We start from the raw sequence: 226,832 nt of genomic DNA, 5'->3' as shown, positions 1-226,832 counted from the left end.
CGTCCTTCTGCTGCACCGCGGCGGCGACGTCGGGATGGAAGTCCGGGTGTGCGAACGTGAGCCCCGGCAGCGCGGGGGAGAGCAGGATGACGCCCTCGGTGAACCCGCGGCCCGCACCGCTCATGCCGTTCGTCAGCCGGAAGCCGCTCGCCTTCGTCGTGTTCTTCACGCTCCACAGTCCGCGCACCTGATCGCGCAGCGACTGCAGATCGAAACCGTCGGCGTTGTGGCCACCCGGCACCGACAGGATGCCGGCCTGGTACGCCGCAGCCGCGATGATCCACTCGACCGCCGCACCCGACCCGAAACGGTTGGCCCGATCGGTGGGGTCGATGCGGTTCACGTTCGCACGGAGTGCGGCCTCGAGCTCCTCGCGGAGGTTGTCGTCGGCGACCAGGCGGTCGCGCAGGGTGTCGAATTCGGGGGAACCGCTCGTGGATCCGGCCGGCCAGAGCGGGAGCTTCATGATCCGGAGGCTCTCGCGGGGGGATGGGCGGGAGGTTGCTCGGGGCTGGGGTTTCGAGACGTGTCGCCTTCGGTGGCGCTCCTCAACCCGCGAGAGGGCGCCGGGACGCTCAAGTGGGAGTTGGCGTGGGTGGCGAGGAGGTCGTCGACGTCGTCGGGGGCGACCGCCTGGTCGAGCAGCCGGAGGAGGCGCCACGGGTGCTTGACGTTCTCGTTGGGGCGTCCGGCGTTGCGTTTGACGACGACGTTCTCGCGTTCCGACGCCTCGAGGGCCGCGACCAAGCCGGCGTCGGCATCCCCGATCGGCACCGGCACCGACATGAGAATCGAGCGCGAGACGGTGATTCCGCCTTCGTAGGCCCGCCACCACCAGTAGGCGAGCGACGAGTTGAGCACGATCGCGGCACGATCCCGGGACGCTTCGGTTGCGAAGTACAGCCGGTGCACGTGGCCGCGGTCGAGCACCCGTTTCACGGCCGAGAGGAAGTAACGCGGGGTCACCGGAACGTCGAGCGGGTACGCCGTCGGCCCGGGCACGACAAGATCGCGCACCGTGGTGTCGCACTCCAGCATCGCGCGGTGCAGCCGCACGAGCGCCGCCCCGACCTTCGGAAAGGCCCGGTCGGCGTCGGGCTGCAGCTCGGTGAGGAAGTCGTCGGCCGCCGCGAACAGGTCGGCGCGCTGGTGGGCGCGCCAGCGCAGCAGCGGGGTGATGCGGTGGCGTCGGGGCGCACCGGAGTCGCCCATCAGACCGACGAGCACGGCGGCTCGGGTCGAGTTCACCCTGTTGGTGTTCTGCGACCCGAACTTCACCCCGCGGAACACGTTGTCGGGCACGTTGTCGAAGCAGTAGACATCCATCGTCTCCAGCTGCCGCACGAGCAACCGGCGCAGCCCCGCGAACTTGCGGCCCGAGGTGAAGCTCTGCGGCGTGATCGCGACGATGCCGCGGCGGCCGAGGGTGATCATCCGCTCCAGGAAGTAGGCGTACAGGTCACGCGATTCCGCCGCGGCGAACCGGTCGTCACGCGGCACGACCACGTAGGGCGGGTTCATGAGGGCGTAGTCGAACTCCGGCAGGTCGTCGCTGAGCGCGTCGGCCACCCGCGACCGCGCGTGGAGGGCCCGATACTGGGCGCCGTCGAGCCCGAACTCGGTGGCGAGCAGCGCGCGGGCGATGGTGAGGGCGAGGGGGTCACGATCGACGAGCACGAGTCGTTCGGCGAGAAACCGCGCGGAGTCGGGCTGCTCGTGCGCGAGCCAGTAGGAGAGGTTGCCGATGCCGCAGCACGGGTCGATCCAGGTGCCGTCGGGAAGCGCCGCCGCGCGGGTGGCGAGAAAGCGGGCGACGTCGTCGGGGGTGAAGAACTGGCCGCTCGACTTGCGGCTGGAGCGATCGACGTAGGCGAGCGAGAACTCGTAGAGCACGTTGATCTCGCTGATCGTGAGACCGTCGATGAGGTCGTCGGTCACCTCGCGGCCGCGCTCGGGCAGGTCGCCCAGGATCGCCGTCATCCCCGGCCCGGCGACACGGGTGACGTGCGCCGCGACCAGCGAGTGCCAGAACGTCTCGACGCCGAGGTGGTCGATGCCTTCGGCGACGAGCTCCGCGCGTGCGTGGAGGATCCGGCGGGTCACAGTTGAGAGGGTAGGCGCCACCGCCGACGTGACGCGGGATGCGCGCCGCGGGCTGAGCAGTCGCGGGTTCAGTGGTCGCGCGGGCTCAGCGGTCGCGCGGGTCGTCGAGCGCTTCGTCGAGCGCGTCGCCCGTGGGGTCGTCGGCGGTCGGATCGGCGAGCTGTGCGCCGCCCACGGGAACCCCGCCCCACGACAGCGCCGTCCAGCCGGCCTCGGGCGACCCGTCGACGACGACGATGCCGGTGTTGTCGAGGTGGTTGTCGGCGGTGAACCCGTCGCCGAGGTTGCGCACGCGCGCACCCGTCCAGACGCGGATGGCGGCGCCGTGGCTGACCACGACGACGGTCGCATCGACGGGATGCTCGGCGGCGACCTGCGCGATGGCGCCGTCGAAGCGCGCGAAGAAGGCGTGGCCGTCGGGTCCGCCGGGCATCACCGGGCTGGGGTCGCCCGACCCCCAGGCGAATACCGTCGTCATGTAGGTGCGCACTGCGTCGTGGTCGCTGCGGCCCTCGACGTCGCCGGCCTCGATCTCGTGGGTTCCGTCGAGTTCGACCGGGGTGAGGCCGAGTGCCGCGGCGAGCGGCGCCGCGGTCTCGTGGGTGCGCAGCAGTTTCGACACGTAGATCGCCGCGATCGACTCGTGCCCGAGCGCCTCGACGACCGCGTGCGCCTGCCGGGTGCCGAGCTCGGTGAGCCCCGGGCCGGGCGCGGCGGTGTCGAGGATGCCGCGCACGTTGGCGGGCGTCTGACCGTGACGGACGAAGAGGATGCGCATGACCCGCTCAGCCTAGAGCCGGCAGCCGACGCGGTGGCTGGGAAGGGCGAGTGCTACCGCAGGGCGAGGGCGTACGAGAAGTCGCCGTCCTCGGTGTCGATGCTCACCCAGACCAGCTTCTCGCCGCCGTCGGGCCCCACGCCGTTGCAGCTGTAGAGCGAACCCAGTTCGAGGCTTTCGACGAACACCGGGCACGAGACAGAGGCGAGCTTGCCGCTGCCGACGAGGTCGGCCTGCACGGTCTGCTGGATCTCGAGCGCCTTGGTCACCGGCACCGCGTATCCGGTCAGATACGCCGCCGTCGGCGCGCCGACCGCGATCACGGTGAGCACGAGCAGCAACGCGAGGGGGCCCGAGCCCGGAACCCGCACGCGCCGGCCGATCAGGTAGATCAGCGGCCCGAGGAGGGCGAGCGCGGGACTCGCCGGCCGGAAGTCGTTCTGCCGGAGCTTGCGGGCATCCGTCGCGGCCCAGATCAGGGTGAGCAGCGACGGCACCAGCGCGACCGCGGCGACGACGGGGATGCCCGCGACACTCGGTTCGGGCATGACGTAGAAGGCGAGATACGCGGCGGTCGCCGCGGCCGCGAGGGTGAGCAGCGGCCAGAGCGCGATGAACCACGCGGATGCCGTGTTGCTGCTCGGCTCCTCGTAGACCGGTTCGGGCTCGGCGTTCCAGGGCCGGTAGTCCGAGCCGGTCGAGGCGCCACCGTGGCTGGCCGCACCGTGGTCGGCGGCCCCGAGGCTGGCCGCACCGTGGCCGGCGGCCCGCATGATGATCTCGTTCTCGGCGGTGCTGATGCCGTACTGGCGCTCCAGTTCGCGCGCCTCGGCGATGCGCGCGAGCGTCTCGGGCGTCGCGGTCGAGCCGGTGGCGGTCGTGACCTGCTCCTGGGCGGTGTAGCCGTCGCCATACCGGCCGCTGCCGTAGTCGCCGTACGCGGGAGTCGTCGGTTGCGCGACCGGGGCCGGGGTGGGCTTGATCGCGGTGTGCTCGGTCCACGCGAGACCGTTCCACCAGCGCACGTGAGCATTCGAGGCCGGGTCTTCATACCAGCCTGCAGGCACAACGCGGGTCGCCTGGTCGGTCAAGCCGTACTCCTTCGGGCCGGGAACGTCGGGGGACGAAAGCGAAGGCGATGCAGGTGCGGTGGTACTCGGTGGTGCAGGGGTGTAGCCAGTCTAGGGACAGCGGCTGTGGGTCTCATCACCCCGTTCGGGTGTGTCCAGAGCAGGATCAGGAACCCATTGCGAAGGCGCCCCAGCTGTCGACGCGCCAGTCGATCCACCCGTTGGAGCGCTGCAGGCTGACGAGCACGTCGAAGGTGTCACCGTCTTCGTTCGTCGCCGCGCAGCTGAACGACTGCTGCAGCAGCAACGGGGGAGTCTCGGGGCAGTCCACCTGCAGTTCGGTGCCGAACGAGCGGGCGTCGGCCTGCACGGAGCGCTCGGCCTCCTCCGAGAAGAAGGAGGGCGAGAGTTCCATCACCAGACCGGGCACGGCGACGACAGCGCCCGCCGTGAACAGTCCGAGGGTGAAGAAGGTGAGCACGGGGCCGAAGCCGGTGCCGGTTTCGCGCACCGTCGCGACGAGCCGCGCGACGAGATACACCGGCGCCCCGAAGAGAGCCCAGGCCCACGGGGCCGGGGCGTCCATGCCACCGCGCTCCAGCATCCGGTAGTCGATGATCGCGAGCACGATGCCGGCGATCCACGGCACCCCGAGCACGATGGCGGCGTTGACGTAGGCGAACGAGGCCTGCACTCCGCTGAGCAGCAGGATCATGCCGACCAGCAGCATGTAGACCGGGATCAGGGTGAGCAGCCAGGCCGGAACGGTGCTCGTCTGCGCGGCGTGGGCCATCCGCACCCGGTGGCTGCCGTGCGCACGGCTCGATTCGGGCTGGGGCTCGGCCGGGTAGTCGGGGATGAAGGTCGTCGTCGACGAGCTCGCGTGCGCGAACGCCGACCGCGGGATCGACGTCTCACCGAGGAGGTCTTCGTGGCTTTCGTCGAGGTCGTACCGCATCGAACGCGGGGCGTCGGCGATGCCGGCCCCGCGGGCGTAGCGTACGGCCGGGGACGGTTCGGCGTCGCTGCTGCTGCCGGGTGCCGGTGCCTCGAGCTGCGGGAGCGGGTCGCCGAAGCGGGCGCTGTCGCCGGTGAGGTCGTGCACGATGTCGTCGTCGTGGGCGAGGCGTTCCGCTTCGCGGAGGGCGCGTCGTGACGGTAGTTCGGTCACGCCCGTCGCCGGCTCGACGAGGTCGTGCACCGGGTCGGCGGAGTCGATGAAGTCGGCGAGGTCGGCGGGGTCGACGAAGTCGTCGGCGAAGGCCAGCCGGGGCTTGGCCGGTTCGGCCCAGTTCGGCTGCACCGGCTGCGCGGCCATCGTCTGCGCGGTCATGTGTTCGGCGACCATCGGCTGGCGCGCGTCGGAGGTGTGCTCGGTCCAGGCGTGGTTGTCCCACCACCGCAGCTGCGGAAGCCCGAGCGGGTCCGGGTACCAGCCCGCGGGGACGCGGACGTCGTCGTCTGCCACGACAGCACGCTCCTCACGCCCTACGACCCTGCAGAACGCAGGATTCCCAGCTGATTCTAAGGCGCAGGGGCGATTCGGGGGTACCCGTGCGCTCCACCCCGAGGTGGGGACACGGCGGCCCCATCCCGGGGGACAGGGCAGACTCGACTCATGCCGCCTCTCGTGTCGTCGCCGAAGACGGCGCTCGTCGCCGCTCTTCCGGCGCCATGGGATGCGGATGCCTTCGTGCAGGCGTTCGACGACTGGGCCCGGTCGCGTGGGTTGCGGCTCTATCCGGCGCAGGAGGAGGCGGTGCTGGAGCTCGTGCTCGACCGTCACCTGGTGCTCTCCACCCCGACGGGAACGGGCAAGTCGCTGGTCGCGATCGCCGCGCACGCGGCCGCGCTCGCGCAGGGTCAGCGCTCCTTCTACACCGCCCCCCTGAAGGCGCTGGTGAGCGAGAAGTTCTTCGCCCTCGTCGAGGTGTTCGGCCCCGAGAACGTCGGCATGGTGACCGGCGACTCGAGCGTCAACCCGGATGCGCCGATCATCTGCTGCACGGCCGAGATCCTCGCGAACCTCGCGCTGCGCGAGGGTGCGGAGACGAACGTGGACGTGGTCATCGCCGACGAGTTCCACTTCTACGCCGATCCGCAGCGCGGCTGGGCCTGGCAGGTGCCGCTGCTGGTGTTGAACCGGGCGCGGTTCGTGCTCATGTCGGCGACGCTCGGCGACCTGACCGACATCTCGACCGACCTGGAGCGTCGCACCGGGATCGAGGTGGCGCACGTCACCGGCGTCGAGCGGCCCGTGCCGCTGCACTACCGCTACGTGACGACGCCGGTGCACGAGACGGTCGAGTCGCTGCTGGAAGAGAGGCTCGCGCCGGTGTACATCGTGCACTTCGCCCAGGCCGCCGCGGTCGAGCGGGCGCAGGCGCTGCTCTCGGCGCGGGTCGCGACGCGCGAGCAGCGTGACCGGATCGCCGAGGAGATCGGCGGCTTCCGGTTCTCGCCCGGCTTCGGGTCGACCCTGTCGAAGCTGGTGCGGGCGGGCATCGGGGTGCATCACGCCGGGATGCTGCCGAAGTACCGCCGGCTCGTCGAGCAGTTGGCGCAACTCGGCATGTTGCGGGTCATCTGCGGCACCGACACCCTCGGCGTCGGCATCAACGTGCCGATCCGCACCGTGCTGCTGACGGCGCTCACGAAGTTCGACGGCGTGAAGATGCGGCAGCTCTCGGCACGCGAGTTCCACCAGATCGCCGGGCGCGCCGGGCGGGCCGGGCACGACGTCGCAGGGGATGTCGTCGCCGAGGCTCCCGAACACGAGATCGAGAACCAGATCGCCGCGAAGAAGGCCGAGGCGAAGGGCAAGAAGGGGGGCCCGAAGAAGCGCGCCCCCGAGGGCTTCGTCTCCTGGGGTCCGGCGTCGTTCGAGCGGCTGATCGCCGCGGAACCCGAGACGCTCACGTCATCCATGCAGATCACCGCGGCGATGCTCATCAACGTCATCGGGCGGGAGGGCGGTGATCCCTTCGAGAACGTTCGCGCCCTCGTGTTCGACAACCACGAGCCGCCGGAGCTGCAGCGGGAGCTGGCCCGGCGGGCGCTGGGCATCTACCGCACGCTGAAGGCGGCCGGCGTCGTCGAGCTGCGCGACGGCATCCCGAAGCTCACCGTCGACCTGCAACCGAACTTCGCGCTCAACCAGCCGCTGTCGCCGTTCGCGCTCGCCGCCTTCGAGTTGCTGGATCTCGAGCAGCCCACGTACGCGCTCGACATGATCAGCATCATCGAGTCCACCCTCGACGACCCGCGGCCGATCCTGTCGCAGCAGCAGTTCAAGGCCCGCGGCGAGGCGGTCGCGGCGATGAAGGCCGACGGCATCGAGTACGACGAGCGCATGGAGTTGCTCGAGACGGTCACCTGGCCCAAGCCGCTCGACGAGCTGCTCGAGCAGGCCTTCGAGACCTTCGCGGCATCCCAGCCCTGGGTGCGCGACTTCGAGCTCTCCCCGAAGTCAGTCGTGCGCGACCTCTACGAGCGGGCGATGTCGTTCTCGGACTACGTCGCGTTCTACCAGCTGGGCCGCAGCGAAGGGCTCGTGCTGCGCTACCTCTCCGACGCCTACCGGGCGGCGCGGCAGACGATCCCCGATGAACTCAAGACCGACGAGTTGCAGGATCTCATCGAGTGGCTCGGCGAACTGGTGCGGCAGGTCGACTCGAGCCTGCTCGACGAGTGGGCCGCGCTACAGAACCCGGCCGAACTCGTCGCCGGGGAGAAGCCGGTTCTGCCGCCGGCGCCGACGAGCGTCGTCACCAACCGCCGCGCGTTCCTGGTGCTCGTGCGGAACGCCCTGTGGCGGCGGGTGCAGGCCGCAGCGCTGCAGCGCGACGACGAACTGCTCGCCCTCGACCCGGGGGTGCCGTGGGCCGAGGCGCTCGACGCCTACTACGCGGAACACGACGAGATCGGCACCGGGCCCGACGCCCGCAGCGTCGCGCGACTCGTCATCGACGAAGAGCCCGACCGCTGGGTGGTGCGTCAGATCCTCGACGACCCCGCCGGGCATCACGACTGGGGCATCACCGCCGAAGTCGACCTCGCGGCGTCAGCCGAAGAAGGTGTCGCGGTCGTGCGGGTGCTCGCGGTCGGTCGGCTGGACTGACGTCGGCGTCGGAGTCGGTCTGCGCGTGGTCGCAGCCGATTCCCCGGCAGTGCGCCCCGCTGGTGACCGGTGGCATCAGAGTTCCTCGTCGGTGTAGAGCGGCCGGGCGCGCGCGGCCCGGGCGAGTTCCCGGTCCTCTTCGTGGCTCGCCGCCCGTGCCGTACGGATCGCCTCGACGATCCAGCTCACCGCCGGGATCACGCTGACCAGCGCCGCGAGTGCGCCGAGGGCGGCGAACGTGATGGCGACGATCGGGATGCCGCCGTTGCAGGGCCCCTCGTCGCAGCCCGCCGTGATCGTCACATCGACGACCGCGAAGCTGATGGCTGCGACGATGATCGCGGTTAACGCGACCACGCCCAGCACCCGTGACGAGTGCATCGGATTCTGACCCTCTCGATCGCGACCCCCTCGCGATTGCTGTCGACATTAGAGCGGTGAGCGGCGCTCGGATAAGCCCCGCTTCGGGGGCTCCCCTTTCGGGTCGCACCCCTTCGCGGCGTGGCCGCCAGGTGCGACACTGGCGGCATGGATGCCGTCATCGGTGCGCTGACGGCCGCAGGGAGCGGGCTGGTCGCCGGGTCGATCCTGCTGCTCGGTGCCGCGGTCGCGTGGCTGGTCCGGGTGCCGCAGGCGATCGTCGCCGGCATCACCGCGTTCGGGGCCGGGGTGCTCATCGCGGCCCTCGCCTATGAACTCGTCGCGGAGGCGCACGCCGACGGAGGGCTCTGGCCGACCGTGCTCGGTTTCGTGCTCGGCGCGATCATCTATGTCGCGGCGGCCGAAGTCGTCGACGCGCGAGGGCGTCGGGGGAGCGGCAACCGGAAACGCGGAGGACTCGCGCTCCTCATCGGCGCGCTCGTCGACGGCATCCCGGAGTCGGTCGTGCTCGGCACCACCGTCGCCGCCACCGGGGGCCTCAGCCTGCCGATCCTGCTCGCGATCGCGATCGCGAACCTCCCGGAGGGGTTGGCGAGTGCGGCGGGGATGAAGGATGCCGGACGCCCGGCGCGGTACGTCTTCGGAGTCTGGGGCGCGGTCGTGGTCGTGTCGGGCGTGGCGTCGCTGCTCGGCTACCTCCTGCTGCGTGACGCGCCCGCGGAATTGATCGCGTTCATCACGACCATCGCCGCGGGGGGCATGCTCGCGATGGTCTGCAACACGATGATCCCGACGGCGTTCGCCCGGGATCGGGCGGCGACCGGCCTGCTCGCGACCCTCGGTTTCCTGGCGGCGTTCATCCTGTCCCACCTGGGCTGAAACTCGAGACGCATCGCTCTCCCCTTATCCCAGGAGCGCGCCTAGGCTCACTGCTATGCAGGGAACCACGCCTGTCCAACCGACGACCGGTCCCGAGCTCGCCACAAGCGTGCTGACCGGCGGCGGACCCACCAGAACCGAGACCGACTCGCTGGGATCGATGCAGATCCCCGCCGATGTCTATTGGGGCATCCATACCGCGCGAGCGTTGGTGAACTTCCCGATCTCGCGACGCGCGATCTCGAACTACCCCAGCCTGCTGCGAGCCCTCGCCTTCGTGAAACAGGCGTCGGCTCGCGCCAACCGCGAGATCGGCGTGCTCGATCCGGCGAAAGCCGACATCATCGACGCCGCCTGTGCCCGCATCGTCGCGGGCGAATTCCACGACCAGTTCGTCGTCGGAGTCATCCAGGGCGGCGCCGGCACGAGCACCAACATGAACGCCAACGAGGTGATCGCCAACATCGGGCTCGAGATGATGGGTCACGGGCGCGGCGAGTACGAGCACCTCAGCCCGATCGACGACGTCAACCGGTCGCAGTCGACCAACGACGTCTACCCGACGGCCATCAAGCTGGCGATGGTCTTCGGCATCCAGAAACTGCTCGTCGAGCATCGCCTGCTCACCCAGGCCTTCGCGGCGAAGGGCGTCGAGTTCGCGCACATCCTCAAGGTGGGTCGCACCCAGTTGCAGGACGCCGTGCCGATGACGCTCGGCCAGGAGTTCCGCGGCTTCGCCCGCACCCTCACCGAAGACTTCGACCGGCTCTCGGAAGTGATTCCCTGGCTCAACGAGATCAACATGGGCGCGACCGCGATCGGCACCGGCATCACCGCCGACCCGCGGTACGCGGAGGCGGTGCGCCGCCACCTCGAGGAACTCAGCGGCATGCCGCAGGAGACGGCGCCCGACCTCATCGAGGCGACCGCCGACGCGGGCATCTTCATGACCGCCTCGGGCACCCTCAAGCGCGCCGCGGTGAAGTTGTCGAAGATCTGCAACGACCTGCGGCTGCTGTCGTCGGGCCCGCAGGCGGGGCTCGGCGAGATCTTCCTGCCGGCCCGTCAGGCGGGGTCGTCGATCATGCCCGGCAAGGTCAACCCCGTCATCCCCGAGGTGGTCAACCAGGTGGCGTTCGCCGTCATCGGTGCGGATGCCACGGTCACCGCCGCGGCGGAGGCCGGCCAGCTGCAGCTCAACGCCTTCGAACCGGTGATCGCCCACAGCATCCTGCAGTCGCTGGACTGGATGACGCACGCCTGCACGACGCTGCGGGTGAACTGCATCGAAGGCATCGAGGCGAACACGGTGCGGCTGCACGAACAGGTCGGCATGAGCGTCGGCGTCGTCACCGCCCTCACCCCGTACATCGGCTACGCGGCGGCGGCGACCCTCGCGCACACGGCGCTCACCACGAGCGCCTCGATCGCCGAACTTGTCGTCGAGCAGGGTCTGATGTCGGCCGAGGAGGTGCGCCGGGTGCTGTCGCCCGAGCGGCTGTCGGGCATGGTGCCGACGACCGGCGCGATCACCCTGCCGAAGTTCGAAGAGCCGCCGGTTGAGTAGCCCGCGTAGCGGGCGTATCGAAACCCTGCGCGCGTCGGACTCGAGCTGGAGTCTGCTCCCCGCCATCGGGGTGTCGCTGTCGGCGTTCTTCCTGTTCGGGCTGCAATTCCACGCGGTCGGCGTTCCGCTGCTCGCGGCGTCGCTGATCGCCGCGATGCTGCTCGATCGCGAGCTCGGCAAAGACCTCACCCTGATCGGCGTCGGCATCGGCATCGTCGCGACGACGAGCGTCGAAGCGGATGTCTCGTGGCCGTCGTTCATCCGCATCGGCACGGTGCTGGCGCTCGCGGTGCTCGTGCCGTTCGTGCTCGATCGGTTCGTGTTCCGGCGGCGGGTGATCCGGTTCCCGTGGCGGTCGCGCGAGAACAAGACGCGGCTCGAGATCGGCTACCTGCTCGCGGTGCCGGCGCTGGGCTACCTGATCCTGCCGTTCTACTTCATCCGCTCGGGCGCCTATCTCAACTGGCCGCCGCTCGAAGACACCGGTGAGCTCCTGCGCTTCTTCGTCGGGGTCAACGCGGTCGGCACCTGGGACGAGCTGTTCTTCATCTGCACGGTGCTGGTGCTGCTGCGGCGACACTTCCCGCTGTGGCAGGCCAACATCCTCACTGCCGTGATCTTCGTGTCGTTCCTCTGGGAGCTGGGCTATCGCGCGTGGGGCCCGCTGCTCACCATCCCGTTCGCGTTGCTGCAGGGCTACCTGTTCGCGAAGACCCGGTCGCTCGGCTACGTGCTGGCCGTGCATCTGGCGTTCGACGCGCTCGTCTTTCTCGCGATCGTGCACGCCCGCAACCCCTCGTGGGCGCCCATCTTCTTCCTCTACTGAGCGTGTCGCGCGGCTTCCGGGCGCCGTGAGACCTTCGCGCCGCAATCCGTGACAAATGTGACGGATTACCGGTACCGGAGCCCCGGGATTGGCGGATTAGTGCCTTCGGGGTCAGGCGGGACGGTCGTCGTCGAGCGCGAGATCGTCGTCGTCGTCGACCTCGATGCGTTCGTCGGGGTCGAGGGTCGGCGGCGGAGGTGCCTGCTCGTCGGCGGGTTCGAGCGGTTCGATCCTCTCGTCCTCGGCGTTCGGCTCGTACTCCAAGCGGTCAGGGTCACGATCCATCGGGCACCTCCCAGGTGATTTCTTCAGGGGTCTTGTCGGGCCGCCAGCCGCGCCAGGTGGGGGCGCGCAGGCGGCCGTCGGCGGTGATCTCGGCGTATTCGACCTCGCCGACGAGTTTCGGGGTGACCCACCGCGCGTCCTTCGCGTCGACGGGCGGCACCCCGACGAGCGGGCTGGTCTCGCGGCCCATCCGGTCGAGGCGGGTGCGCAGGTCGCCGAGCTCGCGGTCGGTGAATCCGCTGCCGACCCGGCCGACGTAGGCGAGTCCACCCTTTCCGGGGACGCCGACGAGCAGCGACCCGACGGTGTCGGAGCGTGCTCCGTTGCCCGGGCGCCAGCCGGCGACGACGACCTCCTGGGTGAGGGTGTGCTTCACCTTCAGCCAGTCCCGCGAACGACGTCCGAGACGATAGGGAGAGGATGCCCGCTTCGCGATCACTCCCTCGAGCCCGAGTCTGCGGCTCGTCGCGACGGCGGCGTCGAGGTCGCTGCCGGCATCCGGGGGTACCCGCACCGGGCCGACATCCCGCACCGCTTCGCGCAGCTCGCTGCGGCGTTGGGTGTACGGCCGGGCCGCGAGCGACCGCCCGTCGCGTTCCAGGATGTCGAACGCGAAGAACTGCACCTCCTGCGCCTTCCGGGCCCGCTCGACGTCGCGCGGAGAGGTGATGCCCGACCGGGTCTGCAGCAGGCCGAACGACGGCCGACCCGACGCGTCGAGGGCGACGATCTCGCCGTCGAGCACGACATCGCCCTCCACGGCGTCGGCGAGCGCCTGCAACTCGGGATACGTCGGGGTGAAGTCGAGGCCGTTGCGCGACCGCAACTCCACCGTGCCGTCGCGCACCGTCGCGATCGCGCGGTAGCCGTCCCACTTCATCTCGAACACCCAGTCGTCATCGCGAGCGAACGTGTCGAGATCGGCGAGGGTCGCGAGCATCGGATGCACGGTGCCGGCCGCATTCGTGCGCCCGCCGACGACCGACTTGCCGCGCTTCAGCCCGCGCCGCGGTTCGGCGCCGACGCGTTTCCAGGAACCCGCCGCCGAGCGCGCCTTCGACGCCGCGACGCTCTCGGGGTCGTCCCAGTCGACCGGCTGCTGGTCTTTCATGAGGTGCAGCAGCCAGTTCTTGCCGCCCTTGTCGGTCTGGATCAGCGCGAGCCGCTGCGACCCGTGCTTCTCGCCGTGGATCGTGAAGATCACCTCGTCGTCGCGCCATTTCTCGAGGTCGTACGAGCCGCGATCCCAGATGGTGACCTTGCCGGCGCCGTACTCGCCCTTGGGGATCTCACCCTCGAACTGCCCGTACTCCAGCGGGTGATCCTCGGTGTGCACCGCGAGGTGGTTCTTGCCGGCTTCCGTCGGCACCCCCCTCGGCACCGCCCACGAGACGAGCACCCCGTCACGTTCCAGGCGGAAGTCGTAGTGCAGCGCCGTCGCGTGATGCTCCTGGATGACGAAGGAGTTGCCGGGCCCCTGCACTGCACCCCCCATCGGCTCCGGCGTCTTCGCCCCGTCGCGCATCGACCGGTAGACGGCGAGCTTCTCCTCCGCCTCCGACGAGTGCCAGATCTCCCGCTCCAGGTCGGCCGCCGGGTCGCCCTTCGCGGCAACCCGCGCCAACACCTCGTGCATCTCGAGCTGCCGCAGCCCGGGGGAGAGCAGTTCGCGCCAGGTGCGCGGGGCGGCCACGGTGGGGCGCATCCTGCCCCTCAGCGAGTACGGCACGATCGTCGTCTTGTTGCCGTTGTTCTGGCTCCAGTCGAGTAGCACCTTGCCCGCGCGCAGCGTCTTCTTCATGTCGCTCACGACGAGGTCGGGATGGTCGGCTTCGAGCGCCCGCGCCAGTTCGTGCGCGACCGACGACACCTGATCGGAGGTCTGCTGTCCGTCGAGGGGCGCATACAGATGGATGCCCTTGGAGCCGCTCGTCACCGGGTACGACTCGAGCCCCATCCCGGTGAGGATCGCACGCACCGCTTTCGCGACCTCGACGCACTCGGATAGGCCAGCGCCCTCGCCCGGGTCGAGGTCGAGCACCAGCCGGTCGGGATTCTGCCGCGCTCCACCCTTGCCGAACCGCCACTGCGGAACGTGCAGTTCCAGCGCCGCCTGCTGTGCCATCCAGGCCAGTGTCGCGAGGTCGTTCACCAGGGGATAGGTGTTGACATGGTCGGAATGCTGGATGTCGCGGCGGCTGATCCACGACGGCGCGGAGTCGGGCAGGTTCTTCTCGAAGAACACCGTGCCGGGTTTCGCGCTCGTGCCGACGCCTTCGACCCAGCGCTTGCGGGTCACCGGCCGGTTGCGGGCGTGCGGGATGAGCACATCCGCGATGCGCGTGTAGTAGTCGAGCACCTCCGCCTTCGTCGTGCCCGTCTCGGGGTAGAGCACCTTGTCGAGGTTCGTCAGTTTCAGGCGGTGGCCACCGACGGAGACGATCTGCTCCGTGCCTTTCCCGCGCGCCCTGGCAACCACCTTTCCCAAGCTACCCACCGGGGGCGAGAATGGGCAGATGCGCTCCATCTGGAAGGGTTCGCTCAGCTTCGGGCTGGTCAACGTGCCCGTGAAGCTCTATTCGGCGACCGAAGACCACGACGTGTCGCTGCACCAGGTGCACGACGAGGACGGCGGGCGCATCCGGTATCAGCGCAAGTGCGAGGTGTGCGGCAAGGTCGTCGACTACGAGCACATCGCGAAGGCGTACGTCGACGGCGAGGAGACCGTCATCCTCACCGATGACGACATCGCCGCGCTGCCGGTGGAGCGCAGCAAAGACATCGACGTCGTCGAGTTCGTGCCGAACGACCAGATCGACCCGATCATGTTCGAGAAGGCCTACTACCTCGCGCCCGACTCGAAGTCGAACAAGGCCTACGTGCTGCTGCGCCGCACCCTGGAAGACTCCGACCGCACCGCGATCGTGCAGTTCGCGCTGCGGCAGAAGACCCGGCTCGCAGCTCTCCGGGTGCGGGATGACGTGCTCGTGCTTCAGACCCTGCTCTGGGAAGACGAGGTGCGCGAGGCCCGGTTCCCCGAACTGGACGAGACCCCGCGCATCTCGGCCGACGAACTCAAGATGGGCCGGCAACTGGTCGAGTCGTTCGCGAGCGACTTCACCCCCGAGAAGTTCACCGACGAGTACCAGGAACAGCTGAAGACCCTCATCGAGGCGAAACTCGAACAGGGCGACGCGCTCGACACCGAAGCCACCTTCGGGCGCGAAACCGAGGGCGGCGGCGAAGTGCTCGACCTCATGGAGGCGTTGCGTCGCTCGGTGGAATCCAAGCGGTCGGATGCCGACGAAGCTCCCAAGAAGAAGCCCGCCGCCGCGAAGAAGAAGAAGGCCGGCTGACCCTCCTCAGCCGCCGAAGCGCTCGGTGCGGATCGTGCCGGGGGAGTGGCCGAGGTCGATGAGCCACCCCGCGACCGCTTCGACGAACGGGGTGGGGCCGCACACGTAGGAGCGCTCGATCGTCGCCGCATCCGGGATGACGGCGGCCAGCGAATCCCGGGTGAGCCGGCCGGGAGCAACGGGCCACCCCGAAGGCGCGGCGCGGGTGTAGACCCGGTCGATGCGCAGACCCGCCGCGGCGAGGGCATCCAATTCGGTGGCGAAGAACTGGTCCTCCGGAGAACGCACACTCGTCAGCAGCCGGAAGTCGGCCATCCGTCCCGCGTCGGCCGCGGCGCGGGCGATCGCGTAGAGCGGCACGATTCCCGACCCGCCGCCGATGAGCTGCACCGGGCCGGTCGTCGAGCCGAAGCCGGCGGGACGCCAGACGAAGTACGCCCCGAGCGGGCCGTGCACCTCGATCTGGTCGCCGGCCCGCAACTCGTGGGTGAGGAACGGCGACACCTCGCCGGTGGGGATGTCGTCGACCGAGAGCACCACCCGCGACGACGGGCCGTATGACGCGATCGAGTACGAGCGGCTCGCCTGATACCCGTCGGGGGCGGTGAGCCGGATGTCGAGGTGCGACCCGGCGTCGTTGCCCGGCCAGCCGGGAACGTCGAGCACGATGCGGCGCGCGGTCGCGGTTTCCGGCAGCACCTCGGTGACGGTCGCAACGAGCCACGCGGGCCGGATGCGGTTTACCAACCCGCCCTCACCACTCTGCTAGCTACCAATATCGCTCTTCGGTCCAGGGGTCGCCGTGCATGTGGTACCCGTTCTGCTCCCAGAAGCCGGGCTCGTCGTCATCCATCATCACCAGGCCGCGCACCCACTTGGCGCTCTTCCAGAAGTACAGCGCGGGAACCAGCAGCCGTGCCGGGCCGCCGTGCTCGGGTTCGAGCGGCTCGCCTTCGGCCTCGTTCGCGATCCAGGCTTTGCCGCCGAGCAGATCGTCGAGCGCGACGTTCGTCGTGTAGCCGCCGTGGCTGTGCACCATGACGTAGTCGGCGCTCGTCTCGATGTTCTCGAAGATCGCGTCGAGCGGAACTCCGCGCCAGTCCATGTCGAGTTTCGTCCAGTGGGTGACGCAGTGGATGTCGACGGTCACGTCTTCGACGCCGAGGGCGAGCAGCTCGTCCCAGGTCCATGTGGTGAGGCCGGTCTCGGTGCGCACCGAGAACGACCAGTCGTCGGTGCTGACATCGGGGGTGGGGCCGGCCGAGAGCACGGGCCAGTCGGCGACCAGGGTCTGCCCGGGGGGCAGCCGCGGGTCGCGTTCCCGCCCCGCGCCCGAGAATCCGCGCGTGATGAACGACATGCGTTCACGCTAGCGCGGATCATTTTCCTTCCGCCGATCCCGCCGGGGCAGAGATTCCGTCGGGTCAGCCGTCGGCATCCTCCTGGAGCTCGCGAGCGGCGGCGATGTCGGCGCGGCGCTGGCGGCCCAGGGTGCGGATGCGCCGGGTGTCGCGCACCGGCAGGTTCAGCGAGCGGGCCACGTCTTCGCCGTTCGCGAGCTGCTTGATGCGGGTGAATTCGGCATCCAGCTCGACCCCCGCGACGAGCGCGGCATTCCCGAGATACAGCCAGAGCAGCCCGACGATCACCCCGCCGAGTGAGCCGTAGATCGCGCCGTGGTCGACGAGCGCGACGTACAGCGCGAAACCTGCGGTCGCGATGATCCAGATCAGGATGGCGACGCTCGATCCCACGGTCACCCACCGCAGACGCGGCCGGATCACGTTGGGTGCCGAGGCGTAGAGCACCGCGACGAACAGGATGGAGAACGCCAGCAGCACCGGCCAACGCAGGAACGCCCACACCGGAAGATCGCCGGGGCCGAGCAAAACGGTGACGACGACGGCGGCGAGCAGGTCGAGGACGACGGCGACGGCCAGCATCCGAGCCCGGAACGCCCAGAACGGCCGGCCTTCCTCGACGCCGTAGCTGCTGTTCACCGAGCGTCCGAATGCCGTGGCGTATCCCGAGGTCGTCCAGAGCACCAGCACGAGGGCGATGCCGAGGGCGAGGTAGGGATTGTCGAGCGCCAGCAGTTCGCGCAGCACGCCTTCGAGGTCGTGGGCGGCGCGGTCGGGCAGAACGGTGTCGAGCACGGCGACGAGATCTTCGACCGCCCGATCGCGGTCGTCGAAGATCGCGAAGACCGACACGACCGCGAGGGCCCCCGGCAGCAGCGCGAGCAGTGCGTAGAAGGTGAGGGCGGCGGCCGCGTCGATTCCGCGGTGCTGCATGAAGCCGTGCATGGCGCGGCGCACGGCGACCCGCCAACCCGCGACCCGACGGGATGCGTCGGAGGAGGTCACTCCGGCGGCCCGCGCAGGAACGACGGCAGCACCGCCCACATCGCGAGGGTGGCGGCGAGGGTGACGCCACCGGCGATGAGGGCCGCGGTGTGACCGACGACGACGTCGAAGATGAGGAAGACGGTGCCGCTCAGTGCCAGCGCGATCGCCGCGAGGGCGAGCCGCAGCAGCACATTCGCGGCCAGCACGAGCTGCGGTTTCGCGTCGCGCCGGAATAGCGCGCGGTGCAGCGCGACGGGGGAGAGGGCGAGGATGGTGGCGACCGCCGCGACGACGACGAGCGTCAGGTAGACCACGATCTGCCCGCCGTCGAGGTCGGCGAACGCCGCCTGGAACGGGATGGTCAGCAGGAACCCGAGCAGGATCTGCGTGCCGGTCTGGGTGACCCGCAGTTCCTGCAGGATCTCGTCCCAGTTGCGGGCGATCCGTTCCGACGGGGTTTCTCCGGCAGGTGCCATCCTTCGATGCTAGGCCGCGTGGTCGGCCGCGGCATCAGTATCCTGACGAGGTGTTCGACCACCATCAGGAGGTCTCGGGCGAACCCGCCGACGAGGCCGAGCGTCTCGACCGCGCGCTCGTCGACCGCGATTGGACGGTGCCGGCCCCGGGTTCGGTGCGGTCGCGGTTCACGGCCCCGAGCGGGGAACTCGCGGTCGTCTCGCTCGGCGACCCCACGCATCCCCGGGTCGTTCTCGTGCCCGGCGTCTCGGGGTCGAAAGAGGACTTCGTGCTCATGCTGCCGGTGCTGGCGGCGGCCGGCTACTTCGTGCAGTCGTTCGACATGGCGGGTCAGTACGAGTCGGGGAAGGCCGGCCCGCCGCCCGGGCGACGCTACGACTACGACCTCTTCGTCAACGACCTCGTCGCGTTCCTCGACGACGGCGGCCCCGCCCATGTGCTGGGCTACTCGTTCGCCGGTACCGTCGCGAAACTCGTGCTCGTGCGCCGACCGGACCTGGTGCGCAGCCTCACCCTGCTGGCGACGCCCCCGGAGCCGGGCAACGGATTCCGCGGGGTGCGCGGCCTCGGTCCGTACACCTTCCTCGCCGGCGGCCGCATCGGTGCGGCGCTGATGACCTGGGGGATCCGCACCAACAAGAACCACGTGCCGCCGCAGCGGCTCGAGTTCGTGCGGATGCGGTTCGACTACACCAGCCGGCGCAGCATGGAAGACATCATCCGGCTCATGAAGCGTGCCCCCGACGTGCGCGACCAGGTCGCCGCCTCCCCGGTGCCGAAACTGGTGGCCGTCGGCTCGCACGACCTGTGGCCGACTCAGCTACATGCGGAGTTCGCCGAACGGATCGGCGCCCGCCTCGTCGTCTACCCGACCGGCCACAGCCCGTGCGAGACGGCGCCGCACCAGCTTTCACGCGACATGATCGCGCTGTTCGGCGAAGCGACGACGGGCTGACCTCCTGGCCCACGGGGAATCGTCGGGCCAGTGGTTGCGCAGCGTCGGGATGATCCACGACAGTCGCCGGGTGAACCCGGTCCAGGTGTCGAACGGCCGGGCCGAGATGCCCACCACGAGGTCGGGGTCGTAGCGCACCGCCATCCACGGCTTGATGTGCAGGCTCAGATCGAGGTCGTCGTGGATGTCGACCTCCTCACGGTGCACTTCGGGGGCGAGTTCGTTCCACACGGCGCGGCGCATCGCGAAGTTGGATCCGAAGATCGGCGCGTGTCCGAGGTAGATCGTCATCGACCAGTACAGACCGCCGACCCACCACGACTTGCCGAGCCGACGTTTCAGCGGCCCCGCGTCGTAGAACTCGCCCGAGCCGGAGATCACGGCGAGGTCGGGATCGGCGTCGAACGCGGCGATGGCACGTTCGAGCCATTCGGGTGGGCACACCGAGTCGGCGTCGATCCGCGCGATCAGTTCACCTCGGGCCGCGTCGTAGCCGGCCGCCGAGGCGCGGGGGATGCCGCGGATCGGTTCCCAGATCACCCGGGCGCCTGCCGCCTCCGCGACGGCACGGGTGTCGTCGGTCGACCCGTTGTCGACGACGACGATCTCGTCGGGCACCCGCCTTTGCTGCGCGAGCGACGTGAGGCAGCGCGCGAGCATTGCCGCGTCGTTGAGTGCGGGGATCACCACCGAGACGAACATCGGCCCCAGGCTAACGCCCTGGGCGCGCGGGGTTCGGCTACGGGCGCGCTCTCCAGAGGTGCAGGGCGGCGTAGGAGCGCCAGGGGGCCCACGCCGGCCGCGGGGAGGGGGTGATGCCGAGGGCGGCGGCGGATTGGGCGAGCACGAGGTCGGTCGCGGGGAACGCGTCGGGATGCCCCAGAGCCCGCATCGCGAGGTATTCCGCCGTCCACGGCCCGACCCCCGGCAGCGCGAGCAGCCGGGCGCGGAGTTCGGCGACCGGGGTGGCGGGGTCGAGCGGCAGGTCACCTGCGGCGATGACGGTGGCGATGTGGCGGATGGCGGCGACCCGCGTCGCCGGCCCGCGCAGCACTTCGGGCCCGCGGTCGGCGAGTTGCGCGGCGGTGGGGAAGTCGCCGAAGTGGTCGACGATGCGGCCGAGCACGGTGCGCGCCGCCGCGACGGAGATCTGCTGCCCGACGAGGGTGCGGAACAGCGCCTCCTCACCCGACGCGCTGCCCGGGATGCGGATGCCGGGCACGGCGTCGACGAGGGGCGCGAGGTCGGGGTCGCGGGCCAGATGGCCGTCGATCGCGACCGAGTCGGCGTCGAGGTCGAACATGCGCCGCACGCGGGCGGTGAGCGCGGGCAGGTCGGAGAGCGCGGCGAGCCGAGCGGTGAGCACGACACCCGCCGGGTCGGGGGTGACCTCGATCTGCGCCCGCCCGCCGGGCAGCGGCAGCGGCCGGGCGAAGCGGGTGTCGTCGCCCTCTTCGAAACCGCGGATGCCGTGGTCGGCGAAGAAGCGGAACAGTCCGGGTGCGTCGAACGGCGCCCGAGCAGGAAGCCGCAGGGTGATCGTGCCGGCGTCGTCGGAGGTCGGCGCACCGCGGCGGGCGAGGGCGCGCAGTTCGGTCGGGGTCGCCCGGTAGACGGCCGCGATCGTGTCGTTGAACTGGCGCAGCGAGCCGAATCCTGCGGCGTAGGCGATGTCGGCGATCGGCAGATCGGTCGCCGCGAGCAGCGACCGTGCGGTCTGGGCGCGGTGGGCGCGGGCGAGGGCGAGCGGTCCGGCGCCGAGTTCGGCGGTGAGCACCCGGGTGACGTGACGCGAGGTGTAGCCGAGGCGAGCGGCGAGACCGGGCACCCCTTCGCGTTCGACGACGCCGTCGTGCACGAGACGCATGGCGCGCGAGGCCAGGTCGTCGCGCAGATTCCAGTCCGGCGAACCGGGCACGGCATCCGGCTGGCACCGCTTGCAGGCCCGCAACCCCGCCTCGTGAGCGGCGGCCGCGGTGCGGTAGAACGACACGTTGCCCGGCTTGGGCGTCATCGCGGGGCAGCTGGGCCGGCAGTAGATGCCGGTGCTGTGCACGCCGGCGATGAACTGCCCGTCGAAGCGGGCGTCGCGGGAGGCGAGCGCGCTGTAGCGCGCCGCGAACCCGCCGACATCGTCGATCCGGGTGCTGTCCACCCGACCAGCGTCGCACGCACGACCGACCCGCGGTGGCGGGAATCAGACATCGCCTCCGCCCGGATACGCTGTCGACCATGACCCTCGAGGCCGGCCAGCCCGTCACGGGGCTCGCGCCACTGCTGGCCGAGCTCGGCGAGGTGGTGCGCACCGACCAGGCCGCGCTCGACGAGGCACGCGCCGACAAGTCGGGCCACGTCGCCGCGACGTTCCCGCTCGCCGTCGTCGAGGCGCGCACCGTCGCCGACGTGCAGGCGACTCTCCGCTTCGCGAGCGAGCACGGCATCCCGGTGGTCCCGCGCGGAGCGGGTACCGGTCTGGCGGGTGGGGCGATCGGCAGCGCGGGCGAGATCGTGCTCAGCACCCTGCGCATGAACCGGGTGCTCGAGGTGTCGCTCGACGACGAACTCGCCGTCGTCGAACCGGGCGTGATCAACGCCGACCTCAACGCCGCCATCTTCGACCGCGGACTGTGGTGGGCACCCGACCCGGCGAGCCGGGCGATCTCGACGATCGGCGGCAACATCGCCACCAACGCCGGCGGCCTGCTCTGCGTGAAGTACGGCGTCACCCGCGAGGCGGTGCTCGGCCTCAAGGTCGTGCTCGCCGACGGTCGCCTGCTCGAACTCGGGCATCGCACCGTGAAGGGCGTCACCGGCTACGACCTCACGGCGCTGATGATCGGGTCGGAGGGCACGCTCGGCGTCATCGTCGAGGCCACGCTGCGGCTCCGCCCGCTGCCGAAGGGCGTCCCGGTGACGGTGAAAGCCGCGTTCCCGACGGTCGAACAGGCGGCGCGCGCCTCGAGCGTGGTGAGCGCGAGCGGCATCACGCCGGCGATCATGGAACTGCTCGACGCCGGAGCCGTGCGCAACATCGCGACGCATCTGGGCATCGACCTCGGCGACGGCTCGCTGTTGCTCGCGCAGACCGACGGTGTCGGTGCGGCGGAGGAGGCGGCCTCGATCGCCGCGATCATGCGATCGCTCGGCGGCGAGGTGGAGCTGACCGAGGATGCCGACGAAGCCAAGCGGCTCTTCGACATCCGCCGGGCGTTCCACCCGTCGCTCCAGGCGCTCGGCACCGTGCTCATCGAAGACGTCGCCGTGCCGCGCAGCGCGCTGCCCGCGATGTTCGCGTCGATCGAGCGCATCGCGGCGAAGTACGGCATCGAGATCCCCACCGTCGCGCACGCCGGCGACGGCAACCTGCATCCCAACTTCGTCTTCGACGCCCCCGAGATCGGCGGCCACGTCGACGTTCCCGACCACGTCTGGGCGGCGGCCGACGAGATGTTCCTCGACTGCCTGCGGCTCGGTGGAACCCTCACCGGCGAACACGGCGTCGGCATCCTCAAGAAGCGCTGGCTGCGCGACGAACTCGGCGACGATTCGTATGCGCTGCAACGCCAGATCAAGCAGGTGTTCGACCCCGGCAACATCCTCAATCCCGGCAAGGTGTTCTGACCCCCCGAGCCGTCGATCGCCGGGAATAGGGCGCGAATGCCCCGCGTTATGCAGGTTGTATGTCTACCAACCTGACTCATGCACGACAGCGCCCGAATCTCGCTCCGCGGCCGACGATCGGGCGCCTTCGCCTGCGTCCCACGCGGCGCGGGCGTGGCTTCATCGTCGGTGTCGTCGACGCCGTGGGCCCCGACACGAACGGCTTCGCGCCGCGTGACCGGGTGGCCTGGCGCGACCACGGCCAGGAGCTCGACGAGCTGATCATCATCGAGCAGTCCGACGTGCTCGGTGTTCCGTCGTGGGTGAGCGACGAGAAGGTCGTCTCGTACCTCGGCGCCGGCCTCATCGCCCGCGCACTCGTGCGCACCCGGCCGTTCAGCCGGGGCGAGGCCGTGCGCATCGAGTCGCACGATCCGCTCGTCGCCGAGATGACCGCCGCGTGGGCCCGATCGCTGGGTGCCCGCATCGCCGACACGGCCGAGGTCGCGATCCACGACGACCGCATGGCGCGTCGCCGCGGGCTGGGCAGCCACGGGCGACTCGCGCAGGCCGCCGTCGAGGTGTTCCAGGCGATCCGCGCCGGAGTGTTCGACGACGTGCCGCTCCTGCCCGCGTCGGAAGGCCGACTGGCGGCGTAACGTCTCGCCCCGCCGCCGCGCACGAGCCCTAGGCTGGCGGCATGGGTTTTCTCCCCGTGCCCTCCGACCACGACCTCTCGGCGGATGCCGTCGCCGCACGCAACCGGTTCAGTGACGAGCATCCCGGCCCGCTGTCGACGCTCGACCGCGCGCTGCTGAACAATGTCACCGTCTTCGAGGCGTACGCGCGGTGGTATGACGTGAAAGACGAACTCGAAGCGCTCGTCGGCGAACGTGCGGTCACGCTGTTCTCGCTCGCGCTCTCTCGTGCGGTGCCGGCCCCCTATCCGACCGCGTTCTTCGAGGGCGCGCTGCGCGACGGAGGCGACGACCCGGTGAACCCGCAGGTCACCGAAGCCGAGGGCCTGCTGCTCGAGTGGGGTCGCGCGGTCGGGGCCGACCCGAGCCACGTTCCGGCCGAACTCGTCGGCCGCGTCGAGCAGACGTTCAAGCCCGCCACCCGGGCCGTGCTCGCCGGGTACGCCGGACTCATGTTCGCCGTCTGCGTCTTCTCGCTGGTGGCGCAACTCGAACCCGAGCCGACGACCGACGCGTGATCGGCAGCGACCCCGTTCTGCTCGGGATGGTCGCGGCCGGGCTCGCCGCGCTCGCACTGCAGGTGAGCGACGCCATCGGTGCCCTCATCGACGCGTCGACGGTGCGCGACTCCGACGAACCCGACGCGCTCACCCGCCGACGCGGGCGTGAACTGTTCTGGTCGCTCGCCATCACCGCGACGCTCGCGGTGCTCATCGCCTACGGGGTCGACCGGGCCGCGCGCCTGGCTTGGGGACCCGGTGTCGGCGTGCTGCTCGTCACCGCGCTCGCGGCCTTCGCGGTCGGTTGCGTCGGCGTGCTGACCGTGGTGCGGCGCGAACGCCCCAGCTACGCGCGGTTGCGCCGCGACCTGCGTGACCGGTCGACGTTCACCGTGGATGCCGAGGAGCTGACCGACTTCGAGGTGCGTCTCGAGCGGGCCGACCGGCTGCGCAGTCGCCGCCCGCTGGCGGCGCTGGCACTGCGCATCCTCGGGATCCTGCTGGTCGCGGCGGCAGCTGCGCTTCTCGTCGTGGAGGTGCCGAGTCTGGTCCCCGCGGTCGTCGCGGGTGCCGCGGTGCACCTCGTCGCCTTCGTGGTCGCGGTGCGTGCCGGTGCGATCCACCGCCGCCGGCTCGACGCCGTTCTCGAGGCGCAGCGCGACGAAGTCGTCGCCATGCTGGAGCGCGCCCGCATCCCGCAGCGCGGCAACGTTCCGGGTCTGCGCGACCGGGTGAGCCGCGCTCTGGCGATCCTTCGGGAGAAGCAGCGTTAGAGAGCATCCCGAGTCGCTTCGTGCCGATAGATTGTGACGCATGTCTCAGGCGACTCCCGACAACTCCACCGCGACGGTGACCGCCCACGCGGCCCAGCAGACCAGCACGCAGTTGCCGCAACAGGCGCCCGCCGAGGTGAAGGCGGCCACGGCGGTGACCCCGCAGGCGATCTTCGACGTCGACCCCCGGTGGCGCCCCGGGATGCTCGCGGGCGTCATCATCGGCGGCATCGTGCTGCTGATCGCGCTCATCCTCGTCGTCGCCTACTTCCTGCTCTTCCTCGGGCCGGGGCTGTCGTTCATCGGCGGCGTGCTCGCCCTCATCCCGCTTGCGATCGTGCTGCTCGGGGTGCGCTGGATCGACCGCTGGGAGCCCGAGCCGCGGCTGCTGCTGCTCATCGCGTTCCTCTGGGGCGCGACCGTCTCGATCGTGATCGCCCTGGTCGCCGACGTCGGCACCTCGTACCTGTACGCCGCGGGCGGTGCCGACGTGAACATGACGGTGTTCCTGCAGAGCACGGTGCAGGCCCCGATCGTCGAAGAGGTCGGCAAGGGCCTCGGCATCCTGCTCATCTATCTCGTCGCGCGCCGCTACTTCGACGGCCCGGTCGACGGCATCGTGTTCGCTGCTCTCGTCGGCGGCGGGTTCGCGTTCACCGAGAACATCCAGTACTTCGCCATCCAGATCGCCGAATCGGGCACCCTCGACTTCGCGGTCGGCGAGATCTTCTTCATCCGCGGCATCCTGTCGCCCTTCGCGCACGTCATGTTCTCGGCGTTCACCGGCTTCTTCATCGGACTCGCCGCCCGCAAGGGCACGGCCCTCGGCGGCATCCTGATGTTCTTCGTCGGTCTGATCCCGGCGATCCTGTTGCACGCGTTCTGGAACGGCGTGCTGTTCTTCATCTACGACTTCTACGGGTACTACCTGGTCGTGCAGGTGCCGTTGTTCGCGATCGCGGTGGTGACCGTCATCCTGCTGCGGCGTCGCGAGGCGCAGATGACCCAGCTGCGGCTCGGCGAGTACGCCGCGGCCGGCTGGTTCAACGTCACCGAGGTGAACACCCTCGGCACCGCGGCCGGCCGGCGTCAGGCGCGCGCCTGGGCCCGTCAGCGCGGCTTGAGCAAGGTCATGAAGGAGTACATCAAAGACGCGACCCACCTCGCGTTCACCCGCAACCGCATCGTCTCGGGTCGCGACCGCATCGGCTCGCAGCAGGACGAGGCGGTGCTGCTGGCGCAGGTGTCGGAATCGCGGGCCCGGCTCGCGGCAGCGACTCCCGCGAACGCCGCGGTCGCAACGCCGCCGGCGACCCCGCCGACCCCGCCGGCGGGCTAGAAGCTCGCCAGCACGTCGGCGAAGAAGCTCCAGCTCCAGAAGAGCGCGACGACGACGATGAGGATGATCGCGCCGACGCTGACCCCGCGCTTCAGCCGGGCGCCCTCCGGGGCGACGATGTTCGCCGCGAACGGAGCCGTCGCGCGATCATCCTGGTAGCGGTCGGTCTGGGTGAGCGTCTTCGCACCGACCGTCTCGACGATGCGCAGCAGGCGCTGATAGACGGCGGGCTGGGCGACGGGGAACGCGGTCGACGAGTAGACGAACATCCAGTCGTCGATGATCTCGACGTCGAACGGCGCCGCGTTGTCGATCAGCAGCGCCATGAGGTCGGGGGTGAACACGTACAGCGCGTCGCGTTCGTACTCCTTCGGGCAGTAGAGGGTGAAGTACCGGTCGAAGTCACCCTCGAGCGACAGGATCTGGTCTTTGTCGAAGGTCGCCGGCAGGTTGGTGCCGCCGAAGAGCCCGTTGTTGGCTTTCGAGTCGAGCACCATGTGCGGCAGCTTCCGGTCCAGCTCGATCGCGAGGAAGCCCCAGACACGCGTCGAGCGGTTCTTGCCGGAGCCGGTCGTGTACTGGTAGTTGCCGAAGTCGAGGAAGCGGCCCTCCGCGGTGCGGAAGTGCTCAGTCGCCTTGCGGCTGTCGCCGAGCTGGAAGATCGCCCCCGGGTAGCCGGGGCTGGGGCTCTCGGGCGAGAAGATGAAGCCGTTGGCCTGGGCGAACCGGTGCATCCGCAGCCACCGCGCCCACTTGCCACTGCCCGAGATCGCGACTCGTGCGATCGCGAACCCGAAGACGCCGATCACCAGAACGAAGAACAGCAGCGCGACGACCGTGAGCGGGCTGCCGCCGATCCCTTCGGTGAGGAACACCAGGATGCCGCCCACTACGGGAACGAGAATCGTGATTCCGATGAATCCGACGACGACGATCGCGATGAGCGTCTGCGCCGTCGTGTTCGCCCACGGGGCACCCGCCGCCCGGGCCTGCGTGCGATACGCGCCGATCTCATCCGGGGTCGGAGTGGTCAGCAGGGGAGAGTAGTCGACGACGCGGGCGGCCATTCCCCCATTCTGGCGGGGAGGCCCCTTAACAGACTCATCGCCCAGTGGCGGGTCATTGACTCCGACGCTTCTGGGCGATGAGTTGTCCTGCCACCAGGGTGCACCCGTGGCGGCCCGTCGTCAAGAGTCGATCAACTACAGGAAGACGTCGGTGACGACGATGACGGCGAACACCGTCACCGCGATGGCGAGAGCACCGGTGATGATGGTCAGCACCAGATTGCGCACCGGACGGTTCTGAATGGTCGTCATGGCGGATTCTGCCCCTTCGTGCTGCGTGAGCCCCGACTCGGGACGACCTTAGGGCTCGGAAGGATTCGCCGACGGGTCTTGACAACCGCCCCGGCTGAGGAGCTAGCCGCGCACGCAGGCGCCCGACGACACCGGCGCGGAGAGGCCGGACGCCGCGGATGCCACCGGTTCGAGTTCGGTGTTCGTCATCGCGTATCCCAGTTCGGGGTCGTCGGCGCTTCGCGCGAACACGACCCCCGCCACGCGGCCGTCGGTCGCCAGCAGTGGGCCGCCCGAGTTGCCGGGCTGCACGACCGCGGCGAGCGTGTAGACCTCGCGCGGGTTGCGCGGGCCCCCGTAGATGTCGGGGATGCCTTCCGTCGATACCGCCAGCACCTCGGCCGCGCCGCGGGTGAACGGTCCGCCGTAGGGGTAGCCCTCGACGACCGCGTCGGAGCCGACCGGGAGGTCGGGGGAGAGGGTGAGCGCCCCCGCCGAGAGCCCGTCGACGGCGACGATCGCGAGGTCGTCGATCGGGTCGAGGTAGACCACCCAGCCTTCGAGGGTCTGCCCGTTCGGTGCCTCGACGATCGGCTGGTCGACGCCGGCGACGACGTGGGCGTTGGTGACGACCCGGTCGGGGGCGACGACGAAGCCGGTTCCGGTCTGGTTCTGCCCGCAGGCGAAGGCCGTGCCGCCGATGCGCACGACCGACTGCGCGGCGGCGGTGAGCGGATCGGTGTCGGTCGGCACATCGGGGATGCCGGGGGAGTCGACGACCCCGCCGAGCGCTTCGCCGATCGCCGGCAGGCCCTCTTCGAGCACCGCCGAGCGCACCCGGGCCAGCAGGGCGTCGACCGGGGCGGGCGTGACCGCGTCGATCGCGCGCACCACGTACGAGCCCGAGATGGCCTGGCTGAACAGCGGCACCCCGAGTGCGCTGACCCCACCGGCGACGAGGGCGAGGGTGAGCGCCGCGATGACGCCGTTCGCGGCGCCGCCGGCCAACCGGCTGCCGAAGCCGATCTCGTCGCGTCGACGGTCACGGATCCCGCGGCCGATCCGACCCCCGAGGGCGTGCCCGCCGAAGAGCAGGGCGACCGACACGGCGACGATGATCGCGATCCGCCAGAACGAGTCCGGGATCGCCGCAGCGAGCAGCGGAATGGCGATGAACGCGAGCGCGCCCCCCGCGATGACACCCAGGATGGCGCCGAGACTGCGCGCGATCCCGTTGCGGATGCCCTCGCCGATGAACACCAGCAGGGTCAGCACGAGCAGCAGATCGAGGAGTCGGGAGGCGATCATCGGTTCCTAGTCTGCGGCACGAGCACTCTGGCGCAGGTCAAAGTCGCGGGTCGACGGGCTCCGATTCCATCGCGAGTATGGCGAACACTGCCTGGTGTACCCGCCACAAGGGCTCGCGGCGCACGACGCGTTCCAGCGCCTCGAGACCGAGCGAGTACTCGCGGGCTGCCATCGATCGCTTGTGCCCGAGCGACCGATCGCGCAAGCGAGCGAGATGCGACACCTCGGTGTAGTCGGGCCCGTAGATGATGCGGAGGTACTCGCGACCGCGCACCTTGATCCCCGGGAGCACGAGCCCCCGTGCCGCGCGCACGAGGTTCGCGTGCGGCTTCACCACGATCCCTTCGCCGCCTGCGGCGGTCAGTTCCTCCCACCAGGCCACGGCATCGGCGACCGAGTCTTCGTTGCTGAGGTCCACCATGCGCCGCGCGGTCGTGCGAAACAGCCCCGGGTCTGCCGCAACAAGCCGGTCGGCAATCGCCAGGTGCCAACTGTGATCCTGGGTCGCATAGGTGCGCGCTTCACTGGCGAGTACCTGGAAGGGGGCGATCTGAACCTCGTCGTCGGCCGCATAACGACGGTAAGCATCCTGGTAGGCGAAGGAGTTCGCGGCGCGGCGCTGCGTACGATCGAGTAGCTCGCTGACGTCCACTCCGCGACCCGCGGCCGACTCCAACGCGGCGACGGCAGCGGGTAGGGCAGCCGTGGCGGCCGCCCCCACGCTGGCGTACAGGTCGCGGATGAGGTCGCCCGCCTTGACGCTCCACGGCACGATCTCGGCGTCGAGCAGCACCCAGTCGGACTCCAGCTCTGCGAGGATGCCGCTGGCATCGAGAGCCGCGTGCACGCCCTCCAGTACTTCCGCCTCGACCGCGGCCGAGAAGAATCGGCGGCCGGTGCGAGTGTGGATGATCCCGCGCCAGCCGGGGGGCGCCCCGAAACGATCGGGATCCCGGGCAGCGAGAACGATCGCCCGCGACCCCATGTGCTTCTCTTCGGCGATGACCGAACCGACCCCCTCCGAGCGGTAGGCCGAGAAGGCTTCGTGGGGATGCTCGAGGTATCCGGGGATCGACGAGGTGGCGGGCGGGCTCATCGTCGGGGGCAGATGAAGAAGCCAGCGCGGGTCGACGGCCCAGCGCGCCATGACCTCAAGGGCGCCCGCCGCGTTCTCGGCACGAACACCGATGCGGCCGTGCGTCGTCGTCTCGACGATGTGAGCCCCGAGGACGTCGTCGATGCGCAGCACCCCTGCCTCCCGTTCCTCGGGCGGCGGGGGCTGGAGCGGACGGACCGGCTCGAACCACACCTGTTCGGCGGGGACGGACACCACCTCACGTTCCGGGTAGCGCATCGCGGAGAGCTCGCCGCCGAAGACGCATCCGGTGTCGAGGCAGGCGGTGTTGTTGACCCAGGCGACCTGGGGAGTCGGCGTGTGACCGTAGAGGACGACGGCCGATCCTCGGTAGTCCTCCGCCCAGGGGAGTCGTACGGGCAAGCCGAACTCGTCACTCTCGCCCGTGGTGTCGCCGTACAACGCGAACGCCCTCACGCGGCCCGAGGCCCGCCCGTGGTACGCCTCCTTGAGCCCCGCATGTGCGACGACGAGCCGTCCCTCATCGAGGATGAGGTGGGAGACGAGTCCGCGGCAGAACGCCCGCACCTCCTCGCGGAACTCGGGGGTCTCAGCGGCGAGTTGGGTGAGGGACTCGGCGAGCCCGTGTGTCATCGCCGGGGACTTGCCGTCGAGCGCCCGGAGCAGCTTCTCCTCATGGTTCCCGGGCACGGCGAGGGCGTTACCCGCGCGGACCATGCCCATCGCCAGTCGCAGCACGCCCGGCACATCTGGCCCGCGGTCGACCAGGTCGCCGAGGAAGATCGCACGGCGCCCGTCGGGGTGACGGGCGTCGACGGCACGGCCGTCGGGGTCCCGAAGCACCTGGTAGCCGAGGCGATCGAGAAGGGTCTCGAGCTCGGCTCGGCAGCCGTGCACGTCGCCAATGGCGTCGAACGGGCCGCGTTCGTCACGACGATCGGTCAGCAACGGCTCGCGCACGATCTCGGCGTCGGCGATCGCGTCGACCGAGTCGAGCACGTGGATGCGACGGAAACCTTCCTTGCCCAGGAACCTCAGCGAGCGACGCAGCTGATCGTGCTGCCTCCGCACGACATGAGCGCCGAAGTCACGGTCGGGCCGCTCGGCGTTGCGCTCGACCGCGACTGCCGCGGGAACGTCGAGCACGATGGCGACCGGTAACACGTCGTGCGCCTTCGCCAGGTCGACGAACGACTTGCGAGCAGCCGGCTGCACGTTAGTCGCGTCGATGACCGTGAGCAGACCCGCCGCGAGTCGCTTCGCGGCCACGTATCGGAGTGCGTCGAATGCCGCCTCTGTCGCGCTCTGGTCGTTCTGGTCGTTGGAGACCAGCGCCCGGAAGGCATCGCTCGACAGCGTTTCGTGGGGGCCGAACTTGTGTGCAGCGAACGTCGACTTGCCCGAACCACTGACGCCGACCAGCACGACGAGGGACATGGCGGGGATGCCGAGCCGGGTCACCTCGCCACCCGCCGGAAGATCGCGAGTTGCGTCGGGGTCCCGACTTCGGGGTCATCGGGTCCGACTCCGCGCCGTTCGACGTCGTAGCCGTAGCGAGTCCCGACGTTGCGCGTCCAGGTGTCGAACTCTTCCCGCGTCCACTCGAATCGGTGGTCGGGATGCCGAAACGCGCCCGCGGAAAGCGTGGGGTAGCGCACGTTGTAGTCGGCATTCGGTGTGGTGACGATCACCGATGCGGGCTGGGCGTGTCCGAACACCGTCCGCTCCGCAGCGGGGAGTCGCTCGGGGTCGAGGTGCTCGATGACCTCCATGAGAACGGCGGCGTCGAAGCCGGCGATCCGATCGTCGTCATAGGTCACGGAGGATTGCAGGAGTCTGATGCGCTCCCGGTCGCGGTCGGCCGCTTCGTGCAGCTTGAGCCTGCGACTCGCGCGGGCAAGCGCGGCCGCCGAGACGTCGGTGCCGACGATCTCGGTGAACGTTCGATCGGCGGCGAGCGGGGCGAGGAGCGCCCCTTCGCCGCAGCCGAGATCGACGACGCGGCGGGCTCCGAGTTCGAAGAGAATCCCGAGCACGGTCGCGAGGCGTTGGGCGCCGAGGGTCGACGGACGTGCGTCGGCTTCTGGCTCCTCGTCGGTGACGCCCTCGATCTCTGCCAGCCGCGCGGAGGCGTCTCGAACGAATGATCCCTGGTGGGCGAGGTAACGCGCAGTGATCAGCTCGCGTTCGGGGTGGCCGGCGAGCCAGCCTTCGCCCGCCCGCATGAGCTTTCCGACCTCGTCGTCACCCACCCAGTAGTGCTTGGCATCGTCGAGCACGGGCAGAAGCACGTAGAGGTGACGAAGCGCATCGGACAAGCGGATGGCACCGCTCAGTACGAGGTCGACGTAGCGCGACTCGCCCCACTCAGGTCGGTCGGCGTCGAGGGGGATCGGAGTCGACCGCACGTTCCAGCCGAGGGGGGTGAAGAGCCGGGTGACGAGGTCCACACCGCCGCGGGCAGGCAGTGCCCGGACCGCGATCTCGAGAGGGAGGGCAGCCGCGGCGAGTTCGGGATGAGTGTCGCTTCGCCCGGTCATCGCCGTTCGGAACACCTTTCCGAGCGCGACGGCGACCATCGACGACGACGCGTAGGGGCGGTCGTTGACGTAGTGGCCGAGCGACTGCGAGTCCCCTCCGAAGCGCTTGCTGCGCGCCAGTTCGATCGGGTCGATTTCGACGAGGAGGGCGGCGGTGCAACGCGTGTCCGTTGCCTCGGGGTAGAAGACGTGGGCCTGCCCGACGGCGATGTCGAACGTCTGCAATTTTGCCGGGTGCTTGTGCAGGAGGTAACCCAGATCGCTCGCGCTGGGCGCTGCGTAGCTGATCGTGACGAGCACGCGTCCTCCCTGTCTCTCGGCGAGACTACATGCCCCACGATGGCGATCTATTGCGATATATCGGAATATGTCTTAGAGTAGCGCTCAGACCACAAGACCGTCCGACCCGGACGGCAGGCAGTTTGGAGAAGACACCATGCATCGCATGAACATGAACCACGATCGGGGCGCCCGCCCGGGCGTCCAACCGCACCCGCGCTTCCGCGCCGGCGGGCCGCACCCCGGAGCCGACTACATGGGCTTCCTCGGCGGCCCCGCATTCGGACCGCGCGGATTCGGCGGCCGAGCCCGCAAGGGCGACGTGCGCAGCGCCATCCTCTCGCTTCTCGGTGAGGGCCCCACCAACGGCTACGGCCTCATCAAGGCGATCCACGCCAAGAGCGACGGCGCCTGGCGCCCGAGCCCCGGCTCGGTCTACCCGACGCTGCAGCAACTCGTCGACGAAGGGCTCATCGCCCCGACGTCGCAGGGCCCGCGCGCCGAGTACGACCTCACCGACGAGGGTCGCGCCTACGTGGCCGACCACGCCGACGAGATCGCGGCCGCGTGGACGCAGTCCCGCAACCCGTGGAAGGAGCAGGGCGACCTGATGACCGCCGCGCGGAAGCTGGCCGGCGTCGTCCGTCAGGTCGCCGCCGAAGGCACCACCGAGCAGCGCGCGAGCGCCTCGGCGAAGCTCGACGACCTGCGTCGCGAGCTCTACCGCATGCTCGGCGAGTAAAACCGAGGGTTGCGCGCGACCGTCATGTCCCTAATATGGGGGACATGACGGTCGCTTACCCGACGACCGGCATTGCTATCCCGCAAAGAGAAGCCCCCGCTCTCGCGTGTTCTTCCTGCGGCACGCGTGCCGTCGCCCTTGATCAGCCCTTCTGCGCGCACTGCGGCAGCCGGGTCTCCGTGTCGGTGAGAAGCGGAGTCGCCTCGATCGCGGCCACCCGCTCGCTGCAGTTCGCCGCCCTCGCCGTGCTCACCAACATCCTCGTCGGCGGTGCGTCGTTCGGCGTCGTCTACCTGCTGTCGGATGCCGCCCGCCTCACCGAAGCGGCTGTCGGTCTCGAGGCGCTGCGCTTCGTCATCGTCGGGGTGCTGCTCGCCGTCGCGATCCGCTACGGCGTGCGCGGGCTGCAGCAAACCCGGGACGGAGCGCTGAAACGGCGCGCGTGGGCGATCGTCGGCCTCGTCGTCTCGGGCCTGTACGGGCTGCTCATCCTCGGATCGTTCGCCGCGACGGCGGTGCTGTACCTCTTCGTCCTCTGATATCCTCGCAAGGTTGCCGTCAGAACGGCCGCGGATACAGAGAGCCGGCACATCGGGTGCCCGGCGCCGCGCAACGAGGTGAAGGAGGGATCGAATCTATGGCTCTTGATGCTGAGACCAAGAAGGCGATCATCGACGAGTACGCTACCCAGCCCGGTGACACCGGATCCCCCGAGGTCCAGGTCGCGATCCTGACCAAGCGGATCAAGGATCTGACCGAACACCTCAAGGAGCACAAGCACGACCACCACTCGCGTCGTGGTCTGCTGCTGCTCGTGGGCCAGCGCCGTCGGCTGCTGGGCTACCTCCAGGACATCGACATCGAGCGTTACCGCTCGCTGATCGAGCGCCTGGGGCTTCGCCGATAGGCGAAGCCCAAAGGGGCACTGCCTGCTTGATCGCTCGGCACGCCGAGCGATCGTGTCGATAATCGCGACCAGCGCAAGACACTGAAACGGGTCGTCGTCCTTCGGGGCGGCGGCCCGTTTCGCTGTCGTGCGGTCGTTGTCCGATGACCGAAGATGCGAACCCGGCGTGTCGACGGCGGGTCGCGGCGCTCGTCCTCGGAGAGCGACAGCTCGCCGAATCTGGATACCGTCAGACTCATGGGTGCACTGACGGACCTCGACGGCGTGACGGCATACCGGGCGGAGCCGCCGGTTCCCCCGCGCGGAGGTCTCGTGCTCATCCACGAGATCTGGGGTCTCGTGCCCCACATCCGCGACGTCGCCGACCGCTACGCGCAGGAGGGCTACCTCGTCATCGCGCCCGATCTGCTGAGTGACGCCGGGATCACCCCGGAGGTCGGTGCCGAACTCGACGCCCTGCGTCATGAGCCCGACGAGCAGAAGCGACTGGCCGGGCAGGCCCTGCTGCGCGAGAAGATGGCTCCCACCCGCGAACCGGCGTTCGCACGCGGAGCGGTCGCGAAGTTGCGGCGCGTCGTCGACGCCCTCGCCGCCGAGCCGGGCATCGACGGCCGGATCGCGGTGACGGGCTTCTGCTTCGGCGGAACCTACGCCTTCGCGCTCGCCGCCGCCGACTCGCGGGTGCGCGCGTCGATCCCCTTCTACGGCGTCGCCCCGGATGCCGAAACCGTCGCCCGCATCGCCTGCCCGGTGCTCGCCCTGTACGGCGAAGACGACCCCCGCGTCATGGCGACCCTGCCCGAGACCCGGCAGAACATGACGGATGCCGGCGTCGCCTTCACGGAGAAGATCTACCCGGGCGCCCAGCACGCGTTCTTCAACGACACCAACCCGTCGTCGTACGACGAGGTCGCCGCGGCAGACGCCTGGGCACGGTCGCTCGCGTTCCTCGCGACCCACATGCGTCCGAGGGCCTACCCTCGGACGCATGACACGCAGCCTTGAGCAGAGCGCCGCGACGGTCGGGCCCGTCGGGTTGCTCACCCGCCGCGCACTGATCGGATGCGGCATCGCCGCCGTCGCGATCGGCGCCGTGAGCGGGTGGATGATCGCCGCGGGGCAGGTGGTGGCGCAGACCGGTGGGCTCACCGGCGTGCAGGCTTACGCGGCGCTGCTCTCTGCGATCTTCGGCACCGTCGTCGCCGCGTTCGCCGCGCTCGGAGCTTTCGGCGGCTACGTTCTCGGCGTCGCGATCGCTCCCGGCTCGCGAGTCGTCGTGGCGGCCTGCGTGGGCGGGGGAGCGGTCGTCGCGATCGGCGCCCTCCTCGCCCTGGGAACCGGGGGCACCCTGGGGTGGCGTCCCGTCGCCCTCGAAACGGTGGTGCTCGGCGTGTACGTGTTCGCGGTCGCCGCGGGAGGGTATGGCTGGGCGGCCCGCAACCGCGTCGTCCGCAACCACGTGGCCCGCAACCGGGCGCTCGACGGTCGATGAGTCGCGCGGGCGCCACCCTCGTGAGCCTCGGCGAGCGGATCGGCCGGGTGCGCCCCGACCGCATCCCCGCGCCCTACCTCTGCTGGGTCGTCGCGTGCTGGCTGGTCACCGTGGTGCTCGCCGCGATCATCCTGCTGCCCGGTGCGACAGACGGCATCGTCGCTGAGCCGACCGGATCGTCGGGTGTCGTCGGCATCTTCACCGCGCCCCTCGGCATCCGGGTGCTGGTCGTCGCAGCCGCGGGCATCCTCGCGGGCACGCTGCTCGTCGCCCTGCTGCTGCGCGAACGGCTCGACGGCGCGCGCCCCGGCCGGGTGGCCCGGGAGTTCGCCCTCGCGGCCGCGGGTGGCTTTCCGGTGCTCGCGCTCGCAGCCGACCGGGAGTGGGTCTTCGCCGCAGCGGCGTTCGTGGTGCTCGGCCTCACCGAACTCGCGGCGCACCGGCCCGGGGTGCTGACCGCCGGGGGCACCGTGCTCGTCGGCCTGCTGACGGCGGCGATCTGGGGCGTGCTGCTCGTCGCCCAGCTCACGACCCCGTCGGCGGCCGGTGGGTGGGCGTGGATCGCGCTGTTCGGGTTCGCGGCGGCGTTCGCGGCCTTCGGAAGCTACTACGGGGTCGCCCGAGCCGCCGAGTCACGGGTCGGCTGGCTGCGCCCGCTGTTCCGTGACGACCTGCCGACGCTCGCGGTGGTCGGCATCGTCGCGGCGGTCGTGGTGCTCGTCGCGCTACGCCTCACGGTGGCGCGCGACCTGTTCCCGCCCCCCGATCCCGAGCTGTGGAGCCCGCTCGCGAAGGCCCCGGTCTCGTGGGTGCACGCGGCCGCCGTCGCCGCGCTGCTCGTCGTCGTGGCGGCACGTTCGGTGCGCGTCCCGCTGCGCCGGGCGCGGGAACGCCGCGTCACCGCTGCGCTCGCCGTGGCCGGCAACGCGGATCTCGCGGTGGGCGTCGCCGTCATCCTCGTCGGGATGGTGCTCGCGGCGGCGATCGGCGGATTCTTCAGCCCCGACGTGCCGCCCGTCGTCGTGGCGGCGCTCAAGTTCCTCGGCGTCGTCGCGGTCACCGTCGTCGCGTTGCTCCCGCCGTTCCGGGGCACCGCCGCCCGCGCGCTCGCGGTCGTCTCGGGGGCGTACCTCATCCCGCTCACCCTCAACGGCCTGCTCGGGGCGGCCGGTGTGACGCTGCCGCCGGGGCTCGCCGGCTACCCGGCCAGCCCGGTGCAGGTCATGCTCGCGCTCGTGGCGGTGGCGGTCGTCGCCGGCGTCGTGCCCGCGTTGCGCGCGGCGCTCGGCACGGGGCTCGTCGTGCGGCTCGCCCTCGTGCCCCTCGTGGCGGTGCACGCCGGCTGGCTGCTGCCCGCCGCGTGGACCGAGCAGGGCCGCGTCGTGTTCGTCGTCGGCGTGCTGCTCGCGGTGCTGTTCTTCCTTCCCCGGCTGGCGGACGACCGCGACCGGCACGCCCTCGACGTGTTCGTCGCCTCCGGCGGTCAGGTGCTCGCCCTCGTCGTGTTCGCGCTCGCCATCCCGAGTTTCCTCGACGACCCGCAGCTCGTCGTTCTCGGGCTGTTCTGGCTCGCCGTCGCCGTCATCGCCGCCTCCACGGTGCGGGTCGCCGACGGTGATGAGGCGCCGGATCACCCCGCCGGTTCGAGCTCCGCGAGCAGTTCGGCGTAGGCCTCGACCATGTGGCGGAACTCCGCCTCGGTCGGACCCCCCGGGTCGCTGTTGAGGGTCAGGCGCACGACGAGGTTGCCGCGTTGCAGGTCGGCGCCGTAGAAGCGACTGAGGCCTCCGCTCTCCGCCCAGCCGTAGGCGGCGACGCTGTCGGGCACGTCGAGCGCGGGGGCCGCGGTCACCACCGTCGTCCAGCCCGTCTCGGAGAACGAGTAGTTGTGGCATCCCGCGACCGCTGTCTCCAGCCCGGCGAGGTACGTCGTCGCCGCGTCGCTGTCGACGAACACCCGGATGCCTTCCGTGAGTGCGTAGTACTGCGACGCGTCGAAGTGCCAATCGGGGTAGTACACGGGATCGGCTTCGGCATCGGGGTCGCCGGCGGAACCGGGGGTGAAGAACAACGGCGCAGAGGGGTACGTGAAGTAGCAGGTGTCGGGAGTCCCGCCGTCGGCATTCCACCATTTGGTCTGCTCGACCTGATCCTCACCAGCCGTGAGCTCGTACACTTCGTCGTCGGTGTTCGGCAGGCCGACCTCGGCGTAAGCGTCGGCGGGAATCTCGAGGGTTCGCGCGTCGTCGATTCCGAAACAGACCCCGCAGTCGAGCGGATCGACGGCGACCGGCGACCCGGGATCGCCTTCGAGAAGGTCGTCGAGCTCACCGACCGGCGCGGAGTCCGGAGCGGGGTCGGCCGCCGGGGAGAGCGAGCTCGCCAGTTGGATGGCGATAGCGGCGACTCCGATGATGAGGCCCACGAAGGCCAACACGCCGACGATGATGACCGGGATGAGCCACGGCCGTCGCCGCGGCGGGGGCGGCGGCATCATCATGGCCGGATAGGTCGAGCCGATCGGCTGCCCGGTGGGCGCGGGCAGAGCCGGCGCGGGCGGCACCGGCGGCGCGGGCGGCACCGGGGGCGGGGCCGCGTCGCCGCTTCGGGGAGGCAGAGCCCCGCTCGGCGGGGTGAACGGGTCGGGATCCGTCATCAGCCCAAGCCTTCCATGAACGTGAACAGCGCGAGGAACGCGCGGTCGCTCGCGGCCATCGTGACGGCGATGACCCCCCACAGGCCGCCGCGCTTGCGATCCTGCCGCCAGGCGAGCACCGCGAGCACGACGACGACGGCGGCGAGAACGATCGCGACGACGAACGATGCCGAGACCAGCCAGTCGGCGGCGTCTTCGGTGCGCAGCAGGATCTCGACCCCGAGCCAGGCCGTGCAGACGCACGAGACGACGAGCGCGGCGAGGCCGAGCGGGGTGATCGCAGGGGGTCGCGCGGGCGGCGGCGGAGGGGGCGGGACGGGCGTCGCGCCGGTCGGCGAGGAGGTCACGATCACACGCTAGTGTTCACTCACCGCACCAGGAGGATCGTATGAGTACCAAGCCCAGCGCCGGGGAACGTCTGCGTTATTGGTTCGACAATTGGATGTCGCGAGGCCCGGTCGCCCTGATGGCGCTGCTCGGCGTCGCGACGGTCGCCTTCGTCGTCGTGCTCGGCACGATCGCCTGGATCGTGCTCACGCTCATCCGCGACGACGAGAACCTCGGCGACGACTCGACCGGCCCCCTCGATCTCATCTGGCGCAGCCTCATGCGCACCCTCGACCCCGGAACGATGGGCGGCGATCAGGAGTGGCCGTTCCGAATCATGATGCTCATCGTCACGATCGGCGGCCTCGTCATCGTGGCCAGCCTCATCGGCATCGTGTCGGGCGCCTTCGACAGCAAGGTCGAAGAGCTGCGCAAAGGCCGGTCGCGCGTGCTCGAGCAGGACCACACCTTGATCCTCGGCTGGAGCACCAAGGTGTTCCCGATCGTGCGCGAGATCAGCATCGCCAACCTCTCGCGCGGCAAGAGCGCCATCGTCATCCTCGCCGACCGCGACAAGGTCGAGATGGAAGACGACATCAAGGCCCAGGTCGGCGACACCGGCAAGACGAAGATCATCGTGCGCTCCGGCGACCCGATGAACCTCGCCGAGCTCGAGGTCGCGAACCCGCACACGGCGCGCAGCATCGTCGTGCTCGCCCCCGACGAAGCCGACGACCCCGACTCGACCGTCATCAAGACGGCCCTCGCCGTCACCAACAACCCCCGCCGCAAGGAGGGCAGCTACCACATCGTCGGCGAGCTGCAGGATCCGGGCAACCTCGAGGCCGCGACGCTCGTCGGCCGCGACGAGGCGCACTGGGTGCTGTCGACCGAACTGATCAGCCGCATCACGGTGCAGACCTGCCGGCAGAGCGGGCTCTCGGTCGTCTACTCCGAGCTGCTCGACTTCGACGGCGCCGAGATCTACTTCACCGAACAGCCGAGCCTCGTCGGCAAGACCTACTTCGACGCGCAGCTCGCGTTCGACACCTCCGCCGTCATGGGCCTCGTGCAGGGCGGAAAGGTGACGCTCAACCCGGCCGCCGACACCGTGCTCGCCGCCGGAGACCTGATCATCGTCATCGCCGAAGACGACGACGCGATCCTGCTCGCCGAACCGGGTGCGCCCGACCTCGGCGTCGTGAGCGATTCCGTCGTCGCCCCCGCGACCCCCGAGTCGACCCTCGTGCTCGGACACAACGAGGGTCTGCAGCTGATGCTCACCGAGCTCGACGGCTACTCGACGCCGCGGTCACGCGTATCGATCGTGGCGGATGTCGAGCAGCCCGGCTTCGACGGCCTGGTCAACCTCGACGTGACCTTCCAGCGCGGCGACCCGACGAGCCGTGCCGTGCTCGACGCCCTCTACGTGCACGAGTTCGACCACATCATCGTGCTCGCCGCGAAGGAGACCCTGCCCGCGCAGCGCGCCGACGCGAAGACCCTCATCACGCTGCTTCACCTGCGCGACATCGCCGTGAAGAAGGGCGCCGACCTCAACGTGGTCAGCGAGATGATCGACGACCGCAACCGCGAACTGGCCGAAGTCACCCAGGCCGACGACTTCATCGTCAGCGACCAGCTGATCAGCCTGATGCTGTCGCAGCTCAGCGAGAACAAGCGACTGACGGATGTCTTCGACGAGCTGTTCTCGGCGTCGGGAGCCGAGATCTACCTGCGGCCCGCCAGCCTCTACGTTCCCGTCGGAGTCGAGGCCGACTTCTACACCGTGCTCGAGGCGGCCCGCCGCCGCGGCGAGACGGCGATCGGCTTCCGCTTGGACGAGTTCGCCCGCAGCAGCGAGCGCGCCTACGGGGTGACGGTCAACCCGACGAAGACCCAGAAGCGCGCATTCGCCGCCGGCGACAAGGTGATCGTGCTCTCCGACCACTGACCCCCTCGGTGGTCGAGTAGCGGCCGAAGGCCGCGTGTCGAGACCTACGGCCGGATGTTCGCCGTGCGGTGAAAGAGGTTGGCGGGGTCGTACGCGCCCTTGACCGACCGCAGGCGGGCCAGGGTGGCCGGCGGGTACATCCTCTCGACCGCGTCGGGCAGGTCGGAGAAGTTGCCGTACATCCCGCTCAGCCACGCGTCGAGCCGGGCCCACTGCTGCCGGATCCGCGGCGCGTGGGCGTCGAAGATCTCGCCCTCGGGGAAGAACGCGACCGAGATGATCCACGCCTCGGTGTCGCGGTAGCCCCACGCCGTCGCATCCGGCGCGACGCGGCCATAGGCGCCGCCGAGCAGCCGCACCATCAGCACGGTGTCGCCCATCTCGCGTTTCACGTCGGCGAGTTCGGCGATCAACGCGTCGTCGAACCGGGCCGCGAAGCCGTTGTCGGTGACCATCGCGATCGCGGGCGCGTCGACCTCGGCGGCGTCGGGTTGCTCGGCGAGCAGCACCTCGGCGTACGGCATCCGTTCGATCGTGTGCCCCGTCACGCCGGGAATCCCCAGCAGGGGAGTGATCGCATCCCGCGCCTCCTCGACGTCGCCGCCGGCCCAGACGAACACGATCTGCGACGAGCCCGGCATGTCGCCGAACGCCGGCATGCCCATGTAGGTCGTCGAGAGCTGCTCGGGGGCGGTGCGCAACGTGTCCCGCCACACGGTGAACGCCGCCGCGAGGTCGGTGTCGGGGGCGAAGTCGATCGCGCCCGAGACGACGCCGTCGGGCAACGGGTGCGCGCGGAAGGTGAAATGGGTGACGACACCGAAGTTGCCGCCGCCACCGCGGATCGCCCAGAACAGATCGGGTTCGGATGTCTCGCTCGCCGTCACCACGCGCCCATCGGCGAGCACGACCTGGGCGCTGACCAGGCTGTCGATCGCGAGACCCCACAGCCGCACGAACCAGCCGACGCCGCCGCCGAGGGTGAGCCCGCCGACGCCGACCGTCTGGGTGTCGCCCGACGAGATGGCGAGGCCGTGCGGGGCGAGGGCCGCGGCGACGTCGCCCCACACCGCACCGCTGCCGATCGTGACGAGATCACCCGCGATCTCGACGTCGGCGAGGGAACGCAGGTCGATGACGATTCCGCCGTCGTTCGTCGAACGCCCGAGGCTGTCGTGGCCGCCGCTGCGCACCGAGAGGGCGAGACCGGCATCCCGGGCGAAACCGACGGCGGTCGCGACGTCGGCCGCATCCGCAGGTCGCACGACGGCGACCGGGCTGCCCGGGCCCTTCGCGACCGTTGCCGCCTCGAGGTAGTCGTCGTCGCCGGGGGTGAGCACGCGGCCGGTGACGGTTGAGCTGAGCGTCGAGAGATCCACGGTTTTCAGCCTAGGGAGTGCCACCGACGAGCCGAAAGGGCGCCGTACTCCGTCAGACCAGCGAGAGTGCGCCCAGTGTCTCGAAGAAGAAGACTGCGACGAGCGCGGCGGCCGCGGTCGCGGCAACGGTCAGCACGATTCCGATGATGCCCATGATCCGGCCGCGGTTGCGGGCGATGGCGAGGATGCCGAACACCGTCGCGAGCACGGCGACCACCAGATGGATGGCGCCGATGACGATCGCCGCGACGATCACGAGCGGCAGCACCCAGACGAGCGCGAGGAAGAGGGCTGAGCCGGTCATCAGCCACAGGGCGACCCCGACGACCAGCAGGATGCCCAGAACCAGCGAGGCGATGCCGAACCCGCTCCGCGGTGCGGGTTCGGCGACGGGCAGACTCAACCGAGGTCGGGGCTGAAGCCTGCCGACAGCAGCAGGAGGCGCACGGCGATCGCGGCGGCGCCGAAGAGGAGCCCGAAGAAGCCGAGCACCCGGCCGCGTCCCGAGACGAGAGCGACCAGACCGAGAATCGCCGCGAGGCCGCCGGTGAAGAACCCACCGAAGAAGACGCCGAGAGCGAGGATGGCGAGGCCGGCCGCGCCGAGAGCCGTTGCGACACCCGACAGGTCGCCGCTGGTGAGGTCGGCGATCGCTCCGACCAGAACGACGACGACGAAGACGAGGAAGGCGAGATCGACGAGGGCGGTCAGGAGGCCGAGCACGAACGACCAGGCACCGACGCCGCGCTTCTTCTTCTCGACCGGGGCGGGGGCGACGACGGCCGCGGGCTCGGCGACGGCCGCGGGCTCGGCGGCGGTCTCGGTGACGGCGACCGGCTCGGCCGGGGTCGTCGTGGCGGGAACAGCGGGCTCAGGTGTCGACGTGTCGGACATGGCACGACTGTACTGCGCGTGCCCTGCCGTCGTCACGGGGTGACGGCGGGGAGATCCCGGTCGGTCAGCCGCTCTTGCGACGGAATTCGCGCTTGTTGCCGGCTGCCCCGTGGGTACCGTTGACGGCGGAGCCGCCATCCAGGTGGCCCGGCCGGTTCTGCGCATTCTGCTTCTTGCGCTCGAGGGCTTCGCGGAACTTGCGCTTCGTCTCCTCCGAGGCGGAGGTGTCGGCAGCCTTCTCGTCCATGGGATGCGAGCTTACGCGGTCGGCGCTGCGGCCTGCTGCGCCGCGATCTCGGCGCGCACCGCATCCATGTCGAGCGCACGCACCTGGCCGAGCAGCTCGTCGAGTGCCCGGCGGGGAAGTGCGCCCGCTTGGGAGAACACCCCGATGCCGTCACGGAAGATCATCAGGGTCGGAATCGAGCGGATGTTCATCGCCCCCGCCAGGTCCTGGTTGGCTTCGGTGTCGACCTTGCCGAACACGACGTCGGGGTTGTCCTCGGCGGCGGCCCCGTAGATCGGCGCGAACGCCCGGCACGGGCCGCACCACTCCGCCCAGAAGTCGACGAGCACGATGCCGGACTCGGTGTCGGGTTCGAGAATCGTCGACTCGAAGTTCTCGGCGGTCAGGTCGCGGGTGGCCATGAAGGAAGCCTAAGCGGGGTCGGCACCGGGTGCTGGGCTGCGGTCGGCACGCCGCGCGGCGACGCGCTGCACGATGAGGTCGACGGTGACGCCGAGCGTGATCGCCACGACGACCGAGAGCCCGATCGCGAGCAGCGGCGTCTCGGACATCACTCGACCGAACAGCGCCCCGACACTGAGGTTGTACACCGCCCACGCCGTGCCGGCGATCGCGGTGAGCGGCAGGAAGCGCCGCACCGGCAGCCCGACAGCGCCCGCCGAGAGGTTCACCGCGATGCGGGCGTAGGGGATGTACCGGGCGGTGAAGATGAGCACGGCGGGCCGGAGCAGCACCGTCGTGCGCACGCGAGCGAGGGCGGCGGCGACCGGACCGCGGCGCTGCCACGCCCAGCGGTCGATGCCGACGCGTCGGCCGATGAGGTAGCACAGCGAATCACCCAGCATCGCGCCGGCCGCCGCGACGGGGAGCAGCAACAGCACCGACGGCTCCCCAGTCGCGCCCGCGAGCGCACCGAGAGCGACCACCACCGTCTCGCTCGGCAGCACGACCAAGAACGCGTCGACGACGACCAGCAGGAAGAGCGCCGGATACAACCAGGGCGACGACGCGAGGTCCACGAGAACGCGCGTCACCTCATCCACGCCGCCTTGTTACCGCGGGAGGATGAACAACGGGTGACGCGCGTCAGTCGTCGAGGACGAAGGTGACTTCGAGGGTGACCTGCCAGGCGGTGATCGCGCCGCCGGAGACCTCCATCTTCTGCTCCTTCACCCAGGCTCCCGAGACGTTGCGCAGCGTCTTGTTGGCCCGTGCGACGCCCTCTCGGGCGGCATCCTCGAAGCTCGTCGTGCTGCGGGCGGTGATGGTCGTGACGCGGGCGACGGTGGTCATGGGATCTCCTTCGATCGAACGATGACGCGGATATCCCCAGTCAAGACCCGCCGTCGGGGGATGTCCAGGCCTCGATTCAGGGCTCAGCTGCTAGCATGTCCGAGGCTGTCAATCGACAGCTGATACCCGGAGCAGGCCGGCACAGAGCTGGTCACCGGTGGTGGTCTTCTGAAGCCTCGAGCGTCAGAGCACTTCTACTGTTGGCCAGTCAGAGCCCCTGAGGGTAGTTCTGTGCATGCTCCTGCTCCTGAAGAGAAACAGGAGTGCCCCCTTGGAGGGTCCCGAAATCAAGTTCGCCGAAGCCATTCTCGACAATGGCAAGTTCGGCAAGCGCACCGTCCGTTTCGAAACCGGTCGGCTCGCGCAGCAGTCGCAGGGCGCGGTCGCCGCGTACCTCGACGAAGACACCATGATCCTGAGCGCGACGAGCGCCGGGAAGCACCCGCGTGACGGGTTCGACTTCTTCCCGCTGACGGTGGATGTCGAAGAGCGGTCGTACGCCGCCGGCAAGATCCCCGGCTCGTTCTTCCGTCGCGAAGGTCGCCCGTCGACCGAGGCCATCCTCGTCTGCCGTCTCATCGACCGCCCGCTGCGCCCGACCTTCGTCGAGGGCCTGCGCAACGAGGTGCAGATCGTCATCACGGTGCTGAGCATCGCGCCCGACGAGTTCTACGACGCCCTCGCGATCAACGCCGCCTCGGCGTCGACGCAGATCTCCGGCCTGCCGTTCTACGGTCCGGTCGGCGGCGTGCGTCTCGCGCTCATCGACGGCCAGTGGGTCGCGTTCCCGAAGTTCAGCCAGCTGAGCGAGGCCGTGTTCGACCTCACCGTCGCCGGTCGCCTCATCACCGATGCAGGCGGCAACGAGGATGTCGCGATCATGATGGTCGAAGCCGAAGCGACCGAAGGCAGCTGGGAGCTCATCCGTTCCGGCGCGATCAAGCCCGACGAGGCCGTCGTCGCGCAGGGCCTCGAGGCCGCCAAGCCGTTCCTCGCGCAGCTCATCAAGGCGCAGCAGTCGCTCGCCGAGCAGGCCGCGAAGCCGGTGCAGGAGTTCCCGCTGTTCCCGCCGTACTCGGATGAGGCCTACAACGCCGTCGCCGAGCTCGCCTACGACGAGCTCAAGCACGTCTACCAGATCGCCGACAAGCAGGAGCGGCAGAACGCCGACGACGCCCTCAAGGAGCGCGTCAAGACCGCGATCAACGAGAAGGTCGAAGCCGGCCAGCTCAGCGGCGAGGTGCCGCCGATGGTGAGCGCCGCGTACAAGTCGGTCAGCAAGAAGATCATGCGCGCCCGCGTGCTCACCGAAGGCATCCGCATCGACGGCCGCGGCCTGACCGACATCCGGGCGCTCGACGCCGAGGTGCAGGTCATCCCGCGCGTTCACGGTTCGGCGATCTTCCAGCGCGGCGAGACCCAGATCCTCGGGGTCACGACGCTCAACATGCTCAAGATGGAGCAGCAGATCGACTCGCTGGCCCCGGTCACGAAGAAGCGCTACCTGCACCACTACAACTTCCCGCCGTACTCGACCGGTGAGACCGGCCGCGTCGGCTCGCCGAAGCGTCGCGAGATCGGGCACGGCTTCCTCGCCGAGCGCGCCCTCGTGCCGGTGCTGCCGCCGCGTGAGGACTTCCCGTACGCGATCCGTCAGGTCTCCGAGGCGCTCGGCTCCAACGGGTCCACGTCGATGGGTTCGGTGTGCGCGTCGACCCTGTCGCTGCTCAACGCCGGTGTGCCGCTGCGCGCTCCGGTCGCGGGCATCGCGATGGGCCTCATCTCCGACGAGGTCGACGGTGAGACGCGTTATGCCGCGCTGACCGACATCCTCGGTGCGGAAGACGCGCTCGGCGACATGGACTTCAAGGTCGCCGGCACGTCGGAGTTCATCACGGCGATCCAGCTCGACACCAAGCTCGCGGGCCTGCCGTCGTCGGTGCTCGCCGGCGCTCTGGGCCAGGCGAAGGATGCCCGCACGGCGATCCTCGCGGTCATCAACCAGGCGATCGACGGCCCCGACGAGATGGCGCCCACCGCGCCGCGCGTCATCAGCGTCAACATCCCGGTCGACAAGATCGGCGAGCTGATCGGCCCGAAGGGCAAGACGATCAACGCCATCCAGGACGCCACCGGTGCCGACATCTCGATCGAGGAAGACGGCACCGTGTACATCGGCGCGGTCGACGGCCCCTCGGCCGAGGCCGCGCGCGCCCAGGTGCTCGCGATCGGCAACCCGATCAACCCCGAGGTGGGTGAGCGCTTCCTGGGCACGGTCGTCAAGATCGCGACCTTCGGCGCGTTCGTCTCGCTCATGCCGGGCAAGGACGGCCTGCTGCACATCTCCGAGGTGCGCAAGCTCGCCGGCGGCAAGCGGGTCGAGAACGTCGAAGACGTGCTCGCCGTGGGCCAGAAGATCATGGTCGAGATCACCAAGATGGACGACAAGGGCAAGCTGTCGCTCGCCCCGGTCGTCGACGAGGTCGAAGGCGGCGACACCGAGTCGTCGGTCGCCGCGTCCGACGGACCCCAGGCGCCCGCCGAGGGCGCCGAGGTTCCCGCCGAGGTCTGATCTCCACCCGCTTCACCGGATGCCGTCCCCGCTCAGTCGGGGGCGGCATCCGTCGTTGCAGCCTCGCTCAGTAGTAGTAATACGGCGACTGCGACGCGGTCAGAGTCACGGCGAGGCCGATCAGGATCACCAGCCCGAGCGCCCCCGACAGCAGGCCGAGCACGAGCGGACGCAGTCGCGCGGGGATCAGCAGCGCGCAGGTGACGATCGCGGCGTACAGCGCGACGATCAGCACGAGGAACACGATCACCGTCGACGGATCGCCGCCCGTCGCGCACTCCGGCGGCGTCGGGTAGATCATGATGCAGGCCTGCGCGGGGCGGGGGATCGCCCAGAGGATGCCGATCGCGAGAACCGCGATCACGCCGCTCGGGGCGAGCCACCAGGCGAGCGAGCGGGAGCGGGTGGGTGCGGGGGTTGCGGTCGTCATGGCATCCTCTCGGCCCGGATGGGCCCTCACCTACTTCGACGCCCGACGGTCCCGCAACGTTGGGTGGGTTGTCAACCGGCAACCCCGAAATCGCGTGGGGCGATTGGCGAAGGGCCGCGATCCCGCTCATCGTCGAGGGGGATCGCGGGCCCTTCAGTGAGGAGTGCAACGGCCGGTCCGTGCGCTGTGGACGACCCGGCTCCGGATGCGGAAAGCATCCGCGCGACGTTCACGTTACGTCGCGCGCGCGCCGAGTGCGAGGGATCGACACTCGATTCACACGAAGTTCACCTCGTCAGGGTCCCGCGAACTGGGGGCGATCCGAGTCGTAACAATTCGGCCACGTCGTCCGGTCTGTCTGCGTACGCCGCGTTAACCTTTGCTCAGCAACACGCCGCACCCGCAGACGGCAGGTCGCACTGAGCGGGGTCGAGGAGGCGCCAAGATGACCGGGGAGAGCGTTCCGGTGGGCCGACGGCCCGTCGCGGTCACGACCTCGCCGACGCGCATCACGACCGAGCAGACCCGGGCGATCGTCGGGGCGACGCCCGCGGCGCGGCGACAGGTCGGCCCCTCCGATCTGCAGGTCTTCCCGGTCGCGCTCAGCGGCAACGTGTTCGGCTGGACGGCCGACTCGGTCGAGAGCGAGCGGGTGCTCGACTCGTACGTCGCCTACGGCGGCAACTTCATCGACACCGCCGACTCGTACGCCGGCGGGCGCAGCGAGATCATCATCGGCAACTGGATGCGTTCCCGCGGGTCGCGCGACGACATCGTGCTCGCCACCAAGGTCGGCAAGAGCGCCGACCACCCGGGATTGGCGGCGCGGGCGGTCACCGCGGCCGTCGAGGCGTCGTTGCATCGGCTGCGCACCGACCGCATCGACCTGCTGTACCTGCACATCGACGACCCTGACGTGCCCTTTGAGGAGACCCTGCTCGCGGTCGACGAGCTGGTGCGTGCCGGCAAGGTGCGGTATTTCGGCGGGTCGCACCACACGGGCAGTCGGCTGATCGAGGCGCGGATCGCGTCGGCGCAGCTCGGGGTGGCTCGGATGGTCGCGCTGCAGAATCAGTACAACCTGATGTTCCGGCGGGAGTACGAGGAGGGGCTCGCGCGGGTCGCGGCCGACCTCCATCTCGGGGTCATGCCGCGGTTCGCGCTGGCGAGCGGGTTTCTCACCGGCAAGTACCGCTCCAAGTCCGACCTCGACGGCTCCCGACGAGTCGAGGTGGGGCACTACATCAATCGAGCCGGGCTGCGGGTGCTTCAGGCGCTCGATGCCGTGGCGGCCGAACACGACTCGCCGCCGGCCACGGTCGCGCTCGCGTGGCTGCTCAGCAAGCCGAATGTGGTCGCACCAGTGGTGTCGGCGAGTGCCGTCGACCAGGTGTTCGACCTGGTCGCTGCGGTCGACGTGCGGCTCACCCGCTCTCAGCTGATGAGCCTCGACCGCGCCAGCGCCTGACGAAGGTCGGGCGGCGCGGCCGAGGCTCGGCCGGGTGCGCTTAGGCGTTCACACCCGGGATGATCACGCGTCCGCCGATCAGCACGAGCCAGATGACGAGCAGGATGATCGCGATCACGGTGATCGCGGCCCCGCCCCGTCGGGTGGTCCCGCTGAAGACGAGCTGCAGCAGCAGCATGAGAATCGTCACGACCGCGAGGAGCGGGGCTCCGAACGGCACGTTCGCGATGAACAGCGACAGCACGAACAGCACCGAGGCGATGATCTGGATGATGGCCAGGATCGTGGAGCCGCGGCGGAGCCGGGTGATCGCGTCGATCACGGCGAGCACGCCGCCGACGAGCGCGATGATGAACGGCAGATCGATGACCACGCTGAATTCCAATGCCATGGGGGCAGCCTTCCAGTCGGGCACGGCGGGATGCCGCGCGACCCGAGCCTAGCGAGGCGCCGTCCTGGTTCGGTGCCCTTTCGGGAGGCACCGGGCCGTGCTAGGGGTCAGTGGCCGGCTTCGGCGACCATCCGGTCGAAGACGCGCGTGAGCGCGGTCGACGCGGCGATCGGATCGCCGGCGTAGCCGCCACTCATGGCGCCGTCGCGCGCGAGCACGAGCTCGTCGGCGGCGTCGCCGGGCATCGGATGTCCGAGGGCGCGGGTGAGCCGCTCGAGGACGGTCGCGTACCACTCGCGATGCTCGCGCACCGCGAACCGCACGGGGTGCTGGGGGTCGGAGAACTCGGCGGCGGCGTTGATGAACGGGCACCCGCGGAAGCCGGGGGCGGCGATCGCGTCGAGGATCGAGTCCCGCACCGCGGTCAACGCGGCCGCCGGGCTGAGGTTCGCAGCGGTGATGCGGGCGAACTCCTCAGCGGCCTGCCGGTGCCGGTAGTCGACGTAGGCCGTGATCACCCGGTCTTTCGAGCCGTAATGCTTGTAGAAGGTCGCCTTGGTGACGTTCGCAGTCGCGATGAGTCGATCGACGCCGACCGAACGGATGCCTTCGTCGTAGAAGAGCTCGTCGGCCGTCAGCAGGATGCGGAGTTTTGCGGGCGCCTCGGGCAGCTGGGTCAGGGGCGGTTCGATGTCGATGGACACGGGCTGCTCTCAGTCGGCACGGTACTGCGGGTGGCGGCCGTGCCCGCCGGGGGGTGCGGACACGGCCTTTCCGCGCGACCACTCGGGTTGGCCACGGGGACCACGGGATCTCGGGGGGAAGATCCGTTGAGCGAGTCTAGCATAGGAGGACAGACAGAGTTGTCTGTCCTCTTTCCTCCAGTTCGGGGGGGGGGGCGGCGCCACACGAACGGGATGACTTAGGCTCGACAGGATGAACGGCGCCGTTGCGTTCCCGCTCGACGTGCCCGAGCTGGAGATCGCCGCATCCGGTGGCTCGCGCGTTCGGCGTACCATCCTGCCGAGCGGGGTACGCATCTTGAGCGAGCAGGTGCCCGGCTCGCAGAGCGCGACCGTCGGATTCTGGGTCGCCGTCGGGTCACGCGACGAAGTGCCGGTGACGTACGGTTCGACGCACTTCCTCGAGCATCTGCTCTTCAAGGGCACCACCTCGCGCACGGCGCTGGACATCGCCGTCTCGTTCGACGCCGTCGGCGGCGAGCACAACGCGATGACGGCGAAGGAGTACACCTGCTACTACGCGAAGGTGCGCGACCTCGACCTGCCGATGGCGGTGCGCGTGCTCGCCGACATGTTCACGTCGTCACTGCTCGACCCCGACGAGTTCGAGAGCGAGCGCGGGGTCATCCTCGAAGAGCTGGCGATGGCCGACGACGACCCGTCGGACGTTGTCTCCGAGCGCTTCTTCGAGGCGGTCTTCGGCGGGCACGCGCTCGGCCGACCCATCGGCGGCAACCCCGCAGCGATCTCGGCCGTCACCCGCGAGGCGGTGTGGGAGCACTACCGCGCCAACTACCGCCCGCAAGACCTCGTCATCTCGGTTGCCGGCGCCGTCGACCACGACGAACTGGTGGGGTGGACGATCGCCGCGCTCGAGGCCGCGCAGTGGAATCTTCACCTGCCGGCTCATCCGGTCGCCCGCCGCGACCCGTCGTTCGACGTGATCGATCGCGGCAGCCCCCTCGTGGTCGTCGACCGGCCCCTGGAACAGGCGAACCTCCTGCTCGGGGTGCCCGGTGTGCACGCCGCCGACGATCGCCGGCCGGCCTTCACGGTGCTCAACTCGGTGCTCGGCGGCGGGATGTCGTCACGGCTGTTCCAGGAGATCCGCGAGAAGCGGGGCCTCGCCTACTCGGTCTACTCGTTCGCGGCGTCGTACTCCGATGCCGGGGTGCTCGGTCTGTACGCGGGATGCTCACCCAAACGGGCTCCGGAGGTCGCCGGCCTCATGATCGATGAGTTCCGCCGACTCGCCGAGGGGGGCATCACCGCCGACGAACTCGCGCGCGCCCAGGGGCAGCTCGGGGGCGCATCCGCCCTCGCCCTCGAGGACTCCGACACCCGCATGACGCGGCTCGGCCGCTCGGAGCTGACGACCGGAGAGTTCGTCGACCTCGATGAGACGCTGCGTCGCATCGCATCCGTCACCGTCGACGCCGTGCGCGACCTCGCCGAGGAGCTCGCGGCCCGTCCCCTCTCGATCGCCGCCGTCGGCGCGGTCGATGCCGCATCGCTCACGGGTCTCGACGGCACCGCCGTCGCTGCCTGACCTCACGAGCTCAAGGAGTCGAATTGCCTTCCCGCTATCTGTATCTCGTGCGCCACGGCGAGCAGCAGGATGCCGAACACGGCTTGCCCGACGGACCGCTGAGCGCGCGCGGGGTGCGGCAGGCGAAAGCGATCGCCGAGCGGCTCGGCGGCGTGCCGTTCACGGGAGCGTGGACCTCGCCGTTGCAGCGCGCACAGGAGACGGCGCGCATCATGACGGAGCGCCTGCCCGCTCTCGAGCCGCAGCCGTCGGCCCTGCTGATGGACTGCATCCCCTCGGGTCCGACGCCCGACCTGCCCCACGCGTTCGAGCCGTTCTTCGGCGGAGTCACCGAAGAGGAGATCGCCGCCGGCGAGGCGCAGATGTCCGACGCGCTGGCCGAATGGATGACGCCGCCGGCCGGAAGTGACCGCCACGACCTGCTCATCACCCACAACTTCGTGATCGGCTGGTTCGTGCGCGAGACCTTCGGCGCCCCGACCTGGCGCTGGCTCGGCGTCAATCAGGCGAACTGCGGGTTGACGATCATCCGGGTGCGTTCCGCGAAGCCGCCCGTGCTCGTCACCCACAACGACCTCGGGCACCTGGCCCCCGAGATCCGCACCGGCCTCACCGTCGCCCAGCCCTACTGACCCCGGTCGGGGTGGTCGAGTAGCCGCGCGTCAGCGCGGCTGGGCCCACGACGCCGGTTCCTGGACGCCGCGGAGCGGCGTTCAGGCCGTGCGGTGGGGAGCGAGACCCTTCGAAAACCAATGCGTGGCGTTCGGGTTGTCGTTGTAGGGCGGGATGTCGACGTACCCCGACGAGCGGTAGAGGGACTGCGCGGCCTCAAGACGCTCGTTGGTGTCGAGCACGATCTCGGTCGCGCCGAGGTCGGCGGCACGACGCTCCAGCTCGGTCAGCATCGCCCGACCGAGACCGGTGCCGCGTGCGGTCGGTCGCACCCAGAGGTGCTTCACCTCGCCGCGATCCGGCGCGATCATCCGAACTCCGCCACAGCCGACGGGAGCCCCATCGAGTTCCGCGACCAGGAACACCCCGGCGGGAGGCACGAACAGGGCCGGATCGGGGCGGAAGGTGCGGTAGCCCGGCATCCCGAGCTCGCGGCTGGTGAAGTACTCGCCGAGTAGCTCGTCGGCGATCGGGTCAGCTGTGGGCGTCGGCACGAACTGCAGCACGGGCCAACTCTAAGCTGAGGGCATGGCCACCTCCGTCGCGATCGTCGGCTCCACGGGACGCATGGGAGGGTTGATCGACCGGCTGCTCACCGCGGGCGAGGGATTCGACGTGCATGCGCGCATCGGTCGTGGCGACTCGCTCGACCAACTCGACGGTGCCGACGTCGTGATCGACGTCAGTGTGCCGGCGGTCTCGCCCGGAGTCGTCGAGGCGGCGCTCGATCGCGGCATCCCGATCGTGGTCGGAACCTCCGGCTGGACGGCCGACCGCATCGCCCCCGTCGCCGCGCGGGTCGCCGCCGACCCCGAACTGACGGCCCTGTTCATCCCGAACTTCTCGCTCGGGTCGGCTCTCGCGACGCGCTTCGCCGAACTCGCCGCGCCGCACTTCGAGTCGATCGAGATCATCGAGGCCCACCACGCGGGCAAGACCGACTCGCCGTCGGGCACCGCCATCCGCACCGCCGAACTGATCGGGGCCGCGCGGGCCGAACTCGGACCGGTCGCCGCTCCGCACGCCGATCAGCGGGCCCGCGGCCAGCAGGTGGCGAGCGTTCCAGTGCATTCGATGCGGATGTCGGGGGTCAGCGCCCGGCAGGAGGTCGTGCTGGGCGGGGCGGGGGAGACGGTGCGAATCGTGCACGAGACGCTCTCCGACGAGTCGTACGAGCCCGGCATCCTGCTCGCTCTCGGCGCTGCCACCCCGGGCACCGGCCTCGTCGTCGGTCTCGGCGCCCTCCTCGGGTTGTAGGGGTTCCATGCGCACCAAACTCGCGGTCCTGCTCATGGTCGGGCTGCTCGTGCTCTACCTGATCTTCGCGATCCGCTACGGCGTGCTGCTGATCGGGCTCGGCGAACCCGTCGCGGTGGGGCTCGGGGTCGCGCTCTTCGTGCTGCCGCTTCTGGCGATCTGGGCGCTCGTCCGGGAGCTGCTGTTCGCGGTGCAGGCGGAACGGCTCGGGATGAAACTGGATGCCGAGGGCGGGCTGCCCAGTGAGGAGCTGCCCCAGCTCCCGAGCGGCCGCCTCGATCGGGCCGCGGCCGCCGAGGTGTTCCCGAAGTACCAGGCCGAGACCGAAGCCGCACCGGAGGACTGGCGCACCTGGTTCCGGCTCGGACTCGTCTACGACGCCGCGGGTGACCGCCGACGCGCGCGCTGGGCGACCCGGCAGGCGATCCGGTTCAGTCGCGTCACGAGCTAGCCGGCGAGCGCCGCGTCGATCGCGTCGCGCACCGTGCGGTGCCGCCACTCGAACCCGTCGGCGGCGAGGCGCACGGGCTGAAGCTGCACGTCGGCCAGGAGCAGGTGTTCGCCCGCATCGCCGAGGGCCAGCCGGATCGCCCACGCCGGAACCCAGAGGAAGCGGGGTCGGCGGAGGGCCTCGGCATAGGCCGCCGTGATCTCGTCGGCCGTCGCGGGTGTGGGCCCGGCGAGCACGACGGGGCCCGAGATCGTCGAGGTGAGCAGGTGCACGATCGCCCGCACCTCATCCTCGAGCGAGATCCACGGCCAGAACTGCCGCCCCGACCCGAACCGCGCGCCGAGGCCGAACGTGGTGAGCAGCCGCACGGGCGCCAACCCGCCCGACTTCGCCACCACGACGCTCGTGCGCAGCGTCACGACCCGGGTCTGCGGTGGGGCGAGCCCGGCGGCCTGCTCCCACGCCAGCACGAGGTCGGGCACGAAGCCGCTGCCGCGCGGGGAGTCGTCGTCGAGTCGCACCCGGGGCCGATCGCCGTAGAAGCCGATCGCCGAACCGCTGAGGAAGGTGGCGGGCGGAGCCGGCATCCCCGCCATCGTCTCGGCGAGCAGGCGGGTGGCGTTGATGCGCGACGACACCAGCTCGCGACGGTAGGAGTTCGTCCACGGGATGCGGGCGATCGACGCCCCCGACAGGTTGATGACGGCGTCAGCCCCGGTCAGCACCGCGGGGTCGAGTTGACCGGCATCCGGATCCCACCGCACCTCGTTCGCCGACTTCGGAGCGCGGCGCACCAGGGTGGTCACCCGATGACCGCCCGCACGCAGGGCGCGCACGAGCGGCTGACCGATCAGGCCGGACGCGCCGGCGATGACGATGCGACTCATCGACAGCCCGGCCTACGCCAGGCTCGCCTCGAGGGTGATGGTGGTTCCGGTCAGCGCCTTCGACACGGGGCAGTTCTGCTTCGCGTCCTCGGCGATCGCCTGGAACCCGGCCTCGTCGAGACCCGGCACCTTCGCGCTCACCAGCAGGTGCACGCCGGTGATTCCCTCACCCGGCTGGAACGTCACCGCTGCGGTGACCTGCAGACTCTCCGGCGGGTGGCCCGCTTTCGCCAAGGCCGACGAGAACGCCATCGAGTAGCAGGCCGAGTGTGCGGCGCCGAGCAGCTCTTCGGGGTTGGTGCGACCGACTTCGCCCTCCGAGCGCGCCTGCCAGGTGACCGGGAACTCGCCGGCATCCGAGGAGTCGAGGCTGGTCGTGCCCGACCCGCTCGTCAGATCCCCGAACCACAGCGTCGTCGCTTCAGAAGTCAGTGCCATGACCCGAGCCTACGTTTTCTAGGCCGTCGCGGCACCCTTGCGGCCCAGGACGCCGACCCGCGCCAGCAGCAGATAGATCTGGCAGCCGAGGCAGTACGCGAACACCGAGTTGAGGAAGGCGGCGAGGAACGCGGCCGCGCCGGCCACGATGAGGGCGATCGACCCGAACGGCACGAACAACACGATGCCGATCACCGTGACGAACAGCCCGACGCCCTGCGCGAAGGTCGGCGGGGTCGGATCCTCGAGTTCGAGCGGGGGCTTGAGGCGGGGGCGGATGACCGCCTTGAAGAACAGCCCGTACGGATGCCGGGCGACCCCGGCGACGGCGCTCCACAAGAAGACCGCGGCGTTGTAGATCGCCAGCACCAGCGCGGCGGTGTCGAAGCCCAGCAGGGCGAGGGCGATCACGACGAGGAACAGGATCGCGGTGACACCGGCCGTGAAACGAGGGCCGCGCGGGTCGATGCCGCGCGGAGTCGACGGGGCGGTCATGCGGCGAGCACCCGCTGCAACTCGGCGATGACGACATCCCGTCGCACCGCGCCGCCGATGCGCGCACGCACGGTGCCGTCGGCGTCGAGGATCAGAGTCGTCGGGGTCTGCAGCACCCGGTAGCGCGACGCCAGCTCGGGCCGGTGCGTCACGTCGAGGTCGACGTGCGTGACCTCCTCGGTGCGGGCCGCGAGGTCGTCGAGCACCCGAGCCGTCGACTTGCAGGGGGCGCACACCTCGGTGGAGAACTGCAGCAGCGTCGCGCGCCCGCCGAGGGAGACCCCGTCGATGCTGACGATCCGGGCGTCGGAGATCGTTCGGGCGCGGCCCTGGGTCGCCCGGTGGAGGAAGCCGAGCAGCGTCGCGGCGAGCACGAGGCCCCCGAGCGCCAGTGCGACGGTTCCGACATCCATGACTCACAAGGTAGTGAGCGCGCCGCCTCGCGTCACACGGGCCTGTCATACTCCGTCACACGCCGGGGCCGGATATCGTGAGGGCCGTGTCCGCGCCTACCGAGCTCCAGTTCCGATCCGACATGACCGTGGAGCTCGTGCGCTCGAGCGCCCATGACTCCGATGTCGTGTTCGCTGCCCGCGTCTCGACGATGGGGGAGCAGACCCTCGAGGATGCCGCCTCCGGTGTCGACGCCGGGTCGAAGGACAAGGGCCTCATCAACTTCCTCATGCGCGATCGTCACGGGTCGCCGTTCGAGCACAACTCGATGACCTTCTACGTACAGGCGCCGCTCTTCGTCTTCCGCGAGTTCATGCGGCACCGCATCGCCTCCTACAACGAGGAGTCGGGCCGCTACCGCGAGATGCGCCCCGTCTTCTACGTGCCCGCACCGGAACGGGATCTCGTGCAGGTCGGCAAACCCGGCGCGTACGACTTCATCCCCGGTGACCCGTCGCTCACCGAGCTCGCGGTCGCGTCGGGTCGCGCGGTCGCTGAGTTCGCCTACGCCGAGTACCAGAAGCAGCTGGATGCCGGCGTCGCCCGCGAGGTCGCCCGCACCGTGCTTCCGCTGTCGCTCTACTCGTCGATGTACGTCACGATGAACGCCCGGTCGCTGATGAACTTCCTGTCGCTGCGCACCAAGCGCCCCGAGTCGCACTTCCCGTCGTTCCCGCAGCGCGAGATCGAGATGGTGGCGGAGCTGATGGAGGAGGCATGGAAGCCCCTCATGCCCCTCACCCACGCCGCATTCGAGGCCGGCGGCCGCGTCGCCCCCTGACAGCCCTCGACCGCTCCGCGCCGTTTCGAATCGACACGCCGGGTTGCGGGTACAACACGCCGACGCTCGGACGAACCGGTGCTGAGCGGGCGTCCTCCCCACCTTGAATACGCCGGCTCCCTTCCCACCGAGGCCGCTTGCACGACGATGGGCCGTGCGCCGTCGCGACAGTGAGGCATGCGACTCGCGGATGCTGTGCCCGACGGGATCACCACGACTCGGGCACTCCGAGATGCGGGCGTCCGCGATGCCGAAATCCGCACGGCGGTTCGGCGGGGTCTCCTGGTGCGCATCCGCGAGGGCGTCGTGGCAACACCGGACTGCGACCCGGCGGTCGTCGACGCGGCGCGAATCGGCGGCCGGATCGCAGGCGCCAGCGCGGCACGGATGCTGGGGTTCTGGGCTCCTCCGCGCCGCCACCTGGTGATCGAGGTGCCCCGAGGCTCACACATCCCGGTGACAGATGCGGCCATCATCCGGGGTCCGGCGGGACCCAACCGGTTTGGTGTGTCGACGGCGTCCGACTTGGTCGCACAGATCCTCCGCTCGGAACCTCCACAGTTCGCAATCGCCGTCCTCGACTCGATGCTGAGGCGGTCCGGGATGACGCGGATCGAGATCGAGTTCGCTGCGGCGGGGCTCCCACGACGACTCCGTCGCCTGCTTGCGCTCGTCGACCCACGCGCCGAGTCCGGAACCGAGTCGATCGTTCGGGTCCTGCTCGCGCTAGAAGGCATCATCGCGACCCCGCAGGTGCGTGTCCCATTCGGTGACTTGGAGCGGCTCGATCTCGTCATCGGCGACCGGCTCGTGATCGAGTGCGACAGTCGCGCACATCACTCGACGCCCGGCGAGCTCGATCGCGACAACGCGCGCGATCTCATGCTGACCGCCCTCGGCTACCTCGTCATCCGTGTCCGCTATCGAGCGGCTGTGGGCGACCCTGCCGGGGTGGTCGCCGCCGTGCGTGCGGTGGTCGATGCGGGGCTGCACCTCGACCGCTCGGCACCGAGTCGCCGCGCCACGCCGTGATTGCGTGCTGTCGGGCGGCGTGTCGTCGAGACGGGTGCTGAACGGGCGCGACCCCGCCTACTGCGGCGGCCCCTGCTGCATCGGGGTGGCGCGGAAGCACGACACCGAGTACGGGAAGTCCTGCGTCATCACGTAGTGGTAGGTGGTGACGACCTCGCCGTCGATCACGACGTCGGAGACGAGTCCGTGGCACTCGTCGAGGTCGGCCGTCGTGAGGATGTTCCCCTCCGAGACGGTCGGCCCGGTGATGGGGAACCCGTCGAGCGCCCACCCGATCACCGTGTCGACGCCCACCTGCGAGATGCAGCGGGAGAGCGAGTGGTAGTGGTACACCCCGAGGTTCTGCGGGTGCCCATCGCACGCGTCTTGCACCTCCCACGCCCCGGCATCCCGACCTCCCGCGTCGAAGCCGTTGAACAGCGCGACGCCGGTGAGCATGACGCCCGCCTCGCCGCCCATGCACTGCGGCTCTCCATACTCGGGGGATGCGGAGAGCCGGTACTCGAGGTCCTGCTCGCTGATCGTGTTGGGGTTGGCGTCGTATACGCGGGCCGGGTCGTCGTGCGCGACCGGGAATTCGCCGGTCGGGTGATCGGGCAGGTCGTTGGTCGCCACCACCCGCTCCGCGCCGTCGACCGTCACCGAGAGCTGCGGTGCCCAGTCGACCGTGCCTTGGATGGCGACCTTGAGGTCGATGTCGTACGCGGTGTTGTCGGCGACGAACCACGGCCCGCGGGTCTGGGCGCCGGCCTGCTCGTCGGCGACGAAGGTGTCGCGGCACAGGTAGACGGTGCCGACGGCGGGGTCGGTGACGGTCCACTTCTCATCGCCGACGGGAAGGATGCCGTCGGCGTAGCGGTCGCCGTACGACGCGCCGGGGTCGAGCACGACCGCATCCGCCGAGTAGTCGGAGTCGGCCGGCGGGATCGTCGCGGTGGGCGAGCTGGTGACCGTCGTGGTGGTGCAGGCGGCGACGAGAAGCAGGATGCCGACGCTGAGTGCGGTGGCGACGGGACGACGAAGCGACATGCCTGTGACGATAGGGATGCCGCGGGCGCGGCGGGAGGAGTCATGCGTCACGATTCGCCCAGAAGTTGTGCCCCGCCAACACCGGTAGCCTGAACTACGTGTCGTCGCAAGAGAATCCTTTCGGGCAGGTGCTCGTCGCGTTGGTGACCCCGTTCACCCACGACGGAGAGGTGCACTGGGCCGACGTCGAGAAGCACATCGACGACCTGGTCGGCCACGGCGTCGACGGAATCGTCGTCACGGGTACCACGGGGGAGACGAGCACGCTCACCGACCCCGAGAAGATCAAGCTCGTCGAGGTCGCGAAGGATGTCGCGGCGGGCCGCGCGAGCGTGATCACCGGCGGCGGATCCAACGAGACGGCGCACGCGATCGAGCTCTACAAGAAGAGCGAGAAGGCCGGCGCCGACGGCATCATGATCGTCACGCCGTACTACAACAAGCCGACGCAGGCCGGCATCCTCACCCACTTCCGCATGGTCGCCGACGCGACCGACCTGCCGGTGATCCTGTACGACATCCCCGGCCGCACGGGCGTCGAGATCAAGTACGAGACGATCCTGCGCGCCGCGAAGCACCCCAACATCCTCGCCGTGAAGGATGCCAAGGGCGACCTGAGCGAGGTGAGCCGCGTGCTCAACCAGACCGACCTCATGTACTTCGCGGGCGACGACGCCAACGTGCTGCCGACTCTCGCGATCGGCGGAACGGGTCTCATCGGGGTGACCGCGAACATCGCCCCCGAGCCGTACCGCCGCATGGTGGATGCCGTCAACGCGAACGATCTCGACAGCGCGCGCGCCGCGCACCAGGCGCTCGAGCCGCTCGTGCGGGCCACCATGACGCACGTGCCCGGCACGGTCGCGGCGAAGTACATCCTGCACGGCTTCGGCCGCATCTCCACCCCGCGCGTGCGGTTGCCGCTCGTCGGGCCCGAAGAACATGAGGCCGCCCTGATCGAGGACGAGATCGCCCTGGTGCACGACATCGAGGGCATCGACCCGAAGAGTTTCCGTCCCGACGCGAATGCGGCAGCCGGTGGCGCCCTGCCGAAAATCGCCGGGACGACGCGCTGATGGCCGACGACCTGTTCGACCCGCCGATACTCGCCGACGGCACCCTCCGGGTGTTCCCGCTCGGCGGGCTCGGCGAGATCGGTCGCAACATGACGATCTACGAATACGAGGGCAGCCTCCTCGTCGTGGACTGCGGCGTGCTGTTCCCCGAGGAGCACCAGCCCGGGGTCGACCTGATCCTGCCCGACTTCGCCCCGATCCGTGACCGGCTCGACGACATCGTCGGCGTCGTGCTCACCCACGGTCACGAAGACCACATCGGCGCCGTTCCGTACCTGTTGAGGCTGCGCCGCGACATCCCGCTGATGGGGTCGCGACTCACGCTCGCGCTCGTCGAGGCGAAGCTCAAGGAGCACAAGATCGCGCCGCAGACGCGCGAGGTGAAGGCCGACCAGATCGACCGGTTCGGGCCGTTCGAGCTCGAGTTCGTCGCCGTCAACCACTCGATCCCCGATGCGCTCGCCGTCGCCATCCGCACTCCCGCCGGCCTCGTGCTGCACACGGGCGACTTCAAGATGGACCAGCTGCCGCTCGACGGCCGCATCACCGACCTGCGTGCGTTCGCCCGTCTCGGCGAGGAGGGGGTCGACCTCTTCCTCCCCGACTCGACCAACGCCGACGTGCCGGGCTTCACCCCGCTCGAGCGCGACATCGGCCCGGTGCTCGACCACGTCATCTCGCGGGCGAAGAAGCGCGTCATCGTCGCGTCGTTCTCGTCGCACGTGCACCGCGTTCAGCAAGTGCTGGATGCCGCGGTCGCCAACGAGCGGCACGTCGCCTTCGTGGGGCGCTCGATGGTGCGCAACATGGGCATCGCCGCCGACCTCGGCTACCTCGACGTGCCGGACGGCATCATCGTCGACCTGAAGACCGCCCTCAACATGCCCGACGACCGCGTCGTGTTCATGAGCACCGGGTCGCAGGGCGAGCCGATGGCGGTGCTGGCCCGCATGTCGAACCAGGATCATCAGATCGAGGTCGGCGAGGGTGACACCGTCATCCTCGCGTCGAGCCTCATTCCGGGGAACGAGAACGCGGTCTTCCGGGTCATCAACGGGCTCACCAAGCTCGGCGCCAACGTCGTGCACAAGGGCAACGCCAAGGTGCACACCTCGGGGCACGCGGCCGCCGGCGAGCTGCTCTACTGCTTCAACATCATCAAGCCGCGCAACGTGCTGCCGGTGCACGGCGAGGCCCGGCACCTGCGTGCCGCCGCCGACCTGGCGATCGAGACGGGTGTGAAGCCGTCGCGCGCGATCATCGGCGAGAACGGTATCGTCGTCGACCTCAAAGACGGCGTCGCCAAGGTCACCGGCCAGCTCGACATCGGGTTCGTCTACGTCGATGGCTCGACGGTCGGCGAGATCACGGATGCCGACCTCAAAGACCGCCGCATCCTCGCCGAGGAGGGCTTCATCTCGATCTTCATCGCGATCGACGTGCAGACCGGCAAGATCATCGTCGGTCCCGAGATCCAGGCTCGGGGCTTCGCCGAAGACGACTCCGTGTTCGACGGGGTACGCCCGCAGATCGTGAAGGCCCTCATCGAGGCGGCGGAGAGCGGAACGCGCGACCAGCACGGCTACCAGCAGATCGTGCGCCGCACCGTCGGCCGCTGGGTGAACACCCAGCACCGCCGCCGCCCGATGATCATCCCGGTCGTCATCGAGGCCTAGCCGGCGAGGCCGAGCACGGTCAGCACGACGGCGGCGATCCCCAGCGGCGGACCGAACGGCAGCTCGAACCCGATCCAGAACACCGCCTGCGCAAGGAGCAGCACGAGCGCGGCGATCGCCCCGACCACGGCGGTGCCGGGCAGCCACAGCAGCACCGCCGACCCGAGGGCGAGGGCGCACACGGCGCTGAACGCGACGAGCAGCGTCGCACCGAACGGCACGCCCCACTTCTCGAACATCCCGGGCCCATAGGTCGGGAAGCCCCAGAGACGCCACACCTCCCCGACGCGCAGGTAGTGGACGGCGCCGATCACTCCGGGGATCCCGAAGCCGAGCGCGAGGAACGCGACCACCCCTGCCGCGATGCGGAACCAGATGAGTGCCATGGGGGATGATCTCGCCGTCCGGTCGCGTGGTGCAAGAGCCCGCCGCGCGGCTATCGCGCCGCGGCGACGCCTTCGATGATCTCCGTGGCCGACGCCACTCGTGCGTGATGGAGTCGCGCGCCGAAAGTGGCGACTCGCTGTCGGGTCGCGGCGTCGCCGAGCAGTCGCTGGATCTCGCGTCGGATCCGGGCCGGCGATGCCGAACGGGACAGGCGGGATCCGATCCCGAGTCGCGCGAGGGCCTTCGCGATTCCGGGCTGGTCGCCGAGCGGATTCACCGGCAACGCGAGCACCGGCACTCCGGCGGCGAGGGCGCGCACGGTTGTTCCGTGCCCGCCGTGGCCGACGAGGAGCGCCGCGGTCGGGAGGACCGCATCGTGGTCGATCCACGGCGCGGCGTCGACGTTGTCGGGGAGTCGCAGGGCGGTGGTCTCGACGAGCCCACCGCCCGAGAGCAGGCCCCGCACCGGCAGCTCGCCGAGCGCGTCGGCGATCGCCTGCAGGGTGCGTTCCTGCCCGGGGTTGGGCGTCGTGCTGAGGCTGACCACGACGAGCGGCGCTCCCGCAGCCGGGGTGCCGGGGTGCGGCAGGCGATCCACCGGGCCGACGTGGTGCACGTGCTCGGGCATCGCGGCGTCGCCGTCGAGTTCGCGGGCCGACGTCACCAGCACGGCTTCGGGGGCGTCGAGGGATGCCGCGGCATCGCCCCCGCCGAGCAGCCGGATGATCACGCCGAACGGCCCGCGCGCGGCGTCGCGCAGGAACGACCACGGGGTGTGCACGACGCTGATCGTGCGGATGCCGGCCGCCGCCAGTGTGTTCACGGTCGCGACGAGCAGACAGTCGACGACGACGGCATCCGCCTCTTCGCGCCGTGCGAGTTCGAGGATCTCGGCCGCCAGCCGACGATCGGCGAACACCCGGGAGAGTCCGATCGCGGCACCGAGCTGGCTGCGGGGTCGGCGCGGGCGGAAGGGCGTGGCATAGGGCCGCGCCTCGAGCCCGGGCGCCGTCTGGTGGGGTTCGAGCAGCATCGTGACGTCGTGCCCGCGCTCGGCGAGTTCGCGGGCGATGGCCGACATCGGGGGCATGTTGCCGCCGGCATCGAAGGTCGCAACCAGCATTCTCATCGTCACTCCCTAGGGTCGGGTGCCGCCAGCACGGCGGCGGTCAGGGCGCGCATCCGCGCCTCGGTCGTGTCGCGGTCGAGCCCACGATCGCGCCGGAGCAGGCGCCAGGTCGCGAGATCGGTGGTGACGACGAGGAGGTCGTGGAGCGCCGTCCGTGCGGGCTCGGGGCGCTTCGCGAGGTCGGCGGCGAACAGCCCGGCGACCCAGTCGCGGTGCTGGCGTCGCCCCTGTTCGGTGATGGAGCGGATGCGGGCATCCGCGTCTTCCTGAGCGACCATCCGGGTCACGAAGTCGCCACGGGACTCGTAGTGGTCGAGCAGTCGGCGGAATCCGGAATCGATGTCGCCGCTGTCGACCGCGCGTTCGGCGGCGATGTCGGCCGCTCCGGCGACGATCGCCGCGTCGAGCAGCTTCTCCCGGGAGCCGAAGTGCCGCAGCACCGTCTGCACGGTGGTCTCTGCGCGCCGCGCGACGTCGTCGAGCCTGATCTCGAGGGTGAGCTTCTCCTGTGCCGCGTCGATGACGGCGCGCAGGATGCGGTCCCGGGTCTGCGCCGCGCTCGTCGCACGGGCCGACATCCGATAGCCGCGGGTGGAGGTCATGCGCACACGTTAGGTCGGGACACCATTTCATGTCAATACGAACTAACGCGAAATATCATGCGCCTGTCGAGCGCGACTCATCCTCGAGAATGAGCCGGTCAGGCGGAACGCGCCCTTAGAGTCCAGGAAGCAGACGTTCGACCCGGCCGAATGGTTGGGATGCGTTCGACCGCCTGCGCTGGTTCGATGAGGTGAGCCGTGTCTCAGGGGCGCGGCACCCGTGTGATTGGAGTGCGCCGTGTCCGTAGCCCGCAAATGGGTCTTTCCGATCATCGGACTCGTCGTCGCAACGGCGATCGCCGTCGCGCTGATCAAGCTCGCATTCTTCGGAACCTCGGTCGCCGGGGTCGGCGCCGAGGAGCCGACCGGTGGGTTCGTCGACCCGCAGGTGCCGGTCATGATCGGCACGGTCAGCAACGATGTCGTCTTGAGCGGCACAGTCAAGGCCGACGACGCGGTGCCCGTCAAGGCGCCGCTCGACGGCACCATCACCAGCGTCGAGGTCGGGGTCGGCTCAGTCGTGGCAGCAGGACAGCAGATCGGCATCGTGAAGGGGTTCAACGCCGCGGGGCGCACCGTCACCGTGGGGATCGCCGCTCCCGTCGCGGGCACCATCTCGGCCCTGAGCATCGTGCCGAACCAACAGACCACCGCGGGCACCGCGATCGCCCAGATCGCCCCGCCCGGCTTCTACGTCACCGCCTCGGTGCAGCCCACCGACCGGTACCGCCTCACCTCCGCACCGACGGAAGCCACCGTCACGGTCACCGGAGGGCCGGCTCCGTTCACCTGCACCGGGTTGACCGTCACGACTCCGCTCGCGGGCGCCTCGAGCGGCTCCGGCGAAGACCCGGGCACCGGCGACCCGAACGCGGGTTCGGGCACCACGGCACGGTGCGTCGTCCCCGCGGATGTCACCGTCTTCCCCGATCTCGTCGCCCAGCTCACGATCTCGGCGGGAGTCGCCGAGAACGTGCTCGTCGTTCCGGTGACCGCGGTGCTCGGCTCGGCGGAGTCGGGCGTCGTCTACGTCGTGATCGACCCCGAGACCGGGGAGACCGAGGAACGCCCGGTGACCCTCGGGCTCTCCGACGGCATCAACGTCGAGATCGTCGACGGCCTCGAGGAGGGCGAGCTGGTCATGCAGTTCGTTCCCGGGGCCCCCGCGGGAGACCCGGGGATGCCCACCGACGGCGGCGTCGTGATCTACGGCAACGGCGGCTGAGATGGCCTTCGTCGAACTGGAGGGCGTGACCCGCTCGATCGATCTTCCCGACGGCGGGCGCCTCGACATCCTCAGAGGCGTCGACCTGCGTCTCGAGATCGGTGATCACGTGAGCATCGTCGGCCGGTCGGGTAGCGGAAAGTCGACGTTGCTCAACCTGCTGGGCCTCATCGACACGCCGACGAGCGGTCGGCTCGAGTTCGACGGCACCCCGCTCGACGAGCTGGATGCCGGCGAGCGCGATCGTCGTCGGGGTCGCGATGTCGGCTTCATCTTCCAGCAGTTCAACCTGCTGCCCGGGCGCACGGCACTCGAGAACGTGGTCACCCCGCTGCTCTACGCGACCGGCACCCAGTTCTGGAAGCGCGACAAGATCGCCCGCGAGATGCTCGAGCGCGTCGGGCTGGGCGCCCGAGCCTCGTCGACTCCCGACCAGCTCTCGGGAGGCGAGCAGCAGCGCGTCGCGATCGCGCGTGCGCTCGTGCGTGGCCCGCGCCTCATCCTCGCCGACGAGCCGACCGGTGCCCTCGACGTCGAGACCGGCGCGACGGTGATGGAGCTGCTCGACTCCGCCGCCGAACAAGCGGGGGCTGCGCTCATCACCATCACCCACGACCCGAACGTCGCCGCTCTGGCGAGCCGGCACTACCGCCTCGATGGCGGGGTGCTGCACGAGATCGCGTCCGACCACGTGCGCAGCCTCGCGGCGACGGGAGCGACGCTGTGAAGGCCGGGCTGTGGGCGGCCTTCGTCGGGGCCGTCGTCGAGGCGTGGGCCGAGTTGCGCATCCACAAGACCCAGGTGCTGCTGAGCCTCATCGGGGTCGGTGTCGCGGTGACGGCCCTCACCGGCGTCGTCGCGGCCGGATCGATCGCGACTCAGGCGACGGTCGAGGGCTTCGAGCGCGGCAGCGGTCGCCCCGCGACGGTGGCGGTGTGGGCGTACAACCCGGTCACGGGGGAGCAGCCGTCGAAGACCGACCTCGATGTCGCCTTCGCCACGGCGATGGAGCGCTACGGCGTCACCTACACGAACCGCACCATGTACGGCGGTCTGTCGGTGCAGTTCCCCGACGGCGTGATGGGGATCTCGGCCTTCGGCGTCGACCAGCCTTACGGGGCGATGCACCGGATCTCGCTCAAGCAGGGCGCCTGGTTCACCGATCGCGACGCTCTGCGGCTCGCCCCGGCGATCGTGGTGAGCGAGGAGATCTGGGAGCGACTCGGGTCACCCGACCTTCGGGTCGATCCGACGATCGGCATCGTCACCCCGACGGGCACCGTCGATGCGATCATCATCGGCGTCACGCCGAAGCAGTCCCTCGACGGAACGTACCTGCAGGCGTACATGCTGAACGACGACTACGACGCCTTCGCGCCTCCCCAGGATCCGAACTACCCGCAGCTGCCGAATTACGAGGCCTGGGTGCCGCCGGAGGCCGCAGATCAGCTGCTTCCGATCCTGCAGCGCGACATCGCGGCCGCTCTCGGCGAGGGCTGGCAGGTCGACGTGCAGCGTCAGGACTACCTCGCATGGCAGGTCGACGACCCGCTCCTCGTCCCGAAGATCGTCATCACCGGCATCGCGATCCTGGTGATGGCCCTCGGCGCCTTGGGCCTGCTCAACATCGCCCTCGTGTCGGTGCGGCATCGCATCCGCGAGATCGGCATCCGCCGGGCGTTCGGAGCCACCGCGGGGCGGGTGTTCTTCTCGGTGATGATGGAGAGCGTCGTCGCGACCTTCGTCGCGGGTCTGGCGGGCGTGCTGCTGGCGATCGTGCTGATCCGCAACCCGCTCACCGAGTCGCTCCTCGCTCTCTACATCCAAGACATCCCGGGCTTCCCGATCGAGGCGGCACTCATCGGGCTGGGCGCCGCGACCCTGGTCGGCGCGCTCGCCGGCCTGCTGCCCGCCCTGGTCGCCGTGCGGGTGAAGGTGATCGACGCGATCCGGTACTGACGAAAACTCCCTCTGTCGCGAAGGGCGGCAGAACTGCCAGGATGCGGGCATGAGGCGCGTCATCCCGGCATCCCTGCTCGCCGTCACCTTCGCTGTCGCCCTGGCGGCGTGCGGACCCGGCGGAGCGACTCCCAGTTCCACGCCGACCGACAGCGGGTCGGCGACCCCGACCGAGACCGTCACCCCGACCCCGGAGCCGGAGACGCGGCCCGCGCTCGCCGACCTCGCCCTCGGGCCCGACGGCTTCGAACAGCTGCCGCTCGGCGAGGTGCCGACGACCGACCCCACCCTCGCGATGGTGACCTTCGACGCGGCGGCCTGCGGCGGCCTGGGGGTCTGGAACGCCGACCCGTCGTTCGCCTCGACCGACCCGAACGTCTACGGCGCCGGTACCGCGTTCTCGGTGACGAGTGACGGGCCGGGCGGACCGATGAGCCGCATCGACCTCAACGCGAACGACATCCCGACGACCGAGGGCATCCGCTTCGGCGACAGTCGAGCCGCGGTGGAGGCCGCTTACCCGGGTGCGGCCGTCGTCCCAGCGATTCTCACCGACATCTACGTCGTCACCGGCTCGGTGGGCACCCTCCAGATCGAGGTCGCGGCGGACGCGTCGCATTGGGCGGGATTCCGGCCCAACGACACCGTCGTCTACATCCACGCGTCGGTGCCCTCCTGGGGCACGTTCTCAGTGGCGGCGAGCGAGAACCTCCTCGGCGTCTGTCACGTGTAAGGCCAGGCGGGTGTCGCTCCCCGGTGGGGGCGCGCCCCGCGGGTACCGTGACCGCATGGCCACGAGCACCCGGTCGTCAAACGCGCGTGCGCGTTCGACCTCGCGCGCGCGCTCGACCACGTCGGCGGCCACGAAGCGCTACCCGAAGGGCAAGTCGCCGGCGAAGACCGAGGAACCCGGTGCGCTGACCAGCCTCTGGATGGGACTCGCCCACATCGTCGGCGGTGCCGCACGACTGTTCGGCAAAGAGACCCTCGCCCCCGAGGAGCGTCGCGACGGGGTGCCGTTCCTGCTGATCGTGCTGGCGATCGGCGGGGCGATCGTCGAGTGGTTCAACCCGACGCACGAGGTCGCGATCGCCCTCGACGCCTACACCTTCGGCGGCCTGTTCGGGCGCGTCGCGTTCGCCCTGCCGGTGATCATGCTGGTGTTCGCGGTGTGGCTGTTCCGGCATCCGTCGAGCGTGCACGACAACGGCCGTCTCGGCATCGGGCTCGTGCTGCTGCTGACCAGCGTCAGCGGACTCAGCCACCTGTTCGGCGGGCAACCGCAACCCGCCGACGGTGCCGTCGCGATGGCGCACGGCGGCGGCGTGCTCGGCTGGATCGTCGCCCAGCCGTTCGTCACGATCGGCGCGTCGTGGCTCGCGGTTCCCCTCGCCGGCGGCCTCATGCTGCTCTCGCTGTTCATCCTCACCAAGACGCCGCCGAACCGCATCGGCGCGCGCCTCGGCGAGGCCTACAGCTATCTGTTCGGCGCCGAGTTGCCGACGCGGGCGCCGAAGACACCCGCCGACCAGCTCGAACTCGGCTCGCTCACCGACCTCGGTTTCGAGCCCGAAGACCCGGCATCGATGCCGTGGTGGCGCCGCAAGAAGGACTCCACGGGCGACCCGGCGTTCGACACCCCGGTCGCCCGCGAACACGTGACGGATGTCATCGTGCCGCCGTCGGAGGTCAACCCGTTCGACCTGCTCGCCGAACTCGACAAGGCCGAGGATGCCGTGCGCCGCTTCACCGGCGAGGTTCCCCAGCGCGCGCGGGGGCTGCAGGACGACGGCTTCGGGGCGGGCTCGGGGGAGTCGGTCGCCACCGAGCTGCCCGACCCCGAGATCGCCGCGCCCCGCCCGCCGGCGCAACGCCGTCCCTACCGGCTGCCCGCGGCATCCAGCCTTCAGGCCGGCACGCCGCCGAAGACCCGCACCCCCGCGAACGACGAGACGATCGCCGCGATCACCGAGGTGCTCACCCAGTTCCAGGTCGACGCCAAGGTCACCGGCTTCAGCCGCGGCCCGTCGGTCACCCGCTACGAGATCGAACTCGGCGCCGGGGTCAAGGTCGAGCGGGTCACCGCGCTCGCCAAGAACCTGTCGTACGCGGTCGCGTCGAACGAGGTGCAGATCCTGTCGCCGATCCCCGGCAAGAGCGCGATCGGCGTCGAGATCCCCAACAAGGATCGCGAGATCGTCACCCTCGGCGACGTGCTGCGCTCCAGCGCCGCCGCGCGCTCGCAGCACCCGATGACGATCGGGCTCGGCAAAGACGTCGAGGGCGGCTTCGTCGTCGCCAACCTCGCGAAGATGCCGCACCTGCTCGTCGCCGGCTCCACCGGCTCGGGCAAGTCGTCGTTCATCAACTCGATGATCACGAGCGTGCTCATGCGCGCGAAGCCCGCCGAGGTGCGGATGGTGCTCATCGACCCCAAGCGCGTCGAACTCGCCGCCTACCAGGGCGTCCCGCACCTCATCACGCCCATCATCACCAACCCGAAGAAGGCGGCCGAAGCGCTCGCCTGGGTCGTGAAAGAGATGGACATGCGGTACGACGACCTCGCGTCGTTCGGGTTCCGCCACATCGACGACTTCAACCGGGCCGTGCTGTCGAACGAGATCGTGCTGCCGGTCGGGTCGCAGCGGCAGTTGCAGCCCTACCCGTACCTGCTCGTCGTCGTCGACGAGCTCGCCGACCTCATGATGGTCGCGCCGCGCGACGTCGAGGACTCGATCGTGCGCATCACCCAGCTCGCGCGGGCATCCGGAATCCACCTCGTGCTCGCCACCCAGCGCCCCTCGGTGGACGTCGTCACCGGGCTCATCAAGGCCAACGTGCCGTCGCGACTGGCGTTCGCGGTCTCCTCGATGACCGACAGCCGCGTCATCCTCGACCAGCCGGGCGCCGACAAGCTGATCGGCCAGGGCGACGGGTTGTTCCTGCCGATGGGCGCGTCGAAGGCGATCCGCGTGCAGAGCTCGTGGGTCACCGAAGACGAGATCCACGCGGTCGTCGCCCACGTCACCGCGCAGGCCCGGCCCGAGTACCGTGCCGACGTCGAAGCGGTCGTCGAGCGCAAGGAAGTGGATGCCGACATCGGCGACGACCTCGAAGTGCTGCTGCAGGCGGCCGAGCTGGTCGTCAACACGCAGTTCGGCTCGACCTCGATGCTGCAGCGGAAGCTGCGGGTCGGTTTCGCGAAGGCGGGGCGGCTGATGGATCTGCTCGAGTCGCGCGAGATCGTCGGCCCGAGCGAAGGGTCGAAGGCCCGCGACGTGCTCGTCACCGCGGAGCAGCTTCCCGAGGTACTCGCCCGGCTGCGCGGGGCTCCCGCCGCGACGGCCGGGGCCGCGGGCTCGGAGTATCCTGATGACGACGGCGGCTCGGATGGGGACGCTTGGAGTCTGACCGGCAGGGAGTGACGATGGCTCTCGACGGACCTCCCACGCCGAGGGTCAACCCGATGCGCGGTCGCGTCGTGCGTGGCGGTGAAGGAACCGCCAGTGCGGGCAATCTCGCCAACATCATCACGGTGTTCCGGATGCTGCTCGCCCCCGTCTTCATCGTGCTGCTGCTGCTCGACGCGGGGGCTGACGGCTACCTCCGCTACATCGCCGGCGGGCTGTTCATCTTCGCGTCCGCGACGGACGGCGTCGACGGGTTCCTGGCCCGCCGCCGCAACCTGGTCACCGACGCCGGCAAGCTGCTCGACCCGATCGCCGACAAACTCCTCACCGGCGGGGCGCTCGTCGCGCTCAGCATCCTCGGCGAGCTGCCGTGGTGGGTGACCGGCGTCATCCTCTTCCGCGAGGTCGGCATCACGGTGCTGCGGTTCGTCGCGCTCCGCGACCACGTCATCGCCGCATCCCTGCTCGGCAAGATCAAGACCTGGGTGCAGATCATCGCGATCTCGGCCGCCATCATCCCGCTGTGGACCTTCTTCGGCGACGGAATGCACGTCGTCAACGCCGTGCTGATGACCCTCGCGGTGATCATCACCCTGGTGAGCGGCGTCGAGTACCTCTGGCAGGCCTACAAGGGCCGCCCGTCCAGGCCATCCACCCCGCCCACCTCGTCGGTCGAGTAGGGCGCGCAGCGCCCGTGTCGAGACCCGCCGACCTCATCCGCACCCTGACGGAGCGTGGCCTGACGATCGCCGTCGCCGAGTCGCTCACCGGCGGTCTGGTCGTCGCCGAACTCGTCTCCATCCCGGGTGCCTCAGCCGTCGTACGGGGCGGCATCGTGGCGTACGCGACCGAGCTGAAGCACGACCTGCTGGGGGTGGATGCCGCCCTCCTCGCCGCGGGAGGCCCCATCCAGGCGGCGGTCGCCGAACAGATGGCGTCCGGTGTGCGCGAGCGGCTGCGCGCCGACATCGGACTCGCGACGACCGGAGCCGCCGGCCCCGACCCGCAGGACGGTCATGCGCCGGGGGAGGTGTGGATCGCCGTCGCGACGGCGGCCGGCATCCGCTCGGTGCGCCTCGAACTGGGAGGTGACCGGGCGAGCATCCGACGTGAGACCGTTGATGCAGCGATCGAGCTGGCGTCGATGTCACTCCCGGAATAGATGCCGTTTCGATCTCGTTACAGATCGTGTCGTCACAGGGTTTCCCTAGGCGACGCGAATTAGAGTTCAGGTATATCGGTGGGGTAGCCTTACCACCCCACCCGGAGCCCGCCAGGGTTCCCAAGACCTTGTGAAGGAGGACACCATGGTTCTGGTCCGTCAGGAAATCGGTGACGTCCTCCGTGACTTCCGCCTCCAGAAGGCGATGACGTTGCGCCAGGTGGCGTCGCGCGCTTCGGTCGCACTGGGCTACCTCTCCGAGGTGGAACGCGGTCAGAAGGAGGCGTCGAGCGAGATCCTCGCCTCGGTCGCCGACGCGCTCGACACCCCGATCTCGGTCATCATGCGCGAGGTGGGCGACCGTCTCGCCGTCATCGAGGGCGTCTCGTTCCACGCCGGCCCGTCGTTCGACCGCGTGCCCGACACGCTGCCCGACGAGCTGGTCGCCGAGTTCGACGCCGACCTCGCCGTCCGCTGAAGCTCAGCGAGTTCACCCGGGCCGTCGACGACGAGTTCGGTGCCTTCGGGCGCGTGTTGCTCCGTGACACCGTGATCGTCGAGCTGGGCAACCGCACGCCCGAGCAGGCGCTCGCCGTCGGCATCCCGGCTCGCGACGTCTGGATCGCCATGTGCCGCGTGCAAGAGGTTCCCGTCGAGCGGTGGCACGGCGCCGGTCGTCCGAAGCCCGCTCGCGGCTGATCGCCCCGCGACACGCCGAGGTTCGAAACCTCTCGAACATTCGTTCGGATGCGCGTAGTGTCCTCCACAGAGTCATTCGAAGACGAGTTGTGCGCGTTTCGCCCGTCGGTCCCGGCCGATGTCGGACCCCGGGCGTAGCGTCGCACTCGTCGGACACCGACTAGCCCTGCCGTGAGGGCGCTGACCTTGCTTCACCGGTCAGCGAGAGAACGGCAGCCGATGGGCGCACAGCATGCGAGGCGACCGTCTCGCCGAACTGAAGGAGACCGCAATGCCCAGTCCTGCAGACCGCGAGAAGGCCCTCGAGACCGCTCTCGCCCAAATCGACCGACAGTTCGGCAAAGGCTCGGTGATGCGACTCGGCAGCGACGAGCGCGCGCCGGTCGCCGTCATCCCGACCGGCTCGATCGCCCTCGACGTCGCGCTGGGCATCGGCGGCATCCCGCGCGGCCGCATCGTCGAGATCTACGGCCCGGAGTCGTCGGGTAAGACGACTCTGACCCTGCACGCCATCGCGAACGCGCAGAAGGGCGGCGGCATCGCGGCGTTCATCGACGCCGAGCACGCGCTCGACCCCGAGTACGCGAAGAAGCTCGGCGTCGACATCGACTCGCTGCTCGTGTCGCAGCCCGACACCGGTGAGCAGGCGCTCGAGATCGCCGACATGCTCGTGCGGTCCGGCTCGATCGACCTCATCGTCATCGACTCCGTCGCGGCACTCGTGCCCCGTGCCGAGATCGAGGGCGAGATGGGCGACGCGCACGTCGGCCTCCAGGCCCGCCTCATGTCGCAGGCGCTCCGCAAGCTCACCGGCGCGCTCAGCCAGACGCAGACCACGATGATCTTCATCAACCAGCTGCGCGAGAAGGTCGGTGTGTTCTTCGGCAGCCCCGAGACCACCTCGGGCGGCAAGGCGCTCAAGTTCTACGCGTCGGTGCGTCTCGACATCCGCCGCATCGAGACCCTGAAAGACGGAACGGATGCCGTCGGCAACCGCACCCGCGTCAAGGTCGTCAAGAACAAGATGGCCCCGCCGTTCAAGCAGGCCGAGTTCGACATCCTCTACGGCATCGGCATCTCCCGCGAGGGCAGCCTGATCGACTACGGCGTCGAGCACGAGATCGTGCGCAAGTCGGGCGCCTGGTACACCTACGACGGCGACCAGCTCGGCCAGGGCAAAGAGAACGCCCGCAACTTCCTGCTCGAGAACCCCGACATGGCGAACGAGATCGAAACCAAGATCCTCGCCAAGCTCGGGGTCGGTGCCGCGGGCAAGGCGGCTGCGGCGGCGGAAGCGTCGAACGTGGCCTCCATCGTCCCTGTGGTGGAGAAGCCTGTGGTCGAGAAGCCGACGCAGACGCCGGTGGCCGAAGAGCCCGCCGCACTGCGCGCGGCAGGGGAGTAGCCCCCATGGAACGGCTCGACGGCGACGGCGCGCTCGCTCGCGTCACCTACCTCCCGGGCGTCACGCCCGTCGAGGTCACGAGCGTGGAAGCCCCCCTCCACGATCCGGCGTCGTCGAGCCGTTCCCTCCCGCCATCCGCCGAACCAGCCCCCGGCGCCGCGCGCAACGTGTCGATCAGCGCGCTCGCCCGCCGCGGGCTCTCCCGTCGCGAGCTCGAGCGTCACCTGCGAGATCGGGACTTCAGCGACGACGAGATCGTCGACGAGGTCTCGCGTCTCGAACGCGACGGCTATGTCGACGACATCGCCCTCGCCCAGAACCTCGTCGGCACGCTGCAAGAGCGCAAGGGGCTCGGTCGGTCGGCGATCGCCGCGGAACTGACGCGACGGCTTCTCGCCCCTGCCGCCATCGAGTACGCGCTCGACCTCATCGACACCGGTGACGAGCTGTCGAGGGCCCGGGAGATCGCCGTCAAGCGCGCGGGCCAGTTGCACCACCTCGACCGCGAGACGGCGGTGCGTCGGCTGAGCGCCTACCTCGCACGCCGCGGCTATGGCAGCAGCACGATTCGGGCCGCCGTCGATCAGGCGCTCCCGTCGAGTGCGCGCCGTGGTGTCGCATTCCGCTGATCCACAGCCAGCGCTAAGGTGACGGTCATGACTATTCGTCGCACCCTTGCAACCGCGTCCGCAACCCTGCTCCTGCTTGCCTCGCTCACCGCGTGCTTCGGGATTCCGACCCCCGGTGGCAACACCGGCGGTGACACCGGTGGCGACACCGACACGATCGACCTCTCCGGCACCTCGTGGAGCGGCGTCGACTCCGACGGTGACTCCTGGGGCCTCGAGTTCCAGGGCGATGGCACGGTCGGCCTCACCTACAACGGTGACTCCTACGACGACGCGAGCGACACCTGGACCGTGAGCGGCGACACCCTCGCGATCCACGTCGCGTTCACGGACGGCGCCGTCGACATGACCGGGCCGGTGGCCGAGGACTCCATCGACCTCGACGGCACGTACACGGGCGGAACCTTCACCCTCACCATCACCCAGGACTAGTGAGATCTCGCGAAGGGGCCGGCGGCGACGTCGGCCCCTTCGTCGTTGCTGCCAGCGAGGCGCGCGTAGGATTCCGAGCATGACCGTGCTCGCGCAGCCGCGCACCTACGAGGTGCGCACCTTCGGCTGCCAGATGAACGTGCACGACTCCGAGCGGCTCTCCGGCAGCCTCGAGGCCGCCGGCTACGTGCGGGCCGACGGCGGGGTCGCGGATGTCGTCGTCATCAACACCTGCGCCGTGCGTGAGAACGCCGACAACAAGCTCTACGGAACTCTCGGCCACCTCGCGAGCACGAAGCGGGAACACGAGGGGATGCAGATCGCCGTCGGCGGGTGCCTCGCCCAGAAGGACAAGTCGGTCATCCTCGACAAGGCTCCGTGGGTCGACGTCGTCTTCGGTACCCACAACATGGGGTCCCTGCCGAGTCTTCTCGAGCGCGCGCGCCACAACGACGAAGCCCAGATCGAGATCCTCGAGTCGCTCGAGATCTTCCCGTCGACTCTGCCGACCCGTCGCGACTCCACCCACAGCGGGTGGGTGTCGATCTCGGTCGGCTGCAACAACACGTGCACCTTCTGCATCGTGCCGTCGCTTCGTGGAAAGGAGAAGGACCGCCGCCCCGGCGACATCCTCTCCGAGATCGGGATGCTCGTCGCCGACGGCGCCATCGAGGTGACGCTGCTCGGGCAGAACGTGAACTCCTACGGCGTCGAGTTCGGCGACCGCCTCGCGTTCGGCAAGCTGCTGCGTGCAGCCGGCGAGATCGAGGGGCTCGAACGGGTGCGGTTCACCAGCCCGCACCCCGCCGCCTTCACCGACGACGTCATCGACGCGATGGCCGAGACCTCGAACGTCATGCCGCAGCTGCACATGCCGCTGCAGTCGGGATCCGACCGCATCCTCAAGGCCATGCGTCGCTCGTACCGCTCCGAGAAGTTCCTCGGCATCCTCGACCGCGTCCGCGCGAAGATGCCGCACGCGGCGATCTCGACCGACATCATCGTCGGCTTCCCGGGGGAGACCGAGGAGGACTTCGCCGAGACGCTGCGCGTCGTGGAGCAGGCCCGCTTCGCCTCGGCCTACACCTTCCAGTACTCGATCCGCCCCGGTACCCCCGCGGCGACGCTGCCCGACCAGGTGCCGAAGGAGGTCGTGCAGGAGCGCTACGAGCGTCTCATCGAGCTGCAGGAGCGCATCTCCGCCGAAGAGAACCAGAAGCTGGTCGGCCGCACCGTCGAGGTGCTGGTGGCGACGAGCGAAGGCCGTCGCGACGTGGAGCGGGGTCGCCTGTCGGGCCGCGCGGAAGACAACCGGCTCGTGCACTTCGAGGTGCCCGAGGGCAGCCAGATCCCGCGTCCCGGCGACGTCGTCACGGTCGAGGTCATCCGCGCCGCCCCGCACTTCCTGATCGCCGCACCTGCGGGCGCCGAGCTTCCCGTGCGGCGCACCCGCGCCGGAGATGCCTGGGACCGTGCCGAAGCCGAGTCGTGCGCCGTTCCCGCCACCCCGGTCGACGCCGCCGGACGGGTGAGCCTGGGGTTGCCGACGATCGGCCTCCCCACGATCGGCCTGCACTCCACCGCGAGCTGACGCGCGTGCTCATCGCGGTCGTCGGCGCCACCGGCACCGGCAAGTCGTCGCTGTCGCTCGACCTCGCATCCCGGCTCCGCGATGCGGGCCGTGACGCGGAGATCGTCAATGCCGACGCGATGCAGCTCTACCGCGGCATGGACATCGGCACCGCGAAGGTTCCGCTCGCGGAGCGACGCGGCATCCCGCACCATCTGCTCGATGTACTCGAGCCGCGCGAGGAAGCGAGCGTCGCCCGCTATCAGGTCGAGGCCCGGGAGGTGGTCGACGGGATCCTCGCGCGGGATGCCGTGGCCATCCTCGTCGGAGGCAGCGGCCTCTATGTGTCGAGCGTGCTGTACGACTTCCAGTTCCCGGGAACCGACCCGCACGTGCGGGCGCGGCTCGAAGCCGATCTCGAGTCGGGCGGCCCCGGCCTGCTTCATCGCCGGTTGCAGAATGTCGACCCGGCGGCCGCGGCGGCGATCGGTCCGGCCAACGGGCGGCGGCTCGTGCGTGCCCTCGAGGTGATCGAGATCACCGGGGCCCCGTTCGGCGCGGGGCTGCCCGACGAGACGGCACTCTGGCGCCCGAGCGTGACGATCGGGCTGCGGATCCCCCGCGAGCGACTCGTCGAACGTCTCGACGAACGCGTGCACGGGATGTGGCGGGAGGGCCTCGTCGCCGAGGTGGAGCGACTGATGCCGGCCGGCCTCGGGGTGACCGCGAGCCGGGCGATCGGCTACGCGCAGGCCGTCGCCCAGTTGCGCGGCGAGTCGACCGAGCAGCAGGCGATCGAACAGGCGGCCGCCCTCACCCGCCGCTACGCCCGCCGCCAGGTGAGTTGGTTCGGGCGCTACCGGCAGACCCGGTGGCTCGACGCGGACGACCCCGCTCGCGTCGATGCGGCGATGGCCGTCGTCGGCGCGTGACCGCCGACCGCAGATACCATCGCCTGGTGGCTACCCAGATCGACGAACGCCGGATCGCCTTCACCAAGGGGCACGGCACGGGCAACGACTTCGTGTTGTTCGCCGACCCCGACGGGCGGGTCGACCTGGATGCCGACGACCTCGCCGCCCTTGCCGACCGGCACTTCGGCGTCGGTGCGGATGGCGTCATCCGCGCGGTCCGCTCGGCGAACCTGCCCGAAGGCGCCGCGGCCCTGGCCGAGGACCCCGCCGCCGAATGGTTCATGGACTACCACAACGCCGACGGCAGCCCCGCGGAGATGTGCGGCAACGGCATCCGCGTCTACGGGTCGTACCTGATCGCGCAGGGTCTGCTCGATCTCGCCGTCGGCGAGACGGTCGCCATCGGCACACGCGGCGGGGTGCGACAGCTCACCCGCACGGCCGCCGGCTTCGAAGTCGACCTCGGCCCGTTCGTCGTCGCCGGCGACGCCATGGTGGCGGCGGACGGGCTGCACGTCGACCGCCCGGGTCTCGCGGTCGGGGTCGGCAATCCGCACGTCGTCGTCGCCCTCGCCGACGACAGCGAGCTGGATGCCCTCGACCTCGGCGATGCCCCGGTCGTGACGCCGCTGCCGCCCGACGGCGTGAACGTCGAGTTCGTCGTGCCGGCCGATCCGCTCGTCGAGAACGGCGTCGGCCGCATCCGGATGCGGGTGCACGAGCGCGGCTCGGGCGAGACGCTCTCCTGCGGCACCGGTGCCGCTGCGGCCGCGCTGGCGACCCGGCACTGGGCGGGGGAGGGCGCCCCGGATGCCTGGAGCGTCGACGTTCCCGGCGGCACCGTAGGCGTGCGGGTTACGCCGACGGCGGACGGCGCCCACGTGCTGCTGAGCGGACCGGCCGAGCTGGTATTCTCGGGAACTATGAAGCTGCTCTAAGAGACCACGGTCTTGTCGATGATGTCGATCGGTTGAGTCAGACCCGAACGACGCCGGCAGCGCAGCACTCGGTAGCCCTTGTTGGTGGCCGCGCGCAAGACCGCGAACTCTCTCGGCAGCTCCGCCTGCAGCCAGCGCTGCAGCGAGTCGGACCCCAGGTTGCGTTGTACGACCAGCCAGCCGTCCGAGCCGGGCTCGAGCCGCGGCAGCCAGTGCAGCAGCATGGCGTGCAGTTCGTTCTTGCCCACCCGGATCGGCGGGTTCGACCAGATCGTGGTGAACATCGCATCAGCCGGAACCTCGTCGGGGGTGACGGCGTTGATGTTCGTCAACCCGAGCTGCGCGGCGTTCCGGCGCACCAGTTCGAGTGAGCGCTCGTTGACGTCGACCGCCCAGACCGTGGCCCGCGGGGATTCGAGCGCGAGTGAGATCGCGATCGGCCCCCAGCCGCAGCCGAGATCGAGCAGATTGCCGCCGGGCGGTGGCGCCGGAACGTGGGACAGCAGCACCGAGGTGCCGACATCCACTCGTTCCGGGCTGAACACGCCGTTGGCCGTCGTCAGCTCGAGATCGCGGCCGGCAAGACGCACCTGGATGGTGCGGGGCACGAGTTCTCCGCCGGGGTTCGCCGAGAAGTAGTGCTCGGGGGCGGGCATGCGTATGAACCTACCGAAAACGACCAGAGCTAGAGAACTAGGGTGAGACGACAATGACCGAATCCCAGACCACTGATTCCCGGGCGACGGAGCCGGACCGCGCCATCGGGCGGATTCTCGCGGCTGAGGAAGCCCGTGCGGCGACGGTGAGCCGGTTCGGCGACCGCCGGGCCGAGGCCCTCCACGACGACGAGACCAGCACCGCCGACCTCGACGGCGAGCAGCTCGACCGCGAAGAACGTGCCGCCCTGCGGCGCGTGCCGGGGCTGAGCACCGAACTCGACGACGTCACCGAGGTCGAATACCGGCAGCTGCGTCTCGAAAACGTCGTGCTCATCGGCGTATACAACCGGGATGCCGACGAGGCCGAGAACTCGCTGCGCGAACTCGCCGCCCTCGCCGAGACCGCGGGCGCCGTCGTGCTCGACGGGTTGCTGCAGCGCCGCCCGCATCCCGACCCGTCGACCTACTTCGGCCGCGGAAAGGTGCAGGAGCTCGCCGACATCGTGACTGCGCTCGGGGCCGACACCGTGATCGCCGACACCGAGCTGGCCCCGAGCCAGCGGCGTGCGCTGGAGGACCAGGTGAAGGTCAAGGTGATCGACCGCACCGCGGTCATCCTCGACATCTTCAGCCAGCACGCCAAGAGCCGCGAGGGCAAGGCGCAGGTCGAGTTGGCGCAGCTCGAGTACCTGCTGCCGCGACTGCGCGGCTGGGGCGAGTCGATGTCCCGTCAGGCCGGTGGCCAGGTGGGCTCCGGCGGCGCGGGCATGGGCAGCCGTGGTCCGGGTGAGACGAAGATCGAGCTCGACCGCCGCCGCATCCATGACCGCATGGCGAAGCTGCGCAGGCAGATCAAGGGGTTCGCGCCGGCTCGCGAGGCGAAGCGGGCCAACCGCGACCGCTTCGAGGTGCCGAGCGTCGCGATCGCCGGGTACACGAACGCCGGCAAGTCGAGTCTGCTCAACCGCCTGACACAGGCCGGCGTGCTCGTGCAGAACCAGCTGTTCGCGACCCTCGACCCGACGGTGCGCCGCTCGTCGACCCCCGACGGACGGGAGTTCACGCTCGCCGACACTGTCGGGTTCGTGCGCAGCCTGCCGACCCAACTGGTGGAGGCGTTCCGTTCGACGCTCGAGGAGGTCGGTTCGTCCGACGTCATCGTACACGTCGTCGACGGCGCGCATCCCGACCCCGGGGCTCAGCTCGCCACGGTGCGCGACGTGATCGGCGAGGTGGGCGCACGCGACCTGCCCGAGATCGTGGTGTTCAACAAGGCCGACCTCGTGGATGATGACCGCCGGTTGGTCTTGCGCGGGCTCGAACCCGACGCGATCTTCGTGAGCGCCCGCACGGGGGAGGGGATCGACGAGCTGCGTGAGCGCATCGCCGAGCGGCTCCCGCAGTGGGATGTCGAACTCGACCTGCTGGTGCCGTACGACCGCGGCGACGTCGTGGCGCTCGCTCATCAGAAGGCGCGGGTGCTCGAGACCGAATACGAGGAAGACGGCACGCGCATCAAGCTGCTGGCGACCGACCGCATCGCACGGATGATCCGCTCGGCACTCGGGAGCTGAGCCAGGCGAACTCACTGCGTCGGCTGGGCAACCGCCCAGCCGGCGCAGTTACCGTCAGGCGTATGCGACTCGCCGTGCACCGGTCCGGATCCGGACCGCGCACGGCCGTGCTCATCCACGGGATGATGTCCGACCACCGCGCCTGGCACCGGGTCGCCGCCGATCTTCGGGACGACGGCTATGAGGTAGTCGCGGTCGATCTTGCCGGTCACGGTTCGAGTCCGCGATCCCGTCGCTATTCGCCGCGCCGCTGGGCCGCCGATGTCGCCGAGACCCTCGAGGCGGAGCTCGACGCGCCGCCCGACCTGCTCATGGGGCACTCCCTCGGCGCGCTCGTCGCGAGCATCGTCGCCGACCAGTTCACGCCGCGCGCCGCGATCTACGTCGACCCCGCTTTCGCCTTTCCGCGCGGGGTGCGCGGGTTCGCACTGAAGACGGCGTTCACGCTCGCCCCCCGGCCGAGCGCGTGGATGCTGCGCCGGCTCAATCCCGGATGGGATGCCGATGACGTCGCGATCGAACTCGCGACGCTGCGCGTCTGGGACAAGCGCACGATCCTGGGCTTCGTGAACACCCGCCCGCTGGTTCCTCCGCTGAACCTCGTCGCGCCCACGTTGGTCATCCTCGCCGAGAAGAGCCTGCTCATCTCCCGAGCGGTCGCCGACGGCTTGCGCGGCCGCGGGATGACGGTGACGTCGATCAGCGGGTCGGGTCACACGGTCTTCCGTGACGACCATGCCGGCTTCATGTCGCTCGTGCGCGGCTGGATCGCCCGCCACGTCGCGTCCCCCGCGACCTGAGTCAGAGGGCGAGCGCCCGCGTCACGACGACCTCCCACGCCCGGAGTGTTTCCGGATCGGCGTCGTCGTAGTTGCCGAGCTCCACCGTCCACGTGCGGCCCGGCGAGGCGTCCTCGTGGGTCTGCGCGAGGTCGATTCCGACCGGTTCGCTGCTCAGGTTCGCCGTCACCAGCAGCACCTCGTCGTCGCGCCGTCGAACGAATGCGAAGACGGACGACTCCGGTACCGGAAGGTGAACGAATGCGCCGTCGACGACGACCGGAAGGGTGTGTCGCAGCTGGATCAACCGGCGGTAGAACTCGTAGACGCTTCGTTTCGCGCGCCGCTGGGACCGGGCGTTGAGCCAGGACGAGTTGGGGTTCACACCGATCCACGGGATTCCCGTCGTGAACCCGGCGGCCGGCCCGTCCGTCCACTGCATCGGCGTGCGGGCATTGTCGCGCCCCACCCGGCGGATGCGGTCGAGCGCGTCTGCCTCCGGCTGCTTGCGCGCGTGGTTGAGCGATTCGATGTCGCGCACCTCGTCGAGTGACGTGAACGGCATGTTCGTCATCCCGAGCTCTTCGCCCTGATAGACGAAGGGGGTGCCGCGTTGCAGGTGGAGCACGGCCGCGAGCGCAGTCGCCGACTCGTACCAGTACCGCTCAGGGTCCCCGAACCGACTGACGACTCGCGGTTGGTCGTGATTGTTCCAGTAGAGGCTGTTCCACCCCGTCTCGGCGAGGGCGTCCTGCCAGCGCACCAGCGATTGGATGAGCCGCGGCGGTTCGAAGGGGACCGGCTGCCACTTGCTCGACTCGCTCTGGTCCACGCCCATGTGCTCGAACTGGAAGACCATGTCGAACTCTCCGCGGGCCGGGTCGGTGAATCGCGCGGCCTGCTCAGGGCTGACGCCGGGCATCTCCCCGACGGTCAGGAAGGCCCCCGGACGGTGTGCGAACACCCGGCGGTGCATCTCCTGTACGTAGCGATGGATGCGAGGGCCGTAGCCGAAGAACGGGAAGCCGTCGCCGAACTCTGCACCCGGTCGCACCACGCCGTCGGGGAGGTGCGGGTCCTTCGAGATGAAGTTGATGACGTCCATACGAAAGCCATCGACTCCGCGGTCGAGCCACCAGTTCATGATGTCGTAGACCGCCTCGCGCACGTCCGGGTTCTCCCAGTTGAGGTCGGGCTGTCGCCGCGAGAACAGGTGCAGGAAATACTCTCCGCTCGCGCGGTCGAACTCCCATGCCGGCCCGGAGAAGAAGCTCTCCCAGTTGTTCGGTTCGGCACCCGGTGTCCCCGGTTCGCAACCGGGCCGGGACGGACGCCACCAGTACCAGTCGCGCTTGGCGCTCTGCGGGCCGCTCGACGACTCGCGGAACCAGGGGTGCTCATCGGAGGTGTGGTTGACGACGAGATCGAGGATGAGCCGAATGCCGCGTCGATGGAGTTCGGCGAGCAGGGTGTCGAGTTGCTCGAGGGTTCCGAACACGGGGTCGACGCCGCGGTAGTCGCTGATGTCGTAGCCGTTGTCATCATGCGGCGACGGGTAGAACGGACCGAGCCAGACGACGTCCACGCCCAGGTCCTCGAGGTGATCGAGCCGCGAGAGGATGCCGCCGAGGTCGCCGATCCCGTCACCGTCGGAGTCGGCGAAACTGCGCACGTAGACCTGGTAGACGACGGCCGAGCGCCACCATCCCGCCGGCCCTCCGCCGGCGATGAGCGGTTTCTTCACGGCAGTTCGGCTCCGTCCCGCACGAGCTCCGCGGGATCGATCACCACGAGCTGCCAGGCGCGCAGCGTCGGGAGGTCCGCAACGGCGGCGTCGCCGTCGAGGCGTACCTCGAGTTCTTCCAGGCGGCCGGAGCCGTCGGGATCCGCGACCCGGATGCGGGGAGTCGATCCGAGGAGACGCCGTACCCGGATGCGCCCCGCCCCCGGGTCTCCGAACGGCGCACGCGCCGCATCCCATGTCGTGTCGGGTTGGCCCACGAGGTTGACGAGGTGGACGACGAGGCGGCCGCCGGCGTCGGTGATGCGTCGCCAGACCCGGCCGGCGGTCGCCTCCTCGCTCACCTCCGCGGAGGTGTAAGCCACGTCGCAGTCGTTGTTGTAGCCGCCGACGTAGGCGTCGGTGACGTCGGCGATGCCCGGTGCCAGCAGCACCTCGTCGTGCTCGACGACGAAGTCGTACCAGCGGGTCAGCAGGTCGAGCGTCTCGGACTCGGCCGTGTGGTTGCGCACGTAGTAGGGGTCCACGAGCACCCGTCCGTTCTCTCCCGCGAGCAGCTGGGTCGCGCCGTGCGAGTACAGCGTCGCCATGGTGAGCGCCGTCGCGCGGTCTGCGGCTGCGCGGTCGGCGGTGTCGTAGACGTGCTGATACGCAGCGAATACGACGGGGAGCCCGCCGCCCGACAGTCGGGCCCGGGTCGCGGTCGCGGCGAGGGCGCCGAGGGTCGTCTGCGGTTCCCATGGCTCGATGTACAGCGCGTCCTGCGCCACTTTCGCGGTGCGCCAGGTGGGGAAGTCGTTGACGTTGTTGAACACCAGCCGTGCCGCGGGCAGGGCCCGACGGATTCCGTTGAGGGTGCGCACGAAGGACTCGGCGACGTCGACGACGACCCCGTCGGGGCGGCGCGCATATTTCGGGTAGCCGTACTGGTCAAGGTGGAAGCCGGTGAGCCCCACCTCGTCGATCGAACGCCGCAGGTCGGCGGTGAAGTGTGCGAGCCACTCGGGCGCGGCCGGGTCGACGAGGAACAAGAAGTCGCCGAGCGCATAAGGCGCCCCTGACGGAGCGAGCAGGGCGTGCTGCTCCCACTCGGGCCATTCCTCCGGCCCGACGGCATAGACGGCCGCGTAGCCGAGCGGATCGGCTCCGGCATCCCGCACGGCGGCCGCGTAGGCGCGCACCGTCTCGAGCGACACCGGCTGATCGAGCGCGTCGCGATACTCCTCGCCTCCGCCGAGCAGGTCGGCATGCCGGTAGGCCCAGTCGTAGAACTGAACGGCGGTGAGGTGCAGGCGGCGCACCACGTCCGCAATCGGCGCGGGGTCGGCGCCCGGCGGATAGGCGGCGACGAATCCGTAGCGCAGCCGGGTGCGCACATCCGCTCGCACGTCGACGGCCGTGCGGGCGAGCCGCCCGTCGGACAGAGCCAGTTCGACACCGTAGCCGCCCTCGGGCAGCCCCTCGAGGACGATGTCACTGTCGCCGTCGCGGTTCTGCTCGGCGACGGGATCACCGAGTCGCCGAACGGTCACCCGACCGCCCGCGGGAGCGTTGCGCACCTCGATCGCGATCGGGGCGCCCGGAACGTCGACCGCCCGCCGGGGCAGCAGCATCGGGTCGCTGAGCATGTTCATCCTTTCACCGCGCCGGCCGTGAGGCCCTGCACGAAGTACCGCTGGAACACCAGGAAGACGACGACCACCGGGATGACCGCGATCGCGGACGCCGCGAACACGACGCCCCACTGCACCGCGTTGTTGCCGACCCCGGCGAGCAAGCGGATCGCGATCGGCAGGGTGCGGATCTCGGGATCATTGAGGATGGTGAGCGCCCAGGTGAACTCGTCCCACACCCCCAGGAAGGTGAAGATGGTCGCCGTCGCCAGCCCGGGCTTGGCCAGCGGGAGCGTGAGCCGCCAGTAGCGGGTCCAGACCCCCGCCCCGTCGAGCTCCATCGCCTGATCCAGTTCCGCGGGGATCGACTCGAAGAAGCCGCGCAGCAGGAAGGTGTTGAGCGCGAGCGACCCGGCGACGTAGAACACCACGAGCCCCGCATAGCTGTCGAGCAGGTCGAGGTGTTTGGCGAGCACGAACTGCGGGATCAGCAGCAGGACCGCGGGGATCATGAGCCCGACCAGCAGGATGCGGAAGATCGTCTCTTTGAGGGGGAAGACGAACCGGGCGAAGGCGAACGCCATCATCGAGCTCAGCAGCAGCGACAGTGCGGTCGAGACGATCGCCACGACGAGCGAGTTGAGGAAGGCGCGCGGGATGTCCTGGGCTTCGAGCGCCTGTGCATAGTTGTCCAGGGTCGGAGACTCGGGGATGAACTGCGGAGGCGTGGTGAGCACGAACGCGTTCGGGGTGAACGAGATCCCCAGCAGGTAGAGGAATGGCGTCACCATCACGAGTGCCCCTGCGGTGAGCAGCAGGAGGCGCACCACGAGGGCGGTGGTGCGGCGAGGGGTGCGGCGGTTCATCCGGCGACCCCCGCCCCGTCGCGGTCGCGGAACAGCCGCAGTTGCAGCACCGAGAGCGCGAAGACCAGCAGGGTGAGGATGACCGCGATGGCCGCGCCGTACCCGAAGTCGAGATTGCCGAAGGCCTGGTAGTACATGTAGGTGAGCAGCACGTCGGTCTCGCCCGCCGGCCCCCCACCGGTCATCAGGTACACGGAGATGAAGACGTTGAAGCCGCCGATCACGAGCATGATCGTGACGAAGGCGAGTGCCGCACGGATCGCCGGCACCGTCACCGCGCGGAAGCGCTGCACGGCGTTGGCGCCGTCGACGAGTGCCGCCTCCTCGAGCGTGCGCGGCACGCCCTGAAGGGCGGCGAGGAAGATCATCATCGACCAGCCCACGCCCTTCCAGATGCCGAGGGCGGAGATCGCGATCATGCCCGTCCAGCGGTCGGCGAGCCACGACGTCGATCCATCGGTGAGGTGGAACAGGTCGCCGAGCACGAAGTTGACGAGTCCGGCATCCGCGAACAAGAAGCGGAACAACAGCGACACGACCACCCAGCTGGTCACGACGGGGAGGTAGTAGAGCACGCGGAACAGCGGCCGAGCCGGGCTGTGGGCGTGCAGGAGCAGGGCGACGAGCAGGCCGAGCATGATCTGCGGAAAGATCGTCGCCGCCAGGTAGAAGACGGTGTTGCCGAACGACAGCCAGAACTGCTCGTCCTGGAATGCCCGCACGTAGTTGTCGAGGCCGAGGAATTCGCTCGCGGCCGAACCGACGATCTTCCAGTCGAAGAAGCTCATCTGCACGGCCTGCGTGATCGGATACAGGATCGTCGCGCCGAACAGGATGACTCCCGGCGCGAGAAACAGGTACGGCGCGACCGGGATGCGGCGCCGGGCGCCACCCCGGGCGGCCGAAGCCGCCCGGGGGGACGCCGTGAGAGACGAGGTCATGCTCAGCCCAGCAGCTCGTCGATCTTGGCCGCCGCGTTCCGGAGGGCCTCTTCGACCGAGACGGTGCCTTCGAAGGCCGGCACCAGTTCGGCGTTGAGGATCGAGTCGACCTCGGACGCGCGGGTGATGGCGAGACGGTTCTTCGCAGTCTCCAGCTGTCGGGTGAAGACCTCGTAGTACGGCACGAGCTCGACCTGCTGCTCGCCGAGCGCCTTGATGACGGTGAGCTGGCCGGTCGGTACGAGGGCGAGCTGGAACTCCTCGGTCTGGGTGAACCGGATGAACTCGAGCGCCGCCTCCTGATGCTCCGAGGATGCTGTCAGCACGATGTCCTCGCCGCCGACGACGCTCACCGAGCCGCCGTCACCGGCGGGGATCGGGGAGTAGATCGGCGCGAAGTCGGCGAACTGGCTCTCCCAGATGCCGTTCATCCACGGGCCGTCGAAGATGGTGGCGTACTGGCCGCCGGGGAGACCTTCGCTCGTCGAAACGGCGCCGGCGTTGCCGATGAGACCGCTCGATGCGCGACCTTCCTGGTAGAGGTCGACGAGCATCTGCACCGTCGCGATGTTCTCGTCCGAGTCGAGCACTCCGCTCGAGGTGGTGAGACCCTCGTCGGCGATGTCGCCGCCACCCGACCAGATCCAGGGCATGAGGTTCCACGCCCCGAGGCCGCCGTCGGCGAACAAGGTGAACCCGGTTCCGTCGAGGTCGTCGCCGAGCTCCAGGAACTCGTCGAACGTCGCGGGCGGGGCATCCCAGCCGGCCGCAGCGAGAGCGTCCGGGTTGGTGATGAGCACGCGGGTGTTGGTATCGAGCGGCAAGCCGTAGTACTCGCCGTCGTACAGGTTCGTCGCGAGCACGCCGGGGTAGGTCGCGTCGGCGAGCTCCTGGAAGTCGGGCATGACCTCGGACAGCGGAACGAGCACGCCGAGCTCGGCGAAGCGAGGCACCCAACCCAGATCCGCACGAACGAGGTCGGGGAGTTCGTCGCCTGCGGCGCTCGTCGTGAGCTTCTGGAGCAGGTCGTCGTACGGCACGTCGACGTACTCGACCTGGATGCCGGGGTTCGCCTCTTCGAACGCGGGGATGAGTGTGTCGTTGAGTACTTCCTGCTGGGCCGAGTTCCCGCCGTTGCCGTACGACCCCCAGAAGGTGATCGTGACGGGCCCGCCGGTGTCGGCGGGGGCACCGCCGCAGGCGGCGAGGGCGAGGGCGAGGGCCGTTCCGGCGGCACCTACCGCCACGGATCGGATTGGACGCTTCATTGCAGTCTCCTGTCGGATATCGAAACCTCTCGGTGCAACGAGAGGACGACGCATCGAGTTAGTTCTATTGCAAAAGCAATCGCTCGTCAAGTGGGGCGTTCTCGTGCAAGAATGGCGGCTGTTCATTCCGAAGCAAAACCAACGAAGGATGCCGGTGAATACGCACAGCTGGACGCCGACAGGCGGGGCCACCCGCGCGGTCGCGCTCGAAGTGCTCATCAACGGCCCCATCTCGCGCACCGAGATCGCGCGAAAGCTCGACTTGTCCGCCGGCTCACTCACCCGATTGAGCACACCGCTCATCGAAGCCGGGCTCTTGGTCGAGGGCGAAGAGCGCGCCGAAGGCCGCGCCGGTCGACGATCGCGGCCCCTCGATGTCATCCCGGGTTCGCGGGCGTTCATCGGCATGAAGGTCACCGGCGACCGGGTGATCGCAGCCCGCACCGACTTCCGGGCGAGCATCCAAGAAGTCGCCTCGGCGCCCCTGCTCGCACGTGATCCCGACTCGGTCGTTGCGGACATCGCGCGCCTCGCCGAAAGGCTCACTCCGGCAGGATCGGAGATGACCGGCCTCGGGGTCGGTGTCGGCGGGCGGGTCGACAGGCGGGGTGTCGTGCAGTCCGCGCCGTTCCTGGAGTGGGAGAACGTGCCGCTCGCGGAACTGGTCGCGGCGGCCACCGGGATCCGAAGCGTCGTCGACAACGATCTCGTCGCCTTCACGGAGTTCGAGCACTGGTTCGGCGCCGCGCGCTCGGCCGACCGTTTCGCCGTCATCACCCTCGGTGCGGGGGTCGGCTACGGGCTGATGGTGGGAGGTGAGGTCGTTCGCAATGACGATGCGGGGCTTGGTCTGGTCGGCCATTGGCCACTCGATCCGTTCGGGGCGCTCTGTCCCGTCGGTCACCGCGGATGCGCTCGGAGCGTTCTCACCGAGAGCGCCGTCGTCGCCGCCGCCACAGGCGCACTCGGCCGGGATGTCTCGTACGCCGAGGTTCTCGACCTCGCGACGGCTGAGGAGCCGGCCGCACGTCGGATCGTCGACGATGCCGGGCGCGCGCTCGGGCGGCTCATCGCGGCTGTCGCCAACCTCACCATGCCCGAACTCGTCGTACTCGGCGGCGAGGGAGTGCGGCTCGCGACCGTCGCGGCCGACGCCGTCCGAGAGGGCATCGCGGGGGACCGCGACTCTCGGGCGTCCGAGGTTCGGCTCTTCGTGACCGACGGTGACGACGCCGAATGGTGCCGCGGAGCAGCGGTCGTCGCCATTCAGGACTACGTGCTCGACCGCAGCGTCGTGCGCTAGACCGACCTCAGCACCGCGACGATCTTGCCGAGGATCTCGGCGTCGTCGCCGACGATCGGCTCGAACGCCGAGTTGCGCGGCAGCAGCCAGACATGGCCGTCGCGCTGGCGGAACACCTTGACGGTCGCCTCCCCGTCGAGCAGGGCTGCGACGATCTCGCCGTTCTCGGCGCTCTTCTGCTGTCGCACGACGACCCAGTCGCCGTCGCAGATCGCCGCGTCGATCATCGACTCGCCGACGACCTTGAGCATGAACAGGTCGCCCTTGCCGACGAGCTGACGGGGGAGCGGGAAGACCTCGTCGATCTGCTGGTCGGCGGTGATCGGGATGCCGGCGGCGATGCGCCCGACGAGCGGCACCATGGCGGCGTCGCCGACGGGAATGCCCGAGTCGGAGGATTCGGTACCCGGCAGTTCGATGAGCACTTCGAGCGCCCGCGGCCGGTTCGGATCGCGCCGCAGGTAGCCCGATAGCTCGAGCTGGGTGAGCTGGTGGGTGACGCTCGAGAGCGACGAGAGCCCCACGGCATCCCCGATCTCGCGCATGCTCGGCGGATAGCCGCGCGATGCGACGGAGCGCTGGATCATCTCGAGGATGGCCGTCTGCTTCTCGCTCAGCGACGTGCGTCGTCTCGTCTGGGGCCGGTCTGCTGCGGCGTCCTGGTCTTGCGTGTCGTCCACGGTGCCTCCTCGTGCCGCCGGTCGAGTGCCGATGTCGGTGGTCGGTGATCGAATCATCCCGGCGATCGAAACTGTATCCGTTCTCGGTCGCTCCGACAAACATTTGTTCGAGTGTGTCGCCCGATTCGTCGAGAAACTGCGGCGGGGAGGTTGAACATACGTTCGATCGAAGGTATGTTCGGAACATAGATTCGCTTCCGGAACCCCCGGCCCGGCCGCCAGGGGTTCCGGAAGCGGGACCAGCCGAAGAAGCCCGGTGTCAGACGCCGGCTACGAGGAGCACGAGATGACCGCACTGAGCTACGGAAACGTGAGTTACCTGCCGACTTCCGGGTATGCGCGACCGACCTCGCCTCGACTGCGCCTCACGCGTCGCGGTCGCGTGGTGTTCTCGGCACTGGCCGCCATTCCGCTCCTGATCGCCGCGCTCGTCTTCGGCCTGGGCGCGGGGGGCGCCGTCGCGACGAACGACGCGGCGACCGACTCCCTCACCTGGGTCACGGTCGACGGCGGGCAGTCCCTCTGGGATCTCGCCGCCGAGATCGCCCCGGGCGAAGACCCGCGCGAGTTCGCCGCCCAGGTCGCCGCGTTCAACCAGCTCGACGGGGCGGTGCTTCAGCCCGGCCAGAAGCTCGCGATCCCCGCGCAGTACACCGACTGAGGCCGCGCCGCGCGCTCAGTAGACTCGCGCGAGTGGTTTCCCTCTCCGACCTTCCGCTGCGCGACGACCTCCGGGGCATGACCCCGTACGGGGCCCCGCAGGATGCCGTCCGCTACGCGTTGAACGTCAACGAGAACACCCATCCCATCCCGGAAGACGTCGCCCGCGACATCGTCGAGTCGCTCGCGCGCGCGGTGCTCGGGGCGAACCGCTACCCCGATCGCGAGTTCTCCGAGTTGCGCACAGCCTTCGCCGGCTACCTCGGCCACGGGCTCGACGCCGACCAGATCTGGGCGGCGAACGGGTCGAACGAGATCATCCAGCACGTTCTGCAGGCGTTCGGCGGCCCCGGCCGCCGCGTGCTCGGCTTCCCGCCCACCTATTCGATGCACCCGATCATCGCGGCGGGCACCGGAACGGAGTGGGTGACGGCCGAGCGGGATGCGGGATACCGCATCTCACCCGAGACGGCCGTCGCCGCCGTGGAGCGCACCGACCCCGACCTGGTGTTCCTCTGCGCCCCGAACAACCCGACGGGCACGCCGCTGCCGATCGAGACGATCGAGGCCGTCTACGCGGCGTCGCGCGGCATGGTGTTCGTCGACGAGGCCTACGCGGAGTTCATGCCCGACGAGGTGCCCAGTGCCCTCACCCTGCTGCCCGGACGGGAGCGTCTCATCGTCTCGCGCACGATGAGCAAGGCCTTCGCGTTCGCCGGCGTGCGGGTCGGCTACCTCGCCGCCGACGCCGCCGTGACCGACGCTCTGCGCTTGGTGCGCCTGCCGTATCACCTGTCCGCGCTCACCCAGGCGGCAGCCCTGGCGGCACTCCGCCACGCGCCCGAGATGCTCGCGATGGTCGACGACATCCGCGGCCAGCGCGACCGCCTGCTGGCCGAACTGCCCGCGCTCGGCTACCGGGCCCACGAGAGCCAGGCGAACTTCGTGCTGTTCGACGGAGTCGCCGACCCGCACGCCACCTTCCGCGCGCTGCGCGAGCGCGACATCCTCATTCGGGATGTCGGTCTGCCGGGCGCCCTGCGCGTGACCGCCGGCACGGAAGAGGAGACGAGCTACTTCCTGGCCGCCCTTGCAGAACTCGGAGCAGGCGGCGCTCACTAAGCTCGACGGCATGGCCTCCCGCACCGCGAAGATCGCGCGTCAGACGAGCGAGTCGTCGATCGAGCTGAGCCTCGACCTCGACGGCACGGGCACGTCGAACATCGACACCACGGTGCCGTTCTTCGACCACCTGCTGACGGCGTTCAGCAAGCACTCGCTCGTCGATCTCACCGTGAAGGCGTCGGGCGACACCGACATCGACGTGCACCACACCGTCGAGGACACCGGAATCGTGCTCGGTCAGGCGATCAAGCAGGCGCTCGGCGACAAGTCGGGCATCGGTCGCTACGGCGACGCGCTCGTACCGCTCGACGAGGCACTCGCCCAGGCGGTCGTGGATGTCTCCGGGCGTCCGTACCTCGTGCACGGCGGCGAGCCGCAGGGTTTCCAGCACCACCTCATCGGCGGCCACTTCACCGGGTCGATGGTGCGGCACGTCTTCGAGGCGATCGCGTTCAACGCGGGCCTCACGATGCACATCACCGTAATCGCCGGTCGCGACCCGCACCACATCGCGGAGGCGGAGTTCAAGGCGTTCGCGCGAGCCTTCCGCAAGGCGGTCGAACCCGATGCGCGGGTGCGCGGCATCCCGTCGACGAAGGGCGCGCTCTAACGATGGCCCGACGCAAATCCGTGGTCGTGCTCGACTACGGATCGGGCAACGTGCACTCGGCGGCCAAGGCGATCGAGGCGGCCGGTGCGGAGGTCGACCTGACGGCCGACCGGCAGCGGGTGATGGATGCCGACGGCCTCGTGGTTCCGGGAGTCGGGGCGTTCGCAGCGGTGATGGCGGCGCTGAACGAGGTGCGCGGCGGGGAGCTCATCGAACGTCGGCTCGCCGGCGGCCGCCCGGTGCTCGGGATCTGCGTGGGGATGCAGGTGCTGTTCGAGCGCGGCGTCGAGCGCGGCGTCGACACCGAGGGGCTCGGCGAGTGGCCGGGCATCGTCGACGAACTGCAGGCACCGGTGCTGCCGCACATGGGCTGGAACACCGTCGACGCTCCCGTCGACTCGGTGCTGTTCGACGGGATCCGCGACGAGCGCTTCTACTTCGTGCACTCCTACGCCGCCCGTGACTGGACGCTCGAGCCGTACGGGGCGTTCGCGCAACCTCGTGTCACGTGGGCCGACCACGGCGGGCGGTTCGTCGCGGCGGCCGAGAACGGCCCGCTGTCGGCGACCCAGTTCCACCCGGAGAAGTCGGGGGAACCCGGCATCCGGCTGCTCGCGAACTGGATCGGCTCGCTGTGACGGCGCAGGCGGCTGAACCGGGTACGCTTTCGACCTTGTGACCGAGTTCAACTCCGCTCCCCAGCTCACCCTGCTCCCCGCCGTCGACGTCGCCGACGGCAAGGCCGTTCGTCTCACCCAGGGGGCGGCCGGCAGCGAGACCAGCTACGGCGATCCGGTCGAGGCGGCCGACAACTGGGCGAGTCAGGGCGCCGAATGGATTCACCTGGTCGACCTGGATGCCGCCTTCGGTCGCGGCAACAACACCGCGGTCATCCGCAAGGTCATCAAGAACACCCCGAAGCGGGTCAACATCGAACTCTCCGGTGGCATCCGCGACGATGCGACGCTCGAGGCCGCCCTCGCGACGGGCGCCAAGCGCATCAACCTCGGCACGGCTGCCCTCGAGAATCCCGAGTGGGCGGCGCACGTGATCGCCGAGTACGGCGAGGCGATCGCCGTCGGCCTCGACGTGCGCGGCACGACCCTTGCGGCCCGCGGCTGGACGCAGGAGGGTGGTGACCTCTGGCAGGTGATGGATCGCCTGGAGGCGGCAGGCTGTGCGCGTTACGTCGTCACCGATGTGACCAAGGACGGCACCCTCAAGGGCCCCAACCTCGAACTCCTCGCTCAGGTCTGCGGACGCACCGACAAGCCCGTCATCGCGTCCGGCGGGGTCGCCGACCTCGACGACATCGCCGAGCTGCGCCAGCTCGTGCCGCAGGGGCTGGAGGGCGCGATCATCGGCAAGGCCCTCTACGCCGGGGCGTTCACCCTCGCCGAGGCGCTCGACGTCGCGGGAGACTGAGTCTCGCGTGGCTCACGCCGACTCCGCCGGCATCCCGTTCGACGGGCGCTCCTTTCACGCGAACCCGTCGGCGGATGACGACGGCTCGGCCGATGCGCGGCTGATCGAAGCGGTGCTGCGCTTCCGGGCCCGCGAGCTCGGGATGTCGGAGGTACTCCTGGCGCTTGGCGCGGCTCGGGTGCTGGTTCCCCTCGTGACCGACCGCGGCGATGAGGGCATCGGACCGCACGGACAGCTGGTCGATAAGACTCAGGAGCTCGCGCTGGTCACCGTCGCCGGGCCCGCCGGGCGCAACGTGCTGCCCGTGTTCTCGTCGGTCGAGGCGATGCGCACCTGGAATCCGGCCGCGCGGCCCATCCCGGTGACCGCACCGCAGGCGGCCCTCGCTGCGGCAGCCGACGAACTTGGCGCGATCGTGCTCGACCCCGGGTCGCCGACCGAGTTCGCCCTGCGTCGCACGGCGTTCGAGGCGCTCGCGACCGGTGCGACGTTCATCCCATGCTTCCTCGACGAGCGGGTGCTCGACGCGTTCCTCGCGGCATCGGCGGCGGAGTCGGCCGTGCGGGCCGTGCAACTCGCCCCCGGCGACCCCGACGCCCGCCTCACCGGGCCCGAACTGCTCGTGCAGCTCGCCCTGGAGAGCGGCCTCGACCGCACCGAATTGGATGCCCTGCTCGCGCGACTCGGCGATGCCTGGGCGGCATCCCCCGTCATCCTCGACCGCGTCGACTCGATCGCGGTGCGCCTCGAGTCGCTCTGAGGGTGATTTTGAGGCGCGCCCCAACGCGTCTGCAATGGCGACCGGGGGTCGGTGGCTTCTACTAGGATCGGGCGCAGGTCAGGGATCAGGAGCCGAGAGTGCGCGTAGACCAGTCGTTCATAGAGAGCGTCGGCTTGGACGCGTCTGACCGTCGTCACAACGAACAGCTTGCGCGCGACGTTGTTGAGACTATTCGGTTGGTGGCCGGAGAGCGGCTCGCCCGGGGACTCAGCCCGGCTCGTCTCCAGCAGTTCATCGCAGCGCTTGAGGACGGCGATGACCGAGCGATCGAGTGGATTCGAGAGAACATCTCGGATGCGGAAATTCAGGTGGCCGGGGCGGCGGCCTATGAGGACGTGCGCGTACAGGTGAGAGATTCTGTCGCACAGCACAATCGCACCGCGCGCGAATCCGACGGCAAGGTGGCGCAGTGAGCCCTACAACGACGGCATCGGCGTCCCCTCAGCGAAACCGCGTGCGGCTCTCCGGACGAATCGCGGACTCCGTAGCCCGAGTCGTGGAGTATGTCGCCGAACTTGCCGAGCGAGACGGGTTCGAGTCCGCCGACGGTCAGAAAGCTGGAGGGCTCGGTTCCGAAGCGGCGCTGGATCCGTGCCAAACAGTGTCGATTCTTGGCGACCGAGGGAGCGGCAAGACGTACACTCTGGCGCAAGTTTGCGCCCAACTCGAGTTGGACGACCGCTACCTCGTAACTCGCGTGATTCGTCCGGAGTTCTTTGACAGAGGCGACACGCTTTATAGCGTCCTCTTGGCCAGCATGATGGCGAGCATCAACGAAGACGAGGATCTTCGTGGCAGGCGCATCTCCTACAGAGGTGAGGAACGTTCTGCGGCGGGCTGGCTTGACGAACTTGCCTTCAAGGAAGCTTCCGGACGGCACGGAACTCTGGGGACGGCCGGAGCCTGGACCCTCGATGAGCAAGCTCAAGCGCTCGTCAGTGTTTCGCGCCGCGGCCTAGGTTTCGTTGACGAGTGGCGGGCGCTAATTGATGGCCTACTCGCGAGTACCGGGCGCACGCTTGTGATCCCTGTCGACGATGCTGATCTCGCGCCAGGCATGCTTCCCCAAATCTTGCTCGACATCAGGCGCATAGCCTCGACGCCTCGCGTTGTGTGCATTGCGGCTCTGAGCTACGAGCATGCGCAGAGGTCGTTTGCGGCTTCGGTGCGCGATGGCACCGCCGGTGATGTGGGCTACCGTGACGCGATTCAGTTCGCTGACGCGGCCCTAACAAAGAGCCTTCCAACACACCGCCGAGTTCACCTCCATCCCCTGAGCGATGAGGCAAAGCTCACGTTCACGCCGGTGGGCGCGACGGAGTCCCTAGAGGGACTCCTGGGTCAGATTTGGCTTCCCAGCCATATCACCGACGAGGAGACGGCACTCTCAGAACTTTTCCGAGTTCCGCTACCTAAGGCATTCGGAGACCGCCGACGAAACGCCAGCCTCGGCGTTACACCGTACGCTTCCGCTCTGCCATCCGGCCTTCGGGATCTCGAGTTTCTTTACAAGGCAATTGAGCGCCACAAGTCGAGTGGGTCTGCTGCCGCTTGGAGAGTCGCTCTGGAATTGCTGCACGTGTCGCTGCGTCACGTTGACCCTGCCCTCGCCAACGAACTCGAGAATCTCGTGCGATTCTCTGGTGCCGATGCGGAGTCCGTCGATGCAGATTTCAGCGAGATCAAGACTCAACCCTGGAGTGAGTCGCCGCGTCAGGTCGATGTCGGGACCGACTATGTAGTCTTCTATCGCCGCTTCCATCCGGTCCTTTCCATCGGACAAGGTGCCAAGCTGCCCCTGGAGCTTGCGCAATCTGTTCTCTTGATGCTTGATGTCGCGGCTCGCACGCTGAACCCGGATATTCAAGTCCGTGGCCGCCGCCCTTACGCTGGCGGTTTCGGGACCCGCTTGGCGGACGTGTATTTGGATGGCAAAGTTGCCGATCACTTTTTTCTCGCCCTTCCGACGTGGGAAGGATTTTCCGACTATTACGCCTTCTTCGCTTATTGGGAGTGGGCCTGTGAGCGGCTCGCCGCGGTGGAAAAGTCGCTCGAAATCACGACCCAAGTCACGGAGCGTGTTGCTCTCGCGCATCTCATGCTCGTCGCGGCAGTCCAACGATCCGAACTCACCTCTGTAGTAACACGTCTCGGTCGCGTTCTTGACCCCGACCTTCCAACCGGTGCCACGTGGACAAGACGGCGGAATCAGGCTCTCGACCGTGTGCATGCGGATCTAGCGACCGCGTATGAGGCTGCAGTGAACAGCAGGTCGCAGCGAGATCGCGACTTCGTTGCATGGTTCGAGCGATACCTTCCACTCGGATTTCACCCGATGTTTCTAGGTAAGTCGGGTGACGACCACTCGTGGGAGTGGTGGATCGATGTCGTCCGCCGCGCGAAACGCCGTCACAAGACTGAAGGGCTCGTGCGCGCGCTGGAGACGCGGATTCGTGAGAACCTCGGGGAACAGTGGATTGAGCCGCTTCTCGATGGACTCGGTCGTCTCGACCTCAGCTCCGCTGACAAGCTGCGTGATCGTCACATCGAGGCTATCCAGTCACGTGCCGCTAAGCGCCTCGGCGAACTGGCGCTCCAGGTTTCAACTGCTCTAGACGGCCGCGAGCCGGGAGCAGGCAAGCCGGCTCAAGCCCAGACAGCGAAGGCGCGTGATGAACTCTTCGCCGTAGCGCACGAGGAGCTCGAATCGATTCGACGCTCCGCCGCCGCTCACGACCGCGAGTGAGACGCGAACTCCCGCTACACGCAGCGGTGGCCGTCGCTCTTGCGACCGACCTCGCCCCATGCCCGGACGACGACGTCGAGGACTTCTTCCAGAAACCGGCCTTCCATGAGGCCGTGAGATGGCGTAGCGAACCGCAGAACGATCTCGCCGACCGCATCGCTGCCCTCCATCGAGAATCGCTATCCGTCACCGCCAGACCGACGCTGGGGTTGGCAGTGATTGCGCGACGTTCCTGCCTCAGTCGTGCGGAGATCCCTGAAGAGGCGGCGAGTGCGCGAGATCATGCCGCTCGCGCAGCTCTAGGCGTGCTTTGGAAGCCACAGAGTGCCGAGAGAGTGGACCCAGGAGTCGGCATCGAGGAACTGGGGCTTCCGGTTGATGCCCACGTCCACTACGGCGCTTGCCTCTCTGCCGTTGAACTGCTCATCGAGCTGACCCGCGACTGGGATGAGGGAGTCGCAAGCCGTGAGTCCGTTATGACCTCGGGCTCCCGACCGCTCAACCTCGTGACTCTTGCGCTCGCCTGCGTCGTGGCTCTAAACACGGCGGCGCATCTCGACGACGGCGAGAACCTCGACGACGTGGCGATCCATGAGGAACTTAGGTCAGCGATCAACCGCCGCGATTATTGGAGGCGGGTCTGGGATGAAGCTGAGAAAGTCATTGGACCAGACGCGCCCCGATCAGTTTCCAACCTGATCGCGCATTCGCAGTCGCGCGTCGACCGTGTGGGCGACGTCACGGCGCTCGGAGCCTTCTTGGAAGGCTACCTCGACCGGGTCAGCCAGGGGGGCGGTTCCGACGTCGTCGATTACCTGGTTGACGGTGCATGGCAAATTCTCGTGCAGGCCAACACTGTCCTGGTACCTGAAATCAAAGAGGGGCTTGACGGTTTCACCCGAGTGTTCCGTCTCTCCGGTCGCCTACGGGATACCGCTCTCCGCACCGGCGTGAACCTCGCTCGAAAGTCCATTTGTGCGCTCGGCAGCCTCGAAGCCGCCGAACTGAGGCGGACCGTCGACTGGGAGGTCGACTCGGCTCACAGCCGTGCATCGCCGACGCGCGGCGGTGAGGCAATCGCACAGTCTCTCGACGCCCTTCTCGAGGGGGTCTTCGAGTCGATCGACCGCGACAATCTGCCGTTGCGTTACATCGAAGTGCCAGTGAGCTTTCGTCGCGAGAGCTCGGTGCCCCCTGCGAGGTCCGAGCCGTCGGCGCGCGACACATCTGTGTCGCTAGCTAACGCGTGGCGGGTCGTCGCGGCGTGGCACTGCCTATTGCGAGACCAACCTCGCTTGGCGCCCCTAGTGTCATCGTTCGACGTTGTCGGCTACGAGAACGCGGCGCCGAACTGGCCGTTCGCGATCGCCTTCGCCGAGATCGCCGGTCGGGCTCAGCCGCACGCGATCGAACCGCTCTACACGGTTCATGCTGGTGAGGCGTATCCGCTTCCAAGCACGGGTGTGCGCCGTGTGCTTGAGGTGCTGAGCTTCTTCGAGGTCGCGGTTGCGAGAGTTGGGCATGCCCTCGCACTCGGTAACGCAGATGACGACCTTTCGCGCGGCCAATGGGTTGCGAAGCTTCGGGGATGCGCCCCCACCGAGATCCTTCGAGATCTCGCGACAATCGCGGCCCACGACTTTGGGGCGGTCTCCGTCGCCGCAGTTGAACGCTTTTGGGACGTCGTAACGCACATCCCCGACTACGCGGCATTCGATCGTTCGGCAGATGTTACGCAGGCAGTGCGGCTGCCGTTCCAACGAGAGTATTGGGCTTCACTCAACGTACTTCGACGGGAGGGAGAGGGTTACACCTTTCGCACCAATGAAATACCGCCAGAGGTGTTTGCAGCGGCCACAGCAGAAGAGAAGCTCGCGGTTCTCCTCGCGCGCAATGAAGGGACGACAGCGACACTTGGGGGCCTCGGGAGTGGCGTGGCTCTCGATCCGCTCGTCGGAGTCCTCATCGAAGGCACGCACGCAATGCGCGAGCTGTCTTGGGCTCTGCTTGATCAACGCAGTGGGGTGATCGAAACTTGCCCCACCTCCAATCTGATCACGACAGAGGCCGGAAGTTATGCCGAACTGCCAGCGAGGCGCTGGTTGGCCGAGGATCGCCCGATCACAGTCAATTCGGATGACCCGGGAATCTTTGCAACGACAGTTCATCGAGAGTACGGCCACCTTTTCGCCTCCGGCGACCGAGGTGTGACAGCAGTGCTTGATAGATCGCGTGCCTGGTGTGCGCCGACGGCCCGGAAGGGCGGCTTCGACCTGACCGACCCAACAGTCCGCACTCAGCTCATCTCGCGTAGGCCTTGACTTAGTTGACGGGGCCGGTGTACTTCTCGCCGGGACCCTGACCGATCGGGTCGGGGATGGCGGAGGCTTCGCGGAACGCGAGCTGCACCGAGCGGAGCCCATCGCGCAGGGGGCGGGCGTGCACGTCGGCGAGGTGCGGGGCGGCCGCCGTCACGAGGCCGGCGAGGGCGTCGATGAGCTTGCGGGCCTCGTCGAGGTCGACGCGCGGGTCATCGTCGGCGAGGCCGCACTGCACGGCCGCGGCGGAGAGCAGATGCACGGCGACGGTGTTGATGACTTCGACCGCCGGCACTTCCGCGATGTCGCGGATCTCCGGCTCGACACTGTGCTGATCGAACACGGGGGGAGCCTCGTCGACGGTGCGGCCGAAAGCGTCAAGTGCCAAGTGCGGGGTCCTCTGCTATTCTCATACGGGCTCCGGGGCCATCTCCCCGGTAACGAAGCGGAGAATCCTCCCACCCGTCAGCTGCTCTCAAGGCTACCGGGTCAGTTTCACTCCGCCGGTCCGTTGCTCTCGAAAGAGGCAGAGGGCCGGTAGCCAGGGTGAGAACGATGCATGCGCATCGTGGTGGGCGTCTTCCTTCGTATTGGTACAGCGAAAGGAACCCACTAATCAGCGATCCCAGAACGAACGACCGGATCCGCGTGCCCCAGGTCCGCCTGGTGGGCCCGGCAGGAGAACAGGTCGGCGTCGTCCGCATCGAAGACGCGTTGCGTCTCGCGCAGGAGGCCGACTTGGATCTGGTCGAGGTTGCCCCGAACTCCGTTCCGCCCGTGGTGAAGATCATGGACTACGGCAAGTTCAAGTACGAGCAGGCCCAGAAACTCAAGGAAGCTCGGCGCAACCAGGCGAACACCATCCTCAAAGAGGTTCGGTTCCGCCTCAAGATCGACAAGCACGACTACGAGACCAAGCGCAAGCGGGCCGAGGGCTTCCTTCGGGCCGGCGACAAGGTGAAGGCCATGATCCTCTTCCGCGGCCGGGAGCAGTCCCGTCCGGAGCAGGGTGTGCGCCTTCTGCAGCGCTTCGCCGAGGATGTCGCAGAGTTTGGCACCGTCGAGTCCACCCCGACGATCGACGGTCGCAACATGGTCATGGTGATCGGCCCGCTGAAGAGCAAGGTCGACGCGAAGGCCGAAGCCCAGGCCAAGAAGGCCGAGAACAAGCCCCCGCGCCCCGCAGCTAGCGAGGCCGCGGCGCCCCAAGAAGAGGAAACCAGCAATGCCTAAGCAGAAGACGCACTCGGGTGCCAAGAAGCGGTTCAAGGTCACCGGCAGCGGCAAGGTCATGAAGCAGGGCGCGGGCATGCGCCACAACCTCGAGGGCAAGTCCTCGAAGCTGACCCGTCGCCTCAACCAGGAAGTCGTCCTCGCCCCGCAGGACGCCAAGGTCATCAAGCGGCTCCTCGGCAAGTAAGCCCGAGACGCCCGAGTAGCAGAGCCCAGGACAAGGAAAAACCGAAATGGCACGTGTCAAGAGGGCGGTCAACGCCGCCAAGAAGCGCCGCACGATTCTCGAGCGCGCAGAGGGTTACCGCGGCCAGCGGTCGCGCCTCTACCGCAAGGCGAAGGAGCAGGTCACCCACTCCCTCGTCTACGCCTACCGCGACCGTCGCGCGAAGAAGGGCGAGTTCCGTCGCCTCTGGATTCAGCGCATCAACGCTGCGGCCCGTGCGAACGGTCTGACGTACAACCGCCTCATCCAGGGCCTCGGCCTCGCGGGTGTCGAGGTCGACCGTCGCATCCTCGCCGAGCTGGCGGTCAACGAGCCCGCCGGGTTCGCCGGTCTGGTCGAGGTCGCCAAGAAGGCGCTCCCGACCGACGTCAACGCCAAGGTCGACGCCGCGTAACGCAGGTATCTCCAAGAGGACGGCACCCCGGATTCACCTCGGGATGCCGTCCTCTCGCGTTTCGTCACCGCACGTTCACCTCGCCCCCGTAGCCTGAGAGCATGATCGACAACCCGCGTTCGCCGCGGGTGCGAGCGGTCGCGAAGCTCGCCAAACGCCACGCCCGGGCCGAGACGGGGGTGTTCCTCGTCGAGGGACCGCAGGCCGTCGCCGAGGCGCTCGCCTTCAAGGCCGACCTGCTCGTCGACATCTTCATCACCCGCTCCGCCCGGGAGCGCCTGACCGACCTGGTGCAGGCGGCGACTGACCGGGGCATCGACGTCGTGAACGTCTCGGATGCCGTGCTCGACACGATGGCGGACACCGTGACTCCGCAGGGGGTGCTGGCGACCTGCCGGCAGTTCCCCACCCCGATGGCCGACCTGCTCGCCACGGGTCCGCGGCTGATCGCGGTGCTCGAGGAGATCCGCGACCCGGGCAACGCGGGCACGATCATTCGAGCAGCGGATGCCGCGGGTGCCGACGGCGTGATCTTCACCGGCAACAGCGTGGATGCCTACAACCCCAAAGTGGTGCGCTCGACGACGGGTTCGATCTTCCACGTGCCGGTCGCGCAGAACGGCACCCTCGACGAGGCGCTCGCCGCCGTGCGAGGCGCAGGGATGCAGGTGCTGGCCGCCGACGTGAAGGGCGCCGACCTGCCGCGGGTGCGCGACATCCTCACCACCCCCACCGCGTGGCTGTTCGGCAACGAGGCGCGCGGACTCACGGACGAGCAGCTTCGTCTCGCCGATCGGGTGGTGAAGGTGCCTATCTACGGGCACGCCGAGTCGCTCAACCTGGCGACCGCGGCATCCGTGTGCCTCTACGAGTCGGCGTTCGCCCAGCGCTCGCCCTGAGCAGGTGTCGAACGGGTGACGATCCTGTCAAGCGGTTGACCCCCGACCGGGGTACATGATGCACTGAGGCGATGGAGCCTCTGCTTGTTCTGGACGCGGTCGACAAGCACTTCGGCGAACTGCACGTTCTGAAGAGCATCTCGACGACCGTCGCTCCGGGCGAGGTCGTCGTCGTCATCGGACCATCGGGCTCGGGCAAGTCGACCCTGTGTCGCGCGATCAACCGGCTGGAGACGATCGACGCAGGGCGCATCCTCATCGACGGCGTCCCGCTGCCCGAGGAGGGTCGCGCTCTCGCCAAGTTGCGGGCGGATGTCGGCATGGTGTTCCAGTCGTTCAACCTGTTCGCGCACAAGACCGTGCTCGAGAACGTCACCCTCGGTCCGATCCGGGTGCGCGGCAAGAGCGCGGCCGAAGCGAAGAAGCGCGGGATGGAGCTGCTCGACCGCGTGGGAGTCGCCAACCAGGCCGACAAGATGCCCGCCCAGCTCTCCGGGGGTCAGCAGCAGCGCGTCGCCATCGCGCGGTCGCTCGCGATGGAGCCGAAGCTCATGCTCTTCGACGAACCGACCTCGGCGCTCGACCCCGAGATGATCAACGAGGTGCTCGACGTCATGGTCGGCCTGGCGAAAGACGGCGTGACGATGATCGTCGTCACGCACGAGATGGGTTTCGCCCGGAAGGCCGCCGACCGCGTGCTCTTCATGGCGGATGGTGCCCTCGTCGAAGAGGCCACCCCCGAGAACTTCTTCACGAAGCCGAGCTCCGACCGAGCGAAGGACTTCCTGTCGAAGATCCTCACCCACTGAACCGGTGGGGAGGAACCGCATGGCAATGGAGGGAACCATGAGAGTCCGCACAGCAATGTCACTAGGAGCGCTCGCCGTCGCCGGCGCGCTCGTCCTGTCGGGATGCGTCGATTCGAGCGCGCCCGGCGGTGAGGCCACGGAGCCCACCGAGGAGTTCACGCCCGTCCCGTACGAGGAGGGCACCACGATGGCCGCGCTGGCCGACGCCGGCGAGATCACGATCGGCACGAAGTACGCGCAGCCCCTGTTCGGCCTGGAGGGCCCCGACGGCATCCCTGTCGGTTTCGACGTCGAGATCGGCAAGATCATCGCGATGCACCTCGGCATCGACGAGGAGAGCATCAACTGGGTCAACACCGTCTCCGCGAACCGCGAGCCGTTCATCCAGTCAGGTGAGGTCGACATCGTCATCGCGACCTACACGATCAACGACACCCGCAAGGAGGTCATCTCGTTCGCCGGGCCGTACTACGAGGCCGGACAGGACATCCTCGTCGCCGCGGGCAACCCCGAGGGGATCGACGGACCCGAGTGGTTCGCGGACAACCCGGATGCCACCGTCTGCACGGTGAGCGGCTCGACGTCGCTCACGAACATCCAGGAGTACACGACCAACGTGCTCGAAGCGGCCGACTACGCCGACTGCCTCGAGCCGATCCGCACCGGTGAGGCCGTCGCGGTGACCACCGACAACGTCATCCTCGCCGGACTCGCCGACCAGAACGCGGGTGAGTTCGAGGTCGTGAACAACCCGTTCACCGCCGAACCGTACGGGATCGGCCTGCCGAAGGACGACACCGAGTTCCGGATGTGGTTGAACGACGTGCTCGAGGCCTCGTACGAGGACGGCAGCTGGGCCGCGGCCTGGGAGGCCACCGCGGGAGCGGTGCTCGACCTGCCCGAGCCGCCGGCGGTCGACCGGTACTGACGATCTGACCGGCGAGGAGGGGCGCCCCGAACGGCGCCCCTCCTCGCCACCCGAGCCGAAAGGAAGCCCATGGATGCCGTCATCGAGCAGTTCCCGCGGCTTCTCGAGGGGTTCGCCAAGACCCTCGCGCTCCTCGGCATCGCCGGGGCGGGCGCCCTCGTCTTCGGCACCCTCGTCGCCGGATTCCGGGTGTCGCCGATCGGCCCGCTGCGCATCTTCGCCGCCACCTTCACGGAACTCTTCCGCAACATCCCCCTGACGCTCATCCTCTTCGGGTTCGCGACGCTCGGACCGTACCTGGGGGCGCGCGGGGGCTACTTCGTGCTCGCGGCGATCGGCCTCACGCTCTACACGACTCCGTTCATCGCGGAGGCGATCCGCTCGGGCATCAACGGCATCCCGGTGGGTCAGGCGGAGGCCGGCCGCAGCATCGGACTCGGCTTCGGGCAGGTGCTCGGACACGTGATCCTGCCGCAAGCCGTGCGGATGGTGATCCCGCCGATCATCAACGTGCTCATCGCCCCGACCAAGAACACCTCGGTCGCGGGCGGGTTCTTCGTGGTCGAGCTCTTCGCCTCGTCACGTAACGCGATCAACGCGCGCGGCGACGAGGTCATCGCGATCCTGCTCGCCGTGGCCGCCTTCTACCTGCTCGTGACCGTGACGCTGGGCATCATCGCCGGTCAGGTGGAGAAGAGAGTGGCGGTCGCGCGATGACGAGTGTGCTGTACGACGCCCCCGGGCCGAAGGCGAAGCGCATCGCGCGCATCGTCTCGGTCATCGCGGTGCTGCTCATCGCGGGCGTCCTCGTGGCCGTGATCGTCGCCCTCGCGGTGCCGCGCACCACGGCGTCAGGTCAGGTGGTTCCCGGCCTGTTCGACCCGAGTCGGTGGGACGTGTTCAACGACCTCGTCGTCTGGCGTGCCTTCGGGAACGGCGTGCTCAACACGCTGCGCATGGCGGGGATCGCCGCCGTGCTCGCGATCGCCATCGGCGTGCTGTTCTCGTTCGCCCGCACGGCGTCGCTCGCGGTGATCCGCATCCCGTCGACCGTGATCCTCGAGTTCTTCCGCGGCATGCCGGTGCTGCTGATGATGCTCTTCATCCTGCTCGTGTTCTCGACGGGGTCGTACTGGGCCGGAATCTCCGCCCTCGCGCTCTACAACGGGGCGATCATCGGCGAGATCCTGCGCGCGGGAGTCGCCGCGCTTCCGCGGGGGCAAGGCGAGGCGGGCCTCTCGATCGGGCTCTCCCCGCTGAGCACGCGTTTCCGGATCGAGTTCCCGCAGGCGGCGCGCAACATGCTGCCGATCATCATCGCGCAGCTCGTCGTCCTGCTGAAGGACACCGCACTCGCGTACATCCTCGCCTACAGCGAGCTGCTCTACGTGGCGACGAAGACGCTTCCGAACTTCTTCGGCAACCGCTACCTCTACTCGTTCTTCTTCGTCGCCCTGCTGATCTACCTGGGGATGAACCTGCTGCTGTCGTTCATCGCGCGGCTCGTCGCGAAGCGCACCGGTCCGGGTGGCCGGATCGTGCGGCCGCGCATCCCGCGACGCGGCGTGCACCCGGAGGGCGACATCGCCATGTCGCGCGTGCCGGATGCGGGAATGGGCGCTGCTCCGCCGCTTCTGTAGACGCGAGTGTGCACCTCACATGCGCGCGAGTCGAACGAGCGTCTTGCGATACTCAGCGATGAACTGATCCGGCGGGGTCGAGTCCGTGCCGTAGAAGATCGCCGAGTCGACGCCATGCTCGTCGTCGAGGTGTAGTTCTCGACGGATGGATCGAATGTCGTTCCTTGATACCTCGCGACCGTCTCCGTCGTATGCGACTTGGATGGACAGTCGCTTCTCGGCCATTCGAGAAACGCCGAGGAAGTTGCGGTCGCGAACCGACACAACTCTTGAGATTCGTTGCGCGCCCCCGCGGTTGCCGGTTGGGATGATCTCGCAGCCCATCGCATTAAGGCGTCGCCTCAGGAAGTGCCAAGCAATGACCTTCTCTCCCTTGTCCAGCAACCGACTGTTGGAGCAAATCCACTCGGCCATCGCAGCTACCTCGATGTCACTGCGATCGCCGACAATGTTGCGCTTGGCGACTCGATGCTGAGCGACACGAACCGTCCATTTGAAGATCTCATCCTGCGTCGAGGTGATCACAACACCATTGCGATCCAGCATCGTGAGCATCGACACGAGCGCAGTTCGCTTGTTGCCGTTGTAGAAGGCATGGTTGTGGACAAGTGAATGCATCAGAGCGGCGGATGCCAGTTCCACCGTTCGGTACTTACTCTCGCCGCCCAGGGATGTTAGTGGTCGCGTCGCGGCGCTCTCTAGGAGCGTGCGGTCGCGGACGCCGGCGGGGCTCACTGGATCATTGGACCCGGCGAAGTCATCGGCCAGCGCGAAGTGAATCGACTCGATTTCGTCGACATCAAGCGCCCGCGTCTCTCTCACGTGACCGATGTTGCGCCACACGAAGTTCTGGAGGGGGGCAGGGCTAGGTTTCTGTGGCTTTCTTGACTCGGGCCGTGGCTGGGTGGACTTCTTGCGAAGACGTGCAACGGCTCCCTTCGGTAGCGCGCGTGCGTTGGGTCCTAGCTTGATTCCAAGAGCTGCCAGTTGCGCCGTGAACGCTTCGCGCGAAAGGCCATCCCGCTGGAGCCAGTAGTCCACGCGGGTCAGCTCACGGCCGTTCGGAAGCTCGCACGAGTCGCGCGCGCGTGCTACGTCGTGAGGCCGGATTGGTGACTTGGGGCCGGACGGGTAATCAACCCCCGCATCCCAAAGCTGTATCAACGCATCATCGACTTCAATGCCAGCTTCGCGCGCGAGAGACTCGACAGTCAGCGTGGTTCGGGTCAAAGGGGCGCTCCTACCGGGTTTCGGGGAGACTACCCCAGACCAAGGACACGTCTCGCTGAGCACTAAACTCGACCCTCGTGTCCGAGATCACTCCGCAGGCCGTCGACGCCGCCGTCAAAGCCGCTCTGAGCGCGATCTCCGAGGCGCAGGATTCGGCCGCGCTGAAGGCCGCCCGGGCGGCGCACACCGCCGAGGGCAGCCCGCTCGCGAAGCTCAACGCGTCGATGCGCGAGGTGCCGGCCGACCAGAAGGCCGCCGCCGGGAAGCTCGTCGGCGAGGCCCGCGCGCAGGTCAACGCGGCGCTCGCCGAGGCCGAGGGCCGCATCCTCGCCGCCGAGGAGCAGGCCCAGCTCGCCGCCGAAGCGGTGGATGTCACCGCCGTGCCGTCCCGCCGTCGAACCGGCGCCCGGCATCCGCTCGCTCTGCTCATGGAGCAGATGGGCGACATCTTCATCGCGATGGGCTGGGAGATCGCGGAAGGGCCGGAGCTCGAGCACGCCTGGTTCAACTTCGACGCCCTCAACATCGGCCCCGACCACCCCGCGCGTGGTGAACAGGACACCTTCTACGTCGAGCCCGCCGACCGGCACCTGGTGCTGCGCAGCCAGACCTCGAACGTGCAGATCCGCTCGCTGCTCGACCGGCCGCTGCCGCTCTACGTCGTCGCGCCCGGCAAGGTGTTCCGCAAGGACGAGCTGGATGCCACCCACACGCCGGTCTTCCACCAGATCGAGGGCATCGCGATCGACAAGGGTCTGACGATGGCGCATCTGCGCGGCACCCTCGAGCACCTCGCGCGCGCGATGTTCGGCCAGGGCGCGCAGATCCGGCTGCGTCCGAACTACTTCCCGTTCACCGAGCCGAGCGCCGAGATGGACGTCTGGCAGCCGAACGCCAAGGGCGGCGCCCGCTGGGTGGAGTGGGGCGGATGCGGCATGGTCAACCCGAACGTGTTGCGCAGCGCCGGCGTCGACCCGACCGAGTACCAGGGCTTCGCGTTCGGCATGGGCATCGAGCGCACCCTGCAGTTCCGCAACGACATGAACGACATGCGCGACATGGTCGAGGGCGATGTGCGCTTCTCGCAGCAGTTCGGAATGGTGGTCTGACGTGCGGGTTCCGATCTCGTGGCTGGGTGACTGGGTCGACCTGCCGGCTGATGTAACGCTCGAGCACCTGCACGCGGCGCTCGTGAAGGTCGGCTTCGAGGAAGAAGACGTCCACGGCTTCGGCGTGCAGGGCCCCGTGGTCGTCGGCCGCGTGCTCTCGTTCGCGGACGAGCCGCAGAGCAACGGCAAGACGATCCGCTGGGTTCAGGTGGATGTCGGCGAGCCCGAGCCGCGCGGAATCGTCTGCGGCGCCCACAACTTCGAGGTCGGCGACCTGGTACCGGTGTCGCTGCCCGGGGCGGTGCTGCCGGGGCCGTTCCCGATCACGGCGCGCAAGACCTACGGGCACGTCTCCGACGGCATGATCGCGTCGGAACGCGAGCTCGGGCTCGGCGACGAGCACTCCGGAATCCTGCGGCTGCACGAACGCGGCCTGGTCGGGGAGCCGGGCGAGGATGCGATCGCGCTGCTCGGCCTCGACGACTCGGCAGTGGAGATCAACGTCACTCCCGACCGTGGCTACGCGCTCTCGATCCGCGGGCTCGCCCGCGAGTACTCGCACTCGACCGGTGCGGCGTTCCGCGACCCGGCGCTCGAGCCGGTGGTGGGGGAGGCCGCCGGGTACTCGGTCGTCGTCGACGACGCCGCCCCGATCCGCGGTCGCGTCGGCTGCGACGCCTTCGCCGCGCGCGTCGTCCGGGGCGTCGACGCGACCCGGCCCACGCCGTCGGGGATGGTCGCGCGGCTGAAGCTCGCCGGCATCCGCTCCATCTCGCTGCCGGTCGACATCAGCAACTACGTGATGCTCGAGCTGGGGCAGCCCACGCACGCCTACGACCTCGGCAAGCTCGCCGGTGGCATCGTGGTGCGCCGGGCGGCGCCGGGGGAGACTCTCGAGACGCTCGACGGTCAAGTGCGGAAGCTCGATGTCGAAGACCTGTTGATCACCGACGAGTCGGGCGCGATCGGGCTCGCCGGCGTCATGGGTGGACTCTCGACCGAGGTGTCGGACACGACCACCGACGTGCTCGTCGAGGCGGCGCACTTCGATCCGGTGACCGTCGCACGCACGGCCCGTCGCCACAAGCTGTGGAGCGAAGCCTCCAAGCGGTTCGAGCGCGGGGTCGACCCGACACTCGGGCCGATCGCCGCGCAGCGGGTGGCCGACCTGCTCGTGGAACTCGCGGGCGGCACGATCGACCCGCTCGGCACCGTCGTGCCCTACCTCGGCGAGCCGGTGCCCATCGCCTTCTCACCGGGCGACGCGGCCGCCCTCGTCGGCGTCGACTACTCCGACGACGAGGTGCGCGACACGCTCACCCTGATCGGGGCGACGGTCGACGCCACCGTGGACCGCTGGACCGTGACTCCGCCACCCTGGCGACCCGACCTCATCGATGCCCCCAGCCTCGTCGAGGAGGTCGCCCGCATCACCGGATACGACCGCATCCCGTCGGAGCTGCCGATCGCGCCTCCCGGTCGCGGGTGGACCCGGGAACAGGCCGCGAGCCGCCGCCTCGCGCAGACCCTCGCCGCCGCGGGGCTCACCGAGGTTCTCGCCTATCCGTTCCAGTCGGCCGCGACCGTCGAGCGCTTCGAGCCCGGCGCCGCCGCCGTGCAGCTGGCGAACGCGCTCGACCCGCAGGCTCCGTACCTGCGGCGCTCGCTGCTGCCCGGACTGCTCGACACCGCGCGGCGCAACCTGTCGCGCGGGCTCACCGACCTCGGCATCTTCGAGATCGGCACGGTGTTCCGCCCCGAGCCGGGAGTCGCCTACGGCACCGACGAGCTGCCTCCGGGCGCGGTGGAGCTCGCCCCCGACGTGCTCGACGCCCTCACCACCGGGCTGCCGCCGCAGCCGCGCCGCGTCGCCGTGCTGTTCCTCGGCGACGTCGTGCCGAAGCAGCCGGGAGCACCGGCCGTCAGCGCCGGTCTCGCCGACGCGCTCGACGCGGTCGCGGATGTCGGCCTCGCCCTGGCCGCCGACATCCGGCCGGTCACCGGCGCGCATCCCGCTCTGCACCCCGGACGCACCGCCGAACTGCGAGTCGGCGCGCGGAGCGTCGGGATCGCCGGCGAGTTGCTGCCGTCGCTCGCCCGCGAACTCGACCTGCCCGGCGTGGTCGCGGTCGCCGAACTCGACCTCGACGCCCTGCTCGAGCTCGGGGCGACCGAGATCGCCGCGCGCCCGATCGGCACGCTGCCGGCGGCGACGCAGGACCTCTCGCTCGTCGTCCCCGTCGAGACGCCGGCCGCCGACGTGCGGTCTGCCGTCATCGAGGGGGCCGGCGACCTGCTGGAGGATGCCCGCCTCGTCGACGACTACCGCGGATCCGGGGTGCCCGACGGCACGAAGTCCCTCACCTTCGCGCTGCGCTTCCGCGCCGCCGACCGCACCCTGACGGCCGCGGAGGCCACCGAGTCGAAACTCGCCGGCGTCGCCCTTGCGGCATCCCGCCTCAAAGCGACTCTGCGCGAGTGACGACGAACGCGCCGCCCCTGTCGGGACGGCGCGTTCGAATGTGAAGGCGGGCGCTACTTCTTGCCGCCGCCGAGCAGGCCGCCGAGGATGCCGCCGAGCAGGTCGCCCGTCGAGTTGGACGAACCCGACGACGAGCCGCCGCCGAGCAACCCGCCCAGCAGGTCGCCGATGGCGCCTCCGGTCGACGACTCCTCTTCCTTCGCCGCGGGCTCTTCCTTCTTGCCGCCGAGGAACTGCTCCGCCAGCCAGGCGAGCACGATCGGGGCGACGATCGGCAGGATCTGCTTGATGATGTCCTGCGTGACGTCGCCGGCCGCGGAGGCCTTCGTGGCGCTCGCGGCGAGCTTGGTGGCGACGGCATCCTGCTTGTCGCCGTAGACGTTCCTGACGATCTTCTTGCCGTCTTCGACGTCGATCTCGGTGACCTTCTTCTTGTGCACGGCGCCGCGGTCATGGCTGAGCGCCTTGGTCAGCGAGGCGGCACCCTTCGGGTCTTCGGCGTTGGCGGCGAGGCCGGCGACGAGGCCGGGCACGATCTGCTGCACGGCGGCTTCGGCGACCGATTCGTCGATGCCGAGCTGCTTGGCGATGTCTGCGACGGGGATCTGCTTGAGCAGCGAGCTGAGGTCTGCCATGGGTTCCTTCTTCCGATTCGGAGCCCGTAATGAGCCCTGTTCACGAACCAGATTAGTGCTCGGTCGCGCACGGGGAGTATGGTCGAGGCGTGGAATTCACGCGGGACGACATCCGGGGCCTCGAGCTCCGTTCGATCCGCCGCGCGCGCCGACTCTAGGCGACGTCGCCCCGCTGAGCCCTCGTGAGTTCGCGCGACGTCGCCACAGACAAGTCCTCGTCCCGTCGAATCTGAAGGCCCCATCCATGTCTGTGTCCGTCGCCGTCGCTGGCGCGAGCGGCTATGCGGGTGGCGAGCTGCTGCGGCTGCTCTCCGCCCACCCCGAGTTCGAGGTCGTCACCGTGACGGCTCACCAGAACGCCGGGCAGCCGCTGGCTGCCGTGCATCCCCATCTCGTCTCGCTGCGCCACCTCGTGCTGCAGGAGACCACCCCCGCCGTGCTGTCGGGGGCCGATGTCGTGTTCCTCGCCCTGCCGCACGGCGCGTCGGGGGCGATCACCGCGCACCTGCCCGACGACGTGCTCGTCATCGACTGCGGCGCCGACCACCGGCTCACCGACGAGAGCGCGTGGGCGGCGTTCTACGGCGGCGAGTACCACGGCGCGTGGACGTACGGGATGCCGGAGTTGCGTCTCGCGGGAGGCGGCACGCAACGCACGAACCTGGTGGGCGCGACCCGCATCGCCGTTCCCGGCTGCAACGTCACCGCGATCACCCTCGGACTCGCGCCGGGGATCGCGGCGGGGGTCATCGCGGCCGACGATCTCGTCTCGGTTCTCGCGGTCGGCCCGTCGGGCGCGGGCAAGAGCCTGCGGACCGACCTGCTCGCCGCCGAGATCCTCGGGTCCGCGTCGGCCTACGGAGTCGGCGGCACCCACCGGCACAACCCGGAGGTCGTGCAGAACCTCACCGCCGCGGGCGGGTCGGGGGTCACCCTGAACTTCACGCCGGTGCTCGTGCCGATGGCCCGCGGCATTCTGGCCACGTCGACCGCGAAGCTGACCGCAAGCGCCGCCGCCGTGCGGGAGGCCTGGGAGACCGCCTACGCCGACGAACCGTTCGTGCATCTACTGCCCGCCGGCACCTTCCCGAAGTCCGGCGACACGACGGGTGCGAACACGGTGCTCATCGGGCTCGCCATCGACGAACGGGCCGGCCGGGTGGTCGTCGTCAGCGCGCTCGACAACCTCGTGAAGGGCACCGCCGGTGCCGCCGTCCAGTCCGCCAACCTCGCGCTCGGCTTCGCCGAGACGCTCGGCCTTCCCCTCGATGGAGTCGCCCCGTGAGCACGACGTACGCGAAGGGTTTCACCGCCGCCGGCATCCCGATCGGTCTCAAGTCGTCGGGCAACGCCGACCTGGCGCTCGTCGTCAACACCGGTCCGTTGCAGAACGCCGCCGCGGTGTTCACCAGCAACCGGGCGAAGGCGAACCCGATCATCTGGTCGCAGCAGGTCATCGCCGACGGCACCGTGAGCGCGATCGTGCTCAACTCCGGGGGAGCGAACTGCTTCACCGGCAGCGAGGGATTCCAGACGACCCACCTGATGGCCGAGGCGGTCGGTGAGGCGCTCGGGATCAGCGCGGGCGACGTGCTCGTCTGCTCGACCGGCCTCATCGGCATGCAGCTCGACCGGGAGAAGCTGCTGCCGGGCATCGCCGCCGCGGCTGCCGCCCTCTCCGCCGACGGGGGACCGGATGCCGCTGCCGCGATCATCACGACCGACACGCACCCGAAGACGGCGACCCGCGATGGCGACGGCTGGAAGATCGGCGGCATGGCGAAGGGCGCCGGGATGCTCGCGCCCGGGCTCGCGACGATGCTCGTCGTCATCACGACCGACGCCGACCTGACGAGCGAACAGCTCGACGAGGCACTCCGGGCGGCGACCCGGATCAGCTTCGACCGGCTCGACAGCGACGGCTGCATGTCGACGAACGACCAGGTGACCCTGCTCGCGAGCGGGGCCTCGGGCGTCAGCCCCGACATCCACGCCTTCACGGCGGAACTGCAGGCGCTCTGCATGGATCTCGCGTTCCAGTTGCAGCAGGATGCCGAGGGCGCGAGTCACGACATCGTCATCGAGGTCATGTCGGCGGCGACCGAAGAGGATGCCGTCGAGGTCGGCCGGGCGATCGCGCGGAACAATCTGTTCAAGGCGGCGGTGTTCGGCAACGACGCCAACTGGGGCCGGGTGCTCGCCGCGATCGGCACGACGCAGGCCGCCTTCGACCCCTACGACGTCGACGTGCTCATGAACGGCGTGCGGGTGTGCACGAAGGGCGGCCCCGACCGGCCGCGCGAGGAGGTCGATCTCACGCCGCGACAGCTGCTCTTGCAGCTCGAGCTGCATGCCGGGAACGCGGGCGCGACCATCCTCACCAACGACCTCACGCACGACTACGTGCACGAGAATTCGGCGTACAGCTCATGACGCCCGAGGAACTCGAAGCCGACGAGCGGGCGCTCGGTGCCGAGATCAAGGCCGGCACGCTCATCGAATCCCTGGGCTGGCTGAAGCGCTTCTCGGGCAAGATCGTCGTCGTCAAGTTCGGCGGCAACGCGATGGTGAGCCCCGAGCTGCAGCGGGCGTTCGCCGAAGACATGGTCTACCTGCGCTACGTCGGACTGAAGCCGGTCGTCGTGCACGGCGGCGGCCCGCAGATCACCGCGATGCTCGACCGGCTCGGCATCCCGAGCGAGTTCCGCGGCGGCTACCGGGTGACGACCCCGGAGGCGATGGAGGTCGTGCGCATGGTGCTCACCGGTCAGGTGAGCCGCGAGCTGGTGACCCTCATCAACGAGCACGGCCCGCTCGCCTCGGCGATCTCGGGCGAGGACGCCGGGCTGTTCGGCGGCCGCAAGCGCGGCGCGATGGTCGACGGGGAACTCGTCGACATCGGCCTGGTCGGCGACGTCGTGCAGGTCGACCCCGCGTCGGTGCTCGCGGAGGTCGAGGCGGGGCGCATCCCGGTGGTCTCGTCGATCGCGCCCGACCTCGACGTGCCGGGTCAGTCGCTCAACGTCAACGCCGACTCCGCCGCCGCGGCTCTCGCGGTCGCCCTCGGCGCGGAGAAGCTGGTCATCCTCACCGATGTCGCGGGGCTCTACGCCGACTGGCCGAACCGCGACTCGCTCGTCTCGAACATCACGGTGCCCGAACTCACGGCGCTGCTGCCGAAACTGGAAAGCGGGATGATCCCGAAGATGACCGCATGTCTCGAAGCCGTCGCCGGCGGAGTGCCGAAGGCGGCCATCATCGACGGTCGCCGCCCGCACTCGGTGCTGCTGGAGATCTTCACCGACGCCGGCATCGGCACAGAGGTGGTCGCATGAGTGACCGGTTCCGGGAGGCGATGTTCTCCTACGCGCCCACCCCGTTGAAGGTGCTCGCCCGCGGCGAGGGCGCGCGGGTGTGGGATGTCGACGGCGTCGAGTACCTCGACTTCCTCGCCGGCATCGCAGTGAACGCGCTCGGGCACGCCCATCCGGTGTTCGTGGATGCCGTGAGCCGCCAGGCGGCGACGCTCGCGCACGTCTCCAACTACTTCGCGAGCGAACCGCAGCTGGAACTCGCCGAGCGGCTCAAGCGGCTCACCGGCGGCACCTCGGTGTTCTTCTGCAACTCGGGCACGGAGGCGATGGAGGCCGCGGTCAAGATCGCCCGGCGCACCGGGCGGCCGCGCATCCTGGCGCTGGAAAAGTCGTTCCACGGCCGCACGCTGGGTGCCCTGTCGATCACCGGCAAGCCGGCCCTGCGGGAGCCGTTCGAGCCGCTGCTGCCGGGGCCGGAGTTCCTCCCGACGACGGTCGACGCGCTCGAAGCCGCGATCGGCGATGACGTCGCCGCGCTCGTGCTCGAGCCGATCAAGGGCGAGGCGGGCGTGCTCGACCTGCCCGAGGGCTACCTGGCGCGCGCCCGCGAACTCACCGCGCAACACGGCGCGCTGCTGATCCTCGACGAGATCCAGACCGGAGCGGGGCGCACCGGGGAGTGGTTCGCCTTTCAGCACGAAGGCGCCCTGCCGTCAGGCACCATGCCCGACGTGGTCGCGCTCGCGAAGGGCATCGGCGGCGGCTTCCCGATCGGGGCGCTCGTCGCCTTCGGAACGGCGGGCGACATCCTGAAGCCCGGCGACCACGGCACGACGTTCGGCGGCAACCCGCTCGCGACCGCGACGGCGAACGCCGTGCTCGGCGAGATCGAACGCGCCGACCTCGTGGGCAACGCCCGGGCGATGGGGGGGCGCATCCGGGCCGGCCTCGCGACGCTCGCACACCCTGCCATCACAGATGTCTCCGGCCGAGGCTTGCTCGTCGGCATCGGCCTCACCGGCCCGTGGGCGAACGCCGTCGCCGCGCGTGCCCTCGAGCTGGGGCTCATCGTCAACGCGGCGGCGGAGGACCGCATCCGCCTCGCCCCGCCGCTCACGATCGACGACGCCGATGTCGACCGCTTCCTCGATCTCTTCACCCAAGCTCTGGCCGCAACCGAAAGCAGCAGCTCATGACCCGGCACTTCCTCCGCGACGACGACCTCACCCAGGCCGAGCAGACCGAGATCCTCGACCTCGCCGAGGCGATCAAGGCCGACCGCTGGGGCCGTAAGCCGCTCGAGGGGCCGCAGACGGTCGCGGTGATCTTCGACAAGTCGTCGACCCGCACCCGGGTGTCGTTCGCCGTCGGCATCGCCGACCTCGGCGGCATCCCGCTCATCATCTCGACCGCGAACAGCCAGCTCGGCGGCAAGGAGAGCCCGTCGGACACGGCCCGCGTGCTGGAGCGGCAGGTCGCGGCGATCGTCTGGCGCACCTACGCGCAGTCGGGGCTCGAACAGATGGCGCAGGGCACCACGGTGCCGGTCGTCAACGCGCTCTCGGACGACTTCCACCCGTGCCAGTTGCTCGCCGACTTGCTCACCATCCGGGAGCACAAGGGCACGCTCGCGGGCCTCACCGTGACGTTCCTCGGTGACGGGGCGAGCAACATGGCGCACAGCTATCTGCTCGCCTGCGCGACCGCGGGCATGCACGTGCGGGTCGCGGCTCCCGAGGAGTTCAGCCCGGTGGATGCCGTGGTGTCGGATGCCGACGCCCGCGCCGCCGAGACCGGGGGCTCGGTCACGATCTTCACCGACCCGAACGAAGCCGTCGCCGGGGCCGACGTCGTCGTCACCGACACGTGGGTGTCGATGGGCAAGGAAGACGAGAAGGCGCACCGCGTCGCCGTGTTCGGCGGCTACCAGGTGACGCCGGAGCTGATGACGCTCGCGAAGCCCGACGCGATCTTCCTGCACTGCCTGCCGGCGGACCGCGGCTACGAGGTGGCGGCCGAAGTCATCGACGGACCGCAGAGCGTCATCTGGGACGAGGCCGAGAACCGGCTGCACGCCCAGAAGGCACTGCTCACCTGGTTGCTCGAGAAGAGCTCCCGGTGATCGACCCGCCGGGGTCAGCGGTAGACGTTGGCCATGAAGTCGGGGTCGCTCAGCAGGATGCTGACCAGCACGCCCCAGAACACGATCGCCGCGATCACGCCGGCGCTGAGCGGCACCCAGAACGCGATCTTGTTCTTCACCAGCAACAGGATGCCGACGCCGAGCGCGACGAGGTAGAGCACGATGTGGCTCACGGCGATGATCGCCGGGCCGGCGCCGATGGTGCCGTTGAAGCCGCCCATGCCGCCCTGGCCCATCGCCTCGTTGAGCAGCACCGGGTCGGAGAACGCCCAGGCGTAGAACAGGCCGATCAGCATCCCGAAGAATCCGACGACGAACAGGATGACGGTCAGCACCAGGTCCCAGGTGCGGCGACGCTTGACCGGCGGCTGGTACGGCTGCTGACCGTAGACGGGTGCCGCGCTGTAGTCCGGAACCCGCTCGCCGTACGTCGGCGGGGGGAGCGGGTTGCTCGGGGCGGCCGCTGCCGGCGTGTCGTACGTGTACGACGGAGCCTTCGGAACCTCGGGAGTCGGGTCGGGCGCTGAGTTCGGCTCGGACATGCGCCCACACTACCCATCCCTAAGCTGAACATCGGCAATCACAGGAGAGACAAAACACATGGCACAACGCGTCGTCCTCGCCTACTCGGGCGGACTCGACACCTCGGTCGGGATCGGCTGGCTCAAGGATGCGACCGGCAAGGAGGTCATCGCGCTCGCGGTCGACGTCGGCCAGGGCGGTGAGGACATGAACGACATCCGTCAGCGTGCCCTCGACTGCGGCGCCGTGGAGTCGGTCGTGGTCGACGCGAAGGACGAGTTCGCGAACGACTACCTGATGCCGGCGCTCAAGGCCAACGCTCTGTACCAGAAGCGGTATCCGCTGGTCTCGGCGCTCAGCCGTCCGGTGATCGCCCGGCACCTCGCGCGGGTCGCCAAGGAGCTCGGAGCCGACACCGTCGCGCACGGCTGCACCGGCAAGGGCAACGACCAGGTGCGCTTCGAGGCCGCGGTCGCCGCGCTCGCCCCCGACCTGACGAGCATCGCGCCGGTGCGCGACCTCGCGCTCACCCGCGACAAGGCGATCGTGTATGCGGAAGAGCACAACCTGCCGATCCAGCAGTCGAAGAAGAACCCCTACTCGATCGACAAGAACGTCTGGGGCCGCGCCGTCGAGACCGGATTCCTCGAAGACCCGTGGAACGCGCCCATCGAGGACCTCTACGAGTACACGCAGGATCCGGCCGCCGACGGCCCCGCCGACGAGGTGACGATCACGTTCGCCCAGGGCATCCCGGTGGCGATCGACGGGGTCGCCGTCACGCCGCTGCAGGCCGTCATGCAGATGAACACGATCGCCGGCCAGCACGGCGTCGGGCGCATCGACATCGTCGAAGACCGGCTCGTCGGCATCAAGAGCCGTGAGGTCTACGAGGCGCCGGGCGCGATCGCCCTCATCGCCGCGCACGAGGAGCTCGAGAACCTCACCCTCGAACGCGACGTCAATCGCTACAAGCGCAAGATGGAGGCCGACTGGGCCGAGCTGGTCTACGAAGGCCTGTGGTTCTCGGGGCTGAAGCGCAGCATGGATGCCTTCATCGACGACACCCAGAAGTACGTCTCCGGCGAGATCCGGCTGCAGCTGCAGGGCGGCCGCGCGGTCGTCACCGGCCGCAAGAGCGACCAGTCGCTCTACGACTTCTCGCTCGCGACCTACGACACCGGCGACACCTTCGACCAGTCGCTCGCGAAGGGCTTCATCGAGATCTGGTCCCTTCCGTCGAAGATCTCCGCCCGCCGGGACCTCTCATGACTCGGTGGTCGAGTAGCGGGCGCAGCCCGCGTGTCGAGACCGGCCCCTGATGGCGAAGCTCTGGGGCGCGCGTTTCGAGGGGGGTCCGGCCCCGGAGCTCGCGGCGCTGAGCCGCAGCACCCACTTCGACTGGGTGCTGGCGTTCTATGACCTCGCCGGGTCGCACGCGCACGCAAAGGCGCTCGCCGCGGCGGGTCACTTGACCCCCGACGAGGAGTCGGCGATGCACGCCGGACTCGACGAACTCGCCCGGCGGCTGGAGAGCGGCGAACTCGTCGCGACCGACGACGACGAAGACGTGCACGGCGCCCTCGAGGCGGCCCTCGTGTCGGTCGTCGGCCCGGAGCTCGGCGGCAAGCTGCGCGCGGGCCGCAGCCGCAACGACCAGATCGCCACTCTCATCCGCATGTACCTGCTCGATCACGCCGACGTCGTCAGCCGCGAGCTGGTGCGGCTGATCGACGCGATCGCCGGGCAGGCTTCCGCGCATCCGGATGCCGCGATGCCGGGTCGCACGCACTTGCAGCACGCCCAGCCGATCCTGCTCGCCCATCACCTGCTCGCCCATGCCTGGCCGCTCGTACGCGACCTGGAGCGCCTGCGCGACTGGCGCGGCCGGGCGCAGGCCTCGCCGTATGGCGCCGGTGCGCTGGCCGGCGGCGCGCTGGGTCTCGACCCGGCGATCGTCGCGCGGGAGCTGAACCTCGGCGAGCCGCTGCCGAACTCGATCGACGCGACGAGCGCCCGGGATGTCGTGGCCGAGTTCGCGTACGTCGCCGCCCAGATCGGCGTCGACGTGTCGCGCTTCGCCGAAGACGTGATCCTCTGGACGACCCGCGAGTTCGGTTTCGCCCGCCTCGACGACGGCTACTCGACCGGCTCGAGCATCATGCCGCAGAAGAAGAACCCCGACATCGCCGAACTGGCGCGCGGCAAGGCCGGGCGACTCGTCGGCAACCTCACCGGCTTGCTCACGACGCTCAAGGGTCTGCCGTTGGCCTACAACCGTGACCTGCAGGAAGACAAGGAGCCGGTCTTCGACTCCGTCGCGACGCTCGAGCTGGTGCTGCCCGCGTTCGCCGGCATGGTCGAGACGCTCACGTTCGACACCGACCGGATGCGGGCGCTCGCCCCCGAAGGCTTCTCGCTCGCGACCGACGTCGCCGACCATCTCGTGCGGCAGGGCGTTCCGTTCCGCGAGGCGCACGAGATCGCGGGTGCCCTGGTGCGGTTCTGCGAGGAGCGCGGCCTGCAACTGCACGAACCGACGGATGCCGACTATGCGGCGATCGATCCCCGCTTGACGCCCGACGTGCGCGCGGTACTCACCGTCGACGGGTCGATCGCCTCACGGTCGGGGATCGGCGGCACCGCCCCGTCCCGGGTCGCCGAGCAACTCGCCGCCCTCACCGCCGCGGTTCGCCCGCTGGCCCCGGCATCTCTGAAGGAGACTCCATGACACTGTCCGGTCAGAGCGATTGGCAGCGCCGGCGGGAGGCCGCGCGTGCCGCGCGCGCCGAACGCGAGGCACGATCGGCCGGCAAGCGTCCGTGGCAGTTCCCGCTCATCGTCGGCGTCGCCGTCGTCGTACTCGTGGGCGCGCTCATCTGGTACACGCTGCTCTGAGCGGCCTCACCGACTTTCTCGCGCGGCCGGCCACCGAGGTGGCGCCGCAGTTGCTCGGTGCGGTGCTGCACGGCCGGGGCGTGAGTGTGCGTCTCACCGAGGTGGAGGCGTACCTGGGGGAGCAGGATCCCGGGTCGCACGCCTTCCGGGGCCGCACGCGTCGCACCGCCGTCATGTTCGGCCCGGCGGGTCATCTCTACGTCTACTTCACCTACGGGATGCACGTCTGCGCCAACATCGTCGTCGGGGCCGAGGGTGAGGCGACGGCGGTGCTGCTGCGGGCGGGAGAGGTCGTCGCCGGGCTCGAGGCCGCCCGCTCCCGTCGTCTCACGTCGAAGTCCGACGCCGACCTCGCCCGCGGCCCCGCGCGGCTGTGTGTGGCACTCGGGATCCAGCTGTCCGACGACGGAGCGCGGCTGGGGGAGCTGTTCCGGCTTGACCTGCCGCCGCATCCGGTGCCGGAGGTCGCGACCGGCCCGCGTACCGGCGTCTCGGGCGACGGCGGGTCGGACGCCTATCCGTGGCGGTTCTGGATTCCCGGCGACCCGACCGTCTCGCCCTACAAGCGATCGGTGCCGAAGAAGCGGGCCTGAGCTCGCGGGGAAAGGCTCTGCGCGTCAGCCCGCGCGGAGGGCGACGGCGAGGCCGTCGATCGCGAGTTCGAGCCGCACGAGCCCGTGCTCCGGCGTCGTCGGGCTCACGACGGGAGGTTCATCGCGATGTCGGGAGGGCCCTCCGGTCAATTCGGCGCGCACCGCGGCGACTTTGGCGGAAACGCTCGCGACCGCGGAACTGTAGCCCGGGCGATCGATGACCCGCGCCCGGTAGTCGTGCACCGCGGCGCGCAGCTCCCGGGCGACGACGGCGCCGGCGCCGATCTGCTCCGCGAGGATGCGTTCGTGGCGCGACAGCGGCCAGCCACGACGCGACGACTTGGCTTCCGAGCGCAGCACCTCGAACCGGGCGAGCGCGTCGCGGCCGGCGAGGGTCACCTCGTCGGAGCGCCCGCCGGCCGCCATCCCCGCCAGGGTCGCCTGCACCTCGGCCATCGCCTCGTCGGCCTGGCGCCGCATCGTCTCGCCGAGGCGCGCCGGCAGCACGGCGAAGCCGACGGCGGTTCCGACGATCGCCCCGGCCCCGGTCAGCAGCAGATGGGCGGGGAGCGTCTCGAGGAGGTCGGCCGTCGTCTGCCCGTAGAGCACCGTCACGAGCACGCTGAGGGCGAAGACGCTGACCCCGTAGGCGAGTTCCGCGGCGTACTGCTGCACGAACATCGCGACGAGGGCGACGACGGCCACGAGCACGAGGTTGTCGTGAACGAGCAGCGACAGGCCGAGGCCCACCGCGAGGCCGCCGACGGCGCCGAGCACCCGGCGGTAGCCCTTGCTGAGGGATGCCGCGGCCGAGGTGGTGCCGAACACCATCACGACGGCGGCGAGCACCGCCCAGTACCAGTGACGCGGGTCGACGAACTGCGCGACGACGAGCGACAGGGCGATCGCCGTCAGCAGTTGCGCCGAGATCGAGAGCAGGCTGCGCCCGGCGCGACGCCAGTCGAGCCGGGGCGGCGCGTAGGGCTGGTCGAGGGTCGAGGTGCGGCCGGGCGTGACCGAGCGTTCCGGGGCGGCGAGCAGCGGATCGGCGACGAGGGCATCGAGATCCGCCGTGCCGCCGCCGGTGAGGGCTGCGGTGACGGCGAGTTCGAAACGCGCCCCGCGTTCGGCGAGGGCGGCACCGTCGCCGCGTCGCAGGGCCTCCGGCCAGCCGTCGGGGTCGGCGGCGATGCGCGCGCGAGTCACCGAGATCGCGGCCTCCAGCGCGTCGAGGTGGCGACGCGCGGCCTGCTCGCCTTCGGCGACGGCGAGCGGCATCTGCTCCACGAGGGTGCGCAGGCTGCCGATCATCCTGCGGGTGTGACTGCGCGGTCGATACCGCAGCAGCACCGTGAGCATGAGCACGGGAAGGCCCGCGCCGACGATCACCCCGCCGAGCGCCCACGGCAGATCGGCCCAACCGGGGCGGGCGATCGCGGCGGCGACGAAGCCGGCGACTCCGCCGAGCGCGACGATCGTGCCCGCCGTGCCGAGCAGCGTCGAGGCGAGCACGGCGACGGACAGGGCGAAGAACACGACAGCCGAGAGCACCGGGTCGTCGGCGACCAGGATGCCCAGCACGAGGCCGATGCTTCCGGATGCCGCGAGCACGAGCAGGGGAACGAACCGGCGCCGCTCGCGCGTTCCCATCCCGATCGTCGTGCTGCCGACGGCGGCCGCGAGCATCCCCGGGATCGCCAGCGACCATTCGACGCCGGTCGCCCCGCACACCGCGAAGAGCGCGACGACGACCATGAGGAAGCTGGTGGTCGCACGCACGGCGGCGCCGAGCCGCCGGAGTCCTGGGTCGGCCGCCGAGAAGGCGAGCCGCAGCGTGTTCACGCGCCGCGATTCATGAGCTGAAGACGGCGGGCAACACGATGAGGGCGCCGCACAGCGCGGCCCAGATCATGCTCACGAGGGTTCCGATGATGAATCGCTCCCGCGCCTCGGGAGCATCGAGTTCCGAGAACCGGCCGAGACCCTTGATCGCGATGACGGCGGCGATGATCTCGAAGTGCCCGACGACGATCGCCCCGATCACGGCGGCCCGCTCCAGGTAGCCGATCCAGGTTCCGCCACGCAGCACCTCCTGGGTCTTGGTGGCGCTCTTGGCGCCACTGGCGGTCTCGGCGGGAACGAGGATGCCGCCGTGCGTGCCGCTGTCGACGTCGCCTTTCGCCGCGCGTCCGAGAACCCACACGGTGAGCGGGTTGCCGCCGAGGATGCCGAGTGCGGCGAGACCGAGCGCGACGATCGCGGGGAGGACGGGCGGGTCGGCGACGTTCACCTGGAACGCGAGGGCCAGGATGCCGAAACCGACCGGCAGCAGCCCGAACAGGGCGAGCGCCGGCTGCCGAAGCCGGATGGCGAGGATCGCGACGGCCACGGCCGCCAGCACGATGACGACCGCGCCTATCCAGGTGACGGTTCCGGCGAACAACTGCAGCTGGATCATCCTCCGATCCTCCCACCCGTCAGCAGGTCGCCGAGCACGTCGCGTGCTTCGCGATCGAGGCGCAGACCCGCGGTGAGTGCCCGCTGGCTCGCGGCCTGCACGCTGATGCCGAGCCGGCCGGCCGCGTCGGTGAGAGTGAGGTCGGGGTGGGGGTCGAGCAGATCGAACAGTTCCCAGCCTTCGGCGGTGCGGCGCTCCCGCAGGGCCAGCAGCAGGCGGATGAGCGGGTCGAGTGCGGCGGTCTGCGGATCGTCGGCGACGAGCGAGAACCGAGAGGGCCGCTTCTTGGCGGTGCTCACGGCCTCGCGCGCGTTGACGAACGCCGTGCCGGTCATCGCCCGCACGCTCGGGCCGACCGGGGGGCGCACGTCGCCGACGCCGAGCCCGACGCTCCAGGCACCGGCCCGCACGAGGGTCAATGCCAGGTCGAGGGCGACGGAACCCCGTTCGGTCGCGACCTGGAACTCGTCACCGGCGGTACGCTCGGGGCGCGCCAGCAGTTCGGCGCCGAACCGGCTCTCGATGTCGCGGATCGCGGCGTCGACCTGGTCGGCCTGGTTCTGGCTGTCGATCTGATCGACGGTGAGGACGTACATCCATCAAGGCTAAAGTCTTGATAGAGACAAATCAAGTATCAAGACTTGATCAACGGCCGCCGCCGCCACCACCCCCGCCGCCGCCGCCGGAGAACCCGCCTCCGCTGGAGAATCCGCTCGACGAACTGCTGCCGCCCGAACCCGACGACGACGACGACACCGGGGGAGTCGTCGCGAACGAACTCGCGGCGAAGGACGTGCCGAGACTGGCGAGGCTCGAGAATCCCGAGGAGAACCTGAGGTTCGACGACGGGGGCGCCGTCTCGCTGTAATGGGCCGCGAGCTCGGCGGCCCACTCCTTCTCGACGCCCCAGACGATCGCCCACGGCAGCAGACGCTCGTAGAGCTTCACGACGGCGGCGGAGTCGTTCGGGTCGATCCGGGTCCGCACGGCGCCCTGCGGGCTCTGCAGCACCCGCAGCCGATCGGCTTCGGCGAGCTGCAGGTACTCGCGCAGGCCGAGTAGCTGCTCGTAGGCGGCGGTGCCCTTCGCGGTACGTCGCTCCGGCTTGCCGCTGTAGCCCATCACGACGAACGAGCCGAGGATCGCGACCGGGATGCCGATCGAGAGCAGCGGGCTGCCGACATCCTGGATCCCGCACCACACCAGCAACCCGATCGCGCCGACGAACACCGCGACGGCCGGCCAGAAGATCAGGCGTCGCAGCGGACTGCGTTCGCCACGACTCAGATAGAGGGGACGAAGCCCCGTGCCGGCCTGCGCCACGAGCGACGCGATGCGGTCGCCGAGCTTGCGGTTCTTGCGGTCGAGCGGAAGGGAGGCACCGTTCTTCGCCTTCTTCTCGAACAGCTTGCGCAACGCGCGGTCGTCGGGCGGGTACACCGCGGCCGACGCATCCAGCACGTCGAGCCGGAATCGGCGGTGCTCGGGCGCCTCGGGATCTTCGACGAGCTGCACGATGTCGTCGACCGCGAGCTTCACGATCTGTGCAGGAAGGGCCGCGCTCGAGCGCCCGATCAGATGTGCAGCGCTCATCACCCCGAGATCCTCGGGCCCCTCGTACTCGGGCACGATGATGCCCCGACCCGGCGCGTGCCGCCACAGGAATCGGCGGAGCAGCGCGGCGAGCAGCCCGGCCGCGGCGAGCACGCCGAGCAGCACCCATGGGAGCACGACGAACGGCCAGGTCTTGTCGACCGGCGTGCCCTCCCGGAAGGTGCCGGGCTCGAAGCCGACGACCATGGAGACGTTCTGGTAGGCGGTGAGGGCCAGCGGTGCGACCTCCACGCCATCGTCGGTGGTCGTGATCTCACAGCGGTCGTCGGAGTCCTCATATCCGAAGTAGCACGCCGTCTCACCGGTCGCCGCGGCCCGCAGTTCGGGGGAGAGCTGCAGCGTCGCCGACACCGCGCCGAACGCCTGCGGCCACCCGGTGCCGTTGACGTCCCAGTAGAACTCCTGGCCGCTGTCGAAGGTGCGGATGACGTCGTGGGCGGTCCACTCGATGACATAGGTCGTGCGGCCGTGCACGAACTCGTCGGTGCCGAGGGCCAGCTCGATGAAGTCGTCGCCGAGGTAGTCGCTCCAGCGCGACTCCTCATAGGGCACGGGGTCGCCGTTCTCATCGGTGACCGACAGGATGTCGACGCCGGTGTCGACCCGCCCGAGGTTGGTCGGGATGTCACGCAGGATGCCGCGGTTCTGGTCGAAGTCGGGGAACAGCGCCACGAGCGTCTCGACGACGTGCAACCGGGCGGTGCCGTCGGCGTCCCGGCTGAGCGAATACTGCACCGACATCGACTCGAACTCGAAGTCGTCGACCCCCGCGGATGCCGGGGACGCGGCGAGCACGGCTCCCGCGGCGAGCAGGAGGGCCGCTGCGAAGGCGGCGATACGGCGAATCACGGTGTCACCCTAGTGGCGGGTAACCTGTCCCGGTGCCCGCTACAGCTAGCTCCGACGAGCAGAGACTCGCGCCGCAGCGCAACGATCCGACGTTCGACGACGTCTGGGATGAGCTCGTCTATCGCGACCTCGTGCACGTCTCGACGGATGCGGGGGAGCTGAAGAAGCTGCTCGCCGGTCCTCCCGCGGTGTTCTACTGCGGGTTCGACCCCACGGCGCCGAGCCTGCATCTCGGAAACCTCGTGCAGCTGCTCACGATGCGCCGCATCCAGCTCGCCGGCCACCGACCGCTCGGGCTGGTCGGCGGCTCGACCGGGCTCATCGGCGACCCCCGGCAGACGGGGGAGCGCATCCTCAACACTCCCGAGACGGTCGCGGAGTGGGTCGGCAAACTCCAGGCGCAGGTGCAGCGCTTCCTCTCCTTCGACGGCGCGAACGCTGCGCGCATGGTCAACAACCTCGACTGGACGGCGCCGCTGTCGGCGATCGACTTCCTGCGCGACATCGGCAAGTACTTCCGGGTCGGCACGATGGTGAAGAAGGACATCGTCGCCAAGCGGCTGCACTCCGACGAGGGCATCTCCTACACCGAGTTCAGCTACCAGGTGCTGCAGGGCATGGACTTCCTGCACCTGTACCGCGAGTACGGGTGCGTGCTGCAGACCGGAGGATCCGACCAGTGGGGCAACCTCACGAGCGGCGTCGACCTCATCCACAAGGCCGAGGGCGTGTCGGTGCACGCGATCGGCACCCCGCTCATCACCAACAGCGACGGCACCAAGTTCGGCAAGAGCGAGGGCAACGCGGTCTGGCTGGATGCCGAGCTCACCAGCCCCTACGCGTTCAGCCAGTTCTGGCTCAACACCGACGACGCCGACGTGATCTCCCGCATCAAGGTCTTCACGTTCCTTTCCCGGGCCGAGATCGAGCGCCTGGAGCAGGCGGTGGCGACAGAGCCGTTCAAGCGGGAGGCGCAGCGCACCCTCGCCCGTGAGGTCACGAGCCTGGTGCACGGCGCCGCCGCGACCGATGCCGCCTTCGCGGCGGCCGAGGCCCTGTTCGGCAACGGCGACCTGGGCGCGCTCGACGAGGCGACCCTGCGGTCGGCGATCGCCGAGCTGCCGGCCGCGACCGCGGCATCCGGATCGACCGTCGCGCAACTGCTCGTGGATGCCGGCCTCACCTCGAGTCTGAGCGAGTCGCGCCGCGCGATCGAGCAGGGCGGCGTCTACCTCAACAACACGCGAGTCGAAGCGGTAGACGCGACCGCCGACACGGCGTTCCTGCCCGGGGGCCTGGCCGTGTTGCGCCGGGGCAAGAAGACCCTCGCCGGGGTGTACGCCCCCGCGCAGACGGTGGCCGGATGATCGGGGCGATGCCCACGGGACGCTCGGGCTTCCGTAACCCCCTGGATACGAGAGTCGCCTAGGCTCGCGGGGGAGGGTGAAGTGAGTTTCAACAACGACGACGACAGCGACGGCCTGGCCGCGCTGTTCGGGGGAGTCACCCCGCAGACCGAGCCCGGTCCGCGCCGCACGGCCGCGCCATCCGAGCCGGAACCCCAAGCCACGGCCGCGCCGCCTTCGCCGACCGGAGCACCCGCCGCGGCCGCGCCGCAGTATCCGGGCCTTGCGCCGAGCGACGCTCCGGCATCCATGCCCGCGGCCCCGCCCGCCTACGAGGCGCCGACGTACGAGCCGCCTGCCTTCGCCGCGCCCGCCTACGAGCCGCCGGCCTACGAGCCGCCGAGCTACGAACCTCAGACCTATCAACCGCCGCCCGCGTCTCCCGCGTACGACATGCCGGCTCCCGCCCCGCAGGTGCCGCCGTCGTACGACCTGCCCGCCCCGGCAGCGGCCCCCTCGACGCCGCAGACCTACGATCTGCCGGCCCCCGCGCCGAGCTACCCTCCGACGGCGCAATTCCCGGCGGGTCTCGACCCCGCAGCCGCGTTCCCCTCCGCCCCGGCCACGGCTCAGCCCTCCCCGCCGACCGCGTACCCGGAAGTTCCCGCCTACGAGCCGCCTTCCGGGTTCGAGCCGCGTTCGACGTACGAGGCACCTGCCGCGTACCAGCCGCCTCCGGCATACGAGCCGCCCGCCGCGTACGAGGCGCCTCCTGCATACGAGCCGCCTCCGGCATACGAGCCGCCCGCGTACCAACCGCCCGCTGCCTTCGAGCCGCCTCCGTACGAGCCGCCTCCCGCAGCAGAGGCGCCCGCGGCCTATGCGCCGCCTTCGCCGTACGAGGCCCCCGCGGCGTACCCCCCACCCGCGTACCCGCCCGCAGCCACTCCCGCGCCGGAGTACCCGCCACCCGCGTACCCGCCACCCGCGTACCCGCCGTCGGTGACACCCCAGGCACCCCAGGATGCGCCGCCCGACTTCGCGTTCGGCAGCCCGCCCGCGCTTGCCGAACCCCCGCTGGTTGCGGCGCCGGTGGAGCCGACCTACCCCGACCATCCGCTCGTGCGGTCGGAGCCTGCGGTGCCCGCCACGGTCTTCCCGCCCGGCCCGCTCCTGCCGAGCGCAACGGCCGCCGTCGAGACCCCCGAAGACCTCGAGAGGTCGACGGCGGGGGAGAAGGTCGGGCTCCTGCTCGCCGTCGTCGCCGGTCCGCTCGGGCTCATCCTCGCGATCGTCAACGCCGTGCGCAGTGGACGACGTCGCGGTTGGCTCATCGGGGTGGTGCGTGCCTCGCTCGTCCTCGGCGTGATCTCGACGATCGCCGCCGGAATCGCCGCCTACGCCCTCTGGACCATTCGTGCCGACCAGTTGGAGCATGCGGAGATCGCCGCGGCCAGCGCGGAGTTCTGCGCCGCAGCCGAAGCCGACCCGACAATGGTGACTCCACCGACGCTCGGGTGGCCGGCGCCCGGTGCCTCCGTCAGCGAGTCGCTCACCCTCATGCAGGCCTGGACCGATCGCTGGACGACGCTGGCGCCGAGTTCGCCGGCCGACCTGCGCACGGGGATGGAACTGCTCGCGGAACGGGGTCAGACCATCATCGACGCGGTCACCGAGGCCCGCACGGTCGACGACGCCGCGAACCAGACCCAGATCGCGGCTGCCGAAGCGCAGTCGGGTGTGGCCGGCTGGTACACGACCTACTGCCTCGAGCCCTGATTTTCCGGGCATCTGCGGGGCGACACGCCCGGGATGCAGGCTCGATTTGGTGGAGCGCCGATCGTCCCGTAACTTTGTCACTCGTCACCCCAAAGGTGCCGGAAGCCGCAGTGTGAACAACGCCGCTGGAGCATCCGGGCCTCAAGTGGGACACCTCCCCTCGAAGGATCGCCAGGATCCGTGCTGACAAGCGCGGCCAGACGAGCTAGAGTGGGGAGCCCAGCGCGAGGAACCGCATCGGTTCGGCGTGTCGCTTGACACGCATGCCCGCGCTGGTAGGTTAGAGCAGTTGCCCTGAACCCCATCCCGAAACGGTCACGGTTCTGGCGCGCCCGATCCTTGAGAACTCAACAGCGTGCACTATGTCAAATGCCAAATACCTCCGTCGGTGACTTCGGTCATCGATAGAGATTCCTTTGGATTGACGGATTGTCAGTAGACAATCCTTTAGTCAGATCAACTCGCGCACTCTCGACCCATTCCGGTCGAGGTGCGCACCGGTTTGCCGCGGTCTTCGGATCGCGTGCTACCAAACCTTACGGAGAGTTTGATCCTGGCTCAGGATGAACGCTGGCGGCGTGCTTAACACATGCAAGTCGAACGGTGAAGCAGGAGCTTGCTCCTGTGGATCAGTGGCGAACGGGTGAGTAACACGTGAGTAACCTGCCCCAGACTCTGGGATAAGCGTTGGAAACGACGTCTAATACCGGATACGAGACGAGAAGGCATCTTCATCGTCTGGAAAGAATTTCGGTCTGGGATGGACTCGCGGCCTATCAGGTAGTTGGTGAGGTAACGGCCCACCAAGCCTACGACGGGTAGCCGGCCTGAGAGGGTGACCGGCCACACTGGGACTGAGACACGGCCCAGACTCCTACGGGAGGCAGCAGTGGGGAATATTGCACAATGGGCGCAAGCCTGATGCAGCAACGCCGCGTGAGGGACGACGGCCTTCGGGTTGTAAACCTCTTTTAGCAGGGAAGAAGCGAAAGTGACGGTACCTGCAGAAAAAGCACCGGCTAACTACGTGCCAGCAGCCGCGGTAATACGTAGGGTGCAAGCGTTATCCGGAATTATTGGGCGTAAAGAGCTCGTAGGCGGTTTGTCGCGTCTGCTGTGAAAACCCGAGGCTCAACCTCGGGCCTGCAGTGGGTACGGGCAGACTAGAGTGCGGTAGGGGAGATTGGAATTCCTGGTGTAGCGGTGGAATGCGCAGATATCAGGAGGAACACCGATGGCGAAGGCAGATCTCTGGGCCGTAACTGACGCTGAGGAGCGAAAGCGTGGGGAGCGAACAGGATTAGATACCCTGGTAGTCCACGCCGTAAACGTTGGGAACTAGATGTGGGGGCCATTCCACGGCTTCCGTGTCGCAGCTAACGCATTAAGTTCCCCGCCTGGGGAGTACGGCCGCAAGGCTAAAACTCAAAGGAATTGACGGGGGCCCGCACAAGCGGCGGAGCATGCGGATTAATTCGATGCAACGCGAAGAACCTTACCAAGGCTTGACATATACGAGAACGCTGCAGAAATGTAGAACTCTTTGGACACTCGTATACAGGTGGTGCATGGTTGTCGTCAGCTCGTGTCGTGAGATGTTGGGTTAAGTCCCGCAACGAGCGCAACCCTCGTTCTATGTTGCCAGCACGTTATGGTGGGAACTCATAGGAGACTGCCGGGGTCAACTCGGAGGAAGGTGGGGATGACGTCAAATCATCATGCCCCTTATGTCTTGGGCTTCACGCATGCTACAATGGCCGGTACAAAGGGCTGCAATACCGCAAGGTGGAGCGAATCCCAAAAAGCCGGTCTCAGTTCGGATTGAGGTCTGCAACTCGACCTCATGAAGTCGGAGTCGCTAGTAATCGTGGATCAGCAACGCCACGGTGAATACGTTCCCGGGCCTTGTACACACCGCCCGTCAAGTCATGAAAGTCGGTAACACCCGAAGCCAGTGGCCCAACCGCAAGGAGGGAGCTGTCGAAGGTGGGATCGGTGATTAGGACTAAGTCGTAACAAGGTAGCCGTACCGGAAGGTGCGGCTGGATCACCTCCTTTCTAAGGAGCACTGCACGACCTCGGTCGTGACAGAGCCACTTCGGAGACATACGTTCTCCGGTGGTGCTCATGGGTGGAACATTTGACTAGGCGTCGGCACGACGCTCGAGACCTCAGTACTTCCTTCGGGAACGGAACGGGTCGGAAGCGAACGGCCGGCGCATGCACGCTGTTGGGTCCTGAGGGACCGGTCGCGTCTCTTCGGAGACACACCAACCTCAGGACCTTTTCGTCGCTCCCCGGAGGGGAGAAGCGGAAAGGTACCGCCCGTACTTTGAGAACTACACAGTGGACGCGAGCATCTTAGATCCGAGATCCCTCACTCTTTGAGGGTCGGATCTCGAGATCTACATGGTGAACCGACGTGCCGACGCTTCTTCGGAAGAGGAGGCACGTCATTCACTGGTCAATCTTGCAGCCGACGGAAACCGTCTCTTCGGAGAAGGAAGTACGGCCGGCTGCACGATCGATTCAAAACTCATGTAGTCAAGTTTCTAAGAGCAGACGGTGGATGCCTTGGCATCTGGAGCCGAAGAAGGACGTAGCAATCTGCGATAAGCCTCGGGGAGTTGATAAGCGAACTTTGATCCGAGGATGTCCGAATGGGGAAACCCCGTCAGGCGCACTTGTGCGACCTGATGACTCCCGCCTGAATATATAGGGCGGGTAGAGGGAACGTGGGGAAGTGAAACATCTCAGTACCCACAGGAAGAGAAAGCAACCGCGATTCCGTAAGTAGTGGCGAGCGAAACCGGAACAGGCCAAACCGATCATGTGTGATAGCCGGCAGGCGTTGCATGGTCGGGGTAGCGGGACCTCTACGTACTTCTGCCGAAGTACACGTTGACATGCGCGATATAGGTGAACGGCATTGAAAGGCCGACCACAGAGGGTGCCAGTCCCGTAACCGAAATGTCGCGCAGCGGCGAGAGGGATCCCAAGTAGCACGGGGCCCGAGAAATCCCGTGTGAATCTGCCAGGACCACCTGGTAAGCCTAAATACTCCCAGATGACCGATAGCGGACAAGTACCGTGAGGGAAAGGTGAAAAGTACCCCGGGAGGGGAGTGAAATAGTACCTGAAACCGTCTGCTTACAAACCGTTGGAGCCTCCCTAGCAGGGGTGACAGCGTGCCTTTTGAAGAATGAGCCTGCGAGTTAGTGGTATGTGGCGAGGTTAACCCGCGAGGGGTAGCCGTAGCGAAAGCGAGTTCGAATAGAGCGATTCAGTCGCATGCCCTAGACCCGAAGCGAAGTGATCTATCCATGGCCAGGTTGAAGCGACGGTAAGACGTCGTGGAGGACCGAACCCACTTGGGTTGAAAACCGAGGGGATGAGCTGTGGATAGGGGTGAAAGGCCAATCAAACTTCGTGATAGCTGGTTCTCTCCGAAATGCATTTAGGTGCAGCGTTGCGTGTTTCTTGCCGGAGGTAGAGCTACTGGATGGCCGATGGGCCCTACAAGGTTACTGACGTCAGCCAAACTCCGAATGCCGGTAAGTGAGAGCGCAGCAGTGAGACGGTGGGGGATAAGCTTCATCGTCGAGAGGGAAACAACCCAGACTACCGACTAAGGCCCCTAAGCGTGTGCTAAGTGGGAAAGGATGTGGAGTTGCAGAGACAACCAGGAGGTTGGCTTAGAAGCAGCCACCCTTGAAAGAGTGCGTAATAGCTCACTGGTCAAGTGATTCCGCGCCGACAATGTAACGGGGCTCAAGCACACCGCCGAAGTCGTAGGATTCGCATATTTGGTAGGCCTTCGTGGTCCAGCCATGCGGATCGGTAGGAGAGCGTCGTGTGGCGAGTGAAGCGGCGGGGTAACCCAGCCGTGGACGCCACACGAGTGAGAATGCAGGCATGAGTAGCGAAAGACATGTGAGAAACATGTCCTCCGAAAACCCAAGGGTTCCAGGGTCAAGCTAATCTTCCCTGGGTAAGTCGGGACCTAAGGCGAGGCCGACAGGCGTAGTCGATGGACAACGGGTTGATATTCCCGTACCGGCGAAGAACCGCCCAAACTAATCCAGTAGTGCTAAGAGTCCTAATCCGGTAGATGGATCCCTTCGGGGTGAAGCAGCCGGCCTAACGCTCGACCCCATTCTGGTGCGGTTAGCGTATTAACAGGTGTGACGCAGGAAGGTAGCTGAGCCGGGCGATGGTTGTCCCGGTGTAAGGATGTAGGGCGAGAGATAGGCAAATCCGTCTCTCACATAGCCTGAGATCCGATGCGTACCCCTCACGGGGGAAATCAGTGATCCTATGCTGCCAAGAAAAGCATCGACGCGAGGTTCTAGCCGCCCGTACCCCAAACCGACTCAGGTGGGTAGGTAGAGAATACCAAGGAGATCGAGAGAATCGTGGTTAAGGAACTCGGCAAAATGCCCCCGTAACTTCGGGAGAAGGGGGGCCTGAGGCGTGAAGGGATTTACTCCTGGAGCGTTTGAAGGCCGCAGAGACCAGTGGGAAGCGACTGTTTACTAAAAACACAGGTCCGTGCTAAGTCGCAAGACGATGTATACGGACTGACGCCTGCCCGGTGCTGGAAGGTTAAGAGGAAGGGTTAGCTTCGGCAAAGCTCTGAATTTAAGCCCCAGTAAACGGCGGTGGTAACTATAACCATCCTAAGGTAGCGAAATTCCTTGTCGGGTAAGTTCCGACCTGCACGAATGGCGTAACGACTTCCCAGCTGTCTCAACCGCGAACTCGGCGAAATTGCACTACGAGTAAAGATGCTCGTTACGCGCAGCAGGACGGAAAGACCCCGTGACCTTTACTACAGCTTGGTATTGGTGTTCGGTGTGGCTTGTGTAGGATAGGTGGGAGACTTTGAAGCGGGCACGCCAGTGTTCGTGGAGTCATTGTTGAAATACCACTCTGGTCACTCTGGATATCTAACTTCGAACCGTAATCCGGTTCAGGGACAGTGCCTGGTGGGTAGTTTAACTGGGGCGGTTGCCTCCCAAAAAGTAACGGAGGCGCCCAAAGGTTCCCTCAACCTGGTTGGCAATCAGGTGTCGAGTGTAAGTGCACAAGGGAGCTTGACTGTGAGACCGACGGGTCGAGCAGGGACGAAAGTCGGGACTAGTGATCCGGCAGTGGCTTGTGGAAGCGCTGTCGCTCAACGGATAAAAGGTACCTCGGGGATAACAGGCTGATCTTGCCCAAGAGTCCATATCGACGGCATGGTTTGGCACCTCGATGTCGGCTCGTCGCATCCTGGGGCTGGAGTAGGTCCCAAGGGTTGGGCTGTTCGCCCATTAAAGCGGTACGCGAGCTGGGTTTAGAACGTCGTGAGACAGTTCGGTCCCTATCCGCTGCGCGCGTAGGAAATTTGAGAAGATCTGTCCCTAGTACGAGAGGACCGGGACGGACGAACCTCTGGTGTGTCAGTTGTTCCGCCAGGAGCACCGCTGATTAGCTACGTTCGGAACGGATAACCGCTGAAAGCATCTAAGCGGGAAGCCGGCTTCAAGATGAGATTTCCATCCCTTAGGGGGAGAGGCTCCCAGCTAGACGACTGGGTTGATAGGCAGGATGTGGAAGTGGGGACTAAAGACCCATGGAGCTGACCTGTACTAATAAGCCGATAACTTGATAACACACAGTTTTGCATGGTCTGTGAAAACAGATTGCTGCTCGCGTCCACTTGTAGCTCTTGACGTACGGTCGAGAGCGCCGAATTCGAGAGGCCCTTCGGGCTGAATCGAACGGCAAATAGGCTAAGTCAATAGTGTTACGGCGGCCATAGCGAAGGGGAAACGCCCGGTCACATTCCGAACCCGGAAGCTAAGACCTTCTGCGCCGATGGTACTGCAAGGGCGACCTTGTGGGAGAGTAGGACACCGCCGGACTTCTTTCAGAAAGGGGTTACCCGCATGCCGGGTAACCCCTTTCTTCGTTAACCACCCTTTGTGAATCACAGGAGCCCCGATGAGCGACCCGTCGTCACGTCGGCCGAAGCCGCGCACCGATCGCAAACCGCCGACCGGCAAGCCGGCCGACCGCAAGCCGTATGACCGGAAGCCGACGGACGGCAAGCCGGCGGAGCGGAAGCCTTACGACCGGAAGCCCTACGACCGGAAGCCCGCAGACGGGAAGCCGACCGAAGGCAAACCGTACGACCGCAAGCCCCGTGAGGGCGGGTCGGCGGACCGCAAGCCGTTCGACCGGGCGACCCCCGGGGAGCGCAAGCCGTTCGACCGCAAGCCGTTCGACCGGGCGTCCGGCCGGCCGGCGGGCGGTGCCGACCGCCGCCCGCCCCGTCCCCGTGAGGACGACGATCGCCCGCGGCACGACGACCCCGAGATTCCCGACGATGTCACGGCGAACCTGCTCGACAAGGTCGCCCGCGCCGAACTCAAGACCCTCAGCAAAGACAACGCCGACTGGGTCGCCCGGCACCTCGTGATGGCCGGCCGCCTGATCGACGACGATCCGGAGCTGGCCCACAAGCACGCGCTGGCTGCCGGTCGACGGGCGGGACGGATCGCCGTCGTGCGTGAGTCCGTCGGCATCACCGCATACGCGCTCGGTGCATTCGAGCTCGCGCTCCGGGAGTTGCGCACCTACCGCCGCATCTCGGGCCGCGACGATCAGCTTCCGCTGATGGTCGACAGCGAACGCGGCATCGGGCGCCCCGAGAAGGCGCTCGAGCTCGGACGCTCGGTTCCTCGAACTTCGCTGGATGTTCCCGTGCAGGTGGCTCTGGCGATCGCGATGTCGGGTGCCCGGCTCGACCTCGGCCAGCCCGAGGCCGCTCTCACCGAGTTGCAGATCCCCCAGCTCGACCCGGAACGCGCCTACCTCTGGAGCCCGGCGCTGTTCGACGCGTACGCGACGGTGCTCGAGGACCTCGGCCGCGCCGAGGAGGCCGAGCAGTGGTGGCAGCGTTCCGACCGGGCGACGATCGCGCTGGAGCGCGCGGCGATTCCGGAGGGCGAGGACACGGTCGAGATCATCGACGAGGACTGGGATCCGGATGTCGCGCACTGAGCGCACGCCGACCGGGGCGCCGTTCCGCGGCACGCCTCTCGACGGTGTCGACGTTCTGCTCGCCGACCTCGACGGGGTCGTCTACCGGGGTGCCGACGCCATCCCGCACGCGGTCGAGAGCCTCAACCGGGTACACGCCTCGCTGCGGGTCGGCTACCTCACCAACAACGCCTCGCGCACCGACGCGACGGTCGCATCCCATCTGACCGATCTCGGGCTGACGGTGGCACCGAACGATGTCGTCACGTCGCCCCAGGCGGCGGTGAAGCTGCTCGCCGACCTCGTCGCGCCGGGTAGCCGCATCCTCGTCGTCGGCGGCGACGGTCTCGTGACCGAGGTCGAGCGCGCCGGCTTCATCGTCGTGCGCTCCGCCGACGACGCGCCGGCCGCCGTCATCCAGGGTTTCGCGCCGCACGTCGCCTGGACCGACCTCGCGGAGGCGGCGTACGCACTGCGCGCGCCCGACGGGGCCGAGGGCATCCCGTGGGTCGCGACCAACACCGACTGGACGATTCCGCAGGCCCGCGGCACGGCTCCCGGCAACGGAACCCTCGTCTCGGCGGTGCACACGGCCGTGGGGCGCCTCCCCGTCGTGGCGGGCAAGCCGGAGCGCGCGATCTTCGACGCCGCGGCGACCCGCTTCGCGGCATCGGCTGCCCTGGTCGTCGGCGACCGGCTCGACACCGACATCGTCGGCGCCAACCGCGCCGGGATGGCGTCGGCCCTCGTGCTGACCGGGATCGACGGCCCGAAGCAGGTGCTCGCCGCCGACCCGGACTCGCGTCCCACGTTCCTGCTCGGCGATCTGCGCGACCTGTTCGCGCCCTATCCGACGGCGACGGCGACCGAGAAACGGGGCGCGAAGCTCGTGACCGTCGGCACCGCGGTGGTCAAGGTCGAGGGCCGGGCGGTCTCGCTGGCGCGGGTCGGGAGTCCGCTCGACGTGCTGCGTGCCGCGGCTGCCGCCATCTGGGGTTCCGGCACGCCGATCTACGCCCTCGAGGTCGCCCCCGAGCTCTACGCGTCGCAGCTATCGTGGGGATCATGACCGTCGCGGAGTACGAGAACGACGGCAGCGCGCTGCTCTCCCGGCTGAAGGTCATCGAGGATCAGCCGCTCGAGTCGCGGGCCGAGCACCTCGCGCAGGTCTACGAAGAGCTGCGCGCGACGCTCGAGTCCGGCGATGCCCGCGGCGGCGAAACCCGCCCGACGGCATAGTCGTGCCGTCCGACGCCCGCCTCGACGCCGAACTCGTGCGCCGCGGCCTCGCCCGGTCGCGCGCCCTCGCGGTCGCCGCGATCGAGGAGGGGCGGGTGCGCGTCGACGGGCGGGCGGTCGCGAAGCCCGCCACGAAGGTGAGCGCGGATGCCGAGCTCGCGATCGAGGGCGAGAACCGGTACGTCAGCCGCGCGGCCCTCAAACTCGTCGGTGCGCTCGACGCGTTCGACGTCGATCCGGCGGGGCGGCTCGCTCTCGACGTCGGCGCGTCGACTGGTGGATTCACGCAGGTGCTACTCGAGCGCGGCGCCCGCGAGGTCATCGCCCTCGACGTCGGTCACGGGCAGCTGGCGCCGACGGTGCGTGCCGACCCGCGGGTGCGGGTGATCGAAGGGGTCAACGCGCGCACGCTCGATGCCGCCGGTCTCGCCGCCGCATCCGGAACCCCCGAGCGCCCCGACCTCGTCGTCGCCGATCTGTCGTTCATCTCGCTGACCCAGGTGATCCCGGCGCTGGTCGCGACCGTCGCCGCCGCGGCCGCGCCCGTCGACTTCGTGCTGCTGGTGAAACCGCAGTTCGAGGTGGGCAGGCAGGGGGTGCGCGAAGGCATCGTGCGCGATCGTGCGCTGCGGCACGACGCGGTCAGCGGGGTGGTCTGGGCGGCCTGGGATGCCGGACTCGCCACCGCGGGCATCGTCCCCTCCCCAGTGCTCGGCGGCAACGGCAATCAGGAGTATCTGCTCTGGGCGCGAACCGCTGTCGGATCCCATCCCCCAGAATGGGAGAGCGTGATCGGTGCCCTGCCGTAGGGCGCCCGACGTTGGAGGAACCCGTGTCTGAGCTCGGCAGTGGCGAGCACCGCCACATCCTCGTCGTCGCGCACACCGGGCGACCCGATTCCCTGGAGGCCGGGGTCGCGGTCTGCCGGCAGTTGCTCGAGGCGGGCATCACGCCGGTGCTCTCGTCCGACGAACATCGCGATCTCGTCGCGAGCGCTCCCGACCTCGAACCGGTGGCGATCCTCGGCACCCATGTCGCCCAAGAAGACCTCGAGCTGGTGATCGTGCTCGGCGGCGACGGCACCATCCTGCGGGCCGCCGAACTGGCTCGCGGGTGCGACGCTCCGCTGCTCGGCGTCAACCTGGGTCATGTCGGGTTCCTCGCGGAAGCGGAGCGCGACGACCTCCACGCCACCGTCGAGCGGGCACTCGCCCGCGACTACGTCGTCGAGGAACGCATGACGGTCTCGGTGCGGGTCAAGGTCGACTCCGAGGTGGTCTACGAGACCTGGGCCCTCAACGAGGCGTCCGTCGAGAAGGCCAGCCGGGAACGCTCGCTCGAAGTCGCCATCGAGGTCGACGGTCGCCCGATCTCGACCTTCGGCTGCGACGGGGTGGTCATGTCGACGCCCACCGGCTCCACCGCCTACTCGTTCTCGGCGGGCGGCCCGGTCGTCTGGCCCACCGTCGAAGCGCTGCTCATGGTGCCGTTGTCGGCGCACGCTCTCTTCGCCCGCCCGCTCGTCGTCGGCCCGGAGTCGGCCCTCGCCGTCGAGCTGCTGCGCCGCACGCCGGGCACGGGCGTGCTGTGGGCCGACGGGCGTCGCACCTTCGAACTGCCGGCGGCGGCGCGCGTCATCGTGCGGCGGTCGCCGATTCCGGTGCGCCTCGCGCGACTCAGCCCGCGGCCGTTCGCCGAACGGCTGGTCAACAAGTTCGGCCTTCCCGTCGCCGGGTGGCGCGGCCCGACCTCGGAGGAGACGGCCGGGGGCCGATCCGCAGAGAAGAGCGGCCGCTCGTGATCGAAGAGATCTCCATCCGCGACCTCGGCGTGATCGGTGAGGCGCGCCTGCCGCTCGGGCCGGGATTCACGGCGCTGACCGGTGAGACCGGTGCCGGCAAGACGATGGTCGTCACGGCGCTCGGGTTGCTGCTCGGCGAACGCGGCGACAGCGGAGCGGTGCGCTCGGGCAGTTCGCAGGCCATCGTCGAGGGGCACTGGCAGATCGCGAGCGACGGCGTCGTCGCCGAACGGGTGCGGGATGCCGGCGGCGACGTCGACACCGCGGCCGACGGACGCGCCCACCTCATCCTGGGTCGCTCGGTCGGCGCCGATGGGCGCAGCCGCGCCACGGTCGGGGGGCGCGCCGCACCGGTCGGCGTGCTCGGCGAGCTCAGCCCGCACCTCGTGGTCGTGCACGGGCAATCCGATCAGATCCGGCTGAAGTCGGCGGTCGCACAGCGCGAGGCCCTCGACCGGTTCGCCGGGCCCGGGCTGGCGACGGTGCTCGGCGACTACCAGGAGGCGTTCCAGCGCTGGCAGTCCGATCGCGGCGAACTCGACCTGCTCATCGCGGAGCGGGATCGCCGCGCCCGCGAGGCCGAGGATCTGCGGCTGGCGATGGCCGAGATCGAGGCCGCCGCCCCGCAACGGGCAGAGGACGTCGCCCTCGCCGAACAGGCGGAGCGTCTCTCCAATCTCGAAGACCTCCGCGTCGCGGCGACGGAAGCCCGCGAGGCGATCTCGGCGCAGCTGGGCGACGGGCGCGGGGCCGACGGAGCCGATGCGACAGCGCTGGTGGATGCGGCCCGCCGGTCGCTCGATCGGGTGGTCGCGCACGACACCGCGCTCGCACCCATCGCCGATCAGCTCGCCGCGGCGTCGTTCGCCCTCGCCGAGATCTCCGGCCAGCTCTCGAGCTACCTGGGGGGTCTGGATGCCGACGGGGCGCGCGAACTGGAGGCCATCCAGGAGCGCCGGGCGACCCTCAACGCGCTCATCCGACGGTACGGTCCGTCGCTCGACGACGTCATCGACTACCTGGAGTCGGGCAGCACGCGGCTGCTCGAACTCGACAGCGACGCCGACCGCATCGAACAGCTCGGTGCCGAGGTCGAGGCGGGTCTCGCGCGGGTTCACGATCTCGCGGCTCGGCTCACCGAGCTGCGTCGCGAGGCGGCGACCCGCCTGCAGGAGGCGGTGTCGGCCGAACTGCAGGCCCTCGCGATGCCCGACGCGCGGCTCACGATCGAGATCGAGGAGCGCGAACTGACCCTCACCGGTCACGACCAGGTGACGATCCTGCTGCAGCCCCACCCGGGCGCCGAGCCGCGTCCCCTCGGCAAGGGTGCGTCGGGCGGCGAGTTGTCGCGGGTGATGCTCGCGATCGAGGTCGTCCTCGCGGGATCCGATCCGGTGCCGACGTTCGTCTTCGACGAGGTGGATGCCGGGGTCGGCGGCGCCTCCGCGACCGAGATCGGGCGGCGGCTGGCTCGGCTCGCCGAGACCGCCCAGGTCATCGTCGTCACCCACCTCGCGCAGGTCGCCGCGTACTCGACCAATCACCTCGTCGTCGAGAAGGGCACCGACGGGTCGATCACGACGAGCAACGTGCGGCTCGTGCACGCCGACGATCGCGCGTTCGAGATGGCGCGTCTGCTGTCGGGTTCGCCCGACTCCGAGCATGCCCTCGCCCACGCGAAGGAGCTGCTCGAACAAGCCCACGGCACGTGGACCTGAGAACCCCAGCGTGAGCGTGCGGGGTGTCACAGCGCATCGTGACCTCCGTGGGATACGCTGAAACCCCGTGGTGATCAACTCCGCGCGATACAGCGCCGGCCCGGTTCGTACCAAGCACATCTTCGTCACCGGAGGTGTCGTCTCCTCCCTCGGGAAGGGTCTCACCGCGGCGTCGCTGGGCAATCTGCTCACCGCCCGGGGCCTGCGGGTGAAGATGCAGAAGCTCGACCCGTATCTGAACGTCGACCCGGGCACGATGAACCCGTTCCAGCACGGCGAGGTCTTCGTCACCGACGACGGGGCCGAGACCGACCTCGACATCGGCCACTACGAGCGCTTCCTCGACATCAACCTCGACCAGGCCGCCAACGTCACCACCGGCCAGATCTACTCGCGCGTCATCGAGCGCGAGCGTCACGGCGAGTACCTCGGTGACACGGTGCAGGTCATTCCGCACATCACCGATGAGATCAAGCGCCGGATGCGCCTGCAGGCCGAACCGCCGACCGACGGCACCGCGGCACCGGATGTCATCATCACCGAGATCGGCGGCACGGTCGGCGACATCGAGAGCCTGCCGTTCATCGAGTCCGCGCGCCAGGTGCGTCACGAGCTCGGCCGCCAGAACGTCTTCTTCGTGCACGTCTCCCTCGTGCCGTTCATGGGCGCCTCGGGGGAGCAAAAGACGAAGCCGACACAGCACTCGGTCGCGGCGCTGCGCTCCATCGGCATCCAGCCCGACGCTCTCGTGCTGCGCAGCGATCGACCGGTGTCCGAAGGCAACCGACGCAAGATCGCGCTGATGTGCGACGTCGAGGAGCGGGCCGTCGTCAACGCGATCGACGTCGCCAGCATCTACGACATCCCGACGATGCTGCACGACCAGGGTCTCGACGCCTACATCATCGAGCAGCTGCGGCTGCCGACCGGCGAGGTCGAGTGGGACGGCTGGCAGGACCTGCTGAAGACGGTGCACGACCCGAAGCACGAGCTCACGATCGCGCTCGTCGGCAAGTACATCGACCTCCCCGACGCCTACCTGTCGGTGACCGAGGCGCTCAAGGCGGGCGGCTTCGCGCACGAGAGCAAGGTGGTCGTGAAGTGGGTCGCCTCCGACCTCTGCGAGACACCGGAGGGGGCGGCGCGCGAACTGGCGGATGTCGACGGCATCCTGGTGCCCGGCGGCTTCGGGGTGCGCGGCATCGAGGGCAAGCTGGGTGCGCTGCGGTTCGCCCGCGAGAACAAGATCCCCACACTCGGCATCTGCCTCGGCCTGCAGTGCATGGTCATCGAGTACGCCCGCAACATCGTCGGACTGACCGGGGCCTCGTCGAGCGAGTTCGATCCCGACACCGAGTTCCCGGTGATCGCGACGATGGCCGAGCAGGTCGACCTGCTCGCCCGCGGCGACATGGGCGGCACGATGCGTCTCGGGTTGTACGAGGCCCGCTTCGAGCCCGGCTCGATCGTCGAGGGGCTCTACGGCGCCCCGACGGCATCCGAGCGGCACCGCCATCGCTACGAGGTCAACAACACCTACCGGCAGCAGATCGCCGACGCGGGCCTGGTGTTCTCGGGGATCTCGCCCGACCGATCGCTGGTGGAGTACATCGAGTTGCCGTCCGACGTGCATCCGTTCTATGTCGCCACCCAAGCGCACCCGGAGCTGCGGTCGCGCCCGAACCGGGCGCATCCGCTGTTCCGCGGGCTGGTCGGTGCCGCGCTGGAGCGTCAGCAGGCGAGCCGCCTGTTCGAGGTGTCCGACCCCGGAGAGCCACCGGTCGGCGAGCTCGCGCCGGGCGCGGCGGCCGTCGGCGAGCCCGTCGTACAGCCCGCCCAGGCCTGACGCCCGATGGATCTCGAGGCGCTGAGTTCCGGACCGCTCGAAGACGTCGCCGACCCAGCGCCGGTGGTGGCCCGCGAGACCGTGTTCGACGGTCGCATCTGGGACATCGTGCGCGAGACCGTGACGTTCGGCGGCTCGCCGATGACCCGGGAGTACATGGCGCACCCCGGGGCGGTCGTCGTCGCCGCGATCGATGACGACGAGCGGATGCTGCTCATCAACCAGTACCGTCAGCCGATCGGTATGCGCGAATGGGAGTTGCCGGCCGGTCTGCTCGATGTGGAGGGCGAGGATCCGCTCGCAGCCGCTCAGCGCGAACTCGCCGAGGAAGCCGATCTGGTGGCCGCCGACTGGCGCAAGCTGGCGGCGTACCACCCGTCGGCCGGCGGCAGTGACGAACTGATCACCGTCTTCGAGGCCCGCGGCCTGTCGGATGCCCCCGGCATCCACGAGCGCACCGACGAAGAGGCCGAGATCGTCGTGCGCTGGGTGCCGATCGAGGAGGTGCTCGCCGGCATCACGGCGGGGCGTCTGCACAACGGGCCGCTGCTGACCGCCGCACTCCTGGTCCATGCCCGCCGCTGACGGCGACCTGGCGGTCGAACTCGACCGCTACCTGCGGCACCTCGCGATCGAGCGGGGCCGGTCGCCGCACACGATCGCCGCGTACCGGCGCGACCTCACACGCTTTCTCGAGACCCTCACGGTCGCCGGGGTTCGGGATGCCGCCGGCATCACCCCCGAACTCGCCCGCGACTTCGCACGCGGCCTGCGCGACGGCCCGGACCCCCTCGCGGCCTCGTCGGTGGCGCGCATGCTGTCGAGCGTGCGGGGTTTCACCCGGTTCCTGGTCGACGAGCAGCGCATCCCGATCGACCCGGCGGTCGATCTGGTCGCCCCGAAGCTGCCGGACCGGTTGCCGAAGGCGTTGACGATCGCACAGGTCGAACGCCTGCTCGACGCCGCCTCGGGCGACGAGCCGGCCGAGTTGCGGGATCGGGCGCTGCTGGAACTGCTCTATGCCACGGGGGCCCGGGTGTCGGAGGCCGTGTCGCTCAACGTCGACGACCTGCTCGGCGGATCCGGCGAGGGCGAGGGCACCACCGATCTCGTGCGCCTGTTCGGCAAGGGGTCGAAGCAGCGCATCGTGCCGGTCGGCAGTTACGCCCGGGCCGCCCTCGACGCCTACCTGGTGCGCTCGCGCCCGCTGCTCTCGGCGCGCGGCCGGGCGACGCCGGCGCTCTTCCTCGGGATGCGCGGAGCCCGCCTGTCGCGGCAGAGCGCCTGGCTCGTCATCCGCGCGGCGGCGGAACGGGCGCAGCTCGACCGCGAACTGGGGGAGCACGGCATCTCGCCGCACAGCCTGCGGCATTCGTTCGCGACCCACCTGCTGCAGGGCGGCGCCGACGTGCGGGTGGTGCAGGAGCTGCTGGGGCACGCGAGCGTCGCGACGACGCAGATCTACACGCGGGTGACGGCGGATGCCCTCCGGGACATGTACGTCACGGCGCATCCGCGAGCGCGCTGACAAGTCTCAACCTCAACTTGAAGTAGAGCCGAACCTCGACACGGCGGGCGCGTTCATCCCGGGGCCGCAGGCGGGTCGACATACACTCGGGCACATGGCGGGGCATCGGCAAGATGTGACCGAGCTGCCGGGGCTGGAAGCACCCGAGCTCGGACCCACGGGGCGCCCGGCGAGCGTCTTCCCCGAGCCCGCGGCCCTCAAGCGGCACGGCCCCGCACGCATCATCGCGCTGTGCAATCAGAAGGGCGGGGTCGGCAAGACGACGACCTCGATCAACCTCGGCGCGACCCTCGCGGAGTACGGTCGCCGGGTGCTCGCGGTCGACTTCGACCCGCAGGGGGCCCTCAGCGCCGGCCTCGGGGTTCCGACGCACGACGTGCCGACGATCTACGACCTGCTGTTGGGCACCAACACCGCCGTCGTCGACACGATCGTCCCCACCTCGACCCCCGGGCTCGATGTCATCCCCGCCAACATCGACCTCTCCGCCGCGGAGGTGCACCTGGTCAACGAGGTGGCCCGCGAACAGATCCTCGCTCGCGTGCTGCGCCAGGTGTCGGACAAGTACGACGTCATCCTCATCGACTGCCAGCCGTCCCTCGGTCTGCTCACCATCAACGCCCTGACTGCGGCGCACGGGGTGCTCATCCCGCTCGAGTGCGAGTACTTCGCGCTGCGCGGCGTCGCCCTGCTGGTGGAGACGATCGAGAAGGTGCGGGATCGACTCAACCCCGCCATCCGCCTCGACGGGATCCTCGCGACCATGTACGACGCCCGCACGCTTCACTCGCGCGAGGTGCTGCAGCGTGTCGTCGAGGCCTTCGGCCCGCAGGTGCTCGAGACGGTCATCGGGCGCAGCGTCAAACTGCCCGACGCGTCGGTCGCCGCCGAGCCGGTGACGCTGTTCGCGCCGGAGCACGCCGTCACCGAGTCGTACCGCCAACTCGCCCGCGAGCTCATCGCGCGCGGCGCCGTCGCCTAACCCGGCAGCGGCGCCCCGCAGCTGGAGCAGGTCGCTCCCAGGGGAACGATCAGGAAGCAGCTCGTGCACGTCGTCTCCTGGGCACGCGGGGCATCCGACGCGTGCGGAGCCGACGAAGCCCGTGGCCGGGATGCCGGCGTCGCCCGGCTCGCTCGAGTCACCGTGCGCATCGGCTGCTGAGTCGTCGGCCGGGCGACGCGCTGGGCGACGCCCCCGTCGGCCGGCAGGTCGTCGGCGTAGGCGCGGTAGCAGTTCAGACGACGTTCCGCCGCCGGGGCGTTGTCGAATCCTTGGATGCACAGCGACACGAGCGGCGGTTCGCCGCGTCGCTTCGTCTCGATCTCGACCCGGTCGAGCAGCTTGCCGATCCAGGTGCTGACGGGGTCGTCGTGAGTGACCCCCGACTCCTGCTGCACGGCGGCTGCCAGCTCTTCGTCGGTGATCACCGCGTGGTAGGACCGCGCGGTTTCGAGGAGCCGCTCGAGAGCGATCGGGGTCCAGAGGGTGAGCGCGTCGCTGTTCGAGACGTAGGTACCGTTGGCACGGTGGGGCATTGAGGGGTTTCCTTCCCGCTGTCGACCCTAGCCCGGCCAACTAAGCTCGCGTTTCATGCAGGACGCTTCCGTGACGGTGGATGGGCCCGTCGCCGAAGCGCCGGGCGGCGAAGCGCCTGTCGGCGAGGCCGCGGGGGGCTTTCGGCTCACCCTCTCCAACTTCGAGGGACCCTTCGACCTGCTGCTCTCGCTCATCGCGAAGCACGAGCTCGACATCACCGAGATCGCGCTGAGCGCGATCACCGACGAGTTCTTGTCGTACCTGCGCGGGATCGACACCGACGACGAGCTGGATCAGGCGAGCGAGTTCCTGCTGGTGGCGGCGACCTTGCTCGACCTCAAGGTCGCGGGCCTGCTGCCGCAAGGCGAACTGGTGGATGCCGAGGACGTCGCGCTGCTCGAGGCACGCGATCTGCTGTTCGCCCGGCTGCTGCAGTACCGCGCCTTCAAGGAGGCGGCGGCGTGGTTCGCCCGCGGGATCGAGGCCGAGTCGACGCGTCACGTGCGTGCGGTGCGCCTCGAAGACAAGTACCGCAAGCAGACTCCCGACCTCGTCTGGACGCTCAGCGTCGGTGACTTCGCGGCCCTCGCGGCGCTGGCCTTCGCCCCGCGCGAGATCCCGACCGTCGGGCTCGACCATCTGCACGCGCCGCTGGTCAGCATCCGCGAGCAGGCCGCGCACGTCGTCGCCCTGCTGCGTCGCGGCGGGCCGGTCACCTTCCGGCAGCTCATCGCCGGCGCCGACCAGCGCGGGGTGATCGTGGCGCGCTTCCTGGCGGTGCTCGAGCTCTACAAGCACGCCGCGATCACCTTCGAGCAGCTCGAGCCGCTCGGCGAGCTGACGCTCACCTGGTCGGCGCAGACCTGGACCGACGACAGCCTGGCGAGCCTGGGAGCCGACTACGATGCCTGAGATGTCCAACAGCTCCGCGAGCGTCGTCGACGAGGTCGACGGTGTTCCGAGACCCCCGATGGATCTCGAGCGAGCCCTCGAAGCCGTCCTGATGGTCGCCGACGAACCGTTGCCGCTGGTCAGCCTGGCGACGGCCCTCGGCTCGCCGATCGCGGCGGTGCGCCAGTCGATCGAGCGCCTCGTCGCCGACTACGACGGCGAGAGCGGCGGTCCGACGCGCGGGTTCGAGCTGCGCGAGGTGGGCGGCGGCTGGCGCATCTACGTGCGTCCCGCCTACGACGACGTCGTCAAAGAGTTCGTGCTCACGCAGAACCCGACGAAGCTCTCGCAGGCTGCCCTCGAGACCCTCGCGGTGATCGCCTACAAGCAGCCGATCAGCCGCGGTTCCGTCGCGGCCATCCGCGCGGTGAACGTCGACTCGGTCGTGCGCACCCTTCTGGGCCGGGGCCTCATCCAAGAGGCGTACACCGACTCCGAGACCGGCGCGATCCACTACGAGACCACGCCGCTGCTGCTGACGTCGCTCGGCATCAACTCGCTCGACGAGCTTCCGCCGATCTCGCCGTTGCTGGTCGACGGTCGCGACGGCTTCGACGACCTCTCATGACCGACGGACGCCCCGAGGGCGGGCGCTCGGAGGGTGGGCGCACCGACGGTGAGCGACTGCAGAAGGTGCTCGCGGCGGCGGGCGTCGCGTCGCGACGGGTCTGCGAGCAGTACATCGCCGAGGGCCGGGTGTCGGTCAACGGCGAGGTCGTCACCGAACCGGGTTCCCGGGTCGACCCGGCCGTCGATCTGGTCGCCGTCGACGGGCAGGCGGTGCAACTGGACGTCTCCAAGCGCTACGTGATGCTCAACAAGCCGGTCGGCGTGGTGTCATCGATGGCCGACGAGCGCGGCCGTCGCGACCTGCGCGAGTTCACCGCGGACTACGAGGAGCGGCTGTTCAACGTGGGCCGGCTCGACGCCGACACCAGCGGTCTGCTCATCCTCACCAACGATGGCGATCTCGCCCAGGTGCTCGCGCATCCGTCGTTCGGGGTCGAGAAGACCTACATCGCCACCGTCAAGGGAATCGTCTACCCGGCGGCGCTCAAGAAGCTACGCGACGGCGTCGAGTTGGAGGACGGCCCGATCCGTGCCGACAAGGCGCGGCTCGTGGGCGAGCCGTCGAACGGCCACAGCATCGTCGAGATCACCCTCCACTCGGGGCGCAACCGCATCGTGCGCCGCATGCTGGATGCCGTGGGTCACCCGGTGCTGGAATTGGTGCGTCGGCAGTTCGGTCCGTTGCATCTGGGCACCCTCGCGTCGGGACGAAGCCGCGACCTCGGTAAGCTGGAACTCGGGCAGTTGCTGACTCTCGCTCGCGAGCCCCACACCTCTTCGTCCTCCGACACCCAGGATTGATTCCGATGAACGCTGCTCGCCTCGCTGGTCAGGTGCGCATCGTCGGCACCGGGCTGCTCGGCACGAGCATCGGCCTCGCCCTGCGTCACCTCGGGGTCGACGTCATCCTCGCCAACCGGTCGCCCGCGGCCCTGCGTCTCGCGATCGACTACGGCGCGGGGCGCGAGGCCGCGCCGGGCGACGATCCGGCGCTCGTGATCGTCGCGGTGGCCCCCGACTCGACCGCCGACCTGGTCGCCGCCGAACTCGACGCGCACCCGGGCGCTCTCGTCACCGATGTGGCGAGCATCAAGGGCAGCATCCTCGCCGACCTCACCGCGCGCGGCGCCGACGTCGCCCGCTACCTCGGTTCGCATCCGATGGCGGGGCGCGAGCGCGGCGGGGCGATGGCAGCTCGTGCCGACATCTTCCTGGGTCGCCCGTGGGTCATCACCCCGCACGCGCTCACCACGCCCGCTCAGGAGCGGCTCATCGAGGCCCTGGCGCTCGATCTCGGGTCCACGCCGATCCGGCTCAGCCCCGACGAGCATGATCGGGCCGTCGCGTTGGTCTCGCACGTGCCGCAGATCGTGGCGTCGCTGCTCGCGGCGCGGCTGCTCGGCGGCAGCGCCGCCGTCCCCGCACTCGCAGGGCAGGGGCTGCGCGACACGACCCGCATCGCCGGCAGCGACCCCGAGCTGTGGATGCAGATTCTCGGCGCCAACGCCGCACCCGTCACCGAGGTTCTGCGCGCCTTCCGCGACGACCTCGATGGGGTCGTCGCTGCGCTCGAGGATCCCGCCGCTCCGGGCGCGCCGACGCGTCTCGCCGCGATGCTCACCCGCGGCAACCAGGGGGTGGCGCGCATCCCCGGCAAGCACGGCAGCGACGCGCGCTACGAGACCCTGGTGGTGCAGGTCGCCGACGCGCCGGGCGAGCTCGCACGACTGCTGACTGAGATCGGCGAGGAGGGGGTCAACATGGAAGACCTGCGCCTCGAGCACTCCCCGGGTGCCCAGATCGGTTTCGCCGAGATCGCCGTCGTGCCCGAAGCCGCGGGGCGTCTCGCCGAGGCACTCGAGGCCCGCGGCTGGGAGCTCGCGCGCGGCGGACAGACCCAGGGGAGCACCTCGTGACCGGCCTCGTGGTGGCGATCGACGGTCCCGCCGGAAGCGGCAAGTCGAGTGTGAGCCGCGCCGCGGCATCCCGGCTCGGCTTCGACTTCCTCGACACCGGTGCCGCCTATCGCGCGCTCACCTGGCTCGCGCTGGAACGCGGCGTCGACCCCGAGGACAGGGATGCCGTCATCGCCCTCGTCGACGACCTCGGCTACGCGACCATCGCGACCCCCGACGGAACGATCGTGAAGGTCGGCGAGACCGACGTCACCACGGCCATCCGGGAACCGCGCATCACCGCCGTCGTGAGCGACGTCGCGCGCATTCCCGAGGTGCGGGTGCGGCTCACCGACATGTTCCGCGCGATGATCGCCGCGAGTCGCGAGGCCGGCATCGTCGTGGAAGGCCGCGACATCACGACCGTCGTCGCCCCGGATGCCGAGGTGCGCATCCTGTTGACCGCCGACGAGGCCGTGCGCGTCGCGCGGCGTTCGCGCGAACTCACCCCCGAACACGCGGGCACTGCGACGCAGCTGCGCGACCGAGACCGAAAGGACGCCGCCGTCGTCGACTTCATGACCGCGGCACCCGGCGTCACGACCCTGGATTCGACCGACCTGGACTTCGAGCAGACCGTTGCGGCCGTGCTCGACCTGGTGGAGGCAGCACGATGAGCGACACCAACCCCCCGATCGATGGGCCCGACGCGGAGGCCGAGTTCGAGGCCGATCTCGACCCCGGCCTGCTGACCCGCCTCGACGAACTCGACGAGGATCTCGCCGAGCAGCGCGCCGCCTCGCTGCGTGCGGGACTCGCCGACTACGAACTCGAAGACGAGGACCTCGAGCTGCTCGAAGCGGCCACCGAGGGCGTCGACGGCATCGTCTACCTGCCGGCGCTGCCGGTGCTCGCGATCGTCGGCCGGCCGAACGTCGGCAAGTCGGCACTCGTCAACCGCATCCTCGGTCGCCGCGAAGCGGTCGTCGAAGACGTTCCCGGCGTGACGCGCGACCGCGTCGCCTACAAGTCGGAGTGGGCCGGACGCCGGTTCACGGTCGTCGACACGGGTGGCTGGGAGCCCGACGCGAAGGGCATCAACGCCTCCGTCGCCGCTCAGGCGGAGGTCGCGGTCGACCTCGCCGACGCGGTGCTGTTCGTCGTCGACATCAACGTCGGCGCGACCGCGACCGACGAGCACGTGGTGCGGATGCTGCGCGCCTCGAAGCGCCCCGTCATCCTCGTCGCCAACAAGTCCGACGACGCCGTGAAAGACACGCAGGCCGCGGAACTGTGGAGCCTCGGGCTGGGGGAGCCGTGGCCGGTCTCGGCGATCCACGGCCGCGGCGTCGCGGATGTGCTCGACGAGGTCATGAAGCTGCTGCCCGCCGTGTCGGCGGTCGCGAAGCAGGAGATCGGCGGCCCGCGCCGGGTCGCGATCCTCGGCCGGCCGAACGTCGGCAAGAGTTCGCTGCTCAACAAGGCCGCCGGCGAGGAGCGCGTCGTCGTCGACCCGATGGCGGGCACCACCCGTGACCCGGTCGACGAGAACATCGAACTCGCGGGCAAGATCTGGACGTTCGTCGACACCGCCGGCATCCGCAAGCGCGTGCACCTGCAGCACGGCGCCGACTTCTACGCCTCCCTGCGCACCGCCGCGGCGCTCGAGAAGGCCGAGGTCGCGGTCGTCGTGCTCGACGTCACCGAGCCGATCTCGACGCAGGATCTGCGCATCGTCGAGCTGGTGCTCGAGTCGGGCCGTGCGCTCGTGCTCGCGTTCAACAAGTGGGACCTGCTCGACGACGAACGTCGCCGTTACCTGGAGCGCGAGATCGAGCAAGACCTCGCCCACGTGGCGTGGGCGCCGCGGGTCAACATCTCCGCCCGTACGGGCCGGCACCTCGAGAAGCTGGTTCCGGCCCTCGAGACCGCACTGAACTCGTGGGACATGCGCATCCCGACCGGCAAGTTCAACGCGCTGCTCGCCGAGCTCACGGCGGAGCATCCGCACCCGGTGCGCGGCGGCAAGCAGCCCCGCATCCTGTTCGGCACCCAGGCGGCGACCCGGCCGCCCACGTTCGTGCTGTTCACGACCGGCTTCCTCGACCCCGGCTACCGACGCTTCATCCAGCGGCGTCTGCGCGAGGTCTACGGGTTCGAGGGCACCCCGATCATCGTCAACATGCGGGTGCGCGAGAAGCGCAAGCGCTGAGCCTGCACCGCCCGCCATACCCTGCGACTTCGGAGGTTCGGGCGGGAAGCTCAGTACATGGCTTTTCCGGCTGCACGGTCGCGCAACTTCGGCAGCATCGCCGAACTCTATGAGCGGGTGCGCCCCGGATACCCGGCGGACGCCGTCGCGTGGTTCCTCTCCGCCGGCGCGCCCGTCGCGGGAGAACTCAGAATCGCCGATGTCGGCACGGGGACGGGCAAGCTGACCGACGCACTGCTCGCCCCGGGCCGCGCGGTCACGGCCGTCGACCCCGATCCGGGGATGCTCGCGGTGCTGTCGGCGAAACACCCCGAGGTAACGACGGTGACCGGCACCGCCGAGCAGCTGCCGTTCGCCGACGCCAGCTTCGACGTGGTGACCTTCGGGCAGTCCTGGCACTGGGTCGACCCGCCGCGGGGCAGCAGCGAGGTCGCGCGCGTCCTGCGTCCCGGCGGGAGTCTCGGGCTGTTCTGGAACATCCGGGATGCCCGCGAGCAGGCTTCTGATGGGCGCTGGGTCGCGGAGCTCGCGGACATCCTCGGTCACCAGAGCGCCGACGAACTGATGCTCGAGGCAGGCGGGCCGGTCGTGACCGAGCCGCTTGCGTTCGACGCGATGCGCGAGTTCGCGTGGACCTCGACGATCGATGTCGCGACCCTCGTCGACCTCGCGGCGACGCACGGCTTCGTGATCACGGCATCCGAGGCCGATCGGCACCAGATGCTGGATGCCGTGCGAGCGCTCGGCGAGCGGGTCGCCGACGGCGAGGGGATGCTGCGGCTTCCGTACCGGCTGTACGTCTACCGGTTCAGCGCGCCCTGACCTGACCTGACCTCGACTCAGCCCCACACCTCGTCGGCCAACTCCACGATCTCGCGCATCTTCGCCCACTGCTGTTCCTCGGTGAGAACGTTGCCCTCCTCCGTGGAGGCGAAGCCGCACTGCGGGCTCAGCGCGAGCTGGTCGAGCGCGACGAACTCGCTCGCCTCGCTGATGCGCTTCTTGACATCGGCGGGGTCTTCGAGGTCGCCGCTCTTGGAGGTGATCAGGCCGAGCACGACGATCTTGTCGCCCTTCGGCAGGAAGCGCAGCGGCTCGAAACCACCGGCTCGCTCGGTGTCGTACTCGAGGAAGTAGCCGTCGTAGTTGCAGCCCGCGAGCAGCGGTTCGGCGACCGGCTCGTAGCCGCCGGACGAGATCCAGGTCGACTTGAAGTTGCCGCGGCAGACGTGCGTGGTGATCACCATGTCGGCGGGCTTGTCGCGAATCGAGTCGTTGATGAGCTTCACGTACTTCTCGGCGAGACCGTCGACGTCGACACCGCGCGCGGCGGCCTTCTCGATCTCGGCCTGCGAGCAGAGGTAGGCCCAGGTCGTGTCGTCGAACTGCAGGTAGCGGCATCCGGCGTCGTAGAAGGCCTGCACCGCCGCGCGGTAGGTGGCCGCAAGGTCGTCGAGGATGGCGTCGCGGTCGGCGTAGAAGGCGGGGTCGATGCCCGACGCCTCGGCCCGCCAGTGCAGCACCGTCGGCGAGGGGATGGTCATCTTCGGGGTGACGCTGGTGTGCGCGGCGAGGAAAGCGAAATGGTCGAGGAACGGGTGGTTCGGCGGGAAGCCGATCTTTCCGACCACGGCGGGGCTGCGCGGCTTGGTCTGCACCCCCTGGAACTGGATGCCGTGGTCGATTTCGACGATCTCGACGCCCTCCAGCAGGCCGATGAAGTCGAAGTGCCACCACGAGCGGCGGAACTCCCCGTCGGTCGCGAGCTGCAGACCGGCGTTCTCCTGCTGGCGGATGAGCTCGGCGATTTCGTGGTCTTCGATGCGGCGCAGCTCCGCGGCATCCAGTTCGCCGGCTTCGTGGCGGGCGCGCGCCTCCTTGATGGCGGCGGTGCGCAGGAAGCTTCCGACCTGGTCGGCGCGGAACGGGGGAGTCAAACGGGGCATGCGGCTCAGCTTAGGGTGGGCGTATGGCTCGCCTTGTCGCTCCGTGCGTGGTGTCACAGTTGCACGATGATGCCGGAACGGTCGGCACCACCGCGATCGACAAACAGCCGGTCGAGGGCGCGGTCAAGGTCGGGCGGTTCGGGCTCTACGCGGACGTGCAGGCCGACCGCAAGCACCACGGCGGCGACGACAAGGCCGTCTACGCCTACGCGGCGGAGGATGCCGACTGGTGGGCCGAACAGCTCGGCCGCGACATCCCACCCGGTCTGTTCGGCGAGAATCTGCGGGTCGCGGGACTCGACGTGAGCAACGCCCGGGTGGGCGAGCGCTGGCGGGTCGGCGAGAGCGTCGTGCTGGAGGTGACGATGCCCCGCACGCCGTGCATGACGTTCGCCCGGTGGATGGGCGAGGAGGACAACGGCTGGGTGCGGCGGTTCTCGGAAGCCCGGCGGCTCGGTGCCTACCTGAGGGTGGTGTCCACCGGCTCGGTCCGAGCCGGCGACGCGATCGAGGTGCTGCCGGCCCCTGCGGGCGCACCGACGGTGCTCGACATCTACCAGGGAGTCTGACCGTGAGCACCTGGACCGACGTCGACCCCCACATCGCACCGGAACTGGGGCGCTCGGCTCTGGTGGTGATCGACACGCAGCGGGACTTCGTGGATGGCGGCGCCAGCCCCGTCCCGGGCACCACTCAGGTTCTGCCGGCGATCGCCACCCTGCTGCAGGCCTACCGGGAGGCGGGCCGTCCGATCGTGCACATCGTGCGGCTGTACGACGGCGACGATGTCGACCTGCCCCGTCGCAACCTCATCGCATCCGGCGCCCCGATCGTGAGACCCCACACCCCGGGCTCCCAGATCGTGCCAGATCTCCTTCCCCCAGGTGCGCCCGAGCTCGATCCCGAGGTTCTTCTCGACGGTGCCGCACAGCTGTTGGGCGCGCAGGAGTGGGCGATCTGGAAGCCGCGGTGGGGAGCCTTCCACCGCACCGCCCTCGACGAGCATCTGCGCGGCCTCGACGTCACCACGATCGTGCTGGCCGGGTGCAACTACCCCAACTGTCCGCGTGCCACCGCCTACGGGGGCAGTGAACGCGACTATCGGGTGCTCGTCGTCGCCGACGCGATCTCCGGCGTGCGCCCCGACCACCTTGAGGAGGCGGGGAGGATCGGCGTGCTGGCCGCCACCACAGCGGTGGTCACCAGCGAGTTGGCCGCCACGGTGGCGATCGCCGGCTGAATCGTCACGCGCCGACGTACTGGGCGAGGTGCTGCCCGGTGAGGGTGGACTTCTTCGCGACCAGGTCGGCGGGCGTGCCTTCGAAGACGATCTTGCCGCCGTCGTGACCGGCACCGGGGCCGATGTCGACGATCCAGTCGGCATGGGCCATCACGGCCTGGTGGTGCTCGATGACGATGACCGACTTGCCCGCGTCGACCAGCCGGTCGAGTAGACCGAGCAGCTGCTGCACGTCGGCGAGGTGGAGCCCCGTCGTCGGTTCGTCGAGTACGTACACGCCGCCCTTGTCGGCCATGTGGATCGCCAGCTTGAGCCGCTGCCGTTCGCCGCCGGAGAGGGTGGTGAGCGGCTGACCGAGGGTGAGGTAGCCGAGGCCGACATCCGCCATGCGCACCAGGATCGCGTGGGCGGCCGGCACCTTCGACTCCCCGTCGGCGAAGTAGGCGATGGCTTCGTCGACGCTCAAGCCGAGCACCTCGCTGATGTTTCTGCCGCCGAGCCGGTACTCGAGCACCTCGGCGAGGAACCGCTTGCCCTCGCACACCTCGCAGACGGTGGAGGCGCTGCCCATCGAGCCGAAGTCGGCGTAGATGACGCCGTTCCCGTTGCAGTTCGGACACGCCCCGGCCGAGTTGGCGCTGAACAGGGCGGGCTTGACGCCGTTGGCCTTCGCGAACGCGGTGCGGATCGGGTCGAGCAGTCCCGTGTACGTCGCCGGGTTGCTGCGACGCGAGCCCTTGATCGCCGCCTGGTCGACCGAGACGACGTCCGCGCTCGCGGGGATCGAGCCGTGGATGAGCGAGCTCTTGCCCGATCCGGCGACCCCGGTCACGACGCACAGCACGCCGAGAGGGATGTCGACCGACACGTTCTGCAGATTGTTGCGGGTGGCGTTCCGGATCTCGATCGCGCCGCTCGGGGTGCGCACGGCATCCTTCAGTTGCGCGCGGTCGTCGAGGTGCCGCCCGGTGAGGGTGTCGCTGGTGCGGAGGGCGTCGACGGTGCCTTCGAACTGGATCTCGCCGCCGTTCGTACCCGCGCGCGGGCCGAGGTCGACGACGTGGTCGGCGATCGCGATCATCTCGGGTTTGTGCTCGACGACGAGCACCGTGTTGCCTTTGTCGCGCAGCCGCACCAGCAGTTCGTTCATGCGCTGGATGTCGTGGGGGTGCAGGCCGATCGTCGGCTCGTCGAAGACGTAGGTGACGTCGGTGAGGCTCGACCCGAGGTGGCGGATCATCTTGGTGCGCTGGGCTTCGCCGCCCGAGAGGGTGCCCGACGGCCGGTCGAGGCTGAGGTAGCCGAGGCCGATCTCGACGAACGAGTCGAGGGTCTGCTGCAGGTTCTCCAGGAGCGGCCCGATGTTCGATCCCTTCAGGCCGCGCACCCACTCGGCGAGGTCGCTGATCTGCATGCGGCAGGCGTCGGCGATGCTGACCCCGTCGATCTTCGACGACCGCGCCGCGGCGCTCAGCCGGGTGCCCTCGCACTCGGGGCAGGGCGTGAAGGTGACGGCCCGCTCGACGAAGGCTCGGATGTGCGGCTGCATCGCCTCGACGTCTTTCGAGAGGAACGACTTCTGCACCTGCGGAACCAGACCGAGGTAGGTCATGTTGATGCCGGCGACCTTGACCTTGGTCGCCTCCTTGTAGAGGAAGTCGTGACGCTGCTCGGGGGTGAAGTCTTTGATCGGGATGTCGCCGGGCACGAGTCCCGACTCGGTGAAGAGACGCACGCCCCAGCCTTCGGCGTTGTACCCGGGGATCGTCAGCGCGCCCGCCTTGATCGACTTCGTCTCGTCGAACAGCTGGGTGAGATCGATGTCGCTCACGGCGCCCGAACCCTCGCACCGCGGGCACATCCCGCCGGTGTAGATCTCTTTCTCGATCACGGTGCGCTCGCCGGTCGAGGTGGTGCGGACGCCGCTCGTCTCGCTCGTCGGGATGTTGAACGAGAAAGCGCCGGGGCCGCCGATGTGGGGCTCGCCCATGCGGCTGAACAGGATGCGCAGCATCGCGTTGGCGTCCGTCGCCGTTCCGACGGTGGAGCGCACGTTGGCGCCCATTCGCTCCTGGTCGACGATGATCGCCGTCGTCAGGCCGTCGAGCACGTCGACATCGGGTCGGCCGGGGCTCGGCATGAAGCCCTGCACGAACGCCGGATACGTCTCGTTGATCAGGCGCTGGGATTCGGCCGCGATCGTGTTGAAGACGAGGCTCGACTTGCCCGATCCGGACACACCCGTGAACACCGTCAACCGGCGTTTGGGCAGGTCGACGCTGATGTTCTTGAGGTTGTTCTCGCGCGCGCCGATGACGCGGATGAGGTCGTGGCTGTCGGCGGGATGAGGAGTCGTCGGCATAGTGCCCACGGTAGCGGCGACCCCGGACGGTGGGCTTATCCGAAACCGCCCGATCGGGATGCCGGGTCGTGGGGCCGGCTACGGAGGCGGATCGGCACCGACCGCCCGAGCCGGCCGGGAGCGATGTCGGCGGCCGGTGGGGGAGGCCCAGTCGATGGTTCCGTCGGGATGATGCGCTTCGACACGCCAGCGGGTCTCGTGTTTGAGGGTGTGATGGCCGCGGCAGAGATGCTCGAGGTTGCACGCGTCGGTCGTGCCGCCGTCGGCCCACGCCTGCGTGTGGTCGAGGTCGCACGCCGCCACCCGGCGGAAGCACCCGGCGAACCGGCAACGCCCGTCGCGCACGGTGAGCAGCAGGCGGAGGTCGTCGGTCATGCGGTACCGGGTGCGGCCGAGCGCGATGATCGCGTCGTCGCGCGGGTCTGTCAGCATCCGTCGCAGCACCGGCGCTTCGGCCGTCAGTTCGCGTGCGGTCTCGTCGTCGATCGGCCCGTAGCCGACGATCTCGGCGGGAGCATCGGATGCGCCCATGAGCACCGAGATCGGCACCGTGACGACGACGGTGGGCTTGGCGTCACCGAACCGACGGGATGCGCGGGTGTCGCGGTCGAGCAGCACGTCGCCGAACGCGTCGGCGCGCAGCTGCGCGAGGGAGCGGTCGTCGCCGGTCTCGCCGCGCAGTCGGGCCAACCCGCGGGCGAGGTCGTCGAGTCGGCTGTCGATCGCCAAGGCCTCTGCCGCGGGTAGGTGAGCGACGAGCCACGCCATTCCGTCGCGCCCGGGCTGACAGGTCACCTGGCGACCCTCTCGGGCGCGCCGGTGGCGATCGGCGGCCTGGTCGGCATCCCTCGTTTCGCGCAGTCGCTTGATCGCCCGCTGGAACGAGGCCGCCGACTGGTCGGCAGCGTCGAGCATGCGCCGCTCGAGGTGGTCACGCTCGCCGTCGTCGAGGCCGCCGAGTTCGTCGACGAGGATGCGCGCCTGGCGTGGGGTGATGCGCCCCTCGGCGAGAGCGGCTCGGGTGGTCGGCAGGTGACGGGCGAGGATCTCGGCCTCGTCGATGAGCGTCTCGGCGCTGCGCTCGGAGATGCGCAGTGCGGTGGCCAGCTCGGCGCGGAACTCCCGTTCGGCGAGCACGTGCGGGCTCGGCCCGACCTGGGTGGCGTGCGCGAACTCGATGAGCCCCAGCTTCGCGGCGGTGAGGGATGCGATCATCCGATCCGCCGCCACGATCGCGTCGATCACCCCGGCGTCCGCCTGCATCCGCGCATCGACCCTCGCGAAATCGCCCGGCGGCGGCTCGTCGCGGAAGGTGACCATGCGTCAAGACAAGTGGCAACCACCGACATTGGATCGCCCCGCGCCGCCGCCCTCGCGGGGTCGGCTAGAGTAGGAGGCCGTGCCGCGAAATCGGCGCGATGCCACGGGCTGTGGCGCAGCTTGGTAGCGCACCTGACTGGGGGTCAGGGGGTCGCAGGTTCAAATCCTGTCAGCCCGACAGATTTCTGATTCGACCGCCGCCGCGATCTCGGCGGGCTCAGTTCGCCGTTCTTGTGGGGCGGAACGACGGCAAAGTCGCGAGCTGGCCGAGTGACATGACGCCGGCCGTCACGACGTAGGTGATTCCGATCGCGTCCGGGACGAAGACGACGACGAGCGCGATCGGCAGGATGGTGAGCCAGACGGTGAGCCACGCCCACCACTCTCGGCGGCGGTACGGGATCACGAGCAGCACGATGGCGAGCAGGTTGACGACGCCGAAGGCTTCGAACAGCTGCTGTTCGTCGGTGGAGGCGGCGATGAACCAGATCCCCGCGATGTGGTTGACGGCGAAGAGCGCGGAGAGCAGGAGCAAGACGATCCACCCCACCCGGAAGAGGATGCGGCGACCGCTCGAAGAGGTGGTGGCGGTGTCGGTCATGGCGAGGAACCTAGCCGATGGGTTCCCGTCGCGGAATAGCGAGAGCCGCGACGGAGGACGTCGGCGGGATCAGGGAGACTGCTCCCGTGAACGTTTTCGACCATCTCGGCATCACCGTGGCCGACTTGGCCCGCGCCAAGGAACAGTTCCACCCGGTGATGGAAGCACTCGGGTTCACGAGGTACGACGAGGATGGCGGAGTCTCGTGGTACCGGAAGGGCGAACCCGAGCTCATCCTCTACCCCGTCCGCGATGAGGGCTCCGAGCCGCACACGCACGGACGGGTCGGCTGGCAGCACCTCGCCTTCGCCGTCGATTCGCGAGCGGAGGTCGAGCGGCTGCACGGGATCGCACTCGAAGCCGGCTGGTCGGTGGTGCGCGATCCGAAGGTGTACCCGCGGTTCAACGAGCGGTACTACGCCTCGTTCGTCGAAGACGACAACGGCATCCGCATCGAGTTCATGCACAACCCGCCGCGCGAGGCCGCGAGCTAGAAGCGCTCACCGCGAGCTGTTCGCCGTGCGGCCGCGCACGATTCCGATGAACACCTCGCACATCGGATGGGGCGACTCGACGGGCCAGACGAGCGAGATCCCGGTGTCGGGGGCGTCGCGCAGCGGCCGGGCGACGACATCCTTGCGTGACAGCGCTCGGGCGACCGACTGCGGCATCACGGCGACGCCCGCGTTCGCGGCGACCAGCTCCACGGCATCCTCTCCCGCGCCCTCCGCGAGGTCGACCGGCAGCACGGTCTCGCCCTCGAGATCGGCGAGGTCGACGGCATCCAGAGCCGCCACGAGCGAACCCTTCGGCGCGACGACGACCGGGCCCTCCCGGTAGAGCGGGATCGCGTGCCACCGGTCGTCGGCCGCGACGTCACGTGCCAGAGCCATGTGGGCGGAGCCGTCCGCGAGTGCCGCGAGAGCCGCCGACTGGGGGAGGGGCACGAGGTCGAGGCGACCGCCGGGCCGGCGCTCACGCCACACCCGCTCCCACTTGCCGGGCGTCACGCCGGGCACGAAGGCGACGATGAGCGGATCGGGCACGACTTCAGGCTAGCCCGCGCTCACGGCGCCCCCGGGCGCCCCGTACCCTCGAAGCATGACCGACGCCCCGCGCGAAGACCGCCGCCAGCAGCCCAAGCCGCCGAAGCAGCAGTTGCTGAGCCCCAAGACCGCGGCCGACAAGCTCGGCATCTTCCTGCCGGCGACCCCCGAGGAGTTCCGCGCGGCGCCGATCGCCCGGGATGCGCTGCAGGCCCTTCAGGCCGCACCACCGGAGTGGCTCGTCACCCTGCGCCGCGAAGGGCCGCACCCGCGCGGCGAGGTCGCCCGCCGGCTCGGCGTTTCCAACTCGGCACTCGCGCGCGCCGGAGTCAGCGACGCGATGACGACCTCCGAGATCCGAACGCTGCTCGCCGACATGCCGGAATGGCTGTCGATCGAGCGCGAGAAGCACGCGCCGGGAACCGGTGCCGCGCCAGGGACCGCTGTGGGCGAGCGCCCGACGCGGCGTGACGAGCCGGGCGACGACTAAGGAGCGGATGCCGGCAGCCGCACCGTCATCGTGGTGCCGCGCCCGACCGACGATTCGACGTCGATCGTTCCGCCGTGCGCCTGAACGACCTGCTGGGCGATCGAAAGACCCAGTCCCACCCCTGGAATCGCGGCGTCCTGTGCGTTGGAGGCGCGGAAGAAGCGAGTGAAGAGCCGGGGGATGTCGTCGAGGGGGATGCCGATCCCGGTGTCGTGCACGACGATGACCGCCTCGTCGCGCTCCGGTGACGCCTCGACGGCGACGGTCACGTGACCACCGTGATCGGTGAACTTCACGGCGTTGTCGATGATGCCCGCGACGGCGCGCTCGAGATGCGTTCCGTCAGCGCTTACGACCAGCTCGGGGTCGTGGCCGGTCACCGCGAGCGATACCCCTCGAATCTCGGCGAGCGGTTCCACGCGCTCGACGGCGCGGCCGACCACCGCGGCGACATCCGTCGGCTCCGGGGCGAAATGGCCGTCCACGTCGTCGTAGCGGGATGACGCGAACGTCGAGTCGATCAGGCCCTGCAGCTTCGCGCCGTTGCGCTCGATCGTGCGGAGCATGTCCTGCGCACCGGATGGCAGGTCACCCCCGACGCCGTCGAGCAGGAGTTCGACATGCCCGTTGATCGACGTCAGCGGCGTTCGGAACTCGTGGTTCACGGTCACGAGCATGTCGCTCTTCGCCTGGTCGAGTTCGGTGAGCCGCCGCACGGCCTCCTGCTGGGCACCGAGCATGCGACCCAGAATCGCCTGGCGCAACACGACCGGCACGAGTCCGAGAGCCACCGTGAGCGCCGCGAGCGCGATCGACCAGCTCGAGAGCGCCATCTGCGTGCCCATGACGAGCACGGTGAGGCCCGCGAGCACGCCGATCGTCGGCAGAGAGAAGACGCTGTACCGGACCGGGGCGGGGATCTCCGACTGGGGGTGCAGAGCGCCGACCGCCCACCACGTGATGAACGCGAGCCCGACGGCCCAGGTGGCGTCGAGGGGGGTTCCCGCCAGGTAGTCCCCGGTATTCGAGAGGAGGGCGTACGAGATGTCGCCCGCGACCCAGACACCGAGGCCGACGATGACCGCCCACCACCTCCGACCGACCCGCTCCGTCGGGATCGACGCGATCCCGGCGATCACGGCGATCAGAATCACGTCGAAGAACGGATAGGCGAAGGCGACGACGCTCGCGAGCACGGTCCCGCTGTCGAGAGCAGTGTCGAACACCGGGGCGAGCACGACGGCGAGCAGGGCCGACACCCCCGCCGTCGCGACCGCGGTCTCGAGCAGCACCAGCCACCCGACACGGGAGAGCCGACGCCGCACGAGGAGAACGAGCCCTACCGCCATCAACGGGTAGAAGAGCAGATAGGCCGGGTCGGCCGGTGACGGGAACTCCAGGTAGCCGTTCTCGTCCATCGCGAATGAGTAGTAGGTGTCGCCGAATGCGGTCGCCGTCACCCCGATCGCGGCGAGCGTGATCGGGATGCGGGCGGGGCCGGGGCGGGTGGCCACCAGCCAGAAGATCACGGCCGGGATCCATTGCGTCGCCTGCGACACCCAGATGCTGATGAAGGCATTCGGCTCGCCCCCTGAGAGGATCAAGCCCACCAGGTAGACGACGTTGGCGATGACCATGAGCCACAGGAGCACGCCGACGGCGCGGCGCAGCGTCGACGGCATGTCTCGCGCACCGAGACTCGCATCGGTGCCGAGCGCGGTCATACGACGACGGTAAGTGAGCTCGGCACAGCGTCGTCAGCCCCATTACGGGGTCCTGCGACTGCCCACGGGCTGGTCACGCGACCGCCCGAACCCGCAGGAGGAGGGCCTGCTGTGGTGCGAGAAGCGGCACCGGCAATCCGAGGTCGCCCAACAGCCGTCCGGTCACGGTGATCCCGCCCTCGGCGAGCCAGGCGGGCGGCGCGTCTTGAACGACGTGGGGGCCTCCGCCGAGGTCGAGTGGTTCCACGCGATACCGACGATCCGGGTCGAGACCCGGGAAGCGCAACGGGGGAGGCACCGCGACCGCTGCGGTGTCGAGGGTGACGAGGGCGATGATCGCTTCGTCGCCGGATGGACTCACCAGCCCGTGGACGAGGCGGTCGTCGCCGGGCTCGTCGGTGCGCACGGTGCGCCCGGTTGTCACGAGCGGTCGAAGCTGTTTCACCAGATCGATCCAGTTGCGGAGGTGGGCTCGATCCTCGTCGGTCGCGGCAGCCACATCCCACTCGATACCCGCACTGCCGAACAGCGCCGTCGCGAGACGGAACGAGAGATCGTGCGTACGCCCGGTGATGTGCGCACGGGGGGCGCCGACGTGACCGCCGAGCAGCTCCGGCGGCATGAGCAGGCCGCTGTACCGCTGGATGCGCTGGCGGTCGAGCGCGTCGTTCGTGTCGCTCGTCCAGAACCGGTGCACGCGTCGCGCCATGCCCAGGTCGACCCGCGCCCCACCGGAGGCGCAGCTCTCGATCGCCAGGTCGGGGAACCGCTCGCGCAACGCGTCGATGAGGGCGTAGACGGCCCGCGTATGGGCGGCCGCGGTGCCGGCGTGCTGGTCGCGGTTGTGATCCCACTTGAGGAACGCGATCGGGTACTCCGTGAGCAGCGCGGTGAGCGCCTCCAGCACGTGTTCGCGGGCGGCGGGCACGGTGAGGTCGAGGGTGTGCTGGTGCCGCCACGAAGGCGGGACCGCGGCATCCGCGGCGAGGTCGGCGAGCATCCAATCGGGATGTTCGCGCGCGAGCCGCGAGTCGGCGCTGACCATCTCGGGTTCGACCCACAGGCCGAAGTCCATTCCCCGCGCGACGACCGCCTCCGACAGCGGATGCAGCCCCGACGGCCAGCGGTCGGGATCGACCGTCCAGTCGCCGAGCGCCCGGCGGTCGTCGGTGCGGCCCTTGAACCAGCCGTCGTCGAGCACGAAGCGCTCGACCCCGAGATCGGCAGCGAGGTCGACGAGCGGCAGCAGCTTCTCGAGGGCGTGGTCGTAATAGACGGCTTCCCAGGTGTTGAGCACCACCGGACGGTGGGCCGGGGGAGTCTGGGCACGCACGAAGGGATGCAGGCGGTCGGAGAGCCCGTCGAGGCCGTGGTCGCTGTAGGCGAGTACCGTCTGCGGCGCGCGGTAGTGGTCGCCGCTCGCGAGACTCACCTCGCCGGCATCCAGCAGTTCCGCGGCGAGAAGCCGTCGGTGTCCGGTGGCGAGTGACTCGACACCTGTCGTGCTGTTGCCGCTCCAGGCGTGGTGCAACGCCCAGACCTCACCGGAACGGAATCCGAAGCCGACGGTTCCGAGCACCGTGAGGTAGGGGGAGTCGTGCCCCGGACGGCCTCGTCGCTGGTCGCGCAGGTGCAGCCCGTCGCGGATGGCGCCACGCTGCGGTTGCCGCTCGTGGGCCCACACGCCGCTGAAGTCGAGCAGATCGCTCGCGCGCGCCGGCACCGGCATGCAGACGGCCAGCCGGTGCAGCTCGACGCCCTCGGCCGCTGCGGTCGTCGCATCCAGATCGATCGTCACGACGCCCTCGGGCGACAACGTCGCGCGCCACACGACGCCGAGTAGCGGGCCGTGATCGTCGTCGACCGCGAGGTCGATCGCCACCGAGTTCGGGTCGGTTCGGCTGAGCCCGGTGCGGCGGATGCGCAGCGGCAGCCGGGCGGGACCGCTGCCGATGCGGTGCGCGACGATCGCCGGGAACCCGCTCCAGCCCTCGGCGGGGCCGGCGAGGATGGACGGGGCAAGGGGGAGGTCGGGCGCACTCGGCGCGATTGCGGGGGCCGCAGCGATCTGTTCGAGCATGTCGGGGTCGACGTCGCCGAGATCGGCTCCCCAGTGGAGGAGGCGGGGGACGGCCGTGCCGCGGGCGTCGAGCACAAGGCTGACACCCGCGGCACGGAGGTGGAGAAGCGAGATACCTACTCCTTGACGGGGATCGAGGCTGCCTTCAGGGCGGCGATCGTCTTCTGTTGGCCGGAGGCCAGCGCGTCAACGAGCGTACCGTTGCCCGAAACGGCGGCGGCGAAGCCATCGGCGACGTCGTTGTAGACCTGCGTCATCGTCGGACCCCAGGTGAAGTCGGGGTTGACGTTGTTGCCGGCCTCGGCGAACACCTCGTAGATCTTCTGACCGCCGTAGAACTCCACACCCTCGGCGAATGCCGGAAGGTTGGCGCCCTCGATCGTCGCGGGGTAGATGCTCGCGCTGGCGTTCATCGCGGTCAGCGAATCGGCATCCGTGTTGAGCCACAGCGCGAACTGCGCCGCCTCGTACGGGTGGTCGGAGCCCTTCAGCACCGCGGTGGTCGAGCCACCCCAGTTGCCTGCGGCGCTTCCGCCGGCCTCCCACTGCGGCATCGGGGCGACCGCCCAGTTGCCGGCGGTGTCGGGCGCGCCGCTCGCGATCGTGTTGGCGCCCCAGACGGCGGAGACCCAGGTCCACAGCTCGCTCGAGTTGTAGGCGGCGTTCCACTCGTCGGTCCACGGCGGGTAGACGGCGACCAGGTCGTCGTCGATCAGGCCCTGCCAGTACTCGGCCACCTGGGTGGACTCGTCGCTGGTCAGGTCGACCGTCCAGTTCTCGCCGTCCTGGCCGAACCACTCGCCGCCGGCCTGCCACACCAGGCCGGCGAAGGCGTTGATGTCGCTCTGCGAGAAGTTGTTGATGTACCCGCCGAGCGCGCGGATCTGCACCGCGGCGGCTTCGTACTCTTCCCACGTGGTCGGAATCGGGATGCCCGCCTGCTCGAACAGGTCGGCGCGGTAGAACATCGCCATCGGGCCGGTGTCCTGCGGGATCGCGTAGACCGCATCCTCTTCACCGAACGTCACCTGGCTCCAGGTCCAGCCGACGAACTGGTCTTCGGCTTCGAGGATGCCTTCGCACGCCCCGATGTTCTCGAGGCCGTCCTGCACCCGGAAGTTCGGCATCGCGTCGAACTCGATCTGACCGAGGTCGGGGGCATTTCCGGCCGCGAGCTGGTTGAAGAAGTTCTGGTACGTGCCGCCGTTGCCGTTCGGGCCGGTCTGAACCTCGACCTGGATGTCGGGGTTCTCTTCGTTCCAGATGGCGACGGCGTCTTCGACGCCCGGCAGCCAGGTGGTGAAGGTCAGGGTCACGGGACCGTCGGAGGGAGTGCAGTCGCCGCTCGCGCCGGCATCGGTGCCGCCCGTCGAGCAGGCCGTCAGGGCGAGAGCGGAGATGGCCACGACGGCCCCCGCACGCGCGACTGTGGAGATCGCCATGCTGTGTTCCTTTCTTGGGGTGGTGCTGATTTGGTGGTTCAGATCTTTCGGAGGCGCTGTCGCCGGGCTCATTTGAGCCCGCCGTTCGCCAGCCCGGACTGCCAGAAACGCTGCAGCCCGAGGAAGGTGACGATGAGGGGGATGATCGACAGCAGCGAGCCGACGACGACGAGGGCACGGATGTCGGGGATCTGGCTGACCTGGGTGTTCCACACGTAGAGGCCCATCGTCACCGGGAACAGGGCTTCGTCGCGCAGCATGATGAGCGGCAGGAAGAAGTTGTTCCAGATCGCGACGAACTGGAAGAGGAAGATCGTCACCAGCGCCGGCGCCATGAGCCGCGTCGCGACCGTGAAGAAGGTGCGCACCTCGCCGGCGCCGTCGATGCGCGCGGCCTCGATGATCTCGTCGGGAACGCTCGCCGAGGCGTAGATCCTCGAGAGGTAGACCCCGAACGGGCTGACCAGGCTCGGCAGCAGCACCGCCCAGATGGTGTTCGTCGCGCCGGCCTGGCTGAAGATCAGGAAGAGCGGCAACGCGAGCGCCGTCGCAGGCACGAGCACGCCCCCGAGCACGACGTTGAACAGGGTCTCGCGGCCGCGGAAGGTGTACTTCGCGATCGCGTACCCCGCCATCGCGGCGAACAGCGTCGCGAGCGCCGCCCCGACTCCGGCGTAGAGCGCGCTGTTGGCGAGCCAGCGCAGGAAGACACCGTCGCGGTACTGGAAGAGCGCGGCGATGTTGCCGAACAGGTCGAAGTCGGCGAACCACAGGGGAGCGGTGGTGGTGAAGTCCGCCCGCGACTTGGTCGCCGCGACGAACAGCCACCACAGCGGCGTCAGGAAGTAGAGCGTGGCGACGATCATCACGGCCATCGCGATGGTGCGTGACACGGCGCTCTCCCGCGTGGCGGTGCGTCCGAGCCGCCCGCCCTCACGCGCCATCAAGCTGGCTGTGGTCGTCATAGCGTTGCCCTCCGTTGGGTGAGCTTCAAGACGGTGAACGAGAGCAGGAAAGTCGCCACGGCGAGCACGACCGACATGGCCGCGGCGAGGCTCATGTTCGGCACCGACGCGGTCGAGTAGATGGTCAGGTTCGGGGTGAAGGTGCTCGTGACGGCCGACGAGAAGCTGGCGAACACCTGCGGCTCCGCCAGCAGCTGGAAGGTGCCGATGATCGAGAAGATGCCGGTCAGCACGAGGGCGGGTGCGACGAGGGGGATCTTGATCGACCAGGCGATGCGCAGCTGGTTCGCGCCGTCGAGTCGGGCCGCCTCGTAGATCTCCTGCGGAATCGACAGCAGAGCCGAGTAGATGATGAGCATGTTGTAGCCGACGTACACCCAGGTGACCACGTTGGCGATCGACCACAGCACGGCATCGGCTGAGAGGAAGTCGACGCTGCCGGTGACCGCGGTGAACGGCGACAGGTTCGGGGAGTACAGGAAGCCCCACATGATCGCCGCGATGACGCTCGGCACCGCGTACGGGGCGAAGAACGCGAGCCGGAAGAACTTCGCGCCGCGCACGAGCGGCGAGTCCAGCAGAAGCGCCAGGATGAGGGCGAGCCCGAGCATGATCGGCACCTGCACGGCCCCGAACATCAGGACGCGAACGATGGATGCCCAGAACGGCTCGTTCTGGAACACGGCGATGTACTGGGTGAGGCCGCCGAACACCTGCACCGCGGGGCCGAAGGTGCCCTCCCGCTCGACGGTGAGCAGCGACTGGTAGACGGCGTACAGGATCGGGACGACGTAGAACAGCACGAACAGCACCCCGAACGGCAGCAGGAAGGCGGCGAGCGCCTTTCGATGTCTGACCGCTCTCGACGGGGTGACGACAGTGTCACGCACCACGATTGCTCCTCTCGGTGACGATCACGCGAACGGCACCCGCGGCCACGGGCGTCGTGTCGGTCACGGTCTCGCCGGTGACGAGATCGAGTCCGCTGACCGGCACGGTGACCGGCGCGTCGCGGTGGTTGATGACGAAGGTGGCCTCGTGGGTGTCGGTGACCCGGGTCACGAGGTCGACGTCGGGGCCGACCTCGGTCACCGGAACGTCGGCTTCGGCGCACAGCCGGACGAGGAGGTCGCTCAGCGATTCGTCATCGAGCATCGTCGCGACGTACCAGGCCGCGCCCTCGCCGACCTCGCGCCGGGTCAGGGCGGGGGAGCCGGCGGCGGGGCCGTCCGTGAAGGCGTCGACGATGGCGGCGCCACGCGTCTGGATCGACTCGCTCCAGACGGAGCCTCGAGCGCCGCTGTCGAGACGGATCGCCTGGGCGGCGGCGAGGGGGCGGAACTCGTCGATGACGATACCGAGCAGGTCGCGGAAGGCGCCCGGGTAGCTGCCGGGATGGATGGCGTCGGTGTCATCGACGATTCCGCTGAACGGGGTGATGAGCACGGTGGCGCCGAGTTCGGCCGCGTCGGCGATCACGGCGGCCTCCGCGTCGGTGGCGGTGTACAGGGTCGGAACGATCACCAGGTCGTACCCGGTGAGCGGTGTCCCCGGGGCGACCAGGTCGACGGTGACCCCGAGGGCACGCAGTGCGCGGTGGTAGCGGTGGGCCTCCGGAAGGTAGCGCAGCAGACCGCTCGGCTGGGCGTCGCCTTCTGCCGCCCACCACGCCGGCCACGAGAACACCATGGCTGCCCGCGCGGCGACGCGAGAACCGACGATCGGCGACAGCCGGTCGAGCACCGCCGACAGTTCGAGGCTCTGTGCCCACCCGCTGTTCCCGGTGCCGCCATGGGGGAGCAGTGCGGAGTGGAACTTCTCGGCCCCGCGCCGGGAGGCGCGCCACTGGAAGAAGCAGATCGAGTCGGCGCCGCGGGCGACGTGCCCGAGCACGGTGCGCACCAGCTCGCCGTCGCGCTTGGCGTGGTTGATCGGCTGCCAGCTCACCGCGCTCGTCGAGGTCTCCATGAGCATCCATGGATCACCCTTCGCGAGACCGCGGGTGAGATCGGCACTGAACGCGAGCTCGGCGAGCGGGTCGGGCAGCCGGTGGTCGAGGTAGTGGTCGTTGGCGATCAGGTCGAGGTCGTCGACCCAGCCGAAGTAGTCCTGGGTGCTGATGTGCGCGGTCACCATGAGGTTGGTGGTGACGGGAGCGGCGGAGCCGGCACGCACCACGGCGGCTTCGGCGCGATAGGACGCGAGCAGCTCGTCGGACGAGAACCGCGCGAAGTCCAGGGCCTGGGCCGGGTTCGCCGCGGAACGCGTGGTGCGAGGAGGCAGCACGTCGGCCCAATCGCCGACCCGCTGGCTCCAGAAGGCGGTTCCCCACGCATCGTTGAGGGTATCGAGGGTCTCGTAGCGGCGCTGCAACCAGGCGCGGAACGCCGCGGCCGAGGTGTCGCAGTAGCAGAGCGCGTTGTGGCAGCCCAGTTCGTTCGAGACGTGCCAGAGGGCGACGGCCGGGTGGGCGCCGTAGCGCTCGACCATCGCGCTCACCAGCTCGAGGGACTTCTCGCGGAAGACGGGGGAGCTCGGGCACCAGGCCTGGCGTCCGCCCGGCCAGGCGATCGTTCCATCGGCCGCCTGCGGCAGCGTCTCGGGGTGCAGACGCGCGAGCCAGGGAGGCGGCGACGAGGTGCCGGTTCCGAGGTTGATGCGGATGCCCGCGGCGTGCAGCAGTTCGACGATGCGGTCGAGCCGGCCGAAGTCGAAGCTGCCGGGGGTGGGCTGCAGTTGCGCCCACCCGAAGATGTTGATGGCGACGAGGTCGACACCGAGTTCGGTCATGAGCGCGATGTCGTCGAGCCACACCGACTCGTCCCACTGCTCCGGGTTGTAATCGCAGCCGAGGGTGATGGTGCCCGTCGCCCATCCCGGCACGAGCGACTTCTCAGCGCTCAGGGTCCGGGGAGTGCTCACGGGCCATTCCTTCCGCGGTCGGATCAACATCGTTGTCGCTCGACACCGAGACTCTGGGAGCGTGCACAGACCGTTGTGCAAACGAAGGAGTCAAGGTTTTCTGTGAACGCTCCCAGATTAGACACGAGAGTTCGCCGGTGTCAATACACTGAGCCCGTGCCCGCACCTGTTCCGCGTCAGAAGCGCGCCACGATCTTCGACGTGGCGGCTGAAGCCGGGGTGTCGCGCGGCACCGTCTCGCGGGTTCTCAACGGCGAGCCGTACGTCTCGGCGTCCGCCCGAGAAGCCATCGAAGCCGCCATCGCCAAGGTCGGCTACGTGCGCAACACCGCCGCGCGCAACCTGGCGACCCAGTCCTCCGGCGCCATCGCGCTCATCGTGCACGAGCCGCACTCGGTGTTCGTCGACGACCCCAACATCGGCGCCATCCTGTTGGGCATCAATTCGTCGCTGTCGGCCGCCGACTACCAGCTCGTCTCGCTCATCATCGACACCGAACGCGATTCGCAGCGGGTCACCGGCTACCTCGGGGGCGGTTTCGTCGACGGGGCGATCATCGTCTCCGCGCGCGAGGGCGACCCGATCTCCCAGGCCATCGCCGATCTGCGGCTGCCGGCCGTGATGATCGGCCGGCCCGACAATCAGCCGCAGCTCCCGTGGGTCGGCATCGACAACCGCGGCGCCGCGGAACAGATCACCCGGCGACTCAAGGCGACGGGCCGCTCCCGCATCGGCATGATCGCCGCGGGCCTCGACCGCGACTCCGGTCGCGACCGACTGGCCGGGTTCCGGGACGCGCTCGGCGACGGATACGACGAGTCGCTGGTATCGAGGCAGAGTTTCTACACCCACGACGCCGGCGTCGCGGGCATGGCCGAGCTGTTGCGCGTCGACCCGCTCATCGACGGGGTCTTCGCGGCCTCCGACGCGGTCGCCGTCGGTGCCCTCGAAGCCCTCGCCTCCGCCGGTCGGCGGGTGCCGGCCGACGTCGGCGTCGTCGGGTTCGACGACAGCGCCTGGGCGCGTCGGGCACAGCCGGCCCTCTCGACGATTCGCCAGCCCGCCGGAGACCTGGGAGCGCGAGCCGCCGAGCTGGTGCTCGAGCAGGTGCGATCCGGGTCACCGGCAGCTGACGGCGTGCTGTTGCCGACCGAGGTCGTCTGGCGCGACTCTGCGTGAACGCAGCCGGGCGTGAGAGTTCGCCCGGCGATCAGTCACAGCTGACGCCCCGTACCCTGGAGCCCATGGCTTCCGACGCGGTGCAGGGCGAGATCCGCCAGGTGCGCCCGAAAACCGAGGGCTGGAAGCAGAAGCTCGACACCGACGGTCGCCCGCTGCTGCAGTTCGCCAGCCCGAAGCGCGGCAAGCCGCCCGAGCATCTCGCCGACTTCACCGCCGACGAGCGGGCGGCGAAGATCACCGAGCTGGGGATGCCGGCCTTCCGGGCCAAGCAGATCGCGACGCACTACTTCACGCACTCGACCTCCGACCCCGCCGAGATGACGGATCTGCCCGCCGCTGGTCGCGCAGAGCTCGTCGCGGGGCTCTTGCCGCCGTTGCTCACCGAGTTGCGGCGACTCGAGACCGACAAGGGCGACACGATCAAGTTCCTCTGGAAGCTGCACGACGGCGCCCTCGTCGAGTCGGTGCTCATGCGCTATCCGGGACGCATCACGCTGTGCATCTCGTCGCAGGCCGGGTGCGGCATGAACTGCCCGTTCTGCGCGACCGGACAGGCGGGGCTGACCCGCAACCTCTCGACGGCCGAGATCGTCGACCAGATCGTGCGGGCCAACCGGGTCATCGCCGACGGCCAGCTGGGCGGCAAGAAGAAGACCGACCACTCGATGGAACGGGTCAGCAACATCGTCTTCATGGGCATGGGGGAGCCGCTCGCCAATTACGCGCGGGTGCTGCGCGCGATCCGCACGATGGTCGCCCCCGCCCCGGACGGGCTCGGGATGAGCGCCCGCGGCATCACCGTGTCGACGGTCGGCCTGGCTCCGGCGATCGGAAAACTCGCGGCCGAAGGCATCCCGGTGACGTTCGCGCTGTCGCTGCACGCCCCCGACGACGAACTGCGCGACGAACTGATCCCGGTCAACTCGCGGTGGAAGGTCGACGAGGTGCTCGACGCCGCGCGGGCCTACTTCGACGCCACAAAACGGCGGGTGTCGATCGAGTATGCGCTCATCAAGGACATGAACGACCATGGCTGGCGCGCCGACCTCCTCGGCGAGAAGCTCAACGCCCGAGGGCGCGGCTGGGTGCACGTCAATCCCATCCCGCTGAACCCGACGCCGGGATCGATCTGGACGGCGAGCGAGCCCGACGTGCAGTGGGAGTTCGTGCGCCGGCTCGAGGCGATGGGCATCCCGACGACCCTGCGCGACACCCGCGGCAAGGAGATCGACGGCGCGTGCGGCCAGCTCGCGGCTGCCGACGAGACCGCCTGAGGCCACGGGACCTTCGACCCCTCCGCCCCGGAGCGGGCACCGTGACACTGGGGGCATGACCAGGATCACCGTCATCACCGGTGCCGCGAGCGGCATCGGCCTCGCGACCTCCGCCCTCCTCGTCGAGCGCGGCCACCGCGTCATCGGAGTGGACCTCCACGACGCCGACGTGAATGTCGACCTCTCGACGGCCGAGGGCCGAGAGCAGATGGTCACCCGGGTCAGTGAACTCTCGGGCGGCCGCATCGATGCGATCATCGCCAACGCCGGTCTCGCGACGCCGACGGCGACCACGGTCGCGGTCAACTACTTCGGGGCCGTCGCGACCCTCACCGGGCTGCGGCCGCTGCTCGCCGGGTCCGAGGCTCCGCGCGCCGTCGCCACGGTGTCGATGGCGTCGCTCTTCCCACCCGACGACGGCCTGCTCGACGCTCTGCTCGCCGGCGACGAGGTCGCCGCGATGAAGCGCGGGGCCGAACTCGAGGCGGCAGGCGGTGACGCGGCGAATCTCATCTACGGCACCACGAAGCGCGCGGTCTCGCGGTGGATCCGCCGCAATGCGGCGACCGCCGAGTGGGCGGGTGCTGGGATCCCGCTCAACGCGGTCGCCCCCGGCGTCGTCGAGACCCCGATGACCGCGGCGTACACGGGCAGCGAAGAGGCCAGGGAGGCGATTCTGCAGATGGTACCGATGCCGCTGGGCGGCATCTTCCAGCCTCGCGACGTCGGCTACCTCCTCGCCTGGCTCACCAGCGAAGAGAACGCGCACCTCTGCGGGCAGGTCATCTTCATCGACGGCGGCTCCGACGTCGTCATCCGCGGCGACTCCACCTGGTGAGGTCGGCCTGGTGAGGTCGGCTCGGTCTTCCCGTAGCGTGGTGCCGTGGCGACCCGGATCTATGTGACCTCGGCCGAGGGCGGCACGGGCAAGTCGACGGTCGCCGTGGGGCTGCTCGAAACCCTCAAGGGTTCGGTGGCGCGGGTGGGGGTGTTCCGGCCGATCTCGCGATCGGGGCCGGATCGGGATTACGTGCTCGAGATGCTGCGGGAGCACGCGAGCGCGCAGCTCGCCTATGAGGAGTGCGTCGGCACGACCTACCCCGAGCTGCATGAGAATCCGGACGCGGCGCTCTCGCAGATCGTCGACCGCTTCAGCACGATGGAGGAAGCGTGCGACGCGGTGATCATCCTCGGTTCCGACTACACGGATGTCGGGTCGCCGACCGAACTGGCGACCAATGCCCGCATCGCGGCGAATCTGGCCGCTCCGGTCGTGCTGGTGCTGGGCGGGCGCAGCGAAGACGACACCTTCCGCTCGCCGGCGGCTCTCGCGGGGCTGGCCCGGGTCTCGATCGACGAGTTGCAGGTGGAGCACGCCTCCGTGCTCGCGGTGATCGTGAACCGGGCGGAGCCGTCGTCGCTCGACGCGATCCAGAAAGCCATCACCGCGGAACACCCGCAGGTGCCGGTGTGGGCGATCCCCGAAGACGCCGAGCTGACGGCCCCGCTGCTGCGCCACGTGTTCGCCGCCGCCGAGGCGACCCTGGCCTCCGGAGATCCCGCCGGACTCGATCGGCCGGTGCGCGACACGGTCGTCGCGGCGATGTCGCTCGAGAACGTGCTGCCCCGGCTGACCGAAGATGCGATCGTCGTCGTGCCCGCCGACCGTTCCGAGATCGTGCTCGGAGCGCTCATGGCCCACCTCTCGCCGGGCTTCCCGACGCTCAGCGGCATCGTGCTCAACGGCGGGTTCCCGGTCGCCCCCGCCGTGCAGAAACTGCTCGACACCCTCGGGTCGACGCTGCCGATCGCGACGAACCGGCTCGGCACCTTCGACACCGCGGTGCTCATCACCCACGCCCGCAGCCGACTCGCCGCCGACAGCCCGCAGAAGTACGCCGCAGCGCTGGCGCTGTTCGAGCGCCACGTCGACGGGGCCGATCTGGTGCGGAGGCTGAGCCTGCCGTCGTCGCCGGTGATGACCCCGTTGCGGTTCGAGCATCTGCTGATCGAACGTGCCCGCGCGAAGCGCCAGCACATCGTGTTGCCCGAAGGCGACGACGACCGCATCCTGCAGGCCGCGGGGATCGTGCTGCAGCGCGGGATCGCCGACATCACGATCCTCGGCGACGAGACCACGGTGCGCCAGCGTGCCGGGCAGCTCGGGGTCGACCTCGACGCGGCCCGGGTGATCGCGACCACCGATCCCGAACTGCACGAGCGGTTCACCGACGTGTACGCCGAAGCGCGCAAACACAAGGGGATCTCCCGCCAAGCTGCCGCCGACACCGTGACCGACGTGTCGTACTTCGGAACCCTCATGGTGCACCTGGGACTCGCCGACGGGATGGTCTCGGGTGCACGCCACACGACGGCGCACACCATCCGGCCCGGCTTCGAGATCGTGAAGACCTCGCCCGGCGTCTCGGTCGTCTCGAGCGTGTTCTTCATGGCACTCGCCGATCGCGTTCTCGTCTACGGCGACTGCGCCGTCATCCCCGAGCCGACCGTCGAGCAGCTGGCCGACATCGCCATCTCGTCGGCGGCGACGGCACGGCAGTTCGGAATCGAGCCGCGGGTCGCGATGCTCAGCTACTCGACCGGGGAGTCGGGATCCGGTGCCGACGTCGACCGGGTGCGGGCTGCGACGGAGCTGGTGCGGCAGCGCGCCCCCGAGCTGCCGGTCGTCGGGCCGATCCAGTACGACGCGGCGGCCGACCCGACGGTGGCGGCGTCGAAGATGCCCGAGTCCGACGTGGCCGGGCGGGCGACGGTGTTCGTCTTCCCCGACCTCAACACCGGCAACAACACCTACAAGGCCGTGCAACGTTCGGCCGGCGCGGTGGCGATCGGCCCCGTGCTGCAGGGCCTCGCCAAGCCGATCAACGACCTGTCGCGCGGCGCGCTCGTGCGCGACATCGTCAACACGATCGCGATCACGGCGATCCAGGCCCAGGACGCGTCGTGACGCGCGTTCTGGTCGTCAACGCGGGCTCGTCCTCCCTCAAGTACGAGGTGCTCGACGCCGAATCGGGCGTCCGGGTCGTGGCCGGACTCGTGGAGCGCATCGGGGTGCCCGGCTCGCCGGTGCCCGACCACGCCGCCGCCCTCACCGACGCGCTCGAGGGCCTCGACGTCGAGAGCATCGACGCGGTCGGCCACCGGATCGTGCACGGCGGCACCGTCTTCGTGCAGGCCACCGTCATCGACGACGCGGTCGAGGCCGAGATCGAGCGGCTCGCCGTGCTCGCGCCGCTGCACAATCCGCCGGGGCTGCTCGGCATCCGGGCGGCGCGGGCCGCCCTGCCGTTCGTGCCGCAGGTCGCCGTCTTCGACACGGCGTTCCACGCCACCCTCCCGCCCGAGGCCTACACCTACGCGATCGATGCGGCGGTCGCGGCGCGGTACCAGGTGAGGCGGTACGGATTCCACGGCACCTCGTACCGGTACGTCACCCGTCGCGCCGCCGAACTGCTCGGTCGCCCGCTCGAGCAGCTCCGTCAGGTGGTGCTGCATCTCGGCAACGGAGCATCCGCCGCGGCCGTCGCGGGCGGGCGCAGCATCAACACGTCGATGGGGATGACGCCGCTCGAGGGTCTCGTCATGGGCACGCGCTCGGGCGATCTCGATCCGGCGGTGCTCGTGCACCTGCAGCGCGTCGGCGGATTCGACGCCACCGCGCTCGACGACATGCTCAACCGTTCGAGCGGGCTGAAAGGCCTCGGGGGCCACAGCGACATGCGCGACCTGATCCGCGCGATCGACAGCGGTGACGAGGCCGCGGCGCTCGCCTTCGAGGTGTACGTGCACCGGGTGCAGCGCTACATCGCGGCCTACGCGGCCGACCTCGGCGGCATCGACGCGCTCGTCTTCACGGCGGGGGTGGGGGAGAACAGCGCTCTCGTGCGTGCGCGGGCAGTGGAGCGCCTCGGCTTCCTCGGCATCGTGGTCGACGCCGGGCTCAACGCCGCGCCGTCGTCGGCGCCCCGGTTCATCTCGCCCGACGGGAGTCCGGTCGCCGTCCTGGTGGTGCCGACCAACGAGGAGTTGCAGATCGCCTTCGACACGGTGGCGGTCATCAGCGGTGGCTGACGACCCCTAGACTCTCGCCATGTCCGGGGAAACCTCAGCTCACGAACCGTCCGCAGGCAACGATCCGACCGAGTCGGTCGCCGACGCTGTCGTGACGCCGCCGTCGGAACCGACGCCGCAGCTCCCGCCCGAGAACCTCGTGCGCGGACTGCTGCTGTCGCTGCTCGTCGTGCCCGCCGGCATCCTCGTCTTCGTGCTCATCTGGAACCTGGGCTTCATCGCCTCGATCGTGGGCTTCGGGGTCGCGTTCGCCGCGTTCTTCCTCTACCGACTCGGTTCGGGCGGTCGGGTGTCGATGCGCGGAGCGGTCGTCGTGGCCCTCGTCACGGTCGCCACCCTCGTGCTCGCCTTCCTCGCCGCCGAGGTCTTCACCCTGGCCGGTGAGATCGCCCGGGTGAACCACGTCTCGGTGCCCGAGGTGCTGACCTCGCCGGAGCTCAGCAGCATCCTGTGGCGCGCGTTCAGCTCGCCCGAGGTCGCCGGCGCGCTGGCCGGCGATGCGGTGATGACGCTGATCTTCGGCGCGATCGGCTGTTTCACGGTGCTCCGTGGCGCGTTCCGCGAAGCCAAGGCGGCCCCGCTGGCCGGCTGACCGGCGCCTATGGGGCGGTCGGAAGGGCCGAGAGGATGCGCGTCATCGCCGAGTCGAGGCCCCACCGTTCCGCGAATGCCGACGCCGCCTCGACCTGACCCGCGGTGAGCGGCCGGATCTCCGCGTCGACGCGTGGCAGCTCGAGGTCGCGCACGACGTTCACGACGGTCGGAGCGACCGCGAGGTAGTCGGATGCCGCCAACAGTTTCGCGCGCACCGACGGCGACAGCGCGGTCGCCGGGTCGGCCGCCGCGGCGACGATGCCGTCGAGGTCGCCGAACTCGCGCAGTAGCCCGGCCGCGGTCTTCTCGCCGACGCCCGCGACGCCCGGGAGCCCGTCGGAGGGGTCGCCCCGCATCGCCGCGAACGCCGCGTACTGCGCGGGTGTGATCGCGTACTTCGCCTCGACCGCGGCGCCGTCGAGGATCTCCAGGTTCGCCATGCCGCGGCCCGTGTAGATCACCCGCACCCCCGCGGCGTCGTCGACGAGCTGGAACAGGTCGCGGTCGCCGGTGACCACATCCACCGGCATCGTCGCGGTCGAGGCGAGCGTGCCGATGACATCGTCGGCTTCGTGCTCAGGAGCACCGACGATCGGGATGTCGAGCAGCCGCAGCGACTCGGCGATGATCGGCACCTGCGCGGTGAGCGGGTCGGGCACGAGCTCGACGTCAGGCCCCGGCTCCACGACTTCGGCGACGCGATGGGTCTTGTACGACGGGATGAGGTCGACCCGCCACTGCGGGCGCCAGTCGTCGTCCCAGCACGCGATGAGGTGCGTCGGCTGAAACTGCGAGACGAGGCGCGCGATGATGTCGAGCGTTCCCCGTGCCGCGTTCACGACCGTGCCATCGGGGGCGGTCACCGTGTCGGGAACCCCGTAGAAGGCGCGGAAGTAGATGCCCGCCGTGTCGAGCAGCATGAGGCGGTCGGCCATGCGGCCATGCTGTCACACGGCTCCGCCGGCGGCGAGGCGCATGAGGTCGCTGTCGAGCTGGATGCCGGGGTCGTTGGGCGAACCGAGTTGCGTCTGGTACTTGGCGGCGTTGCCCGCGCGGATCGTCGTCGCCACTCCGGCGCGCATGAGCGTGACGAGTTCGAGCGCCGCGCGGTCGATCCGGCCGGTGAGCGCCGCATCCGCCCAGTCCTCGGGGGCCGCGAAGAGCGCCGTCGGCACCGTCATCGCGCGCAGATAGCCGAACATCCCGCGCATCTGATCGTCGGCCACGAGGGCATGCCGAGCAGTACCCGCCGTCGCCGCGAGGATCACCGGGGTGCCGATGAGCGAGTCGGTCTCGAGCACCTGGAAGAACGAGGTGAACAGCCCGCTCGGCCCGGCCGCGTAGACGGGGCTCGCCGCGACGATCCCGTCGGCGCCCGCCACGGCATCCATCGCGGCCCGCAGACCCGTGCCGATGTGCTGCGAGACGAGCGCGGTGGTGACCTCGGTCGCGATCTCGCGCAGGTCGATGACGTGGGTGTCGACGGTCTGCCCGGCTGTCGACGCCAGAGCCGCGACGCGTTGCGCGGTGCGGTCGGCGAGCAACCGGGTCGACGACGGGTCGCCCGTTCCGGCGTTCACGACCACGAGGGTGGTGCTCATGATGTCTGCTCCTTCGTTCCCAGGAGTGCCTGGGTGATCCTCTTCAGTTCTTCGAGATCCGCGTCGCTCACGCGGGCGGTCATCGCCGCGGTCACGTCGCGGGCGTGCGCCCGGCCGACCTCGCGCTGGCAGGCCCGGCCGGCCTCCGTCAGCGCGAGCCGCACGACGCGCTTGTCGACGGCATCCGCGCACCGTTCGACCAGGCCGCGCTCGACGAGCCGGTCGACCATCCGCGAGAGCGCCGGCTGACTCAGCAGCACGCGCCGGTGCAGGTCGGTGAGGCGCACCGGGCCATCGGCCTTCGTGAGGGCGTAGAGCACGTCGTACTCCTTCATCGACACCTCGGCCCAGATGGGCTCCGCTGCGAACGACTTCATGAAGGTCGCGTGCACGGTGAGCAGCGACTCCCAGGCGTCGTTCGCGAGCCGCGCCCGCCCGGACATCAGGCGGCCTCGGTGTCTTCGGTGTCTTCGGTGTCCTGGTACGGGGAGCCGCCGGTCACGTTGTCGCCGCGGTTCGCGTTCGGCTTGGGCTGACGCGGGGCTGCGTCGCCGTACTTCGCGGTCACCAGGCTGGCGTGCGTCGGGGCGTCGGGCACCTCGGGGTCGCGCTTCGCCGCGAGCTCCCGGCGCAGCACCGGCACGACCTCGCCGCCGAGCAGTTCGAGCTGCTCGAGCACCATCGGCAGCGGGAGCCCCGCGTGGTCGACGAGGAAGAGCTGCCGCTGGTAGTCGCCGAACGTCTCCCGGAAGGTCAGGGTCTTGTCGATGACCTCTTGCGGGCTGCCCACCGACAGGGGAGTGCCGGCGGCGAACTGCTCCATCGTCGGGCCGTGCCCGTACACCGGAGCCTCGTCGAAGTAGGGGCGGAAACCCGTCCAGGCATCCTGGGACTTCTTCGCGATGAACGCCTGACCGCCGAGGCCCACGATCGCCTGCTTCGCGGTGCCGTGCCCGTAGTGCTCGAAGCGCTGCCGGTAGAAGTCGATGAGCCGCAGGTAGTGCTCCTTCGGCCAGAAGATGTTGTTCGCGAAGAACCCGTCGCCGTAATAGGCAGCCTGTTCGGCGATCTCGGGCGTGCGGATCGAGCCGTGCCACACGAACGGCGGCACGTCGTCGAGCGGGCGGGGCGTCGAGGTGAAGCCCTGCAGGGGAGTGCGGAAGTTGCCCTCCCAGTCGACGACGTCCTCGCGCCACAGCCGGTGCAACAGGTTGTAGTTCTCGAGGGCCATCGGCAGGCTCTGGCGGATGTCCTGGCCGAACCAGGGGTAGACGGGTGCGGTGTTGCCGCGGCCGAGCATGAGGTCCATCCGGCCGCCGGAGAGGTGCTGCAGCATCGCGTAGTCTTCCGCGATCTTGACCGGGTCGTTCGTGGTGATGAGCGTCGTCGAGGTCGACACGACGAGTCGTTCGGTGAGGGCCGCGATGTGCGCGAGCAGGGTCGTGGGGGAGGAGGAGAAGAACGGCGGGTTGTNAGTCTTCCGCGATCTTGACCGGGTCGTTCGTGGTGATGAGCGTCGTCGAGGTCGACACGACGAGTCGTTCGGTGAGGGCCGCGATGTGCGCGAGCAGGGTCGTGGGGGAGGAGGAGAAGAACGGCGGGGGGGGGTGCTCGCCGATGGCGAAGACATCCATCCCGACCTCTTCGGTCTTCTTCGCGATGGCGACGGCCGCCTGGATGCGTTCGGCCTCGCTGGGCGTCTCGCCCGAGACGGGGTCGCGCGTGATGTCGCTGACCGAGAACACTCCGAACTGCATGGGGACCACTCCTTGGCTTCAGTTATATGCGTTTGCATACACTGTAACGCCGGAGTGGTCCCGCTATTCCCGCCCTCGGGTCGAGTAGCGGCCGCAGGCCGCGTGTCGAGACCTAGCTGAACTTGCGGCGGTAGACGATCGATGCGATCACGAAGGCGACCACCAGGATGCCGACGCACCAGGCCAGCGCGATCCAGATCTCGCCGCCCACCGGTTCTTGCGCGAGGAGCGCCCGGATGGCGTTCACGATCGAGGTGACCGGCTGGTTCTCGGCGAACCAGCGCACCGGCCCCGGCATCGACTCGGTCGGCACGAAGGCCGAGCTGAGGAACGGCAGGAAGATGAGCGGGTACGAGAACGCACTCGCCCCGTCGACCGACTTCGCCGTGAGCCCCGGGATCATCGCGAGCCAGGTGAGCGCCAGGGTGAACAGGGTCACGATGCCGGCGACCGCGAGCCACTCGAGCACCCCCGCTCCCGACCGGAAGCCGAGCAGGAGCGCGACGCCGATGACGATCACCACGGACGCGAGATTCGCGACGACCGAGGTCAGAACGTGGGCCCAGAGCGTCGCCGACCGGGCGATCGGCATCGACTGGAACCGCTCGAAGATGCCGCCCTGCAGGTCGCTGAACAGCCGGTAGGCGGTGTAGGCGATGCCCGACGCGATCGTGATGAGCAGGATGCCCGGCAGCAGGTAGGTCACGTACGACCCCTCGCCGGCGCCCTGCCCGATGTCGATCGCCCCGCCGAACACGAACACGAACAGCAGCAGGAACGCGATCGGCATGAGCGCGGTCGTGATGATCGTGTCGGGGCTCCGGAGGATGTGCTTCAGCGAGCGGCCCGTAAGGGTCGCGGTGTCGCCGATGATGTGGGTGCTCACGCTGCGTCGTCCTTTCGTCCGGTGACCGCGAAGAAGACGTCTTCGAGGGTCGGCTGCTTCTCGATGTACTGCTTCTCGACCGGCGGCAGCAGCTTCTTGAGCTCCGCCAGGGTGCCGTTCACGATGATCCGGCCGTGGTGCAGGATCGCGATGCGGTCGGCGAGCTGCTCCGCCTCCTCGAGATACTGCGTCGTGAGCAGCACGGTCGTGCCGCCGGCGGCGAGGTCTTTCACCGCGGCCCAGACCTCGAGGCGGGCTTCCGGGTCGAGGCCCGTCGTCGGCTCGTCGAGGAAGATCACCGGCGGGTTGCCGATGAGGCTCATCGCGATGTCGAGCCGTCGCCGCATGCCGCCCGAGTACGTCGCCACCTTGCGCCCGCCCGCTTCCGTGAGCGAGAACCGGGCGAGCAGGTCGTCGGCGATCCGTGCGGGCTCCTTCAGGTGCCGCAACTGAGCGATCAGGATGAGGTTCTCCCTGCCGCTCAGCACCTCGTCGACCGCGGCGAACTGCCCCGTCAGACTGATGGAGCTGCGAACGGCCTGCCCGTGGGTCGCCGTGTCGAACCCGGCCACTCGTGCGGAACCCGCATCGGCGTGCAGGAGCGTCGCGAGGATCCGGATGAGCGTCGTCTTGCCGGCGCCGTTGGACCCGAGCAGGGCGAAGATGCTGCCCGGCTCGACGGTGAAGTCGACGCCCGTGAGCACGTCGAGCTTGCCGTAGGACTTCACGAGGCCGTTCACCTCGATCGCGGGCGCGCTCATCAGTCGGCCTCCTCACCGGCGGCCCGCTCGATCGTCTTACGCAGGCGCTCCCGCTCCTTGGCGATCCAGCCGCCGTCGGAGTAGGTGCCCACGAAGGTCTCGACGAACTCGAGGGGGTCTTCGCCGACGATCTCGCGAATGGGTGTGCCATCGGCCGCCGCCCGCTCGAAGAGTTCGACGAGGTCGTCGAACATCTTCGCCGCGAGGCTCCAGTCGGCAGGTGTGTCACCCGAGTGCATGAGGTAGCGCTCGATGCCCTCGACCGCCGTGCGGTAGTCCTCGGGGAGCGCCTTCACCCGCGCCACATAGGCGCGCCACTGCTTCTTGTCCTCGAACGAGCCGATGATCAGCTCGAGAAAGTTCTTAGCCATCCCTATTTCCCTTCTGTGCGGAGCTGTTCCAGTCGTTCGGTGAGGAAGCTCCACGTTCCCCAGAACTCGTCGAGAGCCTTCTGGCCCTCGCTGTTGAGCGAATACACCTTGCGCGGCGGCCCCTTCTCTGACGGGACCTTCTCCACGTCGACGAGGCCGCGTTGTTCGATGCGGACGAGCAACGCGTAGACGGTGCCTTCCGCGATGTCGGTGAATCCGCGGTCGCGCAACCACGCCGTGATCTCGTAGCCGTACGCGGCCTGGCCTGCCAGGATCGCCAGGATCATGCCCTCGAGGGTTCCCTTGAGCATCTCGGTGATCTGCTTGGGCACGAGCACCTCCCTTCACTATTCAGTGCTGCTGAGTACCGGTACAAAGTAACACTGAGTACCGGTAGATAGCAACACTGAATACTGGCTAGGCGGCTCCGGGGTTCTCGAGCCGCAACGGGCCCGTCTCGAGGTGCTTCGTAGCGCGATCGATCGCGTCGGCGGCGCGCACCAGTGCGAGGTGCGAGAACGCCTGCGGGGTGTTGCCGACGTGCCGCTGCTGCTCGGTGTCGTACTCCTCCGACAGCAGACCGACGTCGTTGGCGAGCCCGACGAGGCGGTCCATCAGGTCGCGGGCGTCGCCGAGGCGGCCGGAGAGGGCGTACTGCTGCACGAGCCAGAACGAGCAGGCGAGAAACGGATGCTCGTCGCCCTGCAGCCCGTCGACTCCCGACTGCACGCGGTACCGCAGCACCAGCCCGTCGCGCAGCAGGTCGTGCTCGATCGCGGCGACCGTGCCCAGCATCCGCGGGTCGGCGGCGTCGACGAACCCGATCTGGGCGAGCGTGAGCAGCGAGGCGTCGACCTCGGTGCCGCCGTAGTACTGCACGTAGCTGCCGCGCTCCGCATCGAAGCCGTGCTGCTCGATCTCGGCACGCAGCTCGTCGCGGATGCGTTCCCACCTCTCGACCGGGCCGGGTAGCCCGTGCTCGCGCACGGCCCGGATTCCGCACTCGAAAGCGGCCCAGATCATCGCGCGCGACTGCGTGAAGCGCCTCGGGGTGCCGCGGATCTCCCAGATGCCGTGATCGTCGCGCTCCAGATTCGCCTCGATGTGACCGAGCAGCGCGATCTGCAGCGGCCACGAGACCCGATCCTCACCGACACCGATCAGGCGGGCCTGCTCGAGCGCGAGCATGATCTCCCCGAAGACATCCCCTTGGAACTGCGAGTACGCGCCGTTGCCGACGCGCACCGGCGCCGACCCGCGATAGCCCGGCAGGGTGGGCACCTCCCACTCGGGCAGCCGCCGCTCGCCGGCCACGCCGTACATGATCTGCACGTCGGCCGGGTCGCCGGCGATCGCCCGCAACAGCCAATCCCGCCACTGCTCGGCCTCGGTCGCGAACCCGTGGAGCATGAGGGCTTGCAGCGTCAGCGACGCGTCGCGCAGCCAGACGTAGCGGTAGTCCCAGTTGCGGTCGCCGCCGAAGCTCTCGGGAAGGCTCGTCGTCGGCGCCGCCACGATTCCCGCTGTGTCGTGGTGGGTGAGCGCGCGCAGCACGAGCAGCGATCGCCGCACGGCGGCGGCGTAGGGGCCGTTGTCGTCGAGATGCTGCGCCCAGCGCGTCCACCACGCCTCGGTCTCGGCGAGGTAGGCGTCGACGTCGGGCATGGGCGGTGGCGGTTTGTGCGCGGCGAACCAGGTGAGCACCAGGTCGACGGTCTCGCCGGCCGAGACATCGAACTCGGCCCGGTGGCAGAAGCCGTCGGCGGCCAGACGCGGCCCACGAATCACGACGGAATCCGGCCCGGCGACGGCGATGAGCGCGTGATCGTGCGGGCCCCTGCCCCGCTCCGACCGGGACTGTCGCACCCAGGGGATCGCGTCGGCGTAGTCGAATCGGATGCGGAGCACCTCCTCGACCCGCACCGTTCCGCGGATGCCGCGCACCCGACGGATCACGTCGGCCCGACGTCCGGCCATCGGCATCACGTCGATGACCTCGACTTCGCCCGACTCGGTGACCCAGCGCGTCACGAGCGTGAAACTGTCGCCGTCGTACCGGCGATCCGTGCAGCGGTCGGCGCCGAGCGGTCGCACCGTCCAGTGGCCATGGTCGTCGCTGCCCAGCAGCCCGGCGAACGTCGACGCCGAGTCGAATCGCGGCAGGCACAGCCAGTCGATGCTCCCGTTGGTGCCGACGAGAGCGGCGGTGTGGCAGTCGCCGATGAGCGCGTAATCCTCGATCGCGAGCGGCATCCTTCATCCTGACATTCGGTCGGGCGGGGTCTAGCGAGCCTCGGCGGCCCGGCGCAGAATGGCCCCATGAGCGTGATGAACCCTTACCTCAACTTTCGCGGCCAGGCGAAGGAGGCGCTCGAGTTCTATCACTCCGTCTTCGGCGGCGAACTCACCGTGAGCTCGTTCGCCGAGATGGGGATGGACGACGTGCCCGAGGCGGAACGCGGGCTCGTGATGCACGGCCAGCTCGAGACGCCGGCGGGGTTCACGCTGATGGCTTCGGATGTACCCAGCCACATGGATTACGTCGCGGGCACCAACCAGTTCTCCATCTCGCTCAGCGGGCCGAGCGACGACGACGCCGAACTGCGCGGCTACTGGCAGAAACTGGGGGAGGGCGCGACGATCGTCGAACCGCTCGCGACCGCCCCGTGGGGCGCGAGCTTCGGCATGCTCACCGACCGCTTCGGCATCGCCTGGCTGGTCAACATCTCGGCCGACGCCGCCTGATGCCCGCCGCCGTCGTGCTCGAGGTGCCGGGCCCCTCGGGCACCCGGGAGGTGCGGCTGTCGAGCCCCGACCGCGTGCTCTGGCCGGAGGTCGGTATCACCAAGCTCGACCTCGCGCACTACGCGATGGCGGTCGCCGACCCGTTCCTCGCCGCGAACGGCGACCGACCGGTCGCGCTGGAGCGCTACTCCGAGGGGGTCGACGGCGAGAACTTCTTCTCGAAGAATCCGCCGAAGGGCGCCCCCGAGTGGCTGCGCAGCGTGCCCGTCACGTTCCCGAGCGCGCGCTCGCATCCGCTGGTCGTGCTCGACGAGCCCGCCGGAATCGTCTGGGCCGTGCAGATGAACACGATCGTCTTCCACCCGTGGCCGTCGCGCACGGCGAACACCGACAACCCCGACCAGCTGCGCATCGACCTCGACCCGCAGCCGGCAACCGACTTCTCGGATGCCGTCCCGGCCGCACTCGAGATGCGCAACGTGCTGCGCGAGGCGGGGCTTACGGCGTATATCAAGACCTCGGGCAACCGCGGCATCCACCTCTATGCGCCGATCGAGCCGCTGTGGGAGTTCCTCGATGTGCGGCACGCCGTGATCGCGGCCGCGCGCGAACTCGAGCGGCGCATGCCGGATGCCGTGACGACGTCGTGGTGGAAGGAGGAGCGCGGCCGACGCGTCTTCGTCGACTTCAACCAGGCGAACCGCGACCGCACGATCGCCGGTGCCTACAGCCCGCGCGCCCTGCGGCACGCCCCCGTCTCGACCCCGATCACCTGGGAGGAACTGGAAACCTGCGACCCTCGGCAGTTCACGGTGCTCACCGTGCCCGACCGGCTCGCCACCGTCGGTGATCCCTGGGCCGACTTCCACGCCACCCCGGGCCGCATCGACACGCTGCTCGACTGGTGGCAACGCGACCTCGACGCGGGTCTCGGCGAGCTGCCCTTCCCGCCCGACTACCCGAAGATGCCCGGCGAGCCGCCGCGCGTGCAGCCCAGCAAGAAGAACGCCGACAACTGGGATGCCGACGGCAACCCTCGCACCTCGGTGGTCGAGTAGCGGCGAAGCCGCGTGTCGAGACCTACTGCAGCACGTCATCCAGGTCGTACGCGATCGGCACCTCGAGCTGGTCGTACGTGCACGACTCCGGCTCGCGGTCGGGCCGCCACCGTTCGAACTGCACGGTGTGCCGAAAGCGCCCCGCCTCCATCTGGTCGTAGCGCACCTCGAGCACGCGCTCGGGCCGCAATCGCAGGAACGACCCGTCTTTGCCCGACGAGAACCGGCTGCGCTCCTTCTCGCCGGTGACCGCGGCACCGTCGTCGTCGCGCTCGACGAGTGGAGCGAGTTCGTCGATGAGCTCGAGCCGCCGCGCGTTGCTGAACGCCGAGACCCCGCCGACGGGCAGCAGGCGCCCCTCGTGGTACAGCCCGAGGAGCAGCGAACCCACCCCTTCGCCCGACTTGTGGATGCGGTACCCGAGCAGCACGACATCCGCCGTGCGCTTGTGCTTGATCTTGAACATCGCCCGCTTGCCCGGCTGGTAAGGCTGATCAAGCGGCTTGGCGACCACCCCATCCAGCCCGGCGCCTTCGAACTCGTCGAGCCAGCGCCGCGCCACCGCGATGTCACGCGTCGTGCGGGTGAGGTGCAGGGGAGCGGGCACGTCGGCGAACAGCTTCTCGAGCTCCGCCCGGCGCACCGCGAGCGGCTCACCGGTGAGGTCGCGGTCGCCGATCGAGAGCACGTCGAACGCGACGAATGACGCCGGGGTCTCCTGCGAGAGCTTGGTCACCCGGCTCTCGGCCGGGTGGATGCGCTGCGTCAGCGAATCCCAGTGCAGGCGGCGCTTCCCCTCCCACTCGATCGTGACGACGATCTCGCCGTCGAGCACGCACGGGGGAAGCAGCCGGGCGAACGCATCCACGAGTTCGGGAAAGTACCGGGTCAGCGGCTTGTCGCCGCGGCTGCCGATCTCGACCCCGTCGCCGGTGACCTGCACGATGCCGCGGAACCCGTCCCACTTCGGCTCGTAGAGCAGGTTGCCCTCAGGGATCGACTCGACGGACTTGGCGAGCATCGGGGCGACGAGCGACATGCCCCGATTCTGCCCGCTGCCGCCCGGTGCGTCACCGGTCGATCGTCGACCGACGCGGTCGGGCGTTGCGCAGACGCCGGTACCGCACGCTGAGGTTCATGTGCGGGAAAGCGTCGGCCACGGAGTCGGGCGGGGCGAGACGGTCGACGATGCGATCCCACGAAGCCTGCGGGGTGGTTGACGAGTTCCATCCCGTGATGGCGCTCTTCAACCGGGCGAATCCGAGGAGGGTGAGGATGGTCGCGGCAGCGACGAGCGCCAGGATCGCCACTGCGACGATGTCGCTCGCGGGGCGCGGGAGCAGCACGACGATCGAGCGGAGCGCCGGGTCGAGCAGGTAGACCAGTGCGAGCCCGAGTGCCCCCCAGATCACCGAGTACTCGAGACAGACGCGCCCGCCGAGATTGACCCGCTTGTCGCTGTAGTCCCAGAACACCACCCCGAAAGCTCGCTCCATCAACAGACTCGTCACCCCTTCGACGAGCGTGAAGATCACCAGCGCGGCGAGGAAGACGAGCGGAGGCGACGCCGCGAGGGGAGCCAGCACGAGCGAACCGATCACGGCGGCGAACCCGTACAGCGGATTGAACGGCAGGTAAAGCAGCCCGCTGCGCGGGTCGACGACATCCGGGCCTTCGAGGAGCCGCATCCACGCCCGCTCGATGAGCACGCCACCCACGCTGCCGAGCACGAAGACCCAGGTCGCCGCGAACACTGCGTCGCTCATGGATCGCCTCCGTCCCTCAGTCTCGTGATGCGCGGCGCCCGCGTCCACGTCCAAAGGTCCTGCGAGCCGAGTGCGCGTCGGTAGCATCGTCAGGTGCGGAGTGGTCGAGGTCGGTTCATCGTGCTCGAGGGCCTCGACGGGGCCGGCACCACGACCCAGGGTGCGTTGCTCGCGGCACGGCTTATCGAGCACGGCTTACCGGTCGACCTCACGAAGGAGCCGACCGACGGGGCGATCGGCCGGATCGCGCGGGCGTTCACCGACGGCGACCTGCACCTCGAGCCCGAGACGGTCGCCCTCACCTTCGCCGCCGACCGCATCGAGCACACCGTCGAGATCCGCGGCGCGCTGGATGCCGGCACCTGGGTGGTGAGCGATCGGTACGTGGCGTCGTCGCTCGCCTACCAGACCTCGCAGGGGCTGCCCTTCGAGTGGGTGCGCACCCTCAACTCCCGGGCGATGGAACCCGACGCCACCGTCTTCGTCGACACCTCGGTCGCGGCGTGCGTCGCCCGTCTCGAGTCGCGCGGCGAGTTCAACACCGGCCCGTTCGACCAGGCATCGGCGCTGCAGAAGGCCCGCGACCTCTACCTGCAGGCGTTCGCGAGCGATGTGCCCCTCGGTCGGCTCATCGAGGTCGACGGCGATGCGTCGCGCGAGGAAGTCGCCGACGCGATCTGGGACGCCCTGGCACCGTTGCGCTGATGGGCTTCACGCGAGCAGAGCTACAGGCCTACCGCGACGTCGCCGTGCCCGACCTCATCGGCGCGGGCGTGCGGCTGCTCTTCGTGGGCATCAACCCGGGCCTGTGGACCGCCGCGACCCAGACCCACTTCGCCTACCCGGGCAACCGCTTCTATCCCGCCCTGCTCGCCGCGGGCATCATCGAGCAGCTGCCCGACTTCGCGTCGGGGATGACGGATGCCGACCGCGCCGCGTTCGTCAGGCGTGGCATCGGCATCACCAACTTCGTCAACCGGGCGACGGCACGCGCCGACGAACTCTCACGCGACGAGCTGCGGGCGGGGGCGCGACGCCTGGTGGAGACGGTGCAACGGTGGCATCCCGCCGTCGTCGCGATCGTCGGGATCACCGCCTACCGCCAGGGCTTCGACCGGCCGAAGGCGACGCCGGGGGAGCAGCCGGACGGGATCGCGGGCGCGCGCCTGTGGGTCGTGCCGAACCCGAGCGGGCTCAACGCCCACGACACCGTCGCGTCGCTTGCCGCCGCCTATGCCGAGCCGGCTCGCGCGGCGGGGCTGCTCGGGTCCTCGTAACGCAGCAGGTCGCCGGGTTGGCACTCCAGCACACGACACATCGCGTCAAGGGTGGTGAACCGCACCGCCTTCGCCCGGCCGTTCTTGAGCACGGCGACGTTCGCGGGGGTGATGCCGATCGCCTCGGCGAAGTCGCCCACGCTCAATCCGCGTTCGACGAGCATCCTGTCGATCGAGATGCGGATCGTCATCAGACGACCTCATCCAGTTCGGTGCGCAACAGAATCGCACGACGCAACAGCGAACGCAGCACGAGCAGCAGCAGATCGAGAACCGCGAGCGCGACGCCTCCGACGACGAGCACCAGCATGATGCCCGGGGGAAGCGCGTCGGCGATCCGCAGGAGGATGACGAGGGTCACGGTGACGAGTCCGGCGACCGTGATCGCCGCGACCATCAGGTCGACCCAACGCATCGCCGATTGCTGCAAGATGCGGCCGGTCCGCACCCGGCCGACGAGAATCGCGGTCGCGACGATCGCCACCTGGAAGCACATCCCGCCGCCGAGGAGCAGGGCCAGAAGCGGTGGCTGCAGGTCCGAGTACTCGGGGAGTGTTCGGACGTAGTAATCGGAAAGTGCGATCAGCCCGTACTGCAGGAGGCCGATCGAGGCGAACAGAACGCCGAGTGCGACGAAGGTGGCGACGACAAGCGGCAGCCACGGGCGAGGGAGGTCGAGAGCGGTCTCGTTCGTCATCTATCGAGTATCGATCGAAACCTATCGAAAATCAATAGAGACTGTTATGCGGACAGCGACGACAACCGACCTGCCGCCTCCCGCAGCACATCCGGACGCTTGCAGAACGCGAAGCGCACCAGGCCCGCGTACGCGCCGGGCGTCGCGGTGAAGGCGGAGACCGGGATGCCGACGACTCCGGCGGTCGTCGCGAGGTCGCGGCAGAACGCGGCGGCATCCGTCGCGCCGAGTGGGGCGGCGTCGGCGACGACGAAGTAGGAGCCCTCGGGCACCGAGACCGTCAGGCCGGCCCGCCGCAGTCCGGCGATGAGGATGTCGCGGCCGGCGCCGAGGTCGGCGGCGATCCGGGCGTAGAAGGCGTCGGGGAGGTCGAGGCCCACGGCGATCGCCGGCTGGAAGGGGGCTCCGTTGACGTAGGTGAGGAACTGCTTGACGCTGAGGATCGCCGTCACCAGGTCGGCTCGGGCGTGCAGCCAGCCGATCTTCCAGCCGGTCGTCGAGAACGTCTTGCCGCCTGACGAGATCGTGATCGTGCGCTCCGCCGCACCCGGGAGGGTCGCGATCGGCTCGTGCGGGGTGCCGAATCGCAGATGCTCGTAGACCTCGTCGGTGACGATGAGGGCGTCATGCCGGGTGGCGAGCTCGACGATGAGTTCGCGCGTCCCGCGATCGAGCACCGACCCGGTCGGGTTGTGCGGGTCGTTGACGAGCACGAGCCGGGTGCGGGCCGAGAAGGCCGCGCGGATGCGGTCGGGGTCGGGGGCGAACGCGGGCCACTCGAGCGGAACGGTCACGAGTCGAGCGCCCGCGAGAGCGACGATCGCGGCATACGAGTCGTAGTACGGCTCGAAGGTCAGCACCTCGTCGCCCGGCTCGACCAGGGCCAGCAGGGTCGCGGCGAGGGCCTCGGTGGCGCCTGCAGTGACGAGCACATCGGTGTCGGGATCGACGGCGAGACCGTAGAAGCGCTGCTGGTGCCGGGCGATCGCCTCGCGCAACACCGGCATCCCGCGCCCCGGCGGGTACTGGTTGACGCCGTCGGCGATCGCCTGCCGGGCCGCCTCGAGCACCTCGGGCGGGCCGTCGGTGTCCGGGAAGCCCTGGCCGAGGTTGATCGCCCCGGTGCGCGCCGCGAGGGCGCTCATCTCGGCGAAGATCGTCGCGCCGACCGAGCCGTCGGGCCCGACGAGTCCGGCTCCGGCCGCGGTGCGCAACCAGGCGCCGGGGATCGTCACGCGTTCGAGGTTAGTGGGTCTCGACACGCCGCCTGAGGCGGCTACTCGACCACCGAGGGGAGGTGCGGCTTGATGTCGCGCACGATCGACTCCAGGATGCGGGCGTTGAAGTCGACGCCGAGCTGGTTGGGCACCGTCACCAGGATCGTGTCCGCCGCCTGCACCGCGGCATCCGCGGCGAGTTCCTCGGCGATTCTGTCGGGTTCCCCGATGTAGGAGCGCCCGAAGCGGGCGAGTCCGCCGTCGAGGTGACCGACCTGATCCTGGGCGTCGGCCTGGGCGCGCAGTCCGAAGTAGTGCCGGGTCTCGTCGTCGATGATCGGCAGGATGCTGCGGCTGATCGATACGCGCGGCTCGCGGTCGTGTCCGGCGGCAGCCCACGCGTCGCGGTACATCTGGATCTGTTCGGCCTGCAGGTCGGCGAGCGAGGCGCCGGTCTCCTCGGTGAGCAGCGTCGACGACATGAGGTTCATGCCCTGTTCCGCCGTCCAGACGGCAGTCGCCCGGGTTCCGGCGCCCCACCAGATCCGGTCGGACAGCCCGGGGGAGCGCGGTTCGATCGCGAGCGGCTGCGAGACCCCCGTCATCTGCGGGTTCGACATCGCGACCCCGGCGCCGGCGATCGCCGCCCGGAAGTGCTCGGTGTGCCGGCGGGCGAGGTCGGCATCCGTCTCGCCCTCGTCGGGCACGTACCCGAAAGACTCCGACCCGCGGAGCGCGGTCTCGGGTGAGCCGCGACTGATGCCCAGCTGCAGTCGCCCGCCGCTCAGCAGGTCGGCGGCCGCGGCATCCTCGGCCATGTAGAGCGGATTCTCGTAGCGCATGTCGATCACGGCCGTGCCGATCTCGATCCGGGAGGTGCGCGCGCCGATCGCAGCGAGCAGGGGGAAGGGCGAGGCGAGCTGCCGGGCGAAGTGGTGCACGCGCACGAAAGCGCCGTCGGCCCCGACCTCCTCCGCGGCGACCGCGAGCTCCAGGGTCTGCTGGAGGGCGTCGGCGGCGGTTGCGACGAGCGACCCGCGACCGGGTGCCCAATGGCCGAAGGAGAGGGACCCGATGCGCTTCACCCTGGGTGCAGCGTCGGGGGAGGCGCGCGCATTCCCGCGCGGACACGCCATGATGACGGGGTGGTCCTCCCGCGCTTCCTTCGCCCCCCGGTCGCGTGGCTCTCGCGCACCGCATTCTTCCGTCGCGTCGGGCCGAGGGTCATGCCGCCGCTCGAGCGGGTCATGGCCCGCGTCACCAAAGGTCGCGTGCAGTTCAGCGGTCTCGGTGTTCCGACGCTCGTGCTGCACAGCATCGGGGCGAAGTCGGGGCTGGAGCGCGACACCGTGCTGATGTACTGCCCCGACGGCCGGGAGATGCTCGTCGTCGGCAGCAACTTCGCCCGCGACGAACACCCGGCCTGGACGGCGAACCTGCTCGCGCACCCCGACGTCGCGGTGAGTCTGCACGGGCGGCGGATCGAGGTGCGGGCGATCGCCCTCGACGACGTCGAACGCGAACTCACCTGGCCGAAGCTGGAGCGCAACTGGCCGGGCTACCGTCGCTACGAGGTGACGGCGGGCCGCACGCTGCGGGTGTTCCGGCTCACTCCTCGATGACGACGGGATCCCCGGCGAGATGCGGCCCGAGCCCGAGGTCGACGAGCACGACGTGGCCGGCATAGCGCGACCCCGGTTCGATCAGCAGACCCGCCTTCACGGCGCCGAAGGTGACGGTGAGATCGGCGGGCAGCACCGTCGGGTCGGGCACGGCACCGTCGTCGGGTCCGATGCCGCTCGGGATGTCGACGGCCACCACCCGCGGCCGCTGCGGCTGGTCGAGCACGGGAAGAATCGCGGCGACGATGTCGCGTGCGGCGCCCCGAAGGGCGGGGGAGCCCGCGGTGCCGGTTCCCAGGATGCCGTCGAGCACCACGTCGGCCTCGGCGGCGAGGCGTGCGGCATCGGCCGCATCCACCGGGTGCTCTCCGACTCCGCGCTCACCAACCCAGTGCGCGCCGGCCGCGAGCGCCGCGGCGGCGCCCTCCGCATGGTGGCGGGATGCCGTGGGCACCAGGTCGACCCGCACCCCTTCGGCCGCGAGCTCGGCGGCGGCGAAGAGCGCATCGCCGCCGTTGTCTCCCGCCCCGACGAGCACGAGCATCCGTCGGGGGACGAGGTCGCGGAGTTCGGCGGCGAGCGCCGCGGCGGCGTGGCGCATGAGCGGAACCCCGGCGTCGAGCAGCGGCTTCTCGGCGGCGCGCACCTGAGCCGCCGTGTAGCCGGCTCGCGGGGACATGTCAGCCCCGGCTCAGCAGGGCACGCCGCTCGGGGTGCCGGGCGAACCAGTCGGCGACGTACCAGCAGCTCGGGATGATCGGCCCGGCTCCGCGCGCTTCGACGTCGTTCACCGCGAACTCGACCAGCTCGCCGGCGAAACCGTGGCCACGGAACTTCGGAACCGTCACGGTGTGATGCATCACCGTGCCGGCTCCCTGGTCGCGGTACTCGAGGGCACTCACCAGCTCGCCGCCGCGTCGCAGAACGTAGCGGTGCGCGTCGGGCTCGTGAGTGATGTCGTTCACCCGTTCAGAATACCGGCGCGATCTTGAGCGAATCTTGAGGGTTGACGGTGCGTCATCTTGAGGTTGCTGCGGCAGATTGATCTCAGACGGAGCACACCCCCCCAGTGTTCCGTCATCGGGTGGCAACCCCCGCGAGGAACCCGAATCTCCTCGACAGCCACCCGGATGAGCGGAGGGGCCGGCTTTCCCCCCAATACCGGCCCCCCGCTCCCCTCTTCCCCCGCAGCCCCCGCATGAGCGGACACGCCCGGCGCCCTGAGGTGCCGGGCGTTCCTCATTTCGGCTGCTCTGCCAGCGAACGCCGAGACCCGCGAACTACTCTCGAAACCATGGCTATCAGCGAAGGCGTTCGGCGGATCAAGTTCACGACGATCGACGGGAAGAAGACATCCCTCGCCGACTTCGGTGACCAGACCCTGCTCGTGGTGAACGTCGCCTCGAAGTGCGGGCTCACCCCGCAGTACGCGAAGCTCGAAGAGCTGCAGAAGCGCTACGCCGACCAGGGTTTCACGGTCGTCGGCTTCCCGTGCAACCAGTTCCTCGGCCAGGAGCCCGGCTCCGCAGAGGACATCAAAGAGTTCTGTTCGACGACCTACGGGGTGACCTTCCCGTTGATGGAGAAGACCCGCGTCAACGGGATGCGCAAGCATCCGCTCTATGCCGCACTCACCCGCGAGCCCGACGACCATGGCGTGGCCGGCAAGGTGAAGTGGAACTTCGAGAAGTTCGTCATCTCGCCCAGCGGTGAGGTGTCGCGGTTCCGCCCGAAGGTGCAGCCGGACGCCCCCGAGGTGGTCGCCGCCATCGAGCGCGGCCTGGGGCAGTCGACCCCCGTCACCGGCGACGCCGCTTCCGCGAAAAAATAGCACTCCTCACGACCTGCATGGCGTCAGTATCCTGACCCCATGTTCATCGTGAGCCTGCTCTTCATCGTCGCCGGGATCATCGCCCTCATCGTCGCGGCGTCCAACGCCAAGGCCCGAGTCGTCGCCGCGGGGGAGACCCCCAACGGCAGCGCCTTCCGCCGCGGAACGAACGTCATCATCTCGCGCGCGGCGCGCTGGGCGGCCGTCGCCCTGTTCGTGATCGGCGGGATCCTGCTGGTGTTCAGCTCGTTCTTCCGGCAAGACGTCGGGCAGGCGAACGTGCTGCGCGACTGGACCGGTCAGATCGTCGGCTACGAGACGGAGGCCGGACTCCACTGGAAGGCGCCGTGGGTCGATACCGTCACCTTCGACGTGCGCAACCAGCGCGCGGTGTTCGTGACCGAACAGTCGTTCGGCGAAGGCGACAACATCGGCGGCTCGCCCGACGGTCCGCAGATCACCGTGCAGGATGCCGAGGGCGTCACCGCGAACGTCGACATCGCCATCCGTTACTCGCTGGACCCCGAATCGGTCGAGGACATCTACAGCGACTACTACAACGAAGAGAACCTGCGCACCCGGCTGATCTTCAACGACATCCGTTCGGTCGTACGCTCGGTGCCCGGTCGCTTCACCACGATCGAGATGCTCACCGACCGCAACGCGGTGCAGGATGCCATCCTCGAGGCGCTCGAGCGGCGCTGGGAAGACGACGGCATCATCGTCGAAGACGTCGCGCTGCAGGAGATCCGCTACGGCGAGAGCGTCACCGCGGCCTACGCGGCCGCGCAGGAGGCGCAGATCAACGTGCAGACCGAGCAGGCCCGCCTCGAGGCGGTGCAGGTCTCGGCGCAGCAGAAGATCGTGCAGGCGCAGGCCGAGGCCGAAGCCAACGCGATCCTCAACGCGAGCCTCACCGACGCCATCCTGCAGCAGCGTTACCTCGACACGCTCAAGGAGCTAGCGGCGGCGGGCAACCTCGTCATCGTGCCCGAAGGATTCAGCGGACTGGTCAACGTGGCCCGGTGAACCCGGCGCGGTGAGTTTCTCGATGGCGCGCCGGTCGCGTTTCGTCGGCCGGCCCGCCCCGCGCTCACGGGTGGCGACCAGCACCCGCTCCTCGGGCGGCAGGGGAGCGGGCGTGAGGTCGTCGTAGGCGACCGCGGCCTGCGGCGCGCCGACGCGTTTGGCGAGCACCTGGCGCACGACGACGATCCGGTTGACGTCGCCGGTGCGCAGCCGCACCTCGTCGCCGACCTTCACCGGCTGCGCGGCCTTGGCGCGTTCCCCGTTGAGTCGCACGTGCCCGGCGCGCACCATCGCCGTCGCCGCGGATCGGGATTTCACGAGCCGCACCGCCCAGATCCAGGCGTCCAACCGATCGGCCATGCTTCGACCCTAGGCCCGGCCCCCGTCGTCCGGCGTGGGCGGCGTTCGGGCTTCTAGAGTTGAGCGCGTGACCCGAGCCTCCCACGACCCCACCGCGCGGCGGCCGCGAGGCCCCGAAGACGCCTGGGTCGACGGCCCGCGCGGCCGCTACTGGGGAACGTTCGGTGCGGCCGGGCTGCTGCTGGCGCATCCGGATGCCGGCGTCCTGCTGCAACTGCGTGCGGTGTGGAGCCACCTCGGCGGAACGTGGGGGCTGCCCGGCGGCGCACGCAAGGCCGGCGAAACACCGGAGGCCGCGGCGATCCGCGAAGCCGATGAGGAGGCCGGAGTGCCGCCCGAGCTGGTCACGGTGCTGGGCACGTCGGTGTTCGACCTCGGTTACTGGTCGTACACGACCGTGCTGGCGCGCACTGACGAGTTGTTCGCGCCGATCCTCGGCGATGCCGAGAGCGAGGCCCTGGAGTGGGTGCCGTTCGACGCGGTCGCCGACCTGTCGCTCCACCCGGGCTTCGGCGCCGGCTGGCCCGACCTCAGGTCACGCCTCGACGAGTTCCTGATCGGCTAGGGCGGCCTTCCACGCCGCGAGACCCCGCACGACGGGGCTCGGGTCGTCGGCAAGCTCTGCCATGACGTCGGCGGGCACGAAGAAGTTCAAGGCCACCCAGCCGCGCACCGTCTCGGATTCGTCGCGCGCCAGCACCCGCAGAACGTCGCACGGCGTCGTCTCGTTGCGGGCGAGCCAGGCCCGCACCCCGGCATCCGGGTCGACCGCGAGAGCCTCCACGACATCCGCGGGGGCGTGGTAGCTGCTCGCGACGCTCTCCCGGATCTTCGGGTTCTCGGACTGCGCGAGAAGCCGCAGCCGGGCGATCTTGGTCGGCGTCACCGGGGGAGCGGGATGCCGCGCCGCGACCTCCGCGGCGGTCAGCATCTGCGGCGCCATCGCCGCGAGCTGCGCGCGCTGTGCCGGGGTGTTGAACCGGATGCACGACATGCGTCGACGGTAACTCAGGCGGTGCGCGCGACGCGGGTGCGACGCGGCGGAAGCGGCAGGATCGGTGAGGTCGTCGCCTGGTATTCGGCGTACTCCGGGTACTTCGACTTCGTGATGCTCTCGGTGAAGATCGTCGACCCGACGAACAACCCGGTGAGCAGCGCGGCGCCGAGCACCGTCCATTGCAGCACCGAGCCGGCCGCGATCGCGCCGAAGAAGAAGAACGTCCACCACTGCGCCTGCTCGAAGAAGAAGTTCGGATGCCGTGAGTAGCGCCACAGGCCTGTCTGCAGGAAGCGCGTCGCCGGCTCCTGCCCCGCCGCGAGGGCCGCCTTCTTCTCCTGGTGGAAGTCCCACTGCTGCTGGTCGGCGATCGTCTCACCGGCGAGCAGGGCGAGGAACGCGAACGCGACCAGGAAGTCGAGGATGCCGACCGGCGTGCCGCGGTGCTCGTACGCCGTGAAGGCGGGCAGCGTGATGAGCACCAGCAGCGCGTGCTGGTAGAGCACGACGAAGAAGATGTTGAAGACCGCGAACTGCGTCGGGCTCATCCGTTGACGCAAGACCGGCCAGCGGTAGTCCTCGACACCGGTGTAGCCGCCCTTGCGGGCGAAGTTGTAGGTGAGCCGAGCGCCCCACAGGGTCACGACGCCCGCCATGATGTTCAACCGGGCGTCGCCGAAACCGGCGGCCCCGGCGAAGATCCAGACGTAGACGACCGGCACGATCGACCACAGCCGGTCGACCCAGGAGTGGTCGCGGCTGACCACGGATGCGATCCAGCAGAAGACGGCGACAGCGCCGGCGACCGCGATGACGACGACGAGGGGATGCATGAGTTCGAGCCTAGGATGTGCGAGGGAGGTGGGTGAATGGCTCCGCCGGTGAGTTCGAGGATCGTGACGATCCCGAACATCCTGTCGTTGTTCCGGCTTCTGCTGATCCCCGTATTCCTGGTTCTGCTGCTGCTGGGGCATCTCGGCTGGGCGCTGCTGTTGATCGCGGTGTCGGCGGTGACCGACTTCGTCGACGGCTATGTCGCCCGCCACTTCAACCAGATCAGCCGACTCGGGCAGCTGCTCGACCCCGCCGCCGACCGGCTGTTCATCTTGGCGACGCTGCTCGGTCTCGGGTGGGTGGGCGTGCTGCCGTGGTGGCTCGTCGCGGTCATCGTCGCGCGTGACGTACTGCTGCTGGTGCTCGGCGTCGTGCTCGCGAATCATCGCTTCGGCCCGCTGCCTGTGCACCACCTCGGCAAGATGGGAACGTTCGCGATCCTGTTCGCCATGCCGGTGCTGCTCGCGGCTGCGGCGTTCCCCGACCTCGCCGCCGTCGCCCTTCCGCTCGGCTGGGCGGCCGCCATCTGGGGCGTGTTCCTGTACTGGTGGGCCGGGGTCGCCTACATCCTGCAAGCCGGCCGCATGATCCACGAACTCCGGGTGGCGCCCGCGAGCGCATCCGATACTGTGGATCGCTAGGAGGTCAGGATGGTCGAGCCGAACGGGGCGGTTCCCCCAGGGGAGTCTGAACCCTCGAACGACACGACTGCGCATTTCACCGACGAGTTCGTCGCGCAGCTCGCCGCGCTCGAGGCGGGGATCTCGCCCGACGAGCAGGAAGCGATCGCGGCGTTGCCGTCCGGGTCGGCGTTGCTGGTGGTGCGCCGGGGTCCGAACATCGGGGCGCGGTTCCTGCTGGATGCCGACCTGACCACCGTCGGCCGTCACCCGGAGGCCGACATCTTCCTCGACGACGTGACCGTGTCGCGGCGTCACGCCGAGTTCGTGCGGGTGGGCACGGCGTTCCAGGTGCGCGACCTCGGGTCGCTCAACGGAACGTACTTCGACGGCGTCCGAATTGAATCCGCCCTGCTGAGCGATGGAGCCGAAGTGCAGGTTGGCAAGTTCCGATTGACGTTCTACGCCTCTCGCCATGACAAGGCGACGGGCAACTAGTGGCCGCAGCTACGTCCCCGGCGCGTGCGTCGGGGGGATCGAGCCTTCTCAGCATCGGCCAAGTTCTCGCCCGACTGAGCCCTGAGTTCCCCGACCTGTCGCCGTCGAAGCTGCGGTTCCTCGAGGAACGCAACCTGGTGACGCCGTCGCGCACGGAATCCGGATACCGCAAGTTCTCGCCCGCCGATCTGGAGCGCCTGCGCCTGGTGCTCTCGATGCAGCGCGACTACTACCTGCCGCTCAAGGTCATCCGCTCCTACCTCGACGATCTCGACGCCGGACGCGAGCCGGTGCTGCCCGGCGGCGCCACCGTCATCGCCCCGTCGATGCTCTCCGGCGATCGACGGCTGACCCGGGCGGAGCTGATCAAGGAGTCGGGCGCGAACGCGATGCTGCTCAGCGATGCGATCTCCGCTTCGCTCATCGTGGCCGGTGACCACTTCGGCGAGGACGCCCTCGCCGTGCTCCGGGCCCTCGTCGAGCTTCAGCGTTCCGGCATCGAGCCGCGCCACCTCCGAGGATTCCGAGCGGCGGCCGAACGGGAGCTCGGGCTCATCGAGAGCGCGCTCATCCCGGTGACCCGACGTAAGGACGCCTCGAGCCGGGCGAAGGCGCTCGAGTTGGCGCGCGAGATCGCCGGGCAGCTCGAGGTCGTGCGTTCCAACCTGATCCGCAGCGCCCTCAGCAAGCTCTGACGGGCCGGTCAGAAGTTTCTGGTTGCGACACGCCCGGATGTGATTGTCGGGGTGTGGAGCGCGGGGTAGCGTGAGAGCGCGAAGGAGCTTGAACCTCAAGTTCAACCTGAAGGTTAGGGAAAGCGACATGGCGGAAGTGACCCGGAGCGACGCGTCGCGATATGCGGCCGAGCCGGTGCTGTTCACCGACGGTCTTCCCGAGCTCGACGAACATGCCGGATACCGCGGCACCGTCGCCGCGAAAGCCGCAGGCATCAGCTACCGCCAGCTCGACTACTGGGCGCGCACCCAGCTCGTCGAACCGACCGTGCGCAGCGCCGCCGGATCGGGGTCGCAGCGCCTCTACGGCTTCCGCGACATCCTCGTGCTCAAACTCGTGAAGCGCCTCCTCGACACCGGCATCTCGCTGCAGCAGATCCGTGTCGCCGTCGAACAGCTCCGCAGCTCCGGCATCAACGACCTCGCCCAGACCACCCTCATGAGCGACGGTGCCAGCGTCTACCTGTGCACCTCCGACGAGGAGGTCATCGACCTCGTCTCGCAGGGTCAGGGCGTCTTCGGCATCGCCGTCGGCAAAGTCCTCCGCGAGGTCGAGTCGAACCTCGTCGACGTCGAGTTCTCCCCGTCGGAAGACCCGTCGGACGAACTCGCCGCGCGTCGAGCTGCTCGCGCTGCCTCTTAGCGCTGCCGGGGTCTCGTCCCTCGCCGCCGGGGTCTCATCCGTCACATTTGTGGCGGATTAGTGCCCGCGGGCACGAGAATCTGGCGGATTAGTTCGACCAGCTGAGCCCCGGCGTCTCATCCGTCACAAATGTGACGGGTTACTGCTCAGCCTGCGGCCTGGTCGCCGTCGTTGAGGCGGGCGGTGCGCATGACCCGCTCGAGGAGCTGGTCGAAGTTGCGGGCCATCTCCTGGGCGCCGTCGCCGGGCCAGATGTGAAGGGGCTTGGCGGCGCCTTGGGCCTGCTGCAGCGACGTGCGCTCCGGCAGCTGCGGCGAGAGCACGAGGGGGCCGAACATGTCGCGGAGTTCCTTGATGCGGAACTGGTGCTCCAGAGACTGCACGCGGGCACGGTTGACGACGATCCCGAGGGGCTGGAGGCGGGGGGAGAGGCCGCGGCGGATCTCCTCGATCGCGCGCAGGGCGCGGTCGGCGGCGGCGACCGAGAACAGGCCGGGCTCGGTGACGACGGCGACGCGATCGGATGCCGCCCAGGCGGTGCGGGTGAGGGCGTTGAGCGAGGGGGCGCAGTCGATGAGCACGAGCTCGTAGTCGCGTTCGACGTGGGCGAGGGCCTCTTCGAGCTTCCAGATGTCGCGGATGCTGGGGTGCGGCCCGTCGAAGTTGATGGCCGACGGCGACCCGATGAGCACGTCGACGACGCCCTGGCGACCCTTCGTCCAGCCGCTCTTGGCGATCGCGGCGCGCACGATCTTCTCTTTCGGCGAGGCGAGCACATCGGCGACGTTCATGCGCCCGGCGACGTCGATGTCCATCCCCGTGGAGACGTCGGATTGGGGGTCGAGGTCGACGACGAGCGTGGACACGCCCCGGGCGAAAGCGGCGGATGCGAGCCCGAGCGTCACCGTGGTCTTTCCCACGCCTCCTTTGAGGGAGCTGACGCTGAGCACATGCACGATTAGGGAGCCTACCTTCAGTACCCTGAAAGGAGCGTCACCGCCACCGCTCGCGTCGCCCCGTCGAAAGGACTCCATGTTCCGCAAGATCCTGGTCGCGAACCGCGGTGAGATCGCGATCCGGGCGTTCCGGGCCGCGTACGAGCTCGGGGCGAAGACGGTGGCCGTCTACCCGTATGAGGACCGTAACTCTCTCCACCGCCTGAAAGCCGACGAGGCGTACCTGATCGGCGAGGAGGGGCACCCGGTTCGGGCCTACCTGGACGTCTCCGAGATCATCCGGGTGGCGAAGGAGTCGGGCGCCGACGCGATCTACCCCGGCTACGGCTTCCTGTCGGAGAACCCCGACCTCGCCGAGGCGGCCGCGCAGAACGGGATCACCTTCATCGGTCCGGGCCGCTCGGTGCTCGAGATGGCCGGCAACAAGGTCACCGCGAAGGAGCACGCGATCTCGGCGGGGGTTCCGGTGTTGAAGTCGACACCCGCGACGACCGACATCGAGGTGCTGCTGAAGGGCGCCGACGAGATCGGCTTCCCGGTCTTCGCGAAGGCGGTCGCGGGCGGCGGTGGACGCGGGATGCGGCGCGTCGACACCCGTGAGGAGTTGCGGCCGGCGCTCGAGGCGGCGATGCGAGAGGCCGACAGCGCGTTCGGTGACCCGACGATGTTCATCGAGCAGGCGGTGGTGCGCCCGCGGCACATCGAGGTGCAGATCCTCGCCGACGCGTCGGGGGAGACCATCCACCTGTTCGAGCGCGACTGCTCGGTGCAGCGTCGCCACCAGAAGGTGGTCGAGATCGCACCCGCGCCGAACCTCGATGACACCGTGCGGCAGGCGATGTTCCGGGATGCCGTGGCGTTCGCGAAGTCGATCGGCTACGTCAACGCCGGCACGGTCGAGTTCCTGCTCGACACGGCGGGGGAGCGCGCCGGGCAGCACGTCTTCATCGAGATGAACCCGCGCATCCAGGTCGAGCACACGGTCACCGAGGAGGTCACCGACGTCGATCTGGTGCAGTCACAGATGCGGATCGCCGCGGGCGAGTCGCTCGCCGATCTGGGGCTGCGACAAGACCAGGTGGAGTTGCACGGCGCCGCGCTGCAGTGCCGCATCACGACGGAGGATCCGGCGTCGGGCTTCCGCCCCGACACCGGCAAGATCACGACCTACCGCTCCCCGGGCGGCGCGGGCGTGCGCCTCGACGGCGGCACGGTCGCGGCGGGGGCACAGGTGTCGCCGCACTTCGACTCGATGCTCGTGAAGATGACGTGCCGGGGGCGCGACTTCGCGTCGGCCGTGCGTCGGGCGCGTCGTGGCCTGGCCGAGTTCCGGCTGCGCGGCGTGACCACCAACATCCCGTTCCTGCAGGCGGTGCTCGACGACCCCGACTTCCAGGCGGGTGACCTGTCGACGGCGTTCATCGAGGAGCGGCCGTGGCTGGTGCGCGGGCGCGAGTCGCGCGACCGGGGCTCGAAGATCCTCAACTGGCTGGCGGACGTCACCGTCAACCAGCCCAACGGTGACGGCGCCGGTGTGATCGACCCCGCGCTGAAGCTCCCGGAGGTCGACCTCGAGGCCGCAGCGCCCGCCGCGTCGCGGCAGAAGCTGCTCGAGCTGGGCCCCGCGGGATTCGCGGCCGCGCTGCGCGCGCAGACTCCGCTCGCCGTCACCGACACGACCTTCCGCGACGCCCACCAGTCGCTGCTCGCCACCCGGGTGCGCACCAAGGATCTCGTCGCCGTGCTGCCGCATGTCGCGCGCATGACGCCCGGCCTGTTGTCGATCGAGGCGTGGGGCGGTGCCACCTACGACGTCGCCTTGCGCTTCCTCGGTGAGGATCCGTGGGAGCGGCTGGCGGCGATGCGCGAGGCACTGCCGAACATCGCCATCCAGATGCTGTTGCGGGGGCGCAACACCGTCGGCTACACGCCGTATCCGACCGAGGTGACCGACGCGTTCGTCACCGAGGCCGCGGCGACCGGGGTCGACATCTTCCGCATCTTCGACGCCCTCAACGACGTCGACCAGATGACGCCGGCGATCGATGCGGTGCTGAACACGGGCACCGCCGTCGCCGAGGTCGCCCTCTGCTACACGGGCGACCTGCTCGATCCGGCCGAGAAGCTGTACACGCTCGACTACTACCTGAAGCTCGCCGAGCAGATGGTCAAGGCGGGCGCCCACATCCTCGCGGTGAAAGACATGGCGGGACTGCTGCGGGCGGGCGCTGCTGAGAAGCTGGTCGCCGCGCTGCGGCAGAACTTCGAGCTGCCGGTGCATGTGCACACCCACGACACCGCCGGAGGGCAGCTCGCGACGCTGCTGGCCGCATCCCGGGCGGGAGCGGATGCCGTCGACGCCGCGAGTGCCCCGATGGCCGGCACGACGAGTCAGCCGAGTCTGTCGGCACTGGTCGCAGCGACCGCTCACACCGACCGTGACACCGGCATCTCCCTCGACGCCGTCAGCGATCTCGAGCCCTATTGGGAGGCCGTGCGCCGCGTCTACAAGCCGTTCGAGTCGGGGCTGCCGGGGCCGACCGGTCGCGTCTATCGGCACGAGATCCCGGGCGGGCAGCTCTCCAACCTGCGTCAGCAGGCGATCGCCCTCGGACTCGGCAACCAGTTCGAGAAGATCGAGGACTACTACGCCGCGGCGAACCGCATCCTCGGGCGCATCCCCAAGGTCACCCCGTCATCGAAGGTCGTCGGGGATCTCGCCCTGCAGCTCGCGGCGACCAACGCCGATCCCGCCGACTTCGAGAAGAACCCCGAGAAGTACGACATCCCCGACTCGGTCATCGGCTTCATGGCCGGCGAACTCGGCGACCTCCCGGGCGGCTGGCCCGAGCCGTTCCGCACCAAGGTGCTCGCCGGCCGTACCGTGAAGATCGGCGTGACGCCGCTCGAACCCGCCGACGTCGAAGCCCTCGAGGGCGAGCCCGCGTCGCGTCGCGCGGCGCTCAACCGGCTGCTGTTCGCCGGGCCGACGGCGCAGTTCGAGCAGGTGCGCGAACAGTTCGGCGACCTCTCCGTCGTCGACACGGTCGACTATCTCTACGGGCTGCGTCCGGGCGTCGAGCACACCGTCGCGATCGAACCGGGCGTCGACCTGCTGCTCACCCTCGAAGCGATCGGCGAGGCCGACGGGCAGGGGATGCGCACGGTGATGACGAACATCAACGGCCAGCTGCGACCGGTGTTCGTGCGCGACCTCTCGATCGCGGTCGAGTCGACGACGGCCGAGAAGGCGGACCCCGCGGCGGCCGGCCAGATCGCGGCCCCGTTCTCGGGGGTCGTGACCCTCAAGGTGGGCGAAGGCGACACGGTGACCGCCGGTCAGCCGATCGCCTCGATCGAGGCGATGAAGATGGAAGCGGCCATCACGACGCCCGTCGCGGGCACCGTGAAACGCCTCGCGATCCGCGCCACAGAACAGGTGGAGGCCGGAGACCTCCTGATCGTGGTCGAATAGAGGGATGCGCAAAGACCCTGACGACGATCTCGCGACGGCGCTGCCGCCGAGTCTGACGGTCGACCTGCACCTGCCGGAGCCGGTACACGAGGCTCCGCCCGAGGAGGAGGCCGTCGCCCTCGACGCGATCGCCGTGACCTCCGATGTCGACTCGGCGGTGTCGACCATGTCGATCGACATCCCGACGGCAGTCGTCGCGGCTATCCCGGATGTCGACGAAGAGGTCGCGGAGCCGACCGTTGTCGTGCCGCTGCCGGAGCATCCCGAGACCCCCGTTCCCGCGGCCGCCCCCGCACCGAAGCGCACGAAAGCGGCGAAGCCGCTCAAGCCGGGTCGCAAGCCGGCGCCCGAGGGCTCCTGGCCCGAGCTGGTTTACGCCGTAAGCCTGCATCTGGTCAACCTCGGCGACTCCGCCCCGGTACGGGCCCGCAAGGCGCTCGACGCGCGTATCGCTCGACGCTTCGACGATCGCCCCCGGTTCGTGCCGGTGCTCAGCCGCAAGGGCGGGGTCGGCAAGACCACCGTCACCGTTCTGCTCGGGATGGCGCTGGCCGACGTGCGTGGCGACCGGGTTCTGGCCATCGACGCCAACCCCGACCGCGGCACCCTCGCCGACCGGGTCACCAAACAGACGCGGTCGACGGTGCGCGACATCGTGTTGCATGCGCCCGAGCTGAACGAGTTCGACGAGCTCTCGACCCACGTCTCGCACGACGCGAGCGGACTCGACGTCGCGGCATCCGACACCGACCCGCTGCTCTCGGAAGCCTTCGACGACGGGGGATACAACGTCGTCGCCGACGTGGTGTCGCCGCACTACGGACTCGTCGTCACCGACAGCGGAACCGGTGTCGTGCACTCCGTCATGCGGGCGACGCTGCAGCGCGCCGACGCGGTCGTCGTCGTCTCCGGCGGCAGCATCGACGAGGCCCGGCTCGCCTCCGAGACCCTCACCTGGCTCGAAGCGAACAACTACGGCGACCTCGTCGCCAACGCCGTCGTGGCGCTCAACGCGTCGACGCAGGGCACCGACCTCGACAAGCTGCACGACATCGAGGACCACTTCCGCTCGCGGGTGCGCGCCGTCGTGCGCATCCCCTACGACCCCGAACTCGCCGCCGGCTCGGTCGTGCGATACGAGGCACTGCGGCCGTTCACCCGCGACTCCGCCCGTCAGCTCGCCGCACTGGTCGTCGACGGCCTCCCGGGCGAGGGCGAGTGACCGAGCGGCAGATCCGGCTGTTCGGCGACCCGGTGCTCCGTTCCCGCACCGACCCGATCGTCGTGGCGGCCGGCGACCCGAAACTCGCCGCCCTCGCCGAAGACCTCATCGACTCGGTCACGCCCGACGGCAGGGCCGGGGTCGCCGCGAACCAGATCGGGGTGAGCCTGCGGGCCTTCAGCTACAACATCGACGGCGTCGTCGGATACGTCTTCAATCCGGTGCTCGAAGTCTCCGGCGAACCCGAACTCGTCGATGAGGGCTGCCTGTCGGTGCCCGGGTTCTTCTTCCCCCGGCTGCGTCACCCGTGGGCCCGCGTCACCGGAGTCGACGCCGACGGCAACGACGTGGATGTCTCCGGCGAGGGGCTCATGGCGCAGGCCCTCCAGCACGAATGCGACCACCTCGACGGTCGGCTCTACATCGAAGGGCTCGAGCCCGACGTCAAGCGGGAAGCGATGCGGGCGATCCGTCAGGCCCCCTGGTTCAAGGCTCCGTGAAACGGAGCGAGGTGCGACCCGCCCCCGCAGGAGCGGCGGCGCGCTAGCTAGCTCAGTGGACGAGGGATTCGCCCTTGGTGGCGGGTTGCTCGTACATGGCCTCGATCTGCGCGGCGAAGTCCCTCAGGATCGGATCGCGCTTGATCGACATCTTCGGGGTGAGGTGACCCGACCCCTCGGTGAATTCGGTCGCGAGGATGGTGAACTTGCGAATCGACTCCGCCCGGGAGACGCGAGAGTTCGCGGCATCCACGGCCTTCTGAACCTCGGCGATCACCTTCGGGTTGGTCGCGGCCTCGTCCAGCGACATCGTCGCCGACTCTCCGTTGCTGGTGAGCCACTGGGGAAGCATCTCGGGGTCGAGGGTGACCAGGGCCGAGATGAACGGCCTCTGGTCGCCGACGACGACGACTTGACCGATGATCGGGTTGGAGCGGATCGGGTCCTCGAGCAGCGCCGGCGAGACGTTCTTGCCCGCCGAGGTGACGATGATCTCCTTCTTGCGGCCCGTGATCTTGAGGTAGCCGTCGTCGTCGAGCTGTCCGATGTCGCCGGTCTTGAACCACTCGCCGTCGAAGGTGTCCTTCGTCGCCTGCTCGTTCTTCCAGTAGCCGGCGAACACCGCGATGCCCTTCACGAGCACTTCGCCGTCTGCGGCGATCTTGATGCCGTTCCCGGGCAGAGCAGGGCCGACGGTTCCGATCTTGAACTTGTCGGCGCGGTTCACCGTCGCGGGGGCCGACGTCTCGGTGAGTCCGTAGCCTTCGAGGATCTTGACGTCGAGGCTGCGGTAGAAGTGTCCGAGCCTCGGGCCGAGCGGCGCTCCACCGGACACGGCGTACTTCACGTTGCCCCCCATGACGGCCCGCAGCTTGCCGTAGACGAGCTTGTCGAAGAGAGCGAACTTGATCTTCAGCCCGAGCGGCACCTTGCCGGCGTCGAGAGCCTTCGAGTGTTCGATCGCCGTCTCCACCGCCTTGTGGAAGATGTTGCCCTTACCTCCCGCGATCGCCTTCTGTTCGGCCGAGTTGTACACCTTCTCGAACACGCGCGGCACGGCGAGGAGGAAGGTCGGCTTGAAGGATCCGAGCGATTCGACGAGCTTCTTCGTGTCGGACTGGTGACCCACCCGCACGCCGGCGTGGATCGAGAGGATCGAGATGAAGCGCGCGAAGACGTGAGCGGTCGTGATGAACAGCAGGGTCGAAGCCCCGGGGGTGTTGACGACCTCGTCCATGGCGACCGCAGCGTTGCGGCTCAGGTCGACGAAGTTGGAGTGGGTGAGGATGCAGCCCTTCGGCACGCCGGTCGACCCCGAGGTGTAGATGAGGGTCGCCATGTCTGTGCCCTTGGCGGTGGTGCGGCGCTTCTCGAGCTCGGCGTCGGTGACATCGCCACCCGATGCGGCGATCTTCTCGAGATCGCCGAGATGCATCTGCCAGACCTTCTCGACCTGCGGCACGTCGCCGCGGACCTCGTCGAAACGAGTGAAGTGCTCGGCGCTCTCGACGATGATCCCGGTCGCGCCGGAGTCGGTGAGGATGTACTGGATCTGCGACGGCGACGAGGTCTCGTAGACGGGGACGATGATGGCCCCGGCGTAGGCGATGGCGAAGTCGACGAGCGTCCACTCGTAGCGCACCTTGCACATGAAGCCGATCTTCTCGCCCGGCTTGACGCCCGCAGCGATGAACCCCTTCGCGAGCGCGATGACCTGCTTCTGGAACTCCGCTGCGGTGACGTCGGTCCAGGAGCCGTCTGCGGCGGGAAGCGAGAACAGGGCGCCGTCCGGAGTCTTCGCGGCGCGCTCGACCAGCAGGTCGGTGATGTTGGCGTCGGGATCGGGCTGAACAGCGAGCGGAGTGAAGTTCTCGTTCACGGCGACTCCTTCGGGGCCGGGGATGGTTCTGTCGAGCTTACCGGTGAGAAATCCCCGTCACCACGGAATTAGGCTGTCTCAAATGCACGCCATCGGGATCGACATCGGAGGAACCAAGGTCGCCGGGGCCCTGGTGACCGAAGCCGGCGACATCCTCCGGCTCGAGCGGCGGCCCACCCCGGCCGGCGATCCGGCCGCGATCGTCGACGTCGTCGTCGAGCTGGTGCGCGAACTGGGCGACGGCCAGCAGGTCGTCGCGGCCGGTGTCGCAGCGGCCGGGTTCATCGATGCCGCCCAGGCGACCGTCTACTACGCACCCAACATCAACTGGCGCAGTGAGCCGTTCCGCGACCGGCTCTCGGAGCGGCTGCCGGGGCTCGACATCACGATCGACAACGACGCCAACGCCGCGGGCTGGGCGGAGTACCGATTCGGTGCCGGGCGCGGCACGACCGACATGACCATGTTGACGATCGGTACGGGCGTCGGCGGTGCCATCGTCACCAACGGTCGTCTGCTGCGCGGCGGTTTCGGCGCGGCCGGCGAGATCGGGCACCTCCGGGTGGTGCCGGGCGGTCACCCGTGCGGCTGCGGCCAGAAGGGGTGCATCGAGCAGTACGGCTCGGGCCGCGCGCTCCTGCGGTTCGCGGGTGAGATCGCCGATGCCGGCGGCATCGGGCAGTCGCTCGCCCGGGCTCGTGCCGAGAACGGCGGATTGCTCGACGGCACGATCCTCGGGCAGCTGATCACCGACGACGACCCCGGCGCTCTCGCCGCCTTGCGCGAACTCGGCGACTGGCTCGGCCAGGCCTGTGCCTCGATCGGCGCGGTACTCGACCCGCAGCTGTTCGTGTTCGGCGGGGGAGTGGCCATCGCGGGAGATCTGCTGCTCGACCCGGTACGGGAGTCGTTCCTCGCCCACCTGCCGGCGCGGGGCTTCCACCCGGAGCCGCGCTTCATGGTCGCCCAGCTGGTCAACGATGCCGGGGTCGTCGGAGCGGCGGACCTGGCCCGCATCCACGCCGCGGCGGCATCGACCGAAACCGTTTCCCCCGACCCGGCCTGAGCCGGGCGGGAATAGACTGGCGAGCGGTGCCTCCTCTCTACTGGTTGATCAAGTTCGTGCTGCTCGGCCCGTTCGTGCACACGGTGTACCGCCCGTGGATCGTCGGCGATGAGAACATCCCGGAGTCGGGGCCGGTGATCATCGCGAGCAATCACCTCTCGTTCGTCGACTCGATCTTCCTGCCGCTGCTCGTCGACCGGCACATCGTCTTCCTCGCGAAGAGCGAGTACTTCACCGGCACGGGGATCAAGGGATGGTTCAGCCGGTTCTTCTTCTCGGGCGTCGGCCAGGTTCCCATCGACCGGTCGGGGGGCAAGGCATCGGAAGCCGCCCTCGAGGCGGGACTCCGCGTGCTCGCCCAGGGCCGGCAGCTCGGGATCTACCCCGAAGGCACCCGCAGCCCCGACGGCCGGCTCTACCGCGGACGCACCGGTATCGCCCGGATGCTCCTGGAGTCGGGGGCGACCGTGCTACCGGTCGCGATGATCGACACCGACAAGGTGCTGCCCACCGGCACGGTCTTCCCCAAACTGCGCAAGGTCGGGGTCGTGGTCGGCGAGCCGATGGACTTCTCGCGATTCGCGGGCATGGAGGGCGACCGGTTCGTGCTCCGGTCGATCACCGACGAGATCATGCACGAGCTGTCGAAACTGAGCGGGCAGGAGTACGTCGACGTCTACGCGAGTTCGGTGAAGAACCGCGCGAAGCCGGCTGTCCGACGCTGACCCTCGCGCCCGGCTAGGCTGATCGGCTGGGCCGTGCGTGCCCGCCCCATCCTCCAGTAGAGAGTTCTCCCGTGGTAGACCCGTCAGAGACCGTCGTTCAGGCCGAGCCCAGCGTGATCGAGGGGCTCGACTATTGGCGGACCCTGCCGATCAAGCAGCAGCCGGAGTGGCCCGATGCGGGCGCCGTCGCTGCCGCATCCGCCGAGATCGCGTCGTTCCCGCCGCTCGTCTTCGCGGGTGAGGTCGACATCCTCCGCGACCGGCTGGCGCGAGCCGCCCGCGGTGAGTCGTTCCTGCTGCAAGGCGGAGACTGCGCCGAGACCTTCGCCGGGGCGACCGCCGACCAGATCCGCAACCGGGTCAAGACGCTGCTGCAGATGGCGGTCGTGCTCACCTACGGCGCCTCGATGCCGGTCGTGAAGATGGGCCGCATGGCCGGTCAGTTCGCCAAGCCGCGCTCGAGCGACACCGAGACCCGCGGCGACGTGACGCTTCCGGCCTACCGCGGCGACATCGTCAACGGCTACGACTTCACGCCCGAATCCCGTGCGGCCGATCCGCGCCGGCTGGTGCAGGGGTACCACACGGCGGCCTCGACGCTGAACCTCATCCGCGCGTTCACGCAGGGCGGCTTCGCCGACCTGCGGCAGGTGCACTCGTGGAACAAGGGCTTCGCCACCAACCCGGCCAACCAGCGCTACGAGGGTCTGGCGAAGGAGATCGACCGCGCCGTCAAGTTCATGGAGGCGGCGGGCGCCGACTTCGACGAACTGCGCCGGGTCGAGTTCTACACCTCGCACGAGGGCCTGCTGATGGACTACGAGCGGCCGATGACGCGCATCGACTCGCGCAACGGCACCCCGGTCAACACGAGTGCGCACTTCCTCTGGATCGGGGAACGCACCCGCGACCTCGACGGGGCGCACGTCGACTACTTCTCGCGCATCCGCAACCCGATCGGAATCAAGCTCGGCCCGACCACGACGCCCGACGTCATGGAGAAGCTGATCGACAAGCTCGATCCCGAGCGCGAGCCGGGCCGACTCACCTTCATCACCCGCATGGGTGCCGGCAAGGTGCGCGACGCGCTGCCGCCGCTGCTCGAGGCGATCTCTGGGCTGGATGCCACCCCGCTGTGGGTGACCGACCCGATGCACGGCAACGGGCTCACCACGCCGACCGGCTACAAGACCCGGCGCTTCGACGACGTCGTCGACGAGGTGCGCGGCTTCTTCGAGGCGCACCGCGCGGCCGGCACGTTCCCGGGGGGCATCCACATCGAGCTCACCGGCGACGACGTCACCGAGTGCCTCGGCGGCTCCGAGCAGATCGATGAGGCGACCCTCGCGACGAAGTACGAGTCGTTGTGCGACCCGCGCCTCAACCACATGCAGTCGCTGGAACTCGCGTTCCTGGTCGCGGAGGAGCTCGCGGCGCGCTGAGCCGCGCTACCCGACGGCGAGGCGCACGGTGATGATGTCGCCGCGGCGAGCCGTCGCTCCGGGGTCCGGGTCGGATGCGGTGACCCGAGAGCTGTTCGGGAAGGACTCGGCGAGTTCCTCGTCGATCTGACGATCGAACGCGTAGCGGAGCCCCGCGGCTTCGAGCGCGGCCTTCGCTTCGGTCCACGACATCCCGACGATCCCGGGAACGGCGACGGGTGCCGGGCCGCTTGAGATGTTGAGCCCCACGTGGTCTCCGGGCCGGATCGGCCCGCCCGGGTCGACGAGACCGATCACGGTGCCTTCGGGCACGGTGTCGTGATTGTTCTGCTGCTCGAGACCGTCCGAGACCGTCAGGTCGACAGCCGAGAGCAGAGCACGCGCTTCATCGGGAGACTTTCCCGTCAGATCGGGGATCGCCCCGGCCGACACGACGAGTGCGATGGGTTGCAGCTCGCCGTACTCCGTCGCCTCGAGCAGGCTGGCGCCGCCCGCATCGAGCGCGTCGACGAGCGAGCCGGCCGGCACGGCCGCGTCGAACCGCACGTCGGTCTCCTCGAGGGTCCAGTGCTCGTTGACGATCGCTTCGGCCTCGGCCTGCGACATCCCCTGGTTGAGATCGATCGCCAGCAACTTCGGTCCGGTCGACAGCAGGATGACGACTGACGAGCCCGGTTCGACGGCCGTGCCGATCTCGGGCTCGGTCTGCGCGACGAGGTCGACGGCGACTGTGGGGGAGTCGATCGAACCCGGCTGGTCGGCCACCTCGAGTCCGAGCGCTTCCAGTTCGGCTTTCGCCTGCTCGAAGGTGAGGCTCTCGATGCTGGTCGGGATCGTGACGCGGGCACCGGGGCCGAAGACGAACCACCATCCGACTCCCGACAGGACCAGCAGCAGGGTGCCGAGAATCGCGACCAGCGGGATCCAGCGACGGGTCCGTTGCGGTCGCGGGGCCGGTTCGGCGAGCTCCAGCTCGGTGCCGGGCCCCCCGGGCGGGCGCCGCGAGCCGAGCACTTGCGTCGCGGCTTCGCTGAACGGCCGGTCGGGGCGGGCGGGCGTTGTCACGGTGGCGTCGGTCGGCGCGGTGTGACGAGGACCGCTCGAGGCGGCGGGCAGCACCTGCGTCTTCTGCGGGCGCGCCGGCTCGCCGGCCGGGAGGTCGAGCAGCGCCTCGGTGTCGCGCAGCTGCTCGAGCAGGGCACGGGCGTCGGCGGGACGCTGTTCGGGATCCTTCGCGGTCGCCCAGAACACCAGCTCGTCGAGTTCGCGCGGCACCTTGTGGTTCTTCGAACTCGGCGCCGGGAGAGGCTCGTTGGCGTGCCGGTAGGCGACCTGCATCGGCTGTTCGCCGGTGAACGGCTGCTCGCCCGTGAGCATCTCGTACATCATGATGCCGACCGCGTAGATGTCACTGCGGGTGTCGGCGAGGCCGCGGGTGACGAGTTCGGGGGAGAGGTAGGCGATCGTGCCGAGCAGGGCGGCCCCGGTCGCGGTGTTCGCCGAGGTGGCCCGGGCGAGCCCGAAGTCACCGATCTTGATGCGCCCGTCGTCGGCGAGCAGCACGTTCTCGGGCTTCAGGTCGCGATGCAGGATGCCGGCCTTGTGCGCCGCGCCGAGACCGGCGAGCACGGCTTCGGTGATGTCGATCATCTGCTGCGGCGTCAGCGAGCCGTATTCCTCGAGCAGGTCGCGCAACGTGATACCCGGCAGGTACTCCATGACGAGGTAGGCGGACTCGCTGTCCTGCCCCTGGTCGAAGACGTTGACGACGTTCGGGTGCGCGAGCCGCGCCGCGCTGCGCGCCTCCTGGATGAAGCGCTGCTTGAACTGGCTGTCGTCGGCGAGGTGCCCGTGCATGACCTTGACCGCCACGCGGCGCTCAAGGCGGAGATCGGTCGCGAGATAGACCGTCGCCATCCCGCCTCGGGCGATGCGTGAGCGTACTTGGTACCGGCCGTCGATGAGCCGGCCGATCATCGGATCGGTGGCGTTGACACTCACCCTCGGATTCTAGGTTCGCGCGCCCCGCCAGCCTGGGAGGACACCCGAAAGGCGCGGTATCAGTGCGTCAGGCCAGTGCGGCGAACCAGGCGCGCGCGCTCGTCTCCCACTTCGCGTACGCATCGGGGTAGGCCGAGACCTGCACCTTCTGCGCGGCGACGGTGAGCGCCATCGACTGCCAGCCCGAGATGTCGAGCAGCCCCCGCGTGTAGCCGCTGCGGCCCTGGTAGAAGAGGTAGGCCGAGTGGTACGGGTTCATGATGTCGTCGATCGTGCCCCAGCCCGTGCTGGTGCGCTGCTGGAAGAGGCCCACCGAGTCCCGGTCGCCGTAGTTGATGTTGCGCAGGCTCGACTCCTGCATCGCGGTGGCGAGGGCGATGATGATGCCGTAGTCGGGCACCCCCTGCTCGCGGCCCACCTGGATGATGATGCGCGCGTTGCCCTCCTGCTCGGCGGTGAGGGTCGTGACCGAGCCGCCGGAGGCGCCGCCCGCCGAGGAACCGCCTGCTGCGGGGATGACGATCGTCTGGCCCGGGTAGATGATGCTCGACGCGGTGAGCCCGTTGGCGGCGAGAACCGCCTGGGTGGTCACCCCGAACCGGGCGGCGATCGACGAGATCGTGTCACCCGACTTGATCGTGTAGCTCGACGTCGGGGCAGGGCGCGCGGTGGGGGCGGCCGGAGCGGTCGGGGCCGTCGGGCTGGTCGCCGAGACCAGTTCGATCTGGGGTGCCGCGGGAGCGGCGACCGCGGGGATGGCGATCGTCTGACCGGGGTAGATGATGCTCGACCAGCCGAGTCCGTTCGCGCTGAGAACGGACTCCACCGGCACCCCGAAACGGGCAGCGATGCGCGAGATGGTGTCGCCTCGGGCGATCGTGTAGCGACCGCCCTCCTGCGTCGAGGTGGGGGCGACGGTCGCACCGGGGGCGAGCTTGAGCACCTGGCCGGGGAAGATGAGCGACTTCCAGCCGAGGCCGTTCAGGGCGAGAACGGATGCCGTCGAGAGTCCGTGTCGTCCGGCGATCGCCGCGACGGTGTCGCCGGCCTGCACGGTGTAGGAGGTGGCTGCGGCGGCGTTGCCGCCTCCCGTGGCGACGCGGGCTGCCGTGCCGATGAGGCTGCGCATCGACGAGCTGAAGTCGGCCTTCGGCTTGGCGGGCTTCTTCGGTGCGGCCGAGACGGGCTCGACCGGACCGGTCAGGTTGAGTCCCATCGTCATCGCGCTCGCGACGACGAACGGGAGGGTCTTGCGGAAACCTTCACCGAGCGGCGCGCGACGGCGTGACCCGCGGTGCCGGGCACCGGTCGGGGTCGGATCCGACGACACCAGCCCCGGGAACAGGGGTCGCGGGGTGTCCTCCGCGTCGCGTACGTCAGTCATCTCCGCCTCAATCTCCTCAGCCCCCCCGAGGATTCGTGTCGGCACTCCACCCCACGGTGACACAGCTGTACATCTGTGTCAATCAACGTGGCCGATGATGTTTGAGTTCACAAGCTGGAAACAATTCGACATGGCACGCTAGGGGAGTGACCGCACCCGCCCCGCGGACCTGGCTGACCGTCCCCGAACTCGTCGAACTGATCGGCGAGCCCCCCGGGCGCATCCGACGACTCATCGAGGAGTACACCCTCCCCGGTGCCCGGATCGACGGCATCCTCAAAGTCCCCGCCGACTTCATCAGAGACGGCGAACCCCTCCACGAACTCCGCGGAACCTTCATCGTGCTGCACGACGCGGGGTTCTCCGACGACGAAGCGATGAACTGGATGCTCGCGGACAACGAGTTGCTCGGGGGGGTTGCGCCGATCGACGCTTTGCGTTCCGGGCGCAAGGCTGAAGTGCGGCGGGTTGCTCAGGCTCTGGGGTTCTGAGGCCTTCGCTTTTTCCGCGGCGACCGCGCGAGTCAAGAGCGGGGACCCCTACCCCGATTGACTCGCGCAGTCGCCGCAGAAACGCTGTGTTCTCCGTAGGGGGTGCCCGTCTCCCACCAGGAGGAGGGTGGGGGTTACCCGTCGGTTTCGGGTGTGTCCTGCGACGTTCTAGAAGGTTCTTGTTGTTGCGGCGTCGGCCAGGGCGGTGAGTTCGGCTCGGGCGCTGCGGGCGAGGGGAGCGGCGGCGAGGGCGGCGCGGGACTGGTCGAGGTGGTGGGCGATCACGCGTTCGACGTGCTCGACAGCGCCGCTGTCGCGGACGGCGGTCTGCAGCATCGCGATCTGATCGGCGTCGAGGGAGCGGTCGCCGAGGAGTTCGTCGAAGACGCGGGCGGCGGATGCCGGCAGCTTCTGCCGGGCGAGAGTGACCAGCACCGTGCGCTTGCCCTCACGCAGGTCATCGCCGGCCGGCTTGCCCGTGACCGCCGGATCGCCGAACACCCCGAGCAGATCGTCGCGCAGCTGGAACGCGATGCCCAGTGGCAGCCCGAACTCGCGGAGCGCCGCAAGCTGCGCGAGCGACCCGTCGGCGAGCGAGCCGCCGATCACGAGGGGAGACTCGACGCTGTACTTGGCCGACTTGAAGACGATGACCCGCTGCGCCCGGGAGAGATGCTCCTCCTCGGGGATGGTGCGCCACGCCGTCTCCTCGAAGATGTCCAGGTATTGGCCGGCCGTCACCTCGGTGCGCATGCGGCCGAACTCCGCGCGTGCGGCGCGACCCGCCGCGACGTTGTCGGTCGCCGCGACGCCGGCATCCACCAACTCATCGCTCCAACCGAGCAGCAGATCCCCCAGCAGCAGAGCGGCGGACAGGCCGAAGCCGTCTGACGAACCGTCCCAGCCGCGTTCCCGATGCAGCACCGCGAACGCCCGGTGCACACTCGGCTGGCCGCGTCGCAGGTCGGAGTTGTCCATGATGTCGTCGTGCACGAGCGCGGCCGCGTGGAACACCTCGAGCCCTGCCGCGATCGACACGACGGCCCCGAGATCGGCATCCGCGGAGTCGTCGTCGAGCGGATCGAACTCGGTGGCATGAGCGCTGACGGCCCGCCAGCCCCAGTAGCAGAACAGCGCGCGGAAACGCTTTCCCCCGGCGAGCAGGCGCCGGGCGTAGTCGTCGACGACGTCGAGATCGGGCGAGATGCCGCGCAATTCGGCTCCGCGCTCCGCCAGGAAGCCGTCGAGGCGAGACTGCACCAGGTCCACTAACCGCGGACTCTCAGGCACGCGCCTACCTTATCGGCGTGTGAGCGGCCTACAATGAGCTTCTCGCGGTCAAGGAGTTCACAATGCCACTTTCTGAGCAGGAGCAGCGCCTCCTCGATGAGATGGAGCGCAGCCTTTACCACCACGACGCAGACGATGTCGCCAAGGTGGGCGCTCGTGGACGCGCCAACTACACGGCGATCGCCCTCGCCATCCTCGCCGGGGTCATCGGCATCGTGCTCCTCATCGTCGGCGTCGTCGTGCAGCAGCCGCTCGTCGGCGTGCTCGGATTCGCGGTGATGTTCGTCGGCGCGCTGCTCGGGTTCGCCCCGCCGCGTCGCCTGACCATTCCGCGCGCCGCACCCGATGCGCCCCGGCGACCCACCTTCATGGACACCCTCGGCGAGCGCTGGGAACAGCGTCGCGACAGCGAGGACTGACACCCCGCCTTTCCCATCTGTTCAGGCCGACCTTCGGGTCGGCCTTTTTTTGTTGCCCGCGCGCTCCGCGGGGCGCCACCGGGGAGCGCCGTGGCCCCAAAGGGAGGGTAAGTGGCGGAAAATGGTTGCTTGGGGAGGAATGTGGAGTAAAGTGGAGGAACCTCAGACGTCTGGCCGGAGAAGTGAGGGGGTGGCCGCATGTTGCTCGGCACCTTCGCGCCCAAGCTCGACGACAAGGGCCGCGTCATCCTCCCGGCCAAGTTCTGGGACGAGTTCTCCGGCGGACTGGTCATGACCCGTGGGGTCGACCGCTGCGTCTTCGTCTACTCGGAGCGCGAGTTCGAGAAGGTCCACGAACGGATGAGCACCGCGCCCGTGACCACGAAAGAGGGGCGCGACTACATCCGTCTCTTCCTCTCCGGCGCCACGCAGGAGATCCCCGACAAGCAGCGGCGCGTCACCGTGCCGTCGATGCTCCGCGAATACGCGGGCCTCGATCGCGAACTCACGATGATCGGCGCCGGAACGCGCGCCGAGATCTGGGACACCGCGGCGTGGAACGAGTTCTACGCCGCGACCGAATCCGGCTATGCCGCCGCCGACGGGGAGGTGATCGCGGGCCTCTTCTAGATCCCTCGAACCCGACCCTCAGCCGCGCACCCTGACTCACTTCCCCAGAGCCAGGTCGCAGCGGATGGGGATCAGGTTCGAGGGCCCGGCCCCCACATCGCCATGACAGACCCGACGAACCCGACCGCGTCCGACGACGCCCTCCACACCCCGGTCATGCTCGAGCGCTGCCTCGAACTGCTCGCACCTGCCCTCGAACGCGCCGGCGCAGTGCTCGTCGACGGCACGCTCGGCCTCGGCGGGCACGCCGAAGCGTTCCTGCGCCGATTCCCCGACCTCACCCTGGTCGGGATCGACCGGGACCCTGAGGCGTTGCGCCTGGCGCGGGAGCGCTTGAAGCCCTTTGCCGACCGCACGCACCTCGTGCACGCGGTCTCGGATGCGCTGCCGACGGTGCTCGCCGACCTCGGCATCCCGGGGGTCGCCGGCATCCTCTACGACCTCGGCGTGTCATCCATGCAGCTCGACCGGGTCGACCGGGGCTTCTCCTATGCCCGCGACGCGGCCCTCGACATGCGGATGGACCCGACCGCACCGCTCACCGCCGCCCGCATCCTGGCCGAGTACGACGAGGGCGCCCTGCGGCGCATCTTCTTCGAGTACGGCGAAGAGAAGCTCAGCGCCCGGTACGCCCGCAGGATCGTGCAGGCGCGGGCGCTCGCGCCGATCGAGACATCGGCGCAGCTCGTCGACATCCTGCAGGCGGCGACGCCCGCCGCCGTCAAGAACGCCGGCCACCCCGCGAAACGGGTGTTCCAGGCCCTGCGTATCGAGGTCAACGCCGAACTCGACGTGCTCGCCCGCACCATTCCCGCAGCGCTCGCGGCGCTCGAGGTCGGCGGACGCATCGTCGTTCTCGCCTACCAGTCGCTCGAAGACCGCATCGTGAAGCGCGAGTTCGCCGCACGGTCGACCTCGACGGCCCCGCGTGGACTGCCGGTCGAACTGCCCGAGCACGCACCTGAGTTCAAGCTGCTCGTGCGCGGCGCCGAGCAGGCGAGCGACGCCGAGCGCGCCCGCAACCCGCGAGCGGCCTCGGTGCGGCTGCGCGCCGCTGAACGCATCCGGGCGGTGGCCGCATGAGCGCGCTCCCGCTCGCGTCCCCGCGGCCGGCACGGTCACCGGAACCCCGCCGTCACCTCGAGGTCGCGCCGACCCGAGCCCAGCGGCGCGCCCGCCCCCGGGTGCTGCCGGCGATCGTCACCATCTCGGGAATCGGCGTCATCCTGCTGGCCCAGTTGCTGCTCAGCATCGTGCTCGCTGACGGCGCGTACACGATCGCCGGGCTGCAGACCCAGCAACGCGACCTGCTTCGCCAGGAGCAGGCGCTCACCGAAGAGCTCGAGGTGCTGTCGTCGACGCAGAACCTCACGGCGAACGCCGAGAACCTGGGCATGATCGCCAGTGGCAACCCGGTGTTCCTCGACCTGTCGACGGGTGCCGTGTCGGGCAACCCGACGGCGGCGGGCGGCAGCCTCACCGGTTCGAGCGGCAACCAGATCGGCAACTCCCTGCTGAGCGGCGCGACGCTCGTGGAACCGGCCGACGAGCAGGCCTCGGGATCGACCGGCACGCCTCAGGCGAACGGCGCGTCGTCGCAGCCGGGCTCCTCATCACCCGGCACGATCCCCTCGCCGACCACCCGCTGACGCCGGAAAGGGCGGCCCCATGTATTCACGGCTCTCGGCACGGCGCATGGCGCTGACGCTGTTCGCCGTCTTCGCGATCGTCGGGGTCTTCGTCGTCAAGCTCGTCGACATCCAGGTCGTGCGAGCGGGGGAGCTGACCGCGGCGGCGGAGGCCCGGCGCTCGATGTCGCTCACTGTCTGGGGCTCCCGCGGCGAGATCGTGGATGCCAACGGCACGGTTCTCGCCGACAGCGTCGACCGATTCGACATCACGGCCTCGCCGAAGAACGTCGGCGACACGACCGAGATGACGATCGACGAGGAGCGCGTCGAAGTGCCCACGACCGAGGCGATCGCTAAGATCGCCGAGCTCACGGGAACCCCTGCCGCCGACCTCTACGCCGCGCTCACCGAGGACCCGGAATCGGACTTCACCTACCTGGTACAAGCGGTGACACTTGAGACATTCACCGCGGTGTTCGACCTCGACATCGGCTGGGTGTACTCGGAGTTGAGGCCCGCTCGCACCTACCCGAGAGGCGCGATTGCGGGGAACCTCGTCGGCTTCCTCGGCTTCGACTCGGCGCCCCTTGCCGGCACGGAATACCGTGAGAACGAGTGTCTTGCTGCGACTGCGGGTACCTCCACGTTCGAACGTAGCGCCGATGGGGTTCGCCTTCCAGGGAGCCTCGTCGTCGAGCAGGAACCGATTGACGGCGGAACCGTGCACCTCACGATCGACGCCGACCTGCAGTGGTACGCGCAGCAACGACTCGCCGAGCAGGCGACTGCCGTCGGCGCGGACTGGGGCACCGCGATGGTCGTGCGCGTCGCCACGGGTGAGATCGTCGTCGCGGCGGACTGGCCGTCGATCGACCCGAACGACCTCAACTCGGTGAGCGCCGAGAACTCGGGGGCGCGCAGCTTCACCGCCCCGTTCGAGCCCGGCTCGATCATGAAGCCCGTCGCCTTCGCGACCCTGCTCGACAAGGGGCTCATCACGCCCGAGACCCCGGTCACGGTGCCCGGCAACTACACGAACGGCCTGCCGGCGGGGGAGAACATCACCGACGTGTTCTCACACGGAGACCTGCGCTGGACCGCCACCGGCATCCTGATGAACTCCTCGAACATCGGCACGGTGATGCTCAGCGAACGGCTGAATCCGCAGGAGAAGTACGACGCCTTCCGGGCGTTCGGGTTCGGTGAGCCGACCGAGGCCGGCTTCCTCGGCGAGGACGGCGGCACCGTCTACACCCCCGAGCAGACCCAGTCCGACACCGTCACCCTCGCCACCCAGATGTTCGGGCAGGGCATCACGGCCACCAGCGCGCAGATGGCGAGCCTGTACCAGACGCTCGGCAACGGCGGCGTGCGGATGCCGCTGACGCTGGTGGCGGGCTGCGAGCACGCCGACGGCACCTGGACCGATGTGCCGGTGCCGACCGGCGAACGGGTCGTCAGCGAGTACGCCGCCGACACGACGCTGCTGATGATGGAGACGGTCGCCAGCCAGGGCGCCTCCCGCGATGTCGTCAGCGTGCCGGGCTACCGCATCGCGGCGAAGACCGGAACGGGCGAGGTCGCCGAGAACGGCCGATACGGCTCCGAGCGCATCGTCTCGTACGCCGGAGTGTTCCCGGCCGACAACCCCGAGTACGCCATTGTCGTGACGCTCGGCAAGCCCGATACGATGAAGTCTTCGGCTGCCGCCGCCCCCGTCTTCAACGCGATCATGGAGCAGGTCATCAAGACCTTCCGGATCACGCCTTCGACGGAAGCGGCGCCGAACCTTCCGCTCGTCTGGTAGAGCGGGAGCCCGCCTCGCGGCCCGCGGGCCGGAGTGGCAAGCAGAGGAAAGGAGTCGGGTGAGTTCTCGGATTCCCCCGGTCCTTCGGCCCGAGCACCCCTCGCCCCGCTCGCTCGCCGGCTTCGTCCAGGAGTTCGGGATCGACTACCGCGGCAGCCTCGACGGGGTCGAGATCAGCGGGGTGACGATCGGCACGGGCGACCTGCATCCCGGCGACCTCTTCGTCGGCGTGAAGGGCGCGAAGGGCCACGGTGCCGCGTTCGCCGCCGAGGCGCGTGAGGGCGGCGCGGTCGCGCTGCTCACCGATGCCGAGGGCGCCGAGCTCGCCGCCGACGCCGGCCTGCCGATCCTGCTCGTCGAGAACCCGCGACTCGCGCTCGGTGAGATTGCGGCGTGGGTGTACCGCACGCGGGAAGACCCGCCGCTGCTGTTCGGCACGACCGGCACCAACGGCAAGACCTCCACCTCCTACCTGCTCGAAGCGGTGTTGCGGCAGCTCGGGCTCGTCACCGGGCTGTCCTCGACCGCCGAGCGCCACATCGGAGACCTGACGATCGTCAGCCGGCTGACCACGCCGGAGGCGAGCGAGATGCACGCGCTGCTGGCGCGGATGCGGGAGAGCGGCGTGCGCGCGGTCGCGGTCGAGGTGAGCGCTCAGGCCCTCACCCACCACCGGGTCGACGGGCTGGTGTTCGACGTCGCCGGATTCACCAACCTCAGCCACGACCACCTCGACGACTACGCCGACATGGAGGAGTACTTCCGGGCGAAGTTGCCGTTGTTCCAGCCCGAGCTCGCCAAGCGCGCGGTGGTCTGCCTCGACACCTCCTACGGCGCTCGCGTCGTCGAGGAGGCCCGCATCCCGGTGACGACGATCGCGACGATCGGGCACGCGACCCCCGAGGACGTCGCCGGGGCGGACTGGACGGTCGAGATCCTCGATTCGACGCCCGCGTACACCGAGTTCCGGCTGAGCGGACCGGAGGGGCGCAGCCTCGTCACCCGCGAGCCGCTCATCGGCTGGCACATGGCCGCGAACGCCGCCCTGGGCATCGTCATGCTCGTCGAGGCGGGATTCGAGCTCGAGGCGATCGGGGCCGCCCTGGACGCCGACGGCGGCATCCGGGCCTACCTCCCGGGTCGCACCGAGCGCGTGTCAGGCGACCGTGGGCCGAGCGTCTACGTCGACTTCGGGCACAGCCCCGACGCGTTCGAGAACACCCTCGCGGCCGTGCGCCAGTTCACGGCGGGCCGCACGATCATGGTGTTCGGAGCCGACGGCGATCGGGATGCCTCCAAGCGTCACGCGATGGGGCGCGTCGCGGCGGAGGGCTGCGACATCCTGATCATCACCGACCACCACCCGCGCTTCGAGAACGCCGCCTCGATCAGGAAGACCCTGCTCGAGGGCGCGGCCCAGGCGCAGCACCAGCCCGAGATCTACGAGGTGAGCCCGCCCGAAGCCGCGATCCTCAAGGCCGTCTCGCTCGCCAAAGAGGGCGACTCGATCCTCTGGGCGGGCCCCGGACATCAGGACTATCGCGACATCGAGGGCGTACGCACCCCGTATTCGGCCCGCGAACTCGCCCGGGCGGCCCTGCGCGAGGCCGGCTGGTGATCGCCCTCACCCTGGCCGAGATCGCTGACGCACTCGGCGGCCGGATCGTGCGGGGCGACCCGGCCACGGTCATCGACGGGAGCGTCGAGACCGACTCGCGGCTGGTGTCGCCGGGCTCGGTGTTCTTCGCGCTGCCGGGCGAGACCACCGACGGCGCCCTCTTCGCCGGGGACGCCGTCGACGCCGGAGCCGCCCTGGTGATCGCCGAGCGCGACGTCGATGTCGACGCGGCGCTGATCGTCGTGCCCGACGGCGTCGAGGCGCTGGCGGCGCTGGCGCGAGAAGTCGTCGCCCGGGTGCGGGCGCTCGGCCAGCTCGAGGTGGTCGCGATCACCGGGTCGAACGGCAAGACCACGACGAAGAACCTGCTACGGGCGATCCTCTCCGCGGAAGGGCCGACCGTCGCTCCCGAAGGCTCGTTCAACAACCAGGTCGGCGCGCCGATCTCGATGCTGCGCGTCGACGAGGCCACCCGGTTCCTCATCGTCGAGATGGGGGCGTCGAGAATCGGCGAGATCGCGCGGCTGATCTCGATCGTCACTCCCGACATCGGGGTCGTGCTCAAGGTGGGACTCGCGCACGCCGGCGAGTTCGGCGGAATCGACGCCGTGCAGCGCGCGAAATCCGAGATGGTCACCGATTTGCCGCCGGATGCCGTCGCCCTGCTGCACGGCGACGACCCGCGGGTCGACGAGATGGCGGGGATGACCCGTGCCCGGGTCGTGCGCTTCGGAGTGGGCGAGGGCAACGACCTGCGCGCCGACGACGTTCAGGCGACCGCCACCGGTACGACGTTCGACTACCTCGCCGACGGGGTCCGGCATCCGGTCGCCCTGCGCATCCTGGGGGAGCACAACGTGACCAACGCTCTCGCCGCGCTCGGGGTCGCGCACGAGCTGGGCATTCCGGCCGAGGGGGCGATCGCCGCGATCGAGACGGTGCCCCGGGCCGAGCGCTGGCGCATGGAGGTGCTCGAGCCCGGCAACGGCGTCACCGTCATCAACGACGCCTACAACGCCAGCCCCGACTCGACTGCTGCGGCGCTCAAGACCCTCGCGCAGATCACCCGGGGCGGCACCGGGCGTTCGATCGCCGTCCTCGGTGAGATGGCCGAACTGGGGGAGTACGCCCAAGAGGAGCACGACCGCATCGGCAGGCTCGTCGTGCGGCTCAACATCTCGCAACTCGTCGTGGTCGGCGAACGGGCGCGGCACATCCACGCGGCCGCCGGGCTCGAAGGGTCGTGGGACGGAGAGTCGGTATTCGTCGGCGATGCCGACGCGGCCTACGATCTCCTTCGGGGAGAACTCCGGTCCGGCGACGTCGTGCTCGTGAAGTCCTCCAAGTCCGCGGGGCTCCGCTTCCTGGGCGACCGACTCGGAGGTGTGAGCTAGATGATCGCCCTCCTGATCGCCGGAGCCTTCTCCCTTGCGTTCACGCTCTTCCTCACCCCGCTCTTCATCCGGTTGTTCACCCGAATCGGGTGGGGCCAGTTCATCCGGGACGACGGCCCGCAGAGCCACCACATCAAGCGCGGCACGCCGACGATGGGCGGCATCGTCTTCCTCACCGGTGCGTTCCTCGGCTACCTCGTCGGGCACCTGGTCGCCGGCGTGCCCTGGACGATGGTCGGCGTTCTGGTGTTCGGGATGGCATTCGGGCTCGGGCTCGTCGGATTCGTCGACGACTTCACCAAGATCCGCAACCAGCGCAGCCTCGGAATCGGCGGCTGGACGAAGATCGTCGGGCAGGTGGTCGTCGGCAGCGTCTTCGCGATCTTCGCCATCACCGAGAACTTCCGCGACGAGAACGACCTGACGCCGGCGTCGACCCTCATCTCCGGGGTTCGCGACATCAGCTGGCTCAACCTGTTCGCGTTCGGTTCGGTCGTCGGCTTCGTGCTCTTCGTCGTCTGGGTCAACGTCATCACGACGAGCACCTCGAACGCGGTCAACGTCACCGACGGCCTCGACGGGTTGGCGAGCGGCGCGGCCATCTTCGCGATCTCGGCGTACATCTTCATCGGGTTCTGGCAGGCGAACCAGTCGTGCTTCAACGACAACGTCATCGGGTCGCCGACCTTCTACAAGTGCTACGAGGTGCGCGACCCGCTCGACCTGGCCGTCGCCGCCGCGGCGCTGTGCGGGTCCCTTCTCGGCTTCCTGTGGTGGAACACCTCGCCCGCGAAGATCTTCATGGGCGACACCGGTTCGATGGGCCTGGGCGGTGCGCTCGCGGCTCTCGCGATCCTCACCCGCACGGAACTGCTGCTCGTGCTGATCGCCGGCCTGTTCATCATCGTGACCGGCTCGGTCATCATCCAGCGGGCCTACTTCAAGCTCACCAAGTGGCGGTTCGGGCAGGGGCGTCGGGTGTTCCTGATGAGCCCGCTGCAGCATCACTTCGAGCTCAAGGGCTGGGCCGAGATCACGATCGTCGTGCGGTTCTGGCTGATCGCGGCGCTCTTCGTCGCGGCCGGGGTCGGCACGTTCTATCTGGAATGGGCCAGTCGGTAGTGACGGCTCCGGATGAGCGCGACCTGTCACTCCTGACCAGTTGGCGCGCCGACTGGGCGGGGTTGCGGGTCGCGGTCTTCGGTGTCGGCGTCACCGGGTTCTCGGTGGCCGACACCCTCGTCGAGCTCGGCGCCGACGTTCTGGTCGTCGCCGCGAACGCCTCCGACGAGCACCGCCGCCTGCTCGACGTGATCGGAGCCCGCCTCGAACTCCACCCCGACGAGTCGACGGTGCCGGGCGCCCTTCCCGACTTCGACCCCGAGCTCGTCGTCGTCTCGCCGGGCTACCACCCCGACCACGTGCTGTTGCGCTGGGCGGACGAGCGCGGCATCCCGATCTGGGGCGACATCGAATTGGCCTGGCGCCTGCGCGACAAGGTCGTGCGTCCCGACGGGCGACCGGCCGACTGGATCTGCGTCACCGGCACCAACGGCAAGACCACGACGACCCAGCTCACCGCCACGATGCTCGTCGCGGGCGGCCTGCGTGCGGCGCCTGCGGGCAACATCGGCATTCCCGTACTCGACGCGATCCGTGACCCGTCGGGGTTCGACGTGCTCGTGATCGAGCTGTCGAGTTACCAGTTGCATTGGGTCAACACCCACGCGGGGGGCGAACTCGCACCACTCGCGAGCGTGTGCCTCAACCTCGACGATGACCACCTCGACTGGCACGGTTCGGCCCAGGGCTACCGGGACGCCAAGGCCAAGGTCTACACCGGAACCCGCGTCGCGTGCGTCTTCAACCAGGGCGACGTGGCGACCCGCGAGATGGTCGAGGACGCCGACGTCGAGGAGGGCTGCCGGGCGATCGGCTTCGGCCTCGGCGTCCCGGGGCTGAGCGATCTCGGTGTCGTCGACGGCATCCTCGTCGACCGCGCGTTCCTGGATGACCGCCACACCACCGCTCTCGAACTGTGCACGATCGACGACCTGAGGTCCGCGGGGCTCGGCACGCCGCACGGCATCGCCAACACCCTCGCGGCGGCGGCGTTGGCCCGGGCGGCCGGCGTGGCGCCCGCGGCGATCCGGGATGCCGTGCGCGCGTTCGCCGTCGACCATCACCGCACCGAGTGGGTCGCCGAGTATCAGGGGATCGCGTTCGTCGACGACTCGAAGGCGACCAACGCGCACGCCGCGAACGCGGCCCTCGCGGCGTACCCGTCGGTCGTGTGGATCGCCGGCGGCCTGCTGAAGGGCGTCGACCCCGGCTCGCTCGTGAAGCGTCACGCGGACCGGTTGCGCGGGGCCGTGCTGCTCGGGGTGGACCGCGCGGCACTCCGCGAGGCGTTCCAGCGACACGCGCCCGGCGTCCCCGTCGTCGAGGTCGCCGAGTCGGAGACTGAGGTGATGCTCGTCGCGGTACGGGCGGCTGTCGCGCTCGCCCGGGAGGGCGACGTGGTGCTGCTTGCGCCGGCGGCGGCGTCGATGGACCAGTTCATCGACTACGCGGACCGCGGACGGCGGTTCGCCGACGCGGTGCGGGAGTTGACGGGAGGCGACCTTGGCGAGAGTCCAGCGTCCCGGCCCGAGCCGTCCGAGCCCGACCCCACGTAGTCGTCAGGCGGCGCCCGCGGCGGAGAAGCCGGTGCCGACGGCGATCGTCGCCGTGCGGAAGCTGTTCGCCGCCGAGACGCCCGAGTTCTTCCTGCTGCTCGGCACGACCCTCTTCCTGCTCGTCTTCGGCCTCGTGATGGTGCTGTCGTCGTCGGCGATCGAGTCACGGATCGACGACGGCGACTTCTTCGCGCGGGCCGCCCGGCAGGGCCTGTACGCGGTCATCGGGTTGCCGCTGTTGTTGCTCGCGTCGCGCGCTCCCTTGTCGTTCTGGAAGCGATGGGCGGGGTGGGCGGTCATCCTCGGGGTGGCGTTGCAGATGCTCGTCTTCACCGATCTGGGCTACGAGACCGGTGGCAACCGCGGCTGGCTCGACTTCGGGTCGTTCACCGCACAGCCGTCGGAGCTGATCAAGCTCGCACTCGTCATCTGGTTGCCGTGGATTCTGGTGAAGAAGTCCGCCCTGCTCGAGGAATGGCGTCACGTTCTCGTGCCGATCGGACCGATCGTCGCGGTCTGCGTCGGCCTCGTGCTGCTCGGCAACGACCTCGGCTCGGCGTCGATCATCATCCTGCTGGCTCTGGGCACCCTGTTCTTCGCCGGGGTGCGGTTGCGGCATCTCGCCGCCGCCGTCGCGGTGATCGCCGTTCTCGCCGCCGGTGTCGCGACCCTGAGCCTGTCGCGACGCGACCGCATCGACGCCTGGCTCTCGGGCTGCGTCGACCCGGACCTGCTCGGCAACGAGTGCTGGCAGACCGTGCACGGCTGGGAGGCGCTCGCTCACGGGGGAGTCTTC

General features: G+C 69.2%; 222 protein-coding genes, 1 tRNA gene, 3 rRNA genes and 2 pseudogenes (2 of these 228 only partly in view). 136 read left to right on the top strand and 92 right to left on the bottom strand.

The genetic code is table 11. From position 1 onward, the window contains the following. The 5 genes from IE173_RS05700 to IE173_RS05680 all read right to left on the bottom strand — a co-directional run. Positions 1 to 466, bottom strand: the 5' portion of a protein-coding gene (locus IE173_RS05700; RefSeq protein WP_191282379.1) for a hypothetical protein. It extends 299 nt beyond the left edge of the window; 466 of the gene's 765 nt are visible here — the first part of the coding sequence; the start codon lies at positions 464 to 466; its stop codon lies beyond the left edge, outside the window. After that, positions 463 to 2,103, bottom strand: coding sequence for an N-6 DNA methylase (locus tag IE173_RS05695; RefSeq protein ID WP_191282378.1), 1,641 nt, complete (start codon positions 2,101 to 2,103; stop codon positions 463 to 465). Before IE173_RS05695 ends, IE173_RS05700 begins: the two co-directional genes overlap by 4 nt. Positions 2,104 to 2,188: 85 nt before the next feature. Beyond that, a complete protein-coding gene (locus IE173_RS05690; RefSeq protein ID WP_191282377.1) occupies positions 2,189 to 2,881 on the bottom strand; it encodes a histidine phosphatase family protein in 693 nt (230 codons plus the stop codon). 53 nt (positions 2,882 to 2,934) lie between these two features. Beyond that, entirely contained in the window at positions 2,935 to 3,972 is a 1,038-nt protein-coding gene (locus IE173_RS05685; protein ID WP_191282376.1) for a DUF2510 domain-containing protein, read from the bottom strand. Positions 3,973 to 4,117: 145 nt separating this feature from the next. After that, positions 4,118 to 5,419 carry a DUF2510 domain-containing protein gene (locus tag IE173_RS05680; protein ID WP_191282375.1) on the bottom strand — a complete coding sequence of 434 codons (1,302 nt, stop codon included), beginning with the start codon at positions 5,417 to 5,419 and terminating at the stop codon, positions 4,118 to 4,120. Between the two features lie 150 nt (positions 5,420 to 5,569). Between IE173_RS05680 and IE173_RS05675 the strand changes: the two genes are divergently transcribed. After that, the gene (locus IE173_RS05675) at positions 5,570 to 8,071 is read left to right on the top strand and encodes a DEAD/DEAH box helicase (protein ID WP_191282374.1); all 2,502 of its coding nucleotides are present in this window, start codon (positions 5,570 to 5,572) and stop codon (positions 8,069 to 8,071) included. A gap of 75 nt (positions 8,072 to 8,146) precedes the next feature. On the opposite strand, the gene IE173_RS05670 is transcribed toward IE173_RS05675, so the two are convergent. Further along, positions 8,147 to 8,452 carry a hypothetical protein gene (locus IE173_RS05670; protein ID WP_191282373.1) on the bottom strand — a complete coding sequence of 102 codons (306 nt, stop codon included), beginning with the start codon at positions 8,450 to 8,452 and terminating at the stop codon, positions 8,147 to 8,149. A 147-nt stretch (positions 8,453 to 8,599) separates the two neighbouring features. Here IE173_RS05670 and IE173_RS05665 point away from each other — a divergent pair, with 147 nt between their 5' ends. Genes IE173_RS05665 through IE173_RS05655 form a run of 3 tightly spaced genes read left to right on the top strand, consistent with a single transcriptional unit; the run spans position 8,600 to position 11,724 of the window. After that, positions 8,600 to 9,331 (top strand): ZIP family metal transporter, encoded by a 732-nt coding sequence (locus IE173_RS05665; protein ID WP_191282372.1) that lies wholly within the window; start codon positions 8,600 to 8,602, stop codon positions 9,329 to 9,331. A 55-nt stretch (positions 9,332 to 9,386) separates the two neighbouring features. Beyond that, positions 9,387 to 10,898, top strand: coding sequence for an aspartate ammonia-lyase (locus IE173_RS05660; protein ID WP_191282371.1), 1,512 nt, complete (start codon positions 9,387 to 9,389; stop codon positions 10,896 to 10,898). Next, positions 10,891 to 11,724 (top strand): CPBP family intramembrane glutamic endopeptidase, encoded by an 834-nt coding sequence (locus IE173_RS05655; RefSeq protein ID WP_229841906.1) that lies wholly within the window; start codon positions 10,891 to 10,893, stop codon positions 11,722 to 11,724. Before IE173_RS05660 ends, IE173_RS05655 begins: the two co-directional genes overlap by 8 nt. Positions 11,725 to 11,835: 111 nt before the next feature. On the opposite strand, the gene IE173_RS05650 is transcribed toward IE173_RS05655, so the two are convergent. Both IE173_RS05650 and IE173_RS05645 read right to left on the bottom strand, forming a co-directional pair. Beyond that, the gene (locus IE173_RS05650; RefSeq protein WP_191282370.1) at positions 11,836 to 12,009 is read right to left on the bottom strand and encodes a hypothetical protein; all 174 of its coding nucleotides are present in this window, start codon (positions 12,007 to 12,009) and stop codon (positions 11,836 to 11,838) included. Beyond that, entirely contained in the window at positions 11,999 to 14,488 is a 2,490-nt protein-coding gene (locus IE173_RS05645; protein WP_229841905.1) for an ATP-dependent DNA ligase, read from the bottom strand. The genes IE173_RS05650 and IE173_RS05645 overlap by 11 nt, the downstream gene beginning before the upstream one ends. A 37-nt stretch (positions 14,489 to 14,525) precedes the next feature. Between IE173_RS05645 and ku the strand changes: the two genes are divergently transcribed. Continuing rightward, complete coding sequence (gene ku, locus IE173_RS05640) at positions 14,526 to 15,365, top strand: non-homologous end joining protein Ku (RefSeq protein ID WP_191282368.1); 840 nt, start codon at positions 14,526 to 14,528, stop codon at positions 15,363 to 15,365. A gap of 6 nt (positions 15,366 to 15,371) precedes the next feature. Here the strand turns inward: ku and IE173_RS05635 are convergent, their stop codons facing one another. The 4 genes from IE173_RS05635 to IE173_RS05620 all read right to left on the bottom strand — a co-directional run bounded on the left by IE173_RS05635 (position 15,372) and on the right by IE173_RS05620 (position 18,189). After that, on the bottom strand, positions 15,372 to 16,112 hold the full coding sequence (locus IE173_RS05635) for an FAD-binding oxidoreductase (RefSeq protein WP_191282367.1): 741 nt from the start codon (positions 16,110 to 16,112) through the stop codon (positions 15,372 to 15,374). A gap of 22 nt (positions 16,113 to 16,134) precedes the next feature. Beyond that, on the bottom strand, positions 16,135 to 16,725 hold the full coding sequence (locus IE173_RS05630) for a molybdopterin-dependent oxidoreductase (protein ID WP_191282366.1): 591 nt from the start codon (positions 16,723 to 16,725) through the stop codon (positions 16,135 to 16,137). A 64-nt stretch (positions 16,726 to 16,789) separates the two neighbouring features. Next, positions 16,790 to 17,731 (bottom strand): YihY/virulence factor BrkB family protein, encoded by a 942-nt coding sequence (locus IE173_RS05625; RefSeq protein WP_191282365.1) that lies wholly within the window; start codon positions 17,729 to 17,731, stop codon positions 16,790 to 16,792. After that, entirely contained in the window at positions 17,728 to 18,189 is a 462-nt protein-coding gene (locus IE173_RS05620) for a DUF6328 family protein (RefSeq protein WP_191282364.1), read from the bottom strand. The genes IE173_RS05625 and IE173_RS05620 overlap by 4 nt, the downstream gene beginning before the upstream one ends. Before the next feature lie 50 nt (positions 18,190 to 18,239). On the opposite strand from IE173_RS05620, the gene IE173_RS05615 reads away from it, so the two are divergent. Further along, the gene (locus IE173_RS05615) at positions 18,240 to 19,145 is read left to right on the top strand and encodes an alpha/beta fold hydrolase (RefSeq protein ID WP_191282363.1); all 906 of its coding nucleotides are present in this window, start codon (positions 18,240 to 18,242) and stop codon (positions 19,143 to 19,145) included. Here IE173_RS05615 and IE173_RS05610 read toward each other — a convergent pair. Then, the gene (locus IE173_RS05610; protein ID WP_191282362.1) at positions 19,101 to 19,847 is read right to left on the bottom strand and encodes a glycosyltransferase family 2 protein; all 747 of its coding nucleotides are present in this window, start codon (positions 19,845 to 19,847) and stop codon (positions 19,101 to 19,103) included. The two genes, IE173_RS05615 and IE173_RS05610, sit on opposite strands and share 45 nt — an antisense overlap. A 37-nt stretch (positions 19,848 to 19,884) precedes the next feature. Then, positions 19,885 to 21,300, bottom strand: coding sequence for an AlkA N-terminal domain-containing protein (locus IE173_RS05605; protein ID WP_229841904.1), 1,416 nt, complete (start codon positions 21,298 to 21,300; stop codon positions 19,885 to 19,887). A gap of 77 nt (positions 21,301 to 21,377) precedes the next feature. On the opposite strand from IE173_RS05605, the gene IE173_RS05600 reads away from it, so the two are divergent. The 5 genes from IE173_RS05600 to IE173_RS05580 are packed head-to-tail and all read left to right on the top strand — an operon-like array spanning position 21,378 to position 26,055. Further along, positions 21,378 to 22,766: an FAD-binding oxidoreductase gene (locus tag IE173_RS05600; protein WP_191282361.1), complete on the top strand. Its 1,389-nt coding sequence runs from the start codon at positions 21,378 to 21,380 to the stop codon at positions 22,764 to 22,766. Positions 22,767 to 22,825: 59 nt separating this feature from the next. Continuing rightward, the gene (locus tag IE173_RS05595) at positions 22,826 to 23,404 is read left to right on the top strand and encodes an MDR/zinc-dependent alcohol dehydrogenase-like family protein (RefSeq protein WP_191282360.1); all 579 of its coding nucleotides are present in this window, start codon (positions 22,826 to 22,828) and stop codon (positions 23,402 to 23,404) included. A gap of 41 nt (positions 23,405 to 23,445) precedes the next feature. Continuing rightward, a complete protein-coding gene (locus IE173_RS05590) occupies positions 23,446 to 23,961 on the top strand; it encodes a hypothetical protein (RefSeq protein WP_191282359.1) in 516 nt (171 codons plus the stop codon). Continuing rightward, entirely contained in the window at positions 23,958 to 24,716 is a 759-nt protein-coding gene (locus IE173_RS05585) for a hypothetical protein (protein ID WP_191282358.1), read from the top strand. The genes IE173_RS05590 and IE173_RS05585 overlap by 4 nt, the downstream gene beginning before the upstream one ends. Before the next feature lie 40 nt (positions 24,717 to 24,756). Continuing rightward, positions 24,757 to 26,055 carry a PrsW family intramembrane metalloprotease gene (locus tag IE173_RS05580; protein ID WP_229841903.1) on the top strand — a complete coding sequence of 433 codons (1,299 nt, stop codon included), beginning with the start codon at positions 24,757 to 24,759 and terminating at the stop codon, positions 26,053 to 26,055. Here IE173_RS05580 and IE173_RS05575 read toward each other — a convergent pair. From IE173_RS05575 to IE173_RS05560, 4 genes are all read right to left on the bottom strand, one after another. Then, complete coding sequence (locus IE173_RS05575) at positions 26,052 to 27,122, bottom strand: hypothetical protein (RefSeq protein ID WP_191282357.1); 1,071 nt, start codon at positions 27,120 to 27,122, stop codon at positions 26,052 to 26,054. The two genes, IE173_RS05580 and IE173_RS05575, sit on opposite strands and share 4 nt — an antisense overlap. Positions 27,123 to 27,476: 354 nt before the next feature. Next, the gene (locus IE173_RS05570; RefSeq protein WP_191282356.1) at positions 27,477 to 28,661 is read right to left on the bottom strand and encodes a MarP family serine protease; all 1,185 of its coding nucleotides are present in this window, start codon (positions 28,659 to 28,661) and stop codon (positions 27,477 to 27,479) included. Between the two features lie 37 nt (positions 28,662 to 28,698). Beyond that, on the bottom strand, positions 28,699 to 31,218 hold the full coding sequence (locus IE173_RS05565) for a polynucleotide kinase-phosphatase (protein WP_191282355.1): 2,520 nt from the start codon (positions 31,216 to 31,218) through the stop codon (positions 28,699 to 28,701). Further along, positions 31,215 to 32,597, bottom strand: coding sequence for a 3' terminal RNA ribose 2'-O-methyltransferase Hen1 (locus IE173_RS05560; RefSeq protein ID WP_191282354.1), 1,383 nt, complete (start codon positions 32,595 to 32,597; stop codon positions 31,215 to 31,217). The genes IE173_RS05565 and IE173_RS05560 overlap by 4 nt, the downstream gene beginning before the upstream one ends. A 145-nt stretch (positions 32,598 to 32,742) precedes the next feature. Between IE173_RS05560 and IE173_RS05555 the strand changes: the two genes are divergently transcribed. From IE173_RS05555 to IE173_RS05530, 6 genes are all read left to right on the top strand, one after another. Next, positions 32,743 to 33,318 (top strand): PadR family transcriptional regulator, encoded by a 576-nt coding sequence (locus IE173_RS05555; RefSeq protein ID WP_229841902.1) that lies wholly within the window; start codon positions 32,743 to 32,745, stop codon positions 33,316 to 33,318. Between the two features lie 179 nt (positions 33,319 to 33,497). Further along, positions 33,498 to 33,857, top strand: a complete 360-nt coding sequence (locus IE173_RS05550) for a hypothetical protein (protein WP_191282352.1) — start codon at positions 33,498 to 33,500, stop codon at positions 33,855 to 33,857. A gap of 98 nt (positions 33,858 to 33,955) precedes the next feature. Next, positions 33,956 to 34,225: a 30S ribosomal protein S15 gene (rpsO, locus tag IE173_RS05545; protein WP_191282351.1), complete on the top strand. Its 270-nt coding sequence runs from the start codon at positions 33,956 to 33,958 to the stop codon at positions 34,223 to 34,225. A 237-nt stretch (positions 34,226 to 34,462) separates the two neighbouring features. Further along, positions 34,463 to 35,230, top strand: coding sequence for a dienelactone hydrolase family protein (locus IE173_RS05540; protein WP_191282350.1), 768 nt, complete (start codon positions 34,463 to 34,465; stop codon positions 35,228 to 35,230). Beyond that, positions 35,214 to 35,717: a hypothetical protein gene (locus tag IE173_RS05535; RefSeq protein ID WP_191282349.1), complete on the top strand. Its 504-nt coding sequence runs from the start codon at positions 35,214 to 35,216 to the stop codon at positions 35,715 to 35,717. The genes IE173_RS05540 and IE173_RS05535 overlap by 17 nt, the downstream gene beginning before the upstream one ends. Further along, positions 35,714 to 37,387, top strand: coding sequence for a hypothetical protein (locus IE173_RS05530; protein WP_191282348.1), 1,674 nt, complete (start codon positions 35,714 to 35,716; stop codon positions 37,385 to 37,387). Before IE173_RS05535 ends, IE173_RS05530 begins: the two co-directional genes overlap by 4 nt. Here the strand turns inward: IE173_RS05530 and IE173_RS05525 are convergent. Beyond that, a complete protein-coding gene (locus IE173_RS05525) occupies positions 37,348 to 38,373 on the bottom strand; it encodes a hypothetical protein (protein WP_191282347.1) in 1,026 nt (341 codons plus the stop codon). The two genes, IE173_RS05530 and IE173_RS05525, sit on opposite strands and share 40 nt — an antisense overlap. Beyond that, on the bottom strand, positions 38,373 to 38,720 hold the full coding sequence (locus IE173_RS05520; RefSeq protein ID WP_191282346.1) for a hypothetical protein: 348 nt from the start codon (positions 38,718 to 38,720) through the stop codon (positions 38,373 to 38,375). The genes IE173_RS05525 and IE173_RS05520 overlap by 1 nt, the downstream gene beginning before the upstream one ends. Positions 38,721 to 38,761: 41 nt before the next feature. Here IE173_RS05520 and IE173_RS05515 point away from each other — a divergent pair, with 41 nt between their 5' ends. Further along, positions 38,762 to 40,654 carry a CASTOR/POLLUX-related putative ion channel gene (locus IE173_RS05515; RefSeq protein ID WP_191282345.1) on the top strand — a complete coding sequence of 631 codons (1,893 nt, stop codon included), beginning with the start codon at positions 38,762 to 38,764 and terminating at the stop codon, positions 40,652 to 40,654. Between the two features lie 44 nt (positions 40,655 to 40,698). Here IE173_RS05515 and IE173_RS05510 read toward each other — a convergent pair whose 3' ends face one another. The 7 genes from IE173_RS05510 to IE173_RS05480 all read right to left on the bottom strand — a co-directional run bounded on the left by IE173_RS05510 (position 40,699) and on the right by IE173_RS05480 (position 44,467). Further along, positions 40,699 to 42,033 carry an FAD-binding oxidoreductase gene (locus IE173_RS05510; RefSeq protein WP_191282344.1) on the bottom strand — a complete coding sequence of 445 codons (1,335 nt, stop codon included), beginning with the start codon at positions 42,031 to 42,033 and terminating at the stop codon, positions 40,699 to 40,701. A 52-nt stretch (positions 42,034 to 42,085) separates the two neighbouring features. After that, on the bottom strand, positions 42,086 to 42,436 hold the full coding sequence (locus tag IE173_RS05505) for a hypothetical protein (RefSeq protein ID WP_191282343.1): 351 nt from the start codon (positions 42,434 to 42,436) through the stop codon (positions 42,086 to 42,088). Further along, complete coding sequence (locus IE173_RS05500; RefSeq protein ID WP_191282342.1) at positions 42,433 to 42,927, bottom strand: hypothetical protein; 495 nt, start codon at positions 42,925 to 42,927, stop codon at positions 42,433 to 42,435. Before IE173_RS05500 ends, IE173_RS05505 begins: the two co-directional genes overlap by 4 nt. 64 nt (positions 42,928 to 42,991) lie before the next feature. Beyond that, entirely contained in the window at positions 42,992 to 43,174 is a 183-nt protein-coding gene (locus tag IE173_RS05495) for a DUF5302 domain-containing protein (protein ID WP_191282341.1), read from the bottom strand. Between the two features lie 11 nt (positions 43,175 to 43,185). Continuing rightward, positions 43,186 to 43,575, bottom strand: coding sequence for a thioredoxin (trxA, locus tag IE173_RS05490; RefSeq protein ID WP_191282340.1), 390 nt, complete (start codon positions 43,573 to 43,575; stop codon positions 43,186 to 43,188). Positions 43,576 to 43,584: 9 nt separating this feature from the next. Continuing rightward, a complete protein-coding gene (locus tag IE173_RS05485; protein ID WP_229841901.1) occupies positions 43,585 to 44,217 on the bottom strand; it encodes a DedA family protein in 633 nt (210 codons plus the stop codon). A 43-nt stretch (positions 44,218 to 44,260) separates the two neighbouring features. After that, positions 44,261 to 44,467, bottom strand: coding sequence for a dodecin family protein (locus IE173_RS05480; RefSeq protein WP_191282339.1), 207 nt, complete (start codon positions 44,465 to 44,467; stop codon positions 44,261 to 44,263). 271 nt (positions 44,468 to 44,738) lie between these two features. On the opposite strand from IE173_RS05480, the gene IE173_RS05475 reads away from it, so the two are divergent. Further along, positions 44,739 to 47,039 (top strand): polyribonucleotide nucleotidyltransferase, encoded by a 2,301-nt coding sequence (locus IE173_RS05475; protein WP_191282338.1) that lies wholly within the window; start codon positions 44,739 to 44,741, stop codon positions 47,037 to 47,039. A 67-nt stretch (positions 47,040 to 47,106) separates the two neighbouring features. On the opposite strand, the gene IE173_RS05470 is transcribed toward IE173_RS05475, so the two are convergent. Further along, the gene (locus IE173_RS05470; protein WP_191282337.1) at positions 47,107 to 47,469 is read right to left on the bottom strand and encodes a hypothetical protein; all 363 of its coding nucleotides are present in this window, start codon (positions 47,467 to 47,469) and stop codon (positions 47,107 to 47,109) included. A 445-nt stretch (positions 47,470 to 47,914) separates the two neighbouring features. On the opposite strand from IE173_RS05470, the gene IE173_RS05465 reads away from it, so the two are divergent. Beyond that, the gene (locus IE173_RS05465) at positions 47,915 to 48,937 is read left to right on the top strand and encodes an aldo/keto reductase (RefSeq protein ID WP_191282336.1); all 1,023 of its coding nucleotides are present in this window, start codon (positions 47,915 to 47,917) and stop codon (positions 48,935 to 48,937) included. A 40-nt stretch (positions 48,938 to 48,977) separates the two neighbouring features. Here IE173_RS05465 and IE173_RS05460 read toward each other — a convergent pair whose 3' ends face one another. Both IE173_RS05460 and IE173_RS05455 read right to left on the bottom strand, forming a co-directional pair. Continuing rightward, positions 48,978 to 49,328, bottom strand: a complete 351-nt coding sequence (locus IE173_RS05460) for a hypothetical protein (protein WP_191282335.1) — start codon at positions 49,326 to 49,328, stop codon at positions 48,978 to 48,980. A gap of 107 nt (positions 49,329 to 49,435) precedes the next feature. Continuing rightward, the gene (locus IE173_RS05455; RefSeq protein WP_229841900.1) at positions 49,436 to 50,032 is read right to left on the bottom strand and encodes a TetR/AcrR family transcriptional regulator; all 597 of its coding nucleotides are present in this window, start codon (positions 50,030 to 50,032) and stop codon (positions 49,436 to 49,438) included. Positions 50,033 to 50,264: 232 nt separating this feature from the next. On the opposite strand from IE173_RS05455, the gene IE173_RS05450 reads away from it, so the two are divergent. Both IE173_RS05450 and IE173_RS05445 read left to right on the top strand, forming a co-directional pair. Further along, entirely contained in the window at positions 50,265 to 51,620 is a 1,356-nt protein-coding gene (locus IE173_RS05450) for a M16 family metallopeptidase (RefSeq protein WP_191282334.1), read from the top strand. Between the two features lie 23 nt (positions 51,621 to 51,643). Next, entirely contained in the window at positions 51,644 to 52,252 is a 609-nt protein-coding gene (locus IE173_RS05445; protein WP_191282333.1) for a histidine phosphatase family protein, read from the top strand. 81 nt (positions 52,253 to 52,333) lie between these two features. Here the strand turns inward: IE173_RS05445 and IE173_RS05440 are convergent, their stop codons facing one another. Then, a complete protein-coding gene (locus tag IE173_RS05440; RefSeq protein WP_229841899.1) occupies positions 52,334 to 52,798 on the bottom strand; it encodes a GNAT family N-acetyltransferase in 465 nt (154 codons plus the stop codon). Positions 52,799 to 52,820: 22 nt separating this feature from the next. Here IE173_RS05440 and dapB point away from each other — a divergent pair, with 22 nt between their 5' ends. Then, a complete protein-coding gene (gene dapB / locus IE173_RS05435; RefSeq protein ID WP_191282332.1) occupies positions 52,821 to 53,549 on the top strand; it encodes a 4-hydroxy-tetrahydrodipicolinate reductase in 729 nt (242 codons plus the stop codon). 7 nt (positions 53,550 to 53,556) lie between these two features. Further along, positions 53,557 to 54,000 (top strand): hypothetical protein, encoded by a 444-nt coding sequence (locus IE173_RS05430; protein WP_191282331.1) that lies wholly within the window; start codon positions 53,557 to 53,559, stop codon positions 53,998 to 54,000. On the opposite strand, the gene IE173_RS05425 is transcribed toward IE173_RS05430, so the two are convergent. Genes IE173_RS05425 through IE173_RS05410 form a run of 4 tightly spaced genes read right to left on the bottom strand, consistent with a single transcriptional unit; the run spans position 53,997 to position 56,233 of the window. Further along, positions 53,997 to 54,887 (bottom strand): TIGR01777 family oxidoreductase, encoded by an 891-nt coding sequence (locus tag IE173_RS05425; protein WP_191282330.1) that lies wholly within the window; start codon positions 54,885 to 54,887, stop codon positions 53,997 to 53,999. The two genes, IE173_RS05430 and IE173_RS05425, sit on opposite strands and share 4 nt — an antisense overlap. Before the next feature lie 12 nt (positions 54,888 to 54,899). Beyond that, complete coding sequence (locus IE173_RS05420; protein WP_191282329.1) at positions 54,900 to 55,325, bottom strand: OsmC family protein; 426 nt, start codon at positions 55,323 to 55,325, stop codon at positions 54,900 to 54,902. Between the two features lie 18 nt (positions 55,326 to 55,343). Then, complete coding sequence (locus IE173_RS05415; RefSeq protein WP_191282328.1) at positions 55,344 to 55,820, bottom strand: DUF4395 domain-containing protein; 477 nt, start codon at positions 55,818 to 55,820, stop codon at positions 55,344 to 55,346. Further along, positions 55,817 to 56,233, bottom strand: coding sequence for a TlpA family protein disulfide reductase (locus IE173_RS05410; protein ID WP_191282327.1), 417 nt, complete (start codon positions 56,231 to 56,233; stop codon positions 55,817 to 55,819). The genes IE173_RS05415 and IE173_RS05410 overlap by 4 nt, the downstream gene beginning before the upstream one ends. Positions 56,234 to 56,355: 122 nt before the next feature. On the opposite strand from IE173_RS05410, the gene thyX reads away from it, so the two are divergent. Both thyX and IE173_RS05400 read left to right on the top strand, forming a co-directional pair. Beyond that, positions 56,356 to 57,054: an FAD-dependent thymidylate synthase gene (thyX, locus tag IE173_RS05405; RefSeq protein ID WP_191282519.1), complete on the top strand. Its 699-nt coding sequence runs from the start codon at positions 56,356 to 56,358 to the stop codon at positions 57,052 to 57,054. 603 nt (positions 57,055 to 57,657) lie between these two features. Further along, positions 57,658 to 58,086, top strand: a complete 429-nt coding sequence (locus IE173_RS05400; protein WP_191282326.1) for an endonuclease domain-containing protein — start codon at positions 57,658 to 57,660, stop codon at positions 58,084 to 58,086. 57 nt (positions 58,087 to 58,143) lie between these two features. Here the strand turns inward: IE173_RS05400 and IE173_RS05395 are convergent, their stop codons facing one another. Then, positions 58,144 to 59,115 carry a YHYH protein gene (locus IE173_RS05395; RefSeq protein WP_191282325.1) on the bottom strand — a complete coding sequence of 324 codons (972 nt, stop codon included), beginning with the start codon at positions 59,113 to 59,115 and terminating at the stop codon, positions 58,144 to 58,146. A gap of 98 nt (positions 59,116 to 59,213) precedes the next feature. On the opposite strand from IE173_RS05395, the gene dapA reads away from it, so the two are divergent. Both dapA and IE173_RS05385 read left to right on the top strand, forming a co-directional pair. Further along, on the top strand, positions 59,214 to 60,191 hold the full coding sequence (gene dapA, locus IE173_RS05390; RefSeq protein ID WP_191282324.1) for a 4-hydroxy-tetrahydrodipicolinate synthase: 978 nt from the start codon (positions 59,214 to 59,216) through the stop codon (positions 60,189 to 60,191). After that, positions 60,191 to 61,867, top strand: coding sequence for a ribonuclease J (locus tag IE173_RS05385; protein ID WP_191282323.1), 1,677 nt, complete (start codon positions 60,191 to 60,193; stop codon positions 61,865 to 61,867). Before dapA ends, IE173_RS05385 begins: the two co-directional genes overlap by 1 nt. On the opposite strand, the gene IE173_RS05380 is transcribed toward IE173_RS05385, so the two are convergent. Genes IE173_RS05380 through IE173_RS05370 form a run of 3 tightly spaced genes read right to left on the bottom strand, consistent with a single transcriptional unit; the run spans position 61,864 to position 63,985 of the window. Further along, positions 61,864 to 62,253: a hypothetical protein gene (locus IE173_RS05380; protein WP_191282322.1), complete on the bottom strand. Its 390-nt coding sequence runs from the start codon at positions 62,251 to 62,253 to the stop codon at positions 61,864 to 61,866. The two genes, IE173_RS05385 and IE173_RS05380, sit on opposite strands and share 4 nt — an antisense overlap. A gap of 50 nt (positions 62,254 to 62,303) precedes the next feature. Further along, the gene (locus IE173_RS05375) at positions 62,304 to 63,383 is read right to left on the bottom strand and encodes a glycosyltransferase (protein ID WP_191282321.1); all 1,080 of its coding nucleotides are present in this window, start codon (positions 63,381 to 63,383) and stop codon (positions 62,304 to 62,306) included. Positions 63,384 to 63,385: 2 nt separating this feature from the next. Continuing rightward, positions 63,386 to 63,985, bottom strand: coding sequence for a TetR/AcrR family transcriptional regulator (locus IE173_RS05370; protein WP_191282320.1), 600 nt, complete (start codon positions 63,983 to 63,985; stop codon positions 63,386 to 63,388). A 238-nt stretch (positions 63,986 to 64,223) separates the two neighbouring features. Here IE173_RS05370 and IE173_RS05365 point away from each other — a divergent pair, with 238 nt between their 5' ends. From IE173_RS05365 to dapF, 15 genes are all read left to right on the top strand, one after another. Next, the gene (locus IE173_RS05365; protein WP_191282319.1) at positions 64,224 to 65,210 is read left to right on the top strand and encodes an efflux RND transporter periplasmic adaptor subunit; all 987 of its coding nucleotides are present in this window, start codon (positions 64,224 to 64,226) and stop codon (positions 65,208 to 65,210) included. 1 nt (position 65,211) lies between these two features. Beyond that, the gene (locus IE173_RS05360; protein ID WP_191282318.1) at positions 65,212 to 65,937 is read left to right on the top strand and encodes an ABC transporter ATP-binding protein; all 726 of its coding nucleotides are present in this window, start codon (positions 65,212 to 65,214) and stop codon (positions 65,935 to 65,937) included. Beyond that, the gene (locus tag IE173_RS05355) at positions 65,934 to 67,169 is read left to right on the top strand and encodes an ABC transporter permease (RefSeq protein ID WP_191282317.1); all 1,236 of its coding nucleotides are present in this window, start codon (positions 65,934 to 65,936) and stop codon (positions 67,167 to 67,169) included. The genes IE173_RS05360 and IE173_RS05355 overlap by 4 nt, the downstream gene beginning before the upstream one ends. Before the next feature lie 49 nt (positions 67,170 to 67,218). Then, positions 67,219 to 67,902, top strand: coding sequence for a hypothetical protein (locus IE173_RS05350; protein ID WP_191282316.1), 684 nt, complete (start codon positions 67,219 to 67,221; stop codon positions 67,900 to 67,902). A 55-nt stretch (positions 67,903 to 67,957) separates the two neighbouring features. Beyond that, entirely contained in the window at positions 67,958 to 70,594 is a 2,637-nt protein-coding gene (locus tag IE173_RS05345; protein WP_191282315.1) for an FtsK/SpoIIIE family DNA translocase, read from the top strand. Positions 70,595 to 70,635: 41 nt separating this feature from the next. Continuing rightward, positions 70,636 to 71,259, top strand: coding sequence for a CDP-diacylglycerol--glycerol-3-phosphate 3-phosphatidyltransferase (gene pgsA, locus IE173_RS05340; protein ID WP_191282314.1), 624 nt, complete (start codon positions 70,636 to 70,638; stop codon positions 71,257 to 71,259). A 14-nt stretch (positions 71,260 to 71,273) separates the two neighbouring features. Next, positions 71,274 to 71,741 (top strand): CinA family protein, encoded by a 468-nt coding sequence (locus IE173_RS05335; RefSeq protein ID WP_191282313.1) that lies wholly within the window; start codon positions 71,274 to 71,276, stop codon positions 71,739 to 71,741. Between the two features lie 145 nt (positions 71,742 to 71,886). Continuing rightward, positions 71,887 to 72,219: a helix-turn-helix domain-containing protein gene (locus tag IE173_RS05330; RefSeq protein WP_191282312.1), complete on the top strand. Its 333-nt coding sequence runs from the start codon at positions 71,887 to 71,889 to the stop codon at positions 72,217 to 72,219. Further along, positions 72,216 to 72,440, top strand: a complete 225-nt coding sequence (locus IE173_RS05325) for a DUF3046 domain-containing protein (RefSeq protein ID WP_191282518.1) — start codon at positions 72,216 to 72,218, stop codon at positions 72,438 to 72,440. The genes IE173_RS05330 and IE173_RS05325 overlap by 4 nt, the downstream gene beginning before the upstream one ends. A 271-nt stretch (positions 72,441 to 72,711) precedes the next feature. After that, positions 72,712 to 73,845 (top strand): recombinase RecA, encoded by a 1,134-nt coding sequence (recA, locus tag IE173_RS05320; protein WP_191282311.1) that lies wholly within the window; start codon positions 72,712 to 72,714, stop codon positions 73,843 to 73,845. Between the two features lie 5 nt (positions 73,846 to 73,850). Further along, a complete protein-coding gene (locus tag IE173_RS05315; RefSeq protein WP_191282310.1) occupies positions 73,851 to 74,474 on the top strand; it encodes a regulatory protein RecX in 624 nt (207 codons plus the stop codon). Between the two features lie 27 nt (positions 74,475 to 74,501). Further along, positions 74,502 to 74,906: a hypothetical protein gene (locus IE173_RS05310; RefSeq protein WP_191282309.1), complete on the top strand. Its 405-nt coding sequence runs from the start codon at positions 74,502 to 74,504 to the stop codon at positions 74,904 to 74,906. 79 nt (positions 74,907 to 74,985) lie between these two features. Next, positions 74,986 to 76,497, top strand: coding sequence for a tRNA (N6-isopentenyl adenosine(37)-C2)-methylthiotransferase MiaB (gene miaB, locus IE173_RS05305; RefSeq protein ID WP_191282308.1), 1,512 nt, complete (start codon positions 74,986 to 74,988; stop codon positions 76,495 to 76,497). Positions 76,498 to 76,502: 5 nt separating this feature from the next. Further along, positions 76,503 to 77,408 carry a tRNA (adenosine(37)-N6)-dimethylallyltransferase MiaA gene (miaA, locus tag IE173_RS05300; protein WP_373298448.1) on the top strand — a complete coding sequence of 302 codons (906 nt, stop codon included), beginning with the start codon at positions 76,503 to 76,505 and terminating at the stop codon, positions 77,406 to 77,408. Between the two features lie 26 nt (positions 77,409 to 77,434). Then, a complete protein-coding gene (dapF, locus tag IE173_RS05295; RefSeq protein WP_229841898.1) occupies positions 77,435 to 78,328 on the top strand; it encodes a diaminopimelate epimerase in 894 nt (297 codons plus the stop codon). Here dapF and IE173_RS05290 read toward each other — a convergent pair. Then, on the bottom strand, positions 78,325 to 78,984 hold the full coding sequence (locus IE173_RS05290) for a class I SAM-dependent methyltransferase (RefSeq protein ID WP_191282307.1): 660 nt from the start codon (positions 78,982 to 78,984) through the stop codon (positions 78,325 to 78,327). The two genes, dapF and IE173_RS05290, sit on opposite strands and share 4 nt — an antisense overlap. A 53-nt stretch (positions 78,985 to 79,037) precedes the next feature. Between IE173_RS05290 and hflX the strand changes: the two genes are divergently transcribed. Both hflX and IE173_RS05280 read left to right on the top strand, forming a co-directional pair. Further along, complete coding sequence (hflX, locus tag IE173_RS05285; protein ID WP_191282306.1) at positions 79,038 to 80,561, top strand: GTPase HflX; 1,524 nt, start codon at positions 79,038 to 79,040, stop codon at positions 80,559 to 80,561. Positions 80,562 to 80,623: 62 nt separating this feature from the next. Continuing rightward, positions 80,624 to 81,361 carry an alpha/beta fold hydrolase gene (locus IE173_RS05280; RefSeq protein WP_191282305.1) on the top strand — a complete coding sequence of 246 codons (738 nt, stop codon included), beginning with the start codon at positions 80,624 to 80,626 and terminating at the stop codon, positions 81,359 to 81,361. Position 81,362: 1 nt separating this feature from the next. Here IE173_RS05280 and IE173_RS05275 read toward each other — a convergent pair whose 3' ends face one another. The 5 genes from IE173_RS05275 to IE173_RS05255 are packed head-to-tail and all read right to left on the bottom strand — an operon-like array spanning position 81,363 to position 87,769. Then, positions 81,363 to 83,084 (bottom strand): glycoside hydrolase family 13 protein, encoded by a 1,722-nt coding sequence (locus IE173_RS05275; protein ID WP_229841897.1) that lies wholly within the window; start codon positions 83,082 to 83,084, stop codon positions 81,363 to 81,365. Next, entirely contained in the window at positions 83,081 to 84,709 is a 1,629-nt protein-coding gene (locus IE173_RS05270; protein WP_191282304.1) for a glycoside hydrolase family 66 protein, read from the bottom strand. The genes IE173_RS05275 and IE173_RS05270 overlap by 4 nt, the downstream gene beginning before the upstream one ends. 2 nt (positions 84,710 to 84,711) lie before the next feature. Then, a complete protein-coding gene (locus IE173_RS05265) occupies positions 84,712 to 85,560 on the bottom strand; it encodes a carbohydrate ABC transporter permease (protein WP_191282303.1) in 849 nt (282 codons plus the stop codon). Next, entirely contained in the window at positions 85,557 to 86,501 is a 945-nt protein-coding gene (locus IE173_RS05260; RefSeq protein WP_191282302.1) for a carbohydrate ABC transporter permease, read from the bottom strand. Before IE173_RS05260 ends, IE173_RS05265 begins: the two co-directional genes overlap by 4 nt. Before the next feature lie 2 nt (positions 86,502 to 86,503). Beyond that, positions 86,504 to 87,769 (bottom strand): extracellular solute-binding protein, encoded by a 1,266-nt coding sequence (locus IE173_RS05255; RefSeq protein ID WP_191282301.1) that lies wholly within the window; start codon positions 87,767 to 87,769, stop codon positions 86,504 to 86,506. 148 nt (positions 87,770 to 87,917) lie between these two features. Here IE173_RS05255 and IE173_RS05250 point away from each other — a divergent pair, with 148 nt between their 5' ends. Further along, positions 87,918 to 89,072 carry an ROK family protein gene (locus IE173_RS05250; RefSeq protein WP_191282300.1) on the top strand — a complete coding sequence of 385 codons (1,155 nt, stop codon included), beginning with the start codon at positions 87,918 to 87,920 and terminating at the stop codon, positions 89,070 to 89,072. Here IE173_RS05250 and lexA read toward each other — a convergent pair. Further along, a complete protein-coding gene (lexA, locus tag IE173_RS05245) occupies positions 89,069 to 89,752 on the bottom strand; it encodes a transcriptional repressor LexA (protein ID WP_229841895.1) in 684 nt (227 codons plus the stop codon). The two genes, IE173_RS05250 and lexA, sit on opposite strands and share 4 nt — an antisense overlap. Positions 89,753 to 90,038: 286 nt before the next feature. On the opposite strand from lexA, the gene IE173_RS05240 reads away from it, so the two are divergent. The 9 genes from IE173_RS05240 to IE173_RS05200 all read left to right on the top strand — a co-directional run bounded on the left by IE173_RS05240 (position 90,039) and on the right by IE173_RS05200 (position 99,420). After that, positions 90,039 to 90,413 (top strand): hypothetical protein, encoded by a 375-nt coding sequence (locus tag IE173_RS05240; RefSeq protein ID WP_229841894.1) that lies wholly within the window; start codon positions 90,039 to 90,041, stop codon positions 90,411 to 90,413. 32 nt (positions 90,414 to 90,445) lie between these two features. Then, positions 90,446 to 91,534 carry a histidinol-phosphate transaminase gene (locus IE173_RS05235; protein ID WP_191282298.1) on the top strand — a complete coding sequence of 363 codons (1,089 nt, stop codon included), beginning with the start codon at positions 90,446 to 90,448 and terminating at the stop codon, positions 91,532 to 91,534. 10 nt (positions 91,535 to 91,544) lie between these two features. After that, positions 91,545 to 92,147, top strand: coding sequence for an imidazoleglycerol-phosphate dehydratase HisB (hisB, locus tag IE173_RS05230; protein WP_191282297.1), 603 nt, complete (start codon positions 91,545 to 91,547; stop codon positions 92,145 to 92,147). Positions 92,148 to 92,149: 2 nt separating this feature from the next. Then, on the top strand, positions 92,150 to 92,785 hold the full coding sequence (gene hisH, locus IE173_RS05225; RefSeq protein WP_191282296.1) for an imidazole glycerol phosphate synthase subunit HisH: 636 nt from the start codon (positions 92,150 to 92,152) through the stop codon (positions 92,783 to 92,785). A 37-nt stretch (positions 92,786 to 92,822) separates the two neighbouring features. Then, positions 92,823 to 93,572, top strand: a complete 750-nt coding sequence (gene priA / locus IE173_RS05220; protein WP_191282295.1) for a bifunctional 1-(5-phosphoribosyl)-5-((5-phosphoribosylamino)methylideneamino)imidazole-4-carboxamide isomerase/phosphoribosylanthranilate isomerase PriA — start codon at positions 92,823 to 92,825, stop codon at positions 93,570 to 93,572. Between the two features lie 7 nt (positions 93,573 to 93,579). Beyond that, positions 93,580 to 94,332 (top strand): SseB family protein, encoded by a 753-nt coding sequence (locus IE173_RS05215; protein ID WP_191282294.1) that lies wholly within the window; start codon positions 93,580 to 93,582, stop codon positions 94,330 to 94,332. Between the two features lie 98 nt (positions 94,333 to 94,430). Then, a complete protein-coding gene (locus tag IE173_RS05210; protein WP_191282293.1) occupies positions 94,431 to 94,766 on the top strand; it encodes a hypothetical protein in 336 nt (111 codons plus the stop codon). 83 nt (positions 94,767 to 94,849) lie between these two features. Beyond that, the gene (locus IE173_RS05205) at positions 94,850 to 97,099 is read left to right on the top strand and encodes a hypothetical protein (protein WP_191282292.1); all 2,250 of its coding nucleotides are present in this window, start codon (positions 94,850 to 94,852) and stop codon (positions 97,097 to 97,099) included. Positions 97,100 to 97,125: 26 nt separating this feature from the next. Beyond that, a complete protein-coding gene (locus tag IE173_RS05200) occupies positions 97,126 to 99,420 on the top strand; it encodes a hypothetical protein (RefSeq protein ID WP_191282291.1) in 2,295 nt (764 codons plus the stop codon). Between the two features lies 1 nt (position 99,421). Here the strand turns inward: IE173_RS05200 and IE173_RS05195 are convergent, their stop codons facing one another. After that, positions 99,422 to 99,760: a DUF1844 domain-containing protein gene (locus IE173_RS05195; RefSeq protein WP_191282513.1), complete on the bottom strand. Its 339-nt coding sequence runs from the start codon at positions 99,758 to 99,760 to the stop codon at positions 99,422 to 99,424. A 212-nt stretch (positions 99,761 to 99,972) separates the two neighbouring features. Between IE173_RS05195 and infC the strand changes: the two genes are divergently transcribed. The 8 genes from infC to IE173_RS05155 all read left to right on the top strand — a co-directional run bounded on the left by infC (position 99,973) and on the right by IE173_RS05155 (position 105,546). Continuing rightward, positions 99,973 to 100,650 carry a translation initiation factor IF-3 gene (infC, locus tag IE173_RS05190; RefSeq protein WP_191282290.1) on the top strand — a complete coding sequence of 226 codons (678 nt, stop codon included), beginning with the start codon at positions 99,973 to 99,975 and terminating at the stop codon, positions 100,648 to 100,650. Beyond that, on the top strand, positions 100,643 to 100,837 hold the full coding sequence (gene rpmI / locus IE173_RS05185) for a 50S ribosomal protein L35 (protein ID WP_191282289.1): 195 nt from the start codon (positions 100,643 to 100,645) through the stop codon (positions 100,835 to 100,837). Before infC ends, rpmI begins: the two co-directional genes overlap by 8 nt. 46 nt (positions 100,838 to 100,883) lie before the next feature. After that, a complete protein-coding gene (gene rplT / locus IE173_RS05180) occupies positions 100,884 to 101,270 on the top strand; it encodes a 50S ribosomal protein L20 (protein WP_191282288.1) in 387 nt (128 codons plus the stop codon). Positions 101,271 to 101,371: 101 nt separating this feature from the next. Next, positions 101,372 to 102,169: a TrmH family RNA methyltransferase gene (locus IE173_RS05175; protein WP_191282287.1), complete on the top strand. Its 798-nt coding sequence runs from the start codon at positions 101,372 to 101,374 to the stop codon at positions 102,167 to 102,169. Between the two features lie 71 nt (positions 102,170 to 102,240). Beyond that, entirely contained in the window at positions 102,241 to 102,978 is a 738-nt protein-coding gene (locus IE173_RS05170) for an amino acid ABC transporter ATP-binding protein (protein WP_191282286.1), read from the top strand. Between the two features lie 55 nt (positions 102,979 to 103,033). Then, positions 103,034 to 103,906, top strand: a complete 873-nt coding sequence (locus tag IE173_RS05165) for a glutamate ABC transporter substrate-binding protein (protein WP_229841893.1) — start codon at positions 103,034 to 103,036, stop codon at positions 103,904 to 103,906. Positions 103,907 to 103,975: 69 nt separating this feature from the next. Beyond that, the gene (locus tag IE173_RS05160; RefSeq protein WP_191282284.1) at positions 103,976 to 104,623 is read left to right on the top strand and encodes an amino acid ABC transporter permease; all 648 of its coding nucleotides are present in this window, start codon (positions 103,976 to 103,978) and stop codon (positions 104,621 to 104,623) included. Further along, positions 104,620 to 105,546 (top strand): amino acid ABC transporter permease, encoded by a 927-nt coding sequence (locus IE173_RS05155; protein WP_191282283.1) that lies wholly within the window; start codon positions 104,620 to 104,622, stop codon positions 105,544 to 105,546. The genes IE173_RS05160 and IE173_RS05155 overlap by 4 nt, the downstream gene beginning before the upstream one ends. A gap of 15 nt (positions 105,547 to 105,561) precedes the next feature. Here the strand turns inward: IE173_RS05155 and IE173_RS05150 are convergent, their stop codons facing one another. Beyond that, entirely contained in the window at positions 105,562 to 106,776 is a 1,215-nt protein-coding gene (locus IE173_RS05150) for a type II toxin-antitoxin system death-on-curing family toxin (protein ID WP_191282282.1), read from the bottom strand. 77 nt (positions 106,777 to 106,853) lie between these two features. Here IE173_RS05150 and pheS point away from each other — a divergent pair, with 77 nt between their 5' ends. Together pheS and pheT are read left to right on the top strand one after the other, a co-directional pair. Beyond that, a complete protein-coding gene (pheS, locus tag IE173_RS05145) occupies positions 106,854 to 107,885 on the top strand; it encodes a phenylalanine--tRNA ligase subunit alpha (protein WP_191282281.1) in 1,032 nt (343 codons plus the stop codon). Between the two features lies 1 nt (position 107,886). Continuing rightward, positions 107,887 to 110,367, top strand: a complete 2,481-nt coding sequence (gene pheT, locus IE173_RS05140) for a phenylalanine--tRNA ligase subunit beta (RefSeq protein ID WP_191282280.1) — start codon at positions 107,887 to 107,889, stop codon at positions 110,365 to 110,367. Positions 110,368 to 110,420: 53 nt separating this feature from the next. Here the strand turns inward: pheT and IE173_RS05135 are convergent, their stop codons facing one another. Beyond that, complete coding sequence (locus IE173_RS05135) at positions 110,421 to 111,002, bottom strand: DUF937 domain-containing protein (RefSeq protein ID WP_191282279.1); 582 nt, start codon at positions 111,000 to 111,002, stop codon at positions 110,421 to 110,423. A gap of 244 nt (positions 111,003 to 111,246) precedes the next feature. Here IE173_RS05135 and argC point away from each other — a divergent pair, with 244 nt between their 5' ends. The 5 genes from argC to argF are packed head-to-tail and all read left to right on the top strand — an operon-like array spanning position 111,247 to position 116,438. Next, positions 111,247 to 112,287 (top strand): N-acetyl-gamma-glutamyl-phosphate reductase, encoded by a 1,041-nt coding sequence (argC, locus tag IE173_RS05130; protein WP_191282278.1) that lies wholly within the window; start codon positions 111,247 to 111,249, stop codon positions 112,285 to 112,287. After that, a complete protein-coding gene (argJ, locus tag IE173_RS05125; protein ID WP_191282277.1) occupies positions 112,284 to 113,435 on the top strand; it encodes a bifunctional glutamate N-acetyltransferase/amino-acid acetyltransferase ArgJ in 1,152 nt (383 codons plus the stop codon). The genes argC and argJ overlap by 4 nt, the downstream gene beginning before the upstream one ends. Beyond that, positions 113,432 to 114,337, top strand: coding sequence for an acetylglutamate kinase (gene argB / locus IE173_RS05120; RefSeq protein ID WP_191282276.1), 906 nt, complete (start codon positions 113,432 to 113,434; stop codon positions 114,335 to 114,337). The genes argJ and argB overlap by 4 nt, the downstream gene beginning before the upstream one ends. After that, positions 114,334 to 115,512 (top strand): acetylornithine transaminase, encoded by a 1,179-nt coding sequence (locus IE173_RS05115; RefSeq protein ID WP_191282275.1) that lies wholly within the window; start codon positions 114,334 to 114,336, stop codon positions 115,510 to 115,512. The genes argB and IE173_RS05115 overlap by 4 nt, the downstream gene beginning before the upstream one ends. Next, the gene (gene argF / locus IE173_RS05110) at positions 115,509 to 116,438 is read left to right on the top strand and encodes an ornithine carbamoyltransferase (protein ID WP_191282274.1); all 930 of its coding nucleotides are present in this window, start codon (positions 115,509 to 115,511) and stop codon (positions 116,436 to 116,438) included. Before IE173_RS05115 ends, argF begins: the two co-directional genes overlap by 4 nt. Positions 116,439 to 116,452: 14 nt before the next feature. On the opposite strand, the gene IE173_RS05105 is transcribed toward argF, so the two are convergent. Then, on the bottom strand, positions 116,453 to 117,001 hold the full coding sequence (locus tag IE173_RS05105; RefSeq protein WP_191282273.1) for a DUF6264 family protein: 549 nt from the start codon (positions 116,999 to 117,001) through the stop codon (positions 116,453 to 116,455). A 58-nt stretch (positions 117,002 to 117,059) separates the two neighbouring features. Here IE173_RS05105 and IE173_RS05100 point away from each other — a divergent pair, with 58 nt between their 5' ends. The 4 genes from IE173_RS05100 to IE173_RS05085 are packed head-to-tail and all read left to right on the top strand — an operon-like array spanning position 117,060 to position 120,472. Beyond that, positions 117,060 to 118,253 carry an argininosuccinate synthase gene (locus IE173_RS05100; protein ID WP_191282272.1) on the top strand — a complete coding sequence of 398 codons (1,194 nt, stop codon included), beginning with the start codon at positions 117,060 to 117,062 and terminating at the stop codon, positions 118,251 to 118,253. A 49-nt stretch (positions 118,254 to 118,302) separates the two neighbouring features. Then, positions 118,303 to 119,712 carry an argininosuccinate lyase gene (argH, locus tag IE173_RS05095; RefSeq protein WP_191282271.1) on the top strand — a complete coding sequence of 470 codons (1,410 nt, stop codon included), beginning with the start codon at positions 118,303 to 118,305 and terminating at the stop codon, positions 119,710 to 119,712. Beyond that, positions 119,709 to 119,879 (top strand): hypothetical protein, encoded by a 171-nt coding sequence (locus IE173_RS05090; protein WP_191282270.1) that lies wholly within the window; start codon positions 119,709 to 119,711, stop codon positions 119,877 to 119,879. Before argH ends, IE173_RS05090 begins: the two co-directional genes overlap by 4 nt. Then, entirely contained in the window at positions 119,861 to 120,472 is a 612-nt protein-coding gene (locus IE173_RS05085; protein WP_191282512.1) for a DNA-3-methyladenine glycosylase, read from the top strand. The genes IE173_RS05090 and IE173_RS05085 overlap by 19 nt, the downstream gene beginning before the upstream one ends. A gap of 24 nt (positions 120,473 to 120,496) precedes the next feature. On the opposite strand, the gene IE173_RS05080 is transcribed toward IE173_RS05085, so the two are convergent. From IE173_RS05080 to IE173_RS05065, 4 genes are read right to left on the bottom strand one after another with little or no spacing between them, the layout of a single operon-like run. Then, positions 120,497 to 122,314: an FUSC family protein gene (locus IE173_RS05080; RefSeq protein ID WP_191282269.1), complete on the bottom strand. Its 1,818-nt coding sequence runs from the start codon at positions 122,312 to 122,314 to the stop codon at positions 120,497 to 120,499. Between the two features lie 10 nt (positions 122,315 to 122,324). Then, complete coding sequence (locus IE173_RS05075) at positions 122,325 to 122,930, bottom strand: hypothetical protein (RefSeq protein ID WP_191282268.1); 606 nt, start codon at positions 122,928 to 122,930, stop codon at positions 122,325 to 122,327. After that, on the bottom strand, positions 122,927 to 123,526 hold the full coding sequence (locus IE173_RS05070; RefSeq protein ID WP_191282267.1) for a DNA-binding protein: 600 nt from the start codon (positions 123,524 to 123,526) through the stop codon (positions 122,927 to 122,929). The genes IE173_RS05075 and IE173_RS05070 overlap by 4 nt, the downstream gene beginning before the upstream one ends. A gap of 49 nt (positions 123,527 to 123,575) precedes the next feature. After that, positions 123,576 to 125,393 carry a DUF2207 domain-containing protein gene (locus IE173_RS05065; RefSeq protein WP_191282266.1) on the bottom strand — a complete coding sequence of 606 codons (1,818 nt, stop codon included), beginning with the start codon at positions 125,391 to 125,393 and terminating at the stop codon, positions 123,576 to 123,578. 32 nt (positions 125,394 to 125,425) lie between these two features. Here IE173_RS05065 and tyrS point away from each other — a divergent pair, with 32 nt between their 5' ends. From tyrS to IE173_RS04990, 15 genes are all read left to right on the top strand, one after another. After that, positions 125,426 to 126,760: a tyrosine--tRNA ligase gene (tyrS, locus tag IE173_RS05060; protein ID WP_191282265.1), complete on the top strand. Its 1,335-nt coding sequence runs from the start codon at positions 125,426 to 125,428 to the stop codon at positions 126,758 to 126,760. 81 nt (positions 126,761 to 126,841) lie between these two features. Then, entirely contained in the window at positions 126,842 to 128,518 is a 1,677-nt protein-coding gene (locus IE173_RS05055; RefSeq protein WP_191282264.1) for a hypothetical protein, read from the top strand. Positions 128,519 to 129,053: 535 nt separating this feature from the next. Continuing rightward, a 16S ribosomal RNA gene (locus IE173_RS05050) occupies positions 129,054 to 130,576 on the top strand. Positions 130,577 to 131,060: 484 nt separating this feature from the next. Continuing rightward, a 23S ribosomal RNA gene (locus IE173_RS05045) occupies positions 131,061 to 134,175 on the top strand. A 135-nt stretch (positions 134,176 to 134,310) separates the two neighbouring features. Then, a 5S ribosomal RNA gene (gene rrf, locus IE173_RS05040) occupies positions 134,311 to 134,427 on the top strand. The 16S, 23S and 5S rRNA genes sit together here, the layout of an rRNA operon. A gap of 79 nt (positions 134,428 to 134,506) precedes the next feature. Beyond that, the gene (locus IE173_RS05035; RefSeq protein ID WP_191282263.1) at positions 134,507 to 135,568 is read left to right on the top strand and encodes a tetratricopeptide repeat protein; all 1,062 of its coding nucleotides are present in this window, start codon (positions 134,507 to 134,509) and stop codon (positions 135,566 to 135,568) included. After that, a complete protein-coding gene (locus tag IE173_RS05030) occupies positions 135,555 to 136,616 on the top strand; it encodes an HAD-IIA family hydrolase (protein ID WP_191282262.1) in 1,062 nt (353 codons plus the stop codon). The genes IE173_RS05035 and IE173_RS05030 overlap by 14 nt, the downstream gene beginning before the upstream one ends. After that, on the top strand, positions 136,613 to 136,786 hold the full coding sequence (locus IE173_RS05025; RefSeq protein ID WP_191282531.1) for a hypothetical protein: 174 nt from the start codon (positions 136,613 to 136,615) through the stop codon (positions 136,784 to 136,786). The genes IE173_RS05030 and IE173_RS05025 overlap by 4 nt, the downstream gene beginning before the upstream one ends. Positions 136,787 to 136,788: 2 nt before the next feature. Then, positions 136,789 to 137,595: a TlyA family RNA methyltransferase gene (locus tag IE173_RS05020; protein ID WP_229841891.1), complete on the top strand. Its 807-nt coding sequence runs from the start codon at positions 136,789 to 136,791 to the stop codon at positions 137,593 to 137,595. A 23-nt stretch (positions 137,596 to 137,618) separates the two neighbouring features. After that, a complete protein-coding gene (locus tag IE173_RS05015; protein ID WP_229841890.1) occupies positions 137,619 to 138,587 on the top strand; it encodes an NAD kinase in 969 nt (322 codons plus the stop codon). Next, positions 138,584 to 140,305, top strand: coding sequence for a DNA repair protein RecN (gene recN / locus IE173_RS05010; RefSeq protein WP_191282260.1), 1,722 nt, complete (start codon positions 138,584 to 138,586; stop codon positions 140,303 to 140,305). Before IE173_RS05015 ends, recN begins: the two co-directional genes overlap by 4 nt. A 67-nt stretch (positions 140,306 to 140,372) precedes the next feature. Beyond that, the gene (locus IE173_RS05005; RefSeq protein ID WP_229841889.1) at positions 140,373 to 142,151 is read left to right on the top strand and encodes a CTP synthase; all 1,779 of its coding nucleotides are present in this window, start codon (positions 140,373 to 140,375) and stop codon (positions 142,149 to 142,151) included. Between the two features lie 6 nt (positions 142,152 to 142,157). After that, complete coding sequence (locus IE173_RS05000; RefSeq protein ID WP_191282259.1) at positions 142,158 to 142,736, top strand: NUDIX domain-containing protein; 579 nt, start codon at positions 142,158 to 142,160, stop codon at positions 142,734 to 142,736. Next, positions 142,723 to 143,679 carry a site-specific tyrosine recombinase XerD gene (locus tag IE173_RS04995; RefSeq protein ID WP_191282258.1) on the top strand — a complete coding sequence of 319 codons (957 nt, stop codon included), beginning with the start codon at positions 142,723 to 142,725 and terminating at the stop codon, positions 143,677 to 143,679. The genes IE173_RS05000 and IE173_RS04995 overlap by 14 nt, the downstream gene beginning before the upstream one ends. A gap of 94 nt (positions 143,680 to 143,773) precedes the next feature. Further along, positions 143,774 to 144,661: a ParA family protein gene (locus IE173_RS04990; protein WP_191282257.1), complete on the top strand. Its 888-nt coding sequence runs from the start codon at positions 143,774 to 143,776 to the stop codon at positions 144,659 to 144,661. Here IE173_RS04990 and IE173_RS04985 read toward each other — a convergent pair. Then, positions 144,658 to 145,215 (bottom strand): hypothetical protein, encoded by a 558-nt coding sequence (locus IE173_RS04985; RefSeq protein WP_191282256.1) that lies wholly within the window; start codon positions 145,213 to 145,215, stop codon positions 144,658 to 144,660. The genes IE173_RS04990 and IE173_RS04985 overlap by 4 nt on opposite strands. 55 nt (positions 145,216 to 145,270) lie before the next feature. Here IE173_RS04985 and IE173_RS04980 point away from each other — a divergent pair, with 55 nt between their 5' ends. From IE173_RS04980 to IE173_RS04950, 7 genes are read left to right on the top strand one after another with little or no spacing between them, the layout of a single operon-like run. Then, positions 145,271 to 146,128: a segregation and condensation protein A gene (locus IE173_RS04980; protein WP_191282255.1), complete on the top strand. Its 858-nt coding sequence runs from the start codon at positions 145,271 to 145,273 to the stop codon at positions 146,126 to 146,128. Position 146,129: 1 nt separating this feature from the next. Next, the gene (gene scpB, locus IE173_RS04975) at positions 146,130 to 146,735 is read left to right on the top strand and encodes an SMC-Scp complex subunit ScpB (RefSeq protein ID WP_191282254.1); all 606 of its coding nucleotides are present in this window, start codon (positions 146,130 to 146,132) and stop codon (positions 146,733 to 146,735) included. After that, positions 146,732 to 147,538, top strand: a complete 807-nt coding sequence (locus IE173_RS04970; protein ID WP_191282253.1) for a pseudouridine synthase — start codon at positions 146,732 to 146,734, stop codon at positions 147,536 to 147,538. Before scpB ends, IE173_RS04970 begins: the two co-directional genes overlap by 4 nt. Positions 147,539 to 147,543: 5 nt before the next feature. After that, the gene (locus tag IE173_RS04965; protein ID WP_191282252.1) at positions 147,544 to 148,653 is read left to right on the top strand and encodes a prephenate dehydrogenase; all 1,110 of its coding nucleotides are present in this window, start codon (positions 147,544 to 147,546) and stop codon (positions 148,651 to 148,653) included. Continuing rightward, a complete protein-coding gene (gene cmk / locus IE173_RS04960; RefSeq protein ID WP_229841888.1) occupies positions 148,650 to 149,309 on the top strand; it encodes a (d)CMP kinase in 660 nt (219 codons plus the stop codon). The genes IE173_RS04965 and cmk overlap by 4 nt, the downstream gene beginning before the upstream one ends. After that, the gene (der, locus tag IE173_RS04955; RefSeq protein ID WP_191282251.1) at positions 149,306 to 150,844 is read left to right on the top strand and encodes a ribosome biogenesis GTPase Der; all 1,539 of its coding nucleotides are present in this window, start codon (positions 149,306 to 149,308) and stop codon (positions 150,842 to 150,844) included. Before cmk ends, der begins: the two co-directional genes overlap by 4 nt. A gap of 57 nt (positions 150,845 to 150,901) precedes the next feature. Beyond that, on the top strand, positions 150,902 to 151,666 hold the full coding sequence (locus IE173_RS04950; RefSeq protein ID WP_191282250.1) for a class I SAM-dependent methyltransferase: 765 nt from the start codon (positions 150,902 to 150,904) through the stop codon (positions 151,664 to 151,666). A 17-nt stretch (positions 151,667 to 151,683) separates the two neighbouring features. Here IE173_RS04950 and IE173_RS04945 read toward each other — a convergent pair whose 3' ends face one another. Then, positions 151,684 to 152,790, bottom strand: a complete 1,107-nt coding sequence (locus IE173_RS04945) for a 5-methyltetrahydropteroyltriglutamate--homocysteine S-methyltransferase (RefSeq protein WP_191282249.1) — start codon at positions 152,788 to 152,790, stop codon at positions 151,684 to 151,686. Between the two features lie 23 nt (positions 152,791 to 152,813). On the opposite strand from IE173_RS04945, the gene IE173_RS04940 reads away from it, so the two are divergent. Further along, positions 152,814 to 153,359 carry an MOSC domain-containing protein gene (locus tag IE173_RS04940; protein ID WP_191282248.1) on the top strand — a complete coding sequence of 182 codons (546 nt, stop codon included), beginning with the start codon at positions 152,814 to 152,816 and terminating at the stop codon, positions 153,357 to 153,359. Between the two features lie 2 nt (positions 153,360 to 153,361). Further along, entirely contained in the window at positions 153,362 to 154,030 is a 669-nt protein-coding gene (locus IE173_RS04935) for a cysteine hydrolase family protein (RefSeq protein WP_191282247.1), read from the top strand. A gap of 4 nt (positions 154,031 to 154,034) precedes the next feature. Here the strand turns inward: IE173_RS04935 and IE173_RS04930 are convergent, their stop codons facing one another. Further along, positions 154,035 to 156,392, bottom strand: coding sequence for an ATP-binding cassette domain-containing protein (locus IE173_RS04930; RefSeq protein ID WP_191282246.1), 2,358 nt, complete (start codon positions 156,390 to 156,392; stop codon positions 154,035 to 154,037). A gap of 78 nt (positions 156,393 to 156,470) precedes the next feature. Further along, positions 156,471 to 157,712, bottom strand: a complete 1,242-nt coding sequence (locus IE173_RS04925) for an HNH endonuclease signature motif containing protein (RefSeq protein WP_191282245.1) — start codon at positions 157,710 to 157,712, stop codon at positions 156,471 to 156,473. 104 nt (positions 157,713 to 157,816) lie between these two features. Here IE173_RS04925 and IE173_RS04920 point away from each other — a divergent pair. Next, positions 157,817 to 157,890, top strand: a tRNA-Pro gene (locus IE173_RS04920). Positions 157,891 to 157,929: 39 nt separating this feature from the next. Here the strand turns inward: IE173_RS04920 and IE173_RS04915 are convergent. Then, positions 157,930 to 158,313, bottom strand: coding sequence for a hypothetical protein (locus tag IE173_RS04915; protein ID WP_191282244.1), 384 nt, complete (start codon positions 158,311 to 158,313; stop codon positions 157,930 to 157,932). Positions 158,314 to 158,399: 86 nt separating this feature from the next. Here IE173_RS04915 and IE173_RS04910 point away from each other — a divergent pair, with 86 nt between their 5' ends. After that, positions 158,400 to 158,807, top strand: a complete 408-nt coding sequence (locus IE173_RS04910; protein WP_191282243.1) for a VOC family protein — start codon at positions 158,400 to 158,402, stop codon at positions 158,805 to 158,807. Positions 158,808 to 158,813: 6 nt separating this feature from the next. On the opposite strand, the gene IE173_RS04905 is transcribed toward IE173_RS04910, so the two are convergent. Next, positions 158,814 to 159,359 carry a LysR substrate-binding domain-containing protein gene (locus IE173_RS04905; protein ID WP_191282242.1) on the bottom strand — a complete coding sequence of 182 codons (546 nt, stop codon included), beginning with the start codon at positions 159,357 to 159,359 and terminating at the stop codon, positions 158,814 to 158,816. A 55-nt stretch (positions 159,360 to 159,414) separates the two neighbouring features. Here IE173_RS04905 and IE173_RS04900 point away from each other — a divergent pair, with 55 nt between their 5' ends. Then, the gene (locus IE173_RS04900; protein WP_191282241.1) at positions 159,415 to 159,849 is read left to right on the top strand and encodes a DUF5997 family protein; all 435 of its coding nucleotides are present in this window, start codon (positions 159,415 to 159,417) and stop codon (positions 159,847 to 159,849) included. Here the strand turns inward: IE173_RS04900 and IE173_RS04895 are convergent. From IE173_RS04895 to IE173_RS04870, 6 genes are all read right to left on the bottom strand, one after another. After that, positions 159,846 to 161,573, bottom strand: a complete 1,728-nt coding sequence (locus IE173_RS04895) for a sensor histidine kinase (protein WP_191282240.1) — start codon at positions 161,571 to 161,573, stop codon at positions 159,846 to 159,848. The two genes, IE173_RS04900 and IE173_RS04895, sit on opposite strands and share 4 nt — an antisense overlap. A gap of 73 nt (positions 161,574 to 161,646) precedes the next feature. Continuing rightward, complete coding sequence (locus IE173_RS04890) at positions 161,647 to 163,728, bottom strand: alpha-galactosidase (protein ID WP_229841887.1); 2,082 nt, start codon at positions 163,726 to 163,728, stop codon at positions 161,647 to 161,649. 41 nt (positions 163,729 to 163,769) lie between these two features. Continuing rightward, on the bottom strand, positions 163,770 to 165,095 hold the full coding sequence (locus IE173_RS04885; protein WP_191282239.1) for an ABC transporter substrate-binding protein: 1,326 nt from the start codon (positions 165,093 to 165,095) through the stop codon (positions 163,770 to 163,772). Between the two features lie 68 nt (positions 165,096 to 165,163). After that, positions 165,164 to 166,060: a carbohydrate ABC transporter permease gene (locus tag IE173_RS04880; protein ID WP_229841886.1), complete on the bottom strand. Its 897-nt coding sequence runs from the start codon at positions 166,058 to 166,060 to the stop codon at positions 165,164 to 165,166. Then, on the bottom strand, positions 166,057 to 166,950 hold the full coding sequence (locus tag IE173_RS04875) for a carbohydrate ABC transporter permease (protein WP_373298451.1): 894 nt from the start codon (positions 166,948 to 166,950) through the stop codon (positions 166,057 to 166,059). Before IE173_RS04875 ends, IE173_RS04880 begins: the two co-directional genes overlap by 4 nt. Continuing rightward, positions 166,943 to 168,982 (bottom strand): beta-galactosidase, encoded by a 2,040-nt coding sequence (locus IE173_RS04870; RefSeq protein ID WP_229841884.1) that lies wholly within the window; start codon positions 168,980 to 168,982, stop codon positions 166,943 to 166,945. Before IE173_RS04870 ends, IE173_RS04875 begins: the two co-directional genes overlap by 8 nt. Before the next feature lie 156 nt (positions 168,983 to 169,138). Here IE173_RS04870 and IE173_RS04865 point away from each other — a divergent pair, with 156 nt between their 5' ends. From IE173_RS04865 to IE173_RS04840, 6 genes are all read left to right on the top strand, one after another. Beyond that, positions 169,139 to 170,161 carry a LacI family DNA-binding transcriptional regulator gene (locus IE173_RS04865; RefSeq protein WP_191282237.1) on the top strand — a complete coding sequence of 341 codons (1,023 nt, stop codon included), beginning with the start codon at positions 169,139 to 169,141 and terminating at the stop codon, positions 170,159 to 170,161. A gap of 65 nt (positions 170,162 to 170,226) precedes the next feature. Beyond that, positions 170,227 to 171,438 carry a dual-specificity RNA methyltransferase RlmN gene (rlmN, locus tag IE173_RS04860; RefSeq protein ID WP_191282236.1) on the top strand — a complete coding sequence of 404 codons (1,212 nt, stop codon included), beginning with the start codon at positions 170,227 to 170,229 and terminating at the stop codon, positions 171,436 to 171,438. 55 nt (positions 171,439 to 171,493) lie between these two features. Next, positions 171,494 to 172,276, top strand: a complete 783-nt coding sequence (locus IE173_RS04855) for an SDR family oxidoreductase (protein ID WP_191282235.1) — start codon at positions 171,494 to 171,496, stop codon at positions 172,274 to 172,276. A gap of 45 nt (positions 172,277 to 172,321) precedes the next feature. Beyond that, the gene (gene pta, locus IE173_RS04850) at positions 172,322 to 174,406 is read left to right on the top strand and encodes a phosphate acetyltransferase (RefSeq protein WP_191282234.1); all 2,085 of its coding nucleotides are present in this window, start codon (positions 172,322 to 172,324) and stop codon (positions 174,404 to 174,406) included. Further along, the gene (locus IE173_RS04845; protein WP_191282233.1) at positions 174,403 to 175,530 is read left to right on the top strand and encodes an acetate/propionate family kinase; all 1,128 of its coding nucleotides are present in this window, start codon (positions 174,403 to 174,405) and stop codon (positions 175,528 to 175,530) included. The genes pta and IE173_RS04845 overlap by 4 nt, the downstream gene beginning before the upstream one ends. A gap of 19 nt (positions 175,531 to 175,549) precedes the next feature. Next, positions 175,550 to 176,122 (top strand): hypothetical protein, encoded by a 573-nt coding sequence (locus IE173_RS04840; RefSeq protein ID WP_191282232.1) that lies wholly within the window; start codon positions 175,550 to 175,552, stop codon positions 176,120 to 176,122. A gap of 7 nt (positions 176,123 to 176,129) precedes the next feature. Here IE173_RS04840 and IE173_RS04835 read toward each other — a convergent pair whose 3' ends face one another. The 10 genes and pseudogenes from IE173_RS04835 to IE173_RS04790 all read right to left on the bottom strand — a co-directional run bounded on the left by IE173_RS04835 (position 176,130) and on the right by IE173_RS04790 (position 183,753). Continuing rightward, positions 176,130 to 177,059 carry a 5'-3' exonuclease gene (locus IE173_RS04835; protein ID WP_191282231.1) on the bottom strand — a complete coding sequence of 310 codons (930 nt, stop codon included), beginning with the start codon at positions 177,057 to 177,059 and terminating at the stop codon, positions 176,130 to 176,132. 12 nt (positions 177,060 to 177,071) lie between these two features. Continuing rightward, complete coding sequence (locus IE173_RS04830) at positions 177,072 to 177,725, bottom strand: CE1759 family FMN reductase (RefSeq protein ID WP_191282230.1); 654 nt, start codon at positions 177,723 to 177,725, stop codon at positions 177,072 to 177,074. Then, the gene (locus IE173_RS04825; RefSeq protein ID WP_191282505.1) at positions 177,722 to 178,168 is read right to left on the bottom strand and encodes a MarR family winged helix-turn-helix transcriptional regulator; all 447 of its coding nucleotides are present in this window, start codon (positions 178,166 to 178,168) and stop codon (positions 177,722 to 177,724) included. Before IE173_RS04825 ends, IE173_RS04830 begins: the two co-directional genes overlap by 4 nt. Beyond that, a pseudogene (locus tag IE173_RS04820) lies at positions 178,168 to 179,198 on the bottom strand (CE1758 family FMN-dependent luciferase-like monooxygenase); the annotation flags it as partial. The gene IE173_RS04825 and the pseudogene IE173_RS04820, both read right to left, overlap by 1 nt. A gap of 134 nt (positions 179,199 to 179,332) precedes the next feature. Next, a pseudogene (locus IE173_RS15665) lies at positions 179,333 to 179,482 on the bottom strand (5,10-methylene tetrahydromethanopterin reductase); the annotation flags it as partial. Positions 179,483 to 179,594: 112 nt separating this feature from the next. Continuing rightward, positions 179,595 to 180,368 carry an ABC transporter permease gene (locus IE173_RS04810; protein ID WP_191282229.1) on the bottom strand — a complete coding sequence of 258 codons (774 nt, stop codon included), beginning with the start codon at positions 180,366 to 180,368 and terminating at the stop codon, positions 179,595 to 179,597. Then, on the bottom strand, positions 180,365 to 181,129 hold the full coding sequence (locus IE173_RS04805) for an ABC transporter ATP-binding protein (RefSeq protein ID WP_191282228.1): 765 nt from the start codon (positions 181,127 to 181,129) through the stop codon (positions 180,365 to 180,367). Before IE173_RS04805 ends, IE173_RS04810 begins: the two co-directional genes overlap by 4 nt. Beyond that, entirely contained in the window at positions 181,129 to 181,500 is a 372-nt protein-coding gene (locus IE173_RS04800; protein ID WP_191282227.1) for a DUF1048 domain-containing protein, read from the bottom strand. Before IE173_RS04800 ends, IE173_RS04805 begins: the two co-directional genes overlap by 1 nt. A 2-nt stretch (positions 181,501 to 181,502) precedes the next feature. Next, positions 181,503 to 181,832, bottom strand: coding sequence for a PadR family transcriptional regulator (locus IE173_RS04795; RefSeq protein ID WP_229841883.1), 330 nt, complete (start codon positions 181,830 to 181,832; stop codon positions 181,503 to 181,505). Between the two features lie 85 nt (positions 181,833 to 181,917). Then, complete coding sequence (locus IE173_RS04790; RefSeq protein ID WP_191282226.1) at positions 181,918 to 183,753, bottom strand: glycoside hydrolase family 15 protein; 1,836 nt, start codon at positions 183,751 to 183,753, stop codon at positions 181,918 to 181,920. A 66-nt stretch (positions 183,754 to 183,819) separates the two neighbouring features. Between IE173_RS04790 and IE173_RS04785 the strand changes: the two genes are divergently transcribed. Further along, on the top strand, positions 183,820 to 184,245 hold the full coding sequence (locus IE173_RS04785) for a VOC family protein (RefSeq protein ID WP_191282225.1): 426 nt from the start codon (positions 183,820 to 183,822) through the stop codon (positions 184,243 to 184,245). Continuing rightward, positions 184,245 to 185,303, top strand: a complete 1,059-nt coding sequence (gene ligD, locus IE173_RS04780; RefSeq protein WP_191282224.1) for a non-homologous end-joining DNA ligase — start codon at positions 184,245 to 184,247, stop codon at positions 185,301 to 185,303. Before IE173_RS04785 ends, ligD begins: the two co-directional genes overlap by 1 nt. A 22-nt stretch (positions 185,304 to 185,325) precedes the next feature. Here the strand turns inward: ligD and IE173_RS04775 are convergent, their stop codons facing one another. Both IE173_RS04775 and IE173_RS04770 read right to left on the bottom strand, forming a co-directional pair. Then, positions 185,326 to 186,342 (bottom strand): ATP-dependent DNA ligase, encoded by a 1,017-nt coding sequence (locus tag IE173_RS04775; RefSeq protein WP_229841882.1) that lies wholly within the window; start codon positions 186,340 to 186,342, stop codon positions 185,326 to 185,328. Between the two features lie 31 nt (positions 186,343 to 186,373). Then, positions 186,374 to 187,069 carry a putative ABC transporter permease gene (locus tag IE173_RS04770; RefSeq protein WP_191282223.1) on the bottom strand — a complete coding sequence of 232 codons (696 nt, stop codon included), beginning with the start codon at positions 187,067 to 187,069 and terminating at the stop codon, positions 186,374 to 186,376. Between the two features lie 93 nt (positions 187,070 to 187,162). Between IE173_RS04770 and tmk the strand changes: the two genes are divergently transcribed. Both tmk and IE173_RS04760 read left to right on the top strand, forming a co-directional pair. Further along, entirely contained in the window at positions 187,163 to 187,774 is a 612-nt protein-coding gene (tmk, locus tag IE173_RS04765; RefSeq protein ID WP_191282222.1) for a dTMP kinase, read from the top strand. Then, entirely contained in the window at positions 187,774 to 188,346 is a 573-nt protein-coding gene (locus IE173_RS04760; protein ID WP_191282221.1) for a mismatch-specific DNA-glycosylase, read from the top strand. Before tmk ends, IE173_RS04760 begins: the two co-directional genes overlap by 1 nt. Here the strand turns inward: IE173_RS04760 and IE173_RS04755 are convergent. From IE173_RS04755 to IE173_RS04740, 4 genes are read right to left on the bottom strand one after another with little or no spacing between them, the layout of a single operon-like run. After that, positions 188,301 to 188,537: a helix-turn-helix domain-containing protein gene (locus IE173_RS04755; RefSeq protein WP_191282220.1), complete on the bottom strand. Its 237-nt coding sequence runs from the start codon at positions 188,535 to 188,537 to the stop codon at positions 188,301 to 188,303. The genes IE173_RS04760 and IE173_RS04755 overlap by 46 nt on opposite strands. Beyond that, on the bottom strand, positions 188,537 to 189,043 hold the full coding sequence (locus tag IE173_RS04750) for a DUF2975 domain-containing protein (protein ID WP_191282219.1): 507 nt from the start codon (positions 189,041 to 189,043) through the stop codon (positions 188,537 to 188,539). The genes IE173_RS04755 and IE173_RS04750 overlap by 1 nt, the downstream gene beginning before the upstream one ends. A gap of 44 nt (positions 189,044 to 189,087) precedes the next feature. Continuing rightward, positions 189,088 to 190,278 (bottom strand): aminotransferase class I/II-fold pyridoxal phosphate-dependent enzyme, encoded by a 1,191-nt coding sequence (locus tag IE173_RS04745; protein ID WP_191282218.1) that lies wholly within the window; start codon positions 190,276 to 190,278, stop codon positions 189,088 to 189,090. Between the two features lie 41 nt (positions 190,279 to 190,319). Beyond that, positions 190,320 to 191,345, bottom strand: coding sequence for an LLM class flavin-dependent oxidoreductase (locus IE173_RS04740; protein WP_229841881.1), 1,026 nt, complete (start codon positions 191,343 to 191,345; stop codon positions 190,320 to 190,322). Between the two features lie 60 nt (positions 191,346 to 191,405). Here IE173_RS04740 and IE173_RS04735 point away from each other — a divergent pair, with 60 nt between their 5' ends. Continuing rightward, entirely contained in the window at positions 191,406 to 191,882 is a 477-nt protein-coding gene (locus IE173_RS04735) for a nitroreductase family deazaflavin-dependent oxidoreductase (RefSeq protein ID WP_229841880.1), read from the top strand. Here IE173_RS04735 and IE173_RS04730 read toward each other — a convergent pair. Next, on the bottom strand, positions 191,869 to 192,561 hold the full coding sequence (locus IE173_RS04730) for an NAD(P)H-hydrate epimerase (RefSeq protein WP_191282215.1): 693 nt from the start codon (positions 192,559 to 192,561) through the stop codon (positions 191,869 to 191,871). The two genes, IE173_RS04735 and IE173_RS04730, sit on opposite strands and share 14 nt — an antisense overlap. Before the next feature lies 1 nt (position 192,562). Then, the gene (locus IE173_RS04725; protein WP_191282502.1) at positions 192,563 to 192,880 is read right to left on the bottom strand and encodes a GNAT family N-acetyltransferase; all 318 of its coding nucleotides are present in this window, start codon (positions 192,878 to 192,880) and stop codon (positions 192,563 to 192,565) included. 296 nt (positions 192,881 to 193,176) lie between these two features. Between IE173_RS04725 and IE173_RS04720 the strand changes: the two genes are divergently transcribed. Together IE173_RS04720 and IE173_RS04715 are read left to right on the top strand one after the other, a co-directional pair. After that, positions 193,177 to 193,713, top strand: coding sequence for a glutathione peroxidase (locus IE173_RS04720; RefSeq protein WP_191282214.1), 537 nt, complete (start codon positions 193,177 to 193,179; stop codon positions 193,711 to 193,713). Positions 193,714 to 193,752: 39 nt separating this feature from the next. Further along, the gene (locus IE173_RS04715) at positions 193,753 to 194,742 is read left to right on the top strand and encodes an SPFH domain-containing protein (protein ID WP_191282213.1); all 990 of its coding nucleotides are present in this window, start codon (positions 193,753 to 193,755) and stop codon (positions 194,740 to 194,742) included. On the opposite strand, the gene IE173_RS04710 is transcribed toward IE173_RS04715, so the two are convergent. Further along, positions 194,674 to 195,102, bottom strand: a complete 429-nt coding sequence (locus IE173_RS04710) for an RNA-binding S4 domain-containing protein (RefSeq protein ID WP_191282212.1) — start codon at positions 195,100 to 195,102, stop codon at positions 194,674 to 194,676. The genes IE173_RS04715 and IE173_RS04710 overlap by 69 nt on opposite strands. A gap of 67 nt (positions 195,103 to 195,169) precedes the next feature. On the opposite strand from IE173_RS04710, the gene IE173_RS04705 reads away from it, so the two are divergent. Then, positions 195,170 to 195,667 carry an NUDIX domain-containing protein gene (locus IE173_RS04705; RefSeq protein WP_191282210.1) on the top strand — a complete coding sequence of 166 codons (498 nt, stop codon included), beginning with the start codon at positions 195,170 to 195,172 and terminating at the stop codon, positions 195,665 to 195,667. On the opposite strand, the gene IE173_RS04700 is transcribed toward IE173_RS04705, so the two are convergent. Together IE173_RS04700 and IE173_RS04695 are read right to left on the bottom strand one after the other, a co-directional pair. Then, positions 195,638 to 196,096: a hypothetical protein gene (locus tag IE173_RS04700; protein ID WP_191282208.1), complete on the bottom strand. Its 459-nt coding sequence runs from the start codon at positions 196,094 to 196,096 to the stop codon at positions 195,638 to 195,640. The two genes, IE173_RS04705 and IE173_RS04700, sit on opposite strands and share 30 nt — an antisense overlap. A 14-nt stretch (positions 196,097 to 196,110) precedes the next feature. After that, positions 196,111 to 196,932, bottom strand: a complete 822-nt coding sequence (locus IE173_RS04695) for a DUF1295 domain-containing protein (protein WP_191282206.1) — start codon at positions 196,930 to 196,932, stop codon at positions 196,111 to 196,113. A gap of 48 nt (positions 196,933 to 196,980) precedes the next feature. Here IE173_RS04695 and IE173_RS04690 point away from each other — a divergent pair, with 48 nt between their 5' ends. The 4 genes from IE173_RS04690 (at position 196,981) to IE173_RS04675 (ending at position 199,428) form a co-directional block, all read left to right on the top strand. After that, positions 196,981 to 197,574, top strand: a complete 594-nt coding sequence (locus tag IE173_RS04690; RefSeq protein WP_308433079.1) for a CDP-alcohol phosphatidyltransferase family protein — start codon at positions 196,981 to 196,983, stop codon at positions 197,572 to 197,574. Between the two features lie 9 nt (positions 197,575 to 197,583). After that, positions 197,584 to 198,051 carry an FHA domain-containing protein gene (locus tag IE173_RS04685; protein WP_191282202.1) on the top strand — a complete coding sequence of 156 codons (468 nt, stop codon included), beginning with the start codon at positions 197,584 to 197,586 and terminating at the stop codon, positions 198,049 to 198,051. Beyond that, entirely contained in the window at positions 198,051 to 198,746 is a 696-nt protein-coding gene (ftsR, locus tag IE173_RS04680) for a transcriptional regulator FtsR (protein WP_191282200.1), read from the top strand. The genes IE173_RS04685 and ftsR overlap by 1 nt, the downstream gene beginning before the upstream one ends. A 127-nt stretch (positions 198,747 to 198,873) precedes the next feature. Continuing rightward, positions 198,874 to 199,428 carry a MerR family transcriptional regulator gene (locus IE173_RS04675; protein ID WP_191282198.1) on the top strand — a complete coding sequence of 185 codons (555 nt, stop codon included), beginning with the start codon at positions 198,874 to 198,876 and terminating at the stop codon, positions 199,426 to 199,428. Between the two features lie 146 nt (positions 199,429 to 199,574). Here the strand turns inward: IE173_RS04675 and IE173_RS04670 are convergent, their stop codons facing one another. Beyond that, positions 199,575 to 200,384 carry a ParA family protein gene (locus tag IE173_RS04670; RefSeq protein WP_191282196.1) on the bottom strand — a complete coding sequence of 270 codons (810 nt, stop codon included), beginning with the start codon at positions 200,382 to 200,384 and terminating at the stop codon, positions 199,575 to 199,577. A 76-nt stretch (positions 200,385 to 200,460) separates the two neighbouring features. Here IE173_RS04670 and IE173_RS04665 point away from each other — a divergent pair, with 76 nt between their 5' ends. From IE173_RS04665 to IE173_RS04655, 3 genes are read left to right on the top strand one after another with little or no spacing between them, the layout of a single operon-like run. Further along, entirely contained in the window at positions 200,461 to 203,859 is a 3,399-nt protein-coding gene (locus IE173_RS04665) for a pyruvate carboxylase (protein ID WP_191282194.1), read from the top strand. 4 nt (positions 203,860 to 203,863) lie between these two features. Further along, the gene (locus IE173_RS04660) at positions 203,864 to 205,081 is read left to right on the top strand and encodes a MinD/ParA family ATP-binding protein (protein ID WP_191282192.1); all 1,218 of its coding nucleotides are present in this window, start codon (positions 203,864 to 203,866) and stop codon (positions 205,079 to 205,081) included. Continuing rightward, complete coding sequence (locus tag IE173_RS04655) at positions 205,078 to 205,581, top strand: peptide deformylase (RefSeq protein ID WP_191282190.1); 504 nt, start codon at positions 205,078 to 205,080, stop codon at positions 205,579 to 205,581. Before IE173_RS04660 ends, IE173_RS04655 begins: the two co-directional genes overlap by 4 nt. Positions 205,582 to 205,633: 52 nt before the next feature. Here the strand turns inward: IE173_RS04655 and IE173_RS04650 are convergent, their stop codons facing one another. Further along, positions 205,634 to 207,460 carry an AMP-dependent synthetase/ligase gene (locus IE173_RS04650; protein ID WP_191282188.1) on the bottom strand — a complete coding sequence of 609 codons (1,827 nt, stop codon included), beginning with the start codon at positions 207,458 to 207,460 and terminating at the stop codon, positions 205,634 to 205,636. A gap of 82 nt (positions 207,461 to 207,542) precedes the next feature. Here IE173_RS04650 and IE173_RS04645 point away from each other — a divergent pair, with 82 nt between their 5' ends. From IE173_RS04645 to IE173_RS04635, 3 genes are all read left to right on the top strand, one after another. Beyond that, positions 207,543 to 208,526, top strand: a complete 984-nt coding sequence (locus IE173_RS04645; RefSeq protein WP_191282186.1) for an ROK family protein — start codon at positions 207,543 to 207,545, stop codon at positions 208,524 to 208,526. Between the two features lie 26 nt (positions 208,527 to 208,552). Next, entirely contained in the window at positions 208,553 to 209,251 is a 699-nt protein-coding gene (locus tag IE173_RS04640) for a lysophospholipid acyltransferase family protein (RefSeq protein WP_191282184.1), read from the top strand. Positions 209,252 to 209,322: 71 nt separating this feature from the next. Next, positions 209,323 to 210,693 (top strand): class II 3-deoxy-7-phosphoheptulonate synthase, encoded by a 1,371-nt coding sequence (locus tag IE173_RS04635; protein ID WP_373298447.1) that lies wholly within the window; start codon positions 209,323 to 209,325, stop codon positions 210,691 to 210,693. Positions 210,694 to 210,699: 6 nt separating this feature from the next. Here IE173_RS04635 and pknB read toward each other — a convergent pair whose 3' ends face one another. Together pknB and IE173_RS04625 are read right to left on the bottom strand one after the other, a co-directional pair. Continuing rightward, on the bottom strand, positions 210,700 to 212,670 hold the full coding sequence (pknB, locus tag IE173_RS04630) for a Stk1 family PASTA domain-containing Ser/Thr kinase (protein WP_373298450.1): 1,971 nt from the start codon (positions 212,668 to 212,670) through the stop codon (positions 210,700 to 210,702). 91 nt (positions 212,671 to 212,761) lie between these two features. After that, a complete protein-coding gene (locus IE173_RS04625) occupies positions 212,762 to 214,078 on the bottom strand; it encodes a LysM peptidoglycan-binding domain-containing protein (RefSeq protein ID WP_191282180.1) in 1,317 nt (438 codons plus the stop codon). A 146-nt stretch (positions 214,079 to 214,224) separates the two neighbouring features. Here IE173_RS04625 and IE173_RS04620 point away from each other — a divergent pair, with 146 nt between their 5' ends. Then, positions 214,225 to 214,569, top strand: coding sequence for an Rv2175c family DNA-binding protein (locus IE173_RS04620; protein ID WP_191282178.1), 345 nt, complete (start codon positions 214,225 to 214,227; stop codon positions 214,567 to 214,569). Between the two features lie 168 nt (positions 214,570 to 214,737). On the opposite strand, the gene IE173_RS04615 is transcribed toward IE173_RS04620, so the two are convergent. Then, entirely contained in the window at positions 214,738 to 215,859 is a 1,122-nt protein-coding gene (locus IE173_RS04615) for a polyprenyl synthetase family protein (protein ID WP_191282176.1), read from the bottom strand. Positions 215,860 to 215,921: 62 nt separating this feature from the next. Between IE173_RS04615 and IE173_RS04610 the strand changes: the two genes are divergently transcribed. From IE173_RS04610 to ftsW, 10 genes are all read left to right on the top strand, one after another. Continuing rightward, positions 215,922 to 216,278 (top strand): DUF3040 domain-containing protein, encoded by a 357-nt coding sequence (locus IE173_RS04610; protein ID WP_191282174.1) that lies wholly within the window; start codon positions 215,922 to 215,924, stop codon positions 216,276 to 216,278. Positions 216,279 to 216,476: 198 nt separating this feature from the next. Next, positions 216,477 to 216,908 carry a division/cell wall cluster transcriptional repressor MraZ gene (mraZ, locus tag IE173_RS04605; protein WP_191282172.1) on the top strand — a complete coding sequence of 144 codons (432 nt, stop codon included), beginning with the start codon at positions 216,477 to 216,479 and terminating at the stop codon, positions 216,906 to 216,908. A 102-nt stretch (positions 216,909 to 217,010) separates the two neighbouring features. After that, on the top strand, positions 217,011 to 217,991 hold the full coding sequence (gene rsmH, locus IE173_RS04600) for a 16S rRNA (cytosine(1402)-N(4))-methyltransferase RsmH (RefSeq protein ID WP_191282170.1): 981 nt from the start codon (positions 217,011 to 217,013) through the stop codon (positions 217,989 to 217,991). Then, positions 217,988 to 218,557, top strand: coding sequence for a cell division protein FtsL (locus IE173_RS04595; protein ID WP_191282168.1), 570 nt, complete (start codon positions 217,988 to 217,990; stop codon positions 218,555 to 218,557). The genes rsmH and IE173_RS04595 overlap by 4 nt, the downstream gene beginning before the upstream one ends. Before the next feature lie 19 nt (positions 218,558 to 218,576). Beyond that, on the top strand, positions 218,577 to 220,346 hold the full coding sequence (locus IE173_RS04590; protein WP_191282167.1) for a peptidoglycan D,D-transpeptidase FtsI family protein: 1,770 nt from the start codon (positions 218,577 to 218,579) through the stop codon (positions 220,344 to 220,346). 58 nt (positions 220,347 to 220,404) lie between these two features. After that, a complete protein-coding gene (locus IE173_RS04585; protein WP_191282165.1) occupies positions 220,405 to 221,964 on the top strand; it encodes a Mur ligase family protein in 1,560 nt (519 codons plus the stop codon). After that, positions 221,961 to 223,358 (top strand): UDP-N-acetylmuramoyl-tripeptide--D-alanyl-D-alanine ligase, encoded by a 1,398-nt coding sequence (locus tag IE173_RS04580; RefSeq protein ID WP_191282163.1) that lies wholly within the window; start codon positions 221,961 to 221,963, stop codon positions 223,356 to 223,358. The genes IE173_RS04585 and IE173_RS04580 overlap by 4 nt, the downstream gene beginning before the upstream one ends. After that, a complete protein-coding gene (gene mraY, locus IE173_RS04575; RefSeq protein ID WP_191282161.1) occupies positions 223,359 to 224,480 on the top strand; it encodes a phospho-N-acetylmuramoyl-pentapeptide-transferase in 1,122 nt (373 codons plus the stop codon). It begins immediately after the preceding gene. Further along, positions 224,465 to 226,036 (top strand): UDP-N-acetylmuramoyl-L-alanine--D-glutamate ligase, encoded by a 1,572-nt coding sequence (gene murD, locus IE173_RS04570; RefSeq protein WP_191282159.1) that lies wholly within the window; start codon positions 224,465 to 224,467, stop codon positions 226,034 to 226,036. The genes mraY and murD overlap by 16 nt, the downstream gene beginning before the upstream one ends. A 31-nt stretch (positions 226,037 to 226,067) precedes the next feature. After that, positions 226,068 to 226,832, top strand: partial view of a putative lipid II flippase FtsW gene (ftsW, locus tag IE173_RS04565; RefSeq protein WP_229841878.1) — the 5' portion only. 420 nt of this gene lie beyond the right edge of the window; 765 of the gene's 1,185 nt are visible here — the first part of the coding sequence; the start codon lies at positions 226,068 to 226,070; the stop codon falls past the right edge of the window.

This window comes from Pseudolysinimonas yzui, assembly GCF_014653215.1.
Lineage (GTDB): Bacteria > Actinomycetota > Actinomycetes > Actinomycetales > Microbacteriaceae > Pseudolysinimonas_A > Pseudolysinimonas_A yzui.
The sequence above is the reverse complement of the archived record's forward strand: the minus strand, read 5'-3'. Positions and strand labels throughout refer to the sequence as shown.

Bases quoted from the DNA above. Each gene is read 5' to 3' on its own strand.
- IE173_RS05090 (WP_191282270.1), top strand. From the start codon at position 119,709: ATGACACTGTCCGGTCAGAGCGATTGGCAGCGCCGGCGGGAGGCCGCG.
- IE173_RS04830 (WP_191282230.1), bottom strand. From the start codon at position 177,725: ATGAGCACCACCCTCGTGGTCGTGAACGCCGGAACGGGCGACCCGTCG.
- IE173_RS04790 (WP_191282226.1), bottom strand. From the start codon at position 183,753: ATGCCGCTCGCGATCGAGGATTACGCGCTCATCGGCGACTGCCACACC.
- IE173_RS05575 (WP_191282357.1), bottom strand. From the start codon at position 27,122: ATGGCCGCCCGCGTCGTCGACTACTCTCCCCTGCTGACCACTCCGACC.
- IE173_RS05590 (WP_191282359.1), top strand. From the start codon at position 23,446: ATGGGTTTTCTCCCCGTGCCCTCCGACCACGACCTCTCGGCGGATGCC.
- argH (WP_191282271.1), top strand. From the start codon at position 118,303: ATGGCGAAGCTCTGGGGCGCGCGTTTCGAGGGGGGTCCGGCCCCGGAG.
- IE173_RS05240 (WP_229841894.1), top strand. From the start codon at position 90,039: ATGACCGCACTGAGCTACGGAAACGTGAGTTACCTGCCGACTTCCGGG.
- IE173_RS05410 (WP_191282327.1), bottom strand. From the start codon at position 56,233: ATGGATGTCGGAACCGTCGCACTGGCGCTCGGGGGCCTCGTGCTCGCC.
- IE173_RS05035 (WP_191282263.1), top strand. From the start codon at position 134,507: ATGAGCGACCCGTCGTCACGTCGGCCGAAGCCGCGCACCGATCGCAAA.
- IE173_RS04925 (WP_191282245.1), bottom strand. From the start codon at position 157,712: ATGGTCACCTTCCGCGACGAGCCGCCGCCGGGCGATTTCGCGAGGGTC.
- IE173_RS04625 (WP_191282180.1), bottom strand. From the start codon at position 214,078: ATGACTGACGTACGCGACGCGGAGGACACCCCGCGACCCCTGTTCCCG.
- IE173_RS05100 (WP_191282272.1), top strand. From the start codon at position 117,060: ATGGCACAACGCGTCGTCCTCGCCTACTCGGGCGGACTCGACACCTCG.
- IE173_RS04805 (WP_191282228.1), bottom strand. From the start codon at position 181,129: ATGAGCGCGCCCGCGATCGAGGTGAACGGCCTCGTGAAGTCCTACGGC.
- IE173_RS04825 (WP_191282505.1), bottom strand. From the start codon at position 178,168: ATGTCCGGGCGGGCGCGGCTCGCGAACGACGCCTGGGAGTCGCTGCTC.
- IE173_RS04800 (WP_191282227.1), bottom strand. From the start codon at position 181,500: ATGGCTAAGAACTTTCTCGAGCTGATCATCGGCTCGTTCGAGGACAAG.
- IE173_RS05155 (WP_191282283.1), top strand. From the start codon at position 104,620: ATGACGAGTGTGCTGTACGACGCCCCCGGGCCGAAGGCGAAGCGCATC.
- IE173_RS05175 (WP_191282287.1), top strand. From the start codon at position 101,372: ATGATCGACAACCCGCGTTCGCCGCGGGTGCGAGCGGTCGCGAAGCTC.
- IE173_RS05425 (WP_191282330.1), bottom strand. From the start codon at position 54,887: ATGAGTCGCATCGTCATCGCCGGCGCGTCCGGCCTGATCGGTCAGCCG.
- IE173_RS04685 (WP_191282202.1), top strand. From the start codon at position 197,584: ATGGTCGAGCCGAACGGGGCGGTTCCCCCAGGGGAGTCTGAACCCTCG.
- IE173_RS05660 (WP_191282371.1), top strand. From the start codon at position 9,387: ATGCAGGGAACCACGCCTGTCCAACCGACGACCGGTCCCGAGCTCGCC.
- rsmH (WP_191282170.1), top strand. From the start codon at position 217,011: ATGACAGACCCGACGAACCCGACCGCGTCCGACGACGCCCTCCACACC.
- IE173_RS05070 (WP_191282267.1), bottom strand. From the start codon at position 123,526: ATGTACGTCCTCACCGTCGATCAGATCGACAGCCAGAACCAGGCCGAC.
- rpsO (WP_191282351.1), top strand. From the start codon at position 33,956: ATGGCTCTTGATGCTGAGACCAAGAAGGCGATCATCGACGAGTACGCT.
- IE173_RS04835 (WP_191282231.1), bottom strand. From the start codon at position 177,059: ATGGCCGACCGCCTCATGCTGCTCGACACGGCGGGCATCTACTTCCGC.
- rplT (WP_191282288.1), top strand. From the start codon at position 100,884: ATGGCACGTGTCAAGAGGGCGGTCAACGCCGCCAAGAAGCGCCGCACG.
- IE173_RS04660 (WP_191282192.1), top strand. From the start codon at position 203,864: ATGCGCAAAGACCCTGACGACGATCTCGCGACGGCGCTGCCGCCGAGT.
- IE173_RS04695 (WP_191282206.1), bottom strand. From the start codon at position 196,932: ATGCATCCCCTCGTCGTCGTCATCGCGGTCGCCGGCGCTGTCGCCGTC.
- IE173_RS05000 (WP_191282259.1), top strand. From the start codon at position 142,158: ATGGATCTCGAGGCGCTGAGTTCCGGACCGCTCGAAGACGTCGCCGAC.
- IE173_RS04730 (WP_191282215.1), bottom strand. From the start codon at position 192,561: ATGTCCCCGCGAGCCGGCTACACGGCGGCTCAGGTGCGCGCCGCCGAG.
- miaB (WP_191282308.1), top strand. From the start codon at position 74,986: ATGACCGTGCTCGCGCAGCCGCGCACCTACGAGGTGCGCACCTTCGGC.
- rpmI (WP_191282289.1), top strand. From the start codon at position 100,643: ATGCCTAAGCAGAAGACGCACTCGGGTGCCAAGAAGCGGTTCAAGGTC.
- IE173_RS05250 (WP_191282300.1), top strand. From the start codon at position 87,918: ATGCCGGTGAATACGCACAGCTGGACGCCGACAGGCGGGGCCACCCGC.
- IE173_RS04895 (WP_191282240.1), bottom strand. From the start codon at position 161,573: ATGACCGCGCTCGGCACCGATGCGAGTCTCGGTGCGCGAGACATGCCG.
- scpB (WP_191282254.1), top strand. From the start codon at position 146,130: ATGTCCAACAGCTCCGCGAGCGTCGTCGACGAGGTCGACGGTGTTCCG.
- IE173_RS04985 (WP_191282256.1), bottom strand. From the start codon at position 145,215: ATGCCCCACCGTGCCAACGGTACCTACGTCTCGAACAGCGACGCGCTC.
- IE173_RS05075 (WP_191282268.1), bottom strand. From the start codon at position 122,930: ATGATCCAGCTGCAGTTGTTCGCCGGAACCGTCACCTGGATAGGCGCG.
- IE173_RS05380 (WP_191282322.1), bottom strand. From the start codon at position 62,253: ATGGCACTCATCTGGTTCCGCATCGCGGCAGGGGTGGTCGCGTTCCTC.
- mraY (WP_191282161.1), top strand. From the start codon at position 223,359: ATGATCGCCCTCCTGATCGCCGGAGCCTTCTCCCTTGCGTTCACGCTC.
- IE173_RS04855 (WP_191282235.1), top strand. From the start codon at position 171,494: ATGACCAGGATCACCGTCATCACCGGTGCCGCGAGCGGCATCGGCCTC.
- IE173_RS05430 (WP_191282331.1), top strand. From the start codon at position 53,557: ATGCGCACCAAACTCGCGGTCCTGCTCATGGTCGGGCTGCTCGTGCTC.
- ligD (WP_191282224.1), top strand. From the start codon at position 184,245: ATGCCCGCCGCCGTCGTGCTCGAGGTGCCGGGCCCCTCGGGCACCCGG.
- IE173_RS04710 (WP_191282212.1), bottom strand. From the start codon at position 195,102: ATGGCCGATCGGTTGGACGCCTGGATCTGGGCGGTGCGGCTCGTGAAA.
- IE173_RS05030 (WP_191282262.1), top strand. From the start codon at position 135,555: ATGTCGCGCACTGAGCGCACGCCGACCGGGGCGCCGTTCCGCGGCACG.
- IE173_RS04885 (WP_191282239.1), bottom strand. From the start codon at position 165,095: ATGGCGATCTCCACAGTCGCGCGTGCGGGGGCCGTCGTGGCCATCTCC.
- IE173_RS05495 (WP_191282341.1), bottom strand. From the start codon at position 43,174: ATGGACGAGAAGGCTGCCGACACCTCCGCCTCGGAGGAGACGAAGCGC.
- IE173_RS05350 (WP_191282316.1), top strand. From the start codon at position 67,219: ATGAGGCGCGTCATCCCGGCATCCCTGCTCGCCGTCACCTTCGCTGTC.
- IE173_RS05535 (WP_191282349.1), top strand. From the start codon at position 35,214: ATGACACGCAGCCTTGAGCAGAGCGCCGCGACGGTCGGGCCCGTCGGG.
- IE173_RS05105 (WP_191282273.1), bottom strand. From the start codon at position 117,001: ATGTCCGAGCCGAACTCAGCGCCCGACCCGACTCCCGAGGTTCCGAAG.
- IE173_RS05265 (WP_191282303.1), bottom strand. From the start codon at position 85,560: ATGAACCGCCGCACCCCTCGCCGCACCACCGCCCTCGTGGTGCGCCTC.
- IE173_RS04715 (WP_191282213.1), top strand. From the start codon at position 193,753: ATGTTCATCGTGAGCCTGCTCTTCATCGTCGCCGGGATCATCGCCCTC.
- IE173_RS04965 (WP_191282252.1), top strand. From the start codon at position 147,544: ATGAACGCTGCTCGCCTCGCTGGTCAGGTGCGCATCGTCGGCACCGGG.
- IE173_RS05670 (WP_191282373.1), bottom strand. From the start codon at position 8,452: ATGCACTCGTCACGGGTGCTGGGCGTGGTCGCGTTAACCGCGATCATC.
- IE173_RS04700 (WP_191282208.1), bottom strand. From the start codon at position 196,096: ATGTCGTGCATCCGGTTCAACACCCCGGCACAGCGCGCGCAGCTCGCG.
- IE173_RS04720 (WP_191282214.1), top strand. From the start codon at position 193,177: ATGGCTATCAGCGAAGGCGTTCGGCGGATCAAGTTCACGACGATCGAC.
- IE173_RS05465 (WP_191282336.1), top strand. From the start codon at position 47,915: ATGACCGGGGAGAGCGTTCCGGTGGGCCGACGGCCCGTCGCGGTCACG.
- IE173_RS05315 (WP_191282310.1), top strand. From the start codon at position 73,851: ATGGAACGGCTCGACGGCGACGGCGCGCTCGCTCGCGTCACCTACCTC.
- IE173_RS04785 (WP_191282225.1), top strand. From the start codon at position 183,820: ATGAGCGTGATGAACCCTTACCTCAACTTTCGCGGCCAGGCGAAGGAG.
- rlmN (WP_191282236.1), top strand. From the start codon at position 170,227: ATGGCTTCCGACGCGGTGCAGGGCGAGATCCGCCAGGTGCGCCCGAAA.
- IE173_RS05255 (WP_191282301.1), bottom strand. From the start codon at position 87,769: ATGAAGCGTCCAATCCGATCCGTGGCGGTAGGTGCCGCCGGAACGGCC.
- argB (WP_191282276.1), top strand. From the start codon at position 113,432: ATGACGCCCGAGGAACTCGAAGCCGACGAGCGGGCGCTCGGTGCCGAG.
- IE173_RS04945 (WP_191282249.1), bottom strand. From the start codon at position 152,790: ATGCCCCGTTTGACTCCCCCGTTCCGCGCCGACCAGGTCGGAAGCTTC.
- IE173_RS05395 (WP_191282325.1), bottom strand. From the start codon at position 59,115: ATGTCGCTTCGTCGTCCCGTCGCCACCGCACTCAGCGTCGGCATCCTG.
- IE173_RS05170 (WP_191282286.1), top strand. From the start codon at position 102,241: ATGGAGCCTCTGCTTGTTCTGGACGCGGTCGACAAGCACTTCGGCGAA.
- IE173_RS04995 (WP_191282258.1), top strand. From the start codon at position 142,723: ATGCCCGCCGCTGACGGCGACCTGGCGGTCGAACTCGACCGCTACCTG.
- IE173_RS05515 (WP_191282345.1), top strand. From the start codon at position 38,762: ATGAGTACCAAGCCCAGCGCCGGGGAACGTCTGCGTTATTGGTTCGAC.
- dapB (WP_191282332.1), top strand. From the start codon at position 52,821: ATGGCCACCTCCGTCGCGATCGTCGGCTCCACGGGACGCATGGGAGGG.
- IE173_RS05630 (WP_191282366.1), bottom strand. From the start codon at position 16,725: ATGTCGTTCATCACGCGCGGATTCTCGGGCGCGGGGCGGGAACGCGAC.
- mraZ (WP_191282172.1), top strand. From the start codon at position 216,477: ATGTTGCTCGGCACCTTCGCGCCCAAGCTCGACGACAAGGGCCGCGTC.
- IE173_RS05415 (WP_191282328.1), bottom strand. From the start codon at position 55,820: ATGACCGCCCCGTCGACTCCGCGCGGCATCGACCCGCGCGGCCCTCGT.
- IE173_RS05690 (WP_191282377.1), bottom strand. From the start codon at position 2,881: ATGCGCATCCTCTTCGTCCGTCACGGTCAGACGCCCGCCAACGTGCGC.
- IE173_RS05595 (WP_191282360.1), top strand. From the start codon at position 22,826: ATGTCTACCAACCTGACTCATGCACGACAGCGCCCGAATCTCGCTCCG.
- IE173_RS05280 (WP_191282305.1), top strand. From the start codon at position 80,624: ATGCGACTCGCCGTGCACCGGTCCGGATCCGGACCGCGCACGGCCGTG.
- IE173_RS05555 (WP_229841902.1), top strand. From the start codon at position 32,743: ATGAACATGAACCACGATCGGGGCGCCCGCCCGGGCGTCCAACCGCAC.
- IE173_RS05135 (WP_191282279.1), bottom strand. From the start codon at position 111,002: ATGGCAGACCTCAGCTCGCTGCTCAAGCAGATCCCCGTCGCAGACATC.
- IE173_RS05025 (WP_191282531.1), top strand. From the start codon at position 136,613: ATGACCGTCGCGGAGTACGAGAACGACGGCAGCGCGCTGCTCTCCCGG.
- IE173_RS05375 (WP_191282321.1), bottom strand. From the start codon at position 63,383: ATGAGAATGCTGGTTGCGACCTTCGATGCCGGCGGCAACATGCCCCCG.
- IE173_RS05420 (WP_191282329.1), bottom strand. From the start codon at position 55,325: ATGGCACTGACTTCTGAAGCGACGACGCTGTGGTTCGGGGATCTGACG.
- IE173_RS04930 (WP_191282246.1), bottom strand. From the start codon at position 156,392: ATGCCGACGACTCCTCATCCCGCCGACAGCCACGACCTCATCCGCGTC.
- IE173_RS05525 (WP_191282347.1), bottom strand. From the start codon at position 38,373: ATGACGGATCCCGACCCGTTCACCCCGCCGAGCGGGGCTCTGCCTCCC.
- IE173_RS05260 (WP_191282302.1), bottom strand. From the start codon at position 86,501: ATGACCTCGTCTCTCACGGCGTCCCCCCGGGCGGCTTCGGCCGCCCGG.
- IE173_RS04900 (WP_191282241.1), top strand. From the start codon at position 159,415: ATGACCGACGCCCCGCGCGAAGACCGCCGCCAGCAGCCCAAGCCGCCG.
- IE173_RS05570 (WP_191282356.1), bottom strand. From the start codon at position 28,661: ATGATCGCCTCCCGACTCCTCGATCTGCTGCTCGTGCTGACCCTGCTG.
- IE173_RS04590 (WP_191282167.1), top strand. From the start codon at position 218,577: ATGTATTCACGGCTCTCGGCACGGCGCATGGCGCTGACGCTGTTCGCC.
- IE173_RS04610 (WP_191282174.1), top strand. From the start codon at position 215,922: ATGCCACTTTCTGAGCAGGAGCAGCGCCTCCTCGATGAGATGGAGCGC.
- IE173_RS05460 (WP_191282335.1), bottom strand. From the start codon at position 49,328: ATGGCATTGGAATTCAGCGTGGTCATCGATCTGCCGTTCATCATCGCG.
- IE173_RS04665 (WP_191282194.1), top strand. From the start codon at position 200,461: ATGTTCCGCAAGATCCTGGTCGCGAACCGCGGTGAGATCGCGATCCGG.
- murD (WP_191282159.1), top strand. From the start codon at position 224,465: ATGGGCCAGTCGGTAGTGACGGCTCCGGATGAGCGCGACCTGTCACTC.
- trxA (WP_191282340.1), bottom strand. From the start codon at position 43,575: ATGGCCACCCGCGACCTGACCGCCGAGAACTTCGAGTCGACGATTCTC.
- IE173_RS04775 (WP_229841882.1), bottom strand. From the start codon at position 186,342: ATGTCGCTCGTCGCCCCGATGCTCGCCAAGTCCGTCGAGTCGATCCCT.
- thyX (WP_191282519.1), top strand. From the start codon at position 56,356: ATGACCGTGGAGCTCGTGCGCTCGAGCGCCCATGACTCCGATGTCGTG.
- hisH (WP_191282296.1), top strand. From the start codon at position 92,150: ATGGCCCGACGCAAATCCGTGGTCGTGCTCGACTACGGATCGGGCAAC.
- IE173_RS04840 (WP_191282232.1), top strand. From the start codon at position 175,550: ATGTCCGGGGAAACCTCAGCTCACGAACCGTCCGCAGGCAACGATCCG.
- hisB (WP_191282297.1), top strand. From the start codon at position 91,545: ATGGCCTCCCGCACCGCGAAGATCGCGCGTCAGACGAGCGAGTCGTCG.
- IE173_RS05345 (WP_191282315.1), top strand. From the start codon at position 67,958: ATGGCCACGAGCACCCGGTCGTCAAACGCGCGTGCGCGTTCGACCTCG.
- IE173_RS05360 (WP_191282318.1), top strand. From the start codon at position 65,212: ATGGCCTTCGTCGAACTGGAGGGCGTGACCCGCTCGATCGATCTTCCC.
- IE173_RS04915 (WP_191282244.1), bottom strand. From the start codon at position 158,313: ATGACCGACACCGCCACCACCTCTTCGAGCGGTCGCCGCATCCTCTTC.
- IE173_RS05470 (WP_191282337.1), bottom strand. From the start codon at position 47,469: ATGACGACCGCAACCCCCGCACCCACCCGCTCCCGCTCGCTCGCCTGG.
- recA (WP_191282311.1), top strand. From the start codon at position 72,712: ATGCCCAGTCCTGCAGACCGCGAGAAGGCCCTCGAGACCGCTCTCGCC.
- IE173_RS05450 (WP_191282334.1), top strand. From the start codon at position 50,265: ATGAACGGCGCCGTTGCGTTCCCGCTCGACGTGCCCGAGCTGGAGATC.
- IE173_RS05290 (WP_191282307.1), bottom strand. From the start codon at position 78,984: ATGCCCGCCCCCGAGCACTACTTCTCGGCGAACCCCGGCGGAGAACTC.
- IE173_RS05610 (WP_191282362.1), bottom strand. From the start codon at position 19,847: ATGTTCGTCTCGGTGGTGATCCCCGCACTCAACGACGCGGCAATGCTC.
- IE173_RS05530 (WP_191282348.1), top strand. From the start codon at position 35,714: ATGAGTCGCGCGGGCGCCACCCTCGTGAGCCTCGGCGAGCGGATCGGC.
- IE173_RS05160 (WP_191282284.1), top strand. From the start codon at position 103,976: ATGGATGCCGTCATCGAGCAGTTCCCGCGGCTTCTCGAGGGGTTCGCC.
- der (WP_191282251.1), top strand. From the start codon at position 149,306: ATGAGCGACACCAACCCCCCGATCGATGGGCCCGACGCGGAGGCCGAG.
- IE173_RS05330 (WP_191282312.1), top strand. From the start codon at position 71,887: ATGGTTCTGGTCCGTCAGGAAATCGGTGACGTCCTCCGTGACTTCCGC.
- infC (WP_191282290.1), top strand. From the start codon at position 99,973: ATGCATGCGCATCGTGGTGGGCGTCTTCCTTCGTATTGGTACAGCGAA.
- IE173_RS05600 (WP_191282361.1), top strand. From the start codon at position 21,378: ATGACCCTCGAGGCCGGCCAGCCCGTCACGGGGCTCGCGCCACTGCTG.
- IE173_RS05385 (WP_191282323.1), top strand. From the start codon at position 60,191: ATGGCCGACGACCTGTTCGACCCGCCGATACTCGCCGACGGCACCCTC.
- hflX (WP_191282306.1), top strand. From the start codon at position 79,038: ATGACCGAATCCCAGACCACTGATTCCCGGGCGACGGAGCCGGACCGC.
- IE173_RS04880 (WP_229841886.1), bottom strand. From the start codon at position 166,060: ATGACGACCACAGCCAGCTTGATGGCGCGTGAGGGCGGGCGGCTCGGA.
- IE173_RS05665 (WP_191282372.1), top strand. From the start codon at position 8,600: ATGGATGCCGTCATCGGTGCGCTGACGGCCGCAGGGAGCGGGCTGGTC.
- IE173_RS05115 (WP_191282275.1), top strand. From the start codon at position 114,334: ATGAGTGACCGGTTCCGGGAGGCGATGTTCTCCTACGCGCCCACCCCG.
- IE173_RS05370 (WP_191282320.1), bottom strand. From the start codon at position 63,985: ATGACCTCCACCCGCGGCTATCGGATGTCGGCCCGTGCGACGAGCGCG.
- IE173_RS05540 (WP_191282350.1), top strand. From the start codon at position 34,463: ATGGGTGCACTGACGGACCTCGACGGCGTGACGGCATACCGGGCGGAG.
- IE173_RS04970 (WP_191282253.1), top strand. From the start codon at position 146,732: ATGACCGACGGACGCCCCGAGGGCGGGCGCTCGGAGGGTGGGCGCACC.
- IE173_RS05650 (WP_191282370.1), bottom strand. From the start codon at position 12,009: ATGGATCGTGACCCTGACCGCTTGGAGTACGAGCCGAACGCCGAGGAC.
- IE173_RS04750 (WP_191282219.1), bottom strand. From the start codon at position 189,043: ATGACGAACGAGACCGCTCTCGACCTCCCTCGCCCGTGGCTGCCGCTT.
- pknB (WP_373298450.1), bottom strand. From the start codon at position 212,670: ATGATCGGCCGGCTCATCGACGGCCGGTACCAAGTACGCTCACGCATC.
- ku (WP_191282368.1), top strand. From the start codon at position 14,526: ATGCGCTCCATCTGGAAGGGTTCGCTCAGCTTCGGGCTGGTCAACGTG.
- IE173_RS05400 (WP_191282326.1), top strand. From the start codon at position 57,658: ATGACGCGGATCGAGATCGAGTTCGCTGCGGCGGGGCTCCCACGACGA.
- IE173_RS05310 (WP_191282309.1), top strand. From the start codon at position 74,502: ATGACTATTCGTCGCACCCTTGCAACCGCGTCCGCAACCCTGCTCCTG.
- pgsA (WP_191282314.1), top strand. From the start codon at position 70,636: ATGCGCGGTCGCGTCGTGCGTGGCGGTGAAGGAACCGCCAGTGCGGGC.
- IE173_RS04990 (WP_191282257.1), top strand. From the start codon at position 143,774: ATGGCGGGGCATCGGCAAGATGTGACCGAGCTGCCGGGGCTGGAAGCA.
- IE173_RS04645 (WP_191282186.1), top strand. From the start codon at position 207,543: ATGCACGCCATCGGGATCGACATCGGAGGAACCAAGGTCGCCGGGGCC.
- IE173_RS04595 (WP_191282168.1), top strand. From the start codon at position 217,988: ATGAGCGCGCTCCCGCTCGCGTCCCCGCGGCCGGCACGGTCACCGGAA.
- IE173_RS04770 (WP_191282223.1), bottom strand. From the start codon at position 187,069: ATGAGCGACGCAGTGTTCGCGGCGACCTGGGTCTTCGTGCTCGGCAGC.
- IE173_RS04980 (WP_191282255.1), top strand. From the start codon at position 145,271: ATGCAGGACGCTTCCGTGACGGTGGATGGGCCCGTCGCCGAAGCGCCG.
- IE173_RS05500 (WP_191282342.1), bottom strand. From the start codon at position 42,927: ATGTCCGACACGTCGACACCTGAGCCCGCTGTTCCCGCCACGACGACC.
- IE173_RS04940 (WP_191282248.1), top strand. From the start codon at position 152,814: ATGGCTCGCCTTGTCGCTCCGTGCGTGGTGTCACAGTTGCACGATGAT.
- argC (WP_191282278.1), top strand. From the start codon at position 111,247: ATGTCTGTGTCCGTCGCCGTCGCTGGCGCGAGCGGCTATGCGGGTGGC.
- IE173_RS04675 (WP_191282198.1), top strand. From the start codon at position 198,874: ATGGCGGAAGTGACCCGGAGCGACGCGTCGCGATATGCGGCCGAGCCG.
- IE173_RS04755 (WP_191282220.1), bottom strand. From the start codon at position 188,537: ATGACGATCCGCATCTCGATCGACAGGATGCTCGTCGAACGCGGATTG.
- IE173_RS05620 (WP_191282364.1), bottom strand. From the start codon at position 18,189: ATGGCACCTGCCGGAGAAACCCCGTCGGAACGGATCGCCCGCAACTGG.
- IE173_RS05675 (WP_191282374.1), top strand. From the start codon at position 5,570: ATGCCGCCTCTCGTGTCGTCGCCGAAGACGGCGCTCGTCGCCGCTCTT.
- argF (WP_191282274.1), top strand. From the start codon at position 115,509: ATGACCCGGCACTTCCTCCGCGACGACGACCTCACCCAGGCCGAGCAG.
- IE173_RS05165 (WP_229841893.1), top strand. From the start codon at position 103,034: ATGTCACTAGGAGCGCTCGCCGTCGCCGGCGCGCTCGTCCTGTCGGGA.
- IE173_RS04950 (WP_191282250.1), top strand. From the start codon at position 150,902: ATGGCTTTTCCGGCTGCACGGTCGCGCAACTTCGGCAGCATCGCCGAA.
- IE173_RS04760 (WP_191282221.1), top strand. From the start codon at position 187,774: ATGGGCTTCACGCGAGCAGAGCTACAGGCCTACCGCGACGTCGCCGTG.
- IE173_RS05480 (WP_191282339.1), bottom strand. From the start codon at position 44,467: ATGACCACCGTCGCCCGCGTCACGACCATCACCGCCCGCAGCACGACG.
- IE173_RS05580 (WP_229841903.1), top strand. From the start codon at position 24,757: ATGTCTCAGGCGACTCCCGACAACTCCACCGCGACGGTGACCGCCCAC.
- IE173_RS05270 (WP_191282304.1), bottom strand. From the start codon at position 84,709: ATGCTCAGCGACCCGATGCTGCTGCCCCGGCGGGCGGTCGACGTTCCG.